Source organism: Bifidobacterium favimelis, from assembly GCF_037963085.1.
GTDB lineage: Bacteria > Actinomycetota > Actinomycetes > Actinomycetales > Bifidobacteriaceae > Bombiscardovia > Bombiscardovia favimelis.
Genome location: NZ_JBANDZ010000001.1, coordinates 1 through 162,099 on the forward strand (window position 1 = coordinate 1; position 162,099 = coordinate 162,099).

107 protein-coding genes, 1 tRNA gene, 3 pseudogenes and 1 riboswitch are annotated in these 162,099 nt (G+C 61.3%); of the genes and pseudogenes, 58 read left to right on the forward strand and 53 right to left on the reverse strand.

The features are described from left to right. Positions 1–396: 396 nt before the first annotated feature. The 3 genes from dcuC to V6584_RS00015 form a co-directional block, all read right to left on the reverse strand. Positions 397–1,827 carry a C4-dicarboxylate transporter DcuC gene (dcuC, locus tag V6584_RS00005; protein WP_340468426.1) on the reverse strand — a complete coding sequence of 477 codons (1,431 nt, stop codon included), beginning with the start codon at positions 1,825–1,827 and terminating at the stop codon, positions 397–399. A gap of 107 nt (positions 1,828–1,934) precedes the next feature. Next, on the reverse strand, positions 1,935–2,855 hold the full coding sequence (gene rihC / locus V6584_RS00010; protein ID WP_340468427.1) for a ribonucleoside hydrolase RihC: 921 nt from the start codon (positions 2,853–2,855) through the stop codon (positions 1,935–1,937). Between the two features lie 314 nt (positions 2,856–3,169). Continuing rightward, complete coding sequence (locus V6584_RS00015; protein ID WP_340468428.1) at positions 3,170–4,093, reverse strand: alpha/beta fold hydrolase; 924 nt, start codon at positions 4,091–4,093, stop codon at positions 3,170–3,172. 176 nt (positions 4,094–4,269) lie between these two features. Here V6584_RS00015 and V6584_RS00020 point away from each other — a divergent pair, with 176 nt between their 5' ends. Continuing rightward, positions 4,270–5,241 (forward strand): DMT family transporter, encoded by a 972-nt coding sequence (locus V6584_RS00020; RefSeq protein ID WP_340468429.1) that lies wholly within the window; start codon positions 4,270–4,272, stop codon positions 5,239–5,241. Between the two features lie 309 nt (positions 5,242–5,550). Here the strand turns inward: V6584_RS00020 and V6584_RS00025 are convergent, their stop codons facing one another. From V6584_RS00025 to dnaA, 8 genes are all read right to left on the reverse strand, one after another. Beyond that, positions 5,551–6,672, reverse strand: a complete 1,122-nt coding sequence (locus V6584_RS00025) for a VanZ family protein (protein ID WP_340468430.1) — start codon at positions 6,670–6,672, stop codon at positions 5,551–5,553. Between the two features lie 167 nt (positions 6,673–6,839). Next, a complete protein-coding gene (locus V6584_RS00030; RefSeq protein WP_404802576.1) occupies positions 6,840–7,349 on the reverse strand; it encodes a DUF3566 domain-containing protein in 510 nt (169 codons plus the stop codon). 108 nt (positions 7,350–7,457) lie between these two features. Continuing rightward, positions 7,458–10,151 (reverse strand): DNA gyrase subunit A, encoded by a 2,694-nt coding sequence (gyrA, locus tag V6584_RS00035; RefSeq protein WP_404802609.1) that lies wholly within the window; start codon positions 10,149–10,151, stop codon positions 7,458–7,460. Positions 10,152–10,293: 142 nt separating this feature from the next. Next, on the reverse strand, positions 10,294–12,366 hold the full coding sequence (gene gyrB, locus V6584_RS00040) for a DNA topoisomerase (ATP-hydrolyzing) subunit B (RefSeq protein ID WP_340469666.1): 2,073 nt from the start codon (positions 12,364–12,366) through the stop codon (positions 10,294–10,296). A 259-nt stretch (positions 12,367–12,625) separates the two neighbouring features. Beyond that, positions 12,626–13,159, reverse strand: a complete 534-nt coding sequence (locus tag V6584_RS00045; RefSeq protein ID WP_340468432.1) for a DciA family protein — start codon at positions 13,157–13,159, stop codon at positions 12,626–12,628. Further along, positions 13,156–14,397 carry a DNA replication/repair protein RecF gene (gene recF, locus V6584_RS00050; protein WP_340468433.1) on the reverse strand — a complete coding sequence of 414 codons (1,242 nt, stop codon included), beginning with the start codon at positions 14,395–14,397 and terminating at the stop codon, positions 13,156–13,158. Before recF ends, V6584_RS00045 begins: the two co-directional genes overlap by 4 nt. A 168-nt stretch (positions 14,398–14,565) precedes the next feature. Continuing rightward, positions 14,566–15,690, reverse strand: coding sequence for a DNA polymerase III subunit beta (dnaN, locus tag V6584_RS00055; RefSeq protein WP_340468434.1), 1,125 nt, complete (start codon positions 15,688–15,690; stop codon positions 14,566–14,568). Between the two features lie 407 nt (positions 15,691–16,097). Next, a complete protein-coding gene (gene dnaA / locus V6584_RS00060; protein WP_340468435.1) occupies positions 16,098–17,876 on the reverse strand; it encodes a chromosomal replication initiator protein DnaA in 1,779 nt (592 codons plus the stop codon). A gap of 438 nt (positions 17,877–18,314) precedes the next feature. On the opposite strand from dnaA, the gene rpmH reads away from it, so the two are divergent. The 8 genes and pseudogenes from rpmH to V6584_RS00100 all read left to right on the forward strand — a co-directional run bounded on the left by rpmH (position 18,315) and on the right by V6584_RS00100 (position 26,947). Beyond that, positions 18,315–18,449: a 50S ribosomal protein L34 gene (gene rpmH / locus V6584_RS00065; RefSeq protein WP_340468436.1), complete on the forward strand. Its 135-nt coding sequence runs from the start codon at positions 18,315–18,317 to the stop codon at positions 18,447–18,449. Positions 18,450–18,471: 22 nt separating this feature from the next. Beyond that, positions 18,472–18,891 carry a ribonuclease P protein component gene (rnpA, locus tag V6584_RS00070; RefSeq protein WP_340468437.1) on the forward strand — a complete coding sequence of 140 codons (420 nt, stop codon included), beginning with the start codon at positions 18,472–18,474 and terminating at the stop codon, positions 18,889–18,891. Beyond that, positions 18,888–19,205 (forward strand): membrane protein insertion efficiency factor YidD, encoded by a 318-nt coding sequence (gene yidD / locus V6584_RS00075; RefSeq protein WP_340468438.1) that lies wholly within the window; start codon positions 18,888–18,890, stop codon positions 19,203–19,205. The genes rnpA and yidD overlap by 4 nt, the downstream gene beginning before the upstream one ends. Beyond that, entirely contained in the window at positions 19,202–20,224 is a 1,023-nt protein-coding gene (gene yidC / locus V6584_RS00080) for a membrane protein insertase YidC (protein ID WP_340468439.1), read from the forward strand. The genes yidD and yidC overlap by 4 nt, the downstream gene beginning before the upstream one ends. 165 nt (positions 20,225–20,389) lie before the next feature. Further along, positions 20,390–20,923, forward strand: a pseudogene (locus V6584_RS00085) (Jag family protein); the annotation flags it as partial. A gap of 801 nt (positions 20,924–21,724) precedes the next feature. Continuing rightward, positions 21,725–22,555 carry a 16S rRNA (guanine(527)-N(7))-methyltransferase RsmG gene (locus V6584_RS00090; protein ID WP_340469667.1) on the forward strand — a complete coding sequence of 277 codons (831 nt, stop codon included), beginning with the start codon at positions 21,725–21,727 and terminating at the stop codon, positions 22,553–22,555. 1,663 nt (positions 22,556–24,218) lie between these two features. Continuing rightward, positions 24,219–25,205: a ParA family protein gene (locus V6584_RS00095; RefSeq protein WP_340469668.1), complete on the forward strand. Its 987-nt coding sequence runs from the start codon at positions 24,219–24,221 to the stop codon at positions 25,203–25,205. After that, positions 25,205–26,947 carry a ParB/RepB/Spo0J family partition protein gene (locus V6584_RS00100; RefSeq protein ID WP_340468440.1) on the forward strand — a complete coding sequence of 581 codons (1,743 nt, stop codon included), beginning with the start codon at positions 25,205–25,207 and terminating at the stop codon, positions 26,945–26,947. Before V6584_RS00095 ends, V6584_RS00100 begins: the two co-directional genes overlap by 1 nt. A gap of 318 nt (positions 26,948–27,265) precedes the next feature. Here the strand turns inward: V6584_RS00100 and trxB are convergent, their stop codons facing one another. Continuing rightward, complete coding sequence (gene trxB, locus V6584_RS00105; protein ID WP_340468441.1) at positions 27,266–28,219, reverse strand: thioredoxin-disulfide reductase; 954 nt, start codon at positions 28,217–28,219, stop codon at positions 27,266–27,268. A gap of 176 nt (positions 28,220–28,395) precedes the next feature. Between trxB and V6584_RS00110 the strand changes: the two genes are divergently transcribed. Beyond that, positions 28,396–28,869: a hypothetical protein gene (locus tag V6584_RS00110; protein ID WP_340468442.1), complete on the forward strand. Its 474-nt coding sequence runs from the start codon at positions 28,396–28,398 to the stop codon at positions 28,867–28,869. 101 nt (positions 28,870–28,970) lie between these two features. On the opposite strand, the gene V6584_RS00115 is transcribed toward V6584_RS00110, so the two are convergent. The 5 genes from V6584_RS00115 to V6584_RS00135 all read right to left on the reverse strand — a co-directional run bounded on the left by V6584_RS00115 (position 28,971) and on the right by V6584_RS00135 (position 39,439). Next, positions 28,971–30,140, reverse strand: a complete 1,170-nt coding sequence (locus V6584_RS00115) for a D-alanine--D-alanine ligase family protein (protein ID WP_340468443.1) — start codon at positions 30,138–30,140, stop codon at positions 28,971–28,973. A 37-nt stretch (positions 30,141–30,177) separates the two neighbouring features. Further along, on the reverse strand, positions 30,178–31,461 hold the full coding sequence (locus tag V6584_RS00120; RefSeq protein ID WP_340468444.1) for an aminotransferase-like domain-containing protein: 1,284 nt from the start codon (positions 31,459–31,461) through the stop codon (positions 30,178–30,180). Between the two features lie 342 nt (positions 31,462–31,803). Continuing rightward, positions 31,804–36,174, reverse strand: a complete 4,371-nt coding sequence (locus tag V6584_RS00125; protein WP_340468445.1) for a lipid II flippase MurJ — start codon at positions 36,172–36,174, stop codon at positions 31,804–31,806. Further along, entirely contained in the window at positions 36,171–38,636 is a 2,466-nt protein-coding gene (locus tag V6584_RS00130) for a DUF6049 family protein (protein WP_340468446.1), read from the reverse strand. Before V6584_RS00130 ends, V6584_RS00125 begins: the two co-directional genes overlap by 4 nt. Next, the gene (locus V6584_RS00135) at positions 38,633–39,439 is read right to left on the reverse strand and encodes an NUDIX hydrolase (protein ID WP_340468447.1); all 807 of its coding nucleotides are present in this window, start codon (positions 39,437–39,439) and stop codon (positions 38,633–38,635) included. The genes V6584_RS00130 and V6584_RS00135 overlap by 4 nt, the downstream gene beginning before the upstream one ends. An 82-nt stretch (positions 39,440–39,521) precedes the next feature. On the opposite strand from V6584_RS00135, the gene V6584_RS00140 reads away from it, so the two are divergent. Continuing rightward, entirely contained in the window at positions 39,522–40,934 is a 1,413-nt protein-coding gene (locus tag V6584_RS00140) for a CCA tRNA nucleotidyltransferase (RefSeq protein ID WP_340468448.1), read from the forward strand. A gap of 15 nt (positions 40,935–40,949) precedes the next feature. Here V6584_RS00140 and V6584_RS00145 read toward each other — a convergent pair whose 3' ends face one another. The 7 genes and pseudogenes from V6584_RS00145 to V6584_RS00175 form a co-directional block, all read right to left on the reverse strand. Beyond that, positions 40,950–41,564 (reverse strand): LytR C-terminal domain-containing protein, encoded by a 615-nt coding sequence (locus V6584_RS00145; protein ID WP_340468449.1) that lies wholly within the window; start codon positions 41,562–41,564, stop codon positions 40,950–40,952. Positions 41,565–41,841: 277 nt separating this feature from the next. Further along, positions 41,842–42,732, reverse strand: a pseudogene (locus tag V6584_RS00150) (4-(cytidine 5'-diphospho)-2-C-methyl-D-erythritol kinase); the annotation flags it as partial. Then, positions 42,729–43,604, reverse strand: coding sequence for a 16S rRNA (adenine(1518)-N(6)/adenine(1519)-N(6))-dimethyltransferase RsmA (gene rsmA / locus V6584_RS00155; RefSeq protein ID WP_404802612.1), 876 nt, complete (start codon positions 43,602–43,604; stop codon positions 42,729–42,731). The gene rsmA and the pseudogene V6584_RS00150, both read right to left, overlap by 4 nt. 140 nt (positions 43,605–43,744) lie before the next feature. Next, positions 43,745–45,217, reverse strand: a complete 1,473-nt coding sequence (locus V6584_RS00160) for an aggregation-promoting factor C-terminal-like domain-containing protein (protein ID WP_340469669.1) — start codon at positions 45,215–45,217, stop codon at positions 43,745–43,747. A gap of 401 nt (positions 45,218–45,618) precedes the next feature. Continuing rightward, a tRNA-Thr gene (locus V6584_RS00165) sits at positions 45,619–45,692 on the reverse strand. A gap of 202 nt (positions 45,693–45,894) precedes the next feature. Next, positions 45,895–46,860 carry a DsbA family protein gene (locus V6584_RS00170; protein WP_340468452.1) on the reverse strand — a complete coding sequence of 322 codons (966 nt, stop codon included), beginning with the start codon at positions 46,858–46,860 and terminating at the stop codon, positions 45,895–45,897. 66 nt (positions 46,861–46,926) lie between these two features. After that, positions 46,927–49,188 carry a serine/threonine-protein kinase gene (locus tag V6584_RS00175; RefSeq protein ID WP_422678579.1) on the reverse strand — a complete coding sequence of 754 codons (2,262 nt, stop codon included), beginning with the start codon at positions 49,186–49,188 and terminating at the stop codon, positions 46,927–46,929. A gap of 277 nt (positions 49,189–49,465) precedes the next feature. Here V6584_RS00175 and V6584_RS00180 point away from each other — a divergent pair, with 277 nt between their 5' ends. Both V6584_RS00180 and V6584_RS00185 read left to right on the forward strand, forming a co-directional pair. After that, positions 49,466–50,593, forward strand: a complete 1,128-nt coding sequence (locus V6584_RS00180; RefSeq protein ID WP_340468454.1) for an ABC transporter ATP-binding protein — start codon at positions 49,466–49,468, stop codon at positions 50,591–50,593. 202 nt (positions 50,594–50,795) lie between these two features. Then, on the forward strand, positions 50,796–52,346 hold the full coding sequence (locus tag V6584_RS00185; RefSeq protein ID WP_340468455.1) for a DUF4032 domain-containing protein: 1,551 nt from the start codon (positions 50,796–50,798) through the stop codon (positions 52,344–52,346). A gap of 108 nt (positions 52,347–52,454) precedes the next feature. Here the strand turns inward: V6584_RS00185 and rlmB are convergent, their stop codons facing one another. The 3 genes from rlmB to V6584_RS00200 form a co-directional block, all read right to left on the reverse strand. Next, positions 52,455–53,456, reverse strand: a complete 1,002-nt coding sequence (gene rlmB, locus V6584_RS00190) for a 23S rRNA (guanosine(2251)-2'-O)-methyltransferase RlmB (RefSeq protein WP_340468456.1) — start codon at positions 53,454–53,456, stop codon at positions 52,455–52,457. Between the two features lie 97 nt (positions 53,457–53,553). Then, complete coding sequence (locus tag V6584_RS00195) at positions 53,554–54,315, reverse strand: carboxymuconolactone decarboxylase family protein (RefSeq protein ID WP_340468457.1); 762 nt, start codon at positions 54,313–54,315, stop codon at positions 53,554–53,556. 63 nt (positions 54,316–54,378) lie between these two features. Continuing rightward, positions 54,379–55,059, reverse strand: coding sequence for an NAD(P)H-binding protein (locus V6584_RS00200; RefSeq protein ID WP_340486277.1), 681 nt, complete (start codon positions 55,057–55,059; stop codon positions 54,379–54,381). Positions 55,060–55,439: 380 nt separating this feature from the next. Here V6584_RS00200 and V6584_RS00205 point away from each other — a divergent pair, with 380 nt between their 5' ends. Beyond that, positions 55,440–58,505 (forward strand): cation-translocating P-type ATPase, encoded by a 3,066-nt coding sequence (locus V6584_RS00205; RefSeq protein WP_340468459.1) that lies wholly within the window; start codon positions 55,440–55,442, stop codon positions 58,503–58,505. Positions 58,506–58,695: 190 nt separating this feature from the next. Here V6584_RS00205 and V6584_RS00210 read toward each other — a convergent pair whose 3' ends face one another. Further along, entirely contained in the window at positions 58,696–60,498 is a 1,803-nt protein-coding gene (locus V6584_RS00210) for a sugar transferase (RefSeq protein WP_340486072.1), read from the reverse strand. Positions 60,499–61,074: 576 nt separating this feature from the next. Next, on the reverse strand, positions 61,075–62,325 hold the full coding sequence (locus V6584_RS00215; RefSeq protein WP_340486074.1) for an EpsG family protein: 1,251 nt from the start codon (positions 62,323–62,325) through the stop codon (positions 61,075–61,077). A 344-nt stretch (positions 62,326–62,669) separates the two neighbouring features. Between V6584_RS00215 and V6584_RS00220 the strand changes: the two genes are divergently transcribed. The 4 genes from V6584_RS00220 (at position 62,670) to V6584_RS00235 (ending at position 67,575) form a co-directional block, all read left to right on the forward strand. Beyond that, the gene (locus V6584_RS00220) at positions 62,670–63,755 is read left to right on the forward strand and encodes a glycosyltransferase family 4 protein (protein WP_340468462.1); all 1,086 of its coding nucleotides are present in this window, start codon (positions 62,670–62,672) and stop codon (positions 63,753–63,755) included. A 48-nt stretch (positions 63,756–63,803) separates the two neighbouring features. After that, positions 63,804–64,925: a glycosyltransferase family 1 protein gene (locus V6584_RS00225; protein ID WP_340468463.1), complete on the forward strand. Its 1,122-nt coding sequence runs from the start codon at positions 63,804–63,806 to the stop codon at positions 64,923–64,925. Positions 64,926–64,947: 22 nt separating this feature from the next. Further along, on the forward strand, positions 64,948–66,162 hold the full coding sequence (locus tag V6584_RS00230) for a glycosyltransferase family 4 protein (protein ID WP_340486077.1): 1,215 nt from the start codon (positions 64,948–64,950) through the stop codon (positions 66,160–66,162). Between the two features lie 267 nt (positions 66,163–66,429). Continuing rightward, positions 66,430–67,575 carry a glycosyltransferase family 2 protein gene (locus V6584_RS00235; protein WP_340468465.1) on the forward strand — a complete coding sequence of 382 codons (1,146 nt, stop codon included), beginning with the start codon at positions 66,430–66,432 and terminating at the stop codon, positions 67,573–67,575. Positions 67,576–67,628: 53 nt separating this feature from the next. On the opposite strand, the gene V6584_RS00240 is transcribed toward V6584_RS00235, so the two are convergent. Further along, positions 67,629–69,503, reverse strand: coding sequence for a DUF4012 domain-containing protein (locus V6584_RS00240; protein WP_340468466.1), 1,875 nt, complete (start codon positions 69,501–69,503; stop codon positions 67,629–67,631). A gap of 410 nt (positions 69,504–69,913) precedes the next feature. On the opposite strand from V6584_RS00240, the gene V6584_RS00245 reads away from it, so the two are divergent. Then, positions 69,914–71,068 carry a polysaccharide pyruvyl transferase family protein gene (locus V6584_RS00245; RefSeq protein WP_340486079.1) on the forward strand — a complete coding sequence of 385 codons (1,155 nt, stop codon included), beginning with the start codon at positions 69,914–69,916 and terminating at the stop codon, positions 71,066–71,068. Positions 71,069–71,128: 60 nt separating this feature from the next. Here the strand turns inward: V6584_RS00245 and V6584_RS00250 are convergent, their stop codons facing one another. Further along, entirely contained in the window at positions 71,129–72,601 is a 1,473-nt protein-coding gene (locus V6584_RS00250; RefSeq protein ID WP_340468468.1) for a Coenzyme F420 hydrogenase/dehydrogenase, beta subunit C-terminal domain, read from the reverse strand. Between the two features lie 86 nt (positions 72,602–72,687). Here V6584_RS00250 and V6584_RS00255 point away from each other — a divergent pair, with 86 nt between their 5' ends. Beyond that, on the forward strand, positions 72,688–74,211 hold the full coding sequence (locus tag V6584_RS00255; protein WP_340468469.1) for a lipopolysaccharide biosynthesis protein: 1,524 nt from the start codon (positions 72,688–72,690) through the stop codon (positions 74,209–74,211). Positions 74,212–74,387: 176 nt separating this feature from the next. Here the strand turns inward: V6584_RS00255 and dcd are convergent, their stop codons facing one another. The 3 genes from dcd to V6584_RS00270 form a co-directional block, all read right to left on the reverse strand. Beyond that, a complete protein-coding gene (gene dcd, locus V6584_RS00260; protein WP_340468470.1) occupies positions 74,388–74,969 on the reverse strand; it encodes a dCTP deaminase in 582 nt (193 codons plus the stop codon). A gap of 780 nt (positions 74,970–75,749) precedes the next feature. Continuing rightward, positions 75,750–77,177 (reverse strand): MFS transporter, encoded by a 1,428-nt coding sequence (locus V6584_RS00265; protein ID WP_340468471.1) that lies wholly within the window; start codon positions 77,175–77,177, stop codon positions 75,750–75,752. Between the two features lie 85 nt (positions 77,178–77,262). Then, a complete protein-coding gene (locus V6584_RS00270; RefSeq protein WP_340468472.1) occupies positions 77,263–78,297 on the reverse strand; it encodes a nucleoside hydrolase in 1,035 nt (344 codons plus the stop codon). A gap of 308 nt (positions 78,298–78,605) precedes the next feature. On the opposite strand from V6584_RS00270, the gene fbaA reads away from it, so the two are divergent. From fbaA to V6584_RS00325, 11 genes are all read left to right on the forward strand, one after another. Continuing rightward, positions 78,606–79,700 (forward strand): class II fructose-bisphosphate aldolase, encoded by a 1,095-nt coding sequence (gene fbaA / locus V6584_RS00275; RefSeq protein ID WP_340468473.1) that lies wholly within the window; start codon positions 78,606–78,608, stop codon positions 79,698–79,700. A 205-nt stretch (positions 79,701–79,905) separates the two neighbouring features. Further along, entirely contained in the window at positions 79,906–81,207 is a 1,302-nt protein-coding gene (locus V6584_RS00280; protein WP_340469670.1) for an adenylosuccinate synthase, read from the forward strand. A 212-nt stretch (positions 81,208–81,419) separates the two neighbouring features. Beyond that, positions 81,420–82,658: a LacI family DNA-binding transcriptional regulator gene (locus V6584_RS00285; protein ID WP_404802577.1), complete on the forward strand. Its 1,239-nt coding sequence runs from the start codon at positions 81,420–81,422 to the stop codon at positions 82,656–82,658. A gap of 190 nt (positions 82,659–82,848) precedes the next feature. After that, complete coding sequence (locus tag V6584_RS00290; RefSeq protein WP_340468474.1) at positions 82,849–83,307, forward strand: hypothetical protein; 459 nt, start codon at positions 82,849–82,851, stop codon at positions 83,305–83,307. A gap of 67 nt (positions 83,308–83,374) precedes the next feature. Further along, positions 83,375–83,827 carry a hypothetical protein gene (locus V6584_RS00295; protein WP_340486083.1) on the forward strand — a complete coding sequence of 151 codons (453 nt, stop codon included), beginning with the start codon at positions 83,375–83,377 and terminating at the stop codon, positions 83,825–83,827. A 438-nt stretch (positions 83,828–84,265) separates the two neighbouring features. Then, the gene (gtfA, locus tag V6584_RS00300) at positions 84,266–85,777 is read left to right on the forward strand and encodes a sucrose phosphorylase (protein ID WP_340468476.1); all 1,512 of its coding nucleotides are present in this window, start codon (positions 84,266–84,268) and stop codon (positions 85,775–85,777) included. Between the two features lie 84 nt (positions 85,778–85,861). Beyond that, positions 85,862–86,491 (forward strand): YesL family protein, encoded by a 630-nt coding sequence (locus V6584_RS00305; protein ID WP_340468477.1) that lies wholly within the window; start codon positions 85,862–85,864, stop codon positions 86,489–86,491. A gap of 304 nt (positions 86,492–86,795) precedes the next feature. Then, positions 86,796–88,103: an ABC transporter substrate-binding protein gene (locus tag V6584_RS00310; protein ID WP_340468478.1), complete on the forward strand. Its 1,308-nt coding sequence runs from the start codon at positions 86,796–86,798 to the stop codon at positions 88,101–88,103. Between the two features lie 72 nt (positions 88,104–88,175). Beyond that, a complete protein-coding gene (locus tag V6584_RS00315; RefSeq protein WP_340468479.1) occupies positions 88,176–89,054 on the forward strand; it encodes a carbohydrate ABC transporter permease in 879 nt (292 codons plus the stop codon). Continuing rightward, positions 89,054–89,965, forward strand: coding sequence for a carbohydrate ABC transporter permease (locus tag V6584_RS00320; RefSeq protein ID WP_340468480.1), 912 nt, complete (start codon positions 89,054–89,056; stop codon positions 89,963–89,965). The genes V6584_RS00315 and V6584_RS00320 overlap by 1 nt, the downstream gene beginning before the upstream one ends. Positions 89,966–90,113: 148 nt before the next feature. Next, positions 90,114–91,247 (forward strand): FAD:protein FMN transferase, encoded by a 1,134-nt coding sequence (locus V6584_RS00325; RefSeq protein ID WP_340468481.1) that lies wholly within the window; start codon positions 90,114–90,116, stop codon positions 91,245–91,247. 35 nt (positions 91,248–91,282) lie between these two features. On the opposite strand, the gene V6584_RS00330 is transcribed toward V6584_RS00325, so the two are convergent. Continuing rightward, positions 91,283–92,809, reverse strand: coding sequence for an amino acid permease (locus V6584_RS00330; RefSeq protein ID WP_340486085.1), 1,527 nt, complete (start codon positions 92,807–92,809; stop codon positions 91,283–91,285). Positions 92,810–93,147: 338 nt separating this feature from the next. Beyond that, on the reverse strand, positions 93,148–94,677 hold the full coding sequence (locus tag V6584_RS00335) for an amino acid permease (RefSeq protein ID WP_340468483.1): 1,530 nt from the start codon (positions 94,675–94,677) through the stop codon (positions 93,148–93,150). A gap of 101 nt (positions 94,678–94,778) precedes the next feature. Further along, a riboswitch (Lysine riboswitch) is annotated at positions 94,779–94,965 on the reverse strand. A gap of 91 nt (positions 94,966–95,056) precedes the next feature. On the opposite strand from V6584_RS00335, the gene V6584_RS00340 reads away from it, so the two are divergent. Then, positions 95,057–97,678 carry a beta-L-arabinofuranosidase domain-containing protein gene (locus V6584_RS00340; protein WP_340468484.1) on the forward strand — a complete coding sequence of 874 codons (2,622 nt, stop codon included), beginning with the start codon at positions 95,057–95,059 and terminating at the stop codon, positions 97,676–97,678. A gap of 19 nt (positions 97,679–97,697) precedes the next feature. Here V6584_RS00340 and V6584_RS00345 read toward each other — a convergent pair whose 3' ends face one another. Continuing rightward, complete coding sequence (locus V6584_RS00345; RefSeq protein WP_340469672.1) at positions 97,698–99,266, reverse strand: amino acid permease; 1,569 nt, start codon at positions 99,264–99,266, stop codon at positions 97,698–97,700. A 372-nt stretch (positions 99,267–99,638) separates the two neighbouring features. On the opposite strand from V6584_RS00345, the gene V6584_RS00350 reads away from it, so the two are divergent. From V6584_RS00350 to V6584_RS00365, 4 genes are all read left to right on the forward strand, one after another. Further along, entirely contained in the window at positions 99,639–100,454 is an 816-nt protein-coding gene (locus V6584_RS00350; RefSeq protein ID WP_340468485.1) for a carbohydrate ABC transporter permease, read from the forward strand. A 140-nt stretch (positions 100,455–100,594) separates the two neighbouring features. Continuing rightward, positions 100,595–101,644: a LacI family DNA-binding transcriptional regulator gene (locus V6584_RS00355; protein ID WP_340469673.1), complete on the forward strand. Its 1,050-nt coding sequence runs from the start codon at positions 100,595–100,597 to the stop codon at positions 101,642–101,644. A gap of 176 nt (positions 101,645–101,820) precedes the next feature. Next, positions 101,821–103,869, forward strand: coding sequence for a glycoside hydrolase family protein (locus V6584_RS00360; protein ID WP_340486088.1), 2,049 nt, complete (start codon positions 101,821–101,823; stop codon positions 103,867–103,869). A 92-nt stretch (positions 103,870–103,961) separates the two neighbouring features. Then, positions 103,962–105,515, forward strand: a complete 1,554-nt coding sequence (locus V6584_RS00365) for an amino acid permease (RefSeq protein WP_340468487.1) — start codon at positions 103,962–103,964, stop codon at positions 105,513–105,515. On the opposite strand, the gene V6584_RS00370 is transcribed toward V6584_RS00365, so the two are convergent. Continuing rightward, a complete protein-coding gene (locus V6584_RS00370) occupies positions 105,499–107,475 on the reverse strand; it encodes a sialate O-acetylesterase (protein WP_340468488.1) in 1,977 nt (658 codons plus the stop codon). The two genes, V6584_RS00365 and V6584_RS00370, sit on opposite strands and share 17 nt — an antisense overlap. Then, positions 107,468–108,544 (reverse strand): SGNH/GDSL hydrolase family protein, encoded by a 1,077-nt coding sequence (locus tag V6584_RS00375; RefSeq protein WP_340468489.1) that lies wholly within the window; start codon positions 108,542–108,544, stop codon positions 107,468–107,470. Before V6584_RS00375 ends, V6584_RS00370 begins: the two co-directional genes overlap by 8 nt. Before the next feature lie 647 nt (positions 108,545–109,191). Between V6584_RS00375 and V6584_RS00380 the strand changes: the two genes are divergently transcribed. The 5 genes from V6584_RS00380 (at position 109,192) to V6584_RS00400 (ending at position 116,728) form a co-directional block, all read left to right on the forward strand. Continuing rightward, positions 109,192–110,580 carry an ABC transporter substrate-binding protein gene (locus tag V6584_RS00380; RefSeq protein WP_340468490.1) on the forward strand — a complete coding sequence of 463 codons (1,389 nt, stop codon included), beginning with the start codon at positions 109,192–109,194 and terminating at the stop codon, positions 110,578–110,580. A gap of 132 nt (positions 110,581–110,712) precedes the next feature. Beyond that, the gene (locus tag V6584_RS00385) at positions 110,713–111,771 is read left to right on the forward strand and encodes a carbohydrate ABC transporter permease (protein WP_340468491.1); all 1,059 of its coding nucleotides are present in this window, start codon (positions 110,713–110,715) and stop codon (positions 111,769–111,771) included. Further along, positions 111,771–112,664, forward strand: coding sequence for a carbohydrate ABC transporter permease (locus tag V6584_RS00390; protein WP_340468492.1), 894 nt, complete (start codon positions 111,771–111,773; stop codon positions 112,662–112,664). Before V6584_RS00385 ends, V6584_RS00390 begins: the two co-directional genes overlap by 1 nt. A 50-nt stretch (positions 112,665–112,714) precedes the next feature. Beyond that, positions 112,715–115,432, forward strand: coding sequence for a glycoside hydrolase family 2 protein (locus V6584_RS00395; RefSeq protein ID WP_340468493.1), 2,718 nt, complete (start codon positions 112,715–112,717; stop codon positions 115,430–115,432). Positions 115,433–115,669: 237 nt separating this feature from the next. Beyond that, positions 115,670–116,728 (forward strand): LacI family DNA-binding transcriptional regulator, encoded by a 1,059-nt coding sequence (locus tag V6584_RS00400; protein WP_340468494.1) that lies wholly within the window; start codon positions 115,670–115,672, stop codon positions 116,726–116,728. A gap of 12 nt (positions 116,729–116,740) precedes the next feature. On the opposite strand, the gene V6584_RS00405 is transcribed toward V6584_RS00400, so the two are convergent. Beyond that, positions 116,741–117,364: a DUF624 domain-containing protein gene (locus tag V6584_RS00405; RefSeq protein ID WP_340468495.1), complete on the reverse strand. Its 624-nt coding sequence runs from the start codon at positions 117,362–117,364 to the stop codon at positions 116,741–116,743. Then, positions 117,361–118,212, reverse strand: coding sequence for a hypothetical protein (locus tag V6584_RS00410; protein WP_340468496.1), 852 nt, complete (start codon positions 118,210–118,212; stop codon positions 117,361–117,363). Before V6584_RS00410 ends, V6584_RS00405 begins: the two co-directional genes overlap by 4 nt. Before the next feature lie 297 nt (positions 118,213–118,509). On the opposite strand from V6584_RS00410, the gene V6584_RS00415 reads away from it, so the two are divergent. The 7 genes from V6584_RS00415 to V6584_RS00445 all read left to right on the forward strand — a co-directional run bounded on the left by V6584_RS00415 (position 118,510) and on the right by V6584_RS00445 (position 126,701). After that, positions 118,510–120,246 (forward strand): FTR1 family iron permease, encoded by a 1,737-nt coding sequence (locus tag V6584_RS00415; protein WP_340468497.1) that lies wholly within the window; start codon positions 118,510–118,512, stop codon positions 120,244–120,246. 55 nt (positions 120,247–120,301) lie between these two features. Further along, positions 120,302–120,979 carry an iron transporter gene (locus V6584_RS00420; protein ID WP_340468498.1) on the forward strand — a complete coding sequence of 226 codons (678 nt, stop codon included), beginning with the start codon at positions 120,302–120,304 and terminating at the stop codon, positions 120,977–120,979. Positions 120,980–121,169: 190 nt separating this feature from the next. Then, positions 121,170–122,444, forward strand: a complete 1,275-nt coding sequence (locus V6584_RS00425) for a Fe-S-containing protein (protein ID WP_340468499.1) — start codon at positions 121,170–121,172, stop codon at positions 122,442–122,444. Positions 122,445–122,455: 11 nt separating this feature from the next. Next, the gene (locus V6584_RS00430; RefSeq protein ID WP_340468500.1) at positions 122,456–123,787 is read left to right on the forward strand and encodes an ABC transporter permease; all 1,332 of its coding nucleotides are present in this window, start codon (positions 122,456–122,458) and stop codon (positions 123,785–123,787) included. A gap of 37 nt (positions 123,788–123,824) precedes the next feature. Then, entirely contained in the window at positions 123,825–125,057 is a 1,233-nt protein-coding gene (locus V6584_RS00435; RefSeq protein WP_340469675.1) for an ABC transporter permease, read from the forward strand. 71 nt (positions 125,058–125,128) lie between these two features. After that, a complete protein-coding gene (locus V6584_RS00440; protein WP_340469676.1) occupies positions 125,129–125,929 on the forward strand; it encodes an ABC transporter ATP-binding protein in 801 nt (266 codons plus the stop codon). A gap of 175 nt (positions 125,930–126,104) precedes the next feature. Further along, entirely contained in the window at positions 126,105–126,701 is a 597-nt protein-coding gene (locus V6584_RS00445; protein WP_340468501.1) for an FMN-binding protein, read from the forward strand. 137 nt (positions 126,702–126,838) lie between these two features. Here V6584_RS00445 and V6584_RS00450 read toward each other — a convergent pair whose 3' ends face one another. Beyond that, complete coding sequence (locus V6584_RS00450) at positions 126,839–128,128, reverse strand: class I SAM-dependent methyltransferase (RefSeq protein WP_340468502.1); 1,290 nt, start codon at positions 128,126–128,128, stop codon at positions 126,839–126,841. 423 nt (positions 128,129–128,551) lie between these two features. Between V6584_RS00450 and V6584_RS00455 the strand changes: the two genes are divergently transcribed. After that, positions 128,552–128,989 carry a DUF4186 domain-containing protein gene (locus tag V6584_RS00455; RefSeq protein ID WP_404802613.1) on the forward strand — a complete coding sequence of 146 codons (438 nt, stop codon included), beginning with the start codon at positions 128,552–128,554 and terminating at the stop codon, positions 128,987–128,989. A gap of 46 nt (positions 128,990–129,035) precedes the next feature. Here the strand turns inward: V6584_RS00455 and V6584_RS00460 are convergent, their stop codons facing one another. Next, entirely contained in the window at positions 129,036–130,709 is a 1,674-nt protein-coding gene (locus V6584_RS00460) for an MFS transporter (RefSeq protein WP_340468503.1), read from the reverse strand. 187 nt (positions 130,710–130,896) lie between these two features. On the opposite strand from V6584_RS00460, the gene V6584_RS00465 reads away from it, so the two are divergent. After that, on the forward strand, positions 130,897–133,731 hold the full coding sequence (locus V6584_RS00465) for a family 78 glycoside hydrolase catalytic domain (protein WP_340468504.1): 2,835 nt from the start codon (positions 130,897–130,899) through the stop codon (positions 133,729–133,731). 81 nt (positions 133,732–133,812) lie between these two features. Here the strand turns inward: V6584_RS00465 and V6584_RS00470 are convergent, their stop codons facing one another. Continuing rightward, positions 133,813–134,706: a 3-hydroxyacyl-CoA dehydrogenase gene (locus V6584_RS00470; RefSeq protein ID WP_340468505.1), complete on the reverse strand. Its 894-nt coding sequence runs from the start codon at positions 134,704–134,706 to the stop codon at positions 133,813–133,815. A gap of 253 nt (positions 134,707–134,959) precedes the next feature. Here V6584_RS00470 and V6584_RS00475 point away from each other — a divergent pair, with 253 nt between their 5' ends. Next, positions 134,960–136,201 carry a glycoside hydrolase family 1 protein gene (locus tag V6584_RS00475; RefSeq protein ID WP_340468506.1) on the forward strand — a complete coding sequence of 414 codons (1,242 nt, stop codon included), beginning with the start codon at positions 134,960–134,962 and terminating at the stop codon, positions 136,199–136,201. On the opposite strand, the gene V6584_RS00480 is transcribed toward V6584_RS00475, so the two are convergent. Beyond that, complete coding sequence (locus tag V6584_RS00480; protein ID WP_340468507.1) at positions 136,198–136,593, reverse strand: carboxymuconolactone decarboxylase family protein; 396 nt, start codon at positions 136,591–136,593, stop codon at positions 136,198–136,200. The genes V6584_RS00475 and V6584_RS00480 overlap by 4 nt on opposite strands. A gap of 79 nt (positions 136,594–136,672) precedes the next feature. On the opposite strand from V6584_RS00480, the gene V6584_RS00485 reads away from it, so the two are divergent. After that, positions 136,673–137,020 (forward strand): MerR family transcriptional regulator, encoded by a 348-nt coding sequence (locus V6584_RS00485; protein ID WP_340468508.1) that lies wholly within the window; start codon positions 136,673–136,675, stop codon positions 137,018–137,020. Positions 137,021–137,089: 69 nt separating this feature from the next. Here V6584_RS00485 and V6584_RS00490 read toward each other — a convergent pair whose 3' ends face one another. Genes V6584_RS00490 through V6584_RS00505 form a run of 4 tightly spaced genes read right to left on the reverse strand, consistent with a single transcriptional unit; the run spans position 137,090 to position 143,766 of the window. Next, on the reverse strand, positions 137,090–140,206 hold the full coding sequence (locus V6584_RS00490; protein ID WP_340468509.1) for a type I restriction endonuclease subunit R: 3,117 nt from the start codon (positions 140,204–140,206) through the stop codon (positions 137,090–137,092). Next, the gene (locus V6584_RS00495) at positions 140,199–141,356 is read right to left on the reverse strand and encodes a restriction endonuclease subunit S (protein ID WP_340468510.1); all 1,158 of its coding nucleotides are present in this window, start codon (positions 141,354–141,356) and stop codon (positions 140,199–140,201) included. The genes V6584_RS00490 and V6584_RS00495 overlap by 8 nt, the downstream gene beginning before the upstream one ends. Beyond that, positions 141,349–142,152: a hypothetical protein gene (locus V6584_RS00500; RefSeq protein WP_340468511.1), complete on the reverse strand. Its 804-nt coding sequence runs from the start codon at positions 142,150–142,152 to the stop codon at positions 141,349–141,351. The genes V6584_RS00495 and V6584_RS00500 overlap by 8 nt, the downstream gene beginning before the upstream one ends. Positions 142,153–142,203: 51 nt before the next feature. Further along, positions 142,204–143,766: a type I restriction-modification system subunit M gene (locus V6584_RS00505; RefSeq protein WP_340468512.1), complete on the reverse strand. Its 1,563-nt coding sequence runs from the start codon at positions 143,764–143,766 to the stop codon at positions 142,204–142,206. A 193-nt stretch (positions 143,767–143,959) separates the two neighbouring features. On the opposite strand from V6584_RS00505, the gene V6584_RS00510 reads away from it, so the two are divergent. Next, positions 143,960–147,763 carry a DEAD/DEAH box helicase gene (locus tag V6584_RS00510; protein ID WP_340468513.1) on the forward strand — a complete coding sequence of 1,268 codons (3,804 nt, stop codon included), beginning with the start codon at positions 143,960–143,962 and terminating at the stop codon, positions 147,761–147,763. 104 nt (positions 147,764–147,867) lie between these two features. On the opposite strand, the gene V6584_RS00515 is transcribed toward V6584_RS00510, so the two are convergent. Further along, complete coding sequence (locus V6584_RS00515) at positions 147,868–148,518, reverse strand: NAD(P)H-binding protein (RefSeq protein ID WP_340468514.1); 651 nt, start codon at positions 148,516–148,518, stop codon at positions 147,868–147,870. Between the two features lie 131 nt (positions 148,519–148,649). After that, positions 148,650–149,303 carry a flavodoxin family protein gene (locus V6584_RS00520; protein WP_340468515.1) on the reverse strand — a complete coding sequence of 218 codons (654 nt, stop codon included), beginning with the start codon at positions 149,301–149,303 and terminating at the stop codon, positions 148,650–148,652. 413 nt (positions 149,304–149,716) lie between these two features. On the opposite strand from V6584_RS00520, the gene V6584_RS00525 reads away from it, so the two are divergent. From V6584_RS00525 to V6584_RS00535, 3 genes are all read left to right on the forward strand, one after another. Continuing rightward, positions 149,717–152,542: a DUF7927 domain-containing protein gene (locus tag V6584_RS00525; protein ID WP_340468516.1), complete on the forward strand. Its 2,826-nt coding sequence runs from the start codon at positions 149,717–149,719 to the stop codon at positions 152,540–152,542. Between the two features lie 63 nt (positions 152,543–152,605). Beyond that, positions 152,606–153,295 carry a hypothetical protein gene (locus V6584_RS00530; protein ID WP_340468517.1) on the forward strand — a complete coding sequence of 230 codons (690 nt, stop codon included), beginning with the start codon at positions 152,606–152,608 and terminating at the stop codon, positions 153,293–153,295. 48 nt (positions 153,296–153,343) lie between these two features. Continuing rightward, a complete protein-coding gene (locus tag V6584_RS00535) occupies positions 153,344–155,680 on the forward strand; it encodes an RCC1 domain-containing protein (RefSeq protein ID WP_340486091.1) in 2,337 nt (778 codons plus the stop codon). 134 nt (positions 155,681–155,814) lie between these two features. On the opposite strand, the gene V6584_RS00540 is transcribed toward V6584_RS00535, so the two are convergent. Then, complete coding sequence (locus tag V6584_RS00540; protein ID WP_340468519.1) at positions 155,815–157,395, reverse strand: oligopeptide:H+ symporter; 1,581 nt, start codon at positions 157,393–157,395, stop codon at positions 155,815–155,817. 499 nt (positions 157,396–157,894) lie between these two features. On the opposite strand from V6584_RS00540, the gene V6584_RS00545 reads away from it, so the two are divergent. Continuing rightward, entirely contained in the window at positions 157,895–160,207 is a 2,313-nt protein-coding gene (locus tag V6584_RS00545) for a beta-L-arabinofuranosidase domain-containing protein (RefSeq protein ID WP_340468520.1), read from the forward strand. Positions 160,208–160,210: 3 nt separating this feature from the next. Then, positions 160,211–161,155 carry a helix-turn-helix domain-containing protein gene (locus V6584_RS00550; protein WP_340486094.1) on the forward strand — a complete coding sequence of 315 codons (945 nt, stop codon included), beginning with the start codon at positions 160,211–160,213 and terminating at the stop codon, positions 161,153–161,155. Positions 161,156–161,586: 431 nt separating this feature from the next. Here V6584_RS00550 and V6584_RS00555 read toward each other — a convergent pair. Further along, a pseudogene (locus tag V6584_RS00555) lies at positions 161,587–162,099 on the reverse strand (hypothetical protein); the annotation flags it as partial.

A 162,099-nucleotide genomic window follows, 5' to 3' on the forward strand; every position in this document is an offset into this window, starting at 1 on the left:
CGGAAGACATCGGACTGGCAATCAAAAAGCTATAAAGTAGCACAAACACGCTCTTGAGTTCTCAAACCACCACCACATCAACGACCGATTCAATCCCCACCGGGGAAGAACCGCCGCGTTGAGCAGCAAGAGATAAACTTACACGAGTCAGGCCCGTTGTGCAAATCGGGGCCCGTCATCAACCGTTGAGACCTTGCAATCGCGCGATTTTCACGGCGTGTTGGAAGCCTCGAACTTCAGCCTTCGTGCCCCTCATGAACCTTGCATGGGAATCAGCACCAGCCCCGCGCACTTATCCGGCTAATGAAAACGGCACCGGACCCGTGAGGATCCGATGCCGTCTGAATCACCAGGCCGAACCGCCCCTGCCGGGCAGGTCGGCCGGTGCCATGCGAGTCACGCCCCCATTGGGAGGAAGACGAACATGGAGAGGATGAACATGAAGACCACGCCTGCAATCATGGGGACGGAGGTCCTCTTGACCAGCTCGACCGGGCTCTTCTCCGTGGTCCCGGAAACGATCATGATGACCGCGGAGACGGGGGAGACCGCCCTGAAGAGGTTGCCGGCCAGGCCCATGGGGACCGAAATGGCCAGCACGTTGATGCCGGCTGCGGCCGCCAGGGGGACCATGAGGGGGACCATGGCGAAGAAGAGCGCCGTCCCCGAACCGGACAGGAGGACGATCAGGGCCGTCACAGCCACCAGTATCAGGGGGAGGATGAAGCCGGTGCCCGAACCGCTGGAGTTCTTCATCAGGTCCTGCAAGGAGCTGATGAGGCCGATGGACTGCAGCCCGGCCACGAAGACCGAGGCCGCCACCAGGAGGGCCACGATGGGCATGGCGCCACCCATGCCAGTGAAGAAGTTCTCGGTTCCCTTCAGGGTCTCCTGTCCGTTGCGGCTCCGGATGAGCTCGCAGATAACGGCAATGACGAAGGAGAGGATGGCCGCCAGGGTCACCGTCAGCTCGACCTTGGACCCCGTGATGCCGTTGACCGCGAAGACCACCAGCAGGATGATGATGGGCAGGAGGGGGAGGATGGCGTAGACGGTGCGGAAGAGCCTGCCGCCCTCGGGGACCTCCTCGGTGGCCGTCTTGATGACGGTCGCCTTGTCGTTGACGTTGCCCTCCTTCTTGTCCATGTACCGCTGCCAGAAGTAGTGCACGACCGCTATCAGGATCAGGGTCGGGATGGAGATGATGGCATGGTAGCGGAAGACGTAATCCGTGGTGCTCAGACCGGCGAACTGGCTGGTCTTGGCAAGGGCGCCGGCCACTGCCACGTTGTCCGAACCGAGGGGGGTGGGGACGATGGTGGCGCTGGTGGCGATGACCGCACCGGCCGTCAGCACGCTCATACCCGCCTCGCGCAGAATGGGGAAGAGGGTGGCCAGGAGGATGATCGCCAGGTTGGAGGCGCTGGGGATCACCAGGGAGAGAAGATTGCCCAGGAGGAAGGTGATCGGCACCAGTATGTAGGCCGACTTGATCTTCATGATGGGCTTGGAAAGCACGGAGACCGTGACCTTGTTCGCCCCGATGTGGTTCATGTAGGAGGTGTAGCCGCCCAGGATCAGGATGATGAAACCTGCCGACGTGAGTGTGGACAGGAACTGACCTGCCACGGCCTGGAAGGGATCCAGCCAGGTTATCCCCGTGGACTTGAACCCTTCGACGGTGATTTTCCTGCCCATGATCAACGCCACGTACATGAGCACGATGCCCATCATGAACAGGGATATCTTGATGTCCATCTTCTTGATGAGCATCCAGACGACTATGGCGACGGCGACAAGAGCCGCTATGTAGGCAACTGCAGTCATCTTCTTCCTCTCTTACTTGTTCTCTTCCTGCGGTGCAGGTCTGTGATTTCAGCCGGCTCCGGCCGGGTCAGGGATGGGCCCGAACCGGGACGGCGGGGGGGGGGACTTCAGCAGCACTTTGAGATGGCATCCAGGAACCAGGACCTGAAGCCTTTGCCATCAACGCTCAAGGCGACGGAGGCATTGGGCTGACGGCCCAGGTAGCCCTTGAGATCCACCACCGTGCAACCTTCCGTCAGGCTGCCGGCCAGCTCGACGCCCACATAGGTGTCCTGGAACTCGAAAAGTTCAGGGGCCAGGAGGCAGGCCACGGCGCAGGGGTCGTACATCTTCAGGCCGGTCTTGAAGCTGCCGCCGCGGTACTTCTTGAAGAGGTTGTAGGCCATGGTGCCCACCTTGCCCATGGCGGGGAGCTTGGCGGAATCCTCCGGCAGGACAAGTGCCTCCCAACCTACGTTCAGGCCGGCCATGGTGATCGGTACGCCCGCCTTGAAGACGATTGCGGCCGCTTCAGGGTCGGAGTGGATGTTGAACTCGGCCATGACCCCCTTGTTGCCACGGGTGGTCGATCCGCCCATGAGGACGATCCGTCCTATCCTGGCCTTGACCTCCGGGTACACCTTGAGCAGGAGGGCCACATTGGTCAGGGGGCCGATCGGGACGATGGTGACCTTCCGGTCGGATTCCATGATGGTCCGGCGCATGGCGTCGATCGCATGCTCCTTCAAAAGGAGGGAGGTCTTCGGATCGGGGAAGTCGAAGCCTTCCATGCCGGTCTTCCCGTGGATGTCGGTGGCATCCTCATAGTCGCGTATCAGGGGTTCGGCGGCCCCACGGGCCACCGGGACATCGCATCCGTAGTAGGCCATCAGCCTCAGGGCGTTCTCTGTGGTGGCGTCCAGACCCACGTTGCCTGCCACCGTGGTGATCAGCTTGACATCCAGCTGGTCGGAGAAGAGGGCGATGGCAATGGCGACGGCATCGTCAATGCCGGGGTCCGTGTCGATGATGATGGGTGTTCTGGCCATGTGAAACGCACTCCTTACGAATGGAAAGCGGCACCGGTGATTGCGACAACACAGTCCCGCATCGGGCACGGGCGTCTCCGCCCCAGCCTTCAGAGGACCACCGATGCCGGCAGGTTACCGGCTAATGCTATATAGTATGAGAAAGAAAACGTTTTATCAAATTCGGGAGCCACTCCTTCAGTTCATCTCCCGCAGGAAAACAGGATATCCCCAAGTCCGATCGGCTAGGGGAATCAGCCTTGAGAAAACCTCCCGCCCGGGGAGGCGCTTGACCCGGTCGGGAACCTTGCAGGCCCTACCTTCTTTCCCATTCCCTAAGGGAGGCAGATTTCCCTGACCAGGGCGTTGAAACGGCCGGGCTCACTCCATTGAGGGGTGTGGCCGGAGTGCTCGAACCATATGAGACGGTGGGGGCTGCGCAGGCGGGCCGCATACTCCTCCACGATGATGGAGGGGATATGCCAGTCGTGCCGTCCCTCCATGAAGGTTACCGGGACCTGGAAGGAGGTGAACCGGCTGAAGTCCACCCTGCCGAGTTCCGCACCCAGCCTCTGCTCGGACTGGATGACCCCCAGGACCTGGTGGACCAGGTCGGCCGGATGGTAGGCCGGCGAGCGCAGGTAGCTCAACTGGCTGCCCAGGCTCCGTGCCAGACCCACCGACCTGCCCTCGTGGAAAAGCATGACCAGGTCGGCCAGGGCCCCCTCCTGACCGACCAGAGGTCTCGCCCAGGATGGCAGTGCGTTCCTGGCGTAGCGATTCCTCACCTCCAGGGATTTCTCCATGCTGACCACCTGACCCAGTCCGATATATTGACGGACCAGCTCCGGATGCCGGCGAACCATCTCAAGCCCCAACACGCTCCCCCAGGAATGGCCGATCACCACCAGAGAATCCTGCCCATAGGCTTTCAGAAGCCGCCTGGCAAAGACAAGGACGTCGTCCAGCATCGAATCGATGGTGACTGTCTCGTCCCTGGCGAAGGGGTGGTAGGAAAGACCAGCCCCCCTCTGGTCCAGATTGACCAGGCGGAAATCCTCCTCCAGCGGGGCGTTGTATTCCATGGTCGCAGGGATGCAGGCATCGCCTGGCCCCCCATGGAGGAAGAGGATGATCGGAGCCTGTCTGGGGGCGGGATTCATGGAGAAGGTGAAAGAAGCCCCCCTCATGCGGATGCGGTACAGGCGGGACCTGCTGGCCTTCCGGCCCCCGGTGCATTCGGTGGTCACCTTAGACATCCCTCCCCTTCCGGCTGCTCCACACGGACAACCACCATGATATCCGTTCCTGAACCGCCAGCCGCTCTCTCAGAAAATGCCATGAGGGGGTCGGCCCTGTGCTCGACGGGACCCGGAAAGGGCCCGAACAAGCCGAATTGAGTCGTCCGTCTGGACTCACCGGTTAGACTTGAACCATGAGATTGCCCGAAACACGTACGTGGAAGCCCTCCACCTGGCTGGCCCGAATCATGCTCCTCATCGCGGCGGCCGCCTGGGGGGCCGGATACACTTTCGAGAAGATCTCACTGGAAACCCTGTCACTCAGGTGGGTCATGGGAATCAGGCTGATCTGCGCCCTGGCCATCATGACCCCGTTCCTGATCAGGAAGCTGCGGCGGATCAACCTCCTCGACATGCTGATTCCCGGCCTCCTCCTGGGCGTGACCTACTGGGGGGCCTTCAGCCTGCAGATGATGGGCCTGGAGTACATAGCCCCCGGCCGCAATTCCTTTCTGACGGCCACCTACTGTGTCCTCGTCCCCTTCCTGGTTTGGATCGTCGCCCGCAGAAGGCCGGCCCTGCGCCACTTCGTGGCGGCCGCCGTCTGCATCGTGGGGGTGGCGCTCATCTCCCTGCCGGCCGGGTCTCAGGGCGGGGGCTCCCTCTTCTCCCTGAGCAAGGGGGACCTGCTCACGTTGGCCGGGGCCGCCGTCTACAGCGCCAACCTTGTCATCACCGGCATTCTGACGAAAAAGTTCGACGCCACCATCCTGACCTACTATGAGCTTTTCATCGGAGACATCCTCTTCCTGGGAGGGGCCCTCATCTTCGATCCCTTCCCCCGGGCGGCCTCCTTCCCGCCGAGCACAATCGGTTCCATGCTCTATCTGACGCTGATTTCCACCCTGATGGCCCAGAACTTCCAGAACATAGCCTTCTCCCGGGTCCCTGCGGCCCAGGGCTCGCTCATTCTGTGCAGCGAGAGCCTTTTCGGCATGTTGGTCTCGGTCCTGGTCATGCATGAACAGCTCACCTTGGGTCACCTGGCAGGATTCGCAATCATCTTCGCCTCCATCGTCATCTCGGAGGTCCGCTTCCGTCGGCCCGGAGAAAAAACGAAAGCCGTCGAAGCCGGGATGGGGGGAACGGAATCATCGGAGGGTTGAACAGACCGTGGCGATGATTGCCATGGTTGCGCTGGTTGCGCTGGTTGCGATGATTGCCATGATTGCCATGATTGCCACGGTTGCCACGGTTGCCACGGTTGCCACGGTTGTCCTCGATGACTGGATTGAGCCCCGGGCAGGCGAGGACCGCCCTGGGACAGGCCGGCAGCGGACACCTGCGGGCGCTTGCAGAAGGCAGGTCATGATGAGGGCCGGAGACAAACCTCCACAGGGTGGAGCTCCGGCGAAGACCGAGGAATGCGCTTCAACCAGACAGGCAGGTATGGCCGGAGCCCGCCCGATCCCGTGTCAGGCGGAGGCCTCGTTGCGTGCGGGAACCCGCTTGACGGGCCTGTCGTAGTTGTCCTTCCCCTCTCCTGGAATCAAGTCGTAGGGCATCTGCCGGGCGAATATATAGAAGACCAGGAGGAGCAGGCCAAGTATGGTCATGTACTGACGGAACCGGCCCGACCAGGGTCCGAAGACGCCTACGACAAGGAGGGTGCGTAGGGTGTAGAAGGCGGCCCTGGCCATTCCGTGCCGGACCTTGGTTTCGATGTTCATGTGGGTGAAGGAGGCTCCCAGGGTCTGTCCGTGCCTGCATACGGGAATCAGGAATTCGAAGACGAGGAGGACGGCCACATTCAGGACGGTCACCATGCCCTCAAGCTGTCCGGAGGAGACGGTCAGGGAGGAGAGGTGGTACCTTCCGTCGGTCGTATAGACGGCTCCACGGTGAATCAGGTAGACGATGCCCATACCCAGCGAGGTTGACAATGCATAGGAGAAGATCAAATCGACGGCCATGGTCACGCCCCGGTGGAGGAAGCTGGGCTTGGTGATGACCTCGGCCGCATCCGCCTGTCGCGTCGGCATGAGCCGGTTGAGTATGGCGGCCAGGAGGAAACCGATGATTGCCCCGCTTGTGTTCCATATCAGATCATCCACATCGAAGAGGCGGTAAGCGCAGCCGACCAGGCCGAAAACCCCCGTACCCTGGGCCGTTTCGATGAACAGGGAGCATAGGAAGCCCACGGGGATGGCCACGTAGAACTTCCACCGGCAGACCCTGCCCATGATGAATCCCAAGGGGACGAAGAAGACCACATTCATGATGATCTGGAAGAGGGCGGAGCGCCCGTCAGCGGACAGATCCTGCAGGAAACGGAGGGGGTCCAACTGTGGGGTCAGATGGTGGGTTGCGCAGAAGGCGACCCTGTCGTCAGGCATGGGCCAGAGGGTGAAGACGACCAGGGCCATCAGATAGAGGACCACCAGGTAGGCGGTCAAGGCCGAGGCGAGGCGGAGACGGTGGTAACGGTTGTATATGAGGGCCAGGATGGGCAGGCTGAGGATGAAGGATGCGAAGGGCCAGGCGATGACGGAGATCCCGAAGGCGCCGCTGAAATTGCCGAGATAAGACGAAAGCATGATTCCAGCTTAGGTCAGAAAGGTCCCGGTTTGCCTCATTCGGAATGATGAGTCAGGGCGCACCTTCCTTGAAGGCCACCGGACATGAGTACGGGCACGGCCCCCGACAAGGGACCGTGCCCGTCAGGGTCTCCCCGCCGGATGATGGCCGTCCATGGATGAAGAGGTCAGTCGTCACCAAGGGTCACGTGGATGCCTCCGACCAGGGAGCTGACCAGGTTGTAAAGAAAGGCGCCGATGGTCACCAGGACGACCACGAGGATGATCTCGAAAATGGAGAAGATGGTGACGGTGCTCAGGACCGTGCCCAGGCTGAAGAAGTTGCTCAGGTCGAACCCGCCCGCATCAAGACCCGTCTTGGAGAGCATCTGGGCCAGGTTGTCGAAGAGGCCTATGGCATTGAGGAGGATCCAGAGGAGGGCGGCTGCCGCCACCTGGATCAGGGCGCCGGCGATGGCCAGGAGGAAGGTCACCTTGGCCACCGACCAGGGTTCCAGCCGGGTCAGGGAAAGTTGCATCCTGCGGGCCCTGGGCACCCGGGAGCGCCGCCGGGAGGCGGTCGGCGCCCTCTTCGGTTCTTCGCCGGACACCGGGACCGACACCGCCGAGCGCACGGCCCTCCCGCCGCCCGACGGCCTTTCAGCGGACGTGGATTCTTCATGTTCGATCCGGCTCATCGACACTCCTTGATTGTCGCAACCCCGCATTCCCGGTACAACTCTTCCTGGTGCAACCCGGAACCACTCTAGTGAGGCTATCAGCTCGAGCAGACGGATATCCCCGTCTCAGCCCCGTTCTCCTGCGGCCCCGTCGGCCTCACCACCGGCTTCATCAGAGGTTCCTGCCTGGTCTCCCAGACCGGTAGTGGCGATGGGCTGCTCGGAGGCGGGCAGGGTTCCGCCACCCACGGCTGCGGTGACCGGAACGGATCCTTCCCCCTCCTCCTGGTAATCCGCTTCTTCCTCCTTCTCGGCATTGCGGGCTATGGAGAGGATCTCGTCACCCTTGTCGGGCTTGGCCAGGGTGACCCCCTGGGTGTTGCGGCCGGTCCTCTTGACCTCGGACACATTGGAGCGGATGACCTTGCCGGACTTCATGATGGCCATGATCTGGTCATCCTCCTCCACCACCAGGGCACCTACAAGGGATCCGCGGCCCTCGACCATGGCAATGGCCTTGACCCCGTATCCGTTACGCCCCTGAAGGCGGTACTCGCTCAGTGCGGTCCGCTTGGCGAAGCCCTCGTCGGTGACCACCAGGAGGTCCTCGTCGGTGTCCTCGGGAACCACGTCCATGCTGAGCAACTCGTCTCCCTCGCGGAACTTCATCCCCTGCACACCGGCCGTCTGCCGGCCCATGGGTCTCAGGGATTCGTCGTCGGCACGGAACTTGACGCTCATTCCCTTACGGGAGACAAGGATGATGTCATCCTCGGCATTGCACAGGGCCGCGCCAACAAGTTCGTCATAGACGGGACCGGATTCCTCCTGGCCCTCCTGGGCGTCAGTCCCCGCTTCGAGCTCCATCAGGCGGACGGCGATCAGGCCTCCCTGACGGGGGGAGTCATATTCAGCCAGGCGTGTCTTCTTGACCTTGCCCGTCCTGGTGGCCAGGACCAGGTAGTCGGCATCGTCGTAGTCGTGCAGGGAAAGGACCTGTTCGATCTTCTCGCCAGGTCCCAGCTGGAGGAGATTGGCCACGTGCTGCCCCTTGGCATCGCGCGAACCCTCCGGCAACTCATAGGCCTTGATCCTGTAGACCTTGCCCTTGTTGGTGAAGAAGAGGAGCCAGTTGTGGGTGCTGGTCAGGAAGAAGTGGTCGACCACATCATCCTCGCGCAGCCTGGTCCCCTTGATTCCCTTGCCCCCACGGTGCTGGGCCCGGTACTCATCGGCCTTGGTGCGCTTGACGAAACCGGAATGGGTGACGGTGACGACCACGTTCTCGTCGGCGATCAGATCTTCCACGTTCATCTCCCCGGAGTAGGGGAGGATGCGGGTGCGACGGTCATCACCATACTTGTCGACGATTTCGTCCAGCTCGTTGCCGACGATGTCCCGCTGCCTCTGGGGGTCCGCCAGGATGTCGTTGTAGTCCTTGATCTTGCGCATGAGCTCTTCATGCTCGTCCAGGATCTTCTGGCGTTCCAGGGCCGCCAGCCGGCGCAGCTGCATGGCCAGGATGGCATCTGCCTGGACATCGTCCACATCCAGAAGTTCCATCAGGCCGGCACGTGCCGTCTCGACGTCCTTGGAGGAGCGGATCAGGGCGATGACCTGGTCGATCATGTCGAGTGCCTTCAGGTAGCCCTGGAGGATGTGGTCCCGCTCCTCTGCCTCCCGCTTGAGGTAGCGGGTCCTGCGCTCGATCACATCCAGCTGGTGGTCCACCCAATGGCGGACGAAGGCATCCAGGCTGAGGGTGCGGGGGACGTTGTCGACCAGGGCCAGCATGTTGGCACCGAAGGTCTGCTGAAGCTGGGTGTGCTTGTAGAGGTTGTTGAGGACAACCTTGGGCACGGCGTCCCGCTTGAGGACCAGGACCAACCGTTGGCCGGTCCGGCCGGAGGTCTCGTCGCGCATGTCGGCGATCCCCTGGATCTTGCCGTCTCGGACGGCTTCACGGATGGAGGAGGCCAGACGGTCTGGGTTGACCTGGTAGGGGAGCTCGGTGACGACCAGGCACATGCGGCCACGGATCTCCTCCGTGTTGACCACGGCCCTCATGGTGATCAGGCCACGGCCGGTCCGATAGGCCTGCTCGATCCCCTTGTGGCCCAGGATGGTGGCCCCGGTGGGGAAGTCAGGCCCCTTGATGATGCCGATCAGGGCGTTGAGGAGTTCCTCCTTGGAGGCCTCGGGGTGGTCCAGGGCCCAGTGGACCCCCTGGGCCACCTCCCGCATGTTGTGCGGGGGTATGTTGGTGGCCATGCCCACGGCGATGCCGGCGGACCCGTTGACCAGGAGGTTGGGGAAGCGGGCGGGCAGGACGGTGGGCTCCTGGGTCTTGCCGTCGTAGTTGGGGATGAAGTCGACCGTATCCTTGTCGATGTCGCGCACCATCTCCATGGCCAGGGGGGCCATCCGGCACTCCGTGTAACGCATGGCGGCGGCGGGGTCGTCACCGGGGGAGCCGAAGTTGCCCTGCCCGTCCACCAGGGGGTAACGCATGGACCAGGACTGGGCCAGGCGGACGATGGTGTCGTAGATGGCCGCGTCCCCGTGGGGGTGGTACTTGCCCATCACGTCACCGACCACTCGGGAGCACTTGTTGTAACCCCGGTCAGGTCGGTAGCCCCCGTCATACATGGCGTAGACCACCCGCCTGTGCACGGGCTTCATCCCGTCACGCACATCCGGGAGGGCCCTCTCCACGATCACGGAGATGGCGTAGGAGAGGTAGGAATCCTTCATCTCCTTTTGGAGGTCTATGGGTTGGATCCTCTCGCCCTTGATCAGCCCGTAGTCGGTGTTGTCCATCTCCTGGGGGCTCAAGGGTTCGCGGGAGCCGTCGGGAAGGTTGATCCCGTCGGCCGTATTGTCGTTCTTGTTGTCGTCTGCCACTGTCGGTCCTTAATGCCTTGATGAAAGAGTTCGAACGTTCTCGGTGTCGGCGCCCGGTTCAGGCGTCGATGAAGCGCACATCCTTGGCGTTGTGCTGGATGAAGAGGCGGCGGGGTTCGACCTCGTCTCCCATCAGCATCGTGAAGGTCTCGTCGGCCTGTTCGGCGTCTTCGATGTGGATTTTCTTCAGGATGCGGTGGGCCGGATCCATGGTGGTCTCCCAGAGTTCCTGGTAGCTCATCTCGCCCAGGCCCTTGTAGCGCTGAATCCCTTCACCCTTGGGCAGCTGGCGGCCGGAGGCCTTGCCCTCGGCCAGGACACGGTCGCGCTCCGCGTCGGTGTAGACGAAGCTGTGGGGCCCCTTGGTCCACTTGAGTCTGTAGAGGGGGGGCATGGCCACATAGACGTAACCCGCCTCGATCATGGGCCGCATGTATCGGAAGAAAAGCGTCAGGTTGAGGGTGGCGATGTGGGCACCGTCGACATCGGCATCGGCCATGATGATGACCTTGTGATAGCGGACCTTGTTCAGGTCGAACTCCTCCCCGTAACCACCACCGACGGCGGTGATCAGGGATTCGATCGTGTCCGACTTCATCATGCGGTCTATGCTGGCCCGCTCGGTGTTCAGTATCTTTCCTCGCAGGGGGAGGATGGCCTGGGTCATGGGGTTGCGCCCCTGGATGGCCGAACCGCCTGCGGAGTCACCCTCGACGATGAAGAGTTCGCACTCTTCGGGGTCGTTGGACTGGCAGTCCTTGAGCTTGTCGGGCATTCCGGCCGTCTCGAATATGGACTTGCGCCTGGTGCTCTCACGGGCCTTTTTGGCGGCTATCCTGGCCCTTGAGGCCTCCATGGCCTTCTGGACGATGGCTTTGGCCTCACTGGGATGGGCATCGAACCAGTCGGTCAGCCGTTCGGTCATGACCCTCTGGACGAAGGTCTTGGCCTCGGAGTTGCCCAGCTTGGTCTTGGTCTGCCCCTCGAACTGGGGGTTGGTCAGCTTTACCGAGACCACGGCCGTCAGACCCTCACGCACGTCATCACCGGAGAGGTTGTCGTCCTTCTCCTTGAGAAGGTTCTTCTCGCGGGCGTAACGGTTGACCATGGTGGTCAGGGCGGCGCGGAACCCCTCTTCGTGGGTCCCCCCCTCGGTGGTGGAGATGGTGTTGGCGAAGGTGTGGACCGACTCGGAGTAGGTGGTGGTCCACTGCATGGCCACTTCGGCCGAGATGCCCAGTTTGAGGTCCTCCGCCTCGAAATCGATGATGTCTTCCTCCACGGGGGTGGCCTTGCGCACCTTGACCAGATAGTCCACGTAGTCTTTGATTCCGTTGGCGTACTGGTAGCTGACGGTCTCATGCTGGTCAGCATCCTCGCCGGTGACCTCGTCCCCGGCCTGGTCGTTGGTCCTCAGATCCGTCAGGGTTATCCGCAGACCCTTGTTGAGGAAGGCCATCTGCTGGAATCGGCTGCGCAGGGTCTCGAAGTCGTATTCGGTGGTCTCGAAGATGTCGGGATCGGCCCAGAAGGTGACCGAAGTGCCTGTGGCCTCGTCAGGCCCCATGGCCTCGTCACGGGACAGGGGGGCCACCGGCTTCTGGTTGCGGAAGTCCTGGTGCCAGTGATAGCCCTGCCTGCGCACCTCCACATAGATGCGGGTGGACAGGGCGTTGACCACTGATATGCCCACCCCGTGCAGACCTCCGGAGACCGCATAACCGCCGCCGCCGAACTTGCCGCCGGCATGGAGCTTGGTCATGACCACCTCGACGCCGCTCTTGCCCTCGCCGGGGACCTCGTCCACGGGGATGCCGCGGCCGTTGTCGACCACCTTGATGCCGTTGTCGGGCAGGATGGTGACCTCGATGTGGTCCGCAAAACCGGCCAGGGCCTCGTCCACGGAGTTGTCGACGATTTCGTAGACCAGGTGGTGCAGACCCCTGGGCCCTGTGGATCCGATGTACATGCCCGGACGGACCCTGACGGCTTCCAGGCCCTCCAGCACCTTCAAATCACTGGCGTCATAGTGTTCAGGAGACAGGGAGTCATCCAACTGGGCGTTATCCAGTCTGTCTTCCTCCTGCGAACCGTTCTGTTGCGCCTTATCCTGCCCGTCGACACCTCCCATGCGGGATTCGTCAGTTGGATCAGTTTCGTGATCTGCCACGGATCGTCCTTTCCGCACCTCAGCACGTCTTCAACCATCGTGCAGGGGGCCATGTCCAAGGTCCATACCGCCTGAGCCTTCCATAAAGGGGGCTTGGAGGCGTTTGACCAGCTGACCTATAGTCTACCAGCCGCACCCGACGTCAGGCGTTCAGAAAGCTGGTCTGAGCTGTGGGAGGGAAACACTTGACAGATGATGACCAAGGCACACCCGGGATGGGTCACCCATAGGTGTCCCTGACCCCCCTGCCAGGGGGGTCGTAGGGTCCCCGTCTGAAGGAATACGTGTGGGGGCCGGTGACCTTGACCTCTGTGACGGGCATTCCCAGACGTTCCACTATCTTCCCCTTGAGCTGGGGGACCAGGTAGGTCAACTGGGTGGCCCAGGCCGTGGTTTCGGCCTGAATGGTCAGCACCCCCTCCCTGTAGGAGGCCACATGGGAGTGGGCGGCGATGGCGGGACCGACGACCGTATCCCACCGGTTGCGGAGACGGGCCATCTTCAGGTGCGGCCCCCAACGGCCCGAAGCGGCAAGGAGGGATGTCACGCTTCCCAGTCGTTGGGGGTCTCGTCCGGGCTTGCCGAAGTCGTACCACGCCTCCTCCTCACGCTCCTGAAGATTCTTCCAGGTGGCGGCACGTCGTGTGTACTCCTCGAAAACCAAGGATGGAAGCCTGCGCTGATCCAGACCGAGGACCTCCACCGCAGGCCTGTCATCCCATCCCGCAGACCTGTCGTCGTCCTGCCCTTTCATGACCTGCCGCCTTCACCGCCGGACTGGCGGGACCCCCGCAGATCCTTCAATGCCCTGCCTATGCGGTCATCGGAAGACGGGTCCGAAGACGGCAGGGGGACGGAATCATGCAGAAGGGCGGCTACATCGATCTGCCTGGCCCCTGCGACGGGGGGTATGTCACTGTCGGCGGCGACGGTGATGAGGACCTGTTCCTGGCGGCGGGCGAACTCCAGTATCTGCGACCGTCTGGTCTGATCAAGCTGGGCGAAGACATCGTCCAGAATGACGATGGGCCTGGTCCCTTCACCCTCCTCCAGAAGACTGAAAACGGCCAGGCGGAAGGCCAGGGCCAGGGTCCACATCTCCCCGTTGGAGGCGAACTCCCTGGCAGGCATCCCGTTGAGCATGAAGGTGAAATCATCCCTCTGCGGCCCTATCAGGTTCTGCCCCCGGGCCACCTCTCCGGCAAAAATGCGTTGAAAGTGACGGCTGATCTCCGTCTCGGCCTCCTCTGGGGAACCCTCTGCCTGGTTCACTTCCTCAAAGGAGGGCTCATAGACCAGTCCGGCCTCCTGAGGTCCTCCTGCCAACTGTCCGTAAAGCCTGCCGAAGGGCTCATTCAGGCGCGCGATCAGCTCCCGGCGGGCCCGGGTCAACTCCACCCCTGTCTGGATGAACTGGCCGGTCCACACCTCCAAACCGCTCAGGGCCGCCTGGTGGGAGGGGCCTGACGCTCCGGGCATCTCCTTTGACATCTGTTTGAGAAGGGCGGAACGCTGCCGGGCTACATGAAGGAAGCGCTGTTGGACCTGATAGAAGGAAGGATTGAGTTGGACAGCCGCCTGGTCCAATACGCCCCTTCTGACGGCCGGCTCGCCCGAGACCATCCTTTGGTCCTCCGGTGAAAAGGTGACGGAGGGAATCCGACCCAGTATATCGCGCATGTAGAGGGAGGGACCCCCATCCACACGGGCCCTGTTGGCGCCCCTGGCGGGGATGCCGAGCTCGTATGAAGTCGACGTGCCGCCCTCTTCCACCCTGGCCCGGATGACCGCCTTGGCCTGCCCCCGCTGGATGAGAGGAAGGGAGGAGGAAACCCTATGACTGGTACCGGTGGACAGGACCTCGACGGCCTCCACCAGGTTGGTCTTGCCCAGGCCATTGCGTCCCTTCAATATGGTCACACCTGGTCCCAGATCAAGGATGCAGGTCTCCCAGGAACGGTAGTGATCCAAGACCAGGCGTGATATATACACGCTCACTCCTCCCGGGCTGTGTGAGGGACGCAAACGAACCGGCCGGCAAGACCGCAAGGGTCGGAAGCCGCCGGGTCTTCATGAACCGGAAAGGGCCGGTGAAGACGGGGACGGCAGGCGAGGCCGCTTTCTGCCTGCCATTGCCTCAATGACACCGACCGCTGCGGCTCAGTTGTTGAAACGCATGGGAACAAGCAGGTAGCGATAGGCCATGGACTCGTCGGAGTCCTGCTCCTGCTGCCCATTGAATTCCACCGCTTTCACCGCCGAGGTCATCTTGATCCTGACAAAGGGCTCCGTGATGGCCGTCAAACCGTCTATCAGGTAGTTGGGGTTGAACGCCACTGTGATGTCCTCGCCGTCCAGATCGGCATCCAACACCTCGTGGGCCTGGGCCTCATCAGCGGCACCGGCGGTCAGGGTGACCTCCTTGCCGGAGAAGATCATCCTGATAGGGGCGTTCCTCTCAGTGACCAGGGCCACGCGCTTGATCGCATCGACCAGGTCCTGACGGGCGATGATGGCCTGAATGGGATACTCGTCGGCAAAAAGCCTGTCCACGGCGGGGAATTCCCCGTCAATCAGCTGCGAGGTCGATATCTTCCCGGCGTTTTCGATGCCGATCAGGGTGGGATTCTGGTCGTCGTAGTCCATGACGACGTTGCGATGTTCGTCTATGGAACGGGCGATGTCCCGCAGAAGGGAGCCGCGTACCAGCATGGACGTGGATATGTCCGCATCATTCGGCGTCCAGGTGAAGCTTGAACGTGACAGACGGAAGCGGTCGGTGGCGGTCATCACCACCTTGTCCCCCTGTATTTCGGTCTTGACGCTGGTCAGGACCGGGCGGCTCTCCTCTCGGGAGACGGCGACGCTGGCCTGTGAGACGGCCTGGACGAAGGTCTGAGCGTCCACCTGTCCCAGATGACCCGGAATGGAAGGCAGGTCCGGGTACTCGGTATCTGGCATGAGTTGCATGGAGAAGGTCGATTTGCCCGAGGTGATCGTCATTTTCGATCCCTCGGTGGAGAGGTAGGTCTTCTCTGCAGGCAGGGATTTTGTGATGTCTGCCAGGAGCTTGCCCAGGACCAAGGCCGAACCGGATTCATCGACGCCGGCTTCTATTTGGTTACGGGCCGAGACTTCGTAGTCGAATGCCGACAGTTTCAGAGTTCCGTCGACGGCTTCAAGCTTGATTCCGGCCAGGATAGGTGAAGCTGGGCGTGCAGGTATGACCCGGGTCGTCCAGGCCACTGCGTCCGACAGGGCTGTTGAATTGATTTCCGCTTTCATGGGTCCTTCTTGTCCGAGTATGTGCTGGTCTCATTCTATCTGACATTCGGTTTCCTCATCAGGTTCGGCAAAAAGAGTTATTGCGATGGCTACGAGTGTATAAATATTCATCTAGTAGTCGTAATAACGGCGGTGGATACGGTGGATAAGTTATTTGAGCCTTGCAATGCTGTGGATAGCAGCCCCTCGAGAGATGTGGATAAGTCAAGAACAAGCTGTGGATAAGAAGCGTATTTATCCACAAGCCCGGCAGGATTGCATTTTATCCACATTTTTGATGCCCTCATGCCCATGGTATACACGGCTTATCCACGATAAGAAAGTGGGTTATTCCCCGAGTTTGCCCACATCTGGGGAAAACGCTGTGGATAACTTTTCCGGGAGGTCCACTGTCCCGGGCATGTCATTCAGGCATTCTGAGGCTGTTTCAACCTGACGGTCAGTTCCATGACATAGTTGTATATCTCGCGTTTTTCCTGCATCTCGTTGGAGATGCGGGTGTAAGCGTGCATGACTGTGGTATGGTCCCTGCCCCCGAAGACCTCCCCGATGTCCACCAGGGACATGCTGGTCATTTCACGCGCCAGATACATGGCGATCTGGCGGGCCAGGGCTATGTTCTTGGTCCTCGTCCTGCCCACCAGATCGTCAAAGGTCAGGTGGAAGTACTTTGCCACCTGGGAGATGATGTCCGTCGGCTTGATTTCCACATCGGTGGCGAAGAAGTCCTGAAGGGTCTGCTCGGCCAGGGCCTTGGTGACCTCTTGGTTGTTGAGGCTGGCCACAGCGGTCACACGGGTCAGCGCCCCTTCCAACTCCCTGATGTTCTCGGTGAAACGTTCGGCGATCAGGTCGAGGACCTCGTTGGGAATCTCGACTCCGTTCATGGCGGCCATCATCCGCAGGATCGCGACCCTTGTCTCCCTGTCCGGCGGCTTGACGTCGACCGTCAGACCGGAGTCGAAACGTGATATCAGCCTCTGCTCGAACCCCTTCAGGTTCTTGGGGGCGACGTCGGAGGCTATGACGATACGCTTGTTGGCGTCGTGCAGGGCGTTGAATGTATGGAAGAACTGGTCCAGGGTGGCTTCCTTGCCCCCCAGGAACTGTATGTCGTCGATCAGGAGGACATCTACCTGGCGGTAGCGGCGGTTGAACTCTGCTATCTGGCCGGAACCCTGCGTCGAATTCTGCAGGGCGTCGATGAATTCGTTGGTGAATTCCTCGGAGTTGACGTAGCGGACCTTGAGGGAGGGGTCCTTGACCAAGGCGTAATTTCCTATGGCGTTCAGGAGGTGGGTCTTTCCAAGACCCGAGCTTCCGTATATGCAAAGGGGGTTGAAATCCTGCCCTGAACCCTCTGCCACAGCCAGGGCGACCGTGCGGGCGAACCTGTTGGAATCCCCGGGCACGAAAGTGTCGAAGGTGGCGTTCTTGTTCAGGTGGGTCTCTGGATCCCGCTCCACCCGGTTCTGGCTCATCGGGAACCTGGGTACCGTCAGGTTCTGCTGGCTCCCGGTCGTCTGGGCGGTGAAGCCTCCTGTCAGCGGTGATTCGGAGGGCCCCTGCATCTGGGAGGAGGGCTGGGGTTCTGATATATCGGTCTGAATGTCCAGGGTGGCAGGGACATAGGTGCCGGTGGTCCGTTCCTCGCGCTTCTGAGGCGTCTGCACCTCTTTGGACGGGGTGGGCTGTCCATCATGATCCTGATACTGTGTTGTCTCCTGATATTGCTGGGCGGCCGCGGGTGAGGGGGCCCTGCCGGAAGGGTAGGTCTCCTGCCGGTAGCCTTGCTCCTGCTGAGGGTAGACCTGTCCAGGTCCCGGCTGGGATCGGTAGCCTGTGTACGATTCCGCCTGGCCGTAGGAGGGTTCGCTTTCCGGCCTGGTGGGCTGGGGGGCGCCCTGCTCGGGGTAGACGATCTTGATGGCGGGGATCATGTCCTCGTTGGTGACCAGCTTGAGTGCGGCCAGGAGCGGTTCGTTCAGCGGGCCCTGGACGGCCTCCTGGGTGGCCCTTGATGAGACAGAGAGAATGATCGTCGTGCCGAAGACGGCCTCGGGGGTTATGTCCTCCAGCCAGCCCCTGTCCCTGGGTGTCAGCGCGCTGTTGTATTCGAGTACCTGTAGGACGGCATCCCAGATCCTTTTGGCCTGAGCTGTGGCGTCAAGCGGGTTATGACCCATCCCCTGGCCCTCCCTAGTCAATCTCTCATTCGTGACACGTGTGTGGCACGTACAACAATAGGCAGTAGCTTATTGTTACACCCACCGTGCACAGTTATCCACAGGTTCGCGTGTTGAATTAAGTCGAAATGTGAATAACAGTGATGTAATTTGTGCATAACTTCCCCCGGAAACCCTGCCCTGCCGGGCCGCACCAGGCCGGCAGGTGAATTCGCGGAAACTGAAGTCGCAGGCTCCTGCCCAGCCATGGTCCCTGACCATCTCCGCGCCAGTCCCCGGTCGTTGTTTACGTAACCAGACGGGGCCGGTGGAGGTTTGGAGGGTACCGGACCGCTTCGCTCCTGTCGGTTTGACTCAGTCCGGCCCGGTGTGTAGCTTGGTATAGCTTGACTCATGACGAGTCGTACTCGAGTATGACTACAACCAGGAGCATCGATTATGAAGAGGACATTCCAGCCCAATAACCGCCGCCGTCACATGAAGCACGGCTTCCGCGCGCGTATGCGCACCCGCCAGGGCCGCGCCCTGATCAACAGGAGACGCGCCAAGGGGCGCAAGACCCTGTCTGCCTGAGAGGGCGGAATCCGCGCAAAAGGTGGAACGGCTGAGAAGTCACCGTGACTTCACCACGGTGCTCAGACACCGCAGGAAGGTGAGCAGCCGGGATCTGGTGGTGCACTACCTGATTCGGGATGCCGCCCGGCCGGTGGATACAAGGTCTGAGGGTGACGGCAAACGACAGGTGGTCCGGTCTTCGGACACCTGCCGTCTGGGTCTTGCCGTGTCCAAGGCAGTGGGGAAGGCGGTCACAAGGAACCATGTGAAACGCCGTTTCCGCCAGCTGGCCCGCTCGCATGAAGGACTCCTGCCGGACGGCTGCGACCTGGTCATCAGGGCCAAACCTGGGGCCGCCAAGGCCACCTACCAGTCCCTGGATGCCCAAATCGGCACCCTCTTTCACGACATCAGCCGCAAGGTGAACCCTGATGCGACCCTGGTCGGTGATCCGTCATGACTTCACCCCTGGCGGAACTGTTTGAACTGGCCATACGCGGATATCAGCGTTTCATATCACCCCTGTCAGCTGCCAGGTGCAGATACTATCCCACTTGCTCCCAGTACGCCCTCACGGCCATAGGACGGTTCGGCGCCGTCAGAGGCCTTCTGCTGGCCATGCTGCGAATCTTGCGTTGCACCCCCTTCAACGACGGGGGCATTGATGACGTGCCCAGGCGTTTTTCGATTTTCTACCGCTTCCATTGGTCGAAGGCCCATGAGGAAGCCAGATTGACCCCAGGGGTCACAGACAAGGAGACGGTCAGACAATGAACAATCCCACCGATGTCTTCACCTTCGACACGGGCATATACGGGTTCTTCTACAAACTCCTCCGCCCTCTTGAATGGCTCATGACCTATGTCATGGTCTGGTGCCACAAGTTTCTCACACTGATCGGCTTCAAGGACGGACCCGGTTTCGCCTGGGTCCTTTCAGTGGTCCTTCTGGTGGTCTTCGTCCGCCTGTGCATACTCCCCTTCTTCATCAAGCAGATGCGTTCCATGCAGCGCATGCAGGCCATCCAGCCCAAGATGATGAAGATACAGAACAAGTACAAGGGCAAGAAGGACCCGGCCAGCCGAGAGGCCATGAGCCGGGAGACCATGAAGCTCTATCAGGAGAACCACACCAACCCGATGAGTTCCTGCCTGCCGATGTTCGTGCAGAGCTTCGTCTTCATGACCATGTTCTACGTCCTGTCAGCCGTCCCCTTCATAGGCAGGGGGAAGCGCGAACCCTTGGGCGCCTTCACACGTGAAATCGCCAAGGAATTCGAGGAGACCACCTTCTTCGGCCTGCGGGTATCCGACAACTTCGGCTCGGCACAGGGGCCGGGCAAGGTCATCATCGGAATCTTCATCCTCCTCATGTGCCTGGCCATGTTCTACTCCCAATTCCACAACGTCAGGAAGAACATGCCCCGTGAGGCCATGAAGGGCTCGCAGTACCGCATGCAACAGATGATGGCTTTCTTCTTCCCCCTGATGTACATCTTTTCCGGCATCGTCTTCCCCTTCGCAGTGCTGATCTACTGGCTGACCAACAACCTGTGGAATCTGGGGCAGACCCTCTACCAGGTCCGTCACATGCCCACCGCCGGTTCGCCCGCCGCCGAGGAGAAAGCCGAGCGCGACCACAGGCGCGAGAACGCCCGCCGTGAGCGCAAGGGCGAGCCCTCCCTTGAGGAGGAGGCCCTGATGAAGGCCAAAGAGATGGAAGAAGAGGCCAGGAACAACAAGGGCATCTCCCGTCAGAGGGAGCAGCCCCACCGCAAGCACAGGAAGGGCTGAGACCCGGGTCCGGGAAGGCCGGCTGCCGGCGATTCGACCGCGTGCAGAATGGCGATTCCCGCGTATACGAGTATTCTCGGTATCAGACCTTCCTCGGGCAATGAGGAACACAGCAGAAACGTCATCATGGCAGCGGATCAGTCAACACGGGTAAGGAGTGCGCGGATGCCACAGGATCAGGAACGATCGGTCGAACAGCTCAACGAAGAGGCCGATATCGCGGCTGACTACCTCGAAGGGCTGCTGGACATAGTGGATTACGAGGGCGATATCGAGATGGGGGTCCGCAACCACAGGCCCACTGTGCAGATTGTCGCCGACGACGATACGGACATCAAGCATCTCATCGGCAAGGAGGGCGAGGTGGTTGATGCCCTCCAGCAGCTGAGCCGTCTGGCTGTCCAGCAGAAGACGGGGGAGCGTTCCCACCTGATCGTGGATGTGGATGGCTTCCTCCATCGCAAGCGGCAGAAATTGCGCGACCGGGCCCTGGATGCCATCGACGAGGTCCGCGAGACCGGGGAGCCCGTCGATCTGGAGCCTATGAACTCTTTCGAACGCAAGATCGTGCATGACATGGTCCGCGAAGAGGGTCTGAAGTCGCGCTCGCATGGCGAGGAGCCGGAACGCTATGTGACCGTGTACATCAAGTCCGGGTCCGGGCACGGTGAAGAGGACGACGAGTTCGATTTGGATGAGGAGGAGGTCGACCCCTCCCCCCTGGAGCCTGAGGATGGAATCGGTCGGGTCCATCCTGTTGAGCCGGCTCGGCGTCTTCGCCCCGTCGATGATGCGGATGTGGATGATGACGACGAGGACGACGAGGACGACGAGGACGAGGATTTCGACCCTGAGGATCCCGAGGATCTTGCCGAGACCGATGAGGTTGACGGGGACGACTTGGAGCCGGGGGAGGACGCAGACGGGTACGATCCGGATGACCCTGAGGATCCCGAGGATCCTGAGGACTGATCGGGCTGAGACGGATTCGCTGATTCATTCCATGGCGGCAAGACCCGTTTGAATCATGGAAGGCGCCAAGCAGCCACCTGGTTCGGGTCCAGTCCTGCTTCGGCCCGGCTTGGACCCGTGTTGTCGGAACCCGTCTGGCTGGGCCCGGCCAGGACCTGTGTGGCTCTGAACCGGCCGGGTTTGGGCTCGGCCGGGCTTTGGGCCTGAAAATCTGACATCCATGTTCTCGATATCGGAATGTACCGCCTGAGGACAGGTCCCGGGCCTGCCTGACCTCAACCGGATATTGTGTGGCGACAGGCCGGTCCCTGACCCGCCCCCCCTGTTTCAGATTAGGCTTGGGTCCATGAATCTAAAAGGAAGTGAACTTTGACTGAAGCTGATTCCTCACGGCCGCACCTCTCTGAGGGGAGCAAGGGGGCCCCTGTCGGCACGGACGGCCAGGTGGTGAAGGATCATACCTCCGGTTTTGGTGCAGGGCGGGAAGCAAGACCGGCGCAGAAGGAAGGGAACGTCCAGACGGACCCTCTGGATGACAGCCCGCTCCTGGAGACCGTCCTGGGGCCTGCGCTGGAGCCGCTCCGGTCCTTCCGTGACAAGCTGGGCCGCGAAGGCTTGGAGAGGGGCATCATAGGCCCCAGGGACCAGGGAATCATCTGGGAAAGGCATATCCTCAACTCGGCTGCATTGGTTCCCTTCATTCTGGACAGTGGTCGCGAAGGGGAGGGTCGTACCATCGCGGATGTGGGGTCGGGCGGCGGTTTTCCCGGTGTCGTCCTGGCGGCCTGCCTGCCTGACTGGCTGATAACCCTCATTGAACCCATGGAACGCAGGGTGGAATGGCTCCGTGAGGTTGTGGATGAGCTTCAACTGCGCAATGTCAGAATCGTTCGGGGGCGCGCTGAGGACCTGCAACCAACGGGAGGGAGCAGGCAGGGTGGCAGACATCGGGTCTCCCGCAGGCCGGGCCGATGCCACCAGGCCGCTTTCGATGCCGGGGCTGGCCCTGCAGGTTCGACCACTGGCATGCCGGCCATGGGCCATGACGAACGTCAAGATGGCGGCCACTCCGGTACTCCCTCCTTGTCAACAGGCGGTGGATTCGACGATCACGGACGCTACGGCATCGTCACCTGCCGGGCTGTGGCTCCTATGACCAAGCTTGCCGGTTGGACCCTACCCTTACTTGTGCCTGGCGGAAGGTTGATCGCACTCAAGGGGCGGTCAGCTGAAGCTGAAATCACGAAAGCCGCGAAGGAAATAAGAAAGTATCACGGTGTTGATGCCCGTGTCTGTGAGGCAGAGGTGGGAGAGGGGCTGGAGGCCACCCATGTCGTCCTTATTGATAAAGGCAGATGAGCCGTTCACTCTCGGAAGTGCCGGCAGGCACCGGTTGGCCATGGTCCCCGTCAGTGCAGGTTGGTATGTTGACCCAAGGTGATGTGCTTATACTGATTATTAATCAGAATTAAATCGGCAGCAATAGGCGAATATCTCCATATATATAGTAGATATATAAATAACATTGCAATCCTGACTTGTTGCAAGTCTGCGGTGAAGGAAGGCGCGGCAATCAGGCAGTATTGCTGTAAGGCGACAACTGCCTGTATCTGGTTTTGCCATGATTGCGCAGGGACACCAGAGGCGGACTTCAATCATGGCGTGCATTTGACATGGGTTAGCTTGGTGCCTGGGATCCTTCCCCTTTCATATGCATAAAATGGTCAGAAGAATAAGTCGATGTTTCACGTGAAACAATTTTGGTAGCTTGGTCGTTCCTAGGTGGTTCGTGCCTCCTCATTTACAGTTTTGGTTCGGGTAGTGGGTTTGTGATTCGCTGAGTGGATATGGTCCCTCACCGAAAATTGGTTCTTGGCAAGGTAGCCGATGTTGGCCGTAGTGGAAGGCTTTGAGTCGCTCGACAAAAGAATGCCGCAATCTGGCCAAGCACATTCAGTGAAGAGGAGTGACCGGTATGACTCATGAAGAGTCGGATATAGTGGGTCAAATATCTCTGGAACATGTCAATTCGCCCGGTGATTGATCAGTACCAAACCGAGCCTCTAAGGATGAAATGTCGTACAGGGCCTGACCGGTTTGAACCTGAAGAACAAGTATCTTTCAGCTTCTGACCCCTTGTCCTTAAGTGCTCTGTTGTGGCGCTATGGATGTTTCACGTGAAACATTCTGTCTCGATTCTTAAGCCTCTGTGTTTGAGACGATTCAGACTTGCTGCTTGTACGATTGAGGGCAGAGGTTAACAAGCTATTAGCTTGGTTGCAATGGGCATATGAACGAAGTCGCGGGTTTTGCCTCATGCCCGCAGGCAACGGAGTCATTCAGTTTAAGTTTGGGGCGGTCTCTTGGACCTCTCGCACTCTCTTGGACACAGCTGCCACAAGAAGAAGCTTGATACGAAGTGGGAGATGTGAGGGACCCTAGCTCATTCCAGCATCTGAAGCCCTGTCTAATTGGCAGAATGCAAAGACGGGAGCAACCGGATGTTTCACGTGAAACATCCGGGGTGGAGCCAAGCATCCGGAAACGACACCCCATTGAGTATGGTGCCGGCCTCACGTTTATATGGTTCGTGTTGTACTGGGGAAGGGGCAGGTAAGAGATGTCATTACTGAGGTTGTAGTGCGATGCATGAAACCGAGCGGCTCGCCTTTCAGATTCCGACGGACGGGGTGCATATATGATGCTTGAGAATAAGTTATCCACAATTTTGGTCACCTGTCTCGGTCTCTGCACACCCTGTCATCAGCTGCGCTTTTTGTTGTACGATGTGTAGTGCAGAAGATTGAGTTACCAGTGTTCAAGCCGAATCAGCAACTGGGGTCCTGGCGGCAAGAATTTTAGGTTGTCAACCTTTATCCACCTCTGTATGCACCTCTTGTGGACAAAGATGTGGATGGATGCATGTCCAGCGAAAACGGGAGACTTGTGACTAGCACAATAAGGAGGATCATCAGTGTCTAAGGCCAGCGATCAAGCACCCACAGGATCACCCACTGGAGGCATGGGTGGGGAGACTTTAGGTGCGTCTGATGGAATGGAGTCTGCCTCGGATATCTTGAACAGGATCTTCTCGGATGATGGGTCAGGATCCACTGGGGCGGAAATGGCCGACCTCTCAATGCGCTACCAGACTGTACACTCTGCTCACTTCCCCAGGCCTGATCGGACACGTTTCATTGCCGTGGCAAACCAGAAGGGGGGCGTCGGGAAGACGACGACAACCGTCAACCTTGCCTGTGCGCTTGCTGAATTCGGTGCCAAGGTCCTTGTGGTCGACATGGATCCGCAGGGCAACGCATCGACTGCTCTGGGCATTGAGCATGGTCCTGGATGTGATTCAACCTACGATGTGCTGGAAGGTCGACTCAAGATATCGGAGGTGAAGGTGAAGAGCCCCGAATTTGAGAATCTTGAGGTCGTTCCCTCCTCCATCGACTTGAGTGGGGCGGAGCTTGAGGTTGCAGATCTTCCCGACAGGAATGAGCTTTTGAAAAAAGCGCTTGCAACTTTTTTTCTGGAGTCGCCGTCTCGATATGACTACATTTTCGTGGATTGCCCTCCCAGTCTAGGGCTGCTGGTGCTCAATGCAATGTGCTCCGTCAACGAGGTCCTCATACCCGTTCAGGCTGAGTACTATGCGTTGGAAGGTCTCCAACAGTTGCTGCACACCATCGGTCTGGTGCAGGAAAACTACAACCCCTACCTCGTCATCTCAACCATGCTTATCACGATGTTTGACAGGCGAACGATTCTCAGCAAGGAAGTTTACGACGAGGTGAAGGAACATTACCCCGATATCGTGTTGAATACGACAATACCGAGGTCCGTGAAAATCTCTGAGGCTCCGAGCTTCAGGAAGAGCGTCATAACATATGATCCCAAGGGTGCCGGTGCCGTTGCTTATGAAGAAGCCGCTCTTGAAATCGCCGAGCGATCGGCGCAGGTGCTCAACAAAATCAATATGAAGAAGCAGGGGAGTGAGGATTGATGGCAAGCCATTCACGTTTGGGTAAAGGTCTTGGAGCTCTCTTCCCTGTGCTGCCCGGTGAAGATGATGACAGGAAGGCGAAAGAGTCTGCGGTCTCCGAAACCGTGTCTGGGAAGACCCGGACTGGCAAAAGCGGTCATCAGGAAAAGAGTCCGTCGGCTTCGTTGCGCTCACGAAGTTTGACTGGCGGATCTGCATCTGATCGACAGGGGACAAGGAAGGGTGCAGGAAAGGCAACAGCAGGTCGCGCCGCATCGGAAAGGACCGCATCTGGTCCATCGCAGCAACAGCAGTCTATGGAAGGCAGTACCGTTTCCGGCTCGGAAGGTATAAAGAGAACCGGTGGAAGGCAGGCGGCCAAGGGAACGCATGCGGCAGCCGGCAAGAGCGCAGCCAAGCCATCGGTCAAGACACGACAGAACACTGATAGTCATCCTTCGACAGCGAGCAAGCCGGTCAGGACTAGTTCCCGTTCCGAGAAGAAAGGCGCCGATTCCGGCGCGGGTAGGAGGACCGATGTTTCACGTGAAACATCGGCCACTGTGAGACGTTCATCCAGACGAAGCATACCTGCCATCGATACATTGAAGCATCCCAGCGATGTCTTTTTCGGTTCAACGGTTGTCGATGTTTCACGTGAAACATCGAAGAGCCAGGCCGGCAAAACAGCCAAGGAGAATGACCTTGCAGGTGGAAGTGTCAGGGCTTCTGCGCCTGATCGGTTTGCCAATCAAGCCGATGGTGCGGTATCTGTGCCGACCGCAGCCGATGTTGCACCAAAATCAGCTGCCCAGGTAGGCCAGGATGAGAACACCGCCAATACCAACGGACGTAGCCAGGTCGTGGATTCTGAGGGTGCAGGGGAGCTGAAACCGGTTTCTGGTGGTTATCTGGCCGAACTCAACATTGATGACATCCGCCCCAACCCTCAACAGCCTCGTCATGTCTTCGACGAGGAAGACCTCGTGGAGCTTTCCCGTTCCATAAAGGAGGTCGGAGTACTTCAGCCGATTGTCGTCAGGAAACGACCGGCAGACTCTCAAACCGTTGGGTCCGATGATTCGCACTATGAAATCGTTATGGGGGAGAGAAGATGGCGGGCCACCCAGCTGGCCGGCCTGGAGACAGTTCCTGCCATCGTCAAGACGACGTCAAATGACAACATGCTCAGGGATGCGCTACTGGAGAACCTGCACCGGGTGGCCTTGAACCCACTCGAAGAGGCGGCCGCCTACCAGCAGATGATCGACGAATTCGGTCTGACGCAAGAGGGGCTCTCACAGGCCGTCTCCAAATCACGGCCTCAGATAACCAATACCCTTCGCCTCTTGAAACTGCCGCCGGTTGTTCAAAGGCAGGTCAGCGCCGGTGTTCTCTCAGCGGGACATGCCCGGGCGCTGCTGACTCTGCCCACGGAAGAGGACATGGAAGCCGTCGCCAAGAAGATCATCTCCGAAGGTCTCTCTGTGAGGTCGACCGAGGAGTTGGTCGCGCTGAAGGCGGAACAGTCCAAGACAGTCAAGAAACAACCTCGGGTCAATGTCTGGGCCGACAGTGAGGTACAGCACGACCTTGAAAACCGTTTTGACACCAAGGTGAGTATCCGTGGTACAAAGAAACACGGACGGATTGAAATCGTCTTCTCATCCCCGGATGATATGGACCGGATTTTGGATCTTCTGCTCAAAGGGAAGAAAGATTCGGAATCCGATAAGCCGTCGACAGATGACGGTTGGGTGTGATTGAACCGTTGATGAAAGCGGTCCGGCGGCATGCAAGTCCAAATGCCGCCGGACCGCCTGTCTCGGCTTTCGTGAAGACCCGATAACGCGTTTCGTCAGTCTTGTCCTGCCAGATATCGGCTGAATCCTTCATGCAGGAAGATTCAATATCTCCGGCTGTGTATGAAGTGCACCTCAAGGAACCATTCTGCCCATGAGCCGTCAGAGCATCGTTACCTGTCGGGTCATCGTTACCTGTCAGGAGACCGGTCGGCCGATTCGGATTTTCTCCAGTGCGGGTGGTGTTCTGTCTTCCCTATCTTCATAGGGAAGACATGACTACTCCATCCTGGAGTTGTCTATCTGACCCAGATATTCCTGGACATCCAGGGCCGCACGGCAACCCATGCCGGCCGCTGAAATCGCTTGGCGATATACCTTGTCAGTCACATCGCCCGCCGCAAAGACACCAGGCACCCTGGTCCTTGTCGAAGCGCCATCCACCAAGATATAGCCCGATTCATCCAGGGGGAGAACCCCTTTCATGAAGCCGGTCACTGGTGTGAAACCTATGGCTACGAAGACCCCATTGGCCGGTATGGTGCTGGTGCCGCCGGTCGCTGTGTCCACCAGGTCTACCGAGGTAACGCCCTTGTCATCACCATTGATCGCGGTGACACGTGAATTAAGGGTGAAGTTGATTTTATCGTTGCCACGTGCGCGATCCACCATGATTTTTGACGCCCTGAACTGGTCACGGCGGTGGATGAGGGTGACGGAGGAGCCGAAGCGTGTGAGGAAGTCAGCATCCTGCATTGCCGAATCTCCGCCGCCGATGACTACAATCGGCTTGTCCCTGAAGAAGAAGCCGTCACAGGTTGCGCAGTAGGAGACACCTCGGCCCGAATAGGTCTTCTCACCGGGCACGTTCAGTTTGCGATATTCCGATCCCGTGGAGATGATGACGGCCTTGGTGGTATAGACCTTTCCTCCGTCGGTAGTTATCCTCTTAATATCATTTGAAAAGTCAACTGAAGTCACATCGTCATATTCGATTCGGGCGCCGAACTTGGTTGCCTGTTCCTTTATCCGGTCCATGAGGTCGGGGCCCAATATCCCATCCGGGAAACCCGGGTAGTTTTCCACTTCAGTGGTGTTCATCAGTTGGCCGCCTGGCGTGATGGCACCTGCTATGACCAGGGGGGCGTAGCCCGCCCGTCCGAGGTAGATGGCCGCGGTGTATCCAGCCGGGCCGGAGCCGATGACAATTGCGTCGTGGAAGTCAGAATTCATGTTTCAAGTATACGGTCGCGGATGACGCCGGCCTCAGCCTCCAGCGGATTGCGCAGGGTGCCTCCCGGCGGGTCCTGCGGGTCTTCCGGTCTCAGTCGCCTGCGTCAGTTGAAGCAGCGGGGCAGGGGTGCCAAGTCCACACGCTCCGCTCGTCGGCCTGGGATATGGTGGGGCCTATGAACAAAATCCTCATCGTCGCCCTCCTGGTCAACATCGGGGTGTTGGCGGTTCTGGTCGGTATGTTCATGAGGATTGACAAGCTTCTGGCGGAGCACAGGGTCACCGGCGGCCGCAAAACGGATGAAATCGACGGCCGTGAAGATGAAAGTTGGCACAGCTGGCGCTTCTGGATGAAAGATGACGAGGACATATCAGGGCGGGAAGAGGGAACCGCGCCGCAGGTGGAAGGGGCGGGGCAGCCCGAAAACGATGAAGACGCAGGGCGGGGTGAAGACGCAGGGCGGGATGAAGACGCAGGGCGGGATGAAGATGCGGGGCGGGATGAAGACACAGGCATGGAACCAGCTGGTGGTGGAAAGGGGCGGCCGGTTATCGATGGGCAAGCAGGTCCAACCGGCGGCCCCGCAGGGGAAGACTGCCGTCTGCGGATGGGCTGTCTGGAGAGGAAGAAGCAGGCGGGAGATGGTTGATTCCATGTCTTCGTGCCTGCCGGTCTTATCCTGACCGGCAGGCACAAAACAAGCTCGGCGCATAGGCAGGTGGGATGGTCATGCGATGCCGTCAGGCGGCGTCAGACCCTCTTCCCGGCCAGAACAGAGGCGGCCAGGGCCGAATAGAGCTCGGCCAGGTCAAACCCGTCAGCCACGGCGGCCTGGGGAAGAAGGGAGGTCTCCGTCATCCCCGGAGCCACGTTGGATTCGAGGAACTGGGGGACGCCCTGGTCATCGACGATGAAGTCGGTCCGGGAGATGTCCCGCAGCCCCAGGGACCGGTGGGCGGTCAAGGCCGCCTCCCTTACGGCCTTCAAAGTCCCCGCCTCCAGGCGGGCCGGTACGTAGAACTCCGTAGGCCCCAAGGTGGACCGGGCCTCATAGTCGTATGTCCCCGTCGGCGTCCAGATTTCCAAGGGGGAGAGAACCAGGGGCCTGCCGCCGATGTCAAGCACGGAGACGGACACCTCGGTACCGGTCACGGCCCGTTCGATCAAGGCCACATCCCCGTAGGCATAGGCGTTGACCAGGGCCTGGGGGAGTCTGTCCGCCCCCGTCACCAGGGTGCAACCCATGGCCGAACCCCCCATGGTCGGTTTGACGAAGAGGGGGAGTCCCAGTGAGTCCAGCAGGAGGGCGATGACCTGTTTGACGCCCAATTCGCGGAACATGGCCTCCGGAAGGGTGACGGAGGGGGGAGTGCTCAGGCCGGCCTTGGAGACGACATTCTTGGCGATGGGTTTGCTCCAGGCCGTCCTGGAGGCCTTGGCCCGGGAACCCACATAGGGCAGGCGGGCCATTTCCAGCACATCCCTGATGGAGCCGTCCTCCCCGTTGGCCCCGTGCAGGAGGGGCCACACCAGCTGGGGACGGGTGGCTGCATCGGTCAGGCGGTCGATGAGGCTCCCGTCCATGTCATGGGTCTGCACCCCCCAACCGGCCTCCTCCAGGTGACCCTGGACACGGTGCCCGGAGCTGATCGAGATGTCACGCTCGGTGCTGAGACCGCCGCATATGATGAGAATGTCCGTATCCGCCCTGTCTCCGATCAGGCTGGCGGCCCTCTTGACATCCTCCCTGGTGGCTTCACCGACGGCTTGCCCGCCCTTCCGCCCCGTCCTTTTGCCGGAATCCCGGCTGGCGGTAGTGCCTGACACCGGGGTGTCGAACTCCGCGAAGCCCTCCTGCGCCTGGCTGGCGGCTTCGTCGCCCGGCGTCTTCGCCCCGGGCCGGTTTTCGGGTGAACTCATCTGTCCGGCGGAACCCTTGTCATGAGCATTCATCGCGTCACTCCCTCCCATCGGCTGAACCTGGCTCGAAGAGCCTGACGGTGTCCAGTTCGTTGTCGATCACGGTCGATAGTCTGCGCACTCCCTCACGGATACGGTCAGGAGTCGGGTAACAGAAAGAGAGACGCATGTGATCCGCCCCCTGTCCGTCGTCATAGAAGGCTGTGCCGGACACGTAGGCCACCTTCGCGGTGATGGCTCGGGGGAGCATCTCCTTGGCATTGAGTCCCTCGGGAATCTTCAGCCAGATGTAGAAGCCGCCTTTGGGCTTGAGCCAGGAACAGTAGGGCAGGAATTCCTTCAGGGCCTGGTCCATGGCATCGCAGCGCTCGCGGTACATGCCCCGGTAGTCGTTGATCTGCGCCTTCCAGTCGAAATTGTCCAAGTAGGTTGTGATCGTCATCTGGCTCATGTTGGACGGGCAGAGGATGGCGGACTCGTTGGCCAGGACCAGCTTTTGCCGGATGCCGGCCGGGGCCACCATCCAGGCCACCCTCATGCCCGGGGCGATGATTTTGGAGAAGCTGCTCAGGTAGACGATTCCCTCGGAGTCCATGGATCTCAGGGCCGGGTAGGTCCTGCCGTCAAAGCCCAAAAGGCCGTAGGGGTTGTCCTCCACTATCAGCACATGGTATCTGCGGGCGATTTCGATGATCTGAGGTCGACGTTCAACGCTCATCGTGGCACCTGCAGGGTTGTGGAAGTTGGGGACTGTGTAGAGCATCTTGATTTTCCTGCCCTTGGCCAGCTGGTCCTTGATGGTCTCCTCCAGGGCCTGGGGAATCAGCCCGTCCCCGTCCATGGCGACGTTGACGACATCGACCTGGAAGGACTGGAATACCCCCAGGGCACCTACATAGTTGGGGGCTTCGGCCAGGACCACATCTCCGGGGTCGCACATGATCCGTGTGATCAGGTCGAGGCCGGACTGGGACCCGTTGACGATCACCACGTCGTCGGGCTGAACGTCCTTGATGCCCTCCAGCTCCATGATCGGCAGGACGTCCTCGCGCAGGTGGGGGTCTCCCTGTGCCGACCCATACTGCCAGGCAACCGTTCCCTTCTCCCTGAGCATGGCGCCCAGCTGTTCGGAGAGTTCGTCGAAGGGCATCCGTCCCAGGTAGGGCATGCCGCCGGCCAGTGAAACGACTTCGGGCCTGTTGGCCACGGCGAAGAGGGCCCGAATCTCGGAAGCTCGCATGCCTTCGGCCCTCCTGGCATAGGTGCCGTACCAGGGGTCGTTCTTTATTACTCTGGGTGCGATATTCGGATCGTCCGACATGTTCCCGTCCGCCTTCTGTAATCCTCGTGCAGGTGCCGGAAAAGGGGGAACGGAACCCGCCATTTCCGGTTAAGAACACTGTATTACAGGCATGGGTCGGCACGGTGTGAAAGGCCGACTGCACACCAAGTCGGTACAGATGCCGGCCACGATGGGGGAACAGGGAGCGCAGGAGGGCGGGGAAGGGGCTCACGGCCTTGTCGGGCCGAAGGCGGAAGGGGCCATGTCAGAGTGGGCCCATGTCAGGGTAAGTCCATGTCGGGGTGGCCCATGTCGGGGTGGCCCATGGACCTGCCGGGTGACGGCCTGGACAGGTTTTCCGGGCCGTCACCCGGCAGCGGGTCAGTATACCCTTATCGTGTTGAACCTGAGATGGTTGCCGGGAAGGCCGTCGACGGGAACCCAGATGACCAGGTCCTGGATGGTTTTGGGTGTGTGCAGGGTGACCTTCGTCGTCCCGGAGGGGTCAAAGCTGAAGTCGGCCTGAGGCTCTCCCTGGTTGGGCTGGCCCGGGGTGGAGTCGACGAAGATCTGCGCGTGGCCCCCGCCTATCGGCATGCCCATTTCCACCCGGGAGACCAACTGGGGGTCTTTCAGATGGATGTACATGCCGTACCCCTGCAGACCGCCGGGCCTGCTGAGGAAAATCTCGTTGGTTATCGGGTAGGGGACGGTGTTCTCAGGCAACTTGGGGGCAGGGACCTTCGACACGTCCTTCTCGTCATGTTTCACGGATTCTGACTGGTCCTTGGCCTTGCTGGATTCATCCTGCGTCTTGCCGGGGAAGGGTACGTTGGACATGACCGGCCATGATCCGTCTTGGCCGGATGAGGATGCAGGCCTGTGGCCGATGACGGTCGCCAAGGCCCAGACCAGGGCCACTACGACGATGACGGCTGCGATGGAAATGACCACCGAGCGCGTGGTGAACCTGCCGAAGAGGCGGGCATCCGCGACATCATCTTCATCCAGTTCCTCCTCGTCCGCACTGTCGGCCGCATAGCCGATCGGAGACGGGGCAGGTCGGGGTTCGGGGGTGAAGCTGGGCGGGAGCGGGCCAGCGGAGTCGGTGTAGACCCCCTCTTGTTCCCCTCCCGCTTGAAGGGGCCCCACCTGGGCGGGAGACCCATGGCTGTCGCCCTGTTCCCTTCCGTCGCCCATCGGGGAGGCGGAAGGGCCGGGCTGGGCTGGGACGGGTTGGAAAATCGACGGCCCCCCTGCCTTGTCGTCGCCAGCGCCCGAAGCACCAGGCTTGTTGAAATCCCATTGGGGGAACCCATGCTCAATGGGGTCTTCTCCGGCCGGTTGTTCGGCCCCTCGAATCCCGTTTCTGTCCCCCGCCCCGCTGATTGGGCTCATCCGCCCGGTGGATTGGTTCAGGATATCCTGGGGCAGTCCGGCTCTCAGCCCCCGCACGTCCAGAGCGTCAGTCGTGTGTGAGGCTGGACGTGCTGTATGCCCGGGCTGGGGCCCGCCTGCCCCGCCGCCCAATCTTTGCCGTTCGTCGAAGAGTGAGAAGAGGTCGCTGTCGGCATCGTCGGGATTCAGCATCTCTATCTCGCTGCGCCCAGGGAAGAGGAGCTGGTTGGTCCCCCATTGCGGTTCCGCCTGTGTCCGGGGCGATTGCCCTCCGGTCGCCCGCCCCGTGACGCTGGCCGGTATCGGCAGGAGATCCTCCTGCTTCGCCGGCTTCAGGGTCACCTTGCCGATTGAGGGGGCGCCGGTCATCTCCGGCCAGGTGATGTCGTCGTCGCCCAGCTCCTCGGGGGGGACCCAGGGGCCAAGAAGGGCGGAGAGTTCGGCCAGGGTGACCAGGGGGATGGGGAGGACCCCATGATCGTCCCTCAGCCCGAGTCCGCGTGCGCAGACGATGCGGAACTCCTCCGGTGTCCCCTCCGGCAGGGCTTTCAGCGAGTACTTCTCGCCATTTTCCACGGGCCGCCCGGTCAGCATGGCGTAGAGGATGGCTGCGATCTGCCGGGTGGATTCCTCCTCATCCGGGCCGGTCTTGTCCCTGCCCGTCCCGACCGGTTCGATGAGGCTGGAGATGGGGGCATCGGCCAGGGTGACACCGGTGGATGCCAGGCGGACCGTATCGGTGGAGACCGCGTAGTCCTCGAGACCGGCCTGCCTGAGGGACCGACCGGCCTCGGTGATTTCGCCGGCTATCGTCCTGATGGCCTTGTTACTCAAGGTCCTGGCGGCGGGCCCCTGCATGTAAGACCTCAGGGACATGCCGGCATCCAAGCCGGTGATGACCAGGGAGATGCCGTCCCTGGTGTGAAGCTGGTAGACCGGTGTGAACCTGTGGTTCTTCCTCAGGGCCAGTCCGGAGGCCGTCGTATTCACCTGGTCTATGAAGGCCGAATCGTTGACTATGAAGAGCTGGCAGTCGCGGGCCAGGACCTTGTCGGTCGCCCGCCAGACACCCAGTCCCGGGGCCTGACGCAGCAGGGCCACCAGGGTGTATCTGTCGAGAACCGTGTCTCCAATGCTAGGTGTCATCTTTTCCAAGCTCTCATCATGATCAGGGCCCGGTATCGTTGCGTCCGCGTCCTGATTCTCCTTCGATACGTTTCCCCGGCCCCCGTCCGCGCGCCGGCCGGCTGAATCGTCCGGTGCCGACGGACCCGGGTTCCCGGGCTGCGGCCGTGAACCAGGTTCAGGCCGTCCGCCTCGGCCCGGGTCCGATTCCGGCTGCGGCACGGCTGCCGCCCTGGCGGAACCGGCCGTGACCGGGCCCTGTCCGAGCGCCCTGGGCGCGGTCGTCGGGTCCGCTTTGCGGGCGGGGACACTCTTTGGAATGATTCTAACCGGTTGGTGAGGCTCACCGCTCCCAGTGCCCGGCCCCCCGGCATCCACAGCCCCGCCGGGTGCCTCCGGGGCTTCCCCGGTGAGGGCGAAGGCATCGTTGAGCTCGTCCATGGCGGCGTCCATGACGGCCTGCGTGGAATCTCCGGTGGAAGACCGGATCACCCTGGCGGCATGGCCGCGCATAGTGGCCTGATCGCCGGCCCGGCTGGTGACTATCCTGCCGACTTCACGGACGGCCGTGATCTTGTTCCCCCGTGACGTGAACCGGGCGACCCAACCCTTCAGAGCCGCCAGGGCCCCCATGAACTCCTCGGTCTTCAAGGCCCGCAGGACCAGCCCGTACACGGCGGCGGCGACCAGGGTGGTCACCACACAGACGGCCAGGGCCTGCACCCAGCTCATGTGGCCGTCCTGCCCGGAAACGGCGGCGCCGACCAGGTGGGTGAGGGGGGACTTGATGAGGAGGCAGGCTGCCAGTGCCGCCAGTGCCGCCAGGAGTCCCTTCCCATAGGTGATCATGATTCTTTTGCCATCCAGGTGCCCCCCGAAGGGTCCGCGCAGCATGTGGATCATGACCGGGAAACTGAGGATGTAGCCCAGGGTCAGGGAGAGGCCGACCATGGTGGCCCAGTACTTCGGGGAGATCAGGCGGATGGAGACCAGGACCAGGGCCACCTGCAACAGGTTGTAGATGACGGCGAATATGAAGGGGTGGCGGCCGTCTTCGAAGGCATAGAAGGTGCGCTGTATGAGGAGGAAGGCGCTCATGGCCACGAGACCCAGGGTCAGGCCGAGAAGGGGACCGGATATCAGTATGGACTCCTTCACGCTGACCGAGGGAAGGAGGGCCCGGGTAATGGGGACCGGGATGGCCAGCATGACCGTGCAGAAGAAGAACATCATCAAGCCCACATTGCGCAGGGCCTTGCTGAGCTCCTCCCTGGCCTGGTCCACATGCCCGTCCGACACGTGCTCGGACAGGCGGGGGAAGATGGCCGTGCTGACAGAGACCGCTATCAGGGAGTATGGGAGGATGAAGAGGGTGTACGCATTTTGGTAGGACCCGTTGCCGGCCACGTCCGCCAGCCCCTGGCGGGGGGCCCCGGTGGTGATGCGGGCGTTGACGATGTTGGCCAGCTGGTTGATGACGACGACCCCCAGGCTCCAGGCCGCCACGGGCCCCATGGAACGCAGGCCGATTCCTCTGACCCCCCATCTGGGGCGGTAGCGGAAGCCGCTCATGATCAGGGGGATGAAGAGGACCAGTGCCTGGAAGCCCACGCCGAGGGTCCAGGCCCCTGCCGTCAGGGCGACCTTCTCTTCAGTCCAGAAGGTCAGGGGCCTGTTCCGGGCATTGCCGAAGAGGACGATGAAGGCCACGAAACCGGCGCAGCTGATTATATTGGCCCCCACCGAGCTCCAGGCGTAGGCCGTGAACCTCCCCTTGGCCGCCAGGATCTGGCCGAGTATGGTGTACAGGCCGTAGAAGAACACCTGGGGCATGCACCAGAGGGTGAAGGCATTTGCCAGGGCCCTCTCCGCCGGTGTCCAGGAGGAGTTCAGGTATATGGTCGTCAGGACGGGGGTCCCCAGCATGAGGACCACCGTTATGGCGGCCAGGAGGGCCATCGCCACCGTGATGAGTTTGTTCAGGCGGTCTTCCGCGTCCTTTTCCTTCAGGGTGCGCACGATCTGTGGGACCAGGACGGCGTTGAAGATGCCGCCGGATATCAAGGTGAACATGACCTGGGGGATCATGGCACCGGTCTGGTAGGCATCGGCCGCTATGCCAGTGGTTCCCAGGGCCGCGGCCAGAAGGATGGTGCGGACCTGTCCGGTGATCCGGGAGGCCGCCGTGCCCGAAGCCATGATGGCGGAGTTGCGCTCGACAGAACTCATTCGTCCGGATCCTTCGTGCGATGGAATTGCCGCCAGAGGCCGAGCAGACCCAGGAGGACCGCGACCACGACGATGACCAGGCCGCTCATGTCGCTCAGACGCAGGTTGCTGGTGATATGCGTGTTTCCCGATCGGCCGAATGCGTTCCCGTCACGGTCGATCAGGGAGATGTCGGCATCCGCCTGTCCTGCTGTGGCCACGCGGATGGTGAAGGTGACCTGGACCTCTGAATGTGCCGGGATGACCGTGTCGGCCGTGCGGGCGGTGACGATTTCCGTGGAGTTCGTTTTCGAACTGACCTTGGCACGCACAGGGAAGGGGAGGCTGTTGCTGACCGTCACCGGCATGGTCGCCGTCTCGCTGACCACGGTGATCGACTCGGTGGGGTTGATGCGTATGGCCTCCAGAAGGTGGTCGGACAGGGCCCTGGCCTGGTCTGCCAGCAGGGGGGCGGATCCGACTCCGGACAGGGAGTGGAGGGCTATGAGGTCATGCGCCCTGTTGATGTCATCCAGCCAGGGTTGCGGGTTCGTGGGCCTCCGGGCCGTTGAGGAGGCATCCTGACGGGCCAGCGCCTGGGTGTCCGACTTGGCCCTGGTCTGCGAGGGTTCGGGCGTGGCCGTTTCCCCCTCCACCAGGATGGAGGTGCCGAAACGGTCTATATCCTTGCGGCTGGTGGCCAGGGAATGGAGGGTGGGAATCATCTCCCGGCCCCCGCTGCCCCCCTCTTTCCCGCCAGGCTCCAAGACCGATTGGAAGTACTGCCCGCCATCGTCCTGGGGTGTGGCCTTGCTCAGGGTGGCCAGGTCGCCCAGGCTGAGCCAGGTCGCCTCTTCGGCGGCCGACATGATTTGGTCCACCAGGGCCGGATTCTCTCCGGCGCCGAAACAGACCATAAGGTCACGGTCGGCGTAGGGCTGTTCCATCTGGTAAAAGGCGCTCTGTGCCAGGAAGCGGGCCGTCCTGCCGGCGCCGGTCGCCTCGCCGCCCGCCAGGGAGGAGGTGGGATGCCCCTGGGCCAGGCGGCTCAACTCCCTCTGGGCCGATAAGACGGTGACCTCCCCCGCTGATGTGGTCACCGTGTACTTGCCCGTATGGGCGGAAGCCCCGGCCCCCGCTTTGAATCCCTCAGGGGCGATTACGGTGTCGTAGCCCTGCCGCTTGGCTTCCGCCATGGAGGTCCGTGTCCATTCCGCCCTGCCCTGCCAGGCGTATGCCCCTGGGACGTCTGCGGATTTGCCTGCTGTCTGCCTGTACTGGTCGCCGGCGGATGCCGCCCTCCAGGCCTGGGGGTCCACACCTGCGTCCCGGTAGGAGGAGGGTTCGTTCTCTGCATAGGCGGTGATATCGAAATCAGCCGGCTGCATGAGACCGTTGACCCGTGGCATACCGGTGAACGTGTGCAGATAGGAAGGGTCCATGATGGACTGGAGGGCGGGATGCTTGGCCAGGAGGTCCTCCTGCTTCCTGCCCCTGTTGGCCCCTGCAGGGGTGAGGGTCAGGAAGGCCGTGGTCTTCTTTTCCCCGCTGTCTCCCTGACCGGCTTGCCCCTCCCCCTGACTGTTCCCGGAGGGGGAGTGTGTCGGTGTCGAGGTCTGTCTGCCGGAGGACGATTCGGCCTCGTTGTTTTTGCTCCCGCCCTGATTCGCGGGCGATTGTTTGCCGCCGGTTTCAGGTTCGTCCTTCCCCCTGTCGTTGACCAGTGCCTTGATGGAGTCCTTGGTGGCCGCCCAGTCGGCCGTTGTGACCGGCATGACCATGGTGACGGAGAGGGGCGGGGTGTCGGCCGTCTGCAGACCGTCCCTGGTCCTTGTCAGGAAGGTGTAGATGTTCGCCTTCGTCTTGCCCTCCCCGTCAACATAAGCGAAGCGGACGGGCTTGGGCCCCCAGGCGACCATGGCGTGGATGCCGGGGTTGTCGGAGGGAAGGTCGGCGGAGATCTCCTTTGATTGGTCCGGGGCTATGTCGCCCACCTCCTGGCGGGTGAAGACATCGGGGGTGGGGATTCTGGCTCCCCCCTCGGCCCAGGTCTGCATGTCCGTCCTGGAGCTGAATGAATAGAGGGCGTTGGTGGATGCCAGGAGGTTCCCCCCGCTCAAGGTCTCCCGGCCCTTGTTTGTGATCTTCACCTTGAAGGAGTACCCGGATGTGGCCGTGACCACCGGGGTCGAAGACTCAAGGGAGATGTCGGCTTCCCCCTCCTGGCTGCCGTCGGTCTGGGCCTTGTCGGCCAGGGTCGGCAGGCCGGGAGCCGCGCCCGTCGTCTTGGCCGTCCGGGCCACTGCCGTGCCCCTGTCCGATTGGCTTGCCTCGGCAGGTGCCGACAGGGAGCCGAACAGGCCCAGGCAGGCCAGGAGGGAGCAGGCTGCTGCCGTCAGCCGATGCAGGTATCGGTGGGTGTGACGGCATCCGCGTGGTTGCAGCGGTGCGCGGTCCTGCCCGCGCAGGTGGTCCTCGGTCATGACTGTTTCTTGTACTTCCTCGCATAGAGCCAAGCGATTTTACGTTCATTAGGATAGCTGAGCACGCTGGTCAGGTCGCCGAAGTCTACCCAGATGGCATCCTCGGCCTCGTGGTCCGGGTCCCCCTCGACGGAGAGGGTGCCGCCTGTCATATGCAGCACGAAATGATGCACCAGCTTATGGACCCGTTGGTTGGTCCCGGTGAACCAGTAGTCGATGGTGGCGATGGAGTCCACGACACGGCCCAGTATCCCGGTCTCCTCATGGACCTCCCTCACCGCCGTCTGCTCGGGGGTTTCGCCCTTCTCGATATGGCCTTTGGGCAGGCACCATTCCAGTCTTCCAGACCGTGAGTGGCGGGCGATGATGGCCACGCGGCCCCTGTCGTCGAAGATGAGCCCGCCGGCCGAATACTCGCGGACCACAGGCAGCTCCTGGGCATCCAGGGAGGCGAAGGTGACCGGCCCGGCCGCGTTCTTGTGGCGGGGCATCAGGGCCGGTGTCGGCGTTTCGCCCTCCTCGCCCTCATCATCCGGATCCCCATCGGGAATGGTCCCGGTGATGCCCGCCTCCTTCCGGCTGTCCGCTCCACCGGGTCGGTCCGGGTCCGACTGGTCATCGGGACCGGTCGGATCCCCGGTGAGGATGTCGGCCGTCCGGACCAGGGAGGGCTTGAATTCTTCGCCCGAAGAGTAAAGAGGAGGCTCTGCACCTCCTGTGGGCCTCCCCTCCCCCTGGGCATGGTGGCCCGTCTTTTTGGCGCCATGCGATACCATGTGCGCCACATCGGCGGGCGTAATCATAATCCCACTTTACGTAAGTTAATGTGCAGGTGGGGTAACGGTAAGCTGGTAGGCGCATGAACTGTGGATGGAAAGGGTGAGTGTGGATTTCGAAGTCTGGCCTGAATCGATCGAGCTTGGGCAACTGTTTGCCGACCAGGGGTATGAACTGGCCTTGGTGGGGGGTGCCGTCCGCGACATGCTCCTGCACAGGCGCTCGCATGACCTGGACTTCTGCACTTCGGCCCGGCCCGAACAATTCGAACCGATCCTGCGCAAATGGGGGTCGGGCTTCTGGGACATGGGCCGCAAGTTCGGAACCCTGGGGGCTCTCAAGAGGCGCAAGGACGGTACCGAGATCAGGGTCGAGGTGACCACCTACCGCAGCGACACATACAACCCTGATTCCCGCAAGCCGGAGGTGGATTACGGGGACAGCCTGTCGGGGGACCTCTCCCGGCGGGACTTCACCGTCAATGCCATGGCCCTGCGGGTGCCCGACCTGGTTTTCGTCGATCCATATGGGGGGGCCAACGACCTGGCCAGACAGATCCTGCGCACACCGGTTGACCCCCGGCAGTCTTTTGATGACGACCCCCTGCGGATGATGAGGGCCGTCCGTTTCGTGGCCCAGCTGGATTTCCGCATCGCCGCGGACACGGCCGAGGCCATCAGCGAGATGACTGAGCGAATCAACATAGTGTCGGCGGAGAGGGTCCGCGATGAGCTGGTCAAACTCCTGCTGAGCCCCCATCCCCGTGCCGGGGTCGAGGCCCTGGTGGAATCCGGCCTGGCCGACCAGGTCCTGCCCGAGGTCCCGGCCCTCCAGCTGGAGATCGACGAGCACCACAGGCACAAGGACGTATTCGAGCACACGATGATCGTCCTGGACAGGGCTGTGGCCCTGGAGACGGGGCCGGACGGCCCGGTGCCCGCCCCCGATCTGACCCTGCGCCTGGCCGCCCTCCTTCATGACATAGGCAAACCGCAGACCCGCCGCTTTGAACCGGGTGGCAAGGTGAGCTTCCACCACCACGATGCTGTCGGTGCCCGCCTGGCGCGCAAGAGGCTGAAGGCACTCCACTTCGACCACCATCTCATAGACGATGTCTGCAACCTGATAGCCATGCACCTGCGCTTCCACGGGTACGTGGACGAGCGTTGGACCGACGCGGCCGTGCGCCGTTACGCCAAGGAGACCGGTCCGCTCTACGAGCGGTTGAACCGCCTGACCAGGGCCGATGCCACCACCCGCAACAGGCGCAAGGAACAGGTCTTCTCGGCTGCAATGGATGAATTGGAGGACAGGGTCCGTCAACTCAGGAAGCAGGAGGACCTGGATGCCATCCGGCCTGACCTGGACGGCCGGCAGATCATGGAGATCCTGGATCTGGATCCCGGCCCCCTGGTGGGGAAGGCCTATCGACACATGTTGGATTACCGCCTGGACCATGGTCCTGCCGACCAGGAGGAGGCCGTTGAAGAGCTCAAGAGGTGGTGGGCCGACAGGGGGTAGGTGGTCTTCAATCCATCAGCGGGCCGGAGCCTTGGGCAGTTTCGCCTTCATGCCGTTGACGTCCTTGATGCAGCCATCGATGGATGTGATGGGCTTGCCCTCCTGGCTGGCCTTGTCGTCCTTGGTCAAATCGTTGAAGGTGGCCCCGATGATGATGTCGACCAGGTCGTCGTTCCGGTCGTCCATGATCATGACGGCATCCGTGAACTGGCCGGCCACCGTATAGCCCTTGGCGATGCCCGAAGCGCCGAAGCGGATCTGGGTGCGGGTCACCTCGCTCTTGCCCGGGTAATCCCCTGCCCCCTGGGTGTTGAACCCGCGGAGCTTCATGGCGCTGGACACGGCCGTGGCCAGGCCTGACTTGCTGGTCCCGTTCATGACCCTGACCCTTATGTCCTGGTGGCTGGCCACCTTGGCGTTCTCGGGTGCGCAGGGCACCCGTACGCCGTAATTGGGCTTGGAGGCCGCGGAATCCCTGGCCTTCGCCCCGACGGAGCCGAATATCGTCAGAAGGCAGACCACCAGGATGACGACCAGCGAAACCAGGGCTATGGTGAACACCATCTTCTGGCGTCGACGGACGAACTGTCGACGGGCCTCGCGCTCATCGAGTGGATCGGGATTCGTCATGGCCTAACCTTCCACGCTATAGGTTTTGTCCATTTTAGCTTCATACGGTGACTTGCAGACCCTGTCCGGCCCCTTGCCCGAGCGGGTGTCCCGCCCTGCCTGCGGACGGTCGCCGGCCGCCGATCCGCCCTCAGGCAATCGGATTCACCAGAGGTGCGACCGAGGGCGTACGACCGGTTCCGAGAGCCGGCCCTCCCGGCCCGGGCACCCCCATGGGCTCCTCGCGGCGGCCGGCATGGTCCTGGCCCCCCTCGACCGGGTCGGAGCTGACGGTGTACGACAGTTCGGGCCAGGCGGGGGCATCGGCAGCTATGATGCGGTCCACTGCGCAGCTTTCGGCCCATGTGTTGCGGATTCGCCGCGCCGTGGCCAGATCGGGCAGGAGGGCCACCACGGAAGGGCCAGAACCGGATACGAAAGCACGTTCCGCGCCCGCACGCAGGGCCAGTTCGATGGCTTGGCGGGAGCGGGGGTGAAGGTTGCAGGCCGCCCTCTGCAGGTCATTGTCGTCTTCGGGGTTGCCTCCCATGGTGTCGAAGGCGGTGTAGACATCGGCCGTGCCCAGTTCGTCCAGGTAGGCTCCGACCAGGAGGTGCCCTGAACCGCCGGCCGCCATGGAGGGACCGAGGAGGTGGGGTCCCGGTGCGGCCGGCTCCAGGGTCTGACCGTAATCCCTGCCGCGCAGTATCCCGCCTCTGAGGCAGAAGGGGACATCGGCGCCCAGGCCGGCTGCGACCTCCTCCAGACGTTCATGGGGCCAGTCCAGCCGCCAGAGGATGTTCAGGGCCAGGAGCACTCCGGCCGCATCGGCCGATCCACCTGCCAGGCCGGCCCCCACCGGGATGCGCTTGTCTATGCGGATGGAGGCATCCGGTTCCCGCCCGCCGGCCTGTGCCAGGGCGAAGAGGGCCTGTACGGCCAGATTCGATCCCATGTCGGCCTGGCCTTGCCCCAGGTCGCCCAGATGGTCTCCGCGGATGTCCAAGGAGAATCCCCTCCCCGGGGACTTCAAGGCCACGGTGACCGTGTCGTAAATGCCGACGGCGCAGTAAGTGGTGTCGAGAAGGTGCCTGTCGCCCCAGTCGCTTCGGCGGGGGCCCACTTTCAACTCCAGGTTTGTCTTGCCTGGGCATCGCACGCTCACCGCTGCCTGGCTCAACCCCCTCACCTCCCGGTCATCTCCCCATTGGCCCTTGCCAGGGCTTTGAAATCTACTATGGTCAGGCTTTCCCCCCTTGCCCCCGGGTCCACTCCCGCAGCCGTATAGGCACCGCCGTCCACCATCCCCTTCAGGGCGGCCCGAAGGGTCTTCCTGCGCTGACGGAAGGCACCGTCGACCAGGTTGAAAACCTGTTCGCGGTCCACGTCCTGGGTGATTCGCTTGCGGGCGAAGTTCACCAGGGCCGAGTCCACGTTTGGCGATGGCCAGAATACGTTTCTGCCGATTTTGCCTGCATGCCAGGCCTGCCCGTACCATGCCAGCTTGAGGGAGGGGGCCCCGTAGATCTTGGACCCCGGGGAGGCCACAAGCCTGTCGGCCACCTCCTTTTGGACCATGACCAGGAAGCGGTCCAGGTTGTCGAAGCGCTCCAGGAGGGTCAGGATGATGGGGGTGGCCACATTGTAGGGGAGGTTGGATACCAGGACCAGATGCCCCTGGTCGGCCAGGCCGGGTTGGGTGTCCGGGTCAAGGCATAGGGCGTCGCCGTTGATGACCGTGAGTTCGCCGGTCGCCTGGGGGGCGTATTCAGCCACGGTCTGCGGCAGGAGGGAGGCCAGGCCCGGATCGATTTCGACGGCGGTGACCCGGCAGCCGGCCCCGAGAAGGCCCAGGGTGAGGGAGCCCAGGCCCGGCCCCACCTCCAGTACACTGTCGCCGGGCCCCACCTTGGCCTGACGGACGATATGACGGACCGTGCCCGGGTCGATGACGAAGTTCTGACCGAGGCGCTTGGTGGGGGTTATCCCCGCCTGCCCGGCCAGCCGCCTGATTTCGCCGGCCCCAAGCAGATGCACTTGCGAGACGGACCCTTCATCGATGTTGTCAGTGGTCTGCACGTTTCTCCCGTCACTTCTCCAAGATGCCGGCCCTGCGGGATGCCCGCCCGGCAAGATCCGGCATCTGCGCGTCCTGGACGGGTTTCCGCCAGAACGCGCCGGAGCTAGCGGATTCGCGGTTGTCAGTACCAATTGTATTTATTCCAATGTTTCCACGCGGCAGAGGGATTTCCGTATTTGCCTGCGATGTAGTTGAGGCCCCAATCGATCTGAACGGCCCCGTCGTCCTTCCAATTGGCGCCGTAGGCTGCCATTTTCCTGCCGGGGAGGGATTGGGGAATGCCATAAGCGGCCGTTTCCGGATTGCCGTTAAGAGGGTTGATGGCCGACCAACGCCAACGGGACTCCTTGTACCACAGCTGGATCAGGTCGTCGAACTGGCCGCCGGTCCAACCGTACTGGGCTGCGGCACCGCCTGCATAGGCGATGGCCTGTTCCCTGGTCGGGTGCCAGAGTCTGCCGGCAGGCGGCGGAGGTGTAGGGGGCTTTGGCTTTGGTTTTTCGGGGTCGGGGTGAGTGGGCTCTGGTGTCTGGCTGGGCTCCGGTGTCTGGCTGGGCTCCGGTTTGCCGGCTTCAGGCTGAGTGGGTTGCGGTGTCTGGCTGGGCTTGGGATCCGGTTGCCGGGAGGGGGTCCCGCTCCCGTCGTCCCCGCTTGGTGCCGACGGTTCATCGGTCTTGCCGGAGGTCGCAGAGGGTGAAGGTGAAGGCGATGGCGCCTCCCCCGAGGACCCGCTGTCCTCCTGTCTGTCCGGACCCACGGCGATGACCTGGTCGATTTCCTGTGTGGTGGTCACCTCCCCGGTCAGGCGTTCGGACTCGGGCCTGCCGTCTACGAAGGTGGTGTCGAAGGTCTGTCTTTTGACGCCGCTGACCCCCTTCTGCCTTATCACCTGTTGGCCCGGACGGAGGGTGGGGTCGACCACGGTTCGTGTGGAGAATGGGATGCCCACATCCCTGCTCGTCTCCCCATGGGTCACCCTTTTGACCCTCAGGACGGTCTTGTCCCCGTCCTTCTCGACGCTGACCCTGTCCTCACGGCCCAGGGTGACCCCCTGGGAGTCCAGGATGGACGCGACGGGGAGGCGGCCATTGGGGGCCACGGTGGTCCTGCCGTCGACCACGACCGTGACAGGACCGTCCTGGTTGATCACCAGTCCCCCGGTCAGCTGGTCATACACGTTCTTGACATCCACGCTCACCTTGACGGCGTTGCGGCGGTTGGCCTCGAAGAAGCCGAGAAGCTGGTCCATGCTGGTGGCGGTCGTCCAGAAGGGGACCTCGGTCCCGTTGATGTTGATCGTGGTCTGGAAGGCGCTGCGGACGGTGACGACTGCGTGGTCCTGGAGGCGTTCTCCGGAGGATGATACGGCGAGGTCATGCGTCTTGACCTCGATCCCCTCCTGTCTCAGCAGGCCGTCGAGGCTGTAGGCGTAAGTCGTCACGTTCCTGATCTGACCGTTGACGGTCAGGGCCACGCTCTTGCGGGCGGTCATGGTGAAGGTGAGGATCATGGCCAGGGCGACCAGGAGGGCGCAGGTGCCCACCCGCACACGTCGGCGCACGATGAAGCGTCGGGGTGTCCAGCGTCTCGCCATCATGCCTCCCAGGGGTCCGGACGGCCCCTCCCGGTCCGGTGCCGTCTTCGGACGACTTTAGTCGAGGCCGGCCTCGGCCGGGGGATATGTGGGGCAAGACGCAGGCAAACATACACATTTGCAGGGCATGATAGGCAAGATAAAAGGGCCGGCCGGCATGGTGACCGGTCGGCCCTTGTCGCCCGGATCCAGCGGGCGGAAGAATGGAGGACGGGAATGAAGGGGAATAAATCCCGTCCTCACAACGGACAGAGATGGTTGGGGAAAGTTACCCTGTCCGTTTCTCCGAAGGCAGAGCCTCCGGAATGACTTACTCGAGGGAAGTCTGTGTTCTGTTATGGTGTCGGCCCAGTCGACGGACAGGCCACAAAAGTGCCTGCACCTGGCATGACCGGGCGCGGAGCCTCCTGTCAGATTCGAACTGACGACCTGCCGCTTACAAGGCGGCTGCTCTGGCCAGCTGAGCTAAGGAGGCGAACCCCGGTCTCATGTACCGAGTCGTAACACAGAGAGAAAGCATAGCAGGGGGAGGGCACTTTTGATCATGGGCGGGGCGCAAATTTGATTTCGAGGGGTGGAAACCGGCTTAAACGCTTGCTATGGCAACGATTCAGCGCTGAGGTGAGCGGTCTGCCCAGGCTGCCAAGTCCAAGGGCGGGCCGCCTGTGGGTGGCAGGTCAGCTGAGCGACTTGGGCTTGCCGGTCGCCCCGATGCCGGGGAGGACCCCCTCGCGGCCCACCTGGTCCTTGGTGAGCCCCAGGGCCTTGTTCAGCCCTGCCGCATAGTCCAGTCCCGCCTTGTCGAGGTTCTCCATGGGCCAGTAAGTTCCGTTGATCACCATGGTGGGCGTGGTCATCTGTCCCTTGGCCTGTCCGGAGGTGTTCCACAGCTCCTTGCGCAAGGGGGTATATGTGTCCAGGGCTTTCAGCCAGGCCTTGTACTCCCCCTTCAGGGCCTTGTCCGCCATGTCGGGGGTTATTCCGGCCGCGACTGCCTGTTCCTTGATTTTGGCGTTGCTGACCGGTTTGTAGTTCGACTCGTCCGGCTGGAAGTCCTTTTTATAGAGGTTGGCGATGAAGGCCAGAAGGTGGTCGGGGTCGTGCTGGGCTATGTAGGTGGCCGCCGTGCCGGTCCGGCTGGAGTACTCGTCTGTAGAGAAGCGGTCCATGAAGGACATCAGGTGGATTTCCAGATTGATCTGACCCGCCTTGACCAGGGAGGTCAGCTCCGAGTCCAGGCCCCGGTGGAGGGCGCCACAGCCCGGGCACATGAAGTCCATGTAAATCTCGACCGTGGGGGCCCCCTTGACGGGTTTGGCCACTCCGTTCTTGGAGAGGACGAAACCTCCCTTGTCGGTGGCCTTCGAAGGTTTGTCGGCCACCTTCTGCACTGCCTGGTAGGCCTCTTGCACACTCTCGTGCTTGACCGGTTTGTGGGTGTTCCAATAGACCAGGCCGATGACCGCCAGGAGGGCCACGACGATGAGGGTGGCGATGACGCCTATCAGGGTCTGCTGCCGGCGCTCGCGGGCGGCTTGTTCCTCCTGGGCCTTGCGGGTGGCCTCGAGCCTGGCCTGCCTCTGGCTGCGGGCCCTCGCTGACTTGTCCGTTTTCGACGGGGTGGAGCGCTTGTCAGTGGCCATGTCACAGTCCTTTCGACGGATTCCCTGCACAGTTTAGCCGGTCTGGCGGATACGTATGGGAACCGCTCAAGCGTAAAGGATGCCGATGGGCGACCAGGAGGTGCCGGCCTGTAAGAACATGGCGGTCACTATGGAGACCACCACCAGGAGCCAGATGGCCGCCCAGATGGCCACCCGCCTGGTTCTCAGCGCCGGGACACCGCCGACTGGGTGTCCGGCTGAGGTCGCAGGGGGGGCGGGAACGGTCCGGGACGGGCTTTCAGGGCCCTCGTCCCCGTCCCTGATACGGCCTGTCGGGATCCACCCGGCCGCCAACCTCAGTGCGGTGGCCCATCCGTCACGCTTGCGGGTCCCGCCGGGAAGGACGGCGGCCAGCCACCCGCCCCCCACGGCAATGGCCAGGACCAGGCCGGTGGCGGATGCAGGTCGGTCGGTGGGGAGGGGGAAGGTGACCAGGTGACCGAAGAAGTTCACGTAACCCGTCACCCGGGGTAAATCGGCCAGTATGGTGCCGGCCACCGTGACCAGGCCTGCCGCCAGCAGGGAGGTGACGAAGCGGGGGAGGGATAGGGCCAGGCCCTTGATCAGGTACCAGGGGGTCGCGGCAAGCCCGAGTGCGGTGTCGGAGGCCTTCCGCCTGCCCCCTCTTTTCAACTCCCTGGCGATCTGCGCATCCAGGCCCAGGCCTCCCGCCGACAGGAACCACATGGCCAGGCCGCCCGCAGTCAGGGAGGGGATGGGGGCTATGCAGGCCAGGGCTGCCAGGAGGAGGGCGGTCAGGATGATGACCGGGAGGGATCTGCCCAGATAGACATCCCGCCGGATCAGGGCGGCGGGTTCGGGCGCGGGTTCGGGTTCAGGCGCAGGGGCCTGGTCACCCAGCCAGCTGTCTTGACCGAGGTCCTGGGGCCGGTACCCCGGGAGGGGGGAGGCGATCGGCAGGGGGGAGGCTGCGCGGAGGGGGGCCGTCTCCTCCCCTTGCCGGCCGTCATCATAGGCCTCGGGTCCTGCCGCCTGGTCGGGCAGACTTCTGGTCGGCCAGGGTAAGGTGGTCTCGATCGGCAGGGTGCCGGAGGGCAGGGTTTCCGTCTTGGGTTCCAGTGTCTGGGTCGCCTCTGTATCCGCCCCCTGGGGGGCCGAGAGTGGCGGGAGCGCCTCGGTGTTCCCTTCCCCGGGTTTGGCCAGGCTCTCCGTGGGGGCCTCGGCCGGGGCTGTCAGGTCCTGGGTCGGGGAGTCTCCCGGCCCCGCCGGAACCTGGTCGGGGCCGTCATCCCTCCAGTCCTCCCGGCCCCAAGGTTCACTTCTCGAAGAGCTTGCGCCAAAAGGGCGCACCGCCCCCTTCCCGTCATTCTCATGGGTCCGGTCGACCTGATCGTTCCCCCGCTCGTCCTGCTGGGCGGCGGGGAGGGCGGCGGCCCCGTCGTTCCCATCCGTTTCGTCCTGCCTGAAAGACCGCCAGAGGGTGGGATCTTCGGCATCCAGACTGATGGCTTCGAGAAGGGCTTCAGGTGTGCAGCGGGCCTCCCGCTTGGGGTTCAGGGCCGAGCGGAATGCGTTCATGGTCCGGATGGGAAGGCCTGACAGGTCGGCGTTGCCTGAAGCCGCCCTTTCCAGGACGGCCATCATGGGTTTGCTGCCGAACACCGGTCTTCCCGTGGCCGCGTAGGCCAGAACGGCTGCCGTGCTCCACCAGTCGGTCGCCTCGTCCGACTCCTCCCCGTCGATGATTTCGGGTGCGATGAATCCTGGGGTGCCCATGACCAGGCCCGTTCGGGTCACATGGCTCTCCCCCTCGCCCATGGCTATGCCGAAATCCACCAGGACAGGCCCGTGGGCGGAGATCATCACATTGGTGGGTTTGATGTCCCGGTGGACGATTCCCGCCTGGTGGACGGCCCGGACCGCATCATCCATCTTGCTGGCCAGGCGTTCCAGGTCATCACCAACATAACGTCCGTTGGCCACCACGTCGTCGTGGAGGTTGCGGCCCTCGATCAGCTCGGTCACGATGAAGGCCACATCGTCATCCAGCTCCATATCGACGATGGCGCAGACGCCTGGGTGGCGCACCCGTTGCAGGGCCTGGGCCTCGCGGCGGAGGCGCTCGCGGGCGGAGGCCTTCTCGCGCGCCTCCTCGCCCCCGGTGCCGCTCTCATCGTCTGCCAGGGAGTCTCTCAGGATCTTCATGGCGTAATCCTGCCCGCCGCCGTCCCTGGCCCTCCAGACCGAGCCCATGGCACCGCCGCCCAGTCTGGAAATGAGCGTATAACCGCCCACCAGCCGTCCCGGCTCCAGATCCAGCGCATCCAAATCGCCCATACCTCTCATTGTAGGGTGACGGCTGTCTGATTGCAGGGAGGGGTCCGACGGGATGGACCGGCCCCTCCCTCCCGTTTCCCGGGTGTCCGTACCCATACGGGCGCGCCGCCTGCCAGCCGGATGGTGTATAGTGGAGCATGGCTCAAGGGAGAGTTTCTCTTAACCACAAAATTGAAGACCGTTGTGTGACCTTCCCGTCGCAGGGTGGGTTACAGGACGGAAACCACAGTGAAACCCCTTCACTACGGATCGTTCGGCACGTACCTGCCGATGAAAGGATAATCAAATGGCAGAAGTGGTATTCGACCATGTAACCCGTATCTACCCTGGCAACACGGAGCCTTCGGTCAGCGACCTGTCCCTTGACATCAAGGACGGCGAGTTCCTGGTTCTGGTCGGCCCTTCAGGCTGCGGCAAGTCCACGACTCTCCGTATGTTGGCCGGCCTGGAAGAGGTCAACAAGGGCCGCATCATGATCGGTGGCAAGGATGTCACGACCATGCAGCCCAAGGACCGCGACATCGCAATGGTCTTCCAGAACTACGCCCTGTACCCCCATATGACGGTGGCGGACAACATGGGCTTCGCTCTGAAGATCGCCGGCACCCCGAAGGACCAGATTCGCAAGCGCGTGGAGAAGGCCGCACAGATCCTGGACCTTACCGAGTTCCTGGACCGCAAGCCCAAGGCCCTGTCAGGTGGTCAGCGTCAGCGTGTCGCCATGGGCCGTGCAATCGTCCGCCAGCCCAAGGTCTTCCTCATGGATGAGCCCCTTTCCAACCTGGACGCGAAGCTGCGTGTGCAGACCCGTACCCAGATCGCGGCCCTCCAGCGTCAGCTGAACGTCACGACCCTGTACGTGACCCACGATCAGACGGAGGCCCTGACGATGGGCGACCGCATCGCCGTCATCAAGCTGGGCGTCCTCCAGCAGGTCGGTGCCCCGACCGAGCTCTATGACCGCCCTGAGAACGTCTTCGTCGCAGGCTTCATCGGCTCGCCTTCCATGAACATCAACATCCACCCCGTCGTCAACAGCCAGGCCAAGATCGGCGAGGACACGGTGAGCCTGCCCCGTGAGGCCGTCGACAAGCTGACCCCCGAGGACAACGGCAGGATCGTCGTCGGCTTCCGCCCCGAGGATGCAACCCTGGTGGGGCAGACCGAACCCGATGCCTTCTCCCTCAAGGTCGTCAACGTGGAGGATCTGGGCTCCGACGGGTACGTCTACGGCAACATCCTGACCGACGACAGTGTGGCTGAGCAGTCCATCGTCATGTCGGATCAGAACAAGCTGACCACCATCCGCGTCAACCCCAGCGAACTGCCGAAGGTCGGCGACGTGGTCAAGATCCACATCGATCCCGCCAAGATGCACCTGTTCTCGCCCGCCACCGAGCTGCGCCTGAACTGATTCACGGCAGGATTCGATTCACCCTGCGGGCGGCTTCGGCCGTCCCGCAGGTGATGTTCCCCTTCTTTTCCTTTCCTTTGGTTGGGTGACCAAGAGCCCTGCAGGTCCATCCTGCGGGGCTCTTCCCATATGCGGCGCAGCCTGGAAGGCGGCTTGCCCCTCCCGCCCTGGCGGGGAGGGGAACCTATTAGATTGGTGAAGTATGAATACGGTCAATCAGACTCATGCCGCAGGTGGACCGGGAGCGGACGAGAAACCGGAACAGCTCGATCCGAGGGCCGTCAAGGCCACCTCGGTCAAGGCCCCCAGGGGGCCTGTGGCCGAACGGGAGCCTGCCGCCCTGCACATCACGGCAGCGAGTTCCAACCCCAAGATGTTCACCCTCCCCTGGGAGAAACCCCTGGCGACCTGGCCCCAGAACCTTCTGGCCAATCTGCCCAGGGGCATCTCACGCCACGTGGTCCGCTTCGTGCATGTGGGCGACGAGGTCTACGCCATGAAGGAGATAACGAAGAGCGTGGCGGAGAGGGAATACGAGCTCCTGCGCAAGCTGCAGAAGCTGGAACTGCCCACCGTGACCCCCATCGCGGTCGTCACCGGCCGCCACACCCGTGACGGTGAGCCCCTGGAAGCCATGCTGGTGACCCAACATCTCAAGTTCTCCCTTCCCTACCGGGCCCTCTTCGCCCGCAACCTGCGACCGGACACGGCCGAGCGTCTGATCGACGCCCTGGCGGTCCTCCTGGTCAGGCTCCACCTGGGAGGTTTCTACTGGGGTGACGTATCCCTGTCCAACGTTCTTTTCCTGCGGGACGCGGATTCCTTTGCGGCCTTCCTGGTGGACGCGGAGACCGGCGAGCTCCACGTCAGCCTGACCGACGGGCAGCGCGAATACGACATAGACCTGGCCCGGACCAACATCATCGGCGAACTGATGGATCTGAACTCGGGCAACCTCCTGTCGGGTGATGTGGACGAGGTCAGTGTGGGCAACCGCCTGGTGGAGCGGTATCACTCCCTGTGGAGCGCCCTGACCGACGTGGACAGTTTCGACCCTGACGAGATGTGGAAGATCGAGCGCAGGGTCAACAAGCTCAACGATCTGGGCTTCGACGTGGATGAGTTGGAAATGAGGACCGACAAGGACGGCAACAAGGTGCTGGTCCGCCCCCGCGTGGTCGATGCCGGCTATGCCTCACGCAAACTCCTGCGGCTGACAGGGCTGGACGTGCAGGAGAACCAGGCCCGCCGGCTCCTGAACGACCTGGATGCCTACAGGGCTTCCACCTGGCGGCAGGGGGAGGAGCTGGAGATTGTGGCCACGGACTGGATGAGGGAGGTCTTCGAACCCACGGTCCGCATGATCCCCCAGGAGTACCGGACCAAGATCGAACCGGCGCAGTTCTTCCACGAGGTGCTGACCCACCGCTGGTTGATGGCGGAAAAGGCCGGGCACGACGTACCCATGAGCGAGGCCGTGCAGAGTTACATCGACGAGGCCCTTCCCGCTTACCAGCTGAATGCCGAGGACATGAAGACGATCAACGAGGAAGCCGACTCCGGCGTGGTGGACGACAAGCTGACCTGGGACGAGAGGTCATCCGGAGGCGATGCGGCCGCCGCCCCGGCCGACGGCAGGGGGAGGCCCTCCTTGGCGGGTGCCACCGGTTCTCAGAAGTTGGATTCGGCCCTGAGGGGCGAGGGTGACGATCTTGACGAGGACCAGGATGATGCGGTCTGGGCGGCGGGCTGACCGCGCCTTCCCCCGTGCGCGTGCGGAGCTGCCCGGCCGGACCCGATGCGGCGGGTGTGCGACGTGCCCGGCCGTGCGGTGGCCGTAAGGCCTGGCCGCCGCACGCATTCATCGTCTGGGCAGGGTGGGGGAGTCCGACTTCCTCCTGGCCGTGGCGACGGCGTAGAGGCTGATTCCTGCTGCGACCGAGGCGTTGAGGGATTCCACGGCGCTGCTGATCGGAATGCCGGCAAGGGCATCGCAGGCCTCCCTGACCAGCCGGCCCAGCCCCTTGCCTTCGGAGCCCAGGACGATGACCAGGGGGTCGTTTTCGAACCCTGTCTCACCGACGATGGCCGTGCCGTGTCCGTCAAGGCCGACCGCATAGTAACCCAACTCCTTGAGGCCCTGGATGGCCTTGGTCAGGTTGACCACACGGGCCACCTTCATGTGGGCGGCCGCCCCCGCCGAGACCTTCCAGGCGGCTGCGGTGACCGAGGCGCTCCTTCGTTCGGGCAGGATGACGCCAGAGGCGCCGAAGGCTGCGGCCGAACGGATGACGGCCCCAAGGTTCTGGGGGTCGGTGACCCCGTCCAGGGCGATGAAGAGGGGCTGGGAGCTGGCCTTGGCCCCCCTCTGAGCCTGGCTCATGGCCTCGGTGTGTTTTCTGGCCGAGTCGACCAGCTCCTGAAGGGAGGAGTACCGGTAAGGCTGCGCCTTGAGGACCACACCCTGGTGGTTGCCGGACCGGGCGATCCGGTCCATCTCCAGGCGGTCGGCCTCCAGTATGTTGATGCCTTCCTGGCCTGCCAGCCTGACGATTTCACGGGTCCTGTCATCGTGTTCCATCCTGGCGGCCAGATAGAGCTGGCTGGCGGGGACCGAGGCTCTGAGGGCCTCCAGGACGGCGTTGCGGCCGATGACCAGGTCGTCCGAGTCCGACGTGAAGCGGTCGGCCCGTCTCCGGGCGGCCAGACGTGGGTCGGCCGCCTGGCGCCTCATGACAGCCTGCTTGGCCTTGTAAGCCTTGTGATAGACGCGGTCCTCTGCCTTGGGGGTGGGCCCCCGGCCGCGCAGTTTGTTGCGGTGCTTGCCGCCCGAACCCTTGGTCGGGCCCTTCTTGTTAGCCATGCCCACCATCTTACGGCCTGGTGGGAATCCGGTTCTGCCCATGCCGGAGCCCACACATCCCCTCCTGTCGCCTTTTCCGACCCGGTCCGGTGCCTGTTCAACCCAGGCGTGACACCTCGTCAGGGTCGGGGAAGTCAAGCCAGGTGACCGGGGATTCCCCTTGGAAGGACGGGGTTATGGCCAGGTGGCTCATCGAGGAGGCAGAGGAAGCCCCGTGCCAGTGCTTCACGTTCGGAGGGCAATAGACCACGTCGCCGGGCTTGAGCGGCCGGGCGGCCTTGCCTTCTTCCTGCTCCCACCCAAGTCCCGACGTGACCAGGAGGAGCTGTCCGTGGGGGTGGGTGTGCCAACGGTTGACGCATCCTGGTGCGAAGGTGACGTTCCCGGCGGGGCACTCGGCTCCCGGCTGGGTCATGTTGCACAGCCAGACGTGACCGGTGAAGTTGGGGCCGTCGGCCGGGTCCCCCAGGGGGTAAGGTCCCGGGTCCGGGGTCCCTGATCCGTCGGAGGCAGCGGATGTGCCTGTGGCCCCGCCTTCCTGATCCCCGTAAACCTCCTTGGCCAGGTCGAAGGCGCTCCAGGCCTTGGGCCAGCCCGCGTAGAAGGCCAGGTGGGTGATCAGCTCCACCATCTGGCTCTGCGTCACCCCGTTCTTCCTGGCCAGGATCATGTGGCTCTTGAGTTGTGGGAAGAGCCCCATCGACATGAGCCCTGCACAGGTGATCATGCTCCTGTCGTGAGCGGAGAGCTCCTCCTCCCGCGACCAGACCTGGCCGAAGAGGACGTCGTCGTTGAAGTGGGCGAAGAGGGGGGCGAAGTCGCCCAGTCTGTCATGCCCTGCGGTTTGTTTGATTGCCATGCTCGCTCCTTGGTTGCGTTGACTGTGGTCTTATGGTGGCCGTGGGGGGGCGGCCTGTGGGTGTCAGTCCACCCAGACCGGCCGGTCCCCGGCGGTCCCCGGCCGTGAGATTCCCAGGCTGGCCCTGTTGAATTCGCCTGGCGAGGCGACGATCCGTTCGATCAGGTCGGCTATGGATGCCCTTGATATGGTCGTTCCACGGTAGGGCTCCCCTTTGGCAGTCAGCTCATAGTCCCGGTCGGGTCGGTCATCCATGTAGGCGGCCCGGATGATTGTATAGTCCAGGTCGGAACCTTCTATGATCCGCGCTGCCCGCCGGGTGTCTTCCATGACCTCGTGCCCGCATGACTCCTCCACCCATCGGCCGAACTCGCCCGGGACCTCATGGTAGAGGCCCAGGCCGGTGATCCAGATCAACCGCCCCACTCCGGCATGATCCATGGCCCTGACCACATTGGCCGCCATGGGCTCGAACCGTCCCCCCAGGTCGGCCAGGACCAGGTCCTGGCCCTGCGCTGCGGCCAGGAGGGTGGGGTAATCGTTCACATCCCCATCGACCACGCGCTCTCGGCCCGGGTCGATTATCTGCAGGCGGGCCGGTTTGCGCAGATAGTCCGTTACCTGGACCCCGCAACCGGCACCCTCCGCCTTGCCCAGGAGGTCCTTGCGGACGATACGGGCGATTTGGCCGTTCGCTCCCAGAATCAGCAGTCTGCCCACCGATGCGGCCATGGATCCGTTCATCTGCACGTCCTTGTCTCCTTCTGTGTGGTCGGCGGCTGAATCGCGCACAGGTCGGTCTGCGCTGGTTCCTCCGTTGGCTGTGGTCGCCGCCTCCGCCCACTCCCAAGTTATACGACTTCAAGTACGCTCGAAGTCAATACGACCCGGACCGCCGGTCCGGCTCCCCCTCCCCGCCAGGGTGGGAATCGGGAATACATCGTGCCCGTGGGCCACATCCGTCACCCGCCCCCTAGCAGGAGTGGGAATATCCGGCCGCATGTATATGATTGCGAATCAAACTTGGTTGGTATCCACGCAGCCCCGTTTCACGGACCTGCCCGGCGGCAAGAGCCGGGCGACCGGCGGGGTTGACTACTCCGTGGCATAAGCAGGAGAGTGGCATGACTGGTTCATCCAGGAATTCCAAGCAGATTCATTCAAAGGGTCAGGGTGTCGGTGACGGCATCGACCCGGCTCTGGCGGATCCCTCGGTCGTCGAGGCCGATCAGGTGGCCCAGGCCCTGTCGACAAATGTCACGACAGGCCTGAGCAGCCAGGAGGCGGCTCGGAGGCTGGCTAGCTTCGGCCCCAACGAGCTGGCCGGGGAGCCTCCCGTACCCAAGTGGCGAAAGTTCCTGGAACAGTTCAAAGACCCCCTGGTCTACCTCCTGCTGGCGGCGACCGCCATTTCGCTGGTTGCCTGGTTCGTCGAACGGGCCCATCCGGGCCCCGGTGGCGGCGGGGAGGCCCTCCCCTTCGACGCCATCGTCATCGTCATCATCCTGGTGGTCAACGCCGCCCTGGGCTATGCTCAGGAGGCCAAGGCCGAGAAGGCCGTCGAAGCCCTGGCCAGCATGACGGCCCCCAGGGCTTCGGTCCTGCGGGATGGGGCCGTGACCAGCATTGACACCTCACTGATCGTGCCCGGTGATGTGGTAGTCCTGGCCGAAGGCGATACGGTCTGTGCTGACGGCCGTCTCTTTGCGGCCGCCGGCCTGAGGGTGGCCGAAGCCTCCCTGACGGGCGAATCCGTCCCGGTCGGTAAGAGGACGGCTGTCCTGGCCCAGCCTGCCGCCCTGGGAGACAGGCTGAACATGGCCTTCAACGGGACCGCCGTGACTCAGGGAACCGGTCGCATGGTGGTCACCTCCACCGGTATGGGGACTCAGGTGGGCAAGATCGCCAGCCTCCTTTCCCACACGGAGAGTGAGCCCACACCCCTGCAGAAGGAGATGGCCAAGGTCTCCAAGATCCTGGGGCTGGCGGTCTGCGTGATCGCGGTCGTCGTCCTGGTCGCCTTGGCCCTGATGGAGGGCTTCCACAGCGCCCAGGATGTGATTGACTCCCTCCTGATGGCGGTCTCCCTGGCAGTGGCGGCCGTGCCCGAAGGCCTGACGGCCATCATGACCGTCGTACTGGCCCTGGGCGTGCAGAGGATGGCCAAACACCACGCCATCGTCAAGAAGCTCAGCTCGGTGGAGACCCTGGGTTCGGCCTCGGTCATCTGCTCCGACAAGACCGGTACCCTGACCCGCAACGAGATGACCGTCGAGCGGGTGATCGTCCCCTCCGGCGAGGTGAGGATCACCGGTTCCGGCTATGACCCCGAAGGGGCCATGCTCCCCGTGGACCCATCAGACCCCTCGGACGATTCCGATGCCGCCGGCCGGACCGATGCGAATGCCGGCAGGGTCGGCGCCCCCCTGGCGGCGGATGTCCTGCAGACTCTGACCACAGGTGTCCTGGCCAACGACGGCGATCTCAGGCAGGGGGTGGATGGCCAGTGGGAGGCCGTCGGCGATCCGACCGAGGTCTCCATCATCGTGGCCGCCCGGAAGGTCGGCTCCGACCGGCTGGCATCGGCCTACCGCCGTCTGGCGGAAATCCCCTTCACGTCCGAGCGCAAGCTCATGTCGGTCCTGGCACAGGGTGACGGTCAGGCTGACGGAAAAGCCGGGGAGGGTCGGTCTGCCGGGGCCATGCTCTTCTCCAAGGGGGCCCCCGACGTCCTCCTGGGTCGTTGCACCTCGATCCGGCAGGAAGGGGCAGTCAGGCCCATCACCGACGAGGACAGGCGGTCGATTCTGGCCAGCATAGAGCGTCTCTCCTCCAACGCCTACAGGACCCTGGGACAGGCATACAGGCCCCTGTCGCAGGCCGAGTTGGCCGGTCTGGCTTCGGAGCCCGGAGAGGGAGGAGCCGCTGACCCGCAAGAGGCCGGGCGCCCCCTGTCGGCCGACCTGGTGGTCGACCATGCGGATGATCTTGAGGCCGGGCTGACCTGGACGGGAATGGTGGGAATCATCGACCCCCCGCGCACCGAGGTCAGGGATGCCGTGGATCAGGCCCACAAGGCCGGCATCCGCACGGTCATGATCACCGGCGACCATCCGCTCACCGCGGCCCGCATCGCCGGAGACCTGGACATCATCAGGCCCGGCGAACCGGCCTGCACGGGCAATGACCTGGACAAGATGGACCAGGAGGAGCTGGACCGGACCACCGCCAAGGTGTCCGTCTACGCACGTGTGGCTCCGGAGCACAAGCTCAAAATCGTCGATTCCCTCCAGCGGCAGGGGAACATCGTGGCCATGACCGGCGACGGGGTGAACGACGCCCCTGCCGTCAAGGCCGCTGACATCGGCGTGGCCATGGGCATCACGGGAACCGAGGTGACCAAGGAGTCGGCCAAGATGATCCTGGCCGATGACAATTTCGCCACCATCGTCCACGCGGTGCGCGAAGGAAGGGCCATCTTCGACAACATCCGCAAGTTCCTGCGCTACCTGCTGAGCTCCAACATGGGTGAGGTCTTCACGGTCTTCGGGGGCGTCGTCTTCGCAGGCTTCCTGGGAATCTCACAACCGGGGAGCGTTGGGGTCACCGTCCCCCTTCTGGCCACCCAACTCCTGTGGATCAACCTTCTGACCGATGCGGCCCCGGCCCTGGCCATGGGTGTGGACCCCCAGACCGAAGACATGATGGACCGCCCGCCTCGGAAGATGACCGACCGGGTGATTGACCGGGAAATGTGGGGTGACATCGTCTTCATCGGCCTGATCATGGCCGCCGTCACCCTGGTCGGCATGGATATGCACCTGGCCGGCGGCCTCTTCACAGACAGGTCATTGGAGGCCGTGGGACACGAAGCCCAAATGAGGGAGGCCAGGACCATGGGCTTCACCATCCTGGTCTTCGCCCAGCTCTTCAACGCACTGGCCTCCAGGTCGTCGCGCAAGTCGGTCTTCGTCGGCCTCTTCAGCAACCTCTGGCTTTGGGGGGCCATCGGCCTGTCCGTGGTCCTCCAGCTGGTGGTCATCTACGTGCCCTTCCTCAGCGAGGCCTTCGGCACGGTCCCCCTCAAACCCCAGGCATGGTTGGAGTGCATCGGTTTGGCCTTCATCGTCCTTGTGGCCTCCGAGCTGCGCAAGCTGGTCCTCTGGGGTGTCAGGAAGGTCCGCAGTTGAGGTAGGAGTCGATAGATCGGGCGGTTGTGGTCTGCTGAAGCCGGTCGAAGACATGCACAGTCCGGCCCGGACCGGTACCGCACCGGCCCGGGCCGAACTGTGCATGTTGGATGCCACGGGGCTGGTCTTCCGCCTGCCCATCAGCCTGTTCCGTCGAAGGCTTGACAGATAAGAGCACAGATGACCGCTATCAGTACGAACCCTTGTGCCTGAGGACGGCGACGACCGTCTTGGCCAGGATGGCCAGGTCGCCCGTAATGCTCCAGCGTTGGATGTAGGAGACATCCAGCTGTTCGGCCTCTTCCTGGGAGAGGTCGGACCGGCCTGAGATCTGCCAGGGGCCGGTGATGCCGGGGCGGACCAGGAGGCGGGTGGAGTAGAGGGTGCCGTAAGTCGCGACCTCGTATTCACGCTGGGGGCGGGGGCCTACCAGGGACATATCGCCCTTGAGGACGTTGAAGAACTGGGGGAACTCATCTATCGAGTACTTCCGGATGAAGTGGCCCACCCTGGTTATCCGCGGGTCGTCCTTGACCTTGAACAGGGCCCCCAGATCCTGCCCGCTCTCTTGGGCCAACGCAGCGTCCATCTTGTCGGCATCGACCCGCATGGACCGCAGTTTGTAGCAGTCGAAGGGGATGCCGAACTGACCTATGCGCTTCTGCTTGTAGAAGGCGGGCCCGTGATCTTCCAGTTTGATGGCGATTGCCGCCGGGAGGATGATCAGCGGGGCGGAGATTATCAGGGCGACCAGGGAACCGACGATGTCCATGGAACGTTTGACGAAACGGGTGACGGCGGAATACTGGGGGAGGCTGGCCACCAGTATGGGCTGGACCCCGGAATAATCGAGGTCTATGCGGTGGCTGCCGATATCGGCGACGGCGATGGAGAGGGCGAATTCGATGCCCAGGGACTCGATGGCCAGGGGGAGGGCGTGCATGAGCTTGTTGTCCCGGCTGATGACATCCGCGACGATGACGATCTGTGCGCCCAGGCGCTCCACGGTGCGCGGGAAATGGGAGTTGAAGGCGATGATTCTGGGCTCCTGCACCAGCTCCCTTTCCGCGGAATCGTCCCGGACCGCTTGATTTGGGGGTTCCTTGAGTGTCACAGGACGGCCGTTGCTGTCGAGGCCCGGTACGGGATGGCCATGATACGGGGTGGCGATCACGCTGCCGTCATCCGCTTCAGGGTCCATGGCTATGGGGCAGACCGCGATGGGGCGGTAGCCGTTGCCCTCGCTGGTATGCAGTGTTTTGAGCATCTTGTCGATGCCATCTGGCGATCCAACTATGACAGTGTCATACTGCCATTCGTTCTTCATGCGGAGGGCATGCAGCAGCCGTCTCATTAGCCAGCGGGCGATCGTCTCAAGGATGCAGGCGAGCACGGGGACGGCTATGACTGATGTCCGAGGCAGCTGGAGATCCAGCATGTAGACCACGCAGGAGGTGAAAATCACCGTCATCAGGGCGGCGTTAAAGACACGGGTATAGAGTCCATACCCCTCCGACATGACGTGCCGATGGTAAGACCCGCAGATGAGCAGGCAGATGACCCAGATGGTGCACTGCATCAGAGTGAACTGCCACACCGGCACATGAGTCTGCAGGGTTCTGAGGGCAGACGGTTTGACAACGGAGCAGATGAACAAGGAACAAACCATGACAGCGACATCAACGATGAGAAGCAGGGCTATGTATACGTACCGCCAGGTGGGTGTCCGATTCAACTGCCGTAGTTGGGGGTGGGGTTCTATGTCATCTCCGAACGGGGAGTTGGTGAAGGTCAGGGGTTTGTTGGTCCTGCCGACCCTCGGTGCCTCTTCGGAGAGTATCGGAGTCTGCTCTATGGAGTGGGTGGGTGCTTCTGACTTCGTTCTCTTCGCGTCCTCACGGTGCCTGACGATAGGTATGGATGACGAAGAGTTGGAGACAAGGCGGACGTTTACAGGAGTATTGCGAGGCGCCATTTGGTCCTCTCCGGTCATCAATCCTCCTTGGTTAAACCGTTGGCGGCGGCTGCCAGAGTGCGGCTGCTGCCCCGTCGTCAATGTCCTTTTCCCGGCCTACGAGTGACCAGCTCATTTTATCATGATGTTAGTTTGTTGATTTATTAGATTCCATATGGTCACCCATATGAAGGAAATATTACGACTTAGACCATGAGAGGGTGCACCCGCAGAGTGCGATTATGAACCACAGGAATCGGGCCGAAGATTATGACTGATCGTGGTATGTAATGAACCGGCCTGAATGTGCCCCCAGGAGCTTCGCAGCTGCCTGTTCGAAAGTCAATTACCCGCAGTTGTTGTCTTCTTGTGTTTTCCGAATCGGCAGTTGTCAGAGAAACCCCGCAATGTGAGATTCGGTTTTATCTTGGTGATTCCCGCCAAAGCAGGTTATGAGATCGTCCCCTCCGTGGTTTCAGGCGATAAAGAGGGAATTGCGAATTGTCAAGAGGGAGTTGCCGATGGAGTGGTGACCCGATGAGTGCCGGCAGTGACCGGAGAATAATCAAATTTCATTGATAACGCCCGTTGCGCCTCGTCGATCACGGCCGTACGTCAGAGGGGCCACCAGCTGGGTGACCAACGTCCTGTGTTGACATGGAAGGGGATGACTTCGTTATGTCCCTTTACGATAATCAGGTAAAAGCAAAGTACTGAGTATCCTACCAATAGAAGAATCTGCAGGATGGTCCGTGTGCGACCCTTGATTCTTGAGAATGCATATGTTGAAAGTGCTATAAGGAAGAAGATGAAATAATCTGCGAGTCTTATTAAAATACGTACAGCAGATAATGAATTGATTGCTAAAACATAAATCAATGCGCCGGCAATGGCGTACCTTGTGAGGTTCAGTCCTTGAGGTTGAGATTGATCACATGAGCTGTCGCCAGAGATCCTGTGGAATATTCTGTCAAGACTGAACTTGCTCACTGGGGCAAATACGTCTCTTCTCTCCGTCGTAACCTGTTTTGCGAGGCGATTTTCCCATCTGCCGTGGGTCAATCGCTTGCCTTCAGACCAGAGAAGGATGAGTACTGAAAATAGAAACAGGGCATTTGGGATGAGATTGACAACCAGTGAATAGCGAAGTGAAGCATTGGCTTCGAAATCTGGGTTGTTGTTAAGGTAATGAGAATATCGTGGCATTGCTGATATAAAGGGGACGAATATTGGCTGAACGCCTTTTATCCTGACTACGAAGGAGGCAAAATATGCGATAATCGCTCCAACGGCAAACGGTTTTTTGAATCTGGTCAGATAGTACACAAAAGGCAACAATACGATAATCCAAGTCGACTTGTGTACTGTTGTCCCGAGGAGAAGGAAAATTGTAGATGAAATGTATAACCTTTTGGCCAGTAAGGTAAATGCCAGCAGTGCCAGAGAGATAGCAATGTACTGTCTCGATAGATTTAGTGCTGTAAAGAATAATTGCGTAACATAAACTAGGAATACTGCAAAGCACCAAAACTCATTATCTATAATCGTGTAGATAAAATAACCAATACAAAAATAGAGGAAGCAGCTTTCTAATAGGAAAACCCATGGGAACGTGAATCCCAATGAGGCCAAGGCCTTGTTAAATGCACAGTAACCGCGTTCGACGTTACACTTAGCACCAAAATCGCTCTCATATGCATGGAAAATATCGAAGTACGCACGTCCATCAGTACCGATATTGGTCGCTCTGATTCCTGCCACTAAAGCCATTGATATCAGGCAAAAAATCATTAAGGCGAGGTGTAAACGGCGCGATTCGCGTAGGCTTGATATGGCATATGCGGCAATAAGGATGAGGAAGAGCATTCCATAGACGAGCATTGTCTCTGCCTCTCTACTACCGCGGACCAGCCATTGACAGCGTCTGCCACCATAACATGACCTATGGTCCTGTTTTTCAAGGCTGTCGGGCTACGGCTGATCCAGCCTTGCCCAGGTGGGCCGGGTTCGTGTATGGCGTGTAATCGCTCCTGCTTTCATGATGCCCGTACTCCACGCGCATGTTGCAACTGCAACCAGCAGCAGGCGTGGTGAGGGCCGATGTCTTAGAGGGGTGGTTGTTGAACGGGGTGTGCTTTAAGGATGGGGATGGTAACTTGGCGATAGCATATAGTCATAGAGCTGGCATTTGAATAAAGAAAGTAAGGGCCGTGAAGACTGTAGCATTCATCATCAATGACGTAAGCGGCGCCGGGGGGACTGAGAGGGTAGCCACACGAATCGCCAATCAACTGGCTGCCGAGAGGGAATTCCGTATCATATTCATTAGCTTATATGAGAGAAGAAGCCCCGTTTTCTATGATATTTCAGATGACGTGAAGCATGTATCCATCTACCCTGAAGAAAAACACGGGGTATGGCGGTATTTTCTGACATGCTACCGGATTCGTCACTTTTTACGTGATTACAGTGTTGATATTGCTATTGATGTAGATTGCATCTTCGATTTATATACGCTGCCAGCGGCAGCGGGCTTATCTACCAAGGTGATTTCCTGGGAACACTTTAACTTCAACCAGAACCCTCAAGTGCCCTACCGCAAGATTGCACGACGGCTGGCGGCTAGATATGCGGATGCGATTGTCACTTTGACAGAAGAGGATCAGCGGTTATATAAGGGAAATCTCAGCCTGAGATGTCCCATCGTCACCATTCGTAATCCCATGCAAAGTATGTCGACAAGACCCGAATACGACAAAACATCGACCAACCTGCTCAGCGTAGGACGTCTCACGTCCCAGAAGGGATTTGACCTGTTGGTTCAGATTGCTGCACTTGTTCTTCCCGGTAACCCAGACTGGCACTGGCAGATTCTGGGCGAGGGCGAGGACAGGGATTTGCTCGAAGGACAAGTAATAAGGGCCGGCCTTGAGAAGCAGGTATCGTTCCTCGGGAATAGAGAGAATGTTGATGACTTCTACAAGAAAGCAGCTATATTCGTCCTGACTTCGCGGTACGAGGGGTTGCCGATGGTCCTTCTTGAAGCAAAAGCGCACCGGCTGCCTATCGTTAGCTTCAACTGTGAAACAGGTCCTGCCGAGATTGTCGATGATGGGAGAAACGGCTTCTTGATTGACGGATTCGACTGTAACGCCATGGCAGGCAAGCTGGAAGAACTTATGAGGTCTCAGGCCAAACGCCAGGAGTTTTCTTCCGCAGCTGGCCTTCATTCAGACCGGTTTGATATTGACAAAATCGTCACCGCATGGAAGAAGCTGTTTGAGAGACTCGACTGAGGAGCACGCCACTGGCCTGAGAGGCTGTCGCTCGGCAGAGGAGGAATCATGAAAGTACTGGTCCTTATAACGAAGATGGATAGAGGCGGTGCTGAGACTTTTGTCATGAACTATATGCGCCATTTCAATCGTGACGTCATACAGTATGACTTTCTGGTTAACAGGCAGGAGCCGGGTGCATATGAAGAGGAGATTCAGGACCTCGGAGGGCACATCTACCGGATGAGCCCTATGTATCCGCAGTATTTTGCGCGCTATAAAAGGGAATTCAGAGCCTTCATCAGAGAGCATCCCGAATATCGGATCATCCACTCGAATCTTGAAGAGCGCAGCTATTTTCCCCTGCGAATCGCGAGCGAAGAAGGTGTGCCTGTCAGAATAGCGCACGCACATAACGTGTATAGGGGCGTTAATCCCAAAATGGTGTTCAGAGATTATTTCAGATTTCGCCTTCCTCCTTATGTCACGGACAAGTTTGCCTGTTCCTTACAGGCCGGGAAGTGGCTTTTCGGCAATGGTGTCCTCTCTGACAGAAGATTCAAAATCGTGCGCAATGCGATTGAAGTGGATCGGTATGCTTACCGCCCCAAGGTCCGGGAAGATTTACGGATGCGCTTATCGCTGGGCCAGCGATTGGTGGTGGGCAATACAGGGCGTCTGACGGGCCAAAAAAATCAGGCTTTCCTGATGGACGTCTTTTCAGCTGTCAAGAAGGTGCGCAGGGATGCCGTTCTCCTCTTGGTAGGAGAAGGCGAACTGAAGCGGTCACTTGAACGGAAGGCAGATGAGCTTGGGATTCGGTCCTCGGTAATTTTTGCCGGGAGCGTCCCTGATGTGGAAGATTACCTGCAGGTCATGGACGTTTTTGTTTTTCCGTCCTTATATGAGGGTCTACCGCTGTCTATGGTTGAAGCTCAGGCCGCAGGATTACCCTGCATAGCTTCCGACAGAGTTCCGCGAAGCGTTAAGTTGACGAGTAGCGTGAGTTTCCTCTCGCTTGAAGACCGTCCGGAGGAATGGGCTGATAAAGTCCTGAGGTCCGCTGACTCGAAACGCTGTGACAGACGAGACAGCGTCAGGCAGGGAGGCTATGACATAAGGGATGCCGCGCCCAAGTTGCAGGATTTCTACCTATCTGCACTCAACCGCACAGGGGCGCAGGCCGTTTGATAGTTCATCAGGAGCAAGACCAATGAAGTTGACTAATCCATCATGCAGCGACGATCGAGCAGGTTCCCCTGTTCTTCGTGGATGGGCAGGTCCAACACCAGTGACCAATGTGCTGCTGATTGTAGAAGCGCTGGCTGGCGGTGGAGGCAGGCATGTAAAAGACCTTGCCATCAGCCTGGCTGCTGACGGTTTCGAAGTGACTGTGGCGTGCGGGAAGGACAGGGCGTCTTCCGCCCTGCTTTCCAGCCTCATGCATACGGATTCTCAGCGTGTTCACGTGGCCTTGCTGCCCCACCTGGTCAGAAGGCTCAGTGTGAGCAAAGATATACAAGCTCTTCTTGATTTGACCAAGCTGATACATAAGACAAAGCCTGATATCGTGCATTGCCACAGTTCAAAAGCAGGCATACTCGGAAGGGCGGCAGCAAAGCTGTGCGGCATCGAGACAGTTTTTTATACCCCCCATGCGTATGCTTTTCAATCTCCAGAATTTGGGAAAATAAAGAAGCATATGTTTATCCTGCTGGAGCGGTTTTTTAGCAGGTTCGCTACGACAAAAACATTTAATGTTTCTGAAAGTGAGCGTAAGCAGGCTTTGGCCTGTGGCCTTGACAGGCCGGAAAAATTCATCGTAGTGCCGAACGGCATATCTGATGCCATCCCATTGTCAGCGGATGCAGCCAAATCCCGGATGGGTTTCCGGCGGAACGACATTGTGGTCGGGACAGTGGCGCGCTTGAGCGTGCAAAAGAACCCGATTGAATTTTGCCGGGTGGCTCAACTCATGCTCAGCCGTATGCCTGATTTGCAGTTCGTATATGTCGGTGATGGGCCCTTGGCGGATGACGTAAAACAATACGTCCTTACCCATCAGCTGAGCGGGCATTGTCATTTGCTAGGATACCGGAGCGATGCTGAAAGGCTAATGGCCGGGTTTGATCTGTTTCTGATGACATCACTGTACGAAGGTATGCCATACAGTTTGATTGAGTCATTGCGAGCAGGCATCCCAATTGTCGCGAGTAATGTGATGGGAGTGAAGGACATCGTCACATCCCGACAAATCGGCCTGCTGTATCAGCCGGGAAATGTTGAAGCCGCAGCCGATCAGTTGACATATGCACTGAATGTTGCTTGGGATAAAGGGTTGATTCGGGAGGAATACGAAGGGCGATATACGCTGACTGCCATGGTCGCAAGGATTGAACAGGAATATCGAAAAGACCTGAAAAGGTAAGGGCAAGGCGAGTATCCACAATGCAGAAATCCAATCTGTTGCAGTCGGATAGAGCGACGGTTCTAGGGCCAGCGGGTGCGTCTCTTTATGCGGACGGCAGTCTTTCGGGATGAAGATGCTGGAAGAAGCTGACCCTCGAAGGGGGCAGCAATCAACATGACATTGGATTGAGGTTGTGGGTGTCGTCTTGCATGCGATAGGACAATAAGATTTGAAAGCAGGCCGTGGGTGGCGTAGGAAAACAAGGCGCAAGAGGCATGAGTCATCATGGCGGAGGGTGCAGCGTATTCGGCTGGTTTTGCCGGGAAGTCGGATGAATCGGTTTTATCTGTGCGATATGGGAAGCGCGACGAACATGCAGACGGGAAAGGGGGATTGGGTATGGTGCCAGAAAAGCCACTGATTAGCGTTATTGTGCCCATCTATCAAGCAGAGCGATTCTTGGATAAGTGCATATCAAGCATTGTTCATCAATCATATAGAGAACTTGAAATTCTCCTTATTGATGACGGATCTTCCGATTCTTCCCCGGATATTTGTGATACCTGGGCCGAGGCGGATAAGCGTATCCGGGTCATACATAAAAGCAATGCTGGCGTTGCCCATTCGAGGAACATCGGACTTGATGAGGCACGTGGTGATTTGGTGACATTCGTAGACGCCGACGACTGGTTGGGTGAGGATGCTTACCTGACGATGCTGGAAAATATGCAGCGTGAACGTGCCGAAATATCATGCATTGGTATTGCGGATGTGCGTGGACTGCGCATCATGGCGAGGAGTGAGCCGGGTGCATGCACAGTTGGTGGTGCCGAAGAGGGCTTGATACTGATCAATGCTTCACCGGCTGGGACAGCTCCATGCCTGAGTCGCAGCGTGTGGGACAAGCTGTATCTTCGTAGCTTATTCGAGGGGATTCGATTCTCCACAAAGTCATATATCGAGGATGCGGTCGTAACATATGCCCTGATGGAGAAGGTTCGACGTTTTGTCTATGATCCAAGGCCTCTTTACTTTTATAGACATGTTGAAGACAGCAGATCCAACAGTGATGTCGTAGATGTCGAGACAAGCACTTACTTTGAAGGGCTTTATCGACACTTGCGTGATGCGTTTCCGAAGGCAGCACCTTATTTACTGTATACATACTTGGAGAATGTCGTTCGTACTTACCAGGCCTCTCTGCGAGTATCTGATAGTCCGAAATATAAGACGTTGCGACTTCACTTACGTCATCTGGTTCGACGCTATCATATGGTGGTCGAGGAAGAAGTAAGCCCATCTGTGATTCCTATCGGTATGATGATGAAAATCAGATGGAGGATGCTGATATTGCTTCCTGGTATCTATAATATGCTCTATAGATTCTATAGATTGTTTATTTACAGATATGCTATAAGAAAGCGACATTGAAGTGCTGACCGGTGATATTGCTCCGGCCAGGTGTGTAGCTGTACAGGGGTTCGTCACCTGCCGATTGCACACTTGCCTGTATTGTGTGTGATGCCAGGGTCACTCCATCCCATCGGGGTCTGGTCGAGGGTTAAATCGCTTGTGGCTCGGTTGGAAGTGATCACATCATATTCGTATGTGACTGCTTTTCCGGGTGAGAGTGTGGCTATACCCGTATACAGCGTTTTCCCATCAAGTTTGGCGGTGGTTAAACCCGTCGCATTCCCGGTTATATGGAAGTCGGTAATAGATCCTCCGGCAGGCGGGTAAAATAGCATACGCTCAACAGGAGTACCCGGTTGGCCGATGCCGGCAAAACCCCCGAGTATGTAGCGGTTCCCGCTGTTCAGGTCTGATTGCGGAATCGTGTTCGTCATTGTGAACCGCACATGGTAAACCTGATGTCCGTCCTTGTCGCAATGGGTGCGAGTAATATCGGTCTTGCGGTGTATATACCAGTCCAGCTTCGATGGGTTGTTTTCATTGAGATAGATGCCGATTTCCGGTTTTTCGGGATTGTCGGGAGCGTTTTTCGCCAGTCCGGCTCCTTGGAAATTTGCCGCCTCATCTTCGTGGAAGGTGAAGGTGTATATGTGTCTACCCTGAGCCATGGGGCGGATGACCTTGACTATCTTGATGAGTTTGCTCATGTTGAGGTCCTTGAAGACGTTGTTCATGGCCTGGGCGGCAACTCCTGCAAAGACAGCGTCCTGCATATTCTCGGGCACTGTCTTGTAAATGCCATTCATGAAGAATTCAGCGGTATTGTTGCCATTCAGTGCCATACCGCCGGGAAGTCGGACCTCGCCGCTTATCTTGATTATCTCTTGGATGAACACGGGATCAATCATCATCACGCCGTCAACAGGCGTTGAATAGCGCGAAAGCTGCCACCGTTGCTTGACGACTGTAGCAACATGGGGAAAATCAGGATTCGCTGATACATCTCGAATGTCAAAGTTGAACTTCAGCGGTCCGGAAAAGATGGCCTCCTCTTCATATGTGCCGCCTCGTGCGAGGTTAATGAAATCAGAGTTTGGATGGAAACTGTTGACTTTTATCTGCCCACTGTCTGTCGTCATGGAGCCCAGCGAGCCAATCAGTCCACCTCCTGAGCGAGCTTCTGAAGGGGTCTGTGCAGCAATGACGTAGTTGCGTGTCCCCTTGCTCCCGAGGAACTGGGGAACGATTCGAATGTCGTCGCTGGTTTGGTCGACCTTGTCTGATACCGCAGAAAACTGTTTGATGCCATGCCGGTAGAGAGTGTCGATTTTCGATATCTTTGGATCCGGCAGGTTTTTCAGGGTTCTAAGTTCTTCTTTGAGCATCTTGTTGGATTCGGCAAAACCATCGCTGGCATCCTCTATGGGCTTCAGATTGACTTTGCCGCCCCCCTCGCTGAACTTCGCGGCGAGGAGGCGGGTGGCGGTGTCCGAGAGCTTTGGCAAGGAGCGGTGGGAGACGTCATCCACAACGTCCACTATCCCCTGGACTGTTCTGACGTCATCACCGTAGACAGGGATTTTTGCGGCCACCTCCCACAGGTTGCCATGGGCTATCTGCCTTGCTGCATCCGTCTCTTGCTGCAAGTCAGGAATGATACCGGCTATGGCATTGGGATTCTGAATGGCCTTGTCTCCATTTATCGATGAGACCAAACTGATTGCACGCTCTTCGTGCCCCTTAACCACCATCGCTTCCTTGTAAAATTTGTAGCCGAAGCCTGCGCATATCCCAAGAAGGGTTACCAGGAGCAGAAGGAGGATAAGGACCGTGTTCCGAACGGCATGCCCTTTGAGCTTTACCTGGCTGCTGTGGGCGCCATAAATTGAACGGCTTCCTTTCCGCGCTTGACCGGTGTGATTGCTCTTGCCGTTTAATTCGGGCATTCCTGCTCCTGCTCACTTGATGCGTGACTTCTTCGGTGCATGGGACCTGTATATCGCAGCACTAAATTACTAATTGTGCGGCATTTTCATGAGTAGAGAGCCATGGCGATGAAGTCTCTACAATACCCGCCGCTGCCGCCAGTCGCACCGTCCAGGGAAGTTGGTATTGGTGCTCTCGTCTGGCCTGCCAATCGTCATGCCATAGGTTTGCGGGATGATTCAATCTTGTTTTTGACGGTTGCCATCGCCCAATCATAGCGTCATTTGAATGCTGTGCAGATCACTCGTTTTCGCTATGGATCATCCGCAGCGCGTCCGCTTTCTCCTGGCAAGGCTCGGGAAGCCTATCGGTGGGTTCCGTCTCAGCCCATCCTGAGAAGCTCAAAGGCGATGTACTATCATATAGATTTATGAAGCTCAGGTCTCCTTTAAGTCGGAAAAGCGAGTTAAGCGTGTCTGAGGGCAATGAGAAACGGTACGCTATATTGACCATCAATGACCCGTATAATTACGGTAATAGGCTTCAAAACTATGCCCTGCAGGAGATGTTACGGGAATATGGCGAAGTGACCACCATAAGGTTCCTTACCCCGGATGTAACCGGAATCGCCAGTTTCGAGCGCAGTCTAAAGCGAATCGGTAAAAGCTTGCTTGGTCCGCTGATTCGAATGTTGCCCCTTGGCGACAAGTCGCTCCTTGCTAAGAGGTATGGGAAGGATATCGAATTCACCAGACGGTATGTACCAGACGATGTGTTGTCGCTTACTTTATCTGAAGGTCTGACAGGGGTGGATCGGTTTTATCCATCAAAAATCGTCATCGGGTCCGACCAGGTATGGAACTATATCTGGGTTTCTCCGGAAGAGCTTAGGTGCAGAATCGGGATTTTCCGACGCGGAATGCCGGCAATCGCTTATGCGGCCAGTATCGGAGTTTCCGACATCCCCGGCCAGTTAAAGCCCATCTTCATCGAGGGGCTTCAGGGCCTGCAAGCTGTCTCCGTAAGAGAGGACAGGACCAAAGAGCTTGTTGATGGCCTTTCAGACCGAGAAGTCTCGGTTGTGCTCGATCCGACCCTTATGGTGGATAGGAGACAGTGGGAATCAATATTCGATGGTTTTGTTCCAGATGATGAGCGGTATGTGCTGACCTATTTTCTCAGTAAACAATCTGCTGAGGTGGAGAATTTCATCGAAGATTATGCACGCAAGAATGGCCTGGGGATTCGGAGGATTCTTGATTTCAGGGATCCTGAGACCTATATTGCGGGACCTCAGGATTTTGTCGAATTGGTGGCAAAGTCAGCTTTTGTCTTCACTGATTCTTATCACGCCTGCTGCTTTTCGATTTTATTCAGGAAGCAGTTCAAGGTATTCAGCCGCACGGAGTACGACGGTAAAATGAGTCTGAATTCAAGGATGGATACGCTGTTCCGGGAATTTGATTTGACTGATGTGATGAGTGCACGGTACGTTCTTGGAACAATTGACTATGACAGGGTGGATGAAATGCTGGACAGGAACAGGCGATCCTCCCGTGAGTGGCTGCAAACTGCACTGGAATAACGGGAAGACTTATATTTGCGGCACCCCTTGTCCAAGCAGGCAAACCGAATTAAGGGGGCATCATGCCCGTTTAATCCTCAATAGCCGTTTCAGATTGGTTTTTACACCGGCTGGCAGGAGGTGTCCAATGCTTCTCTTGATCCGGGTCAAAAGTGGAACCGAAATTCTGCGGTATCGCCTTACCAGTGGTTTCATATGGGCAACGAACTTTGAGAAATCACCTGCCGCCTCCGCCTCGTGGTAGGCTTGAAAGCTCTCGTTTTTCAGCCGGGTGCGCATTGCATAGACTTCTTTACGGCGTTCCGAAGGAGCCTGTATTCCCGTGAAACGACGTTTTGTCGGTACCCATTCGCCTCGTGCTCGTTTCGTCTCGATCCGGTAAGACAACCCCTGCCTTCTATGTCGGAACCCACCGGCCTGCGATTGATATATCTCGGCAGGGGATGAGTCGAACAGTTGAATCTCATCCGCGTGCTCGTCCAGGATGGTTGCAATCTCAGGATTGCGCACAACGATGACGTTTGTCCCCAAGCCGTCTCCTGCATACTTGGGTAACCAGGCATCCCCGAAGGTGACATCCGCTGTCTCGGCGAGCACGTCGTCGCAGAAATCGCAAGCGTTATATTTGAAGTAGCCCAAGCCCCAGTCTGTGGTTGACAGGTCTGCGGTTCTTTTGATGACCGAATGAGGTGATTCGGGACCGCGGCCGTCGACCTTTATCGCGTAGTCAGATGCCGGTCTTCCCTGAAGTTTGTATCGAAAATCAACCCGCTCCAACGATTGAGGAGGGATGCCCGACTCCCAGGCCTCGCTTTTCGCGAAGAAATCGGACTTCAGATGTCCACAGACCAGGCCGATACAGTAGGGGATTCGCTCTTTGATTACCGGATTCTGCCGGGCAATCAACCGGACGCTTTTTATAAAACAGGGGATTCCGATGAACAGATATCTTCCCGCATTATCAGATACGTACTTCAGCACCTCTGACATTGTGATGGGGTAGTACTTGGATTTGGCCCCCTGCGTCACCTCTTCGGGGGTATGGGAAATCTGATAGCCATACATATTTTCAGGGGAATCACCGTCTTTGACGTGAATGACAGCATCAATCAGTCCCTGCTTCAACATGGTTGCAGCCAACCAGCTGATGAATCCTCCCGAGCTTCCTCTTTCCCGGTATCCGTCCTGCTTGACGTACCCCACGTATGTGTCCAGGAAATAACCGAGGTTCTCATCATGCTTTATGCCGTCCACTCCGGCGAAAAGGGTTTCGGCTATCCGGTTCTCATCATACCGGCTGGCAAAGGGGCACACCTGGCTGGCTGCTCGCAGGTCGGTGTCGGAAACTTGCTCGGCTTGGAGGCAGCCATCCGAATTCTTAATGATTCTGAACGCCGGATCCACGAAAGCGCAGGCGCCGCAGCCTATGCAAAAAGTAGTCTGCCCCGTAGGAGAGTCCGCGTCCTTGCTCTCGATCACTCTTGTGATGTCAGTATTGTGAACATCGTTTGCCTCAGCCTTTACGGAGTCCATGGTTGTTAGGATACACTCTGAAGCGGAGTGCAGAAAATCGCGTCGGCCCTTCGGAGGGTGGTCGTATGACTCATTGACGATTCGACATGGAGAAGAGAGGGATATTGGCAGGGCAGAGGAAAATAGGGGCACTACTCGGATATGTGAATATATTGGCGAAGAACCTTGTCAATCTCCTCTATACGCCCATCCTCCTTCACTACCTCGGTCAAGCTGATTACGGAGTTTTCCAGATGACGAACTCCGTGGTTTTCATGCTTACCCTGTTGAGCGCAGGTTTTTATGGTGCCTACGTCAGATTCTATACATTGAAAAAACAGCGAGGTACTGCCGATGACGTGCGAAGGCTCAATGGCATGTTCCTCCTCGTGTATGTGGCCGCTGCCCTCCTGTGCATCGTCCTCGGACTGGTCTTGGTCGCCAACTCGGAGCGTCTGTTCTCTAAGGGGCTGACGCCGGATGAGGTAACTCTCACCCGGACTCTCATGGTGATAATGACGCTCAATGTATCGGTCACCCTCCTTTCCACGCCTTTCGACTCATACATAATCGTTCATGAAAGGTTTGCCTTCCAACAGACGAGACAGCTCTTCACCTCACTCGCCACCCCCTTCGTCGCTGTCGGGGCCCTTGTGCTCGGTGCCGGGGCCAGCGGGGTGGCTGTCGCGCAGTTGCTCGTTTCATTGGTCCTTCTCGGTCTCAATGTCAGGTTTGCGGTTTCTAAGCTTGGTATGGGCTTCCTCTTTACGAATCTGCAGTTCGGTCTGTTCAAGGCGATAGCAGTTTTCAGTTTCTGGATTTTCCTCAATCAGATATTTGATCTGATCAACAACCAAGTACCTAACTTTCTTTTGGGCGCTATGAGTGGGGCGGAAGCGGTCGCAACCTTTTCCATAGCAGTTCAGATCCGGACCGTTTTCTTCTCCATGTCGACAACGATGTCGAATGTCTTCGTCCCCCTCATCAACAGGATTGTTGCGACTTCAGATGATAATGAGGTGCTCACTGCTCTCATGACACGGGTCGGCAAGTACCAGATGATACTTTTCTGCTATATCTTCGGTGGTTTCGTGCTTGTCGGCCAGTTCTTCATACTCAAGTGGGCAGGTCGCGCCAATACCGATGCATACTGGCTGGCTGTCATCATGACCCTGCCGGTGGTGGTGCCGTTGACGCAGAATACCGGTATAGAGATTCAGCGGGCGAAGAACAAACATAAAGCCCGCAGCGTCATTTATATTTTCACCGCTCTGATTGATGTGGTCATTTCCGTGCTCTTCATACCAAAGTTCACGTATTGGGCAACTGCAATAGGGTATATCGCCAGCATTGTTCTAGGTACGGGCCTGTTCATGAATTTCTACTATCACTTCAGCATAGGCCTGAACATGGTTTACTTCTGGAAAAAAATGCTGCCCACCATGGTTTCCACAACGGTCATCACGGGTGCCTGCCTCTTGTTGACCCGGGTGCTGCCTGTCGCTTCGCTGGTGTCTTTCATAGTGTGGGTTCTTGTCTATTCGGCGATTTTCTTTGTTGTCGCTTGGAAGTTCCTCCTTGATGAGGGTGACAGGAAACGTATCGTCTCACGTGCCCATAAGGAGAATTGATTGAAGTGAACGCAGGATTGTGCCGGCGGGGTGTCATCATCCGCCCGTTAGGACCTCCCCGGCAGAGGGATTGGGTCCAGGTCCCGCAGCCTTTGCCTCTTCAAAGCAGGTCGCCTATGTGAACCGCCTCAGCATTGCTGCGGGCACCGTGCGTATGGACATCGTCGTGCCTGTTCTCACTCGGACACGTCGGCCTTGTAGAAGTCCACGTATGAGCGTGATGGGGTGGGGCCGCGCTGTCCCTGGTAATGGGATCCGTTGTGCTTGGATCCGTAGGGGTACTGGGCCGGTGAGGATAGTTGGAAGAAGCACATCTGCCCGATTTTCATGCCCGGCCATAGCTTGACCGGGAGGGTGCTGACGTTGGAAAGCTCCAGGGTGATGTGGCCCTCGAAACCGGGGTCGATGAAGCCGGCGGTGGAGTGCGTCAGGATTCCCAGGCGGCCCAGAGAGCTCTTCCCCTCGAGACGGGCCGCCAGCGTGGCATCCAGCTTCACGTACTCCCAGGTGGAGCCCAGGACGAATTCGCCCGGGTGGAGGATCCACGGACTCCCCTTGGCCACCTCGAACTGTTCAGTCAGGGCGCCCTGATCTTCGGCCGGATCCACGTACGTGTATTCGTGGTTGTTGAACACGCGGAAGAAGCGGTCGAGACGGACATCCACGCTTGAGGGCTGGACCATTTCAGGTGTCCAGGGATCCAGGGACAGGTGTCCCTCGTCGTGCGCTTTCAGGATGTCATGGTCGCTGAGCAGCATGTGTCTGTTCTCCTTAGGTCTTTGGCCGGCCGGCACGGGTGCCGGCGTGCCCTCCCGTCTGACACGTCGCCTGCAGGCTGGATGGTGTGTCATGCCCGATGTTCTTTCACCAGTCTAACAAGTGATTCCGGTCTTTGCCCTTGGGTTTGGGCGGCTTTCCCGCCGGGAGGCCGCGTTCTCAGGGAATTCACAGACAACCCCATCATCTTCCCAAGGTGGGTTGTGTTTACTGTAACTGTCGGCGGGCAGAGCCCACCGGCCAGACGAAGCGATATCGTCCGATAACTGATTTCCCTTCTTCTCTCTCTCGCCCGGCGGTCTTCCACCCGCCGGGTTCTCTTTTTCCCGGGGTACGTGACCAGGCCCGTTTCCCACTCCACCCCCCCCCTGTGCGACCGGTGGTCCAGACGATTCGCGTATCTCCGCACATAGACGCTGTCCCCCCGTGCGACCGGTGGTCGGCGGATGCCGAGCATGCCTGTCAGCGAGTTCGGGCCGTGATAGGCGGGGTCAGGCCGTGATAGGCGGGGCCGGCCGCCGGGAAGGGCGGTCCGTACTTTCCCGGGTACGTGAAAGGCCCCGCCCGTTATGGCGTAGGCGGGGCCTTTCAGAAGGGGGACAGGATGGGTTCGCCTCTGTCCTCCCTGGCTGAGGGAAGAGGGAATCATCTTGCTGGGAGGATGGGATCGGCTCCCATCCTGTCCCCGGCTCAAGCGGCCGTTTCTTTTTGGGAACCGGCCAAGTCAATGTTCGTGGGCGGCGGTCAAGCCGCCGTTGCCGTCAGTCCCCCTGGGGGGCCTGTTTCGACATGGGTCTGTGGAAGATCAGGACGATGGCCAGGGCCAGCAGGGAGGCCGCGCACATGATCCAGAACATGTTGGAGGCCTGGGCCTGGCTTCCTGTCTCTATGCCGAAACCGGGCAGGGCAAGGGAGCCCAGGTGGTCGTTGGCCATGAGGCCGCTGTAAACGGCCATGCCGATCGAAGCCGAGGTGTTCATCATCAGGTCTCCGATGCCTATCCCCCTCCCGTTCTCCTCCTGGGGGAGGGTGGCCGAGAAGGAGTCATACAGGGGTGTGTACGACATGGTGATGCCGGCTATGAAGACGCAGGCCAGGATGGTCAGGAGCCAGAAGCCCTTGGTGATGAAGAGGGCGGACCCGGCGCATCCGGCCACCATTAGCACGGCCGAGAGGATCAGCATGGGAAGGCGGCCGATGGCCGACATGATGGCTCCCGAGAAGCAGCCGAAGAGGGTGGCCACGATGTATACCGCAGTCAGGCAGAGGGAGACCTGGCCCAGGGAGATGTGATAGATGCCGTCACCGATCACGTTGTAGATCGGGACGCAGGCGAAGTTGAAGAAGTAGAAGACGAAGAGGGCCAGGAGGACGGCCATGTAGGGTCCGTTGGTGATGAACTTCTTGCTCAGGAAGGGATTGCGCCCCTTCCACACGTAGAGGGCGAAGACCAGGATCAGCGCGGCCAGCACCCCCAGGATCCACATGGCGGGGAAGGAGAAGTAGACGGCCACGAACCCTGCTATCACGGCGAACAGGGCGATGCCGAAGACGTCGATCCTGTCTCCCTTGGCCCCCGTGTCCGGGGTGTTCCTGGCGATGGTGGGAATCAGAAAGACCGACAGGAGGGGCACCAGGAAGAGGTACTTCCAGTCGACCGAGGTGATCAGCCCACCCGCGAAGATGCCCACGGCCGAGGAGGCATAGTAGACGGCGTTGAAGAGGCCAAGATAGAAGGCCCTCTCCTTGTCGCTCAGATACTTCATCGCCATGACCAGGAAGACGGACCCGGCCACCTGCCCGCCGGCGGTCTGGATCATGCGGGCCGCGACGACCACCCAGAAGTCCGAGGCTCCGAGGAAGCCAAGGAGGCTGCCCGTCACCAGGGCGCCGATTCCGAAGAGGGTCATCTTCCGGGGGGATATGTAATCGCACAGGGTCCCGTAGAGCATGCAGACCACGCCCAGGACGATGCCGGGCAGGGTGGAGATGAGGGAGGCGTTGGCGGACATGCCCAGGGAGTCGCCTACGTTCTGGAAGACCAGGTTGAATGCCTGGATCATCAGGGTGCCCAGCAGGAAGATCGTCAGAAGGGCGGGGAGGGACTTCTTGGTCTTGGCACGGTTGTCCGCGGCCGTGCTGGCCGGGCGGGACCCTGTCAAGCCCGTCTCTCGGATCGTGTCGGTCATGGCTGTGTGAACTCCTTATCGTGTTGCGGGCGTCTGGCGGCGTCCGCCTTCCTGATTCGTCGCCGGGAACCGGTCCCGGGTGTCATCAGAGGTCTTGTTCCCCCCGGGTCGCCGACGGGGCGGCGGGCCGGCCCCCCTGTACCCTTCCGGCTGCCAGGGTCAGGAGGCGGTCCATGAACCGCCGTGTGAAACGCTCGCTGTCGACGCCCAGGGCCACCTTCGTCCTCTTCACGGGGTCGAGGAGTCGGCTGGGGTCACCGATGGTCCGTCCGCGTTGGGGCCCTTCGGTCTCGACCATGAGGTTGGTGGCGAAGGTCGTCACCAGGGTGGGGTCGATGGCCACGGCTGCGGCCAGGGGGTCGTGCAGGTTGCAGCCGCCCAGGTAGATCCCGCTCTCCTTCTCGCTGATGTCGATGTAGTAGTCGGTCATGTCCGCCAGGAACCGCCCCTGCTCGGTGCCGATGGAGCGCAAGGCCCGGGTGTCCTCCCGGGACATGAGGACCTGGGTGGTCACATCCAACCCGATCATGGTGATGTCGGCCTGGGTGGAGAAGACCCTGTCGGCGGCCTCGGGGTCCTGGTTGATGTTGGCTTCAGCGAAGGGGCCCACGTTGCCCGGCTGGGTCAGGCTGCCCCCCATGAGGACGATGGTGATCTTGTCGATGATGTCGGGGGCCTTTTCCAGGGCTGCGGCGATGGAGGTCAACGCTCCGGTGGGGACGACCACCAGCTCACCCTTTGCGTGGCGGCGGACCGAGTCGATGATGAAGTCCACCGAGCCGACCGTTTCGGCCTGGCGGGTGGAGTGGGCGGGGATCTCGATGTTGCCGGTGCCGTTGGCTCCGTGGAAGATTTCAGAGTCCGGGGGCACGCGGAAGGAGTCGGTGGTGGAGGGGTGGTCGATTCCCTTGAAGACGGGGATGTCGTCCCGGCCGAACAACGACAGAAGGTCCAGATCGTTGGCCACGCCACGGTCCCTGACCACGTTGCCGTAGGTGCCGGTGATGCCGATCAGTTCAGCTTCGGGCGAGGCCAGCACGTAAGACAGTGCCAGGGTGTCGTCGATGCCCGTGTCGAGGTCGAGGATGATCTTCTTGCGCTTGCTGTCTGTCGTCGGCATCCCTGCTCCTATTCCCGGAAGGTCGATGTGTCGACCTGGCCGTCCCCGCTGCGGGTCTTCCAGGATTTCAGAAGGGACCCGCGCAGGTTCAAAAGCGAATCGCCACAAGTGACGTAACGTTTCACCAAATGCACAGAGCCAACCTAATCAGGCCGTCTTGCAATGTCAATCCAGACGGGCCGGCGTTCGCCCAAAGCAATCAGATACCCCTCCGCCCGCCCTGCCAGACTGATGCCGGATTCTCGGCAGGCCCTTTTATCCGTGGCGTGTTCATAGGGTTTTTCGCGGCTGCCGGGGATAATGGGAGCATGACTCTTGCCACACCTGAGCGTTATGCCGAAATGCTGTATGCCGCGCGCCGGGGTTCCTATGCCTACCCTGCGATCAACGTGACCAGCACGCAGACGCTCAATGCGGCCCTCCAGGGGTTTGCACAGGCGGAATCGGACGGAATCATCCAGGTGTCTGTGGGAGGGACCTCTTACTTTTCAGGCCGGACACTGCAGGACAGGGTGGTCGGATCCATCGCCTTCGCCCGGTTCGCCCGGGAGGTGATAAACCACTATCCCGGCATCACCGTGGCCCTGCATACGGACCACTGTGCCTACCAGTACCTGGACGAGTGGGTCCGCCCCCTCCTGTCCTACGAGAAGGAGGAGGTCGCCCGGGGGGAGGAACCCCTCTTCCAGTCGCACATGTGGGACGGATCCACCGTCCCCCTGGACAGGAATCTGAAGGTGGCCAGGGAACTCCTGGAGGAATCCAAAGCCGCCCATACCGTGCTGGAGATCGAAATCGGCACGGTCGGCGGGGAGGAGGACGGCCACCGGGCGGACATCGATTCCAGGCTCTACTCCTCCCCCGAGGACGGCCTCAAGGTGGCCAGGGAGCTGGGGTTGGGGGAGGGGGGCCTGTACATGGCCGCCTTCACCTTCGGCAATGTGCACGGGTCCTACAAGCCCGGGGTGGTCAAACTGAGACCCGACCTCCTGGGAGAGATACAGTCTCATACGGCCCAGGCCATCGGCCGGGGTCTGGTGGACCCTCCCCAGGCCGTGGACCCCAGCGGGAGGGCGATGGAAGGGCAGTCCATACCGGACGACCATCCCTTCCTCCTGGTCTTCCACGGAGGCTCCGGATCAGACCTGGACGACATCAAACGGGCCGTAGGCTACGGGGTGGTCAAGATGAACGTGGACACCGACACCCAATATGCCTTCACGCGGGCAGTGGCCGGCCATATGTTCACCAACTACGACAAGGTCCTCAAGGTCGACGGGGAGGTGGGGGCCAAGAACGAGTACGATCCCCGCTCCTGGGGTCGGCAGGCCGAGGATGCCATGGCCGCCCGGGTGGTCGAGGCCTGCCGGGAGCTGGGCAGTGCCGGCCGGGCCCTGCGATGACGCCGCGCGGTGAAAGGCATCCATAAGGGGGCAGGGTCGTCCATAGGGGGAAGAAGCGGGCTGCATGCCGGTCGGGACTGCGTGCGCAAACCCTTGGAATCCTCGTTCCGGCCGGATCCCAGCTCCACACGTCGGGATAGGCTCTTGCTTGGTGGCCAGGACCGTCGCGCCCGGCGATGGCGGCTGCCTGGAGGAGGAGCATCTCATGCCTGGAATCGTGATCGTCGGTGCCCAGTGGGGCGATGAGGGCAAGGGCAAGGCCACGGACCTGATTGCAGAGGACATGGATTATGTAGCCCGTTTCAACGGGGGCAACAACGCCGGCCACACGGTGGTCGTGGGCGACCAGGAGTATGCCCTCCACCTCCTGCCCTCCGGCATCATCAACCCCAAGGTCACCCCGGTGATCGGCAACGGCGTGGTCGTTGACCCCCAGGCCCTCTTCGGTGAGATAGACGCCCTCGAGTCGCGGGGGGTGGATTGCGGCAGGTTGCGGATCAGCCAGTCGGCGCATATCATCGCCCCTTATCACCGGACCCTTGACAAGGTGACCGAGCGTTTCCTGGGCAAGCACAAAATCGGGACCACAGGCCGTGGCATCGGCCCCGCCTATGCGGACAAGATCAACCGGGTGGGCATCCGGGTGCACGACCTTTTCAATCCCGACCACCTGCGTGACAAGGTGGAGGCCAGCCTCCACCAGAAGAACCAGATGTTGGTCAAGCTTTACAACCGCCGCGCCATCGACGTCGACGCGACAGTGGACGAGCTGGCCGGATATGCCGACCGTCTCAGGCCCTATGTGGCCGATACCGCCCTCATCCTCAACAGGGCCTTGGATGAGGGCAAGGGGGTGCTTTTCGAGGGCGGTCAGGCCACCATGCTGGACGTGGACCATGGGACCTACCCCTTCGTCACATCTTCCAACTGCACGGCAGGCGGTGCCTGCACCGGCACGGGGGTGGGACCGACCAAGATCGACCGCGTGGTGGGTGTCGCCAAGGCCTACATCACCAGGGTGGGAGAGGGACCCTTCCCGACCGAACTCGACGATGAGAGCGGGGAGTGGCTGCGCCAGCAGGGTCACGAGTTCGGTGTCACCACCGGCCGCGCCCGCCGCTGCGGCTGGTTCGATTCCCTGGTCAGCCGGTACGCCGTCAGGGTCAACGGCCTGACCGATATCGTCCTGACCAAGTTGGATGTGCTCACCGGCCTGGAGACCATACCCATCTGCGTGGGTTACGAGGTCACAACAGCCGACGGATCCAGGGCCAGGGTGAATGAGATGCCCCTAGACCAGGGGGAGTTCAGGTCCGCGGTCCCGGTCTATGAGGAGGTGCCCGGCTGGAGTGAGCCCATCGATGGGGCCAGGACCTTCGATGAGTTCCCCCAGGCGGCCAAGGACTATGTGCACCGGCTGGAAGACCTTTCCGGCTGCAGGATATCGGCGATCGGTTCCGGCCCAGGCCGCGACCAGATCGTCTCGGTCCACTCCCTGGTGGGCTGAGCGACAGGGCTGACCGGGCGGATTGGCGCGGGCACGAGGTCACCCGCGCAGGAGTGCCTGCCTGGCCGGCCGGCGACCGGGCCGGTGCATCCGGCTGACGGGCCGGGTCTTGGCGACGACCCGTCGGGTTCATGCTGGTAATAATGGAGTGTCGGCTGGTTCCGGGGGTGAGGATGACCGGGCCATGGCACCTGGAAGGATGGTAGGCCGCGATGGTTGGTATGCGCGATGTCGCCCGGGCCGCCGGGGTTTCGATCAGCACGGTCTCCCTGGTGGTCAACGGCAACGGTTACGTCTCCGACGAGATGAAGGCCAGGGTCCGTTCGGCCATGGAGGACCTCAATTACATACCCAACGAGCTGGCCAGGAACCTCTACCGCAACCGGACGGACATCATCGGTGTCATCGTGCCCACCATCCGCCACCCCTTCTTCGCCACCCTCACGGCCAGCCTTCAACGCGTCCTCTACGAGCATGGCTTCCGCACCATACTTTGCTCAACCGTCGATGTGAACCAGGATGTGGACCAGTACGTGGACATGCTCCGCAGGCACATGATGGACGGAATCATCATGGGTGCACACACCACCTACCCGGCCTCTTACTGGACCTCCATCGGCCGTCCACTGGTGGCCTTCGACCGTTATCTGGGCCCTGGCATCCCAGTGGTGGCATCCGACCATGAAGGCGGCGGCCGGTCCGTGGCCGAGATACTCCTCAAGTCCAAGGCGAGGCATGTGGTCATGATCGGCGGCCCCCGAGAACAGTTCCATGACATGCCTCAATCGGGTGGAAAGCGGAGGGCGAAGGGCGAGGTCCGGCTGCGCCGGGGCCGCAACGACCTGGACACCACCTTCCCCACGGTGCGCTATTACCTGACCCTGGAGCATGAGCTGGACCGGGTCGGGGTCCGTTACGAGTACATCGAGGCCGGCGCCGTCGAGAGCCTGGAAGGCTACGCCAGGGCCGTCAACCACGTGCTTGACTTCTATGACGATGTCGATGCCGTGGTCAGTTCTGACATCGGGGCGGCCTACTGTGTCCAAGAGGCCATCAGGAGGGGGATCGACATCCCCCGGGACCTCCAGGTGATCGCCTATGACGGCACCTATCTGGCCGACGCCGCCGGCATGAGGTTGACCGCCCTCCAGCAGGACTTCGACCGGATAGCCGACCTCCTGGGCAAGCGGATGATAGAGTCCATCGAGGCCGGCGAAAAGGGTGTCGATGTCGGGAAGACCGGCGGGGTCTCCACGGGCCGCAGGGAGGATGACGGGATCGTTCGAGACGCTGGCGGCGCGGGTGACGGTCTCGCGTCCCCCTCCCGGGACACGGGCTCTGGTTTCTACCCGACTGCGGGTTCCCTGGCCGACGGGGGCAGATTCCTGCGGACCGTGGCTGACGTGGTCCCCCTCCATGTGAGAATCGGCGAGACGACCAAAGCCGGGTGACCGGGGGATCGACAGCAAGGTCCCCTCCCGAAGAACCGCATCATTTCACGGTGTGTCGCGCCTGCATTAGGTCTATAAATTAGACCAACTTCGATTGCCGAGGATCTGTCCCGCTCTCGGTGAGAGCAATCGAGGGGGTGGGGAGCACATCCGAAGCGGGGATGTACCTGCAACGATGAGGGCGGTGATCATGATGTGGCAGAAGGTTTGCTTCGTGCTCGTATTCAGCCTGTCGCTTCATCTGTTGGGTATGCTGATCACAATCCTCGTCAGCAGGACCAGGGTCAAGGAGAAGAAGGCCCTTGAAGATTTCATACGAACGACTCTTATCGCTGTGTACATCTTCGGAACGGGGTTGTGGGATCCCGTGAAGAAATTTGCATGGGACCAGTTGGCGATCACGTTCGGCGCCGCGAGGGGCCACACGGAGAGCGTATGGGTGATAGTGGTTTCCGTCGTATTCGCCGCGTTGGTGTGTCCGCTGTTTATTCTTCGTGTCATGCCCAGGCTCTTGCCGGGCTTCTGGACCCAATGGCGCGATGCCGTATATGCGAATGAGAAAACCGATGGAGAGGATGGAGAGGAGGAGCCGGGGCCGCAGGAAGATGAGCCGTCCACGGGTATCCCGCCTGAAGGCGGGTCCCTGTGAATGGCATAAGCAGTCTGGCTCCAGGAAGGATATGGGCGCTGGGGAGTGCTGTGAGCAAGGAGAGAATATGCTATGGCAGAAGGTTTGCTTTGTACTCGTGTTCAGCCTGTCGATTCATCTTGTATTGATGTTGATTACAATCTGTGTGGGCAGGACCAGGGTCAAGGAGAAGAAGGCCCTTGAATACCTCATACAGTCGTTTCTTGTCGCTGTGTATATCTTCGGAACGGGGTTGTGGGATCCTGTGAAGAAATTTGCATGGGACCAGTTGGCGATCACGTTCGGCGCCGCGAGGAGCCACACGGAGAGCGTATGGGTGATAGTGGTTTCCCTCTTATTCTTTTTATTCGTGGCCCCGCTGTTTATTCTTCGTGTCATGCCCAGGCTCTTGCCGGGCTTCTGGGCCAAATGGCGGGATGCCGTATACGCGAAGAATGAGAAAACCGATGGAGAGGAGGAGCCGGGGCCGCAGGAAGATGACCCGTCCACGGGCATCCCGCCTGAAGGCGGGTCCCTGTGAATGGCATAAGCAGGTTGGCTCCAGGTCTGTCTGTGATGTCCAAGCCTTGATCGTCATGTGTGATGTCTTGCCGGCCGGGTTGTTGACCCGGCCGGCAACTATGTCTGCGGGTCCCGATCCTGCAAAGCGCAGAAGGGAAGGGCAGGAACACCGGGAGGGCGGTCCGTCTGAGGGACGTCCCCGAGTGCCCGTCGCCATGAAGAGTGTCTGAAATCAGATTCTGCGTCCCCTGCCATGATTCTTCCGACGGCCTGGTCCCGTCCGGGTGTGGCCCTGCCCGAGCGGTAAGCCCTCCACGGCGTATCGAACGGGTTTTATGATAATATCGAACCGGTTCGCCACATCTGGCGGCGGCGGACCCGGCATCGCGTCAGGCGTCTCTTCGGGGAGGGCCGTGACGTGCAGGGTATGGCAGGGCGGACGTCCTAAGGAGGCTTCATGGACAACAAGGTCCAACTGATTGCGTATGCGGACCGTTTCGGAGACGGGACGCTGGCTTCCCTCACCCACCTCCTGCGCACCCGCTTCCGCGGGGTCTATCGGGGGGTCCACATCCTCCCCTTCTTCACCCCTTATGACGGGGCGGACGCGGGCTTCGACCCCATCGACCACACGCAGGTGGATCCCCGCCTGGGCACCTGGGATGATGTGACCGAACTCAGCCGGACCCATGATGTGATGGTCGACACCATCGTCAACCACATGTCGTGGAGGTCCAGCCAGTTCCAGGACGTGATGGCCCACGGGCAGGCCAGCCCCCACCATGACATGTTCCTGACCATGTCGACGGTCTTCCCTGACGGGGCCAGCGAGTCCGACCTGGCCGGCATCTACCGGCCGCGCCCGGGCCTGCCCTTCACCCAGTACACCTGGGCCGGACGGACCCGCCTGGTCTGGACGACCTTCACCCCCCAGCAGGTCGACATCGACACCGACTCCCCAGGCGGATGGGCTTACATCCTCTCCATCCTCGACCGCCTGGCCGCCAGCCATGTGCGTTACATCCGCCTGGATGCCGTGGGCTACGGTGCCAAACAGGCCGGCACCAGCTGCTTCATGATCCCCAAGACCTTCGAGTTGATCGGACGGATCAAGCAGGAGGGGGCCAGGAGGGGGCTGGAGACCCTGATCGAGGTCCACTCCTACTACAAGAAGCAGGTGGAAATCGCCTCCAAGGTGGATCGTGTCTACGACTTCGCCCTGCCCCCCCTCCTCCTCCACTCCCTGTACACCGGAGACCTGGCCGCCTTGGACCACTGGATCCGCGTGCGCCCGCAGAACGCGGTGACCGTGCTCGACACCCACGACGGGATAGGGGTGATCGACATCGGGTCCGACCAGTTGAACCGGAACCTGAAGGGGCTGGTGAGCGACCAGGCCGTCGACAGCCTGGTCAGGACCATCCATGAACGCACCATGGGCCAGTCGGCAGAGGCCACGGGCGGGGCCGCCAGCAATCTGGACCTTTACCAGGTGAACAGCACCTACTACTCGGCCCTGGGTTGCGACGACCAGGCCTACCTGGCGGCAAGGGCCGTCCAGTTCTTCCTGCCCGGGGTCCCCCAGGTCTATTACGTGGGGGCCATGGCCGGGGTCAACGACATGGACCTCCTGCGTCAGACCGGCAACGGGCGCGACATCAACCGGCACCGATACTCCGCCCAGGAGGTGGACGAGAACCTCCAACGACCGGTGGTCAGAGCCCTCAACGCCCTCTGCCGCCTGCGTAACGGGCTGGATGCCTTCGACGGGGCCTTCTCCAGTGAGATGACGGATGCAGGTCTCCTCCTCGAATGGAGGGGTGAGACGAGCAGGGCAAGGCTGGTCTTCGCCCCTGCCCGGGCGCGGGATGGGCAGGGGCCGGTCCCGCTCGCCACGCTGGGGTGGGAGGACGCCCAGGGTCGTCATTGTTGCGAGGACCTCCTCGCAGGTCTGGAATACCAGGGCTGATATAGACTCGGAGGCGTGTGGGGCGGGGCGGCCGTTCCCCTGTAAGCCGCCCGGCGGCGGCAGAGCGACGAGGCGGAGGCTGACATGCGACGATTCTTCAATCAGGACAATGCCTTCTTCAGGTTCATGGGGGTCCTCTTCGACCTGATCGAGCTCAACCTGATCACCCTGGTCTTCTGCATCCCCATCGTCACCGCCGGGGCCGCCTTCACCGCCATGCACTACGTACTCTGGCACATGGTACGCAAGGAGGACTCTTACATAGCCATGCAGTTCTGGCAGTCCTTCAAGGCCAACTGGAAGAAGGCGACCGTCATCTGGTTGCTCGTCCTGGCGGTGGGCCTGGTCATGGCTGGCGATGTCTACGCCCTAGGCGGGCTGTCGCGGTCCGGGCAGGTCCTCATGGAAGTGGTCATGGTGGTGATTGCCCTGGCGACGGTGTCAGTGGCCGAGTATTCCTTCTTCCTGCTCTCACGCTACGAGAACACCGTTCTCCACACCCTGGCCAACGCAGGCAGGCTGGCCCTTGGCTTCCTGCCCCGGACCCTGGCCATGGTGGCCATCACCGTGGCCTGCGCCCTCCTCTACGTCACCTATGTGGTCTACCTCCTGCCGGTGGTTCTCCTGGTGGGCATCTCCCTTCCCCAGTATTGCTGTGCCTGGCTCTACAACCCCATCTTCAAGCGGTTGGAGGGGAACGGGCAGAAGGCCTGAGAGAGTGGGAGGCCTGCCGGGAGCGGGCGGCCAGGTGTCGGCAGAGACGGGAGTGTCGCAGGTCATGGATTCAGGGAGACCAACATTTCCAAGTCTTCCGCTGCAACCTTGCCCGGGTTGGGCGGACGGTTGCCGCTTTGACAACCAGCATGGGCATCATGTAGTATCGAACCGGTTAGATACAGAGGGCCGGTTCATATCGAACCGGTTTGAGTATCCGAACCCCATGTCGGCGCCCGGCGGAAGTCCGCGCGTCGGCCCTGGGCAAAGCGGCTCGGCCGGAGAAGGCAGAAAGGCAGCAGAAATGACAAGCTTCAAGAAGGGCACCGCGCTGAGGCGGGCGGGGGCAATAGCGCTCACATCACTCCTATCGTTCGGCATGCTGGCTGCCTGCGGGACGTCCGGGTCGAGCGGCGCCGGCTCATCGGGCACAAAGATCACCATCTTCAACTCGAAGTCCGAAATCCAGACGCAGATGGAAAAGATGGCCAAGGACTACTCGAAGAAGAAGGGGGTGGACGTGGAGGTCTATTCCTCCACCGACACCGTGGCGGCCCACCTGTCCACCAAGTACGCCTCCAACGACCCCTATACCATCTCCATGGTCGATGAAAAGGACATCTACTCACTGGCCAAGGAGCATGCAGCGGACCTGACCGGACAGAAGTGGGTCAAGGACACCAAGTACGCGGTGGGTCTGGGAGACAAGATCTACGGCTTCCCCGTCAGCATCGAGGCCCGTGGCCTCCTCTACAACGCCGATGCCATCAAGAAGGCCACCGGCAAGGACTTCAAGCCCGAGGACTACAAGACGCTGGACGCCTTCAAGGGACTGATCAAGGAAATCAAGGACGGCGGTATGGAGCAACCGACCGGCGTCATCAAAGAGGACTGGTCGCTCGGGGCCCACTATCTGGCACAGGTCTATGAGGAGAGAAAAGACCCCGATGCCTTCATCAAGAGCCTGCACGATGGTGGTGTGGACCTTGAGCAGGATGCCAAGTTCAAGTCGCTCATGGACACGTTCGACGTCCTCAAGGACAACAACTACGCCAAGTCCAGCGCCATCTCGGCAGAGCGCGAGGTGACTGAGCAGAACCTGGCCGAAGGCAAGATAGCCTTCATGTTCGGCGGGAACTGGGACTGGTCGGTGATCAAAGACTACGACTACACCAAGAACATGGGTGAGATGCCCGTTCCCCAGAACACCGATGACGGCAGCAACGAAAAGCTGGTCGGCGGCGGTTCCAAGTACTTCTTCATCGATTCCTCGAAGAACACTTCCGACGCCCAGCGCAAGGCGGCGGAGGACTTCCTCAACTGGCTCGTCTATGACAAGGACGGGCAGTCCTTCGTCGTCAACGACTGCTCCCTCGTGTCCCCCTTCTCCAACAACTCCCTCAAGGTCTCCGATCCTTTGAGCACGTCGGTCAAGAAGTACTCGGACGGAGGCAAGCTCATCGCCAATTACAGCCATCTGCCTGACGATCATTTCTCGGTGCTGGGCGCCGACTTCCAGAAGTACCTGGCAGGTCAGGAGAACCGCACGGCGTTCGCCAAGGACATCCAGACCTACTGGAAGTCCGCCAAGCTCCCAGCGGCCGGCGAGTGACAGGCCTCTTCGACTGATGCGGCGCGGACGGCCTGTCCGCCGCCCGAGCCGCACGGCGGAAGCACGGTGATTATGAAACGCAATAGATTTTCTTACAAGGTGGGGCAGTTCCTCATGTTTGCGGGCCCCGCCGCCATTCTTTTCTGCGCCGTGGTGGTAATCCCCTTCATCTACGGCCTTTATCTGACCCTGACCAACTGGGACGGGGTCTCCGACACCAAGCCCTTCGTCGGTCTGGCCAATTACCACAACGCCTTCGCCGACACCGCCTACTGGCAGGCCCTGGGCAGGACAGTCATCTACTCGGTGATTTCGGTCATCCTCGTCAACATCGTGGCCTTCCTCCTGGCCTATCTGGTGACCAGCGGGATCAAGGGGCAGAACTTCTTCCGTGCGGCCTTCTTCATACCCAACCTGATCGGCGGCATCGTCCTCGGGTACGTGTGGAAGTTCGTTTTCAACCGGGCCTTCGTGGCCATCGGGGAGGCCGTGACCTCCCATACCACCGCTTCCCTCCTGTCGACACCCAACGGGGCCATGTTCTGTCTGATCCTGGTCTCCGTGTGGCAGTATGCGGGCTACATGATGCTTATTTACGTGGCGGGGTTCATGAGCGTGGACCAGAGTCTCAAGGAGGCCGCTGAGATAGACGGTTGCTCCAAGACCCAGGCCATGATGAGGGTGACGATCCCGCTCATGAGGTCCTCCTTCGTCCAGTGCATCTTCCTGAGCACCACCCGGTGCTTCATGGTCTACGACCTCAACCTGTCGCTGACCAAGGGCGAGCCCTTCAACTCGTCGGTGATGGCGGCCATGCACGTGTACAACAAGGCCTTCGTGTACAAGAACTACGGGGTCGGCCAGTCGGAAGCGCTCCTGCTCTTCGTGGTGTGCGCGGTCATCGGCCTCCTCCAGGTCTATTTCGGCAAGAAGGGCGAGGTGGACGCCTGATGAGTCAAGCAGCAGAACAGATGCAGGTGCGATCACGGCATGGGGCGGCCCCCGGTCGGCCCAAGGTCAGTGCAGGGACCAGAATCGGGCACGGCCTGGTATGGGTGGTCCTCCTGGCCCTCCTCTTCGTCTTCCTGGCCCCCTTCCTCCTGGTGGTCATCAACGTCTTCAAGACCAAGGCGGACATCACCTCCAAGCCCCTGGCCCTGATCGGACGGCACGGCTTTACCCTCCAGAACTTCCCCAATGCCATAGAGAAGATGAACTTCTGGACGGTGCTTGGCAACTCGGCCTTTGTGACCGTCTGCGCCACCGCCCTGACCGTTCTCCTGTCGGCCATGGCGGCCTATGTCATCGTGCGCAACCCGCGTTGGAAGGCCGGAGCCATCCTATTCACCCTGATGGTGGCCTCAATGGTCATCCCCTTCCAGGTGATCATGGTCCCCCTGGTCTCGGTCTACGGGGGCATGCTGCACGTGCTCAACAGCCGGATAACCCTGATCCTCATGCATGTGGGCTTCTCCGTCTCCCTGGCGACCTTCATGTTCCATGGGGCCATCAAGACGAATATTCCCATGGAACTGGAGGAAGCGGCTGAAATCGACGGCTGCGGCAAGTGGAGGACCTTCTGGAGGATCGTCTTCCCCCTCCTCAAGCCCACGGTGGCCACGGTGACCATCATCGAGGCCATGGCCTTCTGGAACGACTACCTCCTTCCCTCCCTGGTCCTGGGCCGTAAGGAGCTGTACACCATCCCCATCGCCACCCAGGTCTTCTACGGGACCTATTCCACCGACATAGGACTGGTCATGGCGGCCCTCCTGCTGGCCATGCTCCCCATCCTGGTCCTCTACATCTTCCTCCAGCGCTACGTGGTGGAAGGTGTGACATCAGGGGCCGTCAAAGGCTGAGCTGATTGATGCGGACGCCCGGCCGGGCCAGAGGGACCGATGAGGCCCCGCCCGGCCGGGCTTCTGATTGCCCGAAGGTCCTGCGACCACCCGCGTCGTCCCCGTCACGGGTTCCGCCCCAACCCCTCACGGCCTAGAATCGGAGACCATGGAGACGACAGATGGAGGTGGCCGACGGGACCGGGCGTGTGCCGGAGGCCTGCCGAAAGATGCCCGTGACGAGGATGATTCCGCCGGTGGCCTTCTGTGGGACGCCGGCGATGAGGCCGGCAGGCTTCGCTTCGTCTGCTCCTTCCCGGAAGCCCTGGGGACGGGGATTGTCATCAATACGGCCCGAGAGGTTGATTCCGCCCTGCTGACCAGGATGAGGGAACTGATCGACGGTTACGAGGCCGCCCTCTCCAGGTTCAGGGACGATTCCGTGCTGGCCTCCATGGCCGAGTCCGGGCAGGGGGGCACCTTTGACTTCCCGGATTACTGCTCGGGCCTCTTCGACCTTTACGACCTTCTTTACCAGGTGACTGACGGGGGTGTGGACCCTGCCGTCGGAGCGGACTTGGAGCGGCTGGGATATGGACGGGATCTGACCCTGGTCATGCAGGAGGGGGCCCGGGATCACCTGGGACGCATCCACGGGAGGGCAACCTGGGGGCGGGATGTGGTCCACGAGGGGTGCCGGCTGACGACGGCCGGGCCTGTTCATCTTGATTTTGGCGGCGCGGGGAAGGGCTTCCTGGTCGACCTTCTGGCTGACCTGCTCGAGGGGGCTGGCCACGCTATCCGTACCTCAGCTGCCATGGCCGACGAGGTCGGAGGATACGTGATCGATGCCGGCGGGGACATGCGAATCCGATCCCCCCGCCCCATAGCCATCGGCATGGAGGATCCGGACGACCTGACCCGGGCCGTGGGTGAGGTGGAGGTGGCCTCGGGCTCCTTCTGTGCCTCCGCGCCCAGCCGAAGGCGGTGGGGGGAGGCCGACCTTAAGGAGGGCCGGCCTGGTCTGACCGCCCTCCACCACATACTCAACGCCGTTGATGGCCTGCCCGTGCAGCGGGTGGAAGCAACCTGGGTCCTGGTCGGCGGCGACCAGGTGTCGCCGGCCGACGGTGCCGGCCTGTCGAACCGCCCCACGGCCCTGGCGGATGGCCTGTGCACCGCCCTTTTCCTGTGCGACCCGGGTGCCCTGGCAGATGTCTTCGACTTCTCCTGCGCCCTTCTCGGCCCGGATCGGCGGGCCCTCATGTCACAGGGGTTCCCCGGCGAATTCTTCACTGCCTAGAACCCGGCTGCGACCGCCTCCGCCCATGGCAGGGATCACCGGTCCGCTTCAGCTCCCGCCCCGGCCTGCACCTGGGGTTCGGTCTCGGCCTGGGTGGCGGTCACGTCGATGTCCGCCAGGTGGATGATCTTGGTGTGGTTCTTGATCTTGTAACCGAAGTAGAGGATCACGAAGAGGACAAGGCTGGAGTAGGTCATGGCCACCTGCTTCCAATCCCCGGTCGACACCCCCCCTATCCCCTGGCCGGCGATGACCACCAGGCAGAGGACCAGGGCCAGGATGGGGCCCAGGGGGAAGAGCTTGGCGTGGTATTTGAGTTCGCTCACCTTGTGTCCTTGGAGGGTGAAGGCCCTGCGGAAGCGGTAGTGGCTCAGGGCTATGCCGATCCATGCGATGAAACCGGTCAGACCTGTGGCGGTGACCAGCAGGAGGTAGAACCCCTGTCCGAAGATGCTGGTCGCGAAGGTGGCCAGAGACATGCAGACCGTGGCCACCAGGGCCGCCATGGGAATCCCCCGCTTGGTGGTCCGGGCGAAGATCCCGGGGGCGTAGTGGTCCTTGGCCAGGCCGTAGAGCATCCGGCTGGAGGCGTAGGCCCCTGTGTTGACGGCCGAAAGGATGGAGGTGAGGACCACGGCGTTCATGACGCTGGCGGCCGATGCCAGGCCTGCCCGCTGGAAGACCAGGGTGAAGGGGGACATGGCGATGTCGCCGTCAGAGGCCCCCAGGAGGTTGGGGCTGGTGTAGGGGATCAGGGCGGCGATGACGAAGATGGAGAGGATGTAGAAGAGGAGGATCCGCCAGAACACATCGTTGATGGCCTTGGGGACGGCCCTGCCCGGGTCCTCGGACTCCCCGGCCGTCACGCCGACGACCTCGGTCCCTTGGAAGGAGTAGCCGGCGATCAGGAAGACGCTCATGATGGCGGGCACGCCGCCGACGAAGGGGGCATCCTTGTAAGTGAAATTGGCCAGACCGGCCGCCGGGTGGAACATGATGCCGAAGATCATGGCGAAGCCGATGACCAGGAAGACGATGATGGTGGCCACCTTGATAAGGGAGAGCCAGAATTCGGTCTCGCCGAAGGCGGAGACGGTCAGGGCGTTGATCAGGAAGATGGCCACCAGGACGATCAGGCTCCAGATCCAGCCGGGGGTGTCCGGCAGCCAGAACTGGATGAGGAGGGCGGCCGTGGAGATGTCGACCGCTCCCGAGATGGTCCAGTTCAACCAGTAATCCCACCCCATGGCGAAGCCCAGGGCCGGGTCCACGTAGCGGGCGTTGTAGGCGGCGAAGGAGCCGGAGATGGGGAGGTTGGTGGCCAGTTCGCCCAGGCTGGTCATCAGGAAGTAGACCATGATTCCCATGGCCAGGTAGGCCACCAGGCCTCCCCCCGGTCCGGCCTGGGCGATGGTGGACCCGGAGGTCATGAAGAGGCCGGTGCCGATGCAGCCGCCCAGGGCGATCATGGACACATGGCGGGTCTTCAGACTTCTTCGCACCTTGTTCCCGTCCCCTTGACCGCCCGCGACGGCCGGGCGGGAGTCCTTTCCCTGTGCCATACGGCTCCCTTCGTCCTGTGCCCGGCCATCGCCGCGGCACCCGTGAATGCGGATCCCCTCGGATGGCCTATGCGGGCCTGGATCCCTGCCCGCGATTGATTGTTCCTACCAACATATCCGTGGGTCCCTATCCCGGGGCCGAAATGTCCGTCTGTCGGTCATCGCCCCATACACCCGTCGGATTTCCCAGCCTTCCTTCAGTGAGCGGGAACCCCCGTCACGTCGGCCCGAGGCCGGGAAGCGGCAGGAGAGGTGGGCGGGGACGCCGCCGGTCCCTGTCTCGTCGGGGGGGGGGAGACGTCGGCGGCCGGGTGGGGTTGCGGTCTGGCGGCAGCAGCTCACTCAGTGCCGGAATCCGCAGGAGACACGTCGATGTCCTTCAGGGGGATGATCTTGGTGTGGTTCTTGATCTTGTAACCGAAGTAGAGGACCAGGACAAGGGGGACACTGATGTAGGTGACCCCGATTTCCTGCCAGTTCCATGTGGCGAAGGCCTCCAGGTTCTGGCCGGCGATGACCACCAGGCAGAGGACCAGGGCCAGGATGGGGCCCAGGGGGAAGAGCTTGGCGTGGTATTTGAGTTCGCTCACCTTGTGCCCTTGGAGGGTGAAGGCCCTGCGGAAGCGGTAGTGGCTCAGGGCTATGCCGATCCATGCGATGAAACCGGTCAGACCGGAGGCGGCCACCAGCCATAGGTAGATCTTCTGTCCGAAGATGCTGGAGGCGAAGGTGGCCAGGGAGACGAAGGCAGTGGCTGCCAGAGCCGCCAGGGGGATGCCGTGGCGGGTCGTCCTCTCGAAGATTTTCGGGGCGTAGTGGTCCTTGGCCAGGGCGTATAGCATCCGGGTGGAGGCGTAGGTGCCTGAGTTGGCCGCAGACAGAACGGCCGTCAGGACGATGGCGTTCATGACGCTGGCGGCCGATGCCAGGCCTGCCCGCTGGAAGACCAGGGTGAAGGGGGACATGGCGATGTCGCCGTCGGCGGCGCTGAGCAGGTTGGGGCTGGTGTAGGGAATCAGGGCGGCGATGACGAAGATGGAGAGGATGTAGAAGATGAGGATACGCCAGAAGACGTCCTTGATGGCCTTGGGGACGGCCTTGCCCGGGTCCTTCGATTCCCCGGCCGTCACGCCGATCAGCTCGGTCCCTTGGAAGGAGAATCCCGCAATCAGGAAGACGCTGAGGATGGCGGGGATGCCGCCGACGAAGGGGGCCTCCTTATAGGTGAAGTTCTTGAACCCGACGGCGGGGTGGTACATGATGCCGAAGATCATGGCGAAGCCGATGACCAGGAAGACGATGACCGTCACGACCTTGATAAGGGAGAGCCAGAATTCGGTCTCGCCGAAGGCGGAGACGGTCAGGGCGTTGATCAGGAAGATGGCCACCAGGACGATCAGGCTCCAGATCCAGCCGGGGGTGTCCGGCAGCCAGAACTGGATGAGGAGGGCGGCCGTCGAGATGTCGACAGCCACGGTGATGGCCCAGTTCAGCCAATAGTTCCACCCCATGGCGAAGCCCAGGGCCGGGTCCACGTAGCGGGCGTTGTAGGCGGCGAAGGAGCCGGAGATGGGGAGGTTGGTGGCCAGTTCGCCCAGGCTGGTCATCAGGAAGTAGACCATGATTCCCATGGCCAGGTAGGCCACCAGGCCGCCGCCGGGACCGGCCTGGGCGATGGTGGACCCGGAGGTCATGAAGAGGCCGGTGCCGATGCAGCCGCCCAGGGCGATCATGGACACATGGCGGGTCTTCAGGTTGCGTTGCACCCCACTTGACCTCGTGTCTCCCGCCTGGGGTCCTCCTGGCACCTGCGACCCGTCGGGAGACCGGCCGGAATCGGGTTCCCCGGTACCCTTCTTGTCGGTCATTTCCTCTGTCCTCCTCATACCGGAAGGAAAGAGCTCCAAAAACGATGAAGACCGGCGTCAGGTCCGGGCTGTGACACCGCCCGCCGGCCTGATTCGCCGCAACCGTCAATAGCGCTCCGCGACGGTTCCGGACACCGTCGCGACAGTTCCGGACCTGTTCGATCCGGACCCAACACCCAGGGCAGGCGGACCGGGGGTGTTTCGGCCGGATCCCCTTTCGCCGGGCCTCACAGGCACCGCCGTGCCTCCGCCCGGTCACTGATGAACCCAGCAACCTCTTGTGACTTGTTTGAGAGTGTATGGGTGCTTGGGGACAAATGCAGGATGTCCCCCCGGCGGGCTTGAACGGTGCAACGTTTACCATGGAGGGTGTTCGGATGTGATACCGAGCGAGGACTGCGAGGATGGGGTGCTGATGGGAGTGAAGACCGACCTTAAAGAAGTGGACATGGCCAGGGTGGGGGTCTGCGACCCCTACCTGGTCAACGCCGCCAGGCGGGAGCTGGACTACCTCCTCTCCTTCGACCCTGACCGGCTCCTGGTGGAGTTCCGCAGGCAGTCGGGGCTGGACAGCAAGGGTCTGAAGAATTACGGGGGTTGGGAACGTGGGTATGACGCGGCCGCGAACCCGGACGGGACCGATCTGCCGGACAGGTTCACCGGTCATTTCGTCGGTCATTACCTGACGGCCATCAGCCAGGCCTTGGCCTCCACCTTCGTGGGCGGCCCCGCCAGACGGGGGCTCCTGGAGCGACAGCGCGCCTTGGTCCTGGGCCTGCGGCAGGCCCAGGAGGCCTATGCCCGCCTGGACCATGAGAATGCCGGCTTCCTGCCCGCCTTCAAGGTTGATGCCCTGCCGGGGGGGAAGGAGGGCCTGATCGTCCCCTTCTACAACCTCCACAAGGTGGAGCAGGGGCTGATAGATGTCTGCCGTCTGTCCACCGATCGGGCCCTGGCCGCCCAGGCCTTGGAGGCGGCGGGTGATTTCGCGCTGTTCGTGGTCAACTGGCATCATGCCCACCCCGATGTGGACATGCTGGCCATCGAATACGGGGGGATGAACGACGCCCTCTACCAGCTCTACGCCATCACGGGGGATCCCGTCCACCTGCAGGCCGCCCACCTCTTCGACGAGACGGCCCTCTTCCGCCGTCTGGCCGCGGGCGAGGACTGCCTGCCCGGACTGCACGCCAACGCCACCATCCCCAAGGTCATAGGGGCCCTGCGACGGTATCTGGTCTTGGGCGGGCGGGAAACCGGAGGGGAGCTGCACGACCTCTACTTCAAGGCCGCCGAGAACTTCTGGTCGATGGTGGTGGACCACCACACCTATCTGAACGGTGACAACTCCCAGGCCGAGCACTTCCACGAACCCGATGCCCTCTGGCGGGATGCCACGGGCAACGGGACCGCCGACGGGGGCTACAACGACAACTCGACCTCGGAGACCTGCAACGCCCACAACATGCTCAAGCTGACCCGACTCCTCCTTCAGTGCACGGGGGAGGCCCGGTATTCCGAATACTATGAGCACACCTTCATCAACGCCGTCCTTGCCTCGCAGAATTCCAGGACCGGCATGACCACCTACTTCCAACCCATGGAAGCCGGCTATCCCAGGGTTTTCGGGACCCCGACAGGGGAATTCTGGTGCTGCCAGGGGTCAGGGATAGAGAACTTCACCAAGCTCAACGACTCGGTCTACTTCACCGGCACCAGGGGCATCTATGTCAACCTCTTCCTGGACTCCACACTGGAGGGGGCGGCCCCCGGGCTCCGCCTCCGTCAGGAGGCCGATCTCCTGGGCAGGGGGGAGGTGACCTTCAGTCTCGAGGGGGACACCTCGGACCCGGCCGGTCCTCTCCCCCCAGGCGACCGGCCGGAAGAAGGGGTCGACCTCCGTCTTCGCCTTCCCTCCTGGGTCCGGCGGGAGGGGGTTCGTCTCTGTGTGAACGGGAGGGATATCCCTCTGGACCTGGAGGACGGCTGGGTCAGGCTGACCCTGGCCCCCGGGGACCGGGCCGTCTACAAGCTCCCCCTCCGCCTTCGCCCCCTGCCGGCTCCTGACAACGCGACCTGGGTGGGTTTCGCCTATGGTCCTTATGTCCTGGCCGGCATCCTTGCCCCCACCAACCCCGAGACCAACTACGCCTATGGGGGGATATTGGTCAGGGTGGGCCGCCGCGATGATACAGCCTCCCACAGGGCGGCCTTCCGGCCCTCCGGGGACCAGGACCTGAATGGCTGGTTGGATGCCCTTGACCGGAACCTGGTCCGGACCGGGCGGTCGGCAGGTGAGTCGGAAACCGTCGGGGGCGCCCGCGGCCGATCAGGGGTGTGGCCTCCCACGGTCCCCGTGTTCCGCCTGCAGAATGTGGAAGGCCCGGCGGCGGACGTCCCCCTGGTCCCTTATTTCGCGCTTGATGACGTGGTGTACGCCCTTTACTTCGACCTGTCCTCGGCCTCCTCCGCCCCAGGAGTCCCTTCGGCGGCCGGACGGGATGCCAAAGCCGGTGCTGGAGGCGGCAGGGAGGCCGGCCCCGCCGCCCGGCCCCGGGTGATCGACACCGTGACCCCGGACCAGGGCAACAACATAGAGAGGGGGAAGGCCCTGAAGGCCTCACCGGACTCCCGGTCCCTGGTGGAGGACGGTCGGGCCTTCCGGGATGCCGGGCCGGCCGGCTGGTTCTCGTATGAACTGTCCGTGGGCCCCCACGGGGGGCCGGTGACCCTGGCGGTCCTTGTACCGGATGGGGTCCTGGAAAATCCGGGTTTTGAAGTCCGACTGGGCTCATCCGGCCAGGGAACGCTGCCCCCTGGCCGTCTCGCCCTGTCCGGATTCCGTATCCTCCGCCGGGAGGCAGAGGGCCTGGTCTGGATCGGAAGGGACCTGCCGGCCGCAATGGTCGGCACCCTGGCCCCTGCGGGAACGATCCGCGTCCTCTTCGCATCGACCGGGGGGAGGGTGGGCCCTGTCTACGGGGTCAGGATCGAAGCCTGAGACCGAAGGGCGGGGCGGGTCAGGCCCCTTTGGCCTCAGGGCCGGTGCCGGTCGCCTTCTCGGCCCTGCGTTGGGAGAGCTGGAATGCCACCAGGAGGACGACCACCCAGATGGGGCCGATGACGACCGCCACCCGGTAGCTGGGTGAGAAGCACATGAGGACCACGACCAGGGCCATGAAGGCCAGGAGGACCCAGGGTGCGATCTTGGCGAAGGGGAGTTTGAACTGGATCGCGTCCAGGGCCTCCTGCCCCTTGAGCCCGGCCAGCCTGCCCGGTCCCCTCCCCTCATAGACCGCCTTGCGGAAGCGCATTTCGGTGATCATGATCAGGGACCAGTTGATCAGTGCCGCTATGGTGGCCACGCTCATCAGGTAGTTGAAGGCGAATTCGGGCCACAGGAAGACGATGACCACGGCGATGGCCGTGATGCATGCCGATGTGAGCACCCCGGCGTAGGGGACCCCGCTCTTGGAGAGCCTGCCCAGGTAGCGGGGTGCGTTGCCCTGCTTGGATAGGGAGTAGAGCATGCGGGAGTTGGAGTAGAGGGCGGAGTTGTAGACGCTCATCACGGCGGTCAGACAGACGAAGTTGAGGATGCCCGCGGCCGCATGGACCCCGACCGAGTCGAAGATCTGCACGAAGGGGCTGATGACGACCCCCTTGTCGTTGGGCTTGCCGATGGCGTTCCAGGGGATGACGGCCATGATGACGCCCAGGGCGCAGATGTAGAAGACCAGGATCCTCCAGACGATGGCGTTGGTGGCCTTGGGGATGGTCTTGCGGGGCTCGGAGGCCTCGCCGGCCGTGATGCCGATCAGTTCGGTCCCGCCGAAGCTGAACATGACAACGGTCAGGGCCATGAGCAGGCCCACCCACTGGCCGTCGGCGCCCTTGGAAATCAGGCCGTGGGGGAGGAAGCCTCCATCCACGTTGAACCAGTTCGCGAAGGAGGCGTGCAGGCCGTTGGTGGTGGGCAGGTGCATGGCGACGACGGCCAGGCCGCCGACGATCATGGCGATGATGGCGACGATCTTGATGATGGCGAACCAGAACTCGAATTCACCGAACTTGCTCACCCCCATCAGGTTGGCTGCTGTGATGATGATCAGGAAGACGACGGCCGAGACCCAGGCAGGTATGGAGGGGAACCAGAAGTTGACGAACGAACCGACCACGGAAAGTTCGACCATGGAGACAAGTATGTAGTTGAACCAGTAGTTCCAGCCCGACACGAACCCGGTCCTTTTCGACATGTACCGGGTGGCATAGTAACTGAAGGCCCCGGCCTTGGGGTCTTCCACGCTCATCTCGCTCAGGGCCCTGACGATCATGAAGATGGCGGCCCCCCCGATCAGATAGGCCACGATGATCGCCGGGCCCGCCAGGGATATGGACTCGCTGGACCCATAGAAGAGGCCTGTCCCGATGGCGCCACCCAGTGAGATCAACTGTATGTGCCTGTTCTTCAACGACTTGCGCAGACCCGCGCCCTCATCCTGCGCGCCCGTCGGGGTCGGGTCGGCCCCGCCCCCCTGTCCGGGTCGTCGTGGCGGGGTCAGGTTCCCTGCATCCGTTTCCTCCTGCATTGTTTCCACTTTCCTTCCTTCTCTTTTTCCCCAAGTCAGGCATGCGGCCGGACCTTTCGCACCATAGTAACCGGCGTGTCGCACCGGGCAGTTCCCTTGTCCAGCATCCGGAGGCCTCAATCAGGGCCAGGCTCCCCGAGGAGCCATCCCGATGGTGTTTAGTCAACCGATTGACGTCAACCGATTGACGTGTTATTTTTAAATCGTCAGGTCGACGGGGTCCGCAAGGTTGGCGGCCACGCCACCGCCACCACAAGGAAAGGGAAATGCCATGACACGAGGACGTGTTGGACGCAGGATGATCGCGGTCGTTGCGGCGGTCGGGACGCTGATCCTGCCGCTGGCTTCATGCGGCCAGTCAGGTGAGGGGCCGTGGTCCTGGCCATCCTCTACCCCCTCTGGTTCATAGTGATCGCCTCCGTCTCCGACCCAAAGCAGGTGGCCACAGGTTCCGTCCTCTTCTTCCCCAGGGGGATCACCCTCACCGGGTTCTCGAAGATCTTCGCCGACTCCCGCATCTGGAACGGATACAGGAACACGATCATCTACGCCTGCCTGGGGACCCTCCTGAACATGTTGGTCACCCTCCCGGTGGCCTTCACCCTTTCGCGGCGGGAGTTCAAGCCCCGGCGGGTGATCATGTTCCTGTTCACCTTCACCATGTTCTTCGGCGGGGGGCTCATCCCCTCCTACCTCCTGTACAAGCAGCTGGGAATCCTCAACAGCGTACTGGTCTTCATACTGCCGGGGGCGGTCAGCGTCTACAACGTGATCATCACGCGGTCCTTCTTCGAGACCTCCATCCCCGAAGAGCTGCACGACGCGGCCCAGATAGACGGGATGAGCTACTTCGGCTACTTCATGAGGATCGTCATCCCGCTGAGTTCGGCCATCATCGCCGTGATCGCCCTCTACTACTTCGTAGGCCATTGGAATGACTATTTCACTGGCCTGATCTACGTGACCGACACGGAGAAGTGGCCTCTGCAGAACGTCCTCCAGCAGATTCTCCTGGCCAACCAGACCCAGTCGGCCAGCTCGACCATGGGGGCGCAGGAGGCCCAGGAGGCCGCCGAGCAGATCAAGTACGGGGTCATCATCGTCTCCACCCTTCCCCTCCTGGTCATCTACCCCTTCCTGCAGAAGTACTTCAACAAGGGGGTCATGATCGGGGCCGTCAAGGGATGATGGGGGCCCTCCGCCCATAGGGGTCCCGGATCCCTTGGGGGGGGGGCGCCCAATGACGGCCCTGTGCAGGCGGGCCCATACATATAAGATTGATGTGATTCGAGGCACGGTCCTTCAAGGGCCCGGGGAGGTGAGGGATGATGGTGACAATGCAGGAGATGGCCGACAGGCTGGGCATATCAAAATCCACCGTTTCCTTGGTCCTCACGTCCAAGGATTCCGGTCGGGTCAGCCCGGCCGTGGCCGACAGGGTCAGGCGGTGCGCCAGGGACATGGGGTATGTCCCCAACCCCCTGGCCAGCAGTCTGAGGACCAACCGGACCCATATAATCGGCTTCATCAGCGAGCAGGTGGCCACCACCCCCTTCGCCGGCCGTGTGATTCTGGGCGCCCAGGAGGCCGCCCGACGGTTCGACTACATACTGATGACCGTCAACACCAACGGGGATGACGGCCTGCGGGAGTCGGAGATCGGCGCCCTGAAGAAGTATGGGGTGGACGGGTTCATCTACTCCTGCATGTACAACCAGTCCGCACGTCTTCCCGCCAGTCTGGCCGACCAACCCCTGGTCCTCGCCGATGCGACCGATGCCACCGGCCGGGTCCCATCGGTCGTGCCTGACGAACGCCGTATAGGGCTGGACGGGACCCGCCGCCTGATACAGGCTGGCTGCCGGAACATCGCCTTCATCGGCTCCCACGGGCCCATGAGGGCACAGCGGGCCAGGTTGTCAGGCTACCGTCAGGCGTTGAAGGAGGCCGGAATGGAGTATGATCCCGGCCTGGTGGCCAATGTCCATATGGGGCATGAGGCCATGGACAAGGTGGCCGACCTCTTCGAGAGGCGCTCGCCGGACGGCTGCTTCTGCTTCAACGATGCCAGGGCATGGTACGTATACAACGAGGCGGCCCGGCGGGGGCTCACCATAGGCCGTGACATCTCCCTGGTGGGCGTGGACAACCACCAGGTCCTGGCCGAGATGCTCGTGCCCTCTCTGACCACCATCGAGCTGCCCCACTATGAGATGGGTTATTGGGCGGCCTGCAAGCTGGTGTCCATGATTGAGCAGAGGGACCTCTCCCATCTGGCCCTCCCTCGGACGCCGGCCACCATTCCGTCCCCCCGCCTGACCGATGCGCGTATACACTGTCACCTGGTGGAGAAGGAGTCTGTGAGGGCCATCCCATAGATTTCTCCCCGCAGGCGGCCGTCAGGGACCGAACCGGCCGGGAGGGAAGACGGGCGAACCGGTGAGCGGGCCGATCGGGGGATGCCTGTCGGGCGGCCCTGAAGGAGCCCGCCGAGGGGACAATCCTGTCCGTGACAACCAAGACCAATACACCACCCACAACATTAAGGATCGACATGTTCCCATCGGACCAGTCCCGGAAAGCAGGCCACTGCATGTCCGGCACCAGGATCGCCTTCCAGGCGGACGGGTATCGCAGCCTGGACCTCTTCGTCGAGCGGACGGACCGGGAGGCCAGTGTGGAGGTGGAGCCCCTGGACCGCCATTCCCCCGGCGGCGACGGCAGGCATCTGCCGGCCCCCGCCCCCAGCGTCCGGACCATGCCAGCGGACGAGTACCGTCATCATTTCCAGATCGGCCTGCCCTCCGAAGGCACCTACCGGGTGGCGGTCACCGGCGGACGGGTGGCCCTGGCCTACCTCTCGGAGTGCGAAGACCTTCTGGACCGGGGGGTCAGATACCTCTGCCCGGAGGAGGAAGGCGACCGGCCGCGCACCTGGGAGCCCCGGTCGCATTTCGAGCCCCGGGCCCACTGGATGAACGACCCGAACGGGCTCTGCCGCTTCCAAGGGCGCTACCACCTCTTCTACCAGTACAATCCCTACGGCTGGCAGTGGGACAACATGCACTGGGGGCATGCCGTCAGCAGGGACCTGGTCAACTGGACCGACCTTCCCATAGCCCTTGAGCCTCAGCCGGAAATTCACCGTGACCATACCCTGACCGGAGGCGCCTACTCGGGTTCGGCCATCCCGGTGGACGATCAGGGCTGCCCCTGCAAGGGCGACCTTGCCAGTGCCCTGCGGATCTACCTGACCCGCCACCTGGCCACTGTGGGCGATCCGTCCACGGTCGAGGAATGCCAGACCACCTGCCTGTGCGCCGACGGGATTCATTTCGGCCCAGAACAGGTCGCCGTCACCAGGCCAGACAAGGCCTTCGGACCAGACTTCCGCGATCCTAAGGTGGAGACCTCAACCGAAGGGGAGGGCGGAGACCAGCTCATGGTGGTCGCCACCAACCTTCCTGCCGGCGCTGCGAGGGCCGCTCTGGGCATGGAACCTGCCAGCACCCCTCCCGACAAGGGGGCCGCCGCCGATGGACAGCCCCCGGCCGGCCTCGCAGCGGACGGTGAAGAGGGCTGGTACACCACGGATCCCACCGGCGGCCCTGCCCCCAGGCAGGATGACCGCATCCCCGTCCTGGCGGCCTTCCGCAATCGGGGGCGCTGCCTGCAGGACGGCCCCTGGGAATATGACGGGGTCCTCCTGGCCGATTCGGGCCATGGGAAGTCCACCACCTACGAGTGCCCCGACCTCTTCCGCCTGGATGGGAGTCAGGTGGCCATGGCCGGACTCATGCAGTACCGGGACGCCCAGGGGAGGTTCCAACCCATCCGCTGGTACGCCGGCAGGCTCCATGGGGACCAGGCGGGGAAGCCGGAGCATGCGGGCGGAGGGACCTCAGGAGATGCCCCCGCAGACAGCCCCCTGATCATGCCGGCCCGGGGGGCCCGCCTGGACGTGATGTCCAGCGGGTGGTGCGACTTCGGTTCCTGTTATTATGCGGCCCAGACCTTCGAGGACGACCTGGGTCGCAGGATCGCCCTTGGCTGGTTGAGCGACTGGTTCGGGGTCAGGCCGAGGGTGAGGGGGGGCGCCAACGGGGCCATGTCCCTGCCCCGCCAGCTCCGCCTGCGCCGGGGCCGCCTCTTCTCAAAGCCCGTCAGAGAGGTTTACGACCGCCTCCTGGGAGCCACCCTTCTCCAGGCCGATGGGGTGGGGGGTCTGGTTTCCAGGCGGGTGGACGGATCCTACTACGCCAGGATCGACCTGTCGGGCCCGCAGGACTTCGACCTGAGGATCGCCACCTGCGGAAAGAGCCGTCTCGACCTGGTCAGGCAGGGTGGTGTCACGGCCTTGAAGACGCAGGGTGCGCCCACCGACGGCATCGATTTCACCAGCGGCCTGGACCGCGTGGACAGGGTGGAGGTCTTCCAGGACGGGGACATCACCGAAGTCTTCCTCAACGAGGGCGAAGCCGCCGGTGCCATCCTCTTCGCGGGCGATGGAAGCGGGGTTGACGACCTGGTTGGCGATTTCGCCATGAGCACCGACGGAGGCACCTTCGATGTCAGGATGCGGGCCCTGAAACCGGTCAGGTGACCACACCCAACATCCTGCGGCAATGAGAATGTTGTAGCGTAATGAGTTTGCGTGACGATTGATTCTCAAGTTGACCGGCAGGAGGGCAAGGCATGACGGGTCGGACAGGTGGCGGCACAACCCCTTGTGGAGTGAGGGAGGGGGGCGCCGCACACGGGGCCCGCAGGGCCGGGCGGGATGCCGGCAACCAGCTGGAGCGTGGTCTGAGCAACCGCCATGTCCAGTTCATCGCCATCGGGGGGACCATCGGCACCGGTCTCTTCCTGGGATCCGGCAAGTCCATAGCCCTGACCGGTCCCTCGATCGTCCTGGTCTACATAGGCGTCGGCCTGATCATGTTCCTGCTCATGCGCTGCATCGGGGAGCTCATGTACCGCAGCCCCGACCAACACACCTTCACCGTCTTCATCGCCCGCTACCTGGGAAGGGGGTGGGGGGCCTTCGCGGGCTGGTCCTACTGGATCGTCCTCATCCTCATCGGCATGTCAGAGCTGACGGCTGTGGGCACCTACTTCGTCACCTTCTTCGGCACCTTCGGAATCGACCTGGGCAGGTGGAGGGGGCTCATAGAGCTGGCCTTCCTCCTGGCCATGATGGCCGTCAACCTGATAGCGGTCAAGGCCTTCGGGGAGACGGAATTCTGGTTCTCGATGATCAAAATCACCCTGATACTGGCCATGATCATAACCTCCCTGGTCATGGTGGCGACCCACTTCAGGTACCCCGCCGTGCGGATGGAGGGTGCCGGCCAGATCAGCCCGGCCGGCCATGCCGGATTCGACAACATCTTCAAGGGTTTCTCCATGGCCCCCAACGGCTGGATGTCCTTCTTCATGAGCTTCCAGATGGTCTTCTTCGCCTATGAGATGATCGAGATGGTCGGCATCACCGTATCGGAGACCCGCAACCCCCGCCAGGTCCTTCCCAAGGCGATCAACGAGATCATCATCCGCGTGCTCATTTTTTACGTCGGAGCCCTGGTGGCCATCATGCTGATTGTCCCCTGGCGTTCCTTCAAACCTGATGCGGACGGCAACTTCGCCTCGCCCTTCGTCATGGTCTTCCGTTATGCCGGCGTCGATTGGGCTGCCGCCCTGGTCTTCTTCGTCGTGATCACGGCGGCCAGCTCTTCATTGAACTCCCTCCTCTACTCGGCCGGGCGCAACCTCTACCAGTTGGCCGAAAATGGTGCCAACCCGCTCCTCAGAGGCCTGCACACGGTTTCGAAGCGGGGGAGGGTGCCGGCCCGGGCCATCATCCTTTCCGCCTTCCTCATCCTCCTGTCGCCGGTCCTCCACCTCCTGCCGGGCTTCGCGAACACCTTCGTCCTCTTCACGTCCTGCTCCAGCGCGGTGATCATCTTCATCTACATCCTGACCCTCCTGGCCCACAGGCGCTACAGGGTCAGCCCCGACTTCATGCCGGACGGTTTCCTGATGCCCGCTTACAAGGTGACCGGAGGAGTGGCCATCGCCTTCTTCGTCATGGTCTACCTCTCCCTGTTCTTCGCAGCCGACACCAGGGTCCCCGCCATCGCAGGCCTGATATGGCTGGTGGTTTTCGGGGGCATCTGCCTGGCAAGGCACAGGGGGGTGGAAGCCGATGACGGTGACCGGGGCCCGGCCCCGGTCACCGGGGGCATGTGAGGTCAAAGGGGAAGGCCGGCAGACCCTGCTCGTTGTAGAGAGGGGCCGGCCCCCAGCTGCGCCAGGCGTAGCGGATCCGGAAGGCCCCCTCGACCGTCGTCCCCACGGGCGCGGGCAGGTCCAGCAGGACAGCCGGCTCCCCGCCTGCCGACCTGCGGGAAGGGGTCGCTGAGGTCCCCTCCCGGCCGTGTTCGACGATGGTCGCGGCGAGGTCGAAGGTCCTGCCGTCCTCAAGCACCAGGGAGAAGCCCGATTCCCCCGCCCTCCTCGTCTTCCGGCCTTGCGGAAGGCCTCCGTCGGCGGTCGGGCTTCCCGGGCAGGTCCCCACGAAATCCAGGTGGCGGGCGTGTTTGAAGGTGATGAGAACCTTCCCCCGCCCGCTCATGACCATTTGATGAGGGGTGGGGGATCCGGCTGTGATGTCCATCTGCCCATAGACCCTGTTGAGGACCATGTCTGCAAGCCGTTGGCCTGGCGTGGCCTTGTCGGCGGGATGTATGTTGTCGAATTCCCCGCAGTCCATGGTGCAGATCGTGTAGACCGCTTCCAGGTCCTGCCCCGCCTCCCACTGGGCCTGGCGAATGACCGGCCAGTGCAGGAGGTCCCGGCCGGCGGCGGCGCTGTCGTGGTCCGTCCATTGGGGCAGTTGGACTATCGCAAAGGGGAGGGGCCCCATCCTTCCGGACGGGCCTTCGGAGGGCAAGCGCCCATCCGGCTCGCCCTTGGCCGCCGGCCTCTGGGGCCTCACGGCATTTCTCCGCTCCGACCCTGCCGCCTGGGGTGTCCAGCGGGACCGCCACAGGCGGATGAGCTTTTCCAGAAGGGGCTTGTAGTCCCGACAGAATGGCTCGTCCTCTTCCCCTTGGTACCACAGAAAACCTGCCAGGGAGTAAGGGGCCACCCGGTCGACCATGGAGGTGAACCCGGCACAGGGCCTGTACATGGAGGTGTCCGTCATCGGCGGGGGCCAGGGGCAGGGTCCGCAGGCCGCGTCCACTTGGGCCTGGGTGAGTCCGGGGTGCTCCCTTTTCGTCGTCGTAACGGACTGGTTCCAGGAGTCGAAGCGGGTCTGCCACTGCCTTGTTTCGGCCTCCATGTCCGACCGGGTCTTCCCTTTCACGGCCTGGTGGAAGCGATCCAGATAGCTTTTCCCCTCGGGGCAGGACTCCAGGGTGGGCCGGTCCAGCCAGACCGAGATGGAGGTGCCGCCTATGTAACAGTCGATGATGCCGACAGGGGTCCCTTCGGGGAGCATCCGGCGCAGTCTCCGGGCGAAGTGATATGCCACGGCCGACATGGTTCCCAGTTGGCGCGAGGAGGCGGATAACCACCGGGACCTGGCTTCGGCGGCCGGGTCCACGCTCCCGGTCTTGGGGACGTTGAAAAAACGCAGGAGGGGGTCACGGCCCGTGTCCACGAACTGCTTCCCGTCCAGGCTGTTGCGCAATTCCAGTTCCATGTTGCTCTGCCCGCCCGCCAGCCAGACCTGGCCCACCAGGACGTCGGAGAAGACGAGTCTCTCGGTCCCGGAGGGACGATCGGCTCCGGCCGCCCCGTCGGAGGTCACAACCAGGCGGTAGGGTCCGGGGCCGTCGACCGGGTCCAACCAGGCGATCCACGGTCCGGACCCGCCCTGGGTCCTACGGAAGGTGGGCTGGGGGAGGGGGTCCCGGGCCGGGCGGGTTGCCTCATGTCCCGCCGCCCTGCGCACCACCCTGCCGCTGCCGTCGTACAGCTCCACCCTGACGGCGGAAGGGGCGGGGGCCTGACCGAAGACGGGGATGGGACGCCCGGCCTGGAGGACCATGTGGTCGTCGAAGATGGCGGCGACCTCCAGACCTCCCGCCCTCGTTCTCAGTGGGCCGTCTTCCACGCCCGGCAGGGGGGCGACTGGTCCGACACCGGGGGCCGGACCGGTGGCGGGCCGCCCGCAGGGGGAGCGGTCGTCTGGCTCAGGCATTCCAGATCCCTTCGCCCAGGCTCCGGATGTAGGCGGTCAGCTCGTCGGCCATCTCACGGTGCTCGGCCACCCGGGGGTGGCCGGGGGTGGCCGACCCGTTCCGGCTGTACAGGAAGTGGCTCACCCTCTCATCCCCCACCTCCCGGCAAACCTGGTCGATAGCCCTGTCCCAGGAGAGGTCATGGATGAGGATGGTGGTGGTCAGGATGATATGGGCCCGGGGATGGAGACCGAAGAGGGTGTGGATGAACTCCACGTAGCGGGTCCGCCAGAGGCGGGCCTGGACCCCTTCATAGTCATCGGCCATGAAGTCGGCGGGGTGTGAGTCGTTCTGACCCAGGGCGACGACGATGACCTGGGGGTCGTAGGCTTTGGGATCCCAGGTCTTGACGCGGCCCAGGGCCGGGTTGTACTCCACCTTGTCCCAGATGCTCTCCATGCCCAGGTAGTCGGGTCCGTTGAACCATCCGATGCCGTCCAGGAGGGAGGCCCCTCCCTGGGAGATGTCATGCAGCTGGGCATTGAGGTTGCGGGCTGTCATGGCTGCGTAGGAGTACCAGGAATTGCTGTAGGGGGTCAGGTCGGCCGGTGGGTCTTCACGGCCCAGATAGCAGCTGGCCTCGTTGCGTTCCCCGCAGGAGACCGAGTCCCCGAAGACCTCCATCCGGCGGGAGGGGAGGGGGGTTTCGGGAGGCGTCACACCGGCCCCCCGGTCAACCTCGATGCCGAGGAGGGTCAGGTAGTGCTGGCCATCCTGCCTTTTGAAGATGACGGCCTCATGCTGGATGTCCGGCAGGTCTCCGGCGGCCCTCAGCTCCACCGGGACCCCGTCGTGGTCGATGGGGAGGCTGGTCTGGACCCCGTCGATGATCACCCCCAGGTGGCTGGGTCCGTTCTGCCTGCGGTTGATCACCTTCAGGCCCAGGCTGGTTCCGGTGAAGCGGAAGCGGACCTGGGTGTAGGGGAAGACCCAGACCGGGCCCTTGGGGTCGTCCCAATCGATACGGCCCATATACTGCAGGGCCGGGTCGTCCGGTTCAATCAGGCGGGTTCGTCTTGCTGAGGGCATGTCGTCCTCTCCTCCCTGCCGGGCATTGGAACAGCTTTCTTTCGGGAGGGGGCCGCCCCGGCTGGCCTCCCCCGCAGAAGGGGATGCACTGAAACGCATCATGTCTGCCCGCCTTCGCTGGCTACCAGGATAGCCCACGGGCGGTTTCCGTAGCACCTGGCCCCCTGCGGGGATGCAAGGATAACTGAAGCGATTCAGTGTCATTTCACCCCTTCCCGAAGAGAGGCCGCGTCCCTTGGCTGCCGACGACGTTCCCCGACAAACTGTCTGAATATCAAGGTTTTCAAAGCTCCATTGGCAGTCGGGAACCGTCATCGGCGGGCCCTGTCCTCCCCTCCTCCCTGGTGGAGCCAAGGGGGGCCGCCCCCTATTGAGAGGCCTCCAACCGAGACATGACAATAACTTAACCGGTTGACAAACCTTCTGCTTGTCGGCTATCTTTGGATGTGTTGATCCTACGGCTGCAAAGGAAGGAGTTGGGGAATCGACGGCTGTCGGGAAGATTCATCGAGGAAACCGACCGGCCGGTGGAACTTGGATGGGGCGGGATGACGACAAGGTCATCGATTCCGGCAGGGCCACCAATCACATGGGACCAGCCAAGACTATCAATGAGGAGAGTTGCTTTGAAGACTGTAAGAAAATTCGTGACAGCATGTATAGCAGGAGCCTGCGCCGCAGGTCTGACGGCTTGCGGTGGTGGTGGCAGCACCCCGGCCGCGGGCGGGTCCGAGGGCGAAGGCCTGACATATCCGAAAATCGTGCTCGGGCAGACGGGCAAAGACATCAAGACCAGCATCAAGCTGTTCAACCATAAGACCGACATGGCGGTCGATACTTATCCGGGCAAGAACTGGAAACAGTATGTGGCCGACTTCAACAAGATGTATCCGAACATCAAGGTCCAGGTGGAGACCGACACCAACTATGCCAGCGATGCCCTTACCCGCCTGCAGGGCAAGAACTGGGGGGACATGATGATGATCCCCGCCGTCGACAAGGCTGACCTGGCCACCTATTTCCTCTCATTCGGCACCAAGGAAGCCATGAGCAAACAGATTCGCTGGTATAACCAGTCGGAGTACGGCGGCCAGGTGTATGGGATTCCTTCCAATGGAAACGGCCTGGGAATCGTCTACAACAAGCGAATTTACAAGGAGGCGGGAATCACCGCCCCCCCGCGCACGCCGGATGAGTTCATCGCCGCCCTCAAGGCCATCAAGGAAAAGACCAAGTCCACCCCTCTGTACACCAACTATGCGGCCGGCTGGACCATGGGGGCCTGGGACGGGTACATAGGCGTGAATGCGACCGGCGACGCCAAGTATCAGAATCAGGAGCTCCTGCACACCAAGAACCCCTTCTCCGACCCCAAAGACGGGACTCATGCCTATAACGTCTACAAGATTCTGTATGACGCCGTGGCTCAAGGCCTGACCGAAAACGATTATTCGACCACGGATTGGGAGTCCAGCAAGGGGAAGATCAACAGCGGCGACATAGCCACGATGGTGCTGGGCGCCTGGGCCGTATCGCAGTGCAAGAATGCCGGAAACAAGCCCGATGACGTCGGTTACATGCCCTTCCCCATCAGCGTGGGCGGGAAGCAGTACACGGTTTCGGCCGGGGACTATGCCTTCGGCATCAACAAGAACTCCGATAAGGATCATCGTGACGCTTCCATGATCTTCATCAAGTGGATGACCGAGAAGTCCGGTTTCGCGAAGAACGAGGGCGGCATTCCCACCGAGCTTTCCGATACCTCCATGCCGGACGCATATTCCGAATTCAAAGACGTGAAGTTCCTGGAGGATCTGCCTGCCGTCAAGGGGGAAGAGGACCTGGGCAACACGCTCAACTCGGATTCGGAACTGGCCATCAACACCAACGGCAACGCCCGCATACAGACCATCGTCGAGCACGCCTCCAAGAAGGACAAGTCCTATGACGACCTGGTCAAGGAATGGAACGGCAAGTGGAACGATGCGCTGAAAACGGAAGGCGTCGATGTCAAATACGACACGGTCGTGAAATGACCGCAAGGTCGGTCTGACCGGTCAGGGCCGCAGGCGCGGCGGCGTCCGCGGCCCTGGGCCGTTCAGGCCTTGTATGCGGTTGGCGTCGGATCGGGCGCCAATCCGAAGAACCGATTGTGCAAGGAAGGTTTCATGACATCAGCATCCATGCAAACAGCCGCCCCTGAAGCGGTACCTGTCAACTCCAGACCGGTCAATTGGCGCAAGGTGGGCATAATCGTGGCTTTCTGCGCCATCCCCCTCACCCTGCTCGTGGTCTTCACCTATCTCCCCTTCGGGCAGATGGTCGGTTTCAGCTTCTACAGGATGAAATACATAGGGGTCCCCAAGTGGGTGGGTCTGCAGAACTACGCTCAGATCTTCACCAGGCCCGACATCCTCCCCTCCCTCAAGCTGAGCCTGTATTACATGGCGGGGTCGGTGATCCACATCTGCCTGGCCCTGTATCTGGCCACCATACTCAGTTTCCGTGTCGTGGGGGGCAACCTCTTCAAAGGCCTCTTCTTCTTCCCCTACCTGATCAACGGGATCGCGGTCGGGTTCATCTTCAAGTTCTTCTATACCAGGGGTTTCATCTTCGACAGCGTCCTGCAGTGGTGCGGTTTCAGCCTGAATTCCCTGCCGTATTGGCTCAAGGATCAGTCCATCAACAACTGGTCCCTGGTCGGTGCCTCGGTCTGGCGTTATATGGGACAGACCATGATCCTCTTCATAGGGGCCATCATGTCCATCGACAGGTCCCTGTATGAGGCCGCCGAGATCGACGGGGCCAATAAGTTCCATGAGTTCCGTTACATCATCCTCCCCAGCATCAAGACCATTCTCGTGCTCAACGTGATCCTGTCCGTCACAGGAGCGCTGAGCGTCTTCGAGATCCCCTTCGTCATCACCACCGGGGCCAACGGGACCGGAAGCTATTTCGTCCTCATGGACAGGATCGCCCACACCAACCAGAAGGTCGGTCTGGCTTCGGCCATGGCCGTGGTGCTCCTTGTGGTCATTCTGGTTTTCGCCCTGTTGCAGCAGATCTTCTTCAAATTCGCCTTCCGGAACCAGGATGACGGCACAAAGGCGGCCCGTCGCAGGGAACGCCGGATCCGCAAGGGACGCAACCGCGTGGGGGTCAAGGCGGCCCCGCTGGTCTCGCTCAAGAGGCCGGGGGCGGCGGCTCGGACGGAAGGAGCTGACTGATGTCGGACACGATCATTGAATCCCGCCCCACGGCCATCCGCAAGGACGGCCTGGTGGGATCGCGCATCAAGAACGGGCTGTTCACCTTCCTCAAGTACTTCTCCCTGGTCTTCCTGGCCTTCTGGTTCGTCCTGCCCCTGGTCAGCTGCCTGATCACCGCGGCCAAGACGGACAAGGAATACGCGACGACGACGGTGACCCAGCTTCCGGAGAACTGGTTCAATCTGGGCAGTTACATCAATGCCTTCAAGCTGTCCAACATGGGGGTGGCCTTCCGCAACTCGGCCATCGTCCTGGTGGTGGTGCTGGTGTGCACCACCCTGATAGGGACCCAGCTGGCCTATGTCCTCAGCCGGTTCACCTTCCCCGGCAACACGCTGATCCGCGGGCTGTTCACCGTCGCCGCCCTCCTGCCCGGCATCGCCATGCAGGTGGCCCTCTACAAGATCATGGTCAACCTCCATGCGGTCAACTCCCTGTGGGGTTACATGATCATGTCCATGGGGACGGATGTCATCTCGATCTACGTCTTCATCCAGTACTTCGAGAACATCCCCATCTCCCTCGACGAGTCGGCCATAGTGGACGGGGCCTCCTACTTCACCGTCTACTCGCGCATCCTCCTCCCCCTGCTCAAGCCGGCCATCGTGACCTGCGTGATCATCAAGGGGGTCGGGGTCTACAACGAGTACTATGCCGCCAATCTGTACCTGCAGAGCCCGGAGCTGAAGACGGTGGCCATCGCCCTCTACACCTTCACCGGCCCGCAGGGGAGCAAGTACAACCTCATCTGCGCCGGGGTCATCCTGACCCTCCTGCCCATGCTCGTCCTCTTCCTTCTCTTCCAGAAGCAGATATACAACGGCATCGCCGCAGGGGCCGTCAAGGAATGAACCGCAGAGCCGACAACATCCCGGAAGGGGAAAGAAACCGCATGACCCACATGCCAAGCACATTCGTCCCGATCGATTCAGGCTGGACCGTAAGGGCCCTCAACCCCCAGGAGGCCCCGGCCGACCTGCGTGACAGGCTGGCCCGGGGGGTCCCGGCCCGGGTCCCCGGGGAGGTGACCCTTGACCTGGTCAGGGCCGGACTCATCCCGGACCCCTTCGACGGGGCCAACGAGGAGAGCCAGCAGTGGATAGGCGACATGGACTGGTCTTACTCCTGCCTCTTCCGATGGGGGACCGGGGGCGAGGACAGGCAGGACCTGGTCGCCTACGGCCTGGACACTGTGGCCTCGGTCAGCCTCAACGGAAGGCCGGTGGCCCATACCTGCAACTATCACCGCTCATACCGCTGGCCGGTCGACGGCCTCTTGCAGGAGGGGGAGAACAGGATCGAGGTGGCCTTCTCCTCGCCGGTGCGCCACACCGAGGACATGGAGGCCCTGAGAGGGCATTACTTCCATACCGAACACCACGCCTTCAACCAGCTGCGCAAACCGGCCTACCAGTTCGGTTGGGATTGGGGGATAGACGTGGCCAATGCCGGGATTTGGCGGCCCATCGGCATCGACTCCTGGTCCGGTGTGCGGATTCGGGCCGTCCGCCCCCTGGTCGACGTGGACCCTGACGGCGACGGCCTCCTGAACGTGACCTTCGATGTGGAGCGGGCAGTCCGATCAGGGGAGGAACCGGTCCCGTTCGTCCTGCACCTGCACGGGCAGGGGACGGACCTGACCTGCCGGGGCCAGGTGGAGGCCGGCCGCAGTTCGGCCGCGATCAGCCTCAGAGTCCCCCGGGTACGTCTGTGGTGGCCGGCCGGCTATGGCGACCACCCCCTTTACGATCTCGAAATCAGGGCGGGAGAAGGGACGGGCCGGTCGTGCTGGCAGGGCAGGGTGGGCTTCCGCACCGTCCGTGTCGACACCAGGGCGGATGGGGAGGGCAGACCCTTCCAGATCATCGTCAATGGCCTGCCGATCCATGCCCGCGGTTACAATCTGGTCCCTCTGGATGCCTTCCCCTCCAGGGTCGGCCCGGAGGACTGCCGTCGCCGCATCGAGGACCTGTCGGAATCCAACTCCAACATGGTCCGGGCATGGGGAGGCAGCGTCTACGAGAGTGACGACTTCTACGACCTGGCCGACGAGGAGGGGATCATGGTCTGGCAGGACTTCATGCTGGCATGTGCGGCCTACCCCGAAGATGCGGCCACCCGGGCGGAAGTGGAAGCCGAAGCCGTGGAACACATCAACCGCCTGTCGTGTCACCCCAGCCTTGTGGTCTGGAACGGTTCCAATGAGAATTACGTGGCCTACGCCCAGTGGGCGGGGTTCAAGGAATCACTCAGGGACGATGATCTGCCGGTCAACGAGTACGGGTATGGCGAAAAGGGATGGGGCGACCTCTACTATTCGCATATCTTCCCCGCCCTGCTGGCCCGGCTGGACCCCACAAGGATCTACCTGCCCAGCTCCCCGATGAGTTTTTCCAAATACGTCGACGCCAACCAAGACACTGACGGGACCATGCACATCTGGGATGTGTGGAACCGGGCCGACTACCGCAGGTACGCCGACTACAGGCCCCGCTTCGCCGACGAGTTCGGCTACCAGGCCCCCCCGGCCTGGAGCACCCTGACCCGGGTGGTCCACGACAGCCCCTTGGACCCCTTCGGCCCCCAGATGCTGGTCCACCAGAAGGCGGCGGGAGGCAATATCAAATTGGCCAGGGGGATGCGTTCCCACCTGACTCCGGGCGACTTCGACGATGTGAGTTACACGGGGCTGCCTGACGGCACCGGACCGGCAACCCAGCGTGAGCTGCCCGACGGGAGCCGGACCGACGGAGGGCACTCCTGGCTCATTCCAGGCGACCGCTGGGCGGATATGGAGGACTGGCACTGGGCCTGCCAGCTGCAGCAGGCGCAGGCCATCCGGTTCGGGGTGGCGCACATGCGCTCGCTGGAGCCCTTCAACGCGGGCGCACTGATCTGGCAGCTCAATGACGACTGGCCCGTGGTCTCCTGGGCGGCCGTGGATTATGACGGCCACCGCAAGCCCCTGTGGTACGTCTCCCGGGACGTCTTCGCCCCCTGCCTGGCCACCATCCAACCCAGGGTCTCCCAATCCCGCAGGGCGGAACACAGCTGGGAGGGTTCGCCCGTCGGGCCCGACCGTCTGGCCCTGGTCCTGGTCAACGACACCAGGACGCCGTGGAAGGGGTCCTGGAAGGTGACCCGACAGACCATCGATGGACAGGTTCTGGCCGCACAGGACCTGGAGGCCGATCTGTCGGGTCCGGGGCAGGCCTGTCTCCTTCTGGACCCGCAGGTGGCAACCTGTGATGACCCTGCCAGGCAGGTCCTTGTCGCATCGCCGGCCGACGACCGGCAGGGCCCCTTCTCCCGGGTCATCTACAATCCGGCCGAGGTGGTGGACCAGGCCCTGGACCCCTCCCCCCTCCAAGGGCATGTGGAAGCTGTCGAACATGGCTACCGGCTCACCCTGGATGCCCGGTCCTATGCCCGTGACATCTTCTGCATGGTGGACAAGGTCGATCCTCAGGCCCGCATCGACGGCGGCATGGACACCCTCCTGCCGGGTGAGTCGCTGGTCTGGAGCATAAGCACGGAAGCGGTTGTGGACCCATCGGCCTTCCTGGACCCCAGGGTCCTGCGCAGCGCCAACGATTTGAAGGCGGCCAGACGGGGTTAGCCGCCGGTCCCGGCCCTCCCCGGCCCTCGGTCCGGCAAGAGGTGCGGGGGTCGGGAAACCCCGCACAGCCATGGTCGACCCGGCGTGACGGGTCGGTTCGGCCAGGGCCTTTCAGTCCCTCAACCCTATACTGGCGGTACCGTATCTGGTGGCATCGCTTCGCGTTCGGCCGCTTGCGCCCTCCTTGCCGCCAGGAGGGAACTCTGCCATCATCGTTTCACGGGAATGGGGGACAGCATGACGCTTCCGAAGTCCAAGACCACGATTTCCGATGTCGCCAAAACCGCCGGGGTCTCCAACAGCGCCGTCTCATACGCGCTCAACGGGAAGCCGGGGGTGTCCGAAGACACCAGGGCCAAGGTGCTCGACGTGGCCGAGCGCCTTGGCTGGCGGCCCAACAGCGCCGCCAAGGCCCTTTCGGATGCCAAGACGCACAATGTCGGCCTGGTGCTGACCTACGACACGGGAGTCCTCTCGGTCGAGTCCTACACCATGGAGCTGATTGCCGGTCTGACGGCCGAATTGGAGACCGAGGGTTACTCGCTCCTCCTGCGTTCCTCCCCCAGTCACGTGGAGGAGAGGTCCATTCTCAAGGAGTGGATCGCCGCCGGGGCTGTCGATGCGGTCCTGATCATGAACGTGGAATTGGGAGACTCCCGCATCGACCTCTTCAAGGAAAAGCCCACCGTGCCGGCGCTGGCCCTCTGTGACGCCTCCATGGCCGGCGGCCTGCCGGCCCTGGCCGACGACGAGGGAGGTGCCGCCCACCTGATAGTGGACTACCTTCATGAACTGGGCCACGAGTACATCGCCCGGATTGCAGGCCCCGAAATGCTGGAGCACACCTTCATACGCGACAACGCCTTCGTGGACGAGGCAGCTGAGCTGGGGCTGCGGTACAGCTGCTTCCATACGGATTACTCCCCGCAGGGAGGGGAACGGTGCACACGTCGCCTCCTCTCCCTGCCCGACCGGCCCACGGCCATCGTCTACGACAACGACGTCATGGCCCTCTCCTCCCTGCAGACCATCGGGAAGATGGGGTTCAGGGTCCCTGACGACCTGTCGGTCGTTTCGTGGAACGATTCCTTCATGTGCGAGGTGAGCCGGCCAACGATAACAGCGCTCAACCGGGATGTCGTCAGGAGGGGGTCCAAGGCGGCCACGATGCTCCTCTCCCTGATCGACGGCCGTCAGGTCGAGTCGGTTCAGCAGGAAGACAATGAGCTCATCTTCCGCCAGTCCAGCGGTCCTCTGGGGGTTCATCCCCGTCGGGGGCAGGGCCACATGGAGTGAGGCCGCCGGTCCCTATCCCCGTCCTATCCCCGCCCTGTCCATGAGGACCGTGTCCAGCCAGGCCGAAGCCGAGGTGAGGATTATGCTCCAGAAGAAGACCGTGAATGGCAGACCCCCCGGTATGAGGACGGAGACCAGGACGGGCAGGACCTGGAGGGCGGTCATTACCAGGGCTGTCAGGGGGTGGAGGAGGGCCAGCCGGGCCGACCGCTTCACCTGCTTCCAGGCGGACAGGCCGCCCGACGAGGCAAGGGGGAAGACGAAGGCCGTACCGGCCAGAACCAGGCAGATCAAGGTGAGGGTGACCCCATAGGCCAGGGAGGCCAAGTCCGTGTCCTCCATGGCCCTGGATGCGTACCAAAGGTCGAAGGCCGACAGGCCGATGAAGGTCAGGTAGAGGAGGGTCAGGACCAGGGAGGTGGTGAAGCGCCGGCCAAAGGCCCTGAAGAAGCGGCTCAGGATGTGGGTGTCCTCCTGACGGCGCAGCCCCTGGACCAGGTCGAACATGGCCGATGTGGAGGCCCCTATCGTCACGATGGGCAGGCAGCAGACCAGCCAGATCATGTTGACCACTGCCAGGTCGCCCAGGGTCGACATGAAGTCGTTGAAGGGGCTGTCCTGTCTGAAGGCTTTCACTGACCCACCCCTCTCCGGCGCTCCTTGTCGGTCCCCTTGTCGGTCCCCCCGTCCAGGTGCCAGCCGGGCAGGTGTCCGGCCCCGGCCAGGAAGGCTTCGGCGGTATGGCGATGGCGGGTGTTGCCGACGATGCCCACCAGGACCCTCCCCTCTGCCCCCTGCCCGGGAGCGCCCTGCCGGCCGTCGCCGGCGGCGGCATCGATGTGGTAGGCCACCCCGTAGGGGGCCAGGGGGCCCTTGCCGGAACCGTCATAGTCCATGTCCTGGTAGTCCCCGTCGTCGAAACCGGGGTAGGAGGCCACAGCCCCTTGGAAGTCCGCGGTTCGGGAGGCGGGGAGGGGGGACAGGTAGCCGAACCCCGCCAGCAGGGCGAAGGTGTCTGCCGGTGCCACGATCAAATCGACGGCTTGGGAGTTCAGCATGGTCTGAAGTTTGTTCAGACCGTCTTCCGCCATGATGAAACCGGTGTCGACCACAAGGCCGTCACGATGTCCGCTGGGCATTCCCAGGGACTTGGCCGCCTCATCCTGGAAAGTCTGGCCGCCCTCCGGTCCCAGGGCCCTGTCGAAGGCTGCAAGGTAGAGCCTTGGGCCGGGTGGGGGGCTTATGAGATGAGCGAGGAGGAACCCTATGACCGCCAGTGCCGTGACGGCCACCAGGAGCCGGGCCAGAAGTTCCTGCCGGAAGTAGGGCCACCGCCTGTCCGGGGGGAGGGAGACCAGGGTCCTCCACCTGCCTTGCGGAGGTTGCGATGAACCTGCCAGGTCGAGGACAGCCTGCGTCCGGCCCGAGGCTGCGTTCGTGGCCTGGGGCCCAGCAGGCCCTCTCGGGTCTTCCTGTCGGTCCATGGTCGCCTCCCGCTTCCTCGTAGACGGATGGGTCAAAGGAGGGAATCCGCCGTTGGCAATCAGTATAGGTCATCAAGGGGGTTGACTGTACCGATTAAGTCATACTGGTACATGGATTATCGGTCTGTGCCTTCCCGGCTGCCATCCGGAGGCTCCTCCCCCACGAAAAGGAGTCGTATACCGCTGGGCTCCACAAAAGTCAAGTCTGTTTTTCCCGGCAATTCGGCGATAGATTGTCCCATGTACGAGCCGGGTCTTGGAATGCCCGGCGGAGGCTGCGGTGAGAGAAGGTAGGAGATGCCCGTCGGGAATGCAAAATCCGGGAAGTTGGCCCGTCCGGCCTCCGTCCTGGCATGTCTTTGCCTTCTCCTTCTCGCGGTCTTCCTGCCCGGTCTTTCCGCCACTGCCGCACCCGCCCCCGGTGATGACACCTGGTCCCATGTGGCCCAGGGGGTCTTCGATGAACTGGAAGAGGGGCGGAAGGCTTACGGTTCGGGCGATCAGGCCGGGGCCGCCTCCGATTTCATGACCGCCTACAATACGGAGTATGTGGGCACCAGCTTCGTCAGCGCCCTGACCGATCTCCTCGGACAGGACCGGAAGGTGGCACTGGACAAGCAGTTCCAGACCCTCCAATCCCTGCCATACACCCCTGACAGCCAGGTGGCCATAGACGGTCAGATACAATCCATCAAATCCGCCCTGAGCGAGGCGGCGACCAAGATGGATGCCGACCCCTCCCTGGCCAAGCCCAATGAGTACGTGAAGGCCCAACAGGACAAGATCAAGGCGGAGCGCAAGAAGCTGGATGCCGCCAAGGTCCATAAGAACAACGGGAAGGGCGACAAGACCTGGACCGAGGTCGCCAAGGAGATGACCCCCATCCTGGATGAGGCCTACCGGCAGGCGAAGCAGGGCCAGGGCCGCAAGGGGGCCGACCTGGTCAACAAGGCCTACTACCAGTATTACGAGAAGCTGGGCTTCGAAAAGAACGTGATGAACGCCATCAGCGGCAACCGGGTTTCGGAGGTGGAGTACCAGTTCAAACAGTCCCGCATGGCCATGAGCGGGGGCGAGTCGCCCGAAAAGGTCAAGACGCTGGTCGAGGACCTCAAGAAGATGCTGGTGACGGATGCAGCCGAATTGGATGGGGGCGCTGCCGGTGATGTGAGCGGCCTGACGACCTTCTTCACCTCGGCCTTCGGTCAGGCCTTTGTGGTCCTGCTGCGCGAGGGGCTGGAAGCCATCCTGGTCGTCGCCGCCATCATCGCCTATCTGGTCAAGACCGGTTACAAACACACCATCAGCTACATCTACTGGGGAATCTTCGCAGGCCTGGCGGCCAGCGGTGTGGTGGCCATCCTTTTCACCCTCCTCTTCAACGGCAACGGCCCCGAACAGGAAATCCTGGAGGGGGTGGTGGCCCTGGTCGCCATGGTGATGCTTCTCTATACCAGCAACTGGATGCTCTCCAAGTCCTCGGTGGAATCCTGGAACAGGTACATCAAGAACAAGACAGTGGCGGCGATTTCCACAGGGTCCGTCGTATCCCTGGCGATGCTCTCCTTCCTTGCGGTCTTCCGAGAAGGCGCGGAGACCGTCATGTTCTACCAGGCCATATTCGCCATGGCCCCCAGCGGGACACGTGAAATCTGGATGGGCTTTGCCGCCGCGGCCGTCCTCCTGGTCATCATCTTCGCACTGATCCGATTCACCTCCGTGAGGATACCGATCAGGCCCTTCTTTATCATCACGAGTGCCCTCATGGCCATCATGGTGGTCATCTTCGCCGGTGGCGGCGTCCATGCCCTGATCGAGGGTGACCTGGTCCCGGCCACCTACCTGCCCGGGGTCCCGACCAGCGATTGGATCGGGCTCTATCCCTACGTGCAGACCATAGGGGCCCAGGCGCTCGCACTGGTTGCGGTCGTGGCCCTCTTCGCCGTCTCCTACGTGAGCAAGCGGCGGCACGAAGGTGAAGGGAAGGCCTCCACGGAGGACAGGGACCGGCCCGCCACCCAGATGGACCGTTAAGACGTAAGCCCGGGCACAGGGCTTATACAAAGATCAACCGAACAAAGGAAAATCAATGAAGCATGGAAAACTTGCAGCCCTGGCGGCCCTGATGCTTTCCGGTGTGCTGGCCCTGTCCGGGTGCGGCGGATCCAACGCCCAAGGGGTGAAGGAAGCCCCGTCCGCAGGTGCCACCGCCTCGAAGTCCAAGGAGGATGACAAGGCCAAGGACGACAAGGCCAAGGATGACGATAAGTCGAAGGACGGCGGCAAGTCCGCCGGATTCGAAGAGATCCCCATCCCGCCTGAGGACCAGCAGAAGGGCCCGCTCAACATCGGCACGGTCTTCTTCCAGCCGATCGACATGGAACCGGCCAGCATGGGTCTGAAAGCGGCTGATTCCAGCCTCCATCTCGAGGCCGACATACACGCCTTGGAGAACAACGACCTGGGGTACGCGAAGGGCGACTTCGTGCCGGACCTGACCGTCAACTACACGATCCAGGACAAGAGCGACCCCAACAACAAGCAATCCGGCACCTTCATGCAGATGAACGCCTCGGATGGACCCCACTACGGTGCCAACATAAAGTTGGACAAGGCCGGCTCCTACAAGTTGACCTACTCCATCGAATCCCCTGCCAAAAAGGGGTGGATGCTCCACGTGGACCCGGAGACCGGTGTCAAGGGCCACTTCTGGAACGAACCCATCGTGGTCAGCTGGGATTGGGACTACACACCGCACCAGTGGTGATCGATCACTTCGGGCGATAGGGGGTCGGTCCCGTTCCGGCCCCCCTGCCGCCCGGGTCGTGTTTCGGGCGGTTCCCTCTCGGCCCCCCGCCCCCGCAGATGGGTGTGGGGGGCCGCCTGGGAAGGTGACCGGGGCAGGGAATCAAATTCAATGACAGCGCACGTTCTGATGTGCGGGAAAGGTGGTCGGGATGCTTGAGCAATTCGTCACGGTCCTGCCAGGTACGCTCGCTCCCGCCCTCCTGGTCATGGTCTTCAGTGTCCTTCTGTCGGTCGGGGAAGGGCGGGACAAACCGTTCAGCTCCTCATGGAGGGGATGGGGGCTCGCCCTGGGGACGGTTGCAGCCGTGGTCTTCGCCCTCCTGCGCGCGACAGCGGTCCTCGACAGGAGGACCATGGTCAATTACCCGACCCTGATCGCCTGTGTGGTGGTCGATATTGCGGCCTTGACCGTGGTCCTCCTTGCGCGACGGGTCACGGAGGATTGGCACCAGCACCGTGTCCTCCTCCACCTGTCGAACGGTACCGCCGCCCTGGCCGTCTTCCTGACGGTCTTCCGGGCCCTGCCTGATGTGATTCTCAGGCTGACGGCCTTCGTCGAGCCGGGGGCGCCGGTATTCACCTCGGACATGCTCCTGCGGGCCCTCGGCTTCTTCCTCGGCATCCTCGCCGCCATCGTCGTGGCCGCGGTGTTCAGGACCATGAGGGCCACATGTTCCTACCGGGCCTTCACTGTCACCTCTTTCCTCCTGGTCTTCCTCATCCTGGTGCAACATGCCACCGACCTCTTCGCCATCATGCAGACGACCGGCGATCTGGTGCTCCGGGGGACCGCGTTCAGGCTGATGTCGATCTTCTATAATTCCAGCCTGAAACTCGTCCTGGCTCAGACTTGCATTTTCCTCATACCTGCCGCCGCCTGCCTGATCGCCGGTTTCCGGCTCCCCCTCAATGGGGAGGATGCGGCTCACACCCGTTTGAACAAGGCCTTCAAGCGCAAGGCCTTGGCCTCGGCCGTCTGGAGCCTCGTGGCCATGATCGGCGTCACCCTGACCCTCACGGTCGGCGTGGCCCAGGTGAACAAGGTCCCGGTCCTCTCCCCCCCTGAGGAGTATTCGTTGAGCTCGGGAACCGCCACCATCCAGTTCGCCAAGGTGGATGACGGCCATCTTCACCGCTTTGAGTACAAGGCCAAGGACGGCACCGTCATGCGCTTCATCATCATCAGGAAGCACGGGGCGGCGTACGGAATCGGTCTCGACGCCTGTGAGAACTGCGGTGATGCCGGTTATTACGAAAAGGACGGCAAGATCATCTGCAAGAAGTGCGACGTGGCCATCAATCTCGCCACCATCGGCTTCAAGGGGGGTTGCAACCCCATACCGCTGCCCTACAAGACCACCAAGGGAGCCATCCTGATCCAGACGGCCGACCTTGACGCCCTGTCCTCACACTTCAAGAGTTAGGGGCCGTTCGCATGTTCTTTCTCAGGATGATAGCCAGGTCATTCAGCAGGCAGTTCAGCAAGAGGATCCTGATTGCTGTCACGGTCTGCCTTTCCGCATGTGTGGCCGTGGCCATGCTGGGGGTGGTCTTCGACGTGGGTGACAAGTTGAATGCGGAACTGTCGACCTATGGCTCGAACATCACCGTCCAGCCCAAATCGGATGCGGTCGTCTCCGACCTGTACTCCACGGATCAAACAGGCCGGGACCAGGATGGCTCCGCGCAGGCGGGCGGACAGGGCGACCTGCCGGGGGCCTATCTCAAGGAGTCGGATGTGCCCAAGATAAAGACCATTTTCTGGGCCTTCAACATCACCGACTTCGCGCCGCAGCTCAACATCAGGACCCAGGTGGACGGCAATCGCGTCCCGGTGGTGGGCACCTGGTTCGGCAAGACGATCCGGATGGACAGCGGGGAGAGCACGGTGGCCGGTGTCAAGGGTCTGCGTCCCTGGTGGAAGGTGGAGGGCCGTTGGGCCCGGGACCCTACAGCCGGTTCCCAGCCGGAGGCCATGATCGGCAAGGACCTTGCCGCCCGGTTGGGGGGCAAGGCGGTCGGGGACCAGGTGACCATGTCGATGGGGGGCAGGAAGGTCGCCGTCACCATCGTCGGGGTGTTCGACTCCGGTGACGACGATTCAGGGGCCCTGTACGTCCCCACGGCCACGGCGCAGGAAGTGGCCGGTCTGAAGGACCAGGTGGACCGGGTCGAGGTCAAGGCCCTGACAACACCTGAGAACGATCTGGCCCGCAAGGCCGCCCGCAACCCGGCCGCCCTCTCCCAGGACGAGTGGGAAACCTGGTATTGCACGGCCTATCCTTCGGCCATCGCTTACCAGATCGAGGAGGCCATCCCCGGGACCGTGGCCAAACAGGTCAGGCAGGTGGCCGCCCTGCAGGGCGATGTCCTTCAGAAGACGCAGGCCGTCATGATTCTCATGACCGTCCTCAGCCTCCTGGCCGCTGCCATAGCCGTGGCGAATCTCATGGCAGCCACCATTTCTGAGCGGTCGTCCGAATTCGCCCTCCTCAAGGCCATCGGGGCCACCGACGGGGCCGTCTCCCGCCTGGTCCTGGCCGAAACCGCCGTGATCAGCCTGGTGGGCGCACTGGCAGGCGCCCTCCTGGGTTCAGGGGTGGCCCAAATCATCGGCCGTGTGGTCTTCGGCTCCGGCATAACCATGCGTCCCATGGTCTTTGTCCTGGTCTTCGTCCTCCTCACGCTGACCATATTGGCCGCCTCGGTTTCGTCCATACGTTCCATACTGCGGCTGCGACCTGCGGAGGTGCTTCATGGCAGGTGAGATGAGAGAGCCCGGTGTCGGCAGAGGGCACCGGCCCATGACCAACACCCGCATGTTCCTGACCATGCTTTTCGGTGCGGTTTTCCGCCGGCGGGGCAGGGCCACCATGGCCGTGGTCGCGTCCATGGTCGGGGCGGCCACCCTATTCTGCCTGGCCGCAGTCTGCCTGGAGGTCCCCAGTCAGATGAATCAGGAGATGAGGGCATACGGGGCCAACCTGGTGGTCACCCCAATCGAGCAGGCGGGTAAGTCCAAGGCCGGCATCGAGGAGGGCATGGTGGAGCACACCACGGAGATGGTCACTTCCAAGACCCCAGCCAGGTACGCCACCTACCGTTACGAGAACGTGCGCGTCAATGCGGGGTCGTACCTGATGGCCGGGATCGACCCGGCCAAGGTGCATGAGCTGAACCATCATTGGAGCGTCGAGGGCGGATGGCCGGACAAGGGGTCGGTCATGGTGGGGGAGGACCTTGCACAGACCATGGGTCTCAAGGTCGGAAGCAGGGTCTCGCTGAGCTACAGGGCTTCCGACAACAATGGAGCCCAGACGCAGGCGGCCGGGGACGGGGATGACGACGACGGGCAGAGCGCCGCCGACAAGGCCCTGAGCAAGGAGTCCAAGGTCAAGGGCGTCGAGTTCCGCGTCGCCGGTATCGTGCAGACGGGAGGGTCCGAGGATGAAATCATCTACGGGACCCTGGCCGACCTGGAAGGACTCACCGGTACGCGGAGGGGGGCGGACGTGATCGAGTACTCCTCGAGCGCCATGGGGGAAGACCTGACCGCCATAGCCCGAAGCATCAACGAGATGACCAGCATGGGTGTGAAAGCCCGGACGGTGACCAAGATCACCTCTGCGGACACCCACACGATAGCCATGCTCCAGACGCTCTTCTGGCTGGTGTCGGTCGTGGTCCTCGTGCTCACCTTCGTGGGTGTAGGCACGACCATGACCTCGATCGTCTCTCAACGTCGCAGCGAGATAGGCCTGCGCAAGGCTCTGGGGGCGTCGTCACGGGGGATCGGGACCGAGTTCTACGCGGAGTCGGCCTTGTACGGTCTGGCCGGGGGCCTGGTCGGCACGGCCCTGGGTTATCTTTTCGCCCGCCTCCTCTGCCAGACCGTCTTCGAACGTTCGCTTGAATTCAACTGGTGGCTGGCCCTGGCCTCGGTCCTGTTGAGCGTGCTTATATCTGTAGCCGCATCCATCCGGCCGGTGCGGAGGGCCTCCCGCATCGACCCGGCACTGGTGCTGAGGGAGGAATGAACATGGCAGACAAGAAGACAGACGTGGCGGGGGCACCTGCCGACGTGGGCGGCTCCGTCGGGGATGGGGGCATGCTGCTCGACCTGGAGCATGTCTCCAAGATCTACGGGGAGCTTCATGCCCTGGATGACTTGAACCTGACCGTTCCCAGGGGGCAGTGGCTGGCCGTGGTCGGTTCCTCCGGGTCCGGCAAGACGACGCTGATGAACATCCTGGGTTGCATGGACACCCCTACCACGGGGTCCGTCAGGTTGCAGGGCCGCCCCCTGGAGGACCTCAACCCCACCCAGCTGGCGGATGTGCGCAAGAACGTGATCGGCCTGGTCTTCCAGAAGTTCTACCTGGTCCCCCACCTGACGGCTCTCGAGAATGTGATGGTCGCCCAGTATTACCACTCGGTGGTGGACGAGAAACAGGCGATGGAGGCTCTGGACAGGGTGGGGCTGGCTGACCGGGCCCGCCACCTCCCCGGGCAGCTCTCCGGCGGGGAGCAGCAACGTGTATGTGTGGCCAGGGCCCTGATCAACGACCCCAAGCTGATTCTGGCCGACGAACCGACGGGGAATCTCGATGAGGCCAACGAGGAGCTGGTCCTGGACCTCTTCCGTCAGTTGCATGACCAGGGGACCTCACTGGTGGTGGTCACCCATGATGCCCTGGTCGCCTCCTGCGCCCAGCGGGAGATCATGCTCAACCATGGTGTCCTGGTAGGGGAGCAGTGGAACGACCGGAAGGCCAAGGGCGCTTACATGGCCGCCGGCGGCCAGCCTGCCTCCAGCGGGAGCGCCGGGTCACAGGGAGGGGCGGGTGATGTGCCGGTGGGCTTCACCGACCCCACCAAGGCAGCCAAGACCGGTGGCAGCCAGGGGTGAAGGACCTTATCGGGGGAGTGCAGGATACCGGGGGGCGGTTCCCGGCCCCGGCGCCGACCTGTGGTGCCGGCCCGTCCGGCGGCTGATTGCGGACGGGTTGGACAGCGGGAATGTGGACGGTCGTCGTCAGGCGGGAGGAGACTGGGACGACGACCAGCGAAGGAGGGAATGTGTCATGGCCAAGAGTGGCATCGAAGACGAAGACGCAGGCAGGCCTGCAGGTCCCGGCAGGGGGACCTCGTGCCTGACAGCGGTCCTGGTGGGCCTGGTTGCGGCCGGGACCCTCCTGACGGGTTGCGGCGGGGGTCAGTCCAAGGCGAAGCCCATGGACGACGAGTTCGCAGGCTCAAAGGCTGAATCCAGCAAGGCTCCCGAAGATGGAGGCGCCGACTCCGGGCCCTCTGGCGGCGAGGGGACACCGACCGCCTCTCCGCGTGACAGCAGGAAGGCGGCCGCTGCCGATACGGGTAAGTACCGTGACGGCACCTATGCTCTCACCGGCACATACGGGGAGGAGGGATCCGACCACATCGACGTGGATCTGGAACTGGCCGGCGGCTCCGTCAAGACCGTAAAGGTGGAGGGGAGGACCCAGTCCCCCGTATCGCGCAAGCATATCGACGAATTCATCAAGGCCGTGCCCGGTGTGGTCCAGGGCAAGCCCCTCAAGGACCTCAAGGTGGGCAAAGTCGCAGGGGCGAGCTGGACTTCGGATGCCTTCAACAAGGCCCTTGATCTGGCCCGACTGGAGGCTTCGGCCCAGGAGGGCTGAAACCCCCAGTCGGCCGCCCTCTCCTGACGGCACATCCGCCCTTGTCCTTCCGGCGCAGCGCTCAGGCAGGAGGCCCCTGCCTGCGGCCTGAGCGCACATGCCGGTCTTGGCCGCAGGCGGTCAGGGGCCTGGTCAGGCTACCTGTTCCACCAGGGGCGGAGGGGGTAGGTGTCGGTCCCGGTCTCCGGGTCCGGCTTGATGCACTGGAACTGGTGGACCTGGATGTTGTTGAGTTCGAAGTTGAGGCGGGCTCCTGCCATGTACAGGCCCCACAGACGGGCCTTGGGCTCACCGACCATGGGCCTGGCCTGGTCCCAGTGCTCCTGGAGGTTCTCCGTCCAGTGCTGCAGGGTCAGCGCGTAGTTCTGCCGGAGGTTCTCCTGGGTGATGACTTCGAAACCGGTATCCTGGATGGCCAGCTCGATTTCCGCCGGGCTGGCCAGCTCGCCGTCCGGGAAGATGTAGCGGTCGATGAACCCGCCGGCCCTCTTGCCGTCATGCGAGTTGGTCCTGGTGATCTGGTGGTTGAGGAGGATCCCGCCCGGACGGAGCTTGTCCATCATCTCTTTGAAGTAGGCGGGGTACTGCTTGTAGCCCACATGTTCCATCATGCCGATCGAGCAGATGCCGTCGAAGTCGAATTCGGGCACGTCGCGGTAGTCCATCAAGCGGACTTCGGCCAGGTCTTCCAGACCCTCCTTCTTGATCCAGTCCTGGGCCCATTCGACCTGTTCCTCAGCCAGGGTGACGCCGATCACGTGGATGCCGCGCTTGGCGGCGGCGATTTCCATTGATCCCCAGCCGCAGCCGACATCGAGAAGGCGGTCGCCTTCCTTGAGGTTCATCTTGTCGAGGACCATGTTGAGCTTGTGCCACTGGGCATCTTCCAGGGAATCGTCAGGGGATTCGAAGACCGCGCAGGTGTAGGTCATGGAGGGGCCCAGGAAGAGGCGGTAGAAGTCGTTCGACTGGTCGTAGTGATAGCTGACCGTGGCCGCGTCCCCCTTGCGGGTGTGGGGGCGGATCCCCTCCGCCAGGCGCTTGGCCAGGGAGGGACCCTCGATGGCCGGCGGCTCGGGCACGTGCACCCCGTGGGAGAAGATGGCGGCCGTGACCTTGGCCAGGTCGAGCTTGTTGGGGCTGTGGATGTGGTCCTTGAGTGCCACCAGGCGCTTGAAGACCTCGTAGGGGTTGCCGGGCAGGAGCTCCGGGGAGTCCAGGTCGCCCTGGAGATAGGCCCGGGCCAGACCGAGGTCGTTGGGGTTCTCGGCGATGTAGTACATGGCCCGCGAGTTCTTGATTTCCAGATGGAGAGGAGCGTCGTCACTGCCGAAGTGGGAGCCGTCGAAGGTGTTAACCTGGACGGGCGCATCGGGATCGAGGAATAAACCGATCATCTCGGCAACTGTCATTGTGCTTCTGGCCATGAAGCCCCCTTGTCTTTCGGTCCCCCGCCGCAACGTCATGGCAGATGGAAACCTACTGTAGTTGTGTATATCTGTTTCCAGATTACTCCGCGGGCCCGTCTTGCCTGTTTAAGTGCTGAAAATCAACGCTTGGCGTATGTTGTCTGGGCGGGGGATGATGGGCGAAAGCGGTAGGGAGGGTGTCCGGCCTGTCCTTGAGGGCAGGCCGGGACATCCCGCAGTTGGTGTGGTAGGTTGTGGTCAGTCACAGAGGAGGGGGTCGTGTCCAGGTCGAAGGGCGGAGTGGAATCTGCCGGGGTGACCCCCGGCGGCGGGTCCGCAGAGCCGGCGGAAGCGGGACGCGCACAAGCCGATCGGTGCCCGGGGGCGGTCCGGCGAGAATCCACAAGCGGGTCGCCGGAGGGTGCCGGTCCGGTTGAGGTCATGGGGGCGGCCGGTGGTCATTGGTCCTCATCCCGCGACCAGGTCCTTGACAATCTGCCGGACAGGGAGGTTCCTGCCTGGTGCTCGCGCACGCTGGGCCGTCTGTCGCATTCCCGGTTCCGCTCCGGGTTCAGTCTGAACGCCAAGGACCGGTCCTATGCCAGGGCCAAGGGGAGGGCCGTCATCGACCGGCATGCCCACGAACTCCTGGCCAAAAGGGTAGGTCCTGCCCTCCCGCCCAAGGATGGCAGACAGACCCCCTATCGGGGTCATCCTGTCTTCACCGCCCAACATGCAACCGGCACCTGCTGCCGGGGCTGCATCGAGCGTTGGCACGGCATACCGAAGGGCCGCCCCCTGACCGACCGGGAGGTGGACAGGTTGGCGGCCCTGGTGATGGCCTGGATCGAGCGGGACCTGAAAGACCACCCCGCCTGATCCTGATTCCGATCGTGCGGTGCGGCCGGGCGGATGTCCGGGCCGTTTACCGGCCGGACTGGTCGGGGGACTGCCCATCCTGTCCGGCCGATTGCCCGTCTGCGTCCGCACTCCCATGCGCCTTGGCCTCGCTCAGGCCCTCCTTGACCTGGGCGACCATCATCTGGGGGGTCTTGCGCACGCCGTTCTCCTCAGCCTCCTTGATGATGTTTTTGACGTCCAGGTCCGGGTTCTGGTCCTGGGTGGCCACCAGGTCGCGGGCTTCCTGCTGGCTGAGGACGGTGGGCAGTGTGCCCGGCATGGGTCTGCGCGCGGTCTCCGCCAGGAAGAGGACGGTCACCAGGCCGCAGGCGGAGGTGAACATGATCCAGTACGCCGGTGCCAGGGGCTTGCCCGTGGCCGCGACCAGGGCCTCCATGATCACCGGCGCCGTCCCCCCGAAGATGGCTACGGCCAGGTTGTACGACAGGCCCATACCCCCGTACCGGTAGGCGGTGGGGAAGAGGGCCGGCAGGGTGGAGGCCAGGTTGGCCACGAAGAAGATGACCGGTATGGCCAGGAGGACCAGGCCCCCGAAAACGGCCCCCGTCGTATCCCTTTCCAGAAGCTTGAAGGCCGGGATGGCCAGGGTAAGCCCGAAGAGGGCTCCCAGGAAGAGGACCTTCTTGCGGCCGAAGCGGTCGGAGATGGCCCCGGTGATCGGTATGCACACAGCCACCAGGATCAGGACGGGCAGGGCCAGGAGGTTGGCTTCGGCCGTGTTGTAGTGGAGGGTCCCCGACAGGTAGGTGGGCATGTAGGTGGTCAGCGTGTAGCCCAGGGTGTTGGCGGCCGCCACCAGGATGAAGGCCAGGATGAGCTCCCGCCAGTATTCCCGGATAAGGTCGAGGAAGCCCTTCTGCTCGCTCTGGGTCTTGGCCCTGGTAGCGGCCTGGGCCTGTTGGAAGGCGGGGGTGTCCTGGACCTTGTTGCGGAAGTATACGGCTATGGCGGCCAAGGGCAGGGCCAGGACGAAGGGGATCCTCCACCCCCAGGACTGCATGTCGGCCGGGGTCAGGTTGAACTCGAGCAGGGAGACCAGACCGGCGCCGAAGGCGAAGCCGAAGTAGGATCCCACATCCAAGAGGGAGGCGAAGAAGCCGCGGTGGCGGTCGGGCGCGTACTCGGTGACCATGGTGGAGGCCCCGGCGTATTCGCCGCCGGTTGAGAAGCCTTGGAGGAGTTTGAGTAGGATCAAGGCCACGGGCGCCAGGGGGCCAACGGCGGCATACCCGGGCAGGAGACCGATCAGCAGTGTGGCTGCCGACATGCTCAGGAGGGTGAATGCCAGGACCTTCTGCCTGCCGATCCTGTCTCCGAGCTGGCCAAGTACGATCCCGCCCAGGGGGCGGGCGATGAAGGTGACGGCGAAGACACCCAGGGAGAAGAGCCGCTGGATGGTGTCCGAGGCGTCGGACAGGAAGACCTTGCCGATGGTGACGGCCAGGTAGCCGTAGACCCCGACGTCATACCACTCCATGAAGTTGCCCACGACCGTGCCGGCTATGGCCCGTTTCAGGGTGGATTTGTCGACGACGGTGATGTCCGTCATATGGAGGCGGTCCCTCCACCTTCGCAGGGGATGGTTGCGCTGCCGGGGCCCCCTTCGCTTGGGTTGTCCCGTCTGTTTTCCGTCCTTGGGGTCTTGCCGACCGGTCTTCATTGTCTCTTTGTCTGCCATCGTTCCTTCTCCGGCCCTGGGGCCGTCGTTCCATATGGATGTCTGTTTTCCTGTCGGGGCGTCCTCCCAGTGGACTTTTTCACAAAAATGTCATAAATATCCACTCTAGCATGCCCTCAGTGACCCCGGAAGATGTTGGCCGGGCCGGAGTAGTCTGTGGACATACCAACAAGGTGAAGGAGCCAAGATGACAACGCAGTCGACGACATTGGCGGTCTCCCGGGTGCGCTTCGGCCACCGGCAGGCTGCGGACAGGGTCCTTGGATACGGTGATCCCAGGCCCTCCCTCTCCTGGCGTGTGGTCAAGGCCCCCGAGGGGTGGGAACAGGCCGGTGCCCAGGTTGAGATATCGGATGGAAGAGGGGACCCCGAAATCCATGATCTGGAAGGTGACGGGCAGGTCTGCCGTCCCTGGCCGGGTCGCCCCTTGGGCTCTGGCCGGGCGGCCCGGGTCAGGGTAAGGGTGGCCGGCCATGACGGGGCCTGGTCCTCATGGTCGCCGCCGGCCCAGGTGGAAACCGGCCTCTTGAAGGATGAAGACTGGCGGGGAGCCCCCATCACGCCCGCCACCCCAGTGGGCAGGTTGGACCCGGCCCCTGTCATGGCCGTCCGGTTCAGGGTGGAGGGGGAGTGCGCACGGGCCCGCCTGCATCTGACGTCCGGCGGGATCTTTGCGGCCTACCTGGACGGGCGGAGGATCGGGCGGGACCAGCTGACCCCCGGTTGGACCGACTACCGGAAGCGCTTGAACGCCTTGACCTATGACGTCACCGGGTCCCTGACCCCGGGGGAGCATGAGCTGGCCGTCATCCTGGGCAACGGGTGGTACCGGGGTCAGCTCACCTGGACCTGCCGGACGGAGGTTTACGGGAGCCGTCTGTGGCTCCTTTCCAACCTTGACTGGGAGGATGCCCGAGGCGGCCATTGCCTGGCCACCGACGGCGGATGGACCTGGCGGCCCTCCGCCATCCTGGCCAACGACCTGTACGACGGCCAGATGCAGGACATGCGCGTCCCCCTGCTGAACCCGTCAGCCACAGGAGGGCCGGTCGAGACCATCCCCATGCCCCGTGCTGCGATCCGTCCCCAGGAGGCTCCGCCCGCCGTCATCATCCGCCGTCTGCCTGGCCGCAGACTTGTCCTCACCCCTTCCGGAGGCAAGATCGTCGACTTCGGTCAGAACGTGGCCGGGTGGGTCCGCCTCCATGTCAGATCCGGCCGGCCCGGGGACCAGGTTGTGCTCAGGCATGCAGAGGTCCTGGAGGACGGGGAGTTGGGTACGCGGCCCCTGCGCAAGGCGAGGGCCACCGACCGTTTCATCCTCTCGGGCGGCGAGGAGGACCTCGAACCGATTTTCACCCAGCACGGCTTCCGCTACGTTCAGGTGGAGGGGGTCGACGACCTGCGCCCCGAGGACCTTGAAGCCTGCGTGGTCTCGGCCGACATGGAGTCCCTGGCCTCCTTCTCCAGCTCCCGCCCTGAGCTGGATCGGCTCTTCGAGAATGTCCGCTGGTCCACCAGGGCCAACTTCATCACCATCCCCACCGACTGCCCGCAAAGGGACGAACGCCTTGGATGGACCGGAGACATCGCGGTCTTCTCCCCCACGGCCATGAGCCTGTATGACGCCGGGGATTTCCTCGACTCCTGGCTGGAGGACGTGGCTGGCAGCCAGGCGCCGGATGGGGGCATCCCCGTGGTTGTCCCCGATGTCCTGGACGGACCCAAGCTGACCTGCGGTTGGGGGGATGCCTCGGTCCTGGTCCCTTGGGCCGTCTACCAGGCCACCGGCGACGCGGGGGTCCTCAGACGTTTCCTGCCCATGATGGACAGGTTCGTGGACGGGGTCGAGTCCCTCACCCGTGGCACCCACCTGTGGAGGGGAGGCTTCCAATATGGCGACTGGCTTGACCCGGATGCTCCCCCGGACGATCCGGGACGGTCCAAGGCCGACCCCGATGTGATCGCCACGGCCTACTTCGCCCATTCGGCCCGCCTGGTTTCGGCGGCCCACATGGCTTTGGGCCAGGCCGAGGAGGGGAGGCGTTACGGCCGTCTGGCCGATCAGATCGGCCATGCCTTCAGGGACCAGTATGTCACCGAGGGAGGGGCCGTCCTCTCCGACTGCGCCTCCGTCTACGCGGTGGCCCTGGTCTGGGATCTCCTGGAGACACCGGAGCAAAGAAGAGGGGCCGGCGACCGCCTGGCTGACATCGTCAGGGTCAGCGGTTTCCGCATCTCCACCGGTTTCCTGGGCACGCCCCTGATCTGCCCGGCCCTGGTCATGAGCGGCCACGGGGACCTGGCGGTCCGCCTCCTCCTGCAGGACCGCTGTCCCAGCTGGCTCTACCCGGTGAGGATGGGGGCCACGACGGTTTGGGAGCGTTGGGATTCCATGCTTCCCGACGGTTCCATCAACCCCGGTCAGATGACCTCCTTCAACCATTACGCCCTGGGGGCCATAGCCCACTGGATGATGACCGGGCTGGCCGGTCTGCGTATGGAGGAGGCCGGCTGGCGCAGGGTGTCCATCGCCCCGGTGATTGACAGGGCTCTGGCCCATGTCGAAGTCGCTCAGGAAACGCCTTACGGTCTCATCCGCGTGAAGTGGGAGGTGCGGGGGAAGACCCTCCACCTGGAGGCCGTGCTGCCCGTCGGTATCCGGGCCCGGGTCCGCCTGCCGGAAGTCGCGGACCGGACGTATGGCGAGGGCAGTCATTCCTGGGACCTCCCTATGGAGGAGGTCTGCCCGCGCAAGGGCCCGATGCTCACCATCAGAGATCTGATCGATTCGGCATCCGCCATGGAAAAACTGGAAAAGGCCCTGGCGGCGTCGGGGTCGCAGGCCTACCAGGGGGAGGGGGCCGACCTGACCTTCACCGAGGGGGCAGCCCGGTGGCTGGATGCCGATGTCGCCCTCCTCCCCCAGGTGGCTTCCCGGCAGGGTTACCTCCCGGAGGCAGGGGCGATCGAAGAAGCTTGCCGGACCCTCCTCAGGGGGTTGCCCGACACCGCCGACTGACCGGTCCGGCCGTCCGGCCCAGGCAGGCCAGCCAGGGCCGGACGGCAGTCCCCCATCGGTTCCGGAGGATGCCTCCGGTCTTCAGGACTTGAGGAAGTCGGGATCCTCGTACTCCGGGTTCGGATAGTGGTAGAAGCCCTGGCCGGACTCCAGGCCCAACCTGCCCTGGTCGATCATGGCCTTCATCTTGTCGAGGAAGGGCTTGGATTGCGGGTCGTCGCCCATGCGTTCGCTGGTTATGTTGTAGGCGGTGCGCAGGCCCACCATGTCGAGGACGGCGAAGGGGCCCTTGGGGGAGCCCATGGCGATCATCCATGTCTTGTCTATGGTCTGAGGGTCGGCTATCCCGTTGGACCACAGGTATCCGCCGGCCTTGATGAAGGGCATGAGGAGGGTGTTCAGCACATAGCCGGGCTGTTCCTTGTGCAGCTCGATGGGGACCATGCCGATCTCCTTGGAGAATTCGACCACTTCCCTGTAGACGTCGGGGTCTGTCCGCGGGCTTCCCATGACCTCGGCCGTATTCATCAGCCAGATCTGGTTGGCGAAGTGGAGGTTGAGGAACTTCTCGGGGCGGCCTGTGTCGCCCGCGAAGGTGGAGGGGACGAAGGTGGAGGAATTGCTGGCGAAGATGGTCTTCGCCGGGGCCACCTTGGCCAGGCTGGCATAGAAGTCATGCTTGATGGACGGCTTTTCGGGGATGGCCTCGATGACCAGGTCGGCATCGGCGGCCGCCCGGGCCAGGTCGTCCGTGTAGGAGAGGTTGGACAGTCCGGCATCGAACTGCTCGTCTGTGATTCCGAGGTCATGCTTGTAGGATTCCCGAAGGGCCTTGACCCTTTCCTCGGCCTGTCTGACCGCCTGATCGTTGATGTCGTAGACCATCACGGTCTTCCCCTTGAATGCACACTGGCAGGCTATCTGGCTGCCGAGCACGCCGCCACCGGCGACGGTGACCTTCTGTATGTTCGTCATGGAACATCCTTTCAATACAACTGGTGTCCGCCTTCGGACACCACTGGAAATTATATAGCCGTCGGACGGGTCCTGACCGGGCGCGGTTCCGGCCGCAGGCAGGCGGTCCCTCTGCAAGTGGCGTATGGCGGCGAGCTGGTCTGTGGGTGGACGCGTCCTCGCAGGCGGGCCCCGGCAGAGGGCGGCGGGGAAGTACCATGGTGGTTGAAACGGCCGCGGCCGGACCTGGCCGACGGCAAGAAGGAGGGGCTCCATGACTGCTGTCATGCCGGAACATTTCCTGTGGGGGGCATCGACGGCCGGCCACCAGGTGGACGGCGGGGATGAAGCCTCGGACACCACCTTCCTCGAGGGGGTGCGCCCCACCGTCTTCAAGGAACCGGCCGGAAGGGCCTGCATGAGTTGGCAGCGTTGGGCTGACGACCTGGACCTGGTCAAAGGGATGGGTCTGAACGCCTACCGTTTCTCCGTGGAGTGGTCCCGCATCGAACCCGAAGAAGGAAGTGTCGACAGGTCGGCCTTGGACCACTACGACCGCATGGTCGACGGCTGCCTGGAGCGGGGCCTGTCCCCGGTGGTCACCCTGAGCCACTTCACCACCCCCGGGTGGTTCGCGGCCAAGGCCGGCTGGTTCAACCCGGATGCCCCCTCCCTCTTCGCGGACGAGTGCACCCGGGTCATCGAAGCTCTGGGTGACCGCCTGGCCATGGCGGTCACCTTCAACGAGCCTGACCTGCCCAGGATTCTGACATACTCCCTGCCGAAGGAGGTGACCGACCTCCAACGGGCCTGCCTGCACGCGGCCGGCGCCAAGGCCGGAGTGGAGCGGTATCGGTCGGGCAACGTGTTCCTGCCCGAGGAGGTCGGCCAGTTGGAGGCCTCCTTCATGACGGCCCATCGGGCAGCGGTCCAGGCCGTTCGCGCCGCCAGGCCCGACCTGCCGGTCGGCCTCTCCCTGGCTGTGATCGACGAGTCCTATGTCACCCCGTCCGGCAGGCAGATGGCCCTGGCCAAGCGCCGGGCCTGCTATGAGCCCTGGGTGGCCGCCACCCGGGGGGATGACTTCATCGGGGTGCAGAATTACGAGCGCGAGGTCTTCGGCGACAGGGGCCCGATTCCTCCCTCCCCCGGCCAGGAGGTCAACGAGGCCGGGTCCCCGGTCTGCCCAGCCTCCCTGGCCAGCTCGGTCGTCTATGTCCACCAGCTGACAGGACTGCCCATCGTGGTCACCGAACACGGCATTTCCACCAGGGATGACGCCCTGAGATCACGCTTCCTCAGGCGGTCCCTGGCCCCCCTGACCGACCTGGTCCGCGACGGCCTGCCCCTGTTGGGATACTTCCACTGGTCCCTCCTCGACAACTTCGAGTGGGTCAGCGGATACGACGTCCACATGGGCCTGTGCTCTGTGGACCGTACGGGCGGCACCTACGACCGGACCCCCAAGGGGAGCGCCAGGGTCTACCGGGATCTGGTGGCCGGCACGGTTCTTTAGCCCTCATGGACCTTGGCTTCATCCTCATTCTGGAAGACCGCCCTCGCAAGGTTGACGGCGTTGATGACCCTGGGGAAACCGACGTAGGGCGCCGTCTGGAGGATCGCTTGGATCACTTCGGCCCTGGACAGGCCGACATGCAGGGCGGCGGCTATATGGACCTTGAGTTGCGGAGCGGTGTCCCCCTGGGTCACCAGACTGCCCAGGGTCACCAGCTCGCGTTGCCGGGCATCCAGGGTCGGGTCTGCGTAGACGTCGCCGAAGGCGAACTCCACGATCCAGTTTCCCAGCTCGGGTGCGATGTCCTGCAGGGAATCGACCACCGCCTGACCGCCCTGCCCGTCAATGGAGGCCAATATCCGTGAACCCCGCTCAAATCGTGACTCCGCCATGGTTCTTCCTTTCTCCTGTGACTTCTTGCCTGCTTCACAGCGTATGGTGTAAACCACGGTTTAAGGCAAATGGAGGGGCATGAGAATCAGTCAGGTGTCAGACAGGACGGGCTTGCCGATTTCCACACTCCGCTATTACGAACGCAGGGGGATTCTGGAGCCGGGGCGCTCGCCGGAGGGCCATAGGGACTACACGGAGGGCGACCTGGCCTGGATCGCCTTCGTCCAGCGGCTGTTGGAGATAGGCATGCCCCTGGCTCAGGTCGAAGAGTACGCCCGTCTGCGTCGGGAGGGCGACTCGACCGTGCCACAAAGACTGGAGATGCTCTACCGGCAGCGCAGGGAGCTGGAGGGCAGGATGCGGAAGGTCCGCACCCAGATGGACTTTATCGATCGGAAGATCGATATCTACCGCCGGATGTTGTGATGGCCGAAGCCCCTGGCCAGGGGCCTCGGCCAGCCGGTGGGGACCCGGGGCGTGACCGGCTCAGCCGAATCAGTTCCTGCCGGGTCCCAGGCCGTCGAACCTTTTGAAGAACCCGCTCAGCCTGTCAATGACTTTCTGTTTCTTCTCCCCGTGCCCTCCTTGAGGGACAAAGCGTGATGCAGGAGGAAGGATCGTGGTGATGGCGGTCCCGCCGGTCTGTAGGGCACCTTCACGGAAGGCCTCGTTCATGAAGCGCTCCGTAGGTGAAGGTTTGAGCTGCTCCTCTTTGATTATGGCCTGCAGTTCTTCTTTCTTCCGACGTTCAATGAACTCACGCCACTGGTCATCCACCGCACCCGTCATCGAGACTGTGTCTACGAAGTCGTCGATCAGGTCCTTCTTGTTGCGCAAAGAGGGGCTTGCCGACACCGCCTTGTTGATTTCCGTGCGGATCTCTTTGTCCTCCCCGTTGCCATGCTTCTGACGGTATTGCTCCACCAGCATCAGGATGTAGTCGACATTGATCTCGACCTGCTTGACCAGTTCGATCTCGAAGGTCAGATCATCGTTGATGTTCTCCTTGTCGGCCTCCCCGGCCTTCCTGTACTCGGCATACAGGTCCAGGTAGATGCTGCGATAATCCTGGCTCTGGCGCTCGGACAGGATTTCGTCGCCTTGGAAGTCATCGAAGCTGTTGAGGATGTTCTGCAACCTGAGAATGTTCCCGAAGAGGGTGATAAAGTCCTTCTGCGCCCGCTCTCCAGAGATGGGTTGACCGATCGGGGAGGAATCAAGCAGTCTGGCAACCTTGTCGGCATACTCCCTGTGATACTCTCCATACGGCTTGAGCAGGACGAGTCCTCGTGCTTCCTTGTTGCCGAAGAGTTCCAGGGCCTCGTTGGTCTCCTGCTCCAAGTTTCTGAAGGAGACTATGTTGCCATATGTCTTGACCGAGTTGAGGATTCGGTTGGTCCTTGAGAAGGCCTGGAGGAGTCCGTGCATTCTCAGGTTCTTGTCTACGAACAGGGTGTTCAGGGTTTTGGCATCGAACCCTGTCAGGAACATGTTGACTACGATCACCATGTCGATCTCGCGGTTCTTGAGCCGCATGGAGAGGTCCTTGTAGTAGTTCTGGAATTTCTCGGCACTGGTGTCGTAGCTGGTCCCGAACATATGGTTGTAGTCTTCGATCACGTCTTCGAGGAAGTCCCGATCATCCTTATGCAGGTCCTGGGTGCTGAAATCCTCGTCATCCAGTATTCCGTCAGTCTGTGGTCCGTTGGGGGCGTAGGAGTATATGAGACCGATCTTTAGTCTTTCATCGGGGACCAGATCGGCCTGCTGATGTTGGAACTCGATATAGTACCGCTTGGCGGCTTCAATCGAGGCGGTGGCAAAGAGGGCGTTGAATCCATGCACGCGGCGAGATTGCTTGACTTCCTCGACCTTGCGCCGTGATGAGATCACATCACGGACGTTGGTAACAACCGATTGCTGGTAGGAGTCGAGTCTCCGGGTCTTCTGCGCAAAATGCTCGAGAGTGTATTTAACGATCTGGTAGATGCGGCGGTTAGATAAGAGGGCCTTTTCGGTATCGATGCCATGGACGGTGGCAGTGGGGTCGATAGTGTTGTTCTCACCCAGGCTGTCTACATAGTCGATGCGGAAGGGGAGAACGTTCTTGTCGTTGATGGCATCCACGATCGTGTAGGTGTGCAGCTTGTCCCCAAAGGCCTGCTCAGTGGTCCTGAGTTTGGGATTCTTGCCACTGCCGGCGTTCCTTGCGAAGATGGGGGTTCCTGTGAAACCAAAGAGGTTATAGCGCTTGAAGGAGCGGGTGATCATCGTATGCATGTCACCGAACTGGGATCGGTGGCACTCGTCGAAGATGATGACCACATGCTTCTCATATACAGGGTGGCCGGGGTTGGCATGAATGAAGGTGGACAGCTTCTGAATGGTGGTGATGATGATTCGCGCCTTGGGATCTTCCAGCTGACGTTTCAGCACCCTGGTTGAAGTGTTGGAATTGGCGGCACCCTTCTGGAAGCGGTCGTACTCACGCATGGTCTGGTAGTCCAGGTCCTTGCGGTCGACCACGAAGAGAACCTTGTCGACACCCTCCATTTGGGTTGCCAGCTGTGCGGTCTTGAAGCTGGTCAGGGTCTTGCCTGATCCGGTCGTGTGCCAGATGTAACCGCCCGCCTTGACCGTACCCAGTTGATGGGCGTTGGTGGAGACGAGGATGCGTTGGAGGATGCGCTCGGTGGCCACAATCTGGTAGGGGCGCATCACCATCAGGGTATCGTCTGCCGTCAGCACGCAGTATCGGGTCAGGATGTTCAGAATCGTGTGCTTGGCGAAGAAGGTCCTGGTGAAGGCCCTAAGATCCATGATCGGCTTGTTGGTGGCATCGGCCCACCAACTGGTGAACTCGAAGCTGTTGGATGCCTGGCTCCGTATAGTCTTCCGCTGCTTGACGGCTTCGTTGATGTGCTGCTGGCGGGTGGTGTTGGAGTAGTACTTGGTCAGGGTGCCATTGCTGATGACAAAGAGCTGGACGTACTCGAAAAGGCCGGAGTCTGCCCAGAAGGAGTCGCGCTGGTAACGGTCGATCTGGTTGAAGGCCTCGCGCAGGTCCACGCCACGTCTCTTTAGTTCCACGTGCACCAGGGGCAGGCCGTTGACCAGGATGGTCACGTCATAGCGGTTGGAATACCTGGCCGTGCCTCCCTCGGTCCTGCCCGGCACCACATACTGGTTGATGACCTGGAGACTGTTGTTATGGATGTCCTTCTTGTCTATCAGCACGACGTTCTTGGTGGAGCCGTCATCACGGCGGAGCACCTGAACGCTGTCCCGTTGAATGCGGATGGTCTTTTCCCTGATGCCTTCATTGCTGTCAGCGATACTGTGCTTGAAGAATCGTCCCCATTCCTCATCGGTGAAGGTCATATGGTTGAGCTCTTCGAGCTGGGCACGCAGGTTGTCGATCAGATCGGCATCGGTATGGATGGGCAGATACTCATAAGCCTGGGATTCCAGCAGTGAGATAAGGGACTTCTCAAGGTCGGCCTCCGTCTGGTACTCCGTCTGTTCGGATTCGAGAGCCTTATATTCGGCAACCACCGTACTTTCGGACGACAGGGCGATCGGATTGAATGTAGGGGTTGCCGCCTCACTCATAATCCAGCTCCTTGAATGTCAACAACCGGTCCCGGTAATACTCGTACTGCTTATGGCGTGCCTCGATCTCAGCGGGCAGGCCATAAGACATGCTGACATTTAATAACCTGAACTTATCCAGTTCAGACACAATTCGTGACTGTATAGATAATGAGGGGAGAGGGATCATGATCTTTTCGAGTGCTTTTGCTGGTAGCTCGATCACTTTTGTACCTGCTGCATATTTTCGTTTTTGGAGTTGGAAATCCGGCGTCTGGAACCAGTATGCGAGATATTTTGGGTTCTGATTGTGGCGGAGTACCGTCGCATGTCCGCCGGTTACAATTTGATTATTACCTAACCACGCAACAGCTTTACCAACGTCATCAAGGTTTTCACTTGTGTTGCTTATGATCAGGTTTCCTGGGTTGACTGTAAGCAGGCTTTGAGCGATTGCTGGGGAAACATATGATATGACAGAGTCAGTCGCCGTGTCGAATGTGGTGTAGAGCTGGCCATAATGTATAGCACCAATTCCTTTATCGGTAAAGTCAGATTTTGTCATGCCGTGCCCTCGTATCAACATTCCAATGTCTGAAAGTGGCATCCGTTTGCTTGAATTGGTACATTTGCTAATGATGTCATTGCGATAATAACAGTATTGATCTTGTCTGGCTTCCAGTTCTGCTTCCAGTTCTGCTTCCAGTTCTGCTTCCAGTGAAGTGAATGTGTCAAGGATCCGTACGATTTCTTCTTGTACTTTGAGTGAAGGTACAGGAATACGGATTCGTTTCAATGTGGCCTGCGTCAAGCTTGGTACGCCACCGGCTTGATTCAAATCCTCAATGTGTTGGGTAAGAAGATAATAATACAAGAACTTTGGTCTGATGAAATCCTTCGCAAGGGTATAAAAAAGTGTGTCTACTGTCCAGAATGGGCCGTCAACATACATTATATTTGCGAGTGAACCTTTACGAGGAACGAGTACAGCAGGGCCACTATTAGCTGCTTTATTGGCATATCGCATTATGCCGCCACTCCCATATACAGGGACATTCCCTGCAGCTAAGTGTCTGTCAGTTTTGCCATTGTGGATTTCCGCTACCTCTTCTAGAGGCAAGAAAGGTACCGGTTCCTCTTGTAGTGCTTTGACTTTATTGATTTCAGGCATAATTCCCCGGTCCACCACTAATATGTGCTACTTTGTTATCGTCCCAGCCTAATCTGGTTACTGCTTGAGACAACTCTTTACTATTGCTAATATTGTCAAGGACCCCACACACTAGGCGTCTAAAGCTTTCATATTTAGTAAGTGCAACATTTTCGTCAAAGTCACCATGTATGACATCGCTGAGATCGCTAAATAATCGATATCCATTTCGTGAAAACTCTTCTGGTATTATCGGATGTTGTTTATTAACCTTTTCAAGTGTATTCCTAAACGGTATTCTCTTGTTCTTCTGGTTTGTTATCTTGATGCCGCATGCAGTAGCTGTTTGAAATGTTACCTTCTCGAATATCTTCCTTAGATATATCACCGCTCCGGCACCGAGTTGGTTACTGTATGCGCGGTCCGCCTTCTCCAAGAGATCTGCAAACTCCTTTCGAGATTCTCTTGGATAACAAATTCCCCCAGTTAGCCTTTCGCTGCATTGAAGCAGATAGACCGTAGGGGAAGCAGAAAGGACTGTGTCGCGACAACCAATTAAAAACCAAGCTTCAACGTTTGTAGGCGCATTTGGCGGACACGTCGGGCAACTCAAAAAGGTGTCAATACTGACAAGATGCTCATTTTCGAATAGGCAGGTCAGCTCTTCGATAGATGTAAAAGTCCTGTTGGAACGGCAGTGTGGGCAATAATAGTTACGCCCCACTTTCCCGGCTTTTATTTTCCGCGATGTTCCAGGTTTCATCGGCGACTTACCAAGGAATCCTTCTACTTGATGGTCGTTGGAATCATGCTCCATGCCGAGTACGTCCGATATTCGCATCTTCCCCCGAGTCTCAGATAATTTCTATCACTTGTCTTCTAAATCGGCGATGATTCTGTCAATCTGCGTACGCAGCTCTTGCTCGCGTTTGACGATGCTTTCAATGCGTTGGTTCAGCTCGTGGATGTCGACCTTTTCACTGGTGTCCACGGGCTGCACGTAGCTGGATACGGCGATGTTGTATTCGTTCTCGCCGATTTCCGAGTTCTGTACCAGCTTGGCTTTATGGTCCACATCCTGCCGCTGGGTGAACCAGTCCAGAATCTGCTGGCGGTTGTCGACATCGAGCTGGTTCTTGTTCCCCGAGTGGGTGAACTGGTCGGAGGCGTCGATGAAGAGTACGGCGTTGTCCTTTTTAGACTTCTTGAGCACGATGATGCAGGTGGCAATTGTTGTGCCAAAGAAGAGATTGGGTGGCAGCTGGATCACCGCATCGACATAGTTGTTGTCGATCAGGTACTTGCGGATCTTTCTCTCGGCCCCGCCACGGTAGAGCACACCAGGGAATTCGACGATGGCCGCTGTCCCGTTCACAGCCAGCCAGGAAAGGATGTGCATGGTGAAGGCCAGGTCGGCCTTAGAAGGAGGGGCCAGCACCCCGGCCGGGGAGAACCGCTCATCATCAATGAGCAGGGGGTTGTTCTTGCCCTCCCAGTGAATGGAGTAGGGCGGGTTGGAAACGATGGCTTCGAATGGCTCCACATCGCCGTGTGCCGGTGCCGTCAGGGTGTCTCCATGGGCGATGTCGAATTGCTCATAGTTGATGTCGTGAAGGAACATGTTGATGCGGGCCAGGTTGTAGGTGGTCAGGTTGATTTCCTGGCCGTAGAACCCTCCCACCTTCTCCTTGCCCAGGACCTTGTCGAACTGGAGGAGGAGGGAACCAGAACCACAGGCCGGGTCATACACCTTGTCCACCCGGGTCTTGCCCACAACGGCGATCCTGGTCAGCAGCTCGGAAACCTCCTGAGGGGTGAAGAACTCACCACCAGATTTGCCGGCCTGTGAAGCATACATGGTCATCAGGTACTCATAGGCATCGCCGAAGGTGTCGATCTGCGTTCCCTCGCTGATTCCCAGCTGCATGTCTCCTATGGCATCCAGCAGGCGGACCAGTTTCTTGTTACGGTCTGCAACCGTTGGGCCGAGCTTGTTGCTGTTGACGTCAAGATCATCGAAGAGCCCCTTGAGGTCGTCCTCGCTGGCCGTGCCCACGGCTGACCCTTCGATGTGTTTGAACACCCGCTCCAAGGTCTCGTTCAGGTTCTCGTCATGCGGTGCACGGGCACGCACATTGGTGAACAGCTCAGAGGGAAGTATATAGAAGCCCTTTTCCTGCACGGTATCACCCCGCCCCAGTTCCGCCTGGTCATCGGGAAGCCGGGAGTAATCAAAGCCGGGGTCTCCCGCTTCTTGCTCCCCCTGGTTTATATAGGTGGTCAGGTTCTCCGAAATGAACCTATAGAAAAGCAGACCCAACACGTAGGATTTGAAATCCCACCCGTCGACGGAACCCCGCAGTTCGGTGGCTATTCGCCATATGGTCTTGTGGAGCTCGGCACGCTGCTCTTCTCTGGTGGTGGATTGCATCGATTTCCTCCTGCTGTGGGATGGAAGCCTCTCTTCTGCTCCTGGCGGCTCGGCCGGCAGATGAGAGGTCCTTCCAATCCTCAGTATATACATCCGCTGTTTGCCTCAAATTGGGCATGTCTGCGCAGGCCGGTTGTCTGTCCCGGCTCGTTTGCATTCTTGAGATATGGGAATAAACGGGTCTCAGCATTCAATGGATGTCCTTTCGTATTGGTGTGCCGTTGAGTTGTTCTCTCCTCAGTCCTGGCTCAAGCCCGATTTGATTCTCTTGAATCCCCATGATTCCAGTGTGCACGGTCGTGAGACGGAAGGAAAGGAGGGCGGCCCTCTTCCCTGGGAGCGCATACGGGCCGATCTCTTCATCGGATTAGTGCCCAACACCCGTCGTTCCCCGGCAAAACTCTGCAATGACTTGCAGCAAGGGAAGATATACCAGATTCAGACGGATATGGAAGCCAGGCTGACGCGTCCCTTTTCCTTCGGTGCAATGACCATGGACTGGCTGCGCAGAGCTGTACCTGGAGCAAGTGTGGAAGAGTCCGACGTCACCGGTATATACGAACGATTTGAATCACTCTGGTCGAAGGAGGTTCATGGCCTGGAATACCTGCCAGAAGGTACCCTGCTGACGGATTCCATGGTCTCCTGTCTTCTGCAGACGGTAGGTGATTTGGCCGGCAGCGTCGGGCTCCCTGGTGTGGCCTGTGCGGTCTACCGCAAGAATCTTGATCACAATTGGGCCAAACGGTCAGTGCACAAAAAAGTCGAATTGAAACAGCAGCCCGACAAGGCGGGGACCGAAAGTGGCCAACCTGGGTGGCTTCAGCATGAATATTTCCGCATTGAGACCGGGCTCTCGCAAGACAAGACCTTGGATGCAATGATCACGGCGGCGCAATTGATCCGCCGTCTTTCCCCTGAAGAGGAAGTGGGGCAGGATGAGGTCCTGCAGGAGCTTGCGAGCCGACAGTCGAGACGCTCGCGCAGACATGAGTCAGTGGCCTCATTCATGGAGTTTTGCATTGGCGATGACGGCCGCTTGGTTCCTGGGTCTCTGCAAATATCTCAGTACGCTAAGGCCGTTTCCTGTCTTTTTAACCATCATGGATGGCCGGAGTGCCCAGCCGGCTGGCCCCACATCGAGATGCTCGACGAGCCCGAGGCCAGGGCAGGAAGATATTTCGATGCCTTCTGCAGGCAAGACTTCGGTGCCCGGCAGGAATCTAAGGCAATAGACGGTAGGACGGTCACCAGACGGGATATCAGTAACATCATCGACCGTGCAATCGCTGAGATGAGTCTGGATGATGACACTGTAATTCAGTCACCTCTTTATTCCGAACGTGACGGTTCTCCGGTGATACGGGATCGTGTGTCATATAAGCTGGTACAGGGGCAGGGCCCTTCCGAGGGGGAAATCATGGATTCATTCTTCCTTGGAGATTTGGAAGATCTGTATCGCGGTGGTGTGTCTTCATTCTCGGAACCGGTCAGACAGTACCTGTCGGAGGGGCATCCGCAACGGTATGATCTTGCCTCGGATGGTAATGGGGAGCTTCTTGATTCATATACACAGCCTGGCTGCATCCCATCCGGTCGGTGGCCAAGTGCCTCCGCCCAATTCCAATCCGCGGGCCAGCAGTTGGCCATCAATCAGATTCGATCGGCCATAGAGGATCCTGAGGGTGCCCCTCTCCTGGGCGTCAACGGCCCTCCAGGGACGGGGAAGACGACCCTTCTCAAGGATGTGGTGGCCGAAATCATCGTCGCTCGAGCCAAGCGGTTGGCCAGGCTGGCCCGGCCCCGTGACATTTTTCTCAAAAGGTGCACGGCCGCGGACACTTTCATGGACAAGGACCGGACTTATTGGACTCTCGACCCTTCCGTGACGGGTTACGAAATCGTGGTGGCTTCGAGCAACAACCGGGCCGTCGAGAATGTCAGCCAGGATCTGCCCAGCGCCGATGCCATAGACGAAGAGTGGGAAAACCGCATCGAGCGTGAGTACAAAGGTCTTTGCGACGGCTATTACTTCCGAGATTTCGCCGATAAGGTTGTTGGCGGGACCTCTGGTGGCAAGGGTGAACCGGACGCGGGTACTTCCTCCTCCTGGGCCCTCATCTCAGCGGTCCTGGGCAAGAGCGACAACAAGAGCAAGTTTCTGCAACCATTCAAGAGCGATTTCATTTATGGGACGCTAAAGGAGTTCCGCAAACAAACTCGCCGTGGTGATGAGGATTGGAATGATGCCAGACGGGCCTTCCTTGGAGCCTTGGACAAGGAGGAAGGCATCCGTGCAAGGAAAACGTCCCTGTTCAACCTCCGGCATGCATATCCTGACCTGTGTCGTCAGAGATTGGCAGTCGATGATGAATTGAAGTCTCTCGGCGACCAGATTCGAAAGGCCCGCTCCGATCGCGAGGTATGCCTGCGACAGGTTCAGATTCTGAACCGTCAATCTGTGGAGGCCAGGCACAGGGCCGACACCGCAGTCTACGACTACCAGCAGGCCGATTATGCCTATAAGACCCACGTATCCTACTGGGGATTGCATCCTCTGAGATCTCTATTCCACAGTGCGGATCGTCGGAGGGACGAGCTTAATTTCTTTACGGCCGCTCAGCAGGCACAACTGAGAATGAACGATCTTCGTTCGGCATATTGCCGGATCCAGGGCAAGCTTCAGTCCCTTCAAGACAACCTGAACAGAGGGGATCGGTGGTTGCAGGAGCGTGAGGATCGGGCGAGTATGTTGTCCGACCGTCTGGCCCGTCTCGGAGAACAGATCGGCCAGGTTGAGCAGCAGGCCGGGTCCCGACATGGCCTTGGAGACGACAGGGTCGAATGGGTGGACGAGGAATGGAACAAGGCACGGACTGAGGTGTTCATACAGGCCCTGGCTCTTCATCAGAAGGCGGTGGAAGGGGCTGCCGCACAGTTCCAAGACAATCTGGCTCTGGCATATTATGTGATGCAATCAAGCGGATTCAACCCTGATGAGCGTTTGACGGCTTGGCAGACCTTTTTCTTGGTGGTGCCGGTTATATCCACGTCTTTCGCTTCTGTCTCCCGAATGCTCTCGGGCTTGGGAAGGCAGGCTCTTGGTTGGGCCATCGTGGACGAGGCGGGACAGGCTATTCCCCAGTCGGCGGCAGGCCTTCTGCAGAGGGTGCGGCATGCTGTGGCAGTCGGTGATCCCATGCAGATTCCGCCCGTTGATACCATGCCCAGACCCATGCGTGAGCTTCTGGCGAGTACCCACAACATTCAAATGGGTCTCGAGTCCGACAATATGCAAGTCATGGTGGACTATCAGACCCCATGCGGGTTGCAGGATGATGTCAGCGGTCATTGGCTGGGCATGCCCTTGGTCGTTCATCGGCGTTGCGATGAGCCCATGTTCTCTATATGCAACGATATGGCCTATTCCGGTCGGATGATCCGCATGGGGCCGGAACACAAACCTTGCACTTATATGGCAGGCACGAGAGCCGGCAGCGAACTGCCTCCCTCTTGCTGGTATGACGTGCCGGCGGTGGCGGATGAATGGGAATCCACCCAATGGAGGCCTCAGGAGGGCTGTGAACTGTACAGGCGCTTGCGCGACCTGATCGAAGGGGGTATCAATCCCGCGGACATCTTGGTCATGGCGCCTTTTAAGGCGGTGGCCAACAAGGTGTGTGAAACATATGAGGATGTTGTTACGACCTATGGCGGCTGTGATCCAAAAACAGCAAGGACGATGGCTAGGAATCATGCCGGTACCGTTCACACCTCCCAGGGGAGGGAGGCTGATGTGGCCTTCTTGGTTCTTGGCAGTCGACCCGGCAGCCAGGGCGGAGGGTCGCGATCATGGGTGAACTCAACCCCCAACCTGCTCAATGTGGCTGTGTCAAGGGCCAAGCGCCGTATCTACGTCATAGGTAACCTGGCTGATTGGCGGCAAGGCACTTATACGTCGAGAATCGCCAAGGACCTGCCTGTAGGAGGCAAGTAGATTCTGCCGCCTGTTTTCTGGCGGGCATGGATTTATCCATCCCCGCCATCGGAGGTGGTGGCCTTCGAGTCGATTTCGTGTTTCGACCTGGCTTCAGGGCGCTCTCAGTAGACGGGCCGGTCGGATCCCTCTGTGGTGGGATCAGCTATTCCCAGGCTGTCATTCGCGCCGATGGTCGGGTCCTTGACGATGCGCAGGATCAGGTCGGCTGCGCTCTTCCTGGATCCGGATACCCCCTTGAAGGTCTCATCCCGCCTTGTGGTGACATATCGGACCTCGTCGCGGTCCGTCAGCCAGCACAGGCGGAGGGTGGTGTAGTCGAGGCCGGATTCTCTCAGAAGGCGGTCGGAGGCTGCGGCGGTGGGCAGGCCCCTGCCGACCATCTCCGCGTTCCACCTGCCAAAGGTCCCCGGGACCTCGCCATAGATGCCGGCGACGTTGGCGAAGATGACGCGGTCCACCTTGTTGGCCTTCATGGAGGCTATCACGTTGCGCGTCATGGCGTTGTCGGGGTCGTGGTCGACGACGTCCACGAAAACCAGGTCCTGGCCCTTCATGACGGCATCGATGTCTGCCCGGTCTTCCAGGTCGACCTCGGCCACGGTCACACGGGGGTTGGCCCCGAGCCTGCTGAGGCGGTCGCTCTTTCTCAGCCCCAGAGTGAGTGTGACATCTTTGAAGTCCGGTTCGGACAGGATGCGGTCTTCGACGATGCGGGCTATCTGTCCGTATGCTGCGAGAATCAGCAGGTTCATGGTTTTCCTTTCCTTTTCACTCTTCTTTGTTCGGCCCGGGCCGGTGTTGGGAGGGCAATGACCTGATGCCACAGCCTGCCTGCCTCCCGCCACCGTCGCCTCTGCTTCGTCGTCTAGTCGATCGGAGCGGTCTATTTCCCCAGCATGACGGTCTGCAGGCGCTGAGCCTGGTCCCGGTTCTGGGCGATGCCGACGAGATTGAGCCCGAACCGTTTGGCCACGCGGTCCAAGGTGCCGTAGGTGGCGTTGATGGCCCGGGTCTGGTCGCTGTCCGACCCCTGCACAATCAGGTAGAGGTCGGCCCCCTTGAGATCGTCGTTGACGACGACATGGTCGATGAAGGTCTTCAGGTATCCGGACATGTTGGACCAGTAGACGGGCGTGCCGATGACAATGACATCCGCCCCCTTGAGTTGCTCCCAGACACGGTTGAAGTCCCCGTCGCCCTGTCCGACCTGGGGGATGCGGTATTCGGCCAGGTCGACCTGCTTGTAGTCCTGACCCCCCATCAGTTCCTTGGCCAGGGAGGAGGTGTTCCCGTCGACATTCTGGCTGGCGTTGAGAAAGACCTTCTTGGTCGCGGTTCCCGTGTGCTGAGGTTTGGCGTATGCCTGCCCGGTTTTGTCCCTGCCCTGCATGGCGGTTCCTTCCTGGGTTTTGGCCCTGGTCTGGTCCGATGCCGAAGAAGATTCCAAGGCCACATAGCAGATCAAGGCCCCGAGCCCCAGACCCAGCAGCAGGGCCACCGCCGGTGCGGCCAGGGTCTTCCAAAGATTCTTCGCCATTTGTGAGCCTTTCTTCGTAAATGGTTGAATGGTATTGCTTCAACCCGGCTTGAAGGCAAATCGCCTTACACCGGCAGCTGAAGGAGCCGGTGACATGGCCCGCAAACCGTTCATATAGGCCCTTCGGGGTAGGCTGTCGGGTCTGGGAGCCCTCGAGCCCATGCCGCCCGACGAAGCCAGGGGGCCGCATGGTGGGCGACCGGGGGAGGGGCGTGGCGGAAGCTGGCTGACAGGCCCCATTATCCGTGCAAGACACACCCGAATATCATGGATTTTTTTAGTACTTTTGCATGATTCATCTTCTATCTTATAATGTGAACTCCGTTTGGAGGCGCTGGAGGAGCTGCCGTTCAGGGGGTCCTGTCCGAGATTCGTTTGCGAATGCCGAATACCGCATGTGGGGGGGGGGCGCAGTGAGAAGGTTGCAGAAGCCCGTCTGGGTCATGTGGCTGCTGGTTGTCTTGTGCCTGATATTCACCTCCCTTGTCTCGGCTGCGACCTCCCAAGACGGCGATGAGGCGCCCGGTCTGATTCCTCCTGCCGGCCGCAGCCTGCCCGCCGGCCTGGTCGCCGGGTCCCGACTGCCGGGCGTTGACAAGTCTGATTTTCCCCGGTTGGTTCAGGATGCACGATTCGTCGGCGGGAACCGGGTCGGTTTCGGGGCCGCCGCCCATGGCAAGCATCTGGCTTACGTGGAGTCACAGGGATTGCCCACCGCCTCGGGTGACGGTGCCGTGGTCATCCAGACCCTGTCCACCGGTTCCAATGGGGTGAGTGCGTGGAGCGGCGATGCCGATGACGCCTCGGCTCCTTCAGGTTCCGTGAGGATCCCGGCACCTGCGGGGGTGTCCGGGTTCGGGTACCAGATGGCCATGAACAATCGGTTCGTGGTGGTAGGTGCGAAGTGGTCACAGGAGGTGCTGGTCTATGACCTGTCGGGTGCATTGGTGCGCACGATTGCGGTCCCCCCTGACTCCTACCGGTTTTCACCCGACAATTTCGGTGAGTCCTTGGCCCTCGACGGGGACTCGCTGGTGATCGGGGCGCCGAATTCGATTGTCGACGACATCGACGATGCCGGTATGGGGTTCCTGGTGGATCTGTCCGATGCAGCATCGGTCCCGGTGCCCCTGATTGCGCCGAAGGGCGATCCGTCGATAGTCGAGGGCGCCTTGGCCGGCCAGACGGTTACCGTGCACGGCGGCATGGCGGCCTTGGGCACTCCGGGCCTGGTGGGCGCCGTGGCGGGTGTCGACTGCCTGACCGGCGGCGTGCAGCTCTATTCAGGATCGGGGTTTGTGCGCGATTTGCATGTGGACATGTCACAGGGGTCGTACCCGGTCGCCGATGAGTCGACGGCACGTGCAGGTCTCGGCAGTGCCCTGGCCTTCAGCTCCGATGGAGGTTCCCTCCTTGCCGGTGAACCATCGTGGGACCCCTCTGCTTCGTGGACCATGCAGGTTGGCATGGTGTACAGGTTCAGCGTGGCTGACGGTTCGGTGAAGTCTGTCCTGAGGGGGAGCGACGGGGCGGAATATTTCGGCACCTCCCTGGCCGTCGGCGACGCGCCCGGTGGCGGCGATACGGTCTTCGTGGCCTACCGCGACGACACCTCTTCCGGCCGCGTGGCCGGCTATGCCGTTCCTGCCGGTGACGGCGCTGAGGTGCAGCGTGCGACCTTCCAGCCGATGGATGCCGCAGGCGGTGACGGTTTCGGCTCCTTGGGGTTGTACGGCGGGGCAGTGGTGGCGAGCACCTTCACGGAGGAGGGCGTGCCATACAGGAACCTGCTGGTGACGGCGCGGACCGGTGTATACCACTTCGGCACCCCCATCCCTTTGCAGTTGTCGAAGTCGGCCGATCGGGCCACAGGAGCACGGGTCTTCCCCGGCCAGCGCCTGACTTACACCCTGACGGCAAGCAATCCGAATCGCGCTCCGGTCGACACCGAGCTGGTGGACGATCTTTCCGGGGTGCTGCCGTTCTCGCAGAGCGGGACAGTGGATGACGTGACAGTGTCGAACGACCCGGCCGGGGCCACGCCGGCCCCGCCCCTGGTGGATGCCGATGCCGGACGTCTGTCGTGGAAGGGGGCCGTGCCCGGCGGCACGGCCCTGGGCCCGGGCAGGGTCCTGTTGAAGTACAGCGTGACGGTCCGGCGGAGCCAGGACCTGTCGTACTACACGGGCTCCGTCGACAACGCATTCCTGTCGGATTATTCCCGGGACCGGCCGGTAACGTCGAACGGACTGGGTCATATCGACCTGGAGAAGCGTCTGTTGGCGGTGGCCGGCGACGGTTCGCTGTCGCCCGTCGCGCAAGGTGCGTCGGTGGCATTCGGACAGCGGTATGTATATGAGCTGAAGGTGTCCAACCCGACACCTGCCGACGCGCTCGCCGACCCTGTGGACGTGACCGTCCGTGACGATATGAGCGAGGTGGTCGATGATGCCAGGGTCGAGGGCGCATCCCTGGTGGGCGCCGCACCTGTGGGCACGGTCACATGGGATGATGCCTCCTCCCCGGGGGCGGTGGTATGGAAGGGGTCGCTGGGCAAGGGGCAGAGCGCGGTGATCCAGGTCCGGATCACGACCTATCCGGCGGACCACGCCCCTGCAGGCGATCACAAGCTGACGAACCTGGCGACGAACGATCGTGGCCCCGATTCGGCACGTCTTGTGAACGCGGTGTCGGATGTCGATCTGGGCAAGGGGGCGTTCGGCTCGCAGTCCTCCTCCCAACCCGTTTCTTCAGTGAAGACTGGCAAGGATGTGTTCTATCGGTTGACCTACAAGAACGCGACCGGGGTGACCGTCCATGACGCTTCGTTGCACGACGATCTGTCCGGGGTCTTGGGCGGCGCTGACGGGCCTTTGGACCTGTCTGCGACATCAAGTGTTGCCGGTCATCAGGTGGCGGCCCCCGCCTTCGATGCAGGCACCGGGCTTCTGTCCTGGTCGGATTCAAGCGGGATCGCCCCCGGCGAGACCGTGACCGTGACCTACAGGGTGCGGGTGCACCAGGATGCGCGCCCGGGAACGTTCTTGAAAAATGGCGTGCAGTCGCCTCAGTCGAGGCAGGGACCCCTCACCCAGGTTGGAGTGCAAGGGATGGACCCGGTGTCGAGGTTGCCGTTTACAGGTGGCGGCCATGGTTTGTGGCCGGTGTATGTGGCGGCGCTTGGCGCCTGTCTGGTAGGTGCCGGGTATGCGGTTGACAGGTATGCACGTCGCAGTTGATGGACGGGCCTCCCGGACCCGGGGGTTCACGTCCTCCGCTGTTAGTGGGCAGGAGAAGTCTTGATGCGTAGATTGATGGAGGGGCACGCGGCTGCCGTAAAGCTGTCGTTGGCCATCGTTCTGGTCTTGCTCGTGTTGGCGGGTGGCGGCGTCGGCGCCGCAGGGCTGCTGGGGGTCCGTGCGGCTTCCGGTGATACGGAGTTCAAGGTGTCGGTGACGGCCGCGCAGGTGGACGGGACGGATCCGGTCTCGACCGGTGTATCCGGTGAACCCATCGCCGTTGACCTCCGCGATGCCTTTTCAAGCGGCCCGCAGACCTGGACGATAGGCGTGAGTTCCTTGAAGGGCGAGATGGGCCGTCTGACGATCAAATTCATGGATACGGACCCCAACCGTAAGGTGAAGGCCCACATGTCGCCGACATCCATGGGGGAGCCGGGCCCCTTGAACAATCGGTATTACCCTGATCTGTTCACCCAGCTGCACTTCGAAGTCCTGGACGGGGAGCGCAAGGTGTGGGACGGCAAGTTGGGCACGGATGGCGAAATCCAGCTCGAAGACCCCTCCAAGAACAATCCATCCAGACCGGGGTATCTGAAGATGAGCATGCCGGTGGATCTGAAGCCTGGGGATGCGGAACACACGTTCACCATGCGGGTCTATGTGGACAGCACGATGGACAAGGATGAGTTGACCGCCTACAACGGGACGACCACGGGTTTGTCCCTGGTCGTGAAGGGCGAGACCCTGTGAGACGGCAGACGGCCTGTATCCGGACAAGGTTCAAGGGGTGTGTGATAGATGGGTAGTTCGTTGAAGATGCGTGAGTCCCAGTCCTGGCGGTCTCTGATCGTGCGGGCGGCGGTCGTGGTCTTGACCATGGCCATCCTCCTGTCCGTCGGGCTCACCCGGGCGGATGCCGCATACGTGAGCAAGAGCCGGGTCGACGTGACGACCCCGATAGAGGATTTCGGCACGGGTGCCGGCGTCAGGGGTACCTATGCCCTTGATGACACGGTCGCCTTGGACAAGGCCGGAAACATATGGATGTGGGGTTACTATTCCGGCGGGCAGAAACTGACCGACACGGGCATAAACGGTTCGTGGACCCTCAAGGGGGCCGCGAACAAAAGCAAGTGGGAGAAGAACGGAGCCCAGGTCCCCAAGGCGAATGGCTCATTCCTGGGCAATTATCATCAACCCGGCATCGTGCGTGGCATCGGTTGCGTGAAAGAGGTGGCAGGTTCCGCTTATGCCCTGATGGCGGTGGATTGCTACGGAAACATATACGGCTGGGGTGACAACACCCAGAGGGGGGAGAAATTCACCGCCAATGCGGCCATCACCAGCCAATCCGGTTATGAGGATGAAACCAGCCTCATAACCGGTGGCGTCTACGGCGTCTACAAGGATCAGACCGGTGCCCCCGAAGGCATCCCCAATGTGGTGAATCAGGCGAATCCAAATGAGTCTCCTGCGACCTGGAAGCCGATTGACGGCCCCGGGGCACCGGTGGGAACCTATCCGGGAGGGGACAACACCGCCAAAGTCATTGAGGCGGCGAGCAATGAGTACGGTTTTGCCTACCTGAAGGAAGACGGAACGGTCTGGAGCGTCGGCTTCAATCCCTACGGCATGAGGGGTGCCGGCAAGCACAACGGCGCGAACAACGGCCAATGGGGGAGCATCAATTCCGGAGGCTGGCCGGTCGGCACGGATTCCGGGCTTGCGATGTCGCCCACGCAGGTGGTCTTTCCCGGCAATGAAAAGATCACGGATCTCTTCCCCGGGTATGAGAGCTATTTCGCCGTCACGGACCGGCAGAAGGTGTATTTCTGGGGGCGGAATTTCACCGGCGGTGCCGCCATGACCACCGATCAGCTCGCCGCGGTCGCCTCCGACGACGAGAGCAAACCCTGTACCGCTCTGGGCAGTGCGCAGCAATATTACTGCTTCGCCCCCGTTGAGGTCCCCTATCTCGAGCAGGTCATCAGCCAGAACGGGGGATATGTCAAGGGCATGGGAGGCTACGCCTGCGGCGCCCTGCTGACGAAGAACGGCAAGCTCTGGACCTGGGGCGGCGCTCAGAACCGCAAAGGGATGGTCGAAGCCCCGGCGAACAAGATGAACAACGCGAATTGGCGGGAGGAGCCGAAGGTGCTGAATGCCCCCGACATGAACGGGAACATGGTCACCGGCGAAGACGTGGTTGACTTCAACATGGAATACTATGCCGGCAATTTCGTGAAGTCCGATGGCACCGTCTGGGGGTGGGGCCGCCGTAATGAAGGCGGGGTCGAGGCCTCGACACGGGACCAGATCACCTGGGCCGTCCCCTTCAACACGGACAGCTCGCCGGGATTGATCTGGTCCCCCGATGAGGACCCCCAACACAGGAAGGCGGTGAGCGTGGGGGGCAACAAGGACGGCGCCTCGTTGAACCTCGAAGACGGAAGCATCTACTCCTGGGGGGATAACGGCGGCGGTGCCGCGGCAGGCGGCCGTTCCGGTTTCGACAGCGGGGGAGACGGGAACATCTGTCTGCCGGGCTTGGTCGATGCCACAAACCCCAGCAAGGTCCTGAGCTGCGTTTCCCCGTTGACGGACGATGCCAACGGCAAACGTTACAACGTGAAGGATGCCTCTGCCTCCCTGGGCGGGACCCCAAGGTATGTCTGGCCCGCATATTTCGTCCCGCTCATCCAGAACGTCGGCAAATACATAACGATATCGAGGAATGCCTACCCCTTTGAGGGCAAGGCGGTCCGTAAGGGTGATGAAATCGAGTACACGGTGCTGATTCATAACGATCGCACCTCGTTCGAGAACCCGACGGTGACGATCAGGGACACCTGGGGGCCGGATGCCGTCTTGAAGGGCCCCATCAGCGCCATATATGCCCGGCATGACAGGGATCTGACCAAACCGGTGGACGTTTCGGACCAGTTCACGACGGATTCGGACGGGTCGGGCATGACCTCCAAACCGCTCAACCTGTATCCGCGGAACACGCTGACGGTCAGTTTCACGGTGGAGGTGACCGGTCGCTCAGGCGGCCAGGTCGCAGGAAGGTCGCTCGTCATCGACAAGGCCGGTTCGGAGATCGACTCCGATGCCACTACCAACCCCATAGCCTGACGGAGACCTGGGGGGGGGGAGTCGCCCGAGGACGAGTCTCCGATCACGTGCGGATGCGGCGAGCGGGCAGACATGGGTCAGGGCCGCCTGCCGGTGGAGGCGGCCCTGACGGAAGCAGGATGACAGGCTGCCTCTCAGTCTGACATGACCCTGGATTCTATCTGATTGCGGAAGATCATGATGACCAGGGCGACCGCCACCTCCAGAGTGCCGATGATGAGGAAGAGCGGGAGCTGCTGGGTCAGTGTCGTCAGTTTCCCGTAGACGACCAGCATGATGGCGGTGCCGATGGCCGCTGACAGGGTGAAAGCGGTCTGCATTTGCGTCTCATAGGATTTAGGGGCGATGGCCGCGACTATGGAGTTGGCGGCGACACCGTAGGGGAATCCGCCGAAGTTGCCTACGAGATAGTAGATAAGCAGCCAGATGACCGAATACTTGTCGGTCTGGGGGTTGAGCACCACCGTGGGGACGATGAGGAGGAGGTTGGAGATGCCGGAAAAGGCGAAGCCGAACCAAAGACGATTGGTCGATTTCCACTTCTTGCCCGGGGCCGTCAGCCAGAACCAGCTGTAGAAGAGACCCGAGAGGAGGGAGATGATGCCAACGACCGTGTTGAAAGACCCGGGGGCGATTTCGATGCCGCCGAACTTCCTGTTTATCCTCTGGTCCAGGAACATGAGCAGGGTGGTGCCTTGCATGGCATAATCCACTCCTATCACGATTTGCATGATCACAATGGGGATGATGGCGTTGAGACGGTGGCGCTCGCCCCTGCCGATCCGCTTGGAGCGCCATATGACGGCGAAGAAGACAATCGCCACCAGGAAGGTGCAGGAACTGACCGCCGTGGCCAGGGAACCGATGCTCACCTTGTGAGAGAGCAGAAGCACTGCGATGAACAGACCGATCACGGCGAGGGCGCCGATGGCTATCAGTCCATAGCGCTTCTGCTCCTCCTTGTTCAATGGGCGTGAAGGCTTGGAACCAAGGGAACCGAAGAAGCGGTTGCCCGGCAGGGCGATGACCGCCGCATAGAGGAAGGCGGCTACGGCCCCTATGGCGAAGCCGTAGTGATAATTGATCAGGCCCAGCTGCGCGGAGATGATGGGGGTGATGAATCCGGCGATGTTGTTGGCAATGGCATGGATTGCGAAAGCGCCGTCACGCCGGTTGTCCTTGCGGTGGAAGAGCATGCCGGTCAGCGAGGCGTTCGACGCCCCCATGATCGGAAGGTTCATCAGGATCATGCCGACCAGGGCGAAGGCCCTTCCCTGACCTATGGAGAGGGCCGGGATTGCGAGAAGACCGCAGGAAAGCCCCTTGGTGATGTTCCCGATGACCAGTGCCTTGCGGGCTCCGAAGACCCTGTCCGCCAGCCAGCTGCCGATGATGCCGAACATGGAGTTGATGGCCCCCACGATTGCTATCAGCTGGGCTGCCTCGCCCTGGGAGAACCCCAATCCCTGGGTCCATGGTTTATATAGGTAGTAGATCAAGACGGCCCCGTAAGAGGCCCAACAGATTGAATTGAAGAAGTTCCCTGTGGCCAGGGCGCCGATGCCCTTTGGATACCCGAAGAAGGACCGATCCTTCCGCAAGTCGTTGAGCTCCTGCTCCTCCTTGGAATCGACCATCAGACCGGATTCGTCGACCACGGTAGTCGACCCTGCTGGATCCGGTTGTGCCGCACTGCGTTCCGGTACGTCTGCCATGTGTGTCTCCTCACTGATTGGCGTGCGGACACCCCTCGTCCTGGCACGCTTGCTTGCGTGAAACCACAATCGTTTCAATTGGAATGGTAAAGCAGCCAGGCCGCTGAGATAGGTGTATAGACAATGGAAAAGGTGGAGAATTCTTCGTGATGCAGGTGGTGCCTGCCCCACTCAAGGTCGTGATTGTCTCCTTGACGGGGCAGGGCGGCGGTAGGGGGTCGAGTCCTGGGTGCTGTCTCCCCCCTGCGCCGGGAGCACCGTCCACGGCCAATGAATTGTCCACCGAATCGGTGTTTTCACCCACCTTCGACCAGCGGAGTCGATTCATATACTGATGGCATAGGACGCAGCCGGGGAAATCCGGAGGGCACCGTGGCGAGGCACAATGCGATGTGTGTGCCGATCCTTCGGTCCGGTCTGCGGCTGTTTCCGGTGACAGGGTGTCGAAAGCCTGTCATGGAGATGGTGACCTTGCGACGAAGGAAGCGGGTAATTCAAAATGGATTCCGAACAAACCGACCAGGAATGCGTTGACCAGGCCTCCCGGCAGCTGTACATCGGCAACACGGGGACGGTTGAATTCAATCTGGACCTGCCTGTGCAGGGGGCCTTGGGAACCCGCATCAGCTGGGCAAGCAGCGACGGACGTTGGATCGAGACGGACGGAACCGTGCATCAGCCCGAATACGGACGCGGTGACCGGGATGTGCGGCTGACGGCGACAATCGTCAAGGGACAGGCCGAAAGTCAACGTGTCTTCGACGTCAAAGTCCTGCAACTTCCCAACCGCATCGAGGTTGAACGGGTTTACCCCATGCATCTGCGAGCGCGGAAGGGCAGCGTCTACCATCTGCCCATGTTCACTGCGGTGCTGACCACTGACGGCCAGTGCCTGTCACAGAAAATAGACTGGGACGAGGATGTCGAGCAGTGCAGCGATACCCTGGGTGAGCATACCTTCCACGGGACCATCGACGGCAGCAGTATAGCCGTGAAGTGCAGGGTCGAGATCACCGAGGATGACCCCCATGGAACCGTCGATTCGCATCCCCGGCTCACGCCCATCCCGATCGGTGTCGTCAGGTTGACGGGAGACGGGATCCTGGCGGGGAACCAGCGGCGGCGGGTTGAGTTCCTGAAGACCCTGGACGACGATCAGCTTCTGGGCGAGTTCCGCAAGGCGTCGGGTTTGGATACGAAGGGTGCGGCGCCGATGATCGGGTGGGATGCGCCCGATTCCCTCCTGCGGGGCCACACCACGGGGCATGTGCTTTCGGCTTATGCCTTGGGGTATGCCGCCAGCGGGGAGGAAGCGCTCAGGAGAAAACTGACCTACCTGGTTGACGGTCTGGCCGAGGTGCAGAAGGCCTTTGAGGCGGACCCCGACACCAAACCCGGATTCCTGTCGGCATATTCGGAGAAGCAGTTCGACCAATTGGAAACCTATACGCCGTATCCGACCATCTGGGCGCCCTATTACACCCTGCATAAGATCCTGGCTGGTCTGATCGACGCCTATCAGTATGCCGGAAACAAGACCGCCCTGCGAGTGGCTTCGGATCTCGGCGACTGGGTCTATGCCCGCGTGCACAGGCTGCCTCATGAGCAGCTGCAGAACATGTGGAGCATGTACATCGCCGGTGAATTCGGCGGGATGAACGAATCCCTGGCCAGACTCCATGCCCTTACCGGCAAACCGGAACACCTGGCGGCCGCCCGGCTGTTTGACAATGACCGGCTCATGGTCCCCATGAGGCAGAAGGTCGACGCCTTGGGCGGCCTCCATGCCAATCAGCACATCCCTCAGGTCATAGGTTCCGTCGAGTTGTACCGTCAGACAGGACTTCCTTATTATCTGGACCAGGCCGAGTTCTTCCTCAAGTCGGTCATCGCACACCATGCTTATGCCATGGGAGGCACGGGCCAGGGCGAAATGTTCCAGCAGCCTGATGTGATCGGGGCCCTGCTCAGGGACAACACCGCTGAATCCTGCGCTTCTTACAACCTGCTCAAACTGGCCGCCCTCCTGTTTTCCTTCGACCCCGACACCGTCTACAGCGATTACACCGAACTGACCACACTCAACCACATCGCGGCCAGCACGGACCATGTGCCCCAAGGCGGGAGTCTGTATTTCTTCCCCACCCAGCCCGGCGGGCGCAAGGAATTCGACGTGGAGAACAGCTGCTGTCATGGGACCGGTCTGGAATCCCACTTCTACTATGCCAACGGCGCTTTTTACACGGACGCCGACAGCTTGTCCATCCAGCAGTACCTTTCATGCCGGGTGGATGATCCATCTGAGGGAATCAACTTCACCATCAACACCGAGGACCGGCATCCGGACAAGGTGGACATTCGTCTGAATCATCTGGAACGGGGGAACATCGCCTTGCGCATTCCGGCCTGGAGCCGCGGGCAGGTCCGGCTCACCGTCAATGGCGAAGCTCTTGACCTGCCTGGCGAAGGGCGCGCGCAGACAACCATCGTGCTCGACAAGGCCCTGTGCGGAGTGCCTTCCTGGGATGGCGTCCGGATCGGGTTGCGCTTTGCCCCCTCCATTCATCTGGTCGGAACCCCGGATCGGCCTGACCTGGTTTCAGTCATGTGGGGGCCCTATGTGCTTGCGGCCTTGAGCGACAGCGAAGAGACCCTGCAACTTGCCATAGACCGACAAGACCCTGAACGGTCCTTCAGACGGGAGAAGGACCAGCTGGTCTTCATGCACAAGCCCAGCGGCCTGACCTTCGTCCCCCTGCCCATGATTGCGCAGGAGCGATATCATATGTATGTCGGTGTTCAGCAATCCTGAAGGATGAGAGCCTTTGGGAGGCCTCATTTTCAGGTCCTCTCTGTCGTCGCGGGAACAAGGGAGATCGGTAAGACGAATCGGGAAATCATCGCCAGCGTCGCCGATGCCGCCGTGGAATTCCAATCCGCAGGGCGGTTCATCGGCACGCCGGGGTGGATTCATGAACGCCGGAAGGTGGACAGTTTCGAGCTGATCCTTGTCGAAGACGGGACGCTTCCGCTGACTGTCGACGGCAGCCACTTGGAACTCGGTCCCAATGACCTGGTGCTCATACCGCCTGAATCGCCGCATGAGGGCAGCAGGCGGCTCAAGCATTCATCGTTGACCTTTTTCTGGGCGCATTTCGCCATACGCGGCTGGCAGGCCGTTGACGAGAGCTCTCCTCCGGACGGTCGGCCCCAGGGCGACAAGGATCATATGGTTCTGCCGATCGGCCGCACGAGCGTCAGAAGCGATCGTCTGAACGTCATGTTCAACCAGCTTCTGGATATCTATCAGCGGTCCTATCCGAATCCCAGCACCTACTGCAGTTATTTCATGACCTGCATGCTCATGGAAATGGCGATCGGCATGACCGAGGCCGGGGTTTTGCCTACGGGGAACGATGAACGGAACAAACTGCAGCAGGTGCACGACTGGATACGGATCAACGCCTGTGACAGAATCACCGTCAAACGTGTCTCGGATTACTTCAATTACTCGCCGTCTTATCTTTCGACGATTTACAAACGCCAGTTCGGCATCAGCATATCCACTCAAATGGCCCGGATCCGCATCGAACGCGCCCAGGACCTGCTCCTGTCCACGTCCATGAACGTGCGGGACGTCGCTGCGGCCTGCGGCTATTCCGATGCCAAGTACTTCATGAGGATGTTCAAGCGGCAGACGGGACTGACGCCTACCCGGTATCGGTCGAGTTTCAACCAACGGCATTACAACAATGCCTGAACTTGGCGATGCGTGTCGTCATCGGGGCTGTGCATGCCTGCCAATGACCATATGATTCCGCGTGAATCGTCTTGGTCCCGGCTTATGGACCGATTGCTCCCCGGCGCCTCGAGGCCCTCCCTGTGCTTCCTCGCTTCTTTCTGGGGCGGCCGGCCGGCCGGGCGGCGGGTCCCAGGTCCACGCCTGTCGAGGTGTTCGGCCCGTCCGGGCCTCCGGGGAATTCAAACCCGCAACCTACGACCGGAATAGAACAGTCTGATGCCTGTCTCGCCGGACCGGACGCATGCAGCCAGTCGGCACAACGATTGGTGAGTGGACTGACGGCAGGGGGGGGGGGGGGGGGGGGGGGGGGGGGGGGGGGGGGGGCCCCTCACCCCCCCCCCCCCCCCTGCCGTCCTGTGATTCTTTGGGTTGCAGTTCCGAACGCCGTCCTACTTGGCGCAGGAGTGACGTCCGGTTTCCCGGCGGCGTCGGTATGCAAGGGAGCCTGCCAGGAGGATGAGCCCTGCGGACAGGGCCAGGATTCCCGTGGTCAGGATGGTTGTGGTGTCGCTGCCCGTGCTTGACAGGATGCCGACAGACGAGCCGGCGGTGTCAGCAGGGTCAGCCGGTTTCACTGGTTCGGTTGGCTTGGCGGGCTTGGCGGGCTTGGCGGGCTTGGCAGGGTCGACAGGGCCAACCGGGTCAGCAGGGTCAGCCGGTTTCACTGGTTCGGTTGGCTCGGCGGGTTCGGTTGGCTCAGTCGGTTCGGCTGGGTCAGCAGGGTCAGCCGGGCTTACTGGTTCCGTTGGCTCGGTTGGCTCGCCGGGGTTGCCGGGGTCGACTGGGTCGGTGGTGCCGCCGCCGTCCTCCGACGGGACCTCGGCCGGCTCGTAGGTGTAGGTCAGGTGCTGGTCGGGTTGGGGGGTGCCGTTGAGGGTCCAGGAGATGGTCACGTCGGCCTG

What these genes read in the sequence shown, in the direction of transcription:
- V6584_RS00330 (WP_340486085.1), bottom strand. Translation starts at nt 92,809, where the DNA reads ATGGCACAGGGAAAGGACTCCCGCCCGGCCGTCGCGGGCGGTCAAGGG.
- V6584_RS00255 (WP_340468469.1), top strand. Translation starts at nt 72,688, where the DNA reads ATGGAGAAGAGAGGGATATTGGCAGGGCAGAGGAAAATAGGGGCACTA.
- V6584_RS00325 (WP_340468481.1), top strand. Translation starts at nt 90,114, where the DNA reads ATGGAGACGACAGATGGAGGTGGCCGACGGGACCGGGCGTGTGCCGGA.
- V6584_RS00450 (WP_340468502.1), bottom strand. Translation starts at nt 128,128, where the DNA reads ATGGCCAGAAGCACAATGACAGTTGCCGAGATGATCGGTTTATTCCTC.
- V6584_RS00020 (WP_340468429.1), top strand. Translation starts at nt 4,270, where the DNA reads ATGAGATTGCCCGAAACACGTACGTGGAAGCCCTCCACCTGGCTGGCC.
- V6584_RS00290 (WP_340468474.1), top strand. Translation starts at nt 82,849, where the DNA reads ATGATGTGGCAGAAGGTTTGCTTCGTGCTCGTATTCAGCCTGTCGCTT.
- V6584_RS00520 (WP_340468515.1), bottom strand. Translation starts at nt 149,303, where the DNA reads ATGGCGAAGAATCTTTGGAAGACCCTGGCCGCACCGGCGGTGGCCCTG.
- V6584_RS00510 (WP_340468513.1), top strand. Translation starts at nt 143,960, where the DNA reads ATGGATGTCCTTTCGTATTGGTGTGCCGTTGAGTTGTTCTCTCCTCAG.
- V6584_RS00490 (WP_340468509.1), bottom strand. Translation starts at nt 140,206, where the DNA reads ATGAGTGAGGCGGCAACCCCTACATTCAATCCGATCGCCCTGTCGTCC.
- V6584_RS00025 (WP_340468430.1), bottom strand. Translation starts at nt 6,672, where the DNA reads ATGCTTTCGTCTTATCTCGGCAATTTCAGCGGCGCCTTCGGGATCTCC.
- V6584_RS00315 (WP_340468479.1), top strand. Translation starts at nt 88,176, where the DNA reads ATGAAACGCAATAGATTTTCTTACAAGGTGGGGCAGTTCCTCATGTTT.
- V6584_RS00375 (WP_340468489.1), bottom strand. Translation starts at nt 108,544, where the DNA reads ATGCCCTCAGCAAGACGAACCCGCCTGATTGAACCGGACGACCCGGCC.
- V6584_RS00470 (WP_340468505.1), bottom strand. Translation starts at nt 134,706, where the DNA reads ATGACGAACATACAGAAGGTCACCGTCGCCGGTGGCGGCGTGCTCGGC.
- yidD (WP_340468438.1), top strand. Translation starts at nt 18,888, where the DNA reads ATGACTTCACCCCTGGCGGAACTGTTTGAACTGGCCATACGCGGATAT.
- V6584_RS00225 (WP_340468463.1), top strand. Translation starts at nt 63,804, where the DNA reads ATGAAAGTACTGGTCCTTATAACGAAGATGGATAGAGGCGGTGCTGAG.
- V6584_RS00240 (WP_340468466.1), bottom strand. Translation starts at nt 69,503, where the DNA reads ATGCCCGAATTAAACGGCAAGAGCAATCACACCGGTCAAGCGCGGAAA.
- V6584_RS00500 (WP_340468511.1), bottom strand. Translation starts at nt 142,152, where the DNA reads ATGGAGCATGATTCCAACGACCATCAAGTAGAAGGATTCCTTGGTAAG.
- V6584_RS00370 (WP_340468488.1), bottom strand. Translation starts at nt 107,475, where the DNA reads ATGCCTGAGCCAGACGACCGCTCCCCCTGCGGGCGGCCCGCCACCGGT.
- dnaA (WP_340468435.1), bottom strand. Translation starts at nt 17,876, where the DNA reads ATGGGTCATAACCCGCTTGACGCCACAGCTCAGGCCAAAAGGATCTGG.
- gyrA (WP_404802609.1), bottom strand. Translation starts at nt 10,151, where the DNA reads ATGGACAACACCGACTACGGGCTGATCAAGGGCGAGAGGATCCAACCC.
- V6584_RS00475 (WP_340468506.1), top strand. Translation starts at nt 134,960, where the DNA reads ATGACTGCTGTCATGCCGGAACATTTCCTGTGGGGGGCATCGACGGCC.
- rihC (WP_340468427.1), bottom strand. Translation starts at nt 2,855, where the DNA reads ATGGCCAGAACACCCATCATCATCGACACGGACCCCGGCATTGACGAT.
- V6584_RS00385 (WP_340468491.1), top strand. Translation starts at nt 110,713, where the DNA reads ATGACATCAGCATCCATGCAAACAGCCGCCCCTGAAGCGGTACCTGTC.
- V6584_RS00180 (WP_340468454.1), top strand. Translation starts at nt 49,466, where the DNA reads ATGGCAGAAGTGGTATTCGACCATGTAACCCGTATCTACCCTGGCAAC.
- V6584_RS00420 (WP_340468498.1), top strand. Translation starts at nt 120,302, where the DNA reads ATGAAGCATGGAAAACTTGCAGCCCTGGCGGCCCTGATGCTTTCCGGT.
- V6584_RS00395 (WP_340468493.1), top strand. Translation starts at nt 112,715, where the DNA reads ATGCCAAGCACATTCGTCCCGATCGATTCAGGCTGGACCGTAAGGGCC.
- V6584_RS00210 (WP_340486072.1), bottom strand. Translation starts at nt 60,498, where the DNA reads ATGACCGGAGAGGACCAAATGGCGCCTCGCAATACTCCTGTAAACGTC.
- V6584_RS00045 (WP_340468432.1), bottom strand. Translation starts at nt 13,159, where the DNA reads ATGAAAGGGCAGGACGACGACAGGTCTGCGGGATGGGATGACAGGCCT.
- V6584_RS00120 (WP_340468444.1), bottom strand. Translation starts at nt 31,461, where the DNA reads ATGTCGGACGATCCGAATATCGCACCCAGAGTAATAAAGAACGACCCC.
- V6584_RS00445 (WP_340468501.1), top strand. Translation starts at nt 126,105, where the DNA reads ATGGCCAAGAGTGGCATCGAAGACGAAGACGCAGGCAGGCCTGCAGGT.
- V6584_RS00095 (WP_340469668.1), top strand. Translation starts at nt 24,219, where the DNA reads ATGGGTGGGGAGACTTTAGGTGCGTCTGATGGAATGGAGTCTGCCTCG.
- V6584_RS00535 (WP_340486091.1), top strand. Translation starts at nt 153,344, where the DNA reads ATGGGTAGTTCGTTGAAGATGCGTGAGTCCCAGTCCTGGCGGTCTCTG.
- V6584_RS00365 (WP_340468487.1), top strand. Translation starts at nt 103,962, where the DNA reads ATGACGGGTCGGACAGGTGGCGGCACAACCCCTTGTGGAGTGAGGGAG.
- rpmH (WP_340468436.1), top strand. Translation starts at nt 18,315, where the DNA reads ATGAAGAGGACATTCCAGCCCAATAACCGCCGCCGTCACATGAAGCAC.
- V6584_RS00430 (WP_340468500.1), top strand. Translation starts at nt 122,456, where the DNA reads ATGTTCTTTCTCAGGATGATAGCCAGGTCATTCAGCAGGCAGTTCAGC.
- V6584_RS00410 (WP_340468496.1), bottom strand. Translation starts at nt 118,212, where the DNA reads ATGGACCGACAGGAAGACCCGAGAGGGCCTGCTGGGCCCCAGGCCACG.
- V6584_RS00235 (WP_340468465.1), top strand. Translation starts at nt 66,430, where the DNA reads ATGGCGGAGGGTGCAGCGTATTCGGCTGGTTTTGCCGGGAAGTCGGAT.
- V6584_RS00115 (WP_340468443.1), bottom strand. Translation starts at nt 30,140, where the DNA reads ATGAGTTCACCCGAAAACCGGCCCGGGGCGAAGACGCCGGGCGACGAA.
- V6584_RS00245 (WP_340486079.1), top strand. Translation starts at nt 69,914, where the DNA reads ATGAAGCTCAGGTCTCCTTTAAGTCGGAAAAGCGAGTTAAGCGTGTCT.
- V6584_RS00305 (WP_340468477.1), top strand. Translation starts at nt 85,862, where the DNA reads ATGCGACGATTCTTCAATCAGGACAATGCCTTCTTCAGGTTCATGGGG.
- dnaN (WP_340468434.1), bottom strand. Translation starts at nt 15,690, where the DNA reads ATGAAAGCGGAAATCAATTCAACAGCCCTGTCGGACGCAGTGGCCTGG.
- V6584_RS00545 (WP_340468520.1), top strand. Translation starts at nt 157,895, where the DNA reads ATGGATTCCGAACAAACCGACCAGGAATGCGTTGACCAGGCCTCCCGG.
- V6584_RS00550 (WP_340486094.1), top strand. Translation starts at nt 160,211, where the DNA reads ATGAGAGCCTTTGGGAGGCCTCATTTTCAGGTCCTCTCTGTCGTCGCG.
- V6584_RS00505 (WP_340468512.1), bottom strand. Translation starts at nt 143,766, where the DNA reads ATGCAATCCACCACCAGAGAAGAGCAGCGTGCCGAGCTCCACAAGACC.
- V6584_RS00200 (WP_340486277.1), bottom strand. Translation starts at nt 55,059, where the DNA reads ATGAACGGATCCATGGCCGCATCGGTGGGCAGACTGCTGATTCTGGGA.
- V6584_RS00360 (WP_340486088.1), top strand. Translation starts at nt 101,821, where the DNA reads ATGTTCCCATCGGACCAGTCCCGGAAAGCAGGCCACTGCATGTCCGGC.
- V6584_RS00400 (WP_340468494.1), top strand. Translation starts at nt 115,670, where the DNA reads ATGACGCTTCCGAAGTCCAAGACCACGATTTCCGATGTCGCCAAAACC.
- V6584_RS00270 (WP_340468472.1), bottom strand. Translation starts at nt 78,297, where the DNA reads ATGCCGACGACAGACAGCAAGCGCAAGAAGATCATCCTCGACCTCGAC.
- V6584_RS00495 (WP_340468510.1), bottom strand. Translation starts at nt 141,356, where the DNA reads ATGCCTGAAATCAATAAAGTCAAAGCACTACAAGAGGAACCGGTACCT.
- V6584_RS00015 (WP_340468428.1), bottom strand. Translation starts at nt 4,093, where the DNA reads ATGTCTAAGGTGACCACCGAATGCACCGGGGGCCGGAAGGCCAGCAGG.
- V6584_RS00175 (WP_422678579.1), bottom strand. Translation starts at nt 49,188, where the DNA reads ATGAGAGGTATGGGCGATTTGGATGCGCTGGATCTGGAGCCGGGACGG.
- rlmB (WP_340468456.1), bottom strand. Translation starts at nt 53,456, where the DNA reads ATGGCTAACAAGAAGGGCCCGACCAAGGGTTCGGGCGGCAAGCACCGC.
- V6584_RS00205 (WP_340468459.1), top strand. Translation starts at nt 55,440, where the DNA reads ATGACTGGTTCATCCAGGAATTCCAAGCAGATTCATTCAAAGGGTCAG.
- V6584_RS00435 (WP_340469675.1), top strand. Translation starts at nt 123,825, where the DNA reads ATGACCAACACCCGCATGTTCCTGACCATGCTTTTCGGTGCGGTTTTC.
- V6584_RS00440 (WP_340469676.1), top strand. Translation starts at nt 125,129, where the DNA reads ATGCTGCTCGACCTGGAGCATGTCTCCAAGATCTACGGGGAGCTTCAT.
- V6584_RS00390 (WP_340468492.1), top strand. Translation starts at nt 111,771, where the DNA reads ATGTCGGACACGATCATTGAATCCCGCCCCACGGCCATCCGCAAGGAC.
- V6584_RS00480 (WP_340468507.1), bottom strand. Translation starts at nt 136,593, where the DNA reads ATGGCGGAGTCACGATTTGAGCGGGGTTCACGGATATTGGCCTCCATT.
- V6584_RS00110 (WP_340468442.1), top strand. Translation starts at nt 28,396, where the DNA reads ATGAACAAAATCCTCATCGTCGCCCTCCTGGTCAACATCGGGGTGTTG.
- V6584_RS00355 (WP_340469673.1), top strand. Translation starts at nt 100,595, where the DNA reads ATGGTGACAATGCAGGAGATGGCCGACAGGCTGGGCATATCAAAATCC.
- V6584_RS00335 (WP_340468483.1), bottom strand. Translation starts at nt 94,677, where the DNA reads ATGACCGACAAGAAGGGTACCGGGGAACCCGATTCCGGCCGGTCTCCC.
- yidC (WP_340468439.1), top strand. Translation starts at nt 19,202, where the DNA reads ATGAACAATCCCACCGATGTCTTCACCTTCGACACGGGCATATACGGG.
- V6584_RS00135 (WP_340468447.1), bottom strand. Translation starts at nt 39,439, where the DNA reads ATGATTACGCCCGCCGATGTGGCGCACATGGTATCGCATGGCGCCAAA.
- V6584_RS00540 (WP_340468519.1), bottom strand. Translation starts at nt 157,395, where the DNA reads ATGGCAGACGTACCGGAACGCAGTGCGGCACAACCGGATCCAGCAGGG.
- V6584_RS00160 (WP_340469669.1), bottom strand. Translation starts at nt 45,217, where the DNA reads ATGGCGAGACGCTGGACACCCCGACGCTTCATCGTGCGCCGACGTGTG.
- V6584_RS00250 (WP_340468468.1), bottom strand. Translation starts at nt 72,601, where the DNA reads ATGGACTCCGTAAAGGCTGAGGCAAACGATGTTCACAATACTGACATC.
- V6584_RS00130 (WP_340468446.1), bottom strand. Translation starts at nt 38,636, where the DNA reads ATGACCGAGGACCACCTGCGCGGGCAGGACCGCGCACCGCTGCAACCA.
- V6584_RS00195 (WP_340468457.1), bottom strand. Translation starts at nt 54,315, where the DNA reads ATGGCAATCAAACAAACCGCAGGGCATGACAGACTGGGCGACTTCGCC.
- V6584_RS00515 (WP_340468514.1), bottom strand. Translation starts at nt 148,518, where the DNA reads ATGAACCTGCTGATTCTCGCAGCATACGGACAGATAGCCCGCATCGTC.
- V6584_RS00030 (WP_404802576.1), bottom strand. Translation starts at nt 7,349, where the DNA reads ATGAGCCGGATCGAACATGAAGAATCCACGTCCGCTGAAAGGCCGTCG.
- V6584_RS00170 (WP_340468452.1), bottom strand. Translation starts at nt 46,860, where the DNA reads ATGGCCACTGACAAGCGCTCCACCCCGTCGAAAACGGACAAGTCAGCG.
- V6584_RS00320 (WP_340468480.1), top strand. Translation starts at nt 89,054, where the DNA reads ATGAGTCAAGCAGCAGAACAGATGCAGGTGCGATCACGGCATGGGGCG.
- dcuC (WP_340468426.1), bottom strand. Translation starts at nt 1,827, where the DNA reads ATGACTGCAGTTGCCTACATAGCGGCTCTTGTCGCCGTCGCCATAGTC.
- gtfA (WP_340468476.1), top strand. Translation starts at nt 84,266, where the DNA reads ATGGACAACAAGGTCCAACTGATTGCGTATGCGGACCGTTTCGGAGAC.
- V6584_RS00145 (WP_340468449.1), bottom strand. Translation starts at nt 41,564, where the DNA reads ATGACGAATCCCGATCCACTCGATGAGCGCGAGGCCCGTCGACAGTTC.
- V6584_RS00425 (WP_340468499.1), top strand. Translation starts at nt 121,170, where the DNA reads ATGCTTGAGCAATTCGTCACGGTCCTGCCAGGTACGCTCGCTCCCGCC.
- V6584_RS00485 (WP_340468508.1), top strand. Translation starts at nt 136,673, where the DNA reads ATGAGAATCAGTCAGGTGTCAGACAGGACGGGCTTGCCGATTTCCACA.
- V6584_RS00530 (WP_340468517.1), top strand. Translation starts at nt 152,606, where the DNA reads ATGCGTAGATTGATGGAGGGGCACGCGGCTGCCGTAAAGCTGTCGTTG.
- trxB (WP_340468441.1), bottom strand. Translation starts at nt 28,219, where the DNA reads ATGAATTCTGACTTCCACGACGCAATTGTCATCGGCTCCGGCCCGGCT.
- V6584_RS00455 (WP_404802613.1), top strand. Translation starts at nt 128,552, where the DNA reads ATGGGGGCGGCCGGTGGTCATTGGTCCTCATCCCGCGACCAGGTCCTT.
- fbaA (WP_340468473.1), top strand. Translation starts at nt 78,606, where the DNA reads ATGACTCTTGCCACACCTGAGCGTTATGCCGAAATGCTGTATGCCGCG.
- V6584_RS00415 (WP_340468497.1), top strand. Translation starts at nt 118,510, where the DNA reads ATGCCCGTCGGGAATGCAAAATCCGGGAAGTTGGCCCGTCCGGCCTCC.
- V6584_RS00285 (WP_404802577.1), top strand. Translation starts at nt 81,420, where the DNA reads ATGGTTGGTATGCGCGATGTCGCCCGGGCCGCCGGGGTTTCGATCAGC.
- V6584_RS00310 (WP_340468478.1), top strand. Translation starts at nt 86,796, where the DNA reads ATGACAAGCTTCAAGAAGGGCACCGCGCTGAGGCGGGCGGGGGCAATA.
- V6584_RS00230 (WP_340486077.1), top strand. Translation starts at nt 64,948, where the DNA reads ATGAAGTTGACTAATCCATCATGCAGCGACGATCGAGCAGGTTCCCCT.
- V6584_RS00295 (WP_340486083.1), top strand. Translation starts at nt 83,375, where the DNA reads ATGCTATGGCAGAAGGTTTGCTTTGTACTCGTGTTCAGCCTGTCGATT.
- V6584_RS00280 (WP_340469670.1), top strand. Translation starts at nt 79,906, where the DNA reads ATGCCTGGAATCGTGATCGTCGGTGCCCAGTGGGGCGATGAGGGCAAG.
- dcd (WP_340468470.1), bottom strand. Translation starts at nt 74,969, where the DNA reads ATGCTGCTCAGCGACCATGACATCCTGAAAGCGCACGACGAGGGACAC.
- V6584_RS00100 (WP_340468440.1), top strand. Translation starts at nt 25,205, where the DNA reads ATGGCAAGCCATTCACGTTTGGGTAAAGGTCTTGGAGCTCTCTTCCCT.
- V6584_RS00215 (WP_340486074.1), bottom strand. Translation starts at nt 62,325, where the DNA reads ATGCTCTTCCTCATCCTTATTGCCGCATATGCCATATCAAGCCTACGC.
- V6584_RS00125 (WP_340468445.1), bottom strand. Translation starts at nt 36,174, where the DNA reads ATGAGTTCTGTCGAGCGCAACTCCGCCATCATGGCTTCGGGCACGGCG.
- V6584_RS00265 (WP_340468471.1), bottom strand. Translation starts at nt 77,177, where the DNA reads ATGACCGACACGATCCGAGAGACGGGCTTGACAGGGTCCCGCCCGGCC.
- V6584_RS00465 (WP_340468504.1), top strand. Translation starts at nt 130,897, where the DNA reads ATGACAACGCAGTCGACGACATTGGCGGTCTCCCGGGTGCGCTTCGGC.
- V6584_RS00460 (WP_340468503.1), bottom strand. Translation starts at nt 130,709, where the DNA reads ATGGCAGACAAAGAGACAATGAAGACCGGTCGGCAAGACCCCAAGGAC.
- V6584_RS00345 (WP_340469672.1), bottom strand. Translation starts at nt 99,266, where the DNA reads ATGCAGGAGGAAACGGATGCAGGGAACCTGACCCCGCCACGACGACCC.
- V6584_RS00185 (WP_340468455.1), top strand. Translation starts at nt 50,796, where the DNA reads ATGAATACGGTCAATCAGACTCATGCCGCAGGTGGACCGGGAGCGGAC.
- gyrB (WP_340469666.1), bottom strand. Translation starts at nt 12,366, where the DNA reads ATGGGAGGTGTCGACGGGCAGGATAAGGCGCAACAGAACGGTTCGCAG.